Origin of the sequence: Vreelandella halophila (assembly GCF_009856365.1) — a bacterium.
Taxonomy (GTDB): domain Bacteria; phylum Pseudomonadota; class Gammaproteobacteria; order Pseudomonadales; family Oleiphilaceae; genus Halospina; species Halospina utahensis_B.
This window is the reverse complement of sequence record NZ_WMEX01000004.1, coordinates 172,710-398,198: the sequence shown is the minus strand read 5'-3', so window position 1 is coordinate 398,198 and position 225,489 is coordinate 172,710. Positions and strand designations below refer to the sequence as shown.

At 62.0% G+C, this 225,489-nt stretch carries 212 protein-coding genes and 7 tRNA genes (2 of these 219 running past the window's edge); 138 read left to right on the top strand and 81 right to left on the bottom strand.

The features are described from left to right. The 17 genes from fliQ to GLW01_RS09455 form a co-directional block, all read left to right on the top strand. Window positions 1–21 carry the 3' end of a flagellar biosynthesis protein FliQ gene (gene fliQ / locus GLW01_RS09535; protein WP_160898892.1) on the top strand. 249 nt of this gene lie to the left of the window's left edge, so only the last 21 of its 270 coding nucleotides appear in the window; its start codon lies off the left edge, out of view; the stop codon is at window positions 19–21. A 4-nt stretch (window positions 22–25) separates the two neighbouring features. Continuing rightward, window positions 26–805, top strand: coding sequence for a flagellar biosynthetic protein FliR (fliR, locus tag GLW01_RS09530; RefSeq protein ID WP_160898891.1), 780 nt, complete (start codon window positions 26–28; stop codon window positions 803–805). Between the two features lie 15 nt (window positions 806–820). Next, window positions 821–1,960 (top strand): flagellar biosynthesis protein FlhB, encoded by a 1,140-nt coding sequence (gene flhB / locus GLW01_RS09525; protein WP_160898890.1) that lies wholly within the window; start codon window positions 821–823, stop codon window positions 1,958–1,960. 102 nt (window positions 1,961–2,062) lie between these two features. Continuing rightward, window positions 2,063–4,249, top strand: a complete 2,187-nt coding sequence (gene flhA / locus GLW01_RS09520; protein ID WP_151439305.1) for a flagellar biosynthesis protein FlhA — start codon at window positions 2,063–2,065, stop codon at window positions 4,247–4,249. A 26-nt stretch (window positions 4,250–4,275) separates the two neighbouring features. Continuing rightward, the gene (gene flhF / locus GLW01_RS09515) at window positions 4,276–5,565 is read left to right on the top strand and encodes a flagellar biosynthesis protein FlhF (protein ID WP_151439306.1); all 1,290 of its coding nucleotides are present in this window, start codon (window positions 4,276–4,278) and stop codon (window positions 5,563–5,565) included. Between the two features lie 59 nt (window positions 5,566–5,624). Next, window positions 5,625–6,431 carry a MinD/ParA family protein gene (locus GLW01_RS09510; RefSeq protein ID WP_151439307.1) on the top strand — a complete coding sequence of 269 codons (807 nt, stop codon included), beginning with the start codon at window positions 5,625–5,627 and terminating at the stop codon, window positions 6,429–6,431. 46 nt (window positions 6,432–6,477) lie between these two features. Then, window positions 6,478–7,209 carry an RNA polymerase sigma factor FliA gene (locus tag GLW01_RS09505; RefSeq protein ID WP_160898889.1) on the top strand — a complete coding sequence of 244 codons (732 nt, stop codon included), beginning with the start codon at window positions 6,478–6,480 and terminating at the stop codon, window positions 7,207–7,209. A 111-nt stretch (window positions 7,210–7,320) separates the two neighbouring features. Then, complete coding sequence (gene cheY / locus GLW01_RS09500; RefSeq protein WP_425356591.1) at window positions 7,321–7,692, top strand: chemotaxis response regulator CheY; 372 nt, start codon at window positions 7,321–7,323, stop codon at window positions 7,690–7,692. A 16-nt stretch (window positions 7,693–7,708) separates the two neighbouring features. Further along, window positions 7,709–8,494, top strand: coding sequence for a protein phosphatase CheZ (locus GLW01_RS09495; protein WP_160898888.1), 786 nt, complete (start codon window positions 7,709–7,711; stop codon window positions 8,492–8,494). A gap of 11 nt (window positions 8,495–8,505) precedes the next feature. Continuing rightward, window positions 8,506–10,761, top strand: a complete 2,256-nt coding sequence (locus tag GLW01_RS09490) for a chemotaxis protein CheA (RefSeq protein WP_160898887.1) — start codon at window positions 8,506–8,508, stop codon at window positions 10,759–10,761. Window positions 10,762–10,823: 62 nt separating this feature from the next. Beyond that, window positions 10,824–12,002 (top strand): protein-glutamate methylesterase/protein-glutamine glutaminase, encoded by a 1,179-nt coding sequence (locus GLW01_RS09485; RefSeq protein ID WP_151439311.1) that lies wholly within the window; start codon window positions 10,824–10,826, stop codon window positions 12,000–12,002. Continuing rightward, a complete protein-coding gene (locus GLW01_RS09480) occupies window positions 12,002–12,745 on the top strand; it encodes a flagellar motor protein (protein ID WP_077531619.1) in 744 nt (247 codons plus the stop codon). Before GLW01_RS09485 ends, GLW01_RS09480 begins: the two co-directional genes overlap by 1 nt. Window positions 12,746–12,755: 10 nt before the next feature. After that, window positions 12,756–13,484, top strand: a complete 729-nt coding sequence (locus GLW01_RS09475; RefSeq protein WP_151439312.1) for an OmpA family protein — start codon at window positions 12,756–12,758, stop codon at window positions 13,482–13,484. 152 nt (window positions 13,485–13,636) lie between these two features. Continuing rightward, the gene (locus GLW01_RS09470) at window positions 13,637–14,446 is read left to right on the top strand and encodes a ParA family protein (RefSeq protein ID WP_151439313.1); all 810 of its coding nucleotides are present in this window, start codon (window positions 13,637–13,639) and stop codon (window positions 14,444–14,446) included. A gap of 21 nt (window positions 14,447–14,467) precedes the next feature. Next, entirely contained in the window at window positions 14,468–15,421 is a 954-nt protein-coding gene (locus GLW01_RS09465) for a chemotaxis protein CheW (protein WP_160898886.1), read from the top strand. A gap of 93 nt (window positions 15,422–15,514) precedes the next feature. Beyond that, a complete protein-coding gene (locus GLW01_RS09460; protein ID WP_151439315.1) occupies window positions 15,515–16,009 on the top strand; it encodes a chemotaxis protein CheW in 495 nt (164 codons plus the stop codon). A gap of 23 nt (window positions 16,010–16,032) precedes the next feature. Continuing rightward, window positions 16,033–16,455 carry a DUF2802 domain-containing protein gene (locus tag GLW01_RS09455; RefSeq protein WP_160898885.1) on the top strand — a complete coding sequence of 141 codons (423 nt, stop codon included), beginning with the start codon at window positions 16,033–16,035 and terminating at the stop codon, window positions 16,453–16,455. Here GLW01_RS09455 and GLW01_RS09450 read toward each other — a convergent pair. Further along, window positions 16,452–16,748: an EscU/YscU/HrcU family type III secretion system export apparatus switch protein gene (locus tag GLW01_RS09450; protein WP_160898884.1), complete on the bottom strand. Its 297-nt coding sequence runs from the start codon at window positions 16,746–16,748 to the stop codon at window positions 16,452–16,454. The genes GLW01_RS09455 and GLW01_RS09450 overlap by 4 nt on opposite strands. After that, window positions 16,741–18,198, bottom strand: a complete 1,458-nt coding sequence (locus GLW01_RS15805; RefSeq protein ID WP_160898883.1) for a flagellar hook-length control protein FliK — start codon at window positions 18,196–18,198, stop codon at window positions 16,741–16,743. Before GLW01_RS15805 ends, GLW01_RS09450 begins: the two co-directional genes overlap by 8 nt. A 109-nt stretch (window positions 18,199–18,307) precedes the next feature. On the opposite strand from GLW01_RS15805, the gene ccmA reads away from it, so the two are divergent. From ccmA to ccmI, 9 genes are read left to right on the top strand one after another with little or no spacing between them, the layout of a single operon-like run. Then, window positions 18,308–18,943, top strand: a complete 636-nt coding sequence (gene ccmA / locus GLW01_RS09440) for a cytochrome c biogenesis heme-transporting ATPase CcmA (RefSeq protein WP_160898882.1) — start codon at window positions 18,308–18,310, stop codon at window positions 18,941–18,943. Continuing rightward, complete coding sequence (gene ccmB, locus GLW01_RS09435; RefSeq protein ID WP_237416539.1) at window positions 18,930–19,658, top strand: heme exporter protein CcmB; 729 nt, start codon at window positions 18,930–18,932, stop codon at window positions 19,656–19,658. The genes ccmA and ccmB overlap by 14 nt, the downstream gene beginning before the upstream one ends. A 20-nt stretch (window positions 19,659–19,678) precedes the next feature. After that, complete coding sequence (locus tag GLW01_RS09430) at window positions 19,679–20,416, top strand: heme ABC transporter permease (protein ID WP_151439320.1); 738 nt, start codon at window positions 19,679–19,681, stop codon at window positions 20,414–20,416. An 18-nt stretch (window positions 20,417–20,434) separates the two neighbouring features. Continuing rightward, complete coding sequence (gene ccmD / locus GLW01_RS09425; protein ID WP_151439321.1) at window positions 20,435–20,650, top strand: heme exporter protein CcmD; 216 nt, start codon at window positions 20,435–20,437, stop codon at window positions 20,648–20,650. Beyond that, entirely contained in the window at window positions 20,634–21,128 is a 495-nt protein-coding gene (gene ccmE / locus GLW01_RS09420) for a cytochrome c maturation protein CcmE (protein ID WP_160898881.1), read from the top strand. Before ccmD ends, ccmE begins: the two co-directional genes overlap by 17 nt. Before the next feature lie 36 nt (window positions 21,129–21,164). After that, complete coding sequence (locus tag GLW01_RS09415; protein ID WP_160898880.1) at window positions 21,165–23,168, top strand: heme lyase CcmF/NrfE family subunit; 2,004 nt, start codon at window positions 21,165–21,167, stop codon at window positions 23,166–23,168. After that, the gene (locus GLW01_RS09410; protein ID WP_151439324.1) at window positions 23,165–23,698 is read left to right on the top strand and encodes a DsbE family thiol:disulfide interchange protein; all 534 of its coding nucleotides are present in this window, start codon (window positions 23,165–23,167) and stop codon (window positions 23,696–23,698) included. Before GLW01_RS09415 ends, GLW01_RS09410 begins: the two co-directional genes overlap by 4 nt. After that, window positions 23,673–24,146 (top strand): cytochrome c-type biogenesis protein, encoded by a 474-nt coding sequence (locus tag GLW01_RS09405; RefSeq protein ID WP_151439325.1) that lies wholly within the window; start codon window positions 23,673–23,675, stop codon window positions 24,144–24,146. The genes GLW01_RS09410 and GLW01_RS09405 overlap by 26 nt, the downstream gene beginning before the upstream one ends. Before the next feature lie 22 nt (window positions 24,147–24,168). Beyond that, window positions 24,169–25,098 (top strand): c-type cytochrome biogenesis protein CcmI, encoded by a 930-nt coding sequence (ccmI, locus tag GLW01_RS09400; protein WP_160898879.1) that lies wholly within the window; start codon window positions 24,169–24,171, stop codon window positions 25,096–25,098. Here the strand turns inward: ccmI and GLW01_RS09395 are convergent. Then, window positions 25,095–26,762 carry a BatD family protein gene (locus GLW01_RS09395; RefSeq protein WP_160898878.1) on the bottom strand — a complete coding sequence of 556 codons (1,668 nt, stop codon included), beginning with the start codon at window positions 26,760–26,762 and terminating at the stop codon, window positions 25,095–25,097. The two genes, ccmI and GLW01_RS09395, sit on opposite strands and share 4 nt — an antisense overlap. Window positions 26,763–26,989: 227 nt before the next feature. Between GLW01_RS09395 and GLW01_RS09390 the strand changes: the two genes are divergently transcribed. Then, window positions 26,990–31,855, top strand: coding sequence for an NAD-glutamate dehydrogenase (locus GLW01_RS09390; protein ID WP_160898877.1), 4,866 nt, complete (start codon window positions 26,990–26,992; stop codon window positions 31,853–31,855). On the opposite strand, the gene GLW01_RS09385 is transcribed toward GLW01_RS09390, so the two are convergent. Further along, window positions 31,845–32,822, bottom strand: a complete 978-nt coding sequence (locus GLW01_RS09385) for a sensor domain-containing diguanylate cyclase (RefSeq protein WP_160898876.1) — start codon at window positions 32,820–32,822, stop codon at window positions 31,845–31,847. The two genes, GLW01_RS09390 and GLW01_RS09385, sit on opposite strands and share 11 nt — an antisense overlap. Continuing rightward, a complete protein-coding gene (locus GLW01_RS09380; RefSeq protein WP_160898875.1) occupies window positions 32,819–33,853 on the bottom strand; it encodes a response regulator in 1,035 nt (344 codons plus the stop codon). Before GLW01_RS09380 ends, GLW01_RS09385 begins: the two co-directional genes overlap by 4 nt. Window positions 33,854–34,017: 164 nt before the next feature. On the opposite strand from GLW01_RS09380, the gene GLW01_RS09375 reads away from it, so the two are divergent. Both GLW01_RS09375 and GLW01_RS09370 read left to right on the top strand, forming a co-directional pair. After that, complete coding sequence (locus GLW01_RS09375; RefSeq protein WP_151439331.1) at window positions 34,018–34,503, top strand: DUF6586 family protein; 486 nt, start codon at window positions 34,018–34,020, stop codon at window positions 34,501–34,503. Between the two features lie 12 nt (window positions 34,504–34,515). Beyond that, entirely contained in the window at window positions 34,516–34,779 is a 264-nt protein-coding gene (locus GLW01_RS09370) for a hypothetical protein (RefSeq protein ID WP_095617092.1), read from the top strand. On the opposite strand, the gene GLW01_RS09365 is transcribed toward GLW01_RS09370, so the two are convergent. The 8 genes from GLW01_RS09365 to GLW01_RS09330 form a co-directional block, all read right to left on the bottom strand. Beyond that, the gene (locus tag GLW01_RS09365; protein ID WP_160898874.1) at window positions 34,773–35,246 is read right to left on the bottom strand and encodes a cell division inhibitor SulA; all 474 of its coding nucleotides are present in this window, start codon (window positions 35,244–35,246) and stop codon (window positions 34,773–34,775) included. The genes GLW01_RS09370 and GLW01_RS09365 overlap by 7 nt on opposite strands. 32 nt (window positions 35,247–35,278) lie before the next feature. Next, window positions 35,279–35,893, bottom strand: a complete 615-nt coding sequence (lexA, locus tag GLW01_RS09360) for a transcriptional repressor LexA (protein WP_425356592.1) — start codon at window positions 35,891–35,893, stop codon at window positions 35,279–35,281. Between the two features lie 64 nt (window positions 35,894–35,957). Then, entirely contained in the window at window positions 35,958–36,230 is a 273-nt protein-coding gene (yccX, locus tag GLW01_RS09355) for an acylphosphatase (RefSeq protein ID WP_160898873.1), read from the bottom strand. Between the two features lie 12 nt (window positions 36,231–36,242). Further along, window positions 36,243–36,737, bottom strand: coding sequence for a DUF6231 family protein (locus GLW01_RS09350; RefSeq protein WP_151439334.1), 495 nt, complete (start codon window positions 36,735–36,737; stop codon window positions 36,243–36,245). A gap of 22 nt (window positions 36,738–36,759) precedes the next feature. Beyond that, window positions 36,760–39,837 (bottom strand): error-prone DNA polymerase, encoded by a 3,078-nt coding sequence (locus tag GLW01_RS09345; RefSeq protein ID WP_160898872.1) that lies wholly within the window; start codon window positions 39,835–39,837, stop codon window positions 36,760–36,762. Then, window positions 39,834–41,237, bottom strand: coding sequence for a Y-family DNA polymerase (locus GLW01_RS09340; RefSeq protein WP_160898871.1), 1,404 nt, complete (start codon window positions 41,235–41,237; stop codon window positions 39,834–39,836). The genes GLW01_RS09345 and GLW01_RS09340 overlap by 4 nt, the downstream gene beginning before the upstream one ends. Before the next feature lie 4 nt (window positions 41,238–41,241). Next, window positions 41,242–41,889 (bottom strand): translesion DNA synthesis-associated protein ImuA, encoded by a 648-nt coding sequence (gene imuA, locus GLW01_RS09335; RefSeq protein ID WP_151439337.1) that lies wholly within the window; start codon window positions 41,887–41,889, stop codon window positions 41,242–41,244. A gap of 69 nt (window positions 41,890–41,958) precedes the next feature. After that, window positions 41,959–43,029 (bottom strand): DUF2156 domain-containing protein, encoded by a 1,071-nt coding sequence (locus tag GLW01_RS09330; protein ID WP_160898870.1) that lies wholly within the window; start codon window positions 43,027–43,029, stop codon window positions 41,959–41,961. A 293-nt stretch (window positions 43,030–43,322) separates the two neighbouring features. Here GLW01_RS09330 and GLW01_RS09325 point away from each other — a divergent pair, with 293 nt between their 5' ends. After that, a complete protein-coding gene (locus GLW01_RS09325; protein WP_160898869.1) occupies window positions 43,323–44,855 on the top strand; it encodes a methyl-accepting chemotaxis protein in 1,533 nt (510 codons plus the stop codon). Here GLW01_RS09325 and GLW01_RS15515 read toward each other — a convergent pair. Next, complete coding sequence (locus tag GLW01_RS15515) at window positions 44,849–45,160, bottom strand: hypothetical protein (protein WP_151439340.1); 312 nt, start codon at window positions 45,158–45,160, stop codon at window positions 44,849–44,851. The genes GLW01_RS09325 and GLW01_RS15515 overlap by 7 nt on opposite strands. A 72-nt stretch (window positions 45,161–45,232) precedes the next feature. Beyond that, window positions 45,233–46,009: a ferredoxin--NADP reductase gene (locus tag GLW01_RS09320; protein WP_151439341.1), complete on the bottom strand. Its 777-nt coding sequence runs from the start codon at window positions 46,007–46,009 to the stop codon at window positions 45,233–45,235. A 126-nt stretch (window positions 46,010–46,135) separates the two neighbouring features. Here GLW01_RS09320 and GLW01_RS09315 point away from each other — a divergent pair, with 126 nt between their 5' ends. The 4 genes from GLW01_RS09315 to GLW01_RS09300 are packed head-to-tail and all read left to right on the top strand — an operon-like array spanning window position 46,136 to window position 50,091. After that, a complete protein-coding gene (locus tag GLW01_RS09315) occupies window positions 46,136–47,053 on the top strand; it encodes a LysR family transcriptional regulator (RefSeq protein WP_160898868.1) in 918 nt (305 codons plus the stop codon). Next, window positions 47,043–47,741 (top strand): hypothetical protein, encoded by a 699-nt coding sequence (locus GLW01_RS09310; RefSeq protein WP_160898867.1) that lies wholly within the window; start codon window positions 47,043–47,045, stop codon window positions 47,739–47,741. Before GLW01_RS09315 ends, GLW01_RS09310 begins: the two co-directional genes overlap by 11 nt. Window positions 47,742–47,747: 6 nt before the next feature. Next, window positions 47,748–49,001 carry a D-amino acid dehydrogenase gene (locus tag GLW01_RS09305; protein WP_151439344.1) on the top strand — a complete coding sequence of 418 codons (1,254 nt, stop codon included), beginning with the start codon at window positions 47,748–47,750 and terminating at the stop codon, window positions 48,999–49,001. Next, window positions 48,991–50,091 (top strand): tRNA-queuosine alpha-mannosyltransferase domain-containing protein, encoded by a 1,101-nt coding sequence (locus tag GLW01_RS09300; RefSeq protein WP_160898866.1) that lies wholly within the window; start codon window positions 48,991–48,993, stop codon window positions 50,089–50,091. The genes GLW01_RS09305 and GLW01_RS09300 overlap by 11 nt, the downstream gene beginning before the upstream one ends. Here GLW01_RS09300 and GLW01_RS09295 read toward each other — a convergent pair. After that, window positions 50,074–50,865, bottom strand: coding sequence for a pseudouridine synthase (locus tag GLW01_RS09295; protein ID WP_151439346.1), 792 nt, complete (start codon window positions 50,863–50,865; stop codon window positions 50,074–50,076). The two genes, GLW01_RS09300 and GLW01_RS09295, sit on opposite strands and share 18 nt — an antisense overlap. Window positions 50,866–51,075: 210 nt before the next feature. On the opposite strand from GLW01_RS09295, the gene GLW01_RS09290 reads away from it, so the two are divergent. From GLW01_RS09290 to msrA, 4 genes are all read left to right on the top strand, one after another. Next, window positions 51,076–52,050 (top strand): TonB family protein, encoded by a 975-nt coding sequence (locus tag GLW01_RS09290; protein ID WP_160898865.1) that lies wholly within the window; start codon window positions 51,076–51,078, stop codon window positions 52,048–52,050. Beyond that, complete coding sequence (locus GLW01_RS09285) at window positions 52,040–53,080, top strand: class I SAM-dependent methyltransferase (protein WP_160898864.1); 1,041 nt, start codon at window positions 52,040–52,042, stop codon at window positions 53,078–53,080. The genes GLW01_RS09290 and GLW01_RS09285 overlap by 11 nt, the downstream gene beginning before the upstream one ends. Window positions 53,081–53,203: 123 nt before the next feature. Continuing rightward, a complete protein-coding gene (locus GLW01_RS09280) occupies window positions 53,204–54,799 on the top strand; it encodes an isocitrate lyase (RefSeq protein ID WP_151439349.1) in 1,596 nt (531 codons plus the stop codon). Between the two features lie 130 nt (window positions 54,800–54,929). Beyond that, window positions 54,930–55,568: a peptide-methionine (S)-S-oxide reductase MsrA gene (msrA, locus tag GLW01_RS09275; protein ID WP_160898863.1), complete on the top strand. Its 639-nt coding sequence runs from the start codon at window positions 54,930–54,932 to the stop codon at window positions 55,566–55,568. A 59-nt stretch (window positions 55,569–55,627) separates the two neighbouring features. On the opposite strand, the gene GLW01_RS09270 is transcribed toward msrA, so the two are convergent. From GLW01_RS09270 to gcvH, 3 genes are all read right to left on the bottom strand, one after another. Further along, window positions 55,628–56,038, bottom strand: a complete 411-nt coding sequence (locus GLW01_RS09270; RefSeq protein ID WP_160898862.1) for a hypothetical protein — start codon at window positions 56,036–56,038, stop codon at window positions 55,628–55,630. Window positions 56,039–56,158: 120 nt separating this feature from the next. After that, entirely contained in the window at window positions 56,159–59,035 is a 2,877-nt protein-coding gene (gene gcvP / locus GLW01_RS09265) for an aminomethyl-transferring glycine dehydrogenase (protein WP_160898861.1), read from the bottom strand. Between the two features lie 15 nt (window positions 59,036–59,050). Next, window positions 59,051–59,443 (bottom strand): glycine cleavage system protein GcvH, encoded by a 393-nt coding sequence (gene gcvH, locus GLW01_RS09260; RefSeq protein ID WP_095617070.1) that lies wholly within the window; start codon window positions 59,441–59,443, stop codon window positions 59,051–59,053. Between the two features lie 130 nt (window positions 59,444–59,573). Between gcvH and GLW01_RS09255 the strand changes: the two genes are divergently transcribed. Both GLW01_RS09255 and gcvT read left to right on the top strand, forming a co-directional pair. Beyond that, window positions 59,574–60,188 carry a helix-turn-helix domain-containing protein gene (locus GLW01_RS09255; protein ID WP_237416557.1) on the top strand — a complete coding sequence of 205 codons (615 nt, stop codon included), beginning with the start codon at window positions 59,574–59,576 and terminating at the stop codon, window positions 60,186–60,188. Window positions 60,189–60,295: 107 nt separating this feature from the next. After that, window positions 60,296–61,420, top strand: a complete 1,125-nt coding sequence (gene gcvT, locus GLW01_RS09250; protein ID WP_151439354.1) for a glycine cleavage system aminomethyltransferase GcvT — start codon at window positions 60,296–60,298, stop codon at window positions 61,418–61,420. A 28-nt stretch (window positions 61,421–61,448) separates the two neighbouring features. Here the strand turns inward: gcvT and GLW01_RS09245 are convergent, their stop codons facing one another. After that, window positions 61,449–62,072, bottom strand: a complete 624-nt coding sequence (locus tag GLW01_RS09245) for a riboflavin synthase subunit alpha (protein ID WP_151439355.1) — start codon at window positions 62,070–62,072, stop codon at window positions 61,449–61,451. 11 nt (window positions 62,073–62,083) lie between these two features. Continuing rightward, window positions 62,084–62,506: a CBS domain-containing protein gene (locus GLW01_RS09240; RefSeq protein WP_151439356.1), complete on the bottom strand. Its 423-nt coding sequence runs from the start codon at window positions 62,504–62,506 to the stop codon at window positions 62,084–62,086. 153 nt (window positions 62,507–62,659) lie between these two features. Between GLW01_RS09240 and GLW01_RS09235 the strand changes: the two genes are divergently transcribed. The 6 genes from GLW01_RS09235 (at window position 62,660) to GLW01_RS09210 (ending at window position 67,809) form a co-directional block, all read left to right on the top strand. Continuing rightward, the gene (locus GLW01_RS09235) at window positions 62,660–63,616 is read left to right on the top strand and encodes a hypothetical protein (protein ID WP_160898860.1); all 957 of its coding nucleotides are present in this window, start codon (window positions 62,660–62,662) and stop codon (window positions 63,614–63,616) included. A gap of 63 nt (window positions 63,617–63,679) precedes the next feature. Continuing rightward, window positions 63,680–64,354: a TetR/AcrR family transcriptional regulator gene (locus tag GLW01_RS09230; protein WP_160898859.1), complete on the top strand. Its 675-nt coding sequence runs from the start codon at window positions 63,680–63,682 to the stop codon at window positions 64,352–64,354. Next, window positions 64,320–64,844, top strand: a complete 525-nt coding sequence (locus tag GLW01_RS09225) for a L,D-transpeptidase (RefSeq protein ID WP_160898858.1) — start codon at window positions 64,320–64,322, stop codon at window positions 64,842–64,844. The genes GLW01_RS09230 and GLW01_RS09225 overlap by 35 nt, the downstream gene beginning before the upstream one ends. A gap of 40 nt (window positions 64,845–64,884) precedes the next feature. Then, window positions 64,885–65,910, top strand: coding sequence for a beta-N-acetylhexosaminidase (nagZ, locus tag GLW01_RS09220; protein ID WP_225741653.1), 1,026 nt, complete (start codon window positions 64,885–64,887; stop codon window positions 65,908–65,910). Beyond that, window positions 65,907–67,070: a mechanosensitive ion channel family protein gene (locus tag GLW01_RS09215; protein WP_151439360.1), complete on the top strand. Its 1,164-nt coding sequence runs from the start codon at window positions 65,907–65,909 to the stop codon at window positions 67,068–67,070. Before nagZ ends, GLW01_RS09215 begins: the two co-directional genes overlap by 4 nt. Then, window positions 67,057–67,809 carry an S-methyl-5'-thioinosine phosphorylase gene (locus tag GLW01_RS09210; RefSeq protein WP_160898857.1) on the top strand — a complete coding sequence of 251 codons (753 nt, stop codon included), beginning with the start codon at window positions 67,057–67,059 and terminating at the stop codon, window positions 67,807–67,809. The genes GLW01_RS09215 and GLW01_RS09210 overlap by 14 nt, the downstream gene beginning before the upstream one ends. 17 nt (window positions 67,810–67,826) lie before the next feature. On the opposite strand, the gene GLW01_RS09205 is transcribed toward GLW01_RS09210, so the two are convergent. Together GLW01_RS09205 and mfd are read right to left on the bottom strand one after the other, a co-directional pair. Next, window positions 67,827–68,588 carry a CsiV family protein gene (locus GLW01_RS09205; RefSeq protein ID WP_160898856.1) on the bottom strand — a complete coding sequence of 254 codons (762 nt, stop codon included), beginning with the start codon at window positions 68,586–68,588 and terminating at the stop codon, window positions 67,827–67,829. An 11-nt stretch (window positions 68,589–68,599) separates the two neighbouring features. Further along, a complete protein-coding gene (gene mfd / locus GLW01_RS09200) occupies window positions 68,600–72,097 on the bottom strand; it encodes a transcription-repair coupling factor (protein WP_151439363.1) in 3,498 nt (1,165 codons plus the stop codon). Window positions 72,098–72,270: 173 nt separating this feature from the next. Between mfd and GLW01_RS09195 the strand changes: the two genes are divergently transcribed. The 9 genes from GLW01_RS09195 to sthA all read left to right on the top strand — a co-directional run bounded on the left by GLW01_RS09195 (window position 72,271) and on the right by sthA (window position 81,583). Continuing rightward, window positions 72,271–73,755 carry a glyceraldehyde-3-phosphate dehydrogenase gene (locus GLW01_RS09195; RefSeq protein WP_151439364.1) on the top strand — a complete coding sequence of 495 codons (1,485 nt, stop codon included), beginning with the start codon at window positions 72,271–72,273 and terminating at the stop codon, window positions 73,753–73,755. Between the two features lie 144 nt (window positions 73,756–73,899). Then, window positions 73,900–75,255 (top strand): Na(+)-translocating NADH-quinone reductase subunit A, encoded by a 1,356-nt coding sequence (locus tag GLW01_RS09190; protein ID WP_160898855.1) that lies wholly within the window; start codon window positions 73,900–73,902, stop codon window positions 75,253–75,255. Between the two features lie 3 nt (window positions 75,256–75,258). Beyond that, a complete protein-coding gene (locus GLW01_RS09185; RefSeq protein ID WP_151439366.1) occupies window positions 75,259–76,467 on the top strand; it encodes an NADH:ubiquinone reductase (Na(+)-transporting) subunit B in 1,209 nt (402 codons plus the stop codon). Continuing rightward, the gene (locus GLW01_RS09180) at window positions 76,454–77,254 is read left to right on the top strand and encodes a Na(+)-translocating NADH-quinone reductase subunit C (protein WP_151439367.1); all 801 of its coding nucleotides are present in this window, start codon (window positions 76,454–76,456) and stop codon (window positions 77,252–77,254) included. The genes GLW01_RS09185 and GLW01_RS09180 overlap by 14 nt, the downstream gene beginning before the upstream one ends. Window positions 77,255–77,257: 3 nt before the next feature. After that, window positions 77,258–77,923 (top strand): NADH:ubiquinone reductase (Na(+)-transporting) subunit D, encoded by a 666-nt coding sequence (locus tag GLW01_RS09175; RefSeq protein ID WP_160898854.1) that lies wholly within the window; start codon window positions 77,258–77,260, stop codon window positions 77,921–77,923. Next, window positions 77,923–78,531 carry an NADH:ubiquinone reductase (Na(+)-transporting) subunit E gene (nqrE, locus tag GLW01_RS09170; RefSeq protein WP_151439369.1) on the top strand — a complete coding sequence of 203 codons (609 nt, stop codon included), beginning with the start codon at window positions 77,923–77,925 and terminating at the stop codon, window positions 78,529–78,531. The genes GLW01_RS09175 and nqrE overlap by 1 nt, the downstream gene beginning before the upstream one ends. A gap of 36 nt (window positions 78,532–78,567) precedes the next feature. Next, a complete protein-coding gene (gene nqrF, locus GLW01_RS09165; protein WP_151439370.1) occupies window positions 78,568–79,794 on the top strand; it encodes an NADH:ubiquinone reductase (Na(+)-transporting) subunit F in 1,227 nt (408 codons plus the stop codon). Between the two features lie 98 nt (window positions 79,795–79,892). Then, complete coding sequence (nqrM, locus tag GLW01_RS09160) at window positions 79,893–80,141, top strand: (Na+)-NQR maturation NqrM (RefSeq protein ID WP_095617051.1); 249 nt, start codon at window positions 79,893–79,895, stop codon at window positions 80,139–80,141. Window positions 80,142–80,188: 47 nt separating this feature from the next. Further along, window positions 80,189–81,583, top strand: a complete 1,395-nt coding sequence (sthA, locus tag GLW01_RS09155; RefSeq protein WP_095617050.1) for a Si-specific NAD(P)(+) transhydrogenase — start codon at window positions 80,189–80,191, stop codon at window positions 81,581–81,583. On the opposite strand, the gene GLW01_RS09150 is transcribed toward sthA, so the two are convergent. The 5 genes from GLW01_RS09150 to GLW01_RS09130 form a co-directional block, all read right to left on the bottom strand. Beyond that, window positions 81,567–82,370, bottom strand: coding sequence for a glycerophosphodiester phosphodiesterase (locus GLW01_RS09150; RefSeq protein WP_151439651.1), 804 nt, complete (start codon window positions 82,368–82,370; stop codon window positions 81,567–81,569). The two genes, sthA and GLW01_RS09150, sit on opposite strands and share 17 nt — an antisense overlap. 17 nt (window positions 82,371–82,387) lie before the next feature. Then, window positions 82,388–83,500 carry a 3-deoxy-7-phosphoheptulonate synthase gene (locus GLW01_RS09145; protein ID WP_160898853.1) on the bottom strand — a complete coding sequence of 371 codons (1,113 nt, stop codon included), beginning with the start codon at window positions 83,498–83,500 and terminating at the stop codon, window positions 82,388–82,390. A gap of 26 nt (window positions 83,501–83,526) precedes the next feature. Further along, entirely contained in the window at window positions 83,527–84,492 is a 966-nt protein-coding gene (gene tal, locus GLW01_RS09140) for a transaldolase (RefSeq protein ID WP_160898852.1), read from the bottom strand. A 104-nt stretch (window positions 84,493–84,596) separates the two neighbouring features. Beyond that, the gene (gene dusA / locus GLW01_RS09135; protein ID WP_160898851.1) at window positions 84,597–85,589 is read right to left on the bottom strand and encodes a tRNA dihydrouridine(20/20a) synthase DusA; all 993 of its coding nucleotides are present in this window, start codon (window positions 85,587–85,589) and stop codon (window positions 84,597–84,599) included. 6 nt (window positions 85,590–85,595) lie between these two features. Then, complete coding sequence (locus GLW01_RS09130; protein WP_160898850.1) at window positions 85,596–86,501, bottom strand: metal ABC transporter substrate-binding protein; 906 nt, start codon at window positions 86,499–86,501, stop codon at window positions 85,596–85,598. A gap of 163 nt (window positions 86,502–86,664) precedes the next feature. Between GLW01_RS09130 and gltX the strand changes: the two genes are divergently transcribed. The 3 genes from gltX to GLW01_RS09115 all read left to right on the top strand — a co-directional run bounded on the left by gltX (window position 86,665) and on the right by GLW01_RS09115 (window position 88,377). After that, window positions 86,665–88,152 (top strand): glutamate--tRNA ligase, encoded by a 1,488-nt coding sequence (gene gltX, locus GLW01_RS09125; protein WP_151439375.1) that lies wholly within the window; start codon window positions 86,665–86,667, stop codon window positions 88,150–88,152. Between the two features lie 65 nt (window positions 88,153–88,217). After that, window positions 88,218–88,293, top strand: a tRNA-Ala gene (locus tag GLW01_RS09120). 8 nt (window positions 88,294–88,301) lie between these two features. After that, window positions 88,302–88,377: transfer RNA gene (locus GLW01_RS09115), tRNA-Glu, on the top strand. Window positions 88,378–88,429: 52 nt separating this feature from the next. Here GLW01_RS09115 and GLW01_RS09110 read toward each other — a convergent pair. The 4 genes from GLW01_RS09110 to GLW01_RS09095 all read right to left on the bottom strand — a co-directional run bounded on the left by GLW01_RS09110 (window position 88,430) and on the right by GLW01_RS09095 (window position 92,349). Further along, a complete protein-coding gene (locus GLW01_RS09110) occupies window positions 88,430–89,281 on the bottom strand; it encodes a 6-carboxytetrahydropterin synthase (RefSeq protein WP_160898849.1) in 852 nt (283 codons plus the stop codon). A 68-nt stretch (window positions 89,282–89,349) separates the two neighbouring features. Next, complete coding sequence (locus tag GLW01_RS09105; RefSeq protein ID WP_151439377.1) at window positions 89,350–90,435, bottom strand: response regulator; 1,086 nt, start codon at window positions 90,433–90,435, stop codon at window positions 89,350–89,352. Between the two features lie 48 nt (window positions 90,436–90,483). Then, window positions 90,484–91,764, bottom strand: coding sequence for an MORN repeat-containing protein (locus GLW01_RS09100; protein WP_151439378.1), 1,281 nt, complete (start codon window positions 91,762–91,764; stop codon window positions 90,484–90,486). Window positions 91,765–91,884: 120 nt separating this feature from the next. Continuing rightward, window positions 91,885–92,349 (bottom strand): hypothetical protein, encoded by a 465-nt coding sequence (locus GLW01_RS09095; protein WP_225741655.1) that lies wholly within the window; start codon window positions 92,347–92,349, stop codon window positions 91,885–91,887. A 143-nt stretch (window positions 92,350–92,492) separates the two neighbouring features. On the opposite strand from GLW01_RS09095, the gene GLW01_RS09090 reads away from it, so the two are divergent. Beyond that, window positions 92,493–95,417: an insulinase family protein gene (locus tag GLW01_RS09090; protein WP_160898848.1), complete on the top strand. Its 2,925-nt coding sequence runs from the start codon at window positions 92,493–92,495 to the stop codon at window positions 95,415–95,417. On the opposite strand, the gene ppsR is transcribed toward GLW01_RS09090, so the two are convergent. Further along, the gene (gene ppsR / locus GLW01_RS09085) at window positions 95,418–96,236 is read right to left on the bottom strand and encodes a posphoenolpyruvate synthetase regulatory kinase/phosphorylase PpsR (RefSeq protein WP_151439381.1); all 819 of its coding nucleotides are present in this window, start codon (window positions 96,234–96,236) and stop codon (window positions 95,418–95,420) included. A gap of 168 nt (window positions 96,237–96,404) precedes the next feature. Between ppsR and ppsA the strand changes: the two genes are divergently transcribed. From ppsA to GLW01_RS09065, 4 genes are all read left to right on the top strand, one after another. Then, the gene (gene ppsA, locus GLW01_RS09080) at window positions 96,405–98,777 is read left to right on the top strand and encodes a phosphoenolpyruvate synthase (RefSeq protein WP_151439382.1); all 2,373 of its coding nucleotides are present in this window, start codon (window positions 96,405–96,407) and stop codon (window positions 98,775–98,777) included. Window positions 98,778–98,817: 40 nt separating this feature from the next. Further along, the gene (locus GLW01_RS09075) at window positions 98,818–99,741 is read left to right on the top strand and encodes an alpha/beta fold hydrolase (RefSeq protein WP_151439383.1); all 924 of its coding nucleotides are present in this window, start codon (window positions 98,818–98,820) and stop codon (window positions 99,739–99,741) included. A gap of 26 nt (window positions 99,742–99,767) precedes the next feature. Then, window positions 99,768–100,265: a ribonuclease E activity regulator RraA gene (gene rraA, locus GLW01_RS09070; protein WP_151439384.1), complete on the top strand. Its 498-nt coding sequence runs from the start codon at window positions 99,768–99,770 to the stop codon at window positions 100,263–100,265. An 89-nt stretch (window positions 100,266–100,354) separates the two neighbouring features. Beyond that, window positions 100,355–100,666 carry a PilZ domain-containing protein gene (locus GLW01_RS09065; RefSeq protein WP_151439385.1) on the top strand — a complete coding sequence of 104 codons (312 nt, stop codon included), beginning with the start codon at window positions 100,355–100,357 and terminating at the stop codon, window positions 100,664–100,666. Between the two features lie 12 nt (window positions 100,667–100,678). On the opposite strand, the gene GLW01_RS09060 is transcribed toward GLW01_RS09065, so the two are convergent. After that, the gene (locus GLW01_RS09060) at window positions 100,679–101,368 is read right to left on the bottom strand and encodes a TIGR04211 family SH3 domain-containing protein (RefSeq protein WP_202405640.1); all 690 of its coding nucleotides are present in this window, start codon (window positions 101,366–101,368) and stop codon (window positions 100,679–100,681) included. A gap of 65 nt (window positions 101,369–101,433) precedes the next feature. Next, the gene (locus GLW01_RS09055; protein ID WP_151439386.1) at window positions 101,434–101,733 is read right to left on the bottom strand and encodes a YciI family protein; all 300 of its coding nucleotides are present in this window, start codon (window positions 101,731–101,733) and stop codon (window positions 101,434–101,436) included. A gap of 112 nt (window positions 101,734–101,845) precedes the next feature. Between GLW01_RS09055 and GLW01_RS09050 the strand changes: the two genes are divergently transcribed. After that, on the top strand, window positions 101,846–102,724 hold the full coding sequence (locus GLW01_RS09050) for a PHP domain-containing protein (RefSeq protein ID WP_160898847.1): 879 nt from the start codon (window positions 101,846–101,848) through the stop codon (window positions 102,722–102,724). On the opposite strand, the gene GLW01_RS09045 is transcribed toward GLW01_RS09050, so the two are convergent. Further along, on the bottom strand, window positions 102,712–103,251 hold the full coding sequence (locus GLW01_RS09045) for a YecA family protein (RefSeq protein WP_160898846.1): 540 nt from the start codon (window positions 103,249–103,251) through the stop codon (window positions 102,712–102,714). The two genes, GLW01_RS09050 and GLW01_RS09045, sit on opposite strands and share 13 nt — an antisense overlap. 9 nt (window positions 103,252–103,260) lie before the next feature. Continuing rightward, window positions 103,261–106,371: a ribonuclease E gene (gene rne / locus GLW01_RS09040; protein ID WP_160898845.1), complete on the bottom strand. Its 3,111-nt coding sequence runs from the start codon at window positions 106,369–106,371 to the stop codon at window positions 103,261–103,263. A 646-nt stretch (window positions 106,372–107,017) separates the two neighbouring features. On the opposite strand from rne, the gene GLW01_RS09035 reads away from it, so the two are divergent. From GLW01_RS09035 to GLW01_RS08965, 15 genes are all read left to right on the top strand, one after another. Further along, window positions 107,018–107,995 carry an RluA family pseudouridine synthase gene (locus tag GLW01_RS09035; RefSeq protein WP_160898844.1) on the top strand — a complete coding sequence of 326 codons (978 nt, stop codon included), beginning with the start codon at window positions 107,018–107,020 and terminating at the stop codon, window positions 107,993–107,995. After that, on the top strand, window positions 107,992–108,651 hold the full coding sequence (locus GLW01_RS09030) for an HAD family hydrolase (protein ID WP_160898843.1): 660 nt from the start codon (window positions 107,992–107,994) through the stop codon (window positions 108,649–108,651). The genes GLW01_RS09035 and GLW01_RS09030 overlap by 4 nt, the downstream gene beginning before the upstream one ends. 15 nt (window positions 108,652–108,666) lie before the next feature. Further along, a complete protein-coding gene (locus GLW01_RS09025) occupies window positions 108,667–109,701 on the top strand; it encodes a S49 family peptidase (protein WP_160898842.1) in 1,035 nt (344 codons plus the stop codon). A 41-nt stretch (window positions 109,702–109,742) separates the two neighbouring features. Further along, window positions 109,743–110,309 (top strand): YceD family protein, encoded by a 567-nt coding sequence (locus GLW01_RS09020; RefSeq protein WP_160898841.1) that lies wholly within the window; start codon window positions 109,743–109,745, stop codon window positions 110,307–110,309. Window positions 110,310–110,345: 36 nt separating this feature from the next. Next, on the top strand, window positions 110,346–110,525 hold the full coding sequence (rpmF, locus tag GLW01_RS09015) for a 50S ribosomal protein L32 (protein ID WP_095617027.1): 180 nt from the start codon (window positions 110,346–110,348) through the stop codon (window positions 110,523–110,525). Window positions 110,526–110,532: 7 nt separating this feature from the next. Further along, on the top strand, window positions 110,533–111,537 hold the full coding sequence (gene plsX, locus GLW01_RS09010) for a phosphate acyltransferase PlsX (protein ID WP_340162446.1): 1,005 nt from the start codon (window positions 110,533–110,535) through the stop codon (window positions 111,535–111,537). A 19-nt stretch (window positions 111,538–111,556) separates the two neighbouring features. Next, window positions 111,557–112,498 carry an ACP S-malonyltransferase gene (fabD, locus tag GLW01_RS09005; RefSeq protein WP_160898840.1) on the top strand — a complete coding sequence of 314 codons (942 nt, stop codon included), beginning with the start codon at window positions 111,557–111,559 and terminating at the stop codon, window positions 112,496–112,498. Between the two features lie 25 nt (window positions 112,499–112,523). After that, window positions 112,524–113,264 (top strand): 3-oxoacyl-ACP reductase FabG, encoded by a 741-nt coding sequence (gene fabG, locus GLW01_RS09000; RefSeq protein ID WP_160898839.1) that lies wholly within the window; start codon window positions 112,524–112,526, stop codon window positions 113,262–113,264. A 127-nt stretch (window positions 113,265–113,391) separates the two neighbouring features. Further along, on the top strand, window positions 113,392–113,628 hold the full coding sequence (acpP, locus tag GLW01_RS08995) for an acyl carrier protein (protein WP_077531530.1): 237 nt from the start codon (window positions 113,392–113,394) through the stop codon (window positions 113,626–113,628). 92 nt (window positions 113,629–113,720) lie between these two features. Continuing rightward, window positions 113,721–114,539 (top strand): aminotransferase class IV, encoded by an 819-nt coding sequence (locus tag GLW01_RS08990; RefSeq protein WP_160898838.1) that lies wholly within the window; start codon window positions 113,721–113,723, stop codon window positions 114,537–114,539. A 29-nt stretch (window positions 114,540–114,568) separates the two neighbouring features. Next, the gene (gene mltG / locus GLW01_RS08985; RefSeq protein WP_237416538.1) at window positions 114,569–115,594 is read left to right on the top strand and encodes an endolytic transglycosylase MltG; all 1,026 of its coding nucleotides are present in this window, start codon (window positions 114,569–114,571) and stop codon (window positions 115,592–115,594) included. After that, window positions 115,594–116,241 carry a dTMP kinase gene (tmk, locus tag GLW01_RS08980; RefSeq protein WP_192497257.1) on the top strand — a complete coding sequence of 216 codons (648 nt, stop codon included), beginning with the start codon at window positions 115,594–115,596 and terminating at the stop codon, window positions 116,239–116,241. Before mltG ends, tmk begins: the two co-directional genes overlap by 1 nt. A gap of 93 nt (window positions 116,242–116,334) precedes the next feature. Beyond that, window positions 116,335–119,520 (top strand): bifunctional proline dehydrogenase/L-glutamate gamma-semialdehyde dehydrogenase PutA, encoded by a 3,186-nt coding sequence (putA, locus tag GLW01_RS08975; protein WP_160898836.1) that lies wholly within the window; start codon window positions 116,335–116,337, stop codon window positions 119,518–119,520. Window positions 119,521–119,557: 37 nt separating this feature from the next. Further along, window positions 119,558–121,039 (top strand): sodium/proline symporter PutP, encoded by a 1,482-nt coding sequence (gene putP / locus GLW01_RS08970; RefSeq protein ID WP_202405639.1) that lies wholly within the window; start codon window positions 119,558–119,560, stop codon window positions 121,037–121,039. Window positions 121,040–121,121: 82 nt separating this feature from the next. Then, on the top strand, window positions 121,122–121,736 hold the full coding sequence (locus tag GLW01_RS08965; RefSeq protein ID WP_160898835.1) for a tRNA-(ms[2]io[6]A)-hydroxylase: 615 nt from the start codon (window positions 121,122–121,124) through the stop codon (window positions 121,734–121,736). Here the strand turns inward: GLW01_RS08965 and GLW01_RS08960 are convergent, their stop codons facing one another. Together GLW01_RS08960 and GLW01_RS08955 are read right to left on the bottom strand one after the other, a co-directional pair. After that, on the bottom strand, window positions 121,737–122,477 hold the full coding sequence (locus tag GLW01_RS08960; RefSeq protein ID WP_160898834.1) for a UDP-2,3-diacylglucosamine diphosphatase: 741 nt from the start codon (window positions 122,475–122,477) through the stop codon (window positions 121,737–121,739). Continuing rightward, entirely contained in the window at window positions 122,474–122,983 is a 510-nt protein-coding gene (locus GLW01_RS08955; RefSeq protein WP_151439403.1) for a peptidylprolyl isomerase, read from the bottom strand. The genes GLW01_RS08960 and GLW01_RS08955 overlap by 4 nt, the downstream gene beginning before the upstream one ends. A gap of 127 nt (window positions 122,984–123,110) precedes the next feature. Here GLW01_RS08955 and GLW01_RS08950 point away from each other — a divergent pair, with 127 nt between their 5' ends. The 3 genes from GLW01_RS08950 (at window position 123,111) to GLW01_RS08940 (ending at window position 128,509) form a co-directional block, all read left to right on the top strand. Continuing rightward, complete coding sequence (locus GLW01_RS08950; RefSeq protein ID WP_160898833.1) at window positions 123,111–124,790, top strand: glutamine--tRNA ligase/YqeY domain fusion protein; 1,680 nt, start codon at window positions 123,111–123,113, stop codon at window positions 124,788–124,790. A 30-nt stretch (window positions 124,791–124,820) separates the two neighbouring features. Beyond that, the gene (gene cysS, locus GLW01_RS08945; RefSeq protein ID WP_340162448.1) at window positions 124,821–126,197 is read left to right on the top strand and encodes a cysteine--tRNA ligase; all 1,377 of its coding nucleotides are present in this window, start codon (window positions 124,821–124,823) and stop codon (window positions 126,195–126,197) included. A 131-nt stretch (window positions 126,198–126,328) separates the two neighbouring features. Further along, the gene (locus tag GLW01_RS08940) at window positions 126,329–128,509 is read left to right on the top strand and encodes a malate synthase G (RefSeq protein WP_160898831.1); all 2,181 of its coding nucleotides are present in this window, start codon (window positions 126,329–126,331) and stop codon (window positions 128,507–128,509) included. Between the two features lie 269 nt (window positions 128,510–128,778). On the opposite strand, the gene folD is transcribed toward GLW01_RS08940, so the two are convergent. Beyond that, window positions 128,779–129,630 (bottom strand): bifunctional methylenetetrahydrofolate dehydrogenase/methenyltetrahydrofolate cyclohydrolase FolD, encoded by an 852-nt coding sequence (folD, locus tag GLW01_RS08935; protein ID WP_160898830.1) that lies wholly within the window; start codon window positions 129,628–129,630, stop codon window positions 128,779–128,781. 139 nt (window positions 129,631–129,769) lie between these two features. On the opposite strand from folD, the gene GLW01_RS08930 reads away from it, so the two are divergent. From GLW01_RS08930 to GLW01_RS08860, 15 genes are all read left to right on the top strand, one after another. Next, a tRNA-Pro gene (locus GLW01_RS08930) sits at window positions 129,770–129,846 on the top strand. Between the two features lie 48 nt (window positions 129,847–129,894). Beyond that, window positions 129,895–129,971 (top strand) — tRNA-Arg (locus GLW01_RS08925). A 62-nt stretch (window positions 129,972–130,033) separates the two neighbouring features. Next, window positions 130,034–130,109: transfer RNA gene (locus tag GLW01_RS08920), tRNA-His, on the top strand. 44 nt (window positions 130,110–130,153) lie between these two features. After that, window positions 130,154–130,238 (top strand) — tRNA-Leu (locus tag GLW01_RS08915). A 156-nt stretch (window positions 130,239–130,394) separates the two neighbouring features. Next, complete coding sequence (tig, locus tag GLW01_RS08910) at window positions 130,395–131,699, top strand: trigger factor (protein WP_151439413.1); 1,305 nt, start codon at window positions 130,395–130,397, stop codon at window positions 131,697–131,699. A gap of 89 nt (window positions 131,700–131,788) precedes the next feature. Next, window positions 131,789–132,424: an ATP-dependent Clp endopeptidase proteolytic subunit ClpP gene (gene clpP, locus GLW01_RS08905; protein WP_095617011.1), complete on the top strand. Its 636-nt coding sequence runs from the start codon at window positions 131,789–131,791 to the stop codon at window positions 132,422–132,424. Window positions 132,425–132,508: 84 nt separating this feature from the next. Then, window positions 132,509–133,792, top strand: a complete 1,284-nt coding sequence (gene clpX, locus GLW01_RS08900) for an ATP-dependent Clp protease ATP-binding subunit ClpX (protein WP_077531515.1) — start codon at window positions 132,509–132,511, stop codon at window positions 133,790–133,792. 160 nt (window positions 133,793–133,952) lie between these two features. Continuing rightward, window positions 133,953–136,370: an endopeptidase La gene (lon, locus tag GLW01_RS08895; protein WP_151439414.1), complete on the top strand. Its 2,418-nt coding sequence runs from the start codon at window positions 133,953–133,955 to the stop codon at window positions 136,368–136,370. 209 nt (window positions 136,371–136,579) lie between these two features. Then, entirely contained in the window at window positions 136,580–136,852 is a 273-nt protein-coding gene (gene hupB, locus GLW01_RS08890) for a nucleoid-associated protein HU-beta (protein ID WP_095617009.1), read from the top strand. Between the two features lie 27 nt (window positions 136,853–136,879). Further along, a tRNA-Asp gene (locus GLW01_RS08885) sits at window positions 136,880–136,956 on the top strand. 87 nt (window positions 136,957–137,043) lie between these two features. Continuing rightward, on the top strand, window positions 137,044–138,912 hold the full coding sequence (locus GLW01_RS08880) for a SurA N-terminal domain-containing protein (RefSeq protein WP_160898829.1): 1,869 nt from the start codon (window positions 137,044–137,046) through the stop codon (window positions 138,910–138,912). Between the two features lie 205 nt (window positions 138,913–139,117). Next, a complete protein-coding gene (locus GLW01_RS08875; RefSeq protein WP_151439416.1) occupies window positions 139,118–139,918 on the top strand; it encodes a C39 family peptidase in 801 nt (266 codons plus the stop codon). Between the two features lie 61 nt (window positions 139,919–139,979). Further along, entirely contained in the window at window positions 139,980–141,011 is a 1,032-nt protein-coding gene (locus GLW01_RS08870; RefSeq protein WP_237416537.1) for a transporter, read from the top strand. Window positions 141,012–141,045: 34 nt separating this feature from the next. Further along, complete coding sequence (locus tag GLW01_RS08865; RefSeq protein ID WP_151439417.1) at window positions 141,046–142,650, top strand: OmpP1/FadL family transporter; 1,605 nt, start codon at window positions 141,046–141,048, stop codon at window positions 142,648–142,650. Continuing rightward, a complete protein-coding gene (locus tag GLW01_RS08860; RefSeq protein WP_237416536.1) occupies window positions 142,592–143,635 on the top strand; it encodes a MalM family protein in 1,044 nt (347 codons plus the stop codon). The genes GLW01_RS08865 and GLW01_RS08860 overlap by 59 nt, the downstream gene beginning before the upstream one ends. Window positions 143,636–143,637: 2 nt before the next feature. On the opposite strand, the gene GLW01_RS08855 is transcribed toward GLW01_RS08860, so the two are convergent. After that, a complete protein-coding gene (locus tag GLW01_RS08855; protein WP_160898827.1) occupies window positions 143,638–144,693 on the bottom strand; it encodes a polysaccharide deacetylase family protein in 1,056 nt (351 codons plus the stop codon). Next, window positions 144,690–145,340, bottom strand: coding sequence for a DNA-J related domain-containing protein (locus GLW01_RS08850; RefSeq protein ID WP_151439420.1), 651 nt, complete (start codon window positions 145,338–145,340; stop codon window positions 144,690–144,692). The genes GLW01_RS08855 and GLW01_RS08850 overlap by 4 nt, the downstream gene beginning before the upstream one ends. A gap of 105 nt (window positions 145,341–145,445) precedes the next feature. Between GLW01_RS08850 and ttcA the strand changes: the two genes are divergently transcribed. Next, the gene (ttcA, locus tag GLW01_RS08845) at window positions 145,446–146,318 is read left to right on the top strand and encodes a tRNA 2-thiocytidine(32) synthetase TtcA (RefSeq protein ID WP_151439421.1); all 873 of its coding nucleotides are present in this window, start codon (window positions 145,446–145,448) and stop codon (window positions 146,316–146,318) included. Window positions 146,319–146,326: 8 nt separating this feature from the next. Here ttcA and hemN read toward each other — a convergent pair whose 3' ends face one another. The 10 genes from hemN to ccoN form a co-directional block, all read right to left on the bottom strand. Further along, window positions 146,327–147,721 carry an oxygen-independent coproporphyrinogen III oxidase gene (hemN, locus tag GLW01_RS08840; protein WP_151439422.1) on the bottom strand — a complete coding sequence of 465 codons (1,395 nt, stop codon included), beginning with the start codon at window positions 147,719–147,721 and terminating at the stop codon, window positions 146,327–146,329. Between the two features lie 84 nt (window positions 147,722–147,805). Continuing rightward, on the bottom strand, window positions 147,806–148,501 hold the full coding sequence (locus tag GLW01_RS08835; protein ID WP_095616999.1) for a sulfite exporter TauE/SafE family protein: 696 nt from the start codon (window positions 148,499–148,501) through the stop codon (window positions 147,806–147,808). Then, window positions 148,498–148,713: a cbb3-type cytochrome oxidase assembly protein CcoS gene (ccoS, locus tag GLW01_RS08830; protein WP_151439423.1), complete on the bottom strand. Its 216-nt coding sequence runs from the start codon at window positions 148,711–148,713 to the stop codon at window positions 148,498–148,500. Before ccoS ends, GLW01_RS08835 begins: the two co-directional genes overlap by 4 nt. Next, a complete protein-coding gene (locus GLW01_RS08825) occupies window positions 148,616–151,126 on the bottom strand; it encodes a heavy metal translocating P-type ATPase (RefSeq protein ID WP_160898826.1) in 2,511 nt (836 codons plus the stop codon). Before GLW01_RS08825 ends, ccoS begins: the two co-directional genes overlap by 98 nt. After that, a complete protein-coding gene (locus tag GLW01_RS08820; protein ID WP_160898825.1) occupies window positions 151,123–151,641 on the bottom strand; it encodes a FixH family protein in 519 nt (172 codons plus the stop codon). Before GLW01_RS08820 ends, GLW01_RS08825 begins: the two co-directional genes overlap by 4 nt. A 17-nt stretch (window positions 151,642–151,658) precedes the next feature. Next, a complete protein-coding gene (gene ccoG / locus GLW01_RS08815; RefSeq protein WP_160898824.1) occupies window positions 151,659–153,038 on the bottom strand; it encodes a cytochrome c oxidase accessory protein CcoG in 1,380 nt (459 codons plus the stop codon). Next, entirely contained in the window at window positions 153,035–153,949 is a 915-nt protein-coding gene (gene ccoP / locus GLW01_RS08810; protein WP_151439427.1) for a cytochrome-c oxidase, cbb3-type subunit III, read from the bottom strand. Before ccoP ends, ccoG begins: the two co-directional genes overlap by 4 nt. Further along, window positions 153,942–154,142 (bottom strand): cbb3-type cytochrome oxidase subunit 3, encoded by a 201-nt coding sequence (locus GLW01_RS08805; protein ID WP_151439428.1) that lies wholly within the window; start codon window positions 154,140–154,142, stop codon window positions 153,942–153,944. The genes ccoP and GLW01_RS08805 overlap by 8 nt, the downstream gene beginning before the upstream one ends. Before the next feature lie 4 nt (window positions 154,143–154,146). Further along, window positions 154,147–154,755: a cytochrome-c oxidase, cbb3-type subunit II gene (gene ccoO, locus GLW01_RS08800; RefSeq protein WP_151439429.1), complete on the bottom strand. Its 609-nt coding sequence runs from the start codon at window positions 154,753–154,755 to the stop codon at window positions 154,147–154,149. After that, on the bottom strand, window positions 154,752–156,194 hold the full coding sequence (ccoN, locus tag GLW01_RS08795; protein ID WP_151439430.1) for a cytochrome-c oxidase, cbb3-type subunit I: 1,443 nt from the start codon (window positions 156,192–156,194) through the stop codon (window positions 154,752–154,754). The genes ccoO and ccoN overlap by 4 nt, the downstream gene beginning before the upstream one ends. A 99-nt stretch (window positions 156,195–156,293) precedes the next feature. Here ccoN and GLW01_RS08790 point away from each other — a divergent pair, with 99 nt between their 5' ends. Together GLW01_RS08790 and rlmM are read left to right on the top strand one after the other, a co-directional pair. Next, window positions 156,294–156,941, top strand: coding sequence for an alpha/beta family hydrolase (locus tag GLW01_RS08790; protein ID WP_151439431.1), 648 nt, complete (start codon window positions 156,294–156,296; stop codon window positions 156,939–156,941). Then, window positions 156,941–158,032 carry a 23S rRNA (cytidine(2498)-2'-O)-methyltransferase RlmM gene (rlmM, locus tag GLW01_RS08785; protein WP_151439432.1) on the top strand — a complete coding sequence of 364 codons (1,092 nt, stop codon included), beginning with the start codon at window positions 156,941–156,943 and terminating at the stop codon, window positions 158,030–158,032. Before GLW01_RS08790 ends, rlmM begins: the two co-directional genes overlap by 1 nt. Here the strand turns inward: rlmM and GLW01_RS08780 are convergent. Continuing rightward, a complete protein-coding gene (locus GLW01_RS08780; RefSeq protein WP_095616990.1) occupies window positions 158,016–158,318 on the bottom strand; it encodes an antibiotic biosynthesis monooxygenase family protein in 303 nt (100 codons plus the stop codon). The two genes, rlmM and GLW01_RS08780, sit on opposite strands and share 17 nt — an antisense overlap. Before the next feature lie 113 nt (window positions 158,319–158,431). Between GLW01_RS08780 and tusA the strand changes: the two genes are divergently transcribed. Further along, a complete protein-coding gene (gene tusA / locus GLW01_RS08775) occupies window positions 158,432–158,668 on the top strand; it encodes a sulfurtransferase TusA (RefSeq protein ID WP_151439433.1) in 237 nt (78 codons plus the stop codon). 6 nt (window positions 158,669–158,674) lie between these two features. On the opposite strand, the gene GLW01_RS08770 is transcribed toward tusA, so the two are convergent. Both GLW01_RS08770 and dsbD read right to left on the bottom strand, forming a co-directional pair. Then, on the bottom strand, window positions 158,675–159,538 hold the full coding sequence (locus GLW01_RS08770) for a DMT family transporter (protein WP_202405638.1): 864 nt from the start codon (window positions 159,536–159,538) through the stop codon (window positions 158,675–158,677). Window positions 159,539–159,540: 2 nt separating this feature from the next. Next, entirely contained in the window at window positions 159,541–161,373 is a 1,833-nt protein-coding gene (dsbD, locus tag GLW01_RS08765; RefSeq protein ID WP_340162447.1) for a protein-disulfide reductase DsbD, read from the bottom strand. 107 nt (window positions 161,374–161,480) lie between these two features. Here dsbD and GLW01_RS08760 point away from each other — a divergent pair, with 107 nt between their 5' ends. The 3 genes from GLW01_RS08760 to GLW01_RS08750 are packed head-to-tail and all read left to right on the top strand — an operon-like array spanning window position 161,481 to window position 164,556. After that, entirely contained in the window at window positions 161,481–162,059 is a 579-nt protein-coding gene (locus GLW01_RS08760; protein ID WP_237416535.1) for an elongation factor P hydroxylase, read from the top strand. Further along, window positions 162,056–163,429 (top strand): DEAD/DEAH box helicase, encoded by a 1,374-nt coding sequence (locus tag GLW01_RS08755; protein ID WP_160898823.1) that lies wholly within the window; start codon window positions 162,056–162,058, stop codon window positions 163,427–163,429. The genes GLW01_RS08760 and GLW01_RS08755 overlap by 4 nt, the downstream gene beginning before the upstream one ends. Further along, window positions 163,426–164,556, top strand: coding sequence for a 4-phosphoerythronate dehydrogenase (locus tag GLW01_RS08750; protein WP_202405637.1), 1,131 nt, complete (start codon window positions 163,426–163,428; stop codon window positions 164,554–164,556). Before GLW01_RS08755 ends, GLW01_RS08750 begins: the two co-directional genes overlap by 4 nt. Here the strand turns inward: GLW01_RS08750 and htpX are convergent. The 3 genes from htpX to GLW01_RS08735 form a co-directional block, all read right to left on the bottom strand. Next, complete coding sequence (htpX, locus tag GLW01_RS08745) at window positions 164,550–165,434, bottom strand: protease HtpX (protein WP_160898822.1); 885 nt, start codon at window positions 165,432–165,434, stop codon at window positions 164,550–164,552. The genes GLW01_RS08750 and htpX overlap by 7 nt on opposite strands. A gap of 97 nt (window positions 165,435–165,531) precedes the next feature. Beyond that, window positions 165,532–165,966: a hypothetical protein gene (locus tag GLW01_RS08740; protein WP_160898821.1), complete on the bottom strand. Its 435-nt coding sequence runs from the start codon at window positions 165,964–165,966 to the stop codon at window positions 165,532–165,534. A 12-nt stretch (window positions 165,967–165,978) separates the two neighbouring features. Further along, complete coding sequence (locus GLW01_RS08735) at window positions 165,979–167,196, bottom strand: pyridoxal phosphate-dependent aminotransferase (RefSeq protein ID WP_151439438.1); 1,218 nt, start codon at window positions 167,194–167,196, stop codon at window positions 165,979–165,981. 54 nt (window positions 167,197–167,250) lie between these two features. On the opposite strand from GLW01_RS08735, the gene msrB reads away from it, so the two are divergent. Next, a complete protein-coding gene (gene msrB / locus GLW01_RS08730; protein WP_151439439.1) occupies window positions 167,251–167,649 on the top strand; it encodes a peptide-methionine (R)-S-oxide reductase MsrB in 399 nt (132 codons plus the stop codon). Here the strand turns inward: msrB and GLW01_RS15640 are convergent. Then, window positions 167,631–169,976, bottom strand: a complete 2,346-nt coding sequence (locus GLW01_RS15640) for an ATP-binding protein (RefSeq protein ID WP_160898820.1) — start codon at window positions 169,974–169,976, stop codon at window positions 167,631–167,633. The genes msrB and GLW01_RS15640 overlap by 19 nt on opposite strands. 67 nt (window positions 169,977–170,043) lie before the next feature. Then, window positions 170,044–170,832 carry a hypothetical protein gene (locus GLW01_RS08720; protein ID WP_151439441.1) on the bottom strand — a complete coding sequence of 263 codons (789 nt, stop codon included), beginning with the start codon at window positions 170,830–170,832 and terminating at the stop codon, window positions 170,044–170,046. A gap of 146 nt (window positions 170,833–170,978) precedes the next feature. Here GLW01_RS08720 and GLW01_RS08715 point away from each other — a divergent pair, with 146 nt between their 5' ends. After that, window positions 170,979–171,989, top strand: a complete 1,011-nt coding sequence (locus tag GLW01_RS08715) for a LysR family transcriptional regulator (protein ID WP_151439442.1) — start codon at window positions 170,979–170,981, stop codon at window positions 171,987–171,989. Window positions 171,990–171,992: 3 nt separating this feature from the next. Here GLW01_RS08715 and GLW01_RS08710 read toward each other — a convergent pair whose 3' ends face one another. The 7 genes from GLW01_RS08710 to GLW01_RS15750 all read right to left on the bottom strand — a co-directional run bounded on the left by GLW01_RS08710 (window position 171,993) and on the right by GLW01_RS15750 (window position 178,350). Continuing rightward, window positions 171,993–172,952, bottom strand: coding sequence for a GNAT family N-acetyltransferase (locus tag GLW01_RS08710; protein ID WP_160898819.1), 960 nt, complete (start codon window positions 172,950–172,952; stop codon window positions 171,993–171,995). Continuing rightward, the gene (locus GLW01_RS08705; protein WP_160898818.1) at window positions 172,949–174,142 is read right to left on the bottom strand and encodes a cupin domain-containing protein; all 1,194 of its coding nucleotides are present in this window, start codon (window positions 174,140–174,142) and stop codon (window positions 172,949–172,951) included. The genes GLW01_RS08710 and GLW01_RS08705 overlap by 4 nt, the downstream gene beginning before the upstream one ends. 28 nt (window positions 174,143–174,170) lie before the next feature. Beyond that, window positions 174,171–175,568 (bottom strand): adenylosuccinate lyase, encoded by a 1,398-nt coding sequence (gene purB / locus GLW01_RS08700; RefSeq protein ID WP_151439445.1) that lies wholly within the window; start codon window positions 175,566–175,568, stop codon window positions 174,171–174,173. Window positions 175,569–175,637: 69 nt separating this feature from the next. Next, window positions 175,638–176,264 (bottom strand): high frequency lysogenization protein HflD, encoded by a 627-nt coding sequence (gene hflD / locus GLW01_RS08695; protein ID WP_151439446.1) that lies wholly within the window; start codon window positions 176,262–176,264, stop codon window positions 175,638–175,640. After that, on the bottom strand, window positions 176,261–177,427 hold the full coding sequence (mnmA, locus tag GLW01_RS08690) for a tRNA 2-thiouridine(34) synthase MnmA (protein WP_151439447.1): 1,167 nt from the start codon (window positions 177,425–177,427) through the stop codon (window positions 176,261–176,263). The genes hflD and mnmA overlap by 4 nt, the downstream gene beginning before the upstream one ends. Before the next feature lie 34 nt (window positions 177,428–177,461). Then, window positions 177,462–177,911 carry an NUDIX hydrolase gene (locus GLW01_RS08685; RefSeq protein WP_151439448.1) on the bottom strand — a complete coding sequence of 150 codons (450 nt, stop codon included), beginning with the start codon at window positions 177,909–177,911 and terminating at the stop codon, window positions 177,462–177,464. A gap of 121 nt (window positions 177,912–178,032) precedes the next feature. Further along, window positions 178,033–178,350: a cold shock domain-containing protein gene (locus tag GLW01_RS15750; protein ID WP_151439449.1), complete on the bottom strand. Its 318-nt coding sequence runs from the start codon at window positions 178,348–178,350 to the stop codon at window positions 178,033–178,035. A 309-nt stretch (window positions 178,351–178,659) separates the two neighbouring features. Between GLW01_RS15750 and clpS the strand changes: the two genes are divergently transcribed. Together clpS and clpA are read left to right on the top strand one after the other, a co-directional pair. Then, the gene (gene clpS / locus GLW01_RS08675; RefSeq protein WP_077531808.1) at window positions 178,660–179,013 is read left to right on the top strand and encodes an ATP-dependent Clp protease adapter ClpS; all 354 of its coding nucleotides are present in this window, start codon (window positions 178,660–178,662) and stop codon (window positions 179,011–179,013) included. 14 nt (window positions 179,014–179,027) lie between these two features. Beyond that, a complete protein-coding gene (gene clpA / locus GLW01_RS08670) occupies window positions 179,028–181,313 on the top strand; it encodes an ATP-dependent Clp protease ATP-binding subunit ClpA (protein ID WP_151439450.1) in 2,286 nt (761 codons plus the stop codon). 67 nt (window positions 181,314–181,380) lie between these two features. On the opposite strand, the gene infA is transcribed toward clpA, so the two are convergent. The 9 genes from infA to GLW01_RS08625 all read right to left on the bottom strand — a co-directional run bounded on the left by infA (window position 181,381) and on the right by GLW01_RS08625 (window position 188,147). Continuing rightward, on the bottom strand, window positions 181,381–181,599 hold the full coding sequence (infA, locus tag GLW01_RS08665; RefSeq protein ID WP_077531475.1) for a translation initiation factor IF-1: 219 nt from the start codon (window positions 181,597–181,599) through the stop codon (window positions 181,381–181,383). 120 nt (window positions 181,600–181,719) lie between these two features. Continuing rightward, window positions 181,720–182,460, bottom strand: coding sequence for an arginyltransferase (locus GLW01_RS08660; protein ID WP_151439451.1), 741 nt, complete (start codon window positions 182,458–182,460; stop codon window positions 181,720–181,722). Beyond that, window positions 182,457–183,170 (bottom strand): leucyl/phenylalanyl-tRNA--protein transferase, encoded by a 714-nt coding sequence (gene aat, locus GLW01_RS08655; RefSeq protein WP_151439452.1) that lies wholly within the window; start codon window positions 183,168–183,170, stop codon window positions 182,457–182,459. Before aat ends, GLW01_RS08660 begins: the two co-directional genes overlap by 4 nt. A 9-nt stretch (window positions 183,171–183,179) precedes the next feature. Then, entirely contained in the window at window positions 183,180–184,124 is a 945-nt protein-coding gene (gene trxB, locus GLW01_RS08650) for a thioredoxin-disulfide reductase (RefSeq protein ID WP_095616971.1), read from the bottom strand. 69 nt (window positions 184,125–184,193) lie between these two features. Further along, a complete protein-coding gene (locus GLW01_RS08645) occupies window positions 184,194–185,111 on the bottom strand; it encodes an AAA family ATPase (protein ID WP_160898817.1) in 918 nt (305 codons plus the stop codon). Next, window positions 185,111–186,013 (bottom strand): carbon-nitrogen hydrolase, encoded by a 903-nt coding sequence (locus GLW01_RS08640; RefSeq protein ID WP_160898816.1) that lies wholly within the window; start codon window positions 186,011–186,013, stop codon window positions 185,111–185,113. The genes GLW01_RS08645 and GLW01_RS08640 overlap by 1 nt, the downstream gene beginning before the upstream one ends. After that, the gene (locus GLW01_RS08635; RefSeq protein ID WP_160898815.1) at window positions 186,006–187,049 is read right to left on the bottom strand and encodes an agmatine deiminase family protein; all 1,044 of its coding nucleotides are present in this window, start codon (window positions 187,047–187,049) and stop codon (window positions 186,006–186,008) included. The genes GLW01_RS08640 and GLW01_RS08635 overlap by 8 nt, the downstream gene beginning before the upstream one ends. 49 nt (window positions 187,050–187,098) lie before the next feature. Then, window positions 187,099–187,476, bottom strand: coding sequence for a hypothetical protein (locus GLW01_RS08630; protein ID WP_151439456.1), 378 nt, complete (start codon window positions 187,474–187,476; stop codon window positions 187,099–187,101). Between the two features lie 74 nt (window positions 187,477–187,550). Continuing rightward, window positions 187,551–188,147 carry a PilZ domain-containing protein gene (locus tag GLW01_RS08625; protein WP_160898814.1) on the bottom strand — a complete coding sequence of 199 codons (597 nt, stop codon included), beginning with the start codon at window positions 188,145–188,147 and terminating at the stop codon, window positions 187,551–187,553. A gap of 92 nt (window positions 188,148–188,239) precedes the next feature. On the opposite strand from GLW01_RS08625, the gene GLW01_RS08620 reads away from it, so the two are divergent. Further along, complete coding sequence (locus GLW01_RS08620) at window positions 188,240–189,481, top strand: lipoprotein-releasing ABC transporter permease subunit (protein WP_160898813.1); 1,242 nt, start codon at window positions 188,240–188,242, stop codon at window positions 189,479–189,481. Next, the gene (locus GLW01_RS08615) at window positions 189,474–190,163 is read left to right on the top strand and encodes an ABC transporter ATP-binding protein (protein WP_160898812.1); all 690 of its coding nucleotides are present in this window, start codon (window positions 189,474–189,476) and stop codon (window positions 190,161–190,163) included. Before GLW01_RS08620 ends, GLW01_RS08615 begins: the two co-directional genes overlap by 8 nt. Here the strand turns inward: GLW01_RS08615 and GLW01_RS08610 are convergent. Then, the gene (locus GLW01_RS08610) at window positions 190,144–190,677 is read right to left on the bottom strand and encodes a DUF2062 domain-containing protein (protein WP_151439460.1); all 534 of its coding nucleotides are present in this window, start codon (window positions 190,675–190,677) and stop codon (window positions 190,144–190,146) included. The genes GLW01_RS08615 and GLW01_RS08610 overlap by 20 nt on opposite strands. A gap of 53 nt (window positions 190,678–190,730) precedes the next feature. On the opposite strand from GLW01_RS08610, the gene GLW01_RS08605 reads away from it, so the two are divergent. The 12 genes from GLW01_RS08605 to prpD all read left to right on the top strand — a co-directional run bounded on the left by GLW01_RS08605 (window position 190,731) and on the right by prpD (window position 202,956). Beyond that, entirely contained in the window at window positions 190,731–192,797 is a 2,067-nt protein-coding gene (locus tag GLW01_RS08605) for a ComEC/Rec2 family competence protein (protein ID WP_160898811.1), read from the top strand. Between the two features lie 69 nt (window positions 192,798–192,866). Then, complete coding sequence (locus GLW01_RS08600) at window positions 192,867–193,469, top strand: MotA/TolQ/ExbB proton channel family protein (RefSeq protein ID WP_202405648.1); 603 nt, start codon at window positions 192,867–192,869, stop codon at window positions 193,467–193,469. Further along, window positions 193,466–193,894: an ExbD/TolR family protein gene (locus GLW01_RS08595; protein ID WP_151439463.1), complete on the top strand. Its 429-nt coding sequence runs from the start codon at window positions 193,466–193,468 to the stop codon at window positions 193,892–193,894. The genes GLW01_RS08600 and GLW01_RS08595 overlap by 4 nt, the downstream gene beginning before the upstream one ends. Further along, window positions 193,884–195,644 (top strand): lipid A export permease/ATP-binding protein MsbA, encoded by a 1,761-nt coding sequence (msbA, locus tag GLW01_RS08590; RefSeq protein WP_160898810.1) that lies wholly within the window; start codon window positions 193,884–193,886, stop codon window positions 195,642–195,644. The genes GLW01_RS08595 and msbA overlap by 11 nt, the downstream gene beginning before the upstream one ends. A gap of 80 nt (window positions 195,645–195,724) precedes the next feature. Beyond that, window positions 195,725–196,687, top strand: a complete 963-nt coding sequence (gene lpxK / locus GLW01_RS08585) for a tetraacyldisaccharide 4'-kinase (protein ID WP_237416534.1) — start codon at window positions 195,725–195,727, stop codon at window positions 196,685–196,687. After that, window positions 196,680–196,871, top strand: coding sequence for a Trm112 family protein (locus GLW01_RS08580; protein WP_160898808.1), 192 nt, complete (start codon window positions 196,680–196,682; stop codon window positions 196,869–196,871). Before lpxK ends, GLW01_RS08580 begins: the two co-directional genes overlap by 8 nt. An 11-nt stretch (window positions 196,872–196,882) precedes the next feature. Further along, on the top strand, window positions 196,883–197,665 hold the full coding sequence (gene kdsB / locus GLW01_RS08575) for a 3-deoxy-manno-octulosonate cytidylyltransferase (protein ID WP_151439467.1): 783 nt from the start codon (window positions 196,883–196,885) through the stop codon (window positions 197,663–197,665). Window positions 197,666–197,671: 6 nt separating this feature from the next. After that, window positions 197,672–198,157, top strand: coding sequence for a low molecular weight protein-tyrosine-phosphatase (locus GLW01_RS08570; RefSeq protein WP_151439468.1), 486 nt, complete (start codon window positions 197,672–197,674; stop codon window positions 198,155–198,157). Continuing rightward, a complete protein-coding gene (murB, locus tag GLW01_RS08565) occupies window positions 198,154–199,191 on the top strand; it encodes a UDP-N-acetylmuramate dehydrogenase (protein ID WP_160898807.1) in 1,038 nt (345 codons plus the stop codon). The genes GLW01_RS08570 and murB overlap by 4 nt, the downstream gene beginning before the upstream one ends. 78 nt (window positions 199,192–199,269) lie before the next feature. Next, window positions 199,270–200,151: a methylisocitrate lyase gene (gene prpB, locus GLW01_RS08560; RefSeq protein WP_160898806.1), complete on the top strand. Its 882-nt coding sequence runs from the start codon at window positions 199,270–199,272 to the stop codon at window positions 200,149–200,151. Window positions 200,152–200,188: 37 nt separating this feature from the next. Then, a complete protein-coding gene (gene prpC, locus GLW01_RS08555) occupies window positions 200,189–201,313 on the top strand; it encodes a bifunctional 2-methylcitrate synthase/citrate synthase (protein ID WP_151439471.1) in 1,125 nt (374 codons plus the stop codon). 155 nt (window positions 201,314–201,468) lie between these two features. Further along, complete coding sequence (gene prpD / locus GLW01_RS08550; protein ID WP_160898805.1) at window positions 201,469–202,956, top strand: 2-methylcitrate dehydratase; 1,488 nt, start codon at window positions 201,469–201,471, stop codon at window positions 202,954–202,956. Window positions 202,957–203,045: 89 nt separating this feature from the next. On the opposite strand, the gene GLW01_RS15510 is transcribed toward prpD, so the two are convergent. Together GLW01_RS15510 and tviB are read right to left on the bottom strand one after the other, a co-directional pair. Next, window positions 203,046–203,771: a PEP-CTERM sorting domain-containing protein gene (locus tag GLW01_RS15510; protein ID WP_202405635.1), complete on the bottom strand. Its 726-nt coding sequence runs from the start codon at window positions 203,769–203,771 to the stop codon at window positions 203,046–203,048. Window positions 203,772–203,935: 164 nt separating this feature from the next. Then, the gene (tviB, locus tag GLW01_RS08540; RefSeq protein WP_160898804.1) at window positions 203,936–205,216 is read right to left on the bottom strand and encodes a Vi polysaccharide biosynthesis UDP-N-acetylglucosamine C-6 dehydrogenase TviB; all 1,281 of its coding nucleotides are present in this window, start codon (window positions 205,214–205,216) and stop codon (window positions 203,936–203,938) included. A gap of 216 nt (window positions 205,217–205,432) precedes the next feature. Here tviB and GLW01_RS08535 point away from each other — a divergent pair, with 216 nt between their 5' ends. The 12 genes from GLW01_RS08535 to GLW01_RS15745 all read left to right on the top strand — a co-directional run bounded on the left by GLW01_RS08535 (window position 205,433) and on the right by GLW01_RS15745 (window position 218,386). Continuing rightward, window positions 205,433–206,854 (top strand): TIGR03013 family XrtA/PEP-CTERM system glycosyltransferase, encoded by a 1,422-nt coding sequence (locus GLW01_RS08535; RefSeq protein WP_160898803.1) that lies wholly within the window; start codon window positions 205,433–205,435, stop codon window positions 206,852–206,854. A 101-nt stretch (window positions 206,855–206,955) separates the two neighbouring features. Beyond that, window positions 206,956–207,588, top strand: a complete 633-nt coding sequence (locus GLW01_RS08530; protein WP_160898802.1) for an XrtA/PEP-CTERM system exopolysaccharide export protein — start codon at window positions 206,956–206,958, stop codon at window positions 207,586–207,588. A 23-nt stretch (window positions 207,589–207,611) separates the two neighbouring features. Further along, window positions 207,612–209,144, top strand: a complete 1,533-nt coding sequence (locus GLW01_RS08525; RefSeq protein WP_160898801.1) for an XrtA system polysaccharide chain length determinant — start codon at window positions 207,612–207,614, stop codon at window positions 209,142–209,144. Continuing rightward, the gene (locus GLW01_RS08520; RefSeq protein WP_202405634.1) at window positions 209,141–210,037 is read left to right on the top strand and encodes a polysaccharide biosynthesis protein; all 897 of its coding nucleotides are present in this window, start codon (window positions 209,141–209,143) and stop codon (window positions 210,035–210,037) included. Before GLW01_RS08525 ends, GLW01_RS08520 begins: the two co-directional genes overlap by 4 nt. A 79-nt stretch (window positions 210,038–210,116) precedes the next feature. Continuing rightward, entirely contained in the window at window positions 210,117–211,343 is a 1,227-nt protein-coding gene (locus GLW01_RS08515; RefSeq protein ID WP_160898800.1) for an outer membrane beta-barrel protein, read from the top strand. Window positions 211,344–211,346: 3 nt separating this feature from the next. Then, window positions 211,347–212,225, top strand: a complete 879-nt coding sequence (locus tag GLW01_RS08510; protein ID WP_160898799.1) for an XrtA system polysaccharide deacetylase — start codon at window positions 211,347–211,349, stop codon at window positions 212,223–212,225. After that, window positions 212,225–213,379, top strand: coding sequence for a glycosyltransferase family 2 protein (locus GLW01_RS08505; RefSeq protein ID WP_160898798.1), 1,155 nt, complete (start codon window positions 212,225–212,227; stop codon window positions 213,377–213,379). Before GLW01_RS08510 ends, GLW01_RS08505 begins: the two co-directional genes overlap by 1 nt. A gap of 4 nt (window positions 213,380–213,383) precedes the next feature. Then, entirely contained in the window at window positions 213,384–214,097 is a 714-nt protein-coding gene (locus tag GLW01_RS08500; RefSeq protein ID WP_160898797.1) for an FkbM family methyltransferase, read from the top strand. Between the two features lie 25 nt (window positions 214,098–214,122). After that, complete coding sequence (locus GLW01_RS08495) at window positions 214,123–215,256, top strand: glycosyltransferase (protein WP_160898796.1); 1,134 nt, start codon at window positions 214,123–214,125, stop codon at window positions 215,254–215,256. A 1-nt stretch (window position 215,257) separates the two neighbouring features. Next, window positions 215,258–216,505 (top strand): CoF synthetase, encoded by a 1,248-nt coding sequence (locus tag GLW01_RS08490; protein ID WP_160898795.1) that lies wholly within the window; start codon window positions 215,258–215,260, stop codon window positions 216,503–216,505. Beyond that, window positions 216,498–217,601 (top strand): CapA family protein, encoded by a 1,104-nt coding sequence (locus tag GLW01_RS08485; protein WP_160898794.1) that lies wholly within the window; start codon window positions 216,498–216,500, stop codon window positions 217,599–217,601. The genes GLW01_RS08490 and GLW01_RS08485 overlap by 8 nt, the downstream gene beginning before the upstream one ends. Before the next feature lie 11 nt (window positions 217,602–217,612). Then, window positions 217,613–218,386, top strand: coding sequence for a 7-cyano-7-deazaguanine synthase (locus GLW01_RS15745; protein WP_160898793.1), 774 nt, complete (start codon window positions 217,613–217,615; stop codon window positions 218,384–218,386). A 7-nt stretch (window positions 218,387–218,393) separates the two neighbouring features. Here the strand turns inward: GLW01_RS15745 and GLW01_RS08475 are convergent, their stop codons facing one another. Both GLW01_RS08475 and GLW01_RS08470 read right to left on the bottom strand, forming a co-directional pair. Next, complete coding sequence (locus tag GLW01_RS08475; RefSeq protein ID WP_160898792.1) at window positions 218,394–219,584, bottom strand: glycosyltransferase family 4 protein; 1,191 nt, start codon at window positions 219,582–219,584, stop codon at window positions 218,394–218,396. Between the two features lie 342 nt (window positions 219,585–219,926). Next, a complete protein-coding gene (locus GLW01_RS08470) occupies window positions 219,927–221,345 on the bottom strand; it encodes a hypothetical protein (RefSeq protein WP_160898791.1) in 1,419 nt (472 codons plus the stop codon). Window positions 221,346–221,577: 232 nt separating this feature from the next. Between GLW01_RS08470 and GLW01_RS08465 the strand changes: the two genes are divergently transcribed. The 4 genes from GLW01_RS08465 to asnB form a co-directional block, all read left to right on the top strand. Beyond that, window positions 221,578–222,567, top strand: a complete 990-nt coding sequence (locus GLW01_RS08465) for a polysaccharide pyruvyl transferase family protein (protein WP_160898790.1) — start codon at window positions 221,578–221,580, stop codon at window positions 222,565–222,567. Then, complete coding sequence (locus GLW01_RS08460) at window positions 222,560–223,606, top strand: glycosyltransferase family 4 protein (protein WP_160898789.1); 1,047 nt, start codon at window positions 222,560–222,562, stop codon at window positions 223,604–223,606. The genes GLW01_RS08465 and GLW01_RS08460 overlap by 8 nt, the downstream gene beginning before the upstream one ends. A 62-nt stretch (window positions 223,607–223,668) precedes the next feature. Next, window positions 223,669–224,769 carry a glycosyltransferase family 4 protein gene (locus tag GLW01_RS08455; protein ID WP_160898788.1) on the top strand — a complete coding sequence of 367 codons (1,101 nt, stop codon included), beginning with the start codon at window positions 223,669–223,671 and terminating at the stop codon, window positions 224,767–224,769. A 124-nt stretch (window positions 224,770–224,893) separates the two neighbouring features. Next, a protein-coding gene (gene asnB / locus GLW01_RS08450; protein ID WP_160898787.1) for an asparagine synthase (glutamine-hydrolyzing) crosses the window boundary here: on the top strand, window positions 224,894–225,489 show its beginning. It continues 1,345 nt past the right edge of the window; 596 of the gene's 1,941 nt are visible here — the first part of the coding sequence; its start codon is at window positions 224,894–224,896; the stop codon falls past the right edge of the window.

Genomic DNA, 225,489 nt, shown 5'->3' with positions numbered 1-225,489 from the left:
ATTCCGAACATGATCGGGTAGGGCCATGCCGATTGAACTGGGACCGGATGCAATCGGGCAGTGGCTGGGGCAGTTCCTCTGGCCGCTGTTCCGCATTGGAAGTTTCCTGATGGTGATCCCCATCTTCGGGACCCAGCTGGTCACTGCCCGCATCCGCATAGGGCTGGCGCTGGTGATGACGGTGCTGGTGATGCCCATGCTGGGGGATGTGCCGGTGCTGGATTCGATTTCGCCGGAAATGGCGGTGATCTCGATCCAGCAGGTGCTGATCGGCAGCGCCATGGGGTTTGCGGTCTACATGCTGTTCCAGCTGTTCGTGGTGGCGGGCCAGATGATCGCGATGCAGATGGGGCTCGGCTTTGCGTCCATGGTGGATCCTGCCAATGGGGTGAACGTGCCGGTGCTTTCCCAGTTCTACCTCAACGGCATCACGCTGCTGTTCCTGGCGATGAACGGGCACCTGGTGCTGTTCGATGTGCTGGTCGAGAGCTTCAACACCATACCCATCGCAACAGACGGCCTGGCCATCGAGTCCTTCCGCCAGCTTGCCCACCGCATGACCTGGCTGTTCGCCAGCGCCATGCTGTTGGCACTGCCGGCCATGGCGGCGGTCCTGATCGTGTACATCTCCTTCGGCGTGATGACACGCGCGGCGCCCCAGATGAATATCTTCGCCATCGGCTTTCCGGTCGCGCTGCTGTTCGGGCTCTTCGCCAACTGGGTTCTGATGCGCGATCTGGCGCCACACTTCCAGGAATTCAGCCGCGAGACATTCATCTTCCTGCGTGAGATGCAGCGAACCTGATCAGGAGGTGCTTCCATGGCGGAAGGTGGTGGTGATGACAGCCAGGAAAAAACGGAAGACCCGACCCCGAGGCGGCTCGATAAGGCCCGCGAAGAAGGGCAGGTCCCCCAGTCCAAGGATCTGGGTACCGCGCTGGTCCTGATGGCAGGAGCTACGGGGCTGCTGCTGTTTGGCGGTTCCATCGGGGGGGAACTCAAGCAGATGCTCGAGTTCAATTTCGCGCTGGAGCGGGGTCAGATTTTTGACACCTCCCAGATGCTCCAGCACCTGGGCCAGTCTGCCACCACGGCTGCGGTCGCGCTAACGCCGCTGCTCATCGCCCTGGCCGTGGCTGCCTTCCTGGGTCCGATCATGCTCAGCGGGTTCCTGCTCTCCGGCAAGGCAGTGGCGCCGCAGCTCAGCCGGATGAGCCCGATCAAGGGGTTGGGGCGGATGTTCGGCATTCGCTCGCTGGTGGAGCTGGGGAAAAGCGTGGCCAAGGTATCCCTGGTGTGCCTCATTGCCATGGCGATCCTCGATATCCGCACGGAAGACCTGCTTGCAATATCGAGTGAATCCCCCAACCGTGCCACCGAGCATACGCTCTGGACACTGGCCTGGAGCTTCTTCCTGCTGTCCTGTTCCACCATCATCATCGCCGTGATCGATGTGCCCTTCCAGATCCACGATCACCAGAAGAAGATGCGGATGTCCAAGCAGGAGGTAAAGGACGAGTTCAAGGAGACCGAGGGCAAGCCCGAGGTCAAGCAGAAGGTCCGTCAGCTGCAGCAGGAGATGACCCAGCGGCGCATGATGGAGGATGTGCCCAGCGCGGACGTGGTGATCACCAACCCGGAACACTACGCCGTGGCGCTGAAGTACGACGGCAAGAGCATGGCAGCGCCGGTGGTCGTGGCCAAGGGGGCGGACGAGATCGCTACCAAGATCATGGAGATCGCGCGGGAGCATCGGGTGGATGTGCTGCGCACGCCGCCGCTGGCACGGGCCGTCTACCACAACGCGGAGATTGGGGAGAACATTCCCGAAGGCCTCTACATGGCCGTGGCCCAGGTTCTGGCCTACCTCTTCCAGCTCCGGCAGTACCGCCGCAATGGGGGTAAGAAACCGGTCATGCCGGCGTTGCCGATTCCTGATGACCTCAAACGCGATGAATGACGGATCTGGTATGGCGCTTGCACTAACCATCCTGTAACCCGGTTTGGCGCCAGAAAAACGGCGCTCTGATCACTTATCAGCGCTTGGAGGTACCGGACGGTCATGGATCGGGCGGGGGCAATCGACCAACTCAGAGGCCTGAAGGGCATTCTGGACGGGAATGTCGCGATCCCGTTCATGCTCATGGTGCTTCTGGGCATGATGACCCTGCCCATTCCGGTCTTCCTGCTGGACGTGGCCTTCACTTTCAATATCGCCCTGTCGCTGGTGATCATCCTGGTGGCGATCTACGCCATGCGGCCCATGGATTTCGCGGCATTCCCAACGGTGCTGCTGGTGGCCACACTGCTGCGGCTGGCGCTGAACGTGGCGTCCACCCGGATCGTGCTGCTGCACGGGCACGAAGGCGGTGCCGCCGCGGGCAAGGTGATCGAGTCCTTCGGTGAAGTGCTGATCGGCGGCAACTACGCCGTGGGCCTGGTGGTGTTCGCCATCCTGATGATCATCAACTTCATCGTGGTGACCAAGGGCGCGGGCCGGGTCTCCGAGGTCAGTGCCCGGTTCACACTGGATGCCATGCCCGGCAAACAGATGGCCATCGACGCCGACCTCAACGCCGGCCTGATCAGCCAGGACGAAGCTCGGGACCGCCGGGCCGAGGTGGCCGGTGAGGCGGATTTCTACGGTTCCATGGATGGCGCTTCCAAGTTTGTGCGTGGCGACGCCATTGCTGGCCTTCTGATCCTTTTCATCAACATTGTCGGTGGCGTCAGCATCGGCATGTTCCAGCACGGGCTGGCTTTCGGTCAGGCGGTTGAGAACTACGCGCTGCTGACCATCGGTGACGGCCTGGTCGCCCAGATCCCCTCGCTGCTGCTCTCCGCCGCTGCCGCCATCATCGTGACGCGGGTGGGCAAGTCCCAGGAGATGAGCTCCCAGGTCGTCGAGCAGATGTTCTCCTCCCCGAACGCCATCGGCATTGCCGGCGGCATCCTGATCGGACTTAGTCTGATCCCGGGCATGCCCACGGTGGCGTTCATGGGCCTGGGGGGCATGGCGGTGGCTGTCGCCTGGTTCATCTGGAAGCGCGGCCAGCAGGTCGTTGAGGAAGGTGCCGGCAGCGCGCCGGTGGCCCGCCAGGCCGCCGGTGGTGAGGGTGGCGGCGCCCAGCAGCGGACCATCACTGAGGACCAGCAGCAGGCATTGCCCGGTGGCGGCACCGGGGAAACCAAGGAGCTGGCCTGGGAAGATGTGGTCAGTGTGGACATTGTCGGCCTTGAGGTCGGGTACCGGCTGATCCCGCTGGTGGACAAGAATCAGGGGGGGCAGCTGCTGGCACGGATCAAGGGTGTGCGCAAGAAGCTTTCCCAGGATCTGGGCTTTCTCATGCCCTCGGTTCACATCCGCGACAACCTGGATCTGATGCCCAACGTCTATCGCATTACCCTGATGGGCGTGACGCTGGCGGAAGCGGAGATCCATCCGGACCGGGAGCTGGCTATTGATCCAGGGCAGGTGTTCGGCAAGGTCGAGGGGATTGCCGGTAAGGATCCGGCATTCGGCCTGGATGCCACCTGGATTGAGCCCGCCCAGCGTGATCAGGCGCAGACGCTTGGCTACACCGTTGTGGACGCCTCCACCGTGGTTGCAACCCACCTGAACCAGGTGCTGCAGGAGCATGCCCACGAGCTGCTGGGCCACGAGGAGGTCCAGAAGTGGCTGGACCAGCTCGAGAAGGCCTCGCCCAAGCTGGCCGAGGAGCTGGTGCCCAACACCGTTTCCATCAGCCTGCTCCTTAAGGTGCTGCAGAACCTGCTGCTGGAGGAGGTGCCGATCCGGGATATGCGCAGTATCGCCGAAGCCATTGTCAATGTTCAGCCACGCAGTCAGGACCCGAGCGTTCTGACCACCGCGGCGCGTAAATCGCTCAAGCGCATGATCGTGCAGAAGCTGGTTGGCAATGAGAGCGAGGTTCCGGTGATCACGCTGGATCCGCAGCTGGAACAGATGTTGCTTAAGTCTGTACAGCAGGGTCAACAATCCGGCACGGCCGATGATATCGGCATGATCCTGGAGCCCAATATGGTCGAGAAGCTCCAGCGCTCACTCTCGGATGCGGCCCAGAAACAGGAGGCGGTTGGCAAACCCGCCATCCTGCTGGTATCGGCCCCCCTGCGACCGGTACTGGCAAGGTTTGTCCGGTATGGGGTGGAACGGCTGCACGTTCTTTCCTATCAGGAAATTCCGGAGAACAAGCAGGTCACGATTGTGTCATCCATTGGCCAATAAACTGACGGCGGCGGAGGTTCCCTGCCATGCAAGTCAAACGCTTTTTTGCTCCCACCATGCCCGAGGCGTTGCGGATGGTCCGCAGTGAAATGGGTGATGATGCGGTGATCCTCTCTAGCAAGCGGGTGGAAGACGGCGTCGAAATCGTGACGGCACTGGATTACGACGAGGGTGAGGTCCGAAGCCAGCTCGGCGTGGCGGACGAGGACAAGGCCAACGCCGCGCGTCTGGCCGAGCTTCAGGCGGAGAAGCACCGTAATCTGGAGGAGGCCATGGCGAAATCCCGTGCCCACATCAGCGAGGTGCAGCAGCGCTCGCACCACGGCCAGGAGCCGGTGGGGCCAGCGGCCGTTGGCAGTTCCGAGTCTGGGAGGGAGACGGAAAACACCCCATCTCCCGGCGGGGAGGGCGATGCGTTGAGCTCCATGCGGGCCGAGATCCATTCCCTGAGGGATATGCTTCAGCAGATGAACGGCCAGCAGGGCACCGCCACGCCCGGTGAAAAGACCCAGGGCGTGGTCGAGCAGCGTCTGTCGGACCGGCTTCAGGATCTTGGGCTGCCGCGCGATCAGGGCCGTGAGCTGGCTGCTGAACATGGCCAGGGGCGGCTCGACGCCGGGTGGAAGAGCGCGCTCAAGGCTCTGGCGGCCCGAGTGGAAACCGTGCGTGAGAATCCACTGGAACGTGGCGGCATCTACGCCCTGCTTGGCCCCACCGGCTCCGGAAAGACAACCACCATCGGCAAGATGGCGGCGCAGTTCGTGCTGCGTCACGGTGCGGAAAAGCTGGCGTTAGTGACCACGGACCGCTATCGTGTGGCCGCCCATGAGCAGCTGTTCGTGTTCGGGCGCATTCTGAATGTGCCGGTGCGGGTGGTGGACGAGGCCAACAGCCTGGATGCCATTCTGGATGATCTGTCGGACCGCAAGCTGATCCTGATTGATACGGCTGGCCTCACGGCAGCGGATCGTGGCTGGCAGGAGCAGATCGAGGAGCTGGTCAGCAGCCGCCATCCGGTGCGGCCCTATCTGCTGATTTCGGCGACAAGCCAGCCGCGCATTATGCAATCCACGTGGCATTGCTATAATGCCGTTGGGTTGGCGGGCTGCATCCTGACCAAGACGGACGAAGCCCTGACGCTTGGCGAGGTGGTGGGCTTTGCGGCGCAGAGCCGGTTGCCGGTCGCGTTCTACACCAACGGTCAGAAGATTCCCGACGACCTGCACCGCGCGGGCGCCGGGGATCTGGTCAAGCAGGCGGTGCGCCGTCACCAGGCACTCAATCGCGGTGAAAGCGCCATGGCCGAGGGCGCCTGACATGGGATCGGGCGTCTCCTCACAATGCAACAGCAACAGGACGGGAGAGCCCATTCCGCATGAGTAAACCGGTACAGGTGATCGCGGTCACCGGGGGCAAGGGCGGTGTCGGCAAGAGCAACGTCTCGGTCAACCTGGGTATAGCCCTCAGTGAGATGGGCCAGCGCGTTGTGGTTCTTGATGCCGACCTCGGGCTGGCGAACATCGATGTGCTGCTGGGGATCAGTGCCACCTACAATATTTCCGATGTGCTCGCCGGGGAATGCAGCCTTACGGACATCCTAGTGGACGGCCCCGGGGGTATCCGCATCGTGCCCGCCTCCTCCGGCACCCAGCGCATGACCAATCTCAGCCATATGGAGCATGCCGGTCTCATTTCCGCCTTCAGTGAACTCGGCGATGACATCGACGTACTCATAGTAGACACGGCGGCTGGGATCTCGGAGTCCGTGGTCAGTTTTCTGAGGGCTTCCCAGGAACTGATGCTGGTGGTGAATGATGAGCCCACTTCCATCACCGATACCTATGCCCTGATCAAGCTGATGAATCGGGACTATGGCACCCACAGGTTCCGGGTACTGGCGAACATGGTGCGCACGGAGCAGGATGGCAAGGCTCTTTACGACAAGCTCTACCGGGTCACTGAGCGGTTTCTGGACGTTGCCCTGCAGTATGTGGGCAGCATTCCCCTGGATGAACAGGTGAAGAAGGCCGTTCGCCGGCAGAAGACGGTCATGGAGCTGTACCCGAATGCCAAGGCATCCCAGGCATTCCGGGATCTGGCGAAGAAGGTGGACCAGTGGCCGCTGCCATCATCGCCAAGGGGGCATCTTGAATTTTTTGTTGAACGGCTTGTGCAGGACTGACAGGGCGTTCCATCCTTGAGCAGGGGCTTACGGGAGTGGCCAAACCATGACGCAGTCCGGGCCGCTGGATCTCTATACACAGACGCGCCGGGCGGATGTGGATGAGCTTGTCGAGACCCACATGCCGCTGGTCAAGAAGATCGCGTTGCACCTGATGGCGCGCCTGCCGGACCATATCCAGCTTGAGGATCTGATGCAGGCCGGCATGATCGGGCTTCTGGAGGCGGCACGCCGGTATGAGTCCGGCCAGGGTGCGACCTTCGAGACCTATGCGGGCATCCGGATCCGCGGCGCCATTGTGGATGAGATCCGACGTGGGGACTGGGTGCCCCGCTCAGTCCACCGCAATGCCCGCCGTATTTCCGAGGCCATCCAGACGGTTGAGGGCCGGGAAGGACGTGATGCAAAGGACGCTGAGATCGCCGATGAGCTGGGCGTGTCTCTGGATGACTACCACAGCCGTGCCAGTGATGCGACCACCGGCCGCCTGTTCAGCCTGGATGAGCTGACGGAGAAAAACGAACACATCAATGATCAGGCCCCGCAGGAAGGACCCGAGGGCGAGCTTCAGGATGCGGATTTCCGACGTGCGCTGGCCGGTGAGATTGATCAATTGCCGGAACGGGAGCGGCTGGTACTGTCGCTCTACTATCAGGATGAGCTCAACCTGAAGGAAATCGGTGCCGTGCTGGAGGTCAGCGAGTCACGGGTAAGCCAGATCCACGGTCAGGCTGCGGCGCGGCTGCGGGCCCGCATGCTCGAACGTACCGGGGGCTGACTGGTTAGATCTCGACAAACGTCTAGACTGTGAAAGTGAGTGTTGGTGCACGGGCCGCCCAGGCAGACGTGACAACAACCGGAGTGTTTGGAGGCTGTTTTGGACAAGAACATGAAGATTCTTGTTGTGGATGATTTCTCCACGATGAGACGGATCGTGAGGAACCTGCTGCGCGACCTCGGCTTCAACAACATCGAGGAGGCGGATGACGGTAATACCGCGCTGCCGATGCTGCGCAACGGCAAATTCGACTTCCTGGTGACTGATTGGAACATGCCGGGTATGAGCGGTATGGAACTGCTTCAGGCGGTCCGGGCGGATGAGAACCTCAAGCATCTGCCGATTCTGATGGTGACCGCTGAGGCGAAGCGGGACCAGATCGTGGCCGCCGCCCAGGCGGGGGTGAACGGCTATGTGGTCAAGCCGTTCACGGCCGCGGTGCTCAAGGACAAGATCGAGAAGATATTTGAACGCGTCGAGTGAACCAGGTGCAGATGGCATGAGTGAGCTCAACCGGGAAGACATTACCGAGGAAGTGGCTGAGGAACTCAAAGCGCACGCCGCTGGCCTCAAGGAAGCCCTCGATCAGGGCAATATCAGCGATGCCATGCAGCGCATCGCTGAGCTGGGTGAGGTGCGCGACCGCAGCCTCTACCGTGAGGTTGGGCGCCTGACACGCAGCCTCCATGAAGCCCTGCGCAATTTCGAGATCAAGGCCGAGAACCGTGAGCAGCAGGAAGAACTCTCCAAAATGGCGGATGCGTCGGACCGCCTGGATTACGTGGTTCAGCTGACCAGCCGCTCGGCCAACCGGACCATGGACCTGGTCGAGGACACCATGCCGGTAGCTTCCAACCTGCGCGAGGAGGCCAATGCCATCCGCGAGGACTGGGGAAGGCTGCGTCGCCGCGAGATGAAGCCGTCCGAGTTCCGGGAACTCTACCAGCGGATCGATGCCTTTCTGGATCGCATTGTCTCGGACTCGGATCGTCTGCATGGCAATCTTTCCGAGATTCTTCTGGCGCAGGATTTCCAGGACCTCACCGGCCAGGTGATCCAGCGGGTGACCTCGCTGGTGAAGGAAGTGGAGGATCATCTGGTGAAGCTGATGGTCATGGCCAGTGATGTGGACCGCATTACCGGTGTGGTCCACGATCAGGAGGAGGGCAGTCAGGAAGACGGCGTGAGCAGCAAAGGCGAGGGTCCCCAGATCGACGACTCGCAGCAGGATGTGGTTTCCGGACAGGACGAGGTTGACGACCTGCTGTCCAGTCTCGGCTTTTAAGGAGACGTTGCATGGCGTTGGATGCGGACGAAGAGATCCTCCAGGACTTCCTGGTTGAGTCCGGTGAGATACTGGAACAGCTCTCTGAACAGCTGGTTCAGCTTGAGAACAACCCCGATGATATGGATCTGCTCAATGCCATTTTCCGGGGGTTCCACACCGTCAAGGGCGGTGCGGGTTTCATGCAGCTGGATGCCCTGGTGGACTGCTGTCACAAGGCTGAGAATGTCTTTGACACGCTGCGTAACGGCGGACGCACCGTCGATTCGAACCTGATGGATGTGGTGCTCAAGGCGCTGGACGTGGTCAATACCCAGTTTGACGAGGTCCGCAGCCGCGAGGCGCCCACACCCGCCGACCCACAGCTTCTTGAACAGCTGGCGCGGCTGGCGAAACCGGAAAGCGAGGATACCGGTGGCGCCGGATCCGCCCAGCCGGCCGGGGGGCAGCAGGCAGGACAACAGGCCGAGGGCCAGGAAGGGGATATCACCGACGATGAGTTCGAGCAACTGCTTGATGCCATCAACCCCGGGGACCAGGAGGCTTCTGGCGGTGCGCCTGCGGGTGAGTCCACCGGCTCGGGGGGTGCGGGCTCATCGGACGATGATGACGAGATCAGCGAGGATGAATTCGAGGCCCTGCTGGATCAGCTTCACGGTGAGGGGAAGCACGCCGGTGCGCCGGCGGATCCGGATGCCATCAGCACCGGGGGTAGCGGTGCTGATGGCGGCGGGAACTCAGAGGCCGTAGACGAGACCCAGTCCAGCGGCAGTGACGATGAAATCAGTGAGGATGAGTTCGAATCCCTGCTGGATGAGCTGCACGGTCCCGGCCAGTTCAAGCCGGATGCGGCGGAGACCGCCGGCCAGGGTGGCGCCTCTGGGAGTGAACCCGAAGCGCCCGCCTCGGCGGCTCCTGAGAAGGAGAGTGCCGCCCCTTCACCCGATAAAGGCCAGGCGGCCAGTGCCGGAAGCGCTGGTGCGACGGCTCCGCCGGACGAACCGGCCCGGTCCGCGGGCGGAGGCGCCGGCGGAGGGCAGAAAGGCGGAGACCAGAAGCCCGCTTCCGGTGGTGGGGGCGGTGGCAAGGACCAGGCTGCTGCTGCCGCGGAGTCCACTGTCAGGGTGGATACCCGTCGTCTCGATGACATCATGAACATGGTGGGTGAGCTGGTGCTCATCCGTAACCGGCTCAAACGCCTCAGTGATGAACTGGAAGACGGGCGCGTTCAGAAGACGGTGTCCAATCTGGATGTGGTTACCGGGGACCTGCAGTCTTCCGTGATGCAGACCCGGATGCAGCCGATCAAGAAAGTGTTCGGGCGCTTCCCCCGGGTTGTCCGGGACCTGGCGCGCAGCCTCGAGAAGGAAGTGAACCTCAGCATGAGCGGTGAGGACACTGATCTCGACAAGAACCTTGTCGAAGCCCTTTCCGACCCGCTGGTGCACCTGGTCCGCAACGCCGTGGACCATGGCGTCGAGATGCCGGATGAGCGCGAGCGCAACGGCAAGCCGCGCGTCGGCCGAGTGGCGCTGTCCGCGGAGCAGGAGGGCGATCACATCCAGCTGGTGATCGAGGATGATGGCGGTGGCATGGACCCCGAGGCGCTGCGCCGCAAGGCGGTCGAGAAGGGCGTGTACGAGCAGGAAGCGGCTGACCGCCTGACGGAGAACGAATGCTACCAGCTGATCTTCGCCCCGGGTTTTTCCACCAAGGCCGAGATTTCAGACGTCTCCGGGCGTGGGGTGGGCATGGATGTGGTCAAGACCAAGATCAACCAGCTCAACGGTTCCATTGATATCGACTCGGAGCTGGGCCGGGGCTCGCGCATCGTGATCAAGGTGCCCCTGACCCTGGCGATCATGCCGACGCTGATGGTGAAACTCGAGGATCAGCCGTTCGCGCTGCCCCTTGTGAACGTGGTGGAGATCTTCCATCTGGACCTGAGCAAGAAGAACATCGTGGACGGGCGTGAGTGCATCGTGGTCAGGGATCACGTGTACCCGCTGTTCTACATCAAGAAATGGCTGGTCGAGGGTGCCTCCGTGGAGACCGACGATACCGATGCCCATGTGGTGGTGGTTGCGGTCGGTACCAAGCGCGTGGGCTTTGTGGTGGATCAGCTCATCGGTCAGGAGGAAGTGGTCATCAAGCCGCTGGGCAAGATGCTCCAGGGAACGGCGGGTATGGCCGGGGCCACCATCACCGGGGACGGCACTATAGCGCTGATTCTTGACGTGCCCAGCCTCCTGCAGCATTACGCCTGACAACCGGTCCGCCTCACCGGCGCAGCAGCACCGCGGGCCGGACCCAGTGATTGGAGTCTTGGATGACGGTTTCCGTCCTTGTTGTTGATGATTCCGGGTTTTTCCGAAAACGCCTGAGCGAGATTCTCTCCGCCACCGGAGAGCTTCAGGTCGTGGCTACCGCCACCAACGGGCAGGAGGCCCTGAGCCTGGTTGAGAAACACCGCCCGGATGTGATCACCATGGACTACGAGATGCCGGTCATGGACGGCATTACCGCAGTCCGGAAGATCATGGAAAGCCGTCCCACCCCGGTCCTGATGTTCTCCTCGCTGACCTACGAGGGCGCGCGCGTGACTCTGGATGCCCTTGAGGCGGGGGCGGTGGATTTCCTGCCCAAGAACTTCGAGGAGATCGCCCGCTCCTCGAGCCGGCTCCAGGAGATCCTGCGCAAGCGCCTGCTTGAAGTGGCGCGGAGTCATCCCGGCCGTGGTGGAGGCACCGGCGCCGGTGCAGGATCGGCGCCGGCGAGCGGAAGCAGTGATACTGCTTCCCCCGCCGCCCGTGAGCAGGCTCCCCGTCGACCAGCGACGCCGGAACGCCGGCAGCGGTCCGATTCCCGTCAGTCAGCCACCGTGGCGTCTGAACCCGCCGAAAGCAGTAGTGGCAGCCAGCGCCGGACGGCGGCGCGTCATTACGACGTTGTGGCCATCGGCACCTCCACGGGAGGGCCCATCGCCCTGCAGAAAGTGCTGGCGGAGCTGCCCGCCAGCTTTCCGGCCCCCATCATCCTGGTCCAGCACATGCCGGCCAGTTTCACGCTGGCTTTCGCGGACCGGCTGGACAAGCTCTGCCGCATCAAGGTGCGACAGGCTCAGGATGGTGATCCCCTTGAACCCGGCGTCGCACTGCTGGCGCCGGGCGGACAGCAGATGCTGGTTGAGAAGAAGGGGGGAACCGGCCGCATCCGGGTGATACCGGACGATGGCCGCCTCAACTACCGGCCATGCGTGGATGTCACTTTTGGTTCCATCGCGCGTGGCTATCCCGGGAAGACGCTGGCATTGATCCTGACGGGCATGGGCGCGGACGGTAAGGAGGGCTGCCGTCTGATGAAGCAGTCCGGCTCCGTGGTGTGGTCCCAGGATGAGAAAACCTCGGTGATCTACGGGATGCCCATGGCCGTGGCCAAGGCGGGGCTGACCGATGAAGTGCTGCCGCTGGACCGGATTGCGGCCCGGCTGATCGAGGGCGTCACCTGATGGATCCGCTCAGCCTGCTTGGGGTCATACTGGCATTTGCCGCGCTGCTCGGGGGGACCGTCCTCGAGGGTGGCACCCTGGGTTCGCTGATCAACCTGCCCGCCGTGGTGATTGTCATTGGCGGCACCCTTGCGGCCATTACCCTGCAGACACCAAGCGGCGTGCTGCGCCGGGCCACGGTGCTGCTGCGCTGGGTTTTCTCGCCCCCGGACGTCAGTATGGGTGACGGCGTTGAGAAAGTGGTCGGCTGGAGCATGAAATCCCGTAAAGACGGCATTCTTGGCCTTGAGTCGGTGGCTGAGCAGGAAACCGAGCCCTTTGCCCGCAAGGGATTGCAGCTGCTGGTTGACGGTCTGGAGCCGGAAACCATCCGTTCCATGCTTGAAACCGACCTGGAATCCCGGGAGCAGGGCGACCTGGAAGCCGCCCGGGTGTTTGAGTCCATGGGGGGGTATGCGCCCACCATCGGCATCATCGGGGCGGTCATGGGCCTGATCCAGGTCATGACGCACCTCGAGGATCCGGCCCAGGTGGGAACGGGTATCGCCACCGCCTTTGTGGCCACCATCTACGGCATCGCATTGGCGAACCTGCTGTGCTTCCCGGTGGCCAGCAAGCTCCGGAGTCTGGTCCATTACCGCAGCCGCTATCAGGAGATGATGATCGACGGCCTTCTCAGTGTGCTGGAAGGAGAGAACCCGAACACCATTGAACTGCGGCTGCAGGGTTTCATGCACCGCTGAGGAGCCCACCATGAGACGCCGCCGCAGTGACAGCGAAGGACCAAGCAACGACCGCTGGCTGGTGTCCTATGCCGATTTCGTCACGGTGCTTTTCGGGTTCTTTGTTTTTCTCTATGCCATTTCCACCGCCGAGCAGGATCAGGTCCGCAAGCTTTCTGACGCCGTCCAGGGCGTGTTCACGGGAGCGCCGCGGACCATGACCCCCATCCCCATCGGTGAACCGATTACCGCCCCGGTTGAATCGGGCAGCGCTGACCAGGGGTTCTCCGATCCGGGATTGCGAGAGGAGCTGGGCAGTGCGCTGGAAGGGCTGGTGGGAAGCGACCAGATCCGTTTCCGTGAAGGTGCGAAGTGGATGGAAGTGACACTGCCCGGGGATCTGGTATTCCGCAGCGGCGGCGTGTTGCCCGGCCCCGAGGCGCAGACCGCAATTGTGCGTATCGCCGGTGTGCTGGCATCGCAGGATAATGCCATTGTGGTCGAGGGCCATACCGACAACCTGCCGATCCGAACCGGCCGGTTCCCCTCCAACTGGGAACTCTCCGCAGCGCGTGCGGGGGCCGTGGTGCGCCTGCTCGAGGACAGCGGGATCGATGGTGAGCGGCTGGCAGCGCTCGGTTATGGCGACAATCACCCCGTGGCCCGTAATGACACTGAACGCGGGCGGGCGCGTAACCGCCGTGTCACCCTGGTTATTGGCGCGGAGGGGAGCATTCCGGCGGCACCGGGGCAACGCTGAAGCTGGCATGGAATCTGCTTCTACGTCGTCAGCAGTCAAATGGACGGCGACACCCGGTAATGAAGGGGCGGCGTCGGCACGGAGCCGCCGCAGCGGGTTTCCGGCGGCAAGGGTTGGCCGCGGCAGGACCATGAACGTCAGGGGAGTAAAGGGTGCGAATCTGGACAGTGGCGAATCAGAAGGGTGGCGTGGGCAAGACCACCACCGTGGTTGCACTGAGTGGATTGCTTGCCGATGCGGGGCATCGCGTACTGATGGTGGATCTGGATCCCCATGGCTCGGTGACCACCTATTTCGGCCATGACCCGGATGCGATTGAGCATTCGGTGTACGACCTTTTCCAGCACGAGGGAAAGGTGGCGCCCGGGCTGCCAGCGCAACTGATCACCGAGACTGCTCACCCGGGGCTGCACCTGATGCCGGCCTCCAGTGCCCTGGCCACGCTGGAGCGCCGCAGTGTTGGTGTTTCGGGCATGGGGCTGGTGATCTCACGTTCGCTGTCCACGCTCTGGGACGATTACGACTATGTTCTGCTCGACAATTCCCCTTCATTGGGGGTGCTGATGATTAATGCTCTGGCGGCGGCTCAGCACCTGCTGATGCCGGTGCAGACTGAGTTCCTGGCCCTCAAGGGGCTGGACCGGATGCTGCATACGCTGCAGATGGTTATGAAGAGTCAGAAGAACGAACTGGGCTATACCATCATTCCAACCATGTACGACCGGCGGACCCAGGCCTCGGTTCAGAGCCTGAACCAGTTGCGACGGGATTACGGCGACGAGCTCTGGCGGTTCGCCATCCCGGTGGACACACGTTTACGGGACGCCAGCCAGAAAGGCGTGGTGCCGACGGCTGTCTCCCGGGATTCCCAGGGGATACGTGCGTATCGCCGCCTGCTCTCCGATCTGCAGGAGAAGCTGGGTGATGACGGGCGTAGCCCCCAGAGCGCGGAGGCGCGGTAGATCCGCGGAGGAGACCGGACAGTGGCAGGGCGTGGCAGCAACAGACCGGATTCCATCATCGGGGATTACCTTGATGAACTCCTGTCGCCTGGTGATGACAGTCCCTGGGCAGAGGAGGGCGATGGTGGAGCTCCGGAACGTCGGCGGGCCCGTGCGCGCCGGGCCCAGCCCAGCTCCCGGCAGCTGGCCGAGGCGGAGAGACCGGCTCTGAACCAGGCGCTGGTGAGTCCGGTCATCCGGAGCCTTGAGCAGGCCCCCGAAGACCCCCCGGAACCTGAGCCGGAACCGGAACCAGAACCGGACGTTGAAGCACTGTCCGAACCTGATACGCTTGCTGAGCCAGAGCCAGAGCCAGAGCCAGAGCCAGAGCCAGAGCCAGAGCCAGAGCCAGAGCCAGAGCCAGAGCCAGAGCCAGAGCCAGAGCCAGAGCGGCAACAGGTTATTTCCGAGGTGGTGGACGCCCCCTCAGAACCGGTTGCGGAGACGGGAACCTGGCGTAATGGTCGCCCGCCCTGGGCCCAGGAGGGGTTTGAGTGCCTCATTTTCCGGGTGGCGGGGCTTCAGCTGGCGGTGCCGCTGGTGCTGCTGGGGCAGGTGCACCGTCTTGAGCGGGAACTCACCCCGTTGTTCGGTCGGCCGGACTGGTTCATGGGCTTGCTGCGCGTGGGCGGGCATACCATCAGGGTTGCCGATACAGCACGCTGGGTCATGCCGGAACGCTACCGGGATGAGTTCCGTGACGGCTACCGCTTCGTGATCCAGCTCGGGGACAGCGCCTGGGGGCTGGCGTGCGACAACGTGGCCCAGTCCTTCCACGTCCAGCCGGACGAGGTGAAGTGGCGCAGTGAGGGTGGCCGGAGGCAGTGGTTGGCAGGCACCATAAAAAAGGAAATGTGCGCCCTGCTGGATGTGTCCCGGATGGCTGCACTTCTGCAGAAAGCGGAAACCGAGCGCAATCCGGATCTTGACCGCTGAGAATAGCGGGGAGTGGCACAGTTTGTGCTCTGTTCTATAGTGCAGGGTGCGCAGTGATGAAATATTGACAGTTGCCCGGACAGAGAGGCGGATATGGCGACCCAGAGCATTCAGAACGCGGCCCAGCAGAGCAGTGATGACCCGGTGCTGCAGTATGTGACCTTCCGGCTGGCGGATGAGACCTATGGCCTCAACGTCATGCAGATCCAGGAAGTGCTGCGGTACACAGAAATCGCGCCGGTGCCCGGGGCGCCGGATTACGTACTTGGCATCATCAACCTGCGCGGCAATGTCGTGACGGTGATCGACACCCGGCGGCGTTTCGGGCTGCCGGATGGTGAAGTCACGGATTCCACGCGCATTGTGGTGCTTGAGGCAGAGGAGCAGGTAATCGGCATCCTGGTGGACGCTGTGGCCGAGGTCATCTACATCCGCCAGAGCGAGATTGAGAGCGCACCCAATGTGGGTAACGAGGAAAGTGCCCGCTTCATTCACGGTGTCTGTAACCGTGAGGGTGAGCTGGTGATTCTGGTGGCATTCGAGAAAATGCTGACCGACGAGGAGTGGGCCGAGATCGAGGCGCTCTAGGTGGTCAGCGAAAGGAGGCTGGCATGGACATGATCGACACACTTCTTCCCTGGGCTGTTACGGCTCTGGCCATTGCACTGGTGGCGGCGCAGGGCGTCGCCAACCGGGTCCGGATGAATCGTATGGAGGCCCACTGGCGCCAGCGCTGTGATGACCTGGGCCGGGAGCTGCACGCGGTCAGCAGTGGCAGCATGGGGGTAGGGCGTCGCCTTGTGGCCTGTGAACAGTCCCTTCACCGCCTCAGTGGTGCCCTAGAGGAAATGCGGCTGAACGACCCCCTCCGGGTGCCCTATGACGAAGCTTCCAAACTGGTGGAGCTGGGTGCCGGTACCGAGGATCTGATGAACTCCTGCGGTATCTCCCGCCCAGAGGCGGAGCTGGTGTCGGCTTTGCGCAAGGGCCAGACCCGGAGCCAAGAGCATGCCGGGACCGACGAGATCGTCTAGCCTTTCCGTCTCCCATCCTGGAAATCTTCCGGGGTGAATCCCTGGAGATAGAAGCTGTAGGCCAGGATCTCGGCAATGACCCGATAGAGTGTTTCGGGAATCGCCTCGCCGAGATCCAGCCGGCTGAGCAGGGCCGCCAGGTCCGGATCCTCATAGAGCGGCACCCCATTCTCCTGTGCAACGCGAATCATCTCCCGGGCCAGTTCGTCCTGGCCGGTGCCCGAGACAGTGGGGGCGTTCGCGCCGTCATAGGTCAGGGCGATGGCCGCCTCGTGATCGCGGTTGTCAGGCATGTTCGTCCACCAGTTGCTGGGTGAGCCGGGTGATCCGGGCCGGAGGCTGTCCCTCCATGCATTCCACCGGTACCACGTCCAGATCCAGTTTCGAAAGCGCCGTTTCCAGTCGTTCCCGGGTGTTTTCAATCAGCTCGGCGGTCGCCGGTTTCTCGGCCCAGACCTGGGTTCTGAGCTGGCGTCCACGGAGGTTGATTTCAAAGTAAAGCGGACCCGTGGTATCGAAGGACAGGGCCAGCGTCAGCTGCCATTCCCGCTCAAGGGATCGGCTGTCACTGGCATCCTCCGGGTCCGCATCCCGAGGGCCGTACTCCTCCAGACGCCCCTGGAGAATCCGCACCTCCTGGTTGCCTGATACCCAGGGCAGCTCCAGGATCCAGGTCTGGTTGGGGGCATTGGCATCGGCTCCAGCGCTGGCGGCCTGTGAATGGAGCTGATTCACGGTCAGCCGATTGATCATGCCCGCCAGGAGCCGGAGCATTTCCCCGGCCCCCATGGAGCTGCTGTTGCCGCCGGGGGCCGCGCCGCTGCTGGAGCCGGTCGCTGGCGATGTGGGGAAGCGCAGGGCGCCGGTGTCGTCCATTGAGGAGGTGGTCATGGGGCCAAGCTGGCCGATGAGGCGGTGAAGGCTGGCGCCGCTCTGATCGGACGAGGTGCCGGTCACCCGGGGCAGCAGCTGGGCGGCCAGCTGGATCAGCTGGCTTTTGAGGTCGGCACGGGGTTGGGCAGCGCTTTCCGTGGCGCCTGATGGGGGCTGGTGGAGCATGCTGGACTCCCGGAAGAGCCCGCTCTGGCTTATCCATTCACGGACCTGGGCGCCGCTCATGCTGTCCAGGGCTGGCAGTCCGGTAGGGCCACTGGCGCTGTTGGTGGTGACCGTTGCGGAACCAGTTGCTATCCCCACCCCGGGCGTTGCCGCAGACTGGGGGGGCGCTCCGTTTGAGCCCATGGCTCCCTGCACCGATCGCGGTGCCGTGGGCATGAGCTGGGTAAGCTGGGCCAGACCCTGACGGATCTGCTGGGGCAGCGCCGGGTCATTGGTCTGGGCGGCGAGGCGGCTGAGGCCCTGCCCCAGGTCATGCTGAAAGGGAATCCGGTTGGCCAGTGACTGGCTCAGGGTGCTGCGTGAAGGCTGCTGAAGGCTCTCTAAAAGGCGCAGTTCATTGCCCGCCCGCATGACCTTCACCATGGTGCCCGTATCCAGCGGCTGGTCGCTGCGCACGGGCAGCTTCTGGCCTCCTACCTCCAGCAGCAGGCGGGTCCCAGGGGCCGCCCGGGTGCCGTCACCGGCCGCGCGGCTGCCACCCTCGGCCTGCAGCATCCGGGCAAGTCGGGGCTCGCCCTCACGCAGCCCCGCGCGCTCAAGCTGTGTCGCCAGACGGGCGGGGTCGGCTCCGGTGGGCTGGCTGCTGCCGGTTCGAGTCAGCAGCGAAAGAACAGGCACTTTCACGACGGTATTCCCCGTGGCCGTTGATGGCGGCAAAAGCCGGTCGTTTTCTATATAATAGGCGCCCGGCGGGGGCAGACCCAACCCGCAGAACCCACCGGCCGGATGGACCATGACCAGTACCCTGCTCGAAGCCCGGCAGATCCACTGTGAACGCGATGACCGCCCCCTGTTCAGCGGCCTTGACTTCAGGGTCGGCAGCGGTGAACTGTGGCGGATCGCCGGACCCAATGGTGTGGGCAAGACCACTCTTCTACGGATACTGGCAGGCCTGAATCCCGCTTTCGAGGGGGAGCTGCTCTGGCAGGGGGAACCGGTGCACCGGGTCAGGACCCAGTACCAGGCGAATCTGCTGTTTCTGGGGCACAATGCGGGCGTTTCATCTTCTCTCACCGCCTATGAGAATCTCGCCGGATGGCAGGCCATGCGCACGCCCGCGGTGCCTGAGCAGGTGATGGTGGCATTGGCGGATGCGGGGCTTTCCGGGTATGAGGACCTCCCGGCGGCGCAGCTCTCCGCGGGGCAGCAGCGACGGGTGGCACTGGCACGCCTGTATCTTTCCAGCGCCCCTCTGTGGATTCTGGATGAGGCCTTCACGGCCGTGGACCGGGAGGCGGTGGCCCAACTCGAGGCCCTGCTTGCCAACCGCGTGCGGGCCGGAGGCGCGGTCATCCTGACGACCCATCACCGCCTGGCGCTGGAAGGGGTTCAGGTACTGACACTGGGGGAGGGCTATGATGCGGTCTGAACCCAGGGTTCCGGTACGCCTCCAGGAACAGGAGAGCGGCTGGCCGCGCGCGGCTGTTGAGACCGTGCGCCGGGAATGGCTCATTGCATTCCGCAACCGCCAGGATCTGATGAATCCGCTGGTGTTCTTTGTACTCATTGTCTCGCTGTTCCCGCTGGGGGTAAGCCCTGAGCCGGAGTTCCTGCGGCAGGCCGGTCCGGGCATCGTCTGGGTGGCAGCACTGCTGTCCATACTCCTGTCCCTGAACTTGTTGTTCCGCAATGACTATGCGGATGGGCATCTGGAACAATGGGTGCTGTCCCCCCAGCCGCTGGCGCTGCTGGCACTGGCACGGGTTGCCGCTGTATGGGTCACCACGGTGTTGCCACTGGTGCTGCTGGTGCCCGTGCTGGCTGTCATGCTGCACCTGAGCCCGGGCACCGGGCTGGTTCTGGTTCTGACGCTGCTGGTGGGTACGCCCGTTCTGGTGCTGGTTGGCGCTATCGGTGCCGCGCTGACGGTGAGCCTGCGTGGCAGTGGTGTGCTGCTGGTTCTGATCATGACCCCCTTCTATGTGCCGGTGCTGATCTTTGGCACCGGAGCGGTGACGGCCGCCGTGGAAGGCGCTTCCATCACCGGGCATCTGGCCCTTTTGGGGGCCATGCTGTCGCTGGCAGTGGTGCTGGCACCGCTGGCCATCGCCGGAGCGTTGCGCATCAGCGTTTCCAATGGGTGAAATGAACTGAGGATCGCCACATGTGGCAATGGTTTCACAAACTGGGCTCCCCCAAGTGGTTCTTTGGCATCGCCGGCCGGCTGATGCCCTGGCTGGGATGGTCGGCCCTGATTGTCCTGACAGCGGGCGTGGTCTGGGGGCTGTTGTTCGCGCCCGCCGACTACCAGCAGGGGGACAGTTACCGCATCATCTTCATCCATGTACCTTCAGCCTATCTCGGGCAGTCACTCTATGTGGCCATGGCCGTCGCCGGTGTGGTGGGGCTTGTGTGGCGGATGAAGATGGCGGACACCTTCATCGCTTCCGCCACGGCGGTGGGAGCGGCCATGACATTCCTGGCGCTTCTCACCGGGGCGGTCTGGGGCAAACCCACCTGGGGCACCTGGTGGGTCTGGGACGCGCGCCTGACCTCCATGCTGCTGCTGCTGTTCCTGTACCTGGGGGTGATGGCGCTGCGTGGTGCCATGGAGGATCCGGACGTGCGTGCACGCGCCAGCGCCATCCTGGTGATTGTGGGCGTGGTGAACATCCCCATCATCAAGTACTCGGTGGAGTGGTGGAACACGCTGCATCAGCCGGCAACCATCAAGGTGACGGAGGCGCCCTCCATGCCGGCCAGCATGTGGGTGCCGCTGCTGATCTGCCTGCTGGGATTCCACCTGCTTGTGGCCTGGCTGATTCTCTGGCGCATGCGTAATGACATTCTGTTAAGAGAGCGGCGCGCACGCTGGGTTCGGGACTGGGTTCTGGCACAATAGGGGCCTCGGAGGCGATATATGCAGTTCGATTCATTCCAGGCACTGATCACGATGGGAGGCCACGGGGCCTACGTCTGGTTCAGTTACGCCACATTCATACTGGTGATCCTGGGGCTGATCCTTGCCACCGCTATCCAGCGTCGGCAGGTCATTAAGCATCATCGCCGCCTCATGCGCAGTGAGGCACAACGCCATGGCAGTGGAGGAAAGACACACAATGCATCCGGTGCGTAAACGCCGTCTCACCATCGTTCTGGCTCTGTTCGCGGGCTTTGCCGTGGCCGTATCGCTGGCGGTGGTCGCCCTGCAGGAGAACATGAATCTCTTCTACAGCCCCGCCGAGATTGCAACCGGCAAGGCGCCGGTTCAGCAGCGGATCCGGGCCGGTGGCCTGGTGGCGGAGGGGAGCCTGGAGCGTGATCCGGATTCGCTGAAGGTCCGCTTTGTCATCACGGACAACCAGGGGCGGGTGCCGGTTGAATACAAGGGCATCCTGCCGGACCTGTTCCGGGAGGGCCAGGGCGTTGTGGCGCTTGGTGAGCTGAACGAGGACGGCATGCTCAGGGCGGACCAGGTCCTGGCAAAGCATGATGAGGACTACATGCCGCCCGAGGTCAAGAAGGCCCTGGAGAAATCCGGGCGCCTGAAGGAAGGGGGTGACTACCCGGCAGAAGGAATGGATCACGGTAACAGCAGTAGCAGCGGCACCTGAGGTGCTGGTGGCAGTGACTCTGACGCAGGAGAAATAATGGTTCCTGAACTCGGCAATTTCGCACTGATCCTGGCGTTGCTTATGGCGGTGGCGCTGGTGGTGGTGCCCATGACAGGGGCGACGATCCGCCATCCGGGCCTGATGGCCTTTGACCGGCCGCTGGTGGCGGGCATGTTTGTGATGCTCGTGCTCAGCTACGCCTGCCTTACCTGGTCCTTCATGGTCGATGACTTCTCCGTGGGCTATGTGGCCAACAACAGCAACAGTATGCTGCCCTGGTACTATAAGTTCAGTGCAGTCTGGGGCGGTCACGAGGGCTCGATGCTGCTCTGGGTGCTGATCCTGGGGGCCTGGACGCTGGCGGTGGCCCTGTTCAGCCGCAACCTCCCGGACGAGATGCGGGCCCGGGTGCTGTCCATCATGGGGCTGATCGGAGTTGGCTTCATGCTGTTTACGCTGATCACCTCCAATCCCTTTGAGCGCATGCTGCCGAATATTCCCCGGGATGGGGCCGACCTGAACCCGCTGCTGCAGGATTTCGGTCTGATCGTTCATCCGCCGATGCTCTACATGGGCTATGTGGGCTTCTCAGTGGTGTTTGCTTTCGCCATCGCCTCGCTGCTGGGTGGCCGCCTGGATGCCGTCTGGGCCCGCTGGTCGCGCCCCTGGACCACGGTGGCGTGGGCCTTTCTCACCCTTGGTATCGCCCTGGGCAGCTGGTGGGCCTATTACGAGCTTGGTTGGGGCGGCTGGTGGTTCTGGGACCCGGTCGAGAATGCCTCGTTCATGCCCTGGCTTGTGGGCACGGCTCTGATCCATTCACTGGCGGTGACCGAGAAGCGTGGTGTCTTCAAGAGCTGGACGGTGCTGCTGGCCATCATGACGTTCGCGCTGAGCATACTGGGGACCTTCCTGGTGCGCTCCGGGGTGCTGACCTCGGTGCATGCGTTCGCCACCGATCCGGAACGGGGCTTCTTCATACTGATGATGCTGGCGGTCACCGTGGTTGGCTCTCTGGCCCTCTACGCGATCCGGGCGCCGGCGGTGCAGGGCCGTACCGGGTTCACCCTGTTCTCCCGGGAAGCCCTGCTGCTGCTGAACAATGTCTTCCTGGTGGTAGCGACCTTTGTGGTTCTCCTGGGAACCATTTTCCCGCTGATCCTCGATTACATGGGAGGCGGAACCCTGTCCGTGGGGGAACCCTACTTCAACATCACGTTCGTGCCCATTGCCCTGATGACCGGGGTCATTCTGGGCTTCGGGGTGCTGACACGCTGGAAGCGCACGCCCGTGGACCTGGTGCTGCGCAAGCTGCTGGTGCCGGCCGTGCTCAGTGTCATCGTTGCGGTGGTCACGCCACTGCTGATGGTGGGGGAACTCAGTGTCCTCAGCGTCATCGGTCTGATGGTGGCGGCATGGGTTGCCTTCACCACGCTCAGGGACGTCTGGGACAAGACAGCCAGCCGCCAGGGTCGCTGGCATGGCCTGCGCCGGCTTTCGCGCAGCTACAACGGCATGGTTCTGGGGCACGTGGGCCTGGCCATGTCGATCGCCGGCGCCACCATGGTCTCCATCCACGGGGTGGAGCAGGACCGGCGGATGGCCCCGGGCGACCGACTCGAGGTTGCCGGCTATGAATGGCATTTCGCGGATCTGGGGGAACGCCAGGGGCCCAACTTCACGGCACAGCGGGCAACCTTTGACATCTACCGGGAGGGTGAGAAAGTGACCACCGTTTACCCGGAGAAACGCCACTATCCGGTCCGGGACAGCGTCATGACCAATGCCGGCATCAGCGCCGGGGTTCTCAAGGACCTGTTTGTGGCTCTGGGTGAGAATGTTGAGGGACAGACGGCCTGGAGCGTGCGCATCCAGTACAAGCCCATGGTGCGCTGGATCTGGGGCGGCGCCCTTTTCATGGCGCTCGGTGGTGCCTTTGCGGTCAGTGATCGGCGTTACCGCGTGCGCCAGAGGCAGACGGTCACCGTGGCCGAAAAGCCCAGGGCCAGCCAGCCCGTGGCTGAAGGAGCGGCGTCATGAACCGGATCTGGCTTTTCCTGCCGCTGGTTCTAGCGGTCACGCTGGGTGTAGTCCTCTATTGGGGCCTCGGTGAGGACCCCAGTGAGCTGGATTCCGCGCTGGTGGGCCGTGAGGTGCCGTCTTTCGAACTGCCCATGCTTCGTGAAGCCGAATCACCTGCCAGGCCGGAGATGCTGAAGGGCAAGGTTCAGCTGTTGAACGTCTGGGCGACCTGGTGTGCGGCCTGCCGCGTGGAGCATCCACACCTTAACCGGCTTGCGGAGCAGGGGGTGCCCATTGTGGGGCTCAACTACAAGGATGAGCGGGATAAGGCTGTGGAATGGCTGGCCGAGCGTGGCGACCCTTACACCCAGGTGATCTATGACCCGGAAGGCAGCCTGGGATTTGACCTCGGTGTCTATGGCGCACCGGAAACCTATCTGATCGATGCCGAGGGCATCGTCCGCCACCGTCATGTGGGCGTGGTGGATCAAGACGTCTGGGAGTCCGATTTTGAGCCGCTCTATGAACGTTACCGTCAAGACGGTTGAAGCCGTCCTGTTGCTGCTGGCTGTGATGCTGCTTGCCATGCCGGCTGCGGCCCAGGAGCGTTTCGAGGACCCGCAGCTGCGTGAACGTTTCAGCGAACTCACGCGGGAGCTCAGGTGCCCGAAGTGTCAGAATGAATCCATTGCCGAATCCGGAGCCCCCATCTCTGAGGACATGCGCGAGCGCGTTCGCCGGATGATGCGCGAGGGTGCCACGGATGAGGAGATCCGCCAGGCCATGGTGGATCGTTTCGGCAGTTTCGTGAGCTATCGGCCGGAGTTCGCCCCCCGCACCTGGGCACTCTGGATCGGCCCCTTTGTGGCGCTGGTGATCGGTGTCGGCGTGGTGCTTGCTCTGGTGGCGCGGAATCGCGCACGCCGACAGCTTGATTCAACCCCGCTGTCCGACGAAGAGCGTCGCCGCGCGGAGCAGTGGCTGCGTGATGAATGAATCCCAACCCGAGTGAGCTTTTATGCCCCTGAATTTCTGGCTTGCCGTCCTCCTTCTGATCATCCTGGCGCTGGTCTTTGTCATCTATCCGATGCTGTTCGCCCGCCGCTCCAGGCCCATGGTGCAGTATCGCGAGCAGAACCTTGCCACCTACCGAGCCCGTCTTGCCGAGCTGGAACGCGAGCGGGATGAGGGAGCCCTGGATGAATCGGGGTTCGAGTCCCTCAAGGATGAACTGGAGATGCGTCTTCTGCGCGATGTCGAGGTGGAGGGCACAGAAAGTGACGGCAGCTCCCGGGGGCGCGCTGGTGTCGTGATCACGACGCTGGTGCTGGTGCTGGCGCTGCCGGTGGGGGCCTTCCTGCTCTATGATTCGCTGGGCGCCAGTGACCAGGTGGCGCAGTTCCGCGAACGTCAGCAGATGATGCAGGGCGGTATGGATGCGTCCGATGTGGATGCCATGGTGCAGCGCCTTCAGGCACGGCTGGAGGCGGACCCGGATAATCCACAGGGGTGGGCCATGCTGGGGCGCAGCTACATGCAGCTCGAGCGCTTCCGGCAGGCTGCCGAAGCCTATGGCGAACTGGCGCGCGCCATTGAGCGTGCCGGAGACGGGAACCCGGCAGCAGCCCTTGGGCTGCGGGCTCAGGCCCTGTTCATGGCCAACCAGGGGGAGGTGACCGCTGAAGTTGATAATGCCATCAGCCGTGCCCGCGAGGGTAACCCGGATGAGGTCAACAGCCTGGGCCTTCTGGGCGTTGAGGCGTTCCGCAGTGGCGACTACCGCGAGGCGCTGGACTACTGGGAGCGCATTCTGGAGATCGCCCCGGATCACCCGCAGGCCGACAGCATCCGGCGGGGGGTGGCAGCAGCGTATTCAGAGCTTGGAGAGCCGGTGCCCGAGGACCTCCGTCAGGAGGACCGCAATCAGAGCGGCGAATCGGGCAGCTAGGAACCGTTGCGGGGGCGGCCGGCGAGCCGCCTCAGTACGCCCACCAGTTCATCCCCCTCCCAGGCCTCACGTTCATCCGGATTGGCAAACAGATGGCGCTCCAGCGCCTGAAGTTCCCGGGTGAGCTGGGGGTCATTCAGGTAGGCGGTGACATCGCCCACAGTACGCAGAGACGGGCGATTGAAATGTACCGCCGCCCAGTGGGGCAGCAGGGTCAGGGTGTCCGCCTCGCCCCTGCGGGCATGCTCACACAGAGCACGGAAACGCTCCCGGTTGGCTTTCTCCTCAGTGCTCAGCGCCAGCGTGTCGTCCCTGGTGTGGCGGTTGCGCCACCACGCGATGCCCGTGATCAGCCACCCGGAGGCGAGCACCACAGCCAGCCAGAACCACAGCGGAGGCAGGGCGGTACTGCCGGGGCGGGAGAGGTTGATCCTGGAGAGTGCCTCCCTGACGTCCTTCTCGGCGCTTTCGTTGGCTTCGGCGCCGGCCGCGGGCTCAACCTTCATTTCATGGGCCTGTAGCACAGCCTCACGCTGCTCATTCTCTTCCACGTCCCACCAGGGAATGCGGACTTCCGGCAGGGTAATCCGGCCTGGTTCAATGGGGACCAGGCTGGAACGCTTGCGCAGCCGCCCCTCGATGCTGTCTCCGGTCAAGCGTGACTCTGATTTCCAGGGGCTGGGGTACTCCCTCAGGCTGTCCGGATAACCGATGGTGAGTCGGGGCAGAGACTCGGGAGCCACACCCACAGCACGTATATGGATGTCACGGCGTATGCTGTCGCCGGCGTGCACCGAATCCGGGGAATCCGACCACTTCTGAGTGAGTTCCAGGTTGCGCGCGGGCAGCCAGATTTCGCCGCTGAAGGATTCCGGTGGCGGATTTACCTTGATGCGCTGGGACGGCGCGGTGGCGATTACGGGTACCAGATCGCCGCCTTCGGTCTGCTTGCGTGCCTCAAAGCGCTGTTCGGGAAGAATCAGGGTGCCGGCGGACTGAGGGACGATCACAAAGCGCCGCTCCACCACCTGCCATTCACGCCCGTCCCTTTCGGCCCTGTATTCGCGCTGCTCACCCAGTGGTTTGACCATGGCATCAGGAATCGTGGGTGAGGATAGATTCGCCTGCGCCAGGGGTGGCTCATAGTAGACGCGCTGGGTCAGGATGATCTGCTGCTGCACATAGACTTCCCCCTCACTCAGGTTGACGTCCAGCCGGGCTTCGGGTTCGGCGCGTTCCGCGGGCGCCACGCCGGGCATGACGGTGACGTCAATGGAGCGGCTCTGCATGTCCTGGAACTGCAGTGCGGGAATGGTCAGCTCGCCCGCTCTTCGGGGAGCCAGGAGAAAGGTCCAGGTGACCTGCCCCCGGTTGACGCCGTTCTTGGATTGGATGGCCATGCGCTGGTGGCGGTCCAGAATCCGGAAATCGTGCTCCAGTGGGGCTGTGTTGGGATGGGGGATATCCATCTCCGCGGGGTTGAGCAGTGAGCCCAGACTGAAGTCGAGTTCGGTTTCGGTGTCGAGGGTGAGGGTGATCAGTTCATTGGCATAGAGGCGTTTGGGATTGGCCGAGGCGGTGAGGTCCGCCACGGCGATACTGCTCCAGCCGGTCAGCATCGCCAGCAGGGCAAAAGTGCACAGGGTAATCCGACAGATCCGCATGACAGCGCAGTTGCTCCTGGTCCGGGTGGGCAATCCGTGTCACATCCTCGCGCACCCGGCGGCAAGGCTCAAGCCACGGAACGGGACACAGTTCCGGATCAGCCGGGTTATTTCCAAATCGTAATTGAATGCGGCCATCCATAAGGAGTTACCGCAAATCCATGGGCCATAGGGCGTGGTTTTGTCTATGCTGAGGGAACGCAGACCGACGGCCACAGGATGCCATCATGAATGAGGAAACCTTCTCCACCATGGCGGAGTTCCAGCAGAAGCTCGATGGGGCGCTGAGAGAGCGTCTTCCGGCAGACCAGGCGGATCGCATCAGCGACTTCGCCCAGCGCTATTTCGAACACATGCCCTTCGCTGAGTTGGTCCAGCAGCGCTTCCTTGATGCCTACGGAGCTGTGCTCTCAGCCTGGGAGTTTGTCCAGCAGGGTCCGGGCCAGGAGTCGCGGGTCTGGGTGTTCAATCCGGATCTGGAGAAGGATGGCTGGGAGTCCAGCCATACGGTGATGTTCGTGTTGCATCCGAACATCCCCTTCCTGATCGACTCCATGCGCATGGAGGTCAATGCCCGGGAATTGAATATCCATACCATCCATTACACCATCCTCAATCCCGAGCGTGATGAAAAAGGCGATCTGGTGCGGCTTAACGAGGCCGTGAAGAAGCCGCTCGAGCCGGGCGAGGAAGCCCTGATCGTGATGGAAGTGGATCGCCACTCGGACAGCGCCGCCCTGAGTGCCCTGCGTGCCGACGTGGAGCAGGTACTTGGAGAGGTCCGGATTGCGGTGTCGGACTTCCCCCGTATGCGCGACAAGGCAACGGCCATACTGGATGAGCTGGCGGACCCGCCGAAGACGCTGTCGTCGGAGGAGGTCAGCGAGGCCAGGGCCTTTCTGGAATGGCTGGTGGATGACCGTTTCACCTTCCTGGGCTATGACGAGTACGACTTCGTGCGTGAGAACCGGCGCACGGAGATCCGGCAGGTGCCGGATTCCGAACTGGGGATTCTGCGAACCTACAATGAGCGGCCGAGCAGCATCCGCATGAAGGACATGCCGCGCCAGACGCGCGAGGCCATGACCGACAGCAGCAGTCTGTTCATTTTCGGCAAGTCCGCCCAGCGCTCACGCATCCACAGGCCGGCGTATCCGGACTACATCGCCATCAAGAAACTGGATGAGAAAGGGCGTGTCGTGGGCGAGCGTCGCTTCCTCGGTCTCTACACCTCACGGGTTTACCATGAGCGCCCGGATGAGATTCCTCTGCTGCGGCGCAAGATCGAATACGTGCTGAGCCAGTCAGGGTTCCCGCGTGAGGACTACGCGGGCAAGGAACTGGATCAGATCCTGACGGTCTACCCCCGGGACCAGCTTTTCCAGATCGGGGGGGACGAGCTGGTGGATGTGGCCAAGGCCATCCTCTATATCCAGGAACGGCGCAAGATCCGGTTGTTCATGCGCGAGGACGTCTATGGCCAGTTCGTAACCTGTCTGGCATTCGTGCCGCGCGAACTGTATTCAACCCAGCTGCGGGTGAGCATGCAGAATGCCATCGTGCGGGCGCTGGATGCCGAGGGCATTGATTTCACCACCTATTTCTCGGAATCCGTGCTGGCGCGCACCCAGTTCACAGTACGGGTTCAGCCCCAGGAGAACCGGGTTCTGCCGGTGGAGGAACTGCAGCAGAAACTGGTGGAACTGGCGCGCTCCTGGCAGGACACCCTGCAGGAGGCTCTGATCGAGCACCACGGTGAAGAGATCGGGACCCGGCTCTCCGCCTGCTATGAGAATGCCTTTCCGGCGGGCTACCGGGACATGTTCTCGGCACGGCGTGCCGCGATTGACGTGGAATACCTGGACCGGATCCATGAAACCGGCCGGATGGCCATGAGCTTCTACCGGGATCCGGAGGAGAGCGCCAACACGCTGCACTTCAAGCTGTTCCATCCGCATCAGCAGCTGCCGCTTTCCGACGTGATTCCGGTGTTCGAGAACATCGGTTTCCGGGTGATCGGCGAGCATCCGTTCGAGATCACGGACCGCAGCGGCAATACCCACTGGATCCATGATTTCGCGCTGCGCTCACGCTCCGGCGAGCCCATCGACATTGAGCGCATCAGGCCCATCTTTGAATCGCTGTTCACCCGTGTCTGGCATGGCGAGGGGGAGAACGACCACTTCAACCAGCTGCTGCTGGCCGGCTACCTGGACTGGCGTTCCATCTCGCTGCTGCGGGCCTATGCGCGCTATATGCAGCAGATCCGCATCAGCAACAGCCAGACCTTCATCGCCGGAACCCTGGCACGACATGGCAAGCTGGTATCACTGCTTCTGCAGTTCTTCGATGTGCGCTTCAACCCAGAGCGTTACCAGAGCGAGCGCCAGTGCGAGGCGGCCCAGAAAAAGATCGCCATTGAGTTCGGCAGTGGCCTGGATGAGGTACCGAACCTGAGCGAGGATCGGGTTCTGCGGCTGTTCCTTGAGCTGATGCAGGCCACGACCCGGACCAATTTCTACCAGGAGGGGAGCAACGGGGACAGCAACTGCATCAGCCTGAAATTTGATCCTTCCCAGCTTGCCGACCTGCCGCGCCCGCGGCCGGTCTATGAGATTTTTGTGTACTCGCCCCAGGTGGAAGGGGTTCACCTGCGCGGTGGCAAGGTGGCACGCGGGGGGCTGCGGTGGTCGGACCGGTTCGAGGATTACCGCACCGAGATCCTGGGGCTGGTGAAGGCCCAGCAGGTCAAGAACGCGGTGATTGTGCCCGTGGGGGCCAAGGGCGGTTTCGTCGCCAAACAGATTCACCGGGACGCCGACCGTCAGGAGGTGCAGGCCGCCGGGCGTGCCGCCTACAGCTGCTTCATCCGGGGGCTTCTGGATGTGACGGACAACTTTGTTGATGGCGAAGTGATCCCGCCCAAAGGTGTCATCCGTCACGATGAGGACGACTACTACCTGGTGGTGGCACCGGATAAGGGGACGGCGACCTTCTCGGATCTGGCCAACGAGATCTCCAACGAATACGGCTTCTGGATGGAGGACGGTTTCGCCTCCGGCGGCAGCTATGGGTATGACCACAAGAAGATGGGGATCACCGCCAAAGGGGCCTGGGTGTCCGTGGAACGCCACTTCCGCGAGCTGGGCGTGAACACCGATACCGATGAGTTCAGCGTCGTCGGGATCGGTGACATGGCCGGCGACGTGTTCGGTAACGGCATGCTGCTGTCCAGAAAGATCCGTCTGGTGGCGGCCTTCAATCACCAGCACATCTTCCTGGACCCGGATCCGGACCCCGAGGCGAGCTTCCGTGAGCGCGAGCGCCTGTTCGCGCTGCCGGGCTCCTCATGGGAGGAGTACGATACCGGGGTGATTTCCGAAGGCGGGGGCGTGTTCAGCCGGGCCTCCAAGTCGGTCCCGCTGAGCCAGCCGGTCAAGGAGCTGCTCGGCACCCGTTCCGATCACATGCCGCCAAACATGCTGATTTCCCACCTGCTGCGAATGCGGCATGACCTGCTCTGGCTCGGTGGTATCGGCACCTTCGTCAAGAGCCGCCACGAATCCCATGGCGATGTGGGAGATAAGGCCAACGACGGACTGCGAGTGGACGGGGCCGAACTGGGCTCGCGTGTTGTGGGCGAGGGCGGCAACCTGGGCATGTCCCAGGCCGGTCGCGTGGAGTTTGCGCGCCATGGCGGTCGCTGCAACACCGATTTCATTGACAACTCCGGTGGGGTGGACTGCTCCGACCGGGAGGTCAACATGAAGATCCTGCTCAACCGGCAGGTGGCCCAGGGGGATCTGACCTTCAAGCAGCGCAATGAGTTCCTCACCAGCATGACCGAGGATGTCTCCCGCCTGGTGCTGGAGAACAACTACCGCCAGACCCAGGCGATTTCCATCGCGAACTCGGAAGGGGCTGAGAGGCTTGAGGAGTACCGGCGCCTGATGGTCCGGTACGAGAACCGGGGCCTGCTCGACCGTGGGCTCGAGAATCTGCCCGACGAAGAGGCGCTGAACGAGCGCCAGCTGAACGGGCAGGGGCTGACCCGCCCGGAACTGTCAGTGCTGATCGCGATGGTTAAGGCAGACCTCAAGCAGGTGCTGGTCGCCAGCGATCTTCCGGAGGATCCCGGGGTCAAGCCCATGATCCGGGAGATGTTCCCCTCACAGCTGGTCGAACGTTTCGACCAGGCGCTTGAGCAGCACCAGCTGCGGCGCGAGATCATTGCCACACGGGTGGCCAATGATCTGATCAATCATATGGGCATGACCTTTGTGGAACGGCTTCAGCAGTCCACCGGCGCAGCACTGCCATCCATTGCCAGGGCCTATCTTATCTCCAAGAGGATCTATCGCCTGGATTACTGGTGGCAGCAGGTGGAGGCGTTGGACTACAGCATCTCGAGCGACCTCCAGATTGAGCTCCAGAGTGAACTGATGCGCCTTGTGCGGCGCGGTGCGCGCTGGCTTCTGCGCAACCGGCGGAGTGAAATCGACATGCCGACCCAGGTTGAACGTTTCCAGACCCGGCTGGACGCCATGGCGGGTGATCTGCCGTCCTACATTGGTGAGCGGGCGCTGGATCTCTGGCAGCAGGAGCGCGACCGGCTGACGGGTGAGGGCGTTCCCGAGCCGCTTGCCGGGGTTGTCGCCGGCTCCGGCCACCTTCTCTCCGGGCTGGGGATCATCGATGCCCGCGAGGAAACCGGTCTGGACCTCAAGGAAGTGGCGCATCTCTACTTCGCGGTGGGAGACGAGCTGGAGCTGGACTGGTTCGCCAGCGCCATATCCGCGCTGGTGCCCCGCAGCCACTGGGAGGCGCTGGCCCGGGAAAGTTTCCGCGAGGACCTGAACTGGCAGCAGCGTGCGCTGACGACGGGGATACTGCGGTCACGTACTCCGGGTACGGATCTACAGACCACCCTCCAGACCTGGGCCAGTGAGCATGCCGGTCTGATCGAGCGCTGGCACGGCATCATGGGGGAGCTGCGCAGTCAGAACACGCCGGAATACGCTATGTTCTCCGTTGCCCTGCGGGAACTGCTGGATCTGGCGCAGAGCACTGTGCACGTGGGCATCAGCGGCTGACCGGGTGCTGGGTTTCAGCGAGGGCGATCTGATTGCGGCCATTGTCCTTGGCCGCATAGAGCGCCTTATCGACCAGTGACAGCCACTGGTGGTGATCGCCCATCGTGCTGCTCACCTGGGCGACGCCGAGGCTGATCGTGCATTGAATAATGCCGGCCTCGGTCGTCACTTCCATGGTGCTGATCGACTGCCGCAGCCGTTCGCCCAGTATCTCACCGCCCCCGATATCCGTTTCCGGCAGTATCACGGCGAATTCCTCGCCTCCGTAGCGACCCGCTATGTCCGTCTGTCTGAGGCGTTCCGAGATCATCCCTGAAACCGCCCGGATAACATCGTCACCGGCCTGGTGTCCCCAGGTATCGTTAATGGGCTTGAAGTGATCAATGTCGAGCATCAGCAGCGTTCCGATGCTCCCGTAGCGGCGGAATCGCTCAAATTCGCTGGCCAGGAGTGACTCCCAGGCACAGCGATTGAGCAGCCCGGTCAGGCCATCGCTCTGGCTCTGCTGCTGCAGGCGGGCGTTGGAACGCTCCATCCGGAGTTTGGCAGTCGCACTGTCCGTGACGTCGTAAACCACCAGGCAGACATGGTCCACCTCCCCTGAGGCACTGGTTAGGGGGCTGAAGGTGATGTTCTGGTACATATAGGGCTCGGTGCCCGTAATCGGTCGTGCATTACGGAAAGGGAACGGGTGGGGGCGTTGTTCCCAGGTGGTGAAGGTGCGCATGTTCAGTGTCAGCGCGGTTTCCATCTTGCGCCAGATCCAGCCTTCATGGATTTCCGGAAAAATCTCTAAGAGTGAGCAATCCTGGACCCGGGTGGCACTGAAGCCGCTGTGATTTTCCATGAACCCATTCCAGAGCTGGATGCGGAGCTGGCGATCCAGTACCACCAGCCCAACCTCAATGGTCTGGAGCATATCCATGATCCAGTGGAATTCATGCAGAGTATTTCTTGATTCCGTCATGCTGAACCCCCCGTGCTGGGATCGGGAAGCCACGCGAGAGCCTCGCGCAGCGGAGCTACGGATTCCTCACTGAACAGCAGAAGCAGGTCGCACTCGAGGTCGTGGGATTCGATGGTGTAGGTGAGTTCGATGGTCAGGATCTGCTGCCACGCATACTGGCTTCCGTCCAGGAGATCGCTGATGTCCAGATGCGTACCGAGAACAACCGGGTGACTCAGTCCGAACTGTCTGTCCATCTGTTGCCCGAAGCCGCGCAGGAACGCCCCTACCATGATACTGGAAAGGTCCATGAGCGGTTCGGTGTTGTTGCTGGCATTGTCCTCCTCCGGGTAGCCGAGCAGGTGGGACAGTGTCTCCAGCCGGGCATTATTGAACAGTAAAAGGCCCTCCCCGGTGATGCCGGCGCCACTGAATCCCTGGCACACGCCTGACCAGGTGGAGGTCGAATCCGTGATGTTCAGGGCCATTCGCAGCTCCGAGGCTGCCAGCATGTTGACGCGCGGCACGGGAAGTTTGATGAATACATCCAGCAGCCGTGCCAGAAGGTCGCCTGCCTGACCCATGGCAATATTGGCAATCTCCTGAAGCGCATCCTGCCAGGGCACATCCGGATCCGAGCCTGGAGTGGGCGGTGCGGTTACATTCTCCGTGCCATGCCCAGAGGGACTGTAAAGTCCATAGTCTTTCAGGGTCTGCGCGAGAACCTGAGGGTCGATGGGTTTACGGATGAAATTGAGCGCACCAAGCCGTAGGACCCGCCTGTAAGCCTCGGGTTGGATGTCCCCGGAAACGACAAGTACAAGGGCGGGCAGTTCTTCCCGATGTACATGCTCGAGCACCACGTATCCGTCGGAGCCCGGCATATTGAGATCGAGAAAGACCACAGAGCCCTTACCGTCACGGATCGCCTCAAGGCAGGCATCGCCGTCCTCCACAAAGGTCAGCGTGGTGTCCCAGTCCGCAGGCAGGGCCCGGGCCATCTGTTTGCGTGCCATGGAGGAGTCGTCGCAGATGATCACGCCTGTGGACATCGATGCTCCGGAAAATTGGGGGAGAAAGGCACCAGGTCAGTCCCAGTAACGTATTCCAGAAAGGTAGCAGGTGCATTGGATTTTTCACATGGATCGGGGCGGGGAAGTCAGCAGGACGTGTTCATGATAGTATGGCCTTACGTGACTGCGCGGGAGAACCGCAGATGGCGGATGCCGACAGGTGTTCACTGATCCGGGAAAAACTGACCCTGGCGGGCCAGCTGGTGCGTCTCTCGGAGGACTCTGGTTCTCCGAAAACAGTGGTAACGGGCGAGGCACTGCTTCAGGGCACTGTGGCTCTGCTTGCCGAGGCCAGAGCACTCCTCCTGAAGCTGGTGGCTGAAAGCGCCAGTGATGAGGCGGGTGATGTCGATTCCCTGGCGACCCTGCGCGCGAGGGTTGGCGACCAACCCGGTGAGGTTCAGGTGTTGTCAGCTGCTGCCGCGGACGGTAACAGCTGGTGGTCGAGGCTGGAAGTACTGCTGACGCGTCAGCAGGAGCCCGGGAGGCGTGCATCGCGACCGCGTGACGAGGCGCTGATCGCCGTTGCAGCGGCAGGGCCGGACTGTTCTCCCGACGCCCTTCGATCACTGATCAGTGACTTCAGGGATTATTTTGAGACGTTCGTGGAACGTCATGACCAATGGTAAAAGGCGTTGTCTATGCCCACATCCTTTCTGGAAATCATTCAACTGCCCACCGGTGAGTACGCGCTGCGCCGGGCGGATGATGAAAGTACCCCCCTGGTGCGGATCCGTTTCTCAGATGAAGCCAAGGAGATGCTCCAGGACAATGACCTGAACGTGGCCAAGGCCATGATCACCGCCGGCCTGGAGGCGGCGGGGTCCACCACCGATGACATCGGTGACATGGAGATGGAAGAAGAAGACACCATGCCCCCCGCCTACAACCAGACCGTTCACTGAGAATGGGTCTGTCTCTGCCGCAGTATGACTCCATGGCTGTGACCGCGTACGGAGGCGTTCTCCAGGCGGCCATAGCTGTGGCGGCTCAGTCCCGAGGTCCAGAGCACCACAGCATGGCAGGTACCAGCTGACAGCGCTTTTTCCGCCAGCGTCTCGGCGCTGTGCTGGGCCGAGGAGCGGAGGATCAGAAGCTGGTGCTGGATGATGCCGTGATGCTGCTGCCACTTGCCAACCAGTCCTGCCGGTGGGTCGATCCAGGCCAGCCAGCGTTCCTCCTGGTTGAGCTGGGTCAGCATCGGCAGCAGCAGCTGGAAGTTCTCGATCTGTTCCTCCGGCAGGATAATCTCCGTCACGTTCGCCTCCGGCGCCTCCGGAGCGTGACTCCCGCCGCCTTCGCCGGTTCCCGAGGCGGTCTCGGTGGCAGGGGGATTCCGCTGTTCCTGTGGGGTGAGATCCAGTTGTTCCATGATGGGGCTCCTGTCAGCTTCTGTGGGGTGGGTCAGTGCAGATCACCGCGGCGGATGACGCCCACGCCCAGCCCTTCGATATCCAGTGGTGTGTCAGTCAGATCCACCTGGATGGGGTCGAACTCATCATTCTCGGCAATGAGCCAGACGGTACTGCCCTCCCGGCGGAAGCGCTTGACGGTGACCTCATCCTCCAGCCGTGCCACCACGATCTGGCCGTTGTGGACGTCCGTGGTGCGGTGAACGGCCAGCAGGTCGCCGTCGAGGATGCCCACATTCTCCATGCTGGTCCCGCGCACCCGCAGGAAATAGTCTGCTGCCGGGGTGAAGAATCCAGGCTCCAGAGTGCAATGATCCTCGATGTTCTCCTCGGCGAGGATGGGGTTGCCGGCGGCAACCTGACCGACGATGGGGATGCCGGGGCTTTCCTCGACTTCCGGGAGCCGGATGCCGCGGCTGGCGCCCTTGACCATTTCGATGGCGCCCTTGCGGGCCAGGGCCCGGAGGTGTTCCTCCGCCGCGTTGGCGGATTTGAAACCCAGGGTGCTGGCGATTTCAGCCCGCGTGGGCGGGTAGCCCGTGGAATGCACGTGCTCGCGGATCAGGTCGAGAATCTGTTGCTGTCTTGGCGTCAGGTTCATAGTCAGGGCCACTGTTTTTCCGTACAGGTACTGTCAATGTATACAGTCTTCGTGGCCCTGTCAAAGGGGATCAGCCGATGGAGAAAGTGCCCGGGGGGTGGGCGTCACTGGGTTGGGTTTCAACACGGCTTACTGAGGCGGCGGGTGGGCCATGGTGAAGCCAGTCCACCAGCTGGTTGACGGCGTTCTCACCGCCGCAGGCAAGTACTTCCACACTGCCGTCGGGCTGGTTGCGGGCGTAGCCGGTGACGCCCAGCCGCTGCGCCTGGGCGCGGGTGTTGTCACGGAAGCTTACGCCCTGAACGCGGCCCTCCACCCGGGCCAGGATACAGGTCTCTGCCATAGCGTTGTCCTCCTACCAGCGGGCCTTGTCCCACATCTCTGGATTGGCCCAGTTCTCCGGATTGTTCCACTCGCGCACGTAATTGTAGGTATCCAGATCATAGGCGAACAGTGTGGCATTCACGGGATCGGTGTAGTGGTAGAGGCGGGTGAACCCCATGCCGATGAAATCCTGGAATCGCCAGGGGCTGCCGTCGCGGACATAGACAGCGATCCGGGTAGCGCCCATGTTCCGGAGCTGGCCGAGCAGCTTCTGGCCCTGCTGCTGTGGCAGTTCCTCCAGTGTGTCGGTGATCAGGGCCAGATCGAACAGCCTTGGTAGCGGAAAGGCACTGTTGGGGTCTTCGGCGGGAAGACGCAGGCACTCGGCCTCTGCCGGTCGCTCCGGCCATTCCTGCAGGCACTGTTCGGCCAGACCGGCGCTGTGTACGACGGACGTGGGCTGGTAATGCGCCAGGATCATGGTCAGGTCCTGTTCGGGATTGTAGCCGTTGGCGTCGGTGGCCATGGGCGCCTCGCGGAGTCGGGAATTACTGGAAGTCTCGGCTTCTGACGTTGAGCCTGTCAATGAGATGGCTGAGGTCATCCAGGCGCCCGGCGATCACGTGGATAACCCCTTCCTGACGCTCCAGGGTGCCACGGACCTGCAACAGCCGGGCGTTGAGCAGGGGGCGGCGCTGACAGCGGGCGGTGTCCCGCCAGACGATCACATTGATATTGCCGGTCTCGTCCTCAAGGGTCACGAAGGTAACGCCGGCGGCGGAACCGGGGCGCTGTCGGCCGGTGACAAGTCCTGATACAGCCACGGGCCGGCTGCTTTCGGCGTTCTCCAGATCCACGGCCCGCAGGCAGTGACGGAGTCGGCCCCGGTCCCGCAGCTGGGCCAGTGGATGGCGTTCCAGTGTGAGCCCGAGACTGGTGCAGTCCTCGAGCGTCCGCTGGGCCTCATCAGGGGCCGGCATGCGGGAGCGGGAATCCCGCGGCGGCTGCCCTCCATCCCCCGCCAGTGGCAGGGGATGATCCGGCTCCAGCAGGTCCCAGCGGGCCTGGTGGCGGTTGTCGCTCAGTGGCTGCAGGGCACCGCTGGCGGCCAGGGCTTCCAGATCGGGGCTGGCGAGCCCCGTACGCCGCCGCAGGTCCTGCAGGCTGGTGTAACCGCCACAGGGGCGGCATTCAACCACATGCAGGGCGGCGTCCCGCCCGAGGCTGTCGATCAGCCTCAGGCCCAGACGCACAGCGGGGGTGTCGCCGTCGTCCTCCAGGCGGTGTGCCTCATGGCTCTGGTTGATGTCCACGGGCCGCACCTCGACGCCTTCCCGCCGGGCGTTCTGGACCAGCTGTGACGGCGAGTAGAACCCCATGGGCTGGCTGTTGAGCAGGGCGCATAGAAAAGCTGCCGGGTGATGGCACTTGAGCCAGGCGCTGACATAGACCAGCAGGGCGAAGCTGGCGGCGTGGGATTCCGGGAAGCCATAACCGCCGAAGCCTTTCATCTGGAGGTATAGATTTTCTGCGAATTCAGTGCTGTAACCATTACTGTTCATGCCATCTATGAGCTTTTCCCGGAACCGGGAGAGATCGCCGTGGCGCTTCCAGGCGGCCATGGCCCGGCGCAGCTGGTCAGCCTCACCGGCGCTGAAGCCGGCCGCCACCATGGCGAGCCGGATGACCTGTTCCTGAAAGATGGGCACCCCCAGAGTGGGCTTGAGCACCTCGCGGATGCGGTCGTCCGCGTAGGGCACGTCGTCCGGCGCATTCCGGCGCTGCAGGTAGGGGTGCACCATGTTCCCCTGTATGGGGCCGGGGCGCACAATGGCCACCTCGACCACCAGGTCGTAATACTTATCCGGTTTCAGGCGCGGCAGCATACTCATCTGGGCCCGGGATTCCACCTGGAATACACCCATGCTGTGCCCTCTCTGGAGCATGCGGTAGACCGCCGGGCATTCCGGCGGGACGTCGGCCAGGCTGGCCGGGCCGCCACGCTCGCCCACCATCGCCAGGGCCTTGCGGATAACCGTGAGCATGCCCAGGGACAATACGTCCACCTTGAGCAGGCCCAGGGCTTCCAGGTCGTCCTTGTCCCATTGGATGACGGTGCGCCCGGCCATGGCGGCGTTCTCCACCGGGACCAGATCGGCGACCCGTTCCGAGGCGATAACGAATCCCCCCACATGCTGGGAGAGGTGGCGCGGGAAGCCGATGAGTTCGCGTGCCAGCGGCAGCAGGTGACGGGCCGGGCCCTGGTCGTCCAGCAGGCCCTTGCGGCGCAGCTGCTGCTCCCAGTCATCCTCGCCGTCGCGCCAGTCGATGCCCTGGACCAGCTGTTCGATGTGCACCGGGTCCAGCCCCAGGGCCTTGCCGGCATCGCGCAGGGCGCTGCGCGGGCGGTAGCAGATGACGGTAGCGGCCAGGGCGGCGCGTTCGCGCCCGTACTTGCGGTAGATGTACTGGATGACCTCCTCGCGGCGCTCGTGCTCGAAGTCCACGTCAATGTCCGGGGGCTCGCCGCGCTCCTTCGAGATGAAGCGCTCCAGCAGCAGGTTGATCTGCCGGGGGTCCACCTCGGTGATGCCCAGGCAGTAGCAGACCACAGAGTTGGCGGCCGAGCCCCGCCCCTGGCAGAGAATGCCGCGCTCGCGGGCGAACCGGACGATGTCATGGATGGTCAGGAAGAAAGGCTCATAGGCCAGTGACTCGATCAGCTCAAGCTCATGGCTGAGCTGACTGTCAATGGTATCCGGAACGCCGTCCGGGAAGCGCCAGTGACGGCCCTGTTCAACCAGTTCCCGCAGCCAGGTGGTGGGCGTATGGCCCTCGGGAACGAGCTCGCCGGGGTATTCGTAGCGCAGTTCGTCCAGACCGAAACGACACTCCTGAACCAGATTCAGGGTTTCACGGATCCAGGCAGGGGGGAACAGGCGCGCCAGTCGCTCGCGTGGGCGCAGGTAGGCTTCGGCATTGCCCTGGAGATGGTCGGCGGCCTCCGTCAGGGGGCGGCCCAGGCGGATGGCGGTGACCAGGTCCTGTAGGGGCTTGCGCCCTCGCCGGTGCATCAGGACATGGCCTGTGGCCACCACTGCACACCCGAGGCGGGCCGAGAGCTGTTTCAGCCAGCGCAGGCGCTGACGGTCGTTCTGGGCCAGAGGCCGTTCGGCCATCAGCCGCAGGCCGGGGAACATCGCCATGAGCTGTTGGCCGTGCTCCGCATCCGACTGGCTGAAACCGGGGCGCCACAGAGCCAGGCACTGCTTCTGGCACAGCGCCAGATCCTCGGACCAGAGCTGGTAATGGCCCTTGTCGCTGCGCCGGCGCCCCCGGGTGATGAGTTGACTGAGCGCGGCGTAGCCCTGGCGGTCCGGGGCGATCAGAACCAGGGTGCCGGGCAGGTCCTGAAGCCTGAACGTACTGCCGACCAGGAGGGTCAGTTCCAGCGAGCGTGCCCTGGCATGGGCCCGAACGACGCCAGCCAGGGAGCATTCATCGGTCAGCGCCAGGGCCTGATACCCCAGACGGTCGGCCTCCTCGACCAGCTCCTCCGGATGCGAGGCGCCGCGCAGGAAGCTGAAATTGCTGAGGCAGTGGAGTTCGGCGTAATCCTCTGTCATCCGAACCATCCGTGAATAAACCACTGATCCTGTCGGTTGCGGAACAGCCAGGCGCGCTGGCCGTTGTCCAGCAGGGCGATGTAGTAGTCGCGGCGTACATAGTCGCCATCCCACCAGCCGCCCTGGATGCGCTCGGGGCCGTTGAGCCAGCGGATCGGGGGGCGTTGCAGCGGCTGTGGTGGCTGCTGGAGCCAGAAGGGGCGTGCCGGCCCTGAACGCGGGGGTGTGCTGGTGCCCCGTTGCCGGGCGGGCTGCCAGTGGGCACAGCGCTCCGGACGCGGGTCCGGGGTCCGGCCAGGGGACTGGATGCTGTCCCGCCCCAGCCGGGCCCGCAGCCGGTACAGCAGGGTTTCACGGGCTTGCTGCCGGCTTTCACCGCTGTCGAACAGGTCGTGGCTTTCGGTGGCATCAAGGGCAACCGTGCGTTCTGTTGCCAGTGACAGGGCGTTTACGTCGTCGGGCAGGCAGGTCGCGGCCAGTCGCAGCAGGGCCAGCTCCAGGAAGGCCTCTGCCCTGGTCTCTCCCTGGCTGGTTTCCAGTGCCAGGGAGGTGGGTGCCCGGTCGGGATGGTGAAGGGTGAGGCTGAGCCGGTCACAGCGGCACTGGCGCTGGCGCAGAAAGGTCTCGAGGGCTTCCAGAAGATGCGACAGAGGGGCTTTCAGATGGTCGGTGCTCCGGGTTTCCCGGGTCAGCGTCAGGCTCTGATGGAACGCTGCCCGGGGGTGGAACTCCTGAACGGGATCGCCGGATCGCCCGAGTATCCGCTGCAGGTCGTCGTACAGTTCCGGTCCCAGGCGGGTGGTCAGCTCCGCGGGGCAGCACGCGAGCAGATCCTCCAGGTGCTGCAGGCCCATTCGGGTCAGTCGCTGGCGGACCCTGGCAGGCCAGTCCGTGGCCGTGACCGGCAGGCGACGCAGGGCATGGTGCATGGTTTCCGGATCATCCGTGCATACAGCGCTGCCGTGGCGAGCCAGAAGCCGGGCCATGCGCGGACTGGTGCCGGTGGCCATGTGGCCGTTCAGTCCATGCTGTGACAGGTACTGCGTAAGTACTGTCGCCAGATCCTCGGGTTGCGGGTAGAGGTGGCGCAGCCGGTCGGCACGGATCAGAAGGCCATCCGGAGGCCACAGGGCCAGTGGGGAGGCCAGCTGGTAGAGTGCCGTTGCCAGCTGCTCCAGCAGTTCCGCCTGGCGGGCGTCGCTGAAGGGGACCAGGGCGAGTTGCGGGCACAGAGCACGGGCTGTGGCCATGGACTGGCCTGCCCGGACACCCGTCTGCCGGGCCTGTTCGTCCGGCTGCTGGATCACCGGGGGCGAGCCTGTGCTCAGTGCCACCGGCGCATCGTGGCTCTGGTGGTGATCCAGCAACAGCGAGGGCAGATGGAGATACAGCCACAGCACTGGGTCACACCGTCTGACGGGGGATGACGGGAGGCAGTGTCAGGGTTCGGCTTCCTGCCTGACCGCCGCGCTGGCGCAGCAGTGTCACCCGCAGCTGGTTTGCCCCGGGCACCGCTTCAAGGCTCAGGCGCATGGGGGCGGGCGAGGCCTGGCTGGCGCCTGTTTCCGGAGTGATCAGGACGCCCAGGGTGCGGCGTTCTTCCAGAGCCAGCTGCAGTCGTCGGAGTGCGGCAGGATCACGCCGCCGGCTCCACCCCATCACCATACCCACCGCATTGTTGCCCAGGAGCTGCTCCAGGGCCCAGAGGTGATCCGAACGGCTGCCAGTGCGCACCAGGAAGCAGTGCTCCGGGGGCAGCCCCATGCCTTCCAGAGCCGGCGGGTAGGGCGCATGGGGTGGGTCCACCCAGAACAGGGCTGTTTCGTTGCGGACACACTGGCGCATGGCATGGGCAAACAGCTGCAGCTCGCCAATGCCGTTGAGGGCGCTGTGGCATTCGATCAGAGCTCCCTGTGGCCAGCCGCTGGTGGCCAGCAGCTGGTCGAGGGCTTCAAAACCGCTGGCAACCCCCCGGGAGTGGCCGGATTTCTGCTGGCTGGCCCGCCACAGGCGGGGATCCTGTTCAAGCTGTGTGCGGGGATGAACGGACATCGCCACCTCAGAACTGTTTATATATACAGTATAGGGGCTGTGGCGATGCCCGGCAATGGGTGGTGTGGATCAGCCCGGGACAGGAACCGATGAATCCCCTGAGGGCTGGACGTAATCCGGGCTTCCCAGGATCCCGGTGCCGCGCAGCAGGCTCCAGGCCACCTTGGGGGTGCTGGTCTCGCGGCTGGCCAGGTACCAACGGGTCTCCTCACCGCGATACCGGGTCTTGTGGTAGGCCAGCGACCGGAAGGCATAGAGGCGGTTGCCGTGGCGGTATAGAAACTGGGCCACATGCCGTATCAGGGGATTGTCACCGGGGATGGCCTCGATGTTGTGCAGGGGGGATATCCCAAGGGACAGGTATTCGATACCTTCCCGGTGGAAGCATTCCATGGCCTCCAGGATGATGAAATCGAGAAGGCCGCTGGGGCTCTGCTCCATGTCCTGGCGCAGGATGTTGGCGGTGTATCCAACGACGCTACCGTTCTCAAAGAAGGGATCAAAGAAGACGTAACCAAGCAGCCGGTCGTCCCTGTCGTAGGCGTAGAAACGGCGTACCCCCCATTCGTCACTGAATACCGGCGGCCGCGTGAGCAGCCGGAGCTCGTGGCTGCGCACCCGCTTGTGCTGGCGCCAGTGCCGGGAGATGCGTTCCATCTGCCGGGTGTCCACCTCGCGGGCCTGCTGTTCCCGCACGCGCAGCTGACAGCGCCTGCCCAGATTGCCGGCGTGGCGGAGCTGCTTCTTGTCGCGCCCCACTGTGTCGAACGCCGGGATGCGTACCCGGAATTCCGTACCCATGGCATTGATGGTGAACCCCAGTGCCTGGAGGTCGCCGGTCACACTGTCGTCGATGCCGCTGAACAGAAACTGGCCCGGCACCTGTTCCAGGCACTGCCTAAGAAGCAGGGACTGAATGGAAGGCGCGCAGACGGGGTTGGCAAAAACGATGTTGACGCGCCCGAGCAGGGTGTTGACGGGCGCATAGGCGACAAACCCGAGTCGTGGGTCCCCGAAGCGGCGCACGTCGGACTGGAGGTTGAAGTAGGCGCTGGACTGCCGCCCGTAGTGCTGGATCAGCGGGCGACACTGCGCGGCGCTCAACCCTTCACGCCAGTCGCCCAGGAATTGCTGTTTCATGAGAATTGTCATCGCCACTGATCCCTGGTTGCGGTATAAAGAACAGTCTGTCCAGACTCATCATGAGCGGCTATCGTGAGGGTTAAGAAGGGGCTGATGATCAAATTGTGATCCAGGCCTTAAGCTGGAGTCGGGATCCATGACCGGTCTCACAAAATGCCTCTAAGAAGCTGAAATTGAAGGACATTTGATTGTTCTACAATATTCGGTAGAGGCTTCTTTATTGATTTTTCCGGTCCTCCATTGAGGATCCCGGAACCGGTTCCATTCAGACGGTATTCGTGGAGCAGTCTATGCGGGAGTGGGTCGCCAACCTGGTTTTCCGGATGATGGCCCTTGTCGGTCTGAGAACCTTTAACGCCCAGTTTCTTGTTTCCTTCATCCTGATTTTTGTGCTGCTGGCGGGGCTGGCGGCGAGTCTCTGGCGCAATCTTGTTCCGGAGCCCGATGCCATTGCCACTGCAGTGACGGCGCAGAAGCAGCTTGCTGCGGTTAATGAACGGGTTTCCGATGGTGCTGGCGCCGGGGATCAGTTGGATGAGCTGGAACGCACCCTGGGGTCACTGACCGGGGACCGGGCGGCATTCAGTGCGCTGGATGCCCCATGGCAGGATTACCGACGCCTGGTCGAGCAGGCTGGTGGTGGCTCCGCTCCGGAAGCACAAGCTCTCCTGCAGGCTTCGGACAGGGTGCGGAATGCGCTCGTGGAGGGCGTGGCGGCACTCAGGAAGGCTGATCAGAGCGCTCGTCGCCAGGCGGCCATGGCAGGCATGGCGCTGCTGGTGATGATGGTCGGCATGCTGGCGATCGGTCGCATCTATGGCAATTTCCATTTCATGGAACAGGTGGAGCGGCTGCGACAGAAACTTCGCCAGGTGGCTGACGGGGATTTCTCGGAGACTCTCAGCATCGAGATCCGCGAGAATGAAGTGGGTGAGATGCTGGAGGCCTACAATCTGATGGTTGCCCATGTGGGCGACCTGCTGCGCCAGATCGATGCGGCTACGGCCACGGCGGAAAACAGCCTGCAGCAGGTGCTGGACGTCACGGCCAAGACCCACGAGGGGGCGGACCGCCAGAGCCGAGATGTCAGCGAGGCGGCGACCGCGGTCAATCAGATGGCTTCATCCATTCAGGACGTTTCCGGTAATGCCCAGAGCGCGGCCAGCCATGCCCATGAAGCGGCGGATTCCGCGAACGAGGGGGACAGCGTGGCACGCGAGGCGCGCCAGCGCATCGATCATCTGGATACCCGGTTCGCGGAGACGGCACGCACCATGGAGAGCCTGGAGCAGGACGCCCAGGATGTGAGTAAGGTGCTCGGAATGATCCGGGAGATAGCCGATCAGACCAACCTGCTGGCGCTGAACGCGGCCATTGAAGCCGCTCGGGCCGGTGAATCGGGCCGCGGTTTCGCCGTGGTGGCGGATGAGGTCCGCAACCTGGCGCAGCGGACCCAGGATTCCACCAACCAGGTGCAGGAAACCATTGAGCGGCTCCAGCAGCAGGTCCAGACCCTGGTCAGCGAGAGTGAGGCCAGTGCCCGTGCCAGCCGGGAGAGCGTCGCCTCGGTCAATCAAACGTCCGAGGCCATCCACCGGGTCATGGAAGCGATCAGCCAGATTCAGGGCATGAACGATCAGATCGCGGCTGCCGTGGAACAGCAGAGTCAGGTGTCGGACGACATCAGCCGGCGGATGGAGGCCGTTTCAGAGGTGGCCGAACAGACGGACACGGATGCGGGTCAGACGGTTGAGGCGGCCCGCGCCATACAGGCGCAGATGAATCAGCTGCGTACCACCATGGGGCGTTTCCGCACTCAGTGACCCAGTACCCGCTTGCGCAGGCGACGCCAGCGGGTAATCAGCCAGTCCATGACAGTGGGCCGGTCATCGATCATCTCCGCTTCCTCGTGATGGGGGCGGGTGGGGTCGCTTTCATCTTCGCCGGTTTCCACCTCCACGCCATAGCGTTCGCTGGCGTGTTCCCACTCTTCCCAGTCGTGCGGCGTACCGGCGTTCGGCTGATGGAGACGCACCGCCCGTTCCCAGGAATTCTCGCGGAGTGAATGCTCCCGCTCCTGGTCCGAGGACTCGATGCCGTATTTTCTGAGGAACTCTTCGGGGTTCATGGGCGCCTCCGGCTGCCGCTCACCGTCAGTACCAGTGTAACGACAACCGCCGGCGCTGCCATCATTATCGCATCACTGTTCCACGAAGGCGCGTTCAATCACGAAATGGCCCTGGTGGCCCTGCTTGGCCTCCTGGAAGCCGCGCTCGGTGAGGATGCGCACCATGTCCTTGAGCAGGCCCGGGCTACCGCAGATCATGAAGCGGTCCTCTTCCAGGCTCAGGTCGGGCATGCCCAGGTTCTTCGTCAGCTCGCCGCTTTCGATCAGGTCCGTAACGCGGCCCTGGTTCTCGAAATTTTCACGCGTGACCGTGGGGTAGTAGGTCAGCTGGTCCCGGATCATGTCGCCCAGGTACTCATGCTGCGGCAGTTCGCTGGTGATGGCTTCGTGGTAGGCGAGCTCATCCACGTAACGCACCCCGTGGACCAGGATGACGTTCTGGAACTGCTCGTAGATCTCCGGGTCCTTGATGATGCTCAGGAAGGGTGCCAGGCCAGTGCCGGTGCCGATCAGGTAGAGGTTGCGCCCGGGCAGGAGGTTGCCGCCGATGAGAGTGCCCGTGGGCTTCTGGCCGACCAGCACCTCATCGCCCACCTCAAGGTGCTGCAGGCGTGAGGTCAGGGGGCCGTCCTGGACCTTGATGCTGAAGAACTCAAGGGTGTCCTCATGGTTGGCGCTGGCCATGCTGTAGGCCCGCATCAGCGGCTTGCCGTCCTCCAGCTGCAGGCCGATCATGGTGAACTGGCCGTTCTTGAACCGGAATGCCGGATCACGGGTTGTGCGGAAGCTGAAGAGTTCGTCCGTCCAGTGGTGAACGTCCAGTACTTTCTCCACATTGTGTTTGCCCATGAATGCTACCTCGCTGATGGCTCACCGGGTGAGTGGGCGCAGGCAGTTGCCTGGACGATACCCAGTGTTTAACGTATGTATTGGTTGAATGGATTATCAGGCTATGTTCTATCGGAACAATCGATTATGAAGTACACGCTGCGCCAGCTTGAGGTGTTCCTTGCCACGGCCCGTAATGAAAACATAACCCGCGCGGCCGATGAGCTGGCCATGTCCCAGTCCGCTGCCAGCGGTGCGCTGCGTGATCTCGAGAACCAGTTCAGCGTTCAGCTTTTCGACCGCATGGGCAAGCGCCTGCAGCTCAATGAGCTGGGCCGGCTGGTGCGCCCGAGAGTCGCCGCGCTGCTTGATGAAGCCCACGAGCTGGAACATGCGCTGGCGCGTCATGCCGAGGTGGGGCACGTCAAGGTGGGTGCCACACTGACCATCGGCAACTATATGGCGGTGCCGATTATGGCACGATTCATGAGCGAAAACGAGGGCGCGAATGTCTCGCTGGAGATCGCCAACACCCGCACCATCGGGCGCAAGGTGGCCGATTTTGAACTGGATGTGGGCCTTATTGAGGGAGAAATCCATTCTCCGGAGCTGGAGGTAATCCCCTGGCGTGGCGATCGGCTGACGGTGTTCTGCGCCCCGGACCACCCGATGGCCGGGCGTGAGGCGCTGACCGACGAAGACCTTCTGGCAGCCACCTGGATCCTGCGCGAGGGCGGCTCCGGAACGCGCCAGACCTTTGATCGGGCCATGCACGGGCTGCTGCCGGATCTCAACGTGCTGCTGGAACTGCAGCACACCGAGGCCATCAAGCGCGCCGTGGGTACCGGTATGGGCGTGGGCTGCCTGTCCGAGGTGGCCCTGAGGGATGCCTTCGACCGTGGAGACCTGATCCCGCTTCCCGTGCCTCACCGGGATCTGGCCCGCTCGTTCTATTTCATCCTGCATCGCCAGAAGTATCGCAGCGCCGGCGTGGATCAGTGGCTGAAACTGTGCCGTGAAACCACCGGACTCAATGGCACCATGGAGGCGGCCGATGGTGCATGAACTGAAGAACCGGGAAATCCGGCTCGCCTGGCTGGGATTCGTCACCGCATTGCTGCCGATACTGACGTTCCACACCACCTATCTGCTGTCCGCGTGGAATGGCTATGTGCCCTGGTGTGTTCCGTACTGGGATGCCTGTACTTCCATCAGCGCCACCGGGCGCAACGGCCTGGCCTATTTCATTTTCAAGGGCGTCATGATTCCGGCGATTACGCTCCAGGTCCTGTTCTGGGCCATCAATCACCGCTGGCTGCAGGCGCTGGGGTACCCGCGTGGTAAGGCCGTGGGCTGGCTCGGTGCGCTGGCAGCGGCCTTCCTGTTGCCCTATGTGCTGAGCCTGGGCCATGCCGGAGATGCTTTCGCGCTGGCACGGCGCATCGGCACAGCGGGCTACGTGGGCGTGACGGGCATCGTCCAGATCCTGCTGGGCAGTGTACTGTGGCGTTCGCGCTATCCGTTGCTGCAGCGTGGCGGCGCCCGGTTGCTGGCGCTGAGTGGCGTTACTCTGGGCATCGCGATCCTGACGCTGATCCTTCAGTCCATTCCGGCGGTTGATTACGACAGCATCAAGTATGCCTTTGACTGGATCCTGATTGTGCTCCTCAACATCCACGGCATTGGTGTGGCCGTGCTCTGGTGGCGGGCAGGCCTGGCGGTTACACTGCCGCGCACCCTCAATCTGGAGTAGCGGCGGATGCATGTGGCGGTCCTGGGTGCCGGTGTGATCGGCACCACCACAGCCTGGTACCTGCGTGAGGCCGGGTATGATGTGACCGTGGTGGAACGCCGGGGTGGCCCGGGCGAGGAGACGAGCTTCGCTAACGGCGGCCAGGTCTCGGTGTCCCACGCCGAGCCCTGGGCCAGCCCGGGCGCCCCTGCCCAGCTCCTGCGCTGGCTGTTCCGCTCTGATGCGCCCCTGCGCTTCCGGCCGCGTCTGGATCCCCACCAGTGGGCCTGGGGGCTGCGTTTTCTCAGCGAATGCCGCAGTCGCCGCTATGCACGGAATCTCGAGACCGTCGTGCGGCTCGGCCTGTACAGCCGGCAATGCCTTTCGGAACTGCGCGAACGCACCGGGATCGAGTACCACCAGCGCCGGGAAGGCATCCTTCATTTCTACACCGATCCGGACGTCTATGCGGCCGCCCATGGCCCTGCCGCCCGTATGCGGGCCCTGGGTTGCGAGCGCGATGTGATTGACGTTGCTGACGCAGTGGCGAGGGAGCCCGCCCTCGGCACGCTGCAGCCGGAGCTGAGAGGTGCCACCTGGACGCCCGGAGATGAATCCGGTGATGCCCATGTTTTCACCCGCCAGCTGGCTGGGATGGCAGGTGCGGCAGGCGTGCGATTCCTGTTCAACAGCCGGGTGATGGGGCTTGAAACCGAGGGTGGGGCGGTGCGGCGGGTCCGGCTGAATCAGGCCGGGGCCTTTACCCACCTGGAGGCGGATGCCGTGGTGGTCGCTTTGGGCAGCTTCTCGGCGCCCCTGCTGCGGCCCCAGGGCATCAACCTGCCGGTATATCCGGCGCGTGGCTATTCCGTGACGGTACCGGTGCGGGATCCGGAACAGGCCTACACCGTCAGCCTGATCGATGATGAATACAAGCTGGTCTATTCCCGTCTGGGGGATGAGCTGCGCGTGGCGGGCATGGCGGAGATTGACGGCTGGCGCCAGGACATTGATCCGGCACGCTGCCGCCAGATCCTGGACCGGTTGGCGCACTGCTTTCCCAAGGCAGGGCACTGGGATCAGGCCCGTTTCTGGGCGGGGTTGCGGCCTGCGACGCCTTCGAGTGTGCCTTTTGTGGGTGCAACCCCCTGGCCGGGGCTCTACCTGAATACCGGCCATGGAACACTGGGGTGGACCAACGCCTGTGGGTCGGCAGCGCTTCTGAGCGAACGGATTGCCGGAGAAATGGGCCCGTTGGATCTGGATTACCATGGGCGCTGAACGCTCCCGGGTGCTGTGCCTCTCCGCCTATGAGGCGGCCAGTCATCGGCTCTGGCGGGAACGGCTGGGGCGGGGGTTGCCGGACTACCACTGGCAGGCCCTCGCGCTGCCGGCGCGTCATTTCCGGTGGCGGATCCGGGGTAACCCCCTGAGTTGGTACGACGCGCCGGAATTGCAGCAGGCACCGGATCTGGTGCTCGCGACCAGCATGGTGGACCTGGCCGTGGTCCGCGGCCTTAACCGGGGTATTGCAGCCGCGCCCACCGTGGTTTATTTCCACGAGAACCAGTTTGCCTACCCGGAGCAACATGAGCGGGTGGCCAGTAACGAGCCGAAGGTGGTGAATCTGTACACGGCTCTTGCGGCCGACCAGGTACTGTTCAACAGCGAATGGAACCGGAGGAGTTTTCTGGAAGGGGCTCGGGAGCTGCTCAGGCGCATGCCGGACCGCAAGCCGGAAACCGCCGTGGCCACCATCGAGGCGCGTTCGCGGGTGGTGCCTGTGCCGATCCCCGATGAGCGGTTCACGGCACTGCAGCGGGACTGGCCCGCGGTCCCCCATCTCCTTTGGAATCACCGCTGGGAATACGACAAGGGCCCGGAACGGCTCCTCGCGTTGCTGCGGGCCCTGCGAGGGCGTGGACAACCCTTTCGTCTGAGCCTGGTGGGTGAAGGGTTCCGTCAGGCGCCGGAGGCGTTCGCGCACATCCGGGAGGAATTCGCCGGGGAACTGGTCAACCTGGGCTACATGGAAAGCCGGGAGGCCTACGATCGGCTTCTGGAGGAGGCGGACATGGTGCTTTCCACCGCGCTGCATGACTTCCAGGGGCTGGCGGTGCAGGAAGCCATGGCGGCCGGCTGCGTGCCCATTGTCCCGGACCGTCTTGCCTATCCGGAGTATGTGCCGGCGGATTTCCGTTACCCTTCCAGGGAGGCACCCGAACTGGAAGGGCAGGCGGCGGCGGAGCGGCTTATGGCTGTCCTGGTGGAACCGCGGCCCGGGCCGGAGACCCTGATGCCGGAACGCTACCGCCGGACCCGTGTCATCCCGGAATACCGGCAGCTGTTCGAGTCACTGCTTGGAGGGTGAGGCGCCTGCCCCGGTCCATTCTCCCAGGGATAGGCCCACGGCCTCAGCCACGCCCGTGAAATCCCCATCCGGCGCGGTCTGGATCTGAAGCGGTTCGCCTGTCACCGGATGCTCGAAGGACAGGCTCACCGCGCACAGCATAAGGCGGTTGAGTCCGTACTGCTCCCGGAAAAAGCGGTTATGTATGCCCTTGCCGTAGTTCACGTCCCCGATCAGGGGGTGGTTGCGGCTCTTGAGGTGACGCCGGAGCTGGTGCCGACGCCCGGTGACCGGGCGCAGGCGTACCAGACTGTAGCGGGTATGGGTATAGCGTCCGTCCACGGAGATCGGGATCGAAGTGCAGGACAGGCGGTGGTACAGGGTCATGGCCGACTGTGGGGCCTTGCGGCGTTTGCGCTTGCGGCTGTCCGGGTCGCGCGGGGCCAGGGGCTGGTCGATGATGCCGCCGAGCGGTGGCCAGCCGCGCACGACCGCCAGGTAGTCCTTGCGGACCCGGTGGGCCTGGAACGTATTGGCCAGTTCGCGGGCTGTGTCCGGGTCCAGCGCGAACACCAGAACCCCCGAGGTGGGTTTGTCCAGCCGGTGGACCGGGTAGAGATACTGGCCGATCTGATCGCGCAGCAGGGGCAGGGCGATGCGCTGTTCGTGGCGATCCACCTTTGTGGGATGCACCAGCATGCCGGAGGGTTTGTGCATCGCCACCAGATGTTCATCCTGGTAAAGGATGCGGAGTGGTTCGCGCTCCTGATGCTCTCCGGTTATCATCGTTGCCATGGATCAGGGCTCCCGCACAATCACTGACATCAATCGGCCCGTACCGCAGCTTGTGGGCCCCGCCACGGGTGGAGCCAGCCATCGCGCTGCGAACCCGGGCCGGCTTCTGAAGGGCGGAGAGGATACCACAGGCGGGTGTGCCGGCCGGAACCCGGGTCCTTACCCCGGCTGGGGATCCGTCGCCACCGCCGCCTGCTGAACGGGGGTACCATGGGAAACAGGACGTCCATGCCCCGCCGGCTCTGGTGGCTTGTTCTCGGGCTCAGCCTGGCACTGCACCTGCTGGTTGTCAGCCTTCTCCCTCCCATTCTGCCCCGTATGCCGGAGGTGGAGCCCCTTCAGCGGGACGTGCGCGTTTCCTTTCCGCAGCCTGAGCCCGAACCCGCACCGGAGGAACCCGAGCCTGAGCCAGAACCTGAGCCAGAACCTGAGCCTGAACCGGATGAACAGCATATGCCGCGGGATACGGATGAGGTGACTGACCTGGATGGTACCCGGACGGATGCGCCCAAGGCCGAGGAAGAGCCGGCCGCTGCGCCGGAAGATCCTGGCGCCACTGGCGACGCGCCCAGCCCGGAGACCTCTGAGGCCCCCAGCCGCCCGGAATCCCCGGAGGACACTCGGGAGGGGGCGGATGAACAGCCGTCGCCGGACAGCGGCGCCCCCAGTCCGGATGCAGCGACTGAGGGAAAGGCCCGGAGCGAACCGGATCCGGCCAGTGCCAGTATGTCCCTGGGCCAGGAAGAGGCGGAGCCGGAGACGGCGCCGGAGGCCGGGAAGGGGCCGGAAATCGGCGCTGATACGGGCATGGAAGCACTGGATGAGGGGGAAATGGATGCCATCCGCGGCGAGTCCATGGTCAGCGAGATCGAGGAGCGCAGGATCCGTATGGCCAATGAATATCTGGCCCGCATGAAGCGCCAGATCATGGCCCGATGGGAACAGCCAGAGGGGGCGGATGCGCGTCACCGCGGTGAGATCCGTTTCTCCGTGGACGCCCAGGGCTATCTTGAGACCTCCCGCGTGCATCTGCCCAGCGGCCATAGCGGCCTGGATGAGAGCGCACTGCGTGCGGTGCGGTCCGTGGGGCGGTATCGTGTGCCGGATTCGCCCGCCATTGTGCGCCGCTATTACCAGAACCTGCGATTCACCTATTCGGGAGAACCCTTGAACAATGATGACTGAAGCCAGCCCGGCGCTCAGCATTCTGGAACGCTCACTGGACCGGCTGGGGGAGCGGGTCTGCCTTGTCGGCCATGATGGCCCCATGCCCTACTGGCAGGGATGCCGGCTGCACGCGCTGACCACCCATTACGGTGTTCACGGGCACGGTGGCGGGGCTGACGGAGGCAGGCTCTTCGGCTATGACGATCCGGAGACACCGGATGCGTTTGACACCATCGTGATCCTGATGCCCAAGGCGCGCTCGGAGCTGGAGATGCGCATGGCCTGGGCGGCCGCCCGGCTGGCCGCTGGTGGCGAGCTGTGGCTGGTGGGGGCGAAACGTGAAGGCATTGCACGTGGCAGCCGTCAGTTCCGGGAGCGTTTCCCCGGTGCCTTCCGGATCGACAGTGCCCGGCACTGCCAGCTCTGGTGTGCGACGCTGGAGACCCCGGCAGCGCCTTTCCGTGTCTGGGACTGGCTGGAACCGGTCACCGTGGTGGCCCCGGGCGCCGATCTTGAACTCTACAGCCTTCCCGGTCTGTTCAGTGAGGGGCGGCTGGATGAGGGCACCCGCCAGCTGCTGGCAACGGTAACGGAGAAACCAGCCGAGCCGGTGCTGGATCTGGCCTGCGGCAACGGCGTGATTGCCGCCTGGCTGCGCCACCAGTGGCCGGAGCTCGCGGTCACACTGGCCGACGTGCACTGGCAGGCCCTGAACTGTGCCCGTGCGTTCTTCGAGGGAGCGCAGGGAGTGACGATTGTCGCGTCTGACGGTCTCGCTGGTGTCACAGGCCGTTATGCCAGCGTTTTCAGCAATCCGCCCTTCCATCAGGGTCAGAAGAAGAACCTGGATCCGATCAACCAATGGTTCCGGGCATTGCCGGATTTCCTGCAGCCGGGCGCTGAACTCAGGCTGGTTGCCAATGCCTTTCTGCCCTACCAGGAGCCGATGATCCGCTCCATAGGCCCGGTTCGGAGCCTGTCAGACGATGGCCGGTACCGGGTCTATTCAGCACGGCGTAACATTCATGGAAAGAATGTCGGGAATTGATTGCATTGATTTTAATTATGGTATGAATCCGGATAGAATACGCCAGCGCTCGAGGCACGACTCCTCGCCACAGGGGAGGCGCCGACCAATCGTGTTGTTCCACTCCCGAAGCATAGGTGAATCATGTCGAACTACATGAAGGACATTGAAGAAGCAGCTGCACTGCGCAAGTCGCAGGGCGGCAAATGGGACCACATTACGCCTGAGTATGTGGCCCGCATGCGCGCCCAGAACCGGTTCCAGACCGGCCTGGACATCGCGCGCTACACCGCACGGATCATGCGTGAGGACATGGCCGAGTACGACAAGGACCACAGCAAGTACACCCAGTCCCTGGGTTGCTGGCACGGGTTCATCGGCCAGCAGAAGATGATGGCCGTCAAGCGCCACCATGGCACCACCAAGCGCAGCTACCTGTATCTCTCAGGCTGGATGGTCGCCGCCATGCGTTCCGAGTTCGGCCCGCTGCCGGACCAGTCCATGCATGAGAAAACTGCGGTACCGAGCCTGATCGAAGAGCTCTACACCTTCCTCAAGCAGGCGGACGCGCGCGAACTCAACCACCTGTTCCACGAGCTTGATGAAGCCCGTGAAGCCGGTGATGACAAGAAGGTCCAGGAGCTGATCGACAGGATCGACAACTTCGAGACCCACGTTGTGCCGATCATCGCCGACATCGACGCCGGTTTCGGTAACGAGGAAGCGACCTACCTGCTGTCCAAGAAGATGATCGAGGCAGGCGCCTGCGCCATCCAGATCGAGAACCAGGTCTCCGACGCAAAGCAGTGCGGTCACCAGGCCGGCAAGGTAACCTGCCCCCACGAGGACTTCATCGCCAAGATCAACGCGGTTCGCTATGCGTTCCTCGAGCTGGGTGTTGAAGACGGTGTCATCGTTGCGCGTACCGACTCCCTGGGCGCTGGCCTGACCCACAAGATTCCGGTCTCCCAGGAGCCGGGCGATCTGGCGGCTACCTACACCGGTTTCCTGAAGACCGAGCCGGTCAAGTCCGCCGAGGATGTTCAGGAAGGCGACATGGTCATCAAGAAGAAGGGCGAGCTGCACAAGCCGATGCGTCTGCCCAACGGCCTGTACGAATTCCAGGAAGGCACTGGCGAAGACCGCGTGGTTCTGGACTGCATCACCAGCCTGAAGAACGGCGCGGACCTGCTGTGGATCGAGACCGAGAAGCCGCACGTCGGCCAGATCGCGGGCATGGTCAACCGCATCAAGGAAGAGGTTCCGGACGCCAAGCTGGTCTACAACAACAGCCCGTCCTTCAACTGGACCCTGAACTTCCGTCAGCAGGTGTTCGACGCCTGGAAGGAAGAAGGCAAGGACGTGTCCCAGTACGACCGCTCCGACCTGATGAACAGCAAGTACGACGACTCCGAACTTGCTGCGGAAGCCGACCGCTGGACCCAGAACTTCCAGAAGGATGGTTCCAAGCACGCCGGCATCTTCCATCACCTCATCACACTGCCGACCTACCACACCGCGGCCCTGTCCACGGACAACCTGGCCAAGGGCTACTTCGGTGAGGAAGGCATGCTGGCTTACGTGCGCGACGTCCAGCGCCAGGAGATCCGCAAGGGTCTGGCGTGCGTCAAGCACCAGGACATGGCCGGCTCCAACATCGGTGACGACCACAAGGAATACTTCGCGGGCGAAGCAGCCCTGAAGGCCGGTGGTAAAGACAACACCATGAACCAGTTCTAAGACCGGTTCCGGTGTTGCGGCCCAAGGGCCGCGCCGATAAAAGAACCCCCTGTCGGATGCCGGCAGGGGGTTTTTTGTGCGCATCTGTCCGTTATGCTTGGAGCATTATCGGGTTATGGGAGGTCCGGAGATGTGGCACCTGTTCAGCAGGGAAAAGATGCGGATGGTAACGCCGGAAGAGGCGCTGCCGGGGCGTTCCTCAGAAATGCCGGTCAGCAACCGCCACGCGGTGCTGGGAACTCCCCTGATCCCGCCATTCCCGGATCACTGCCGGGAACTGGTTGTGGGCATGGGCTGTTTCTGGGGCGCCGAGCAGTGCTTCTGGCAGCTGGAGGGCGTGTATACAACGGCGGTGGGCTATGCTGGCGGTTACACCCCCAACCCCACCTATGAGGAGGTGTGTACGGCGCGCACGGGCCATACGGAGGCGGTCCGCGTTATCTATGACCCGGAGGTGGTGTCGCTGGAGGGGCTCCTGCAGGTGTTCTGGGAGTCCCATGATCCCACCCAGGGGATGCGCCAGGGCAATGATGTGGGAACACAGTACCGTTCCGCGCTCTATCTTCCGGATGAGCAGAGCCTTGGGATTGGGCAGGCCTCCATGGAGGCTTATCAGAAGGCGCTGGATGCCGCCGGACAGGGGCGTATCACCACCGAACTGGCGCAGGGCGTGACCTTCTATTACGCGGAGGACTGGCACCAGCAGTATCTGCACAAGAACCCTGGTGGTTACTGCGGGCTCGCGGGCACGGGTGTGCGTTACGCATAAAAACCCCGTGCGCCAGGGCACGGGGAGGAGGGGTATGCCTGTGTGTGTCAGGCAGGGGGTTACTTCTGCGTGGCAGCGCTGTCAGAAGCCGCAGACTGGAAGCGCTCGCGCATGCTGCGCAGCTGCTGCTTCAGGGCCGTGAGCCGCTCGCCCGCCTGCTGGCGGTAGTTGGCCACCAGGGGCTTGAGATCATGGGTGTAGGAGGCTTCCACCCGGTTCATGAGGTAGGCGGACGTCATGTGCGCGTTCCACGACAGGCGCTTGCGTGTGTCGTAGGTGGCGGCGTCCAGGCTGAACATGAAGTCCCGGAAGGAGGGGTTTTTCTCACGGATATCCCGCACCATTTCCTGGAAGGACTCATTTTCTGAATCCCGCGCTCCGAGATCCCTGAGCACACGCTGCAGTTCCTCGTTAGCCTTCTGCCATTGCTGGCTGGCCTGTTCCTGAATCCTGCGTGTCAGATCGCTCATGGTTTTACTCTGCCTGTCTGCGGACTTCTCAGCCATGGGTTACCTCCATTGCTGCCCTTGAGTTCTGACCCCAGATTAGGGTGAAAAATTAGAATAATCACCCTAATCCGAGTAAAAACTCTAGTCCCGATAGGCCTCCGGGCTGGGGCAGCTGCAGATCAGGTTCCGGTCACCGTAGACGTTATCCACGCGGTTAACCGTCGGCCAGAACTTGCCGTCACGCACCGCCTGGGACGGGAATACCGCCAGATCACGGCTGTAGGGGCGGTCCCACTCATCCACCAGATCGCTCTGGGTGTGGGGGGCCTTGACCAGTGGGTTGTTGTCCGCCGGCCATTCGCCATTGGCTACCCGGTCAATCTCCTTGCGGATGCCCTTCATCGCCTCGATGAACCGGTCCAGCTCCTCGATGGATTCGGATTCCGTTGGCTCGATCATGAGCGTTCCCGGAACAGGGAAGGACATGGTCGGGGCGTGGAAGCCGTAGTCCATCAGGCGCTTGGCCACGTCCTCCTCGGTGATACCGGACCATTCCTTGAGCGGGCGCAGGTCCAGGATGCACTCATGCGCCACGCGGTCATGACGCCCCTTGTAGAGCACGTCGTAGTCGTTCTTGAGGCTGTTGGCGATGTAGTTGGCGCCCAGGATGGCGACTTCCGTGCTGTGGCGCAGGCCATCGCGGCCAAGCAGGCGGTTGTACATCCAGGTGATCGGCAGGATGCCCGCCGAGCCAAAGGGTGTGGACGCTACCGCGCCTTCAGCGACGCCGCTTTCATTATGGCCGGGCAGGTAGGGCGCCAGGTGTTCGCGGACACCAATGGGCCCCATGCCCGGGCCACCACCGCCGTGCGGGATGGCGAAGGTCTTGTGCAGGTTCAGGTGGGATACGTCGGAGCCCACCAGCGTCGGCTGCACCAGGCCCACCTGGGCGTTGAGGTTGGCGCCGTCCATGTAAACCTGGCCGCCATGCTCGTGCACGATGCGGCAGATCTCCGGCGCGCCTTCCTCGTACACCCCGTGGGTGGAGGGATAGGTGATCATGCAGGCGGAGAGATGGTCTCCGGCCTTCTCCGCCTTCGCGCGCAGGTCCTCCAGATCCACGTTGCCTTCATCGTCGCAGTCCACGATGACCACCTTCATGCCCATCATGGCGGCGGAGGCCGGGTTGGTACCGTGCGCCGAGGCCGGAATCAGGCAGACATTACGGTGCGTTTCACCCTTTGCTTCCTGGTAGCGACGGATGGCCAGAAGGCCAGCGTACTCGCCCTGGGCCCCGGAGTTGGGCTGCAGGGAGAAGGCGTCGTAGCCGGTGATTTCCCGCAGCTGCTCATCCAGCTCTTTCAGGAGCTGCTGGTAGCCCTGGGTCTGTTCCCGCGGGGCGAACGGATGGATCTCCGCGAATTCGGGCCAGCTGATCGGCTCCATCTGCGCGGCCGCGTTGAGCTTCATGGTACAGGAACCCAGCGGGATCATGCCGTGCACCAGGGAGAAATCCCGGTTCTCAAGGCGCCGGATGTAGCGCAGCAGTTCGGTCTCGCTGTGATACCGGTTGAATACCGGGTGGGTAAGGACGGCATCACGCCGGCGCATGGCATCGGTGATGCCGGTTTCGCCACCCTGGGTAATGGCCTCATCCAGGGCCGCCACCGACTGGCCGTGACTGTCACCCAGCACGATACGCAGCAGACGCTCCACATCCTCTTCAGTGGTGGTCTCGTCCAGGCTGATGCCGGTGCGACCATCGCTCAGGGCCCGCAGATTGCAGCCCTCGGCATGGGCCCGGTTGTGAACGCCCTCATCGGCATGGAAGCTCAGGGTGTCGAAGTAGCGCTCCTGGGGCTCCACGCCGCCGGCGCGCAGGCCTTCCGCAAGGATGGCAGTGAGGCGGTGCACACGCTCAGCCTGGTTCCGCAGGCCTTCCGGCCCGTGGTAGACGGCGTAAAAGGCTGCCAGGTTCGCAAGCAGTGCCTGGGCGGTACAGATGTTGGAGGTTGCCTTCTCGCGGCGGATGTGCTGCTCGCGGGTCTGCATGGCCATGCGGAAAGCCGGTTGGTCACGGTTGTCCTTCGAGACTCCGATGATGCGGCCCGGAACCTGGCGTTTGAGGTTGTCACGGGTGGCAAAGAAGGCCGCGTGCGGGCCGCCGTAGCCCATGGGTACGCCAAAGCGCTGGGCGGAGCCGAAGACCATGTCGGCGCCCAGCTCACCGGGGGAGCGCAGCATCATCAGTGCCAGCAGGTCCGAGGCCACGGCGGTCATGGCGCCCTGATCCCCGGCGGCTTTGACCAGCTTCTCAAGGTCCGGGATGCTGCCGTCAGTGGCGGGGTACTGGAATGCCGCCCCGAAGGCTTCATGGTCACCGACCGATTCCGCGGGGGCAATCACCAGGTCAATGCCCATGTAGTCAGCCCGCGTGCGCAGCACATCCAGGGTCTGCGGATGGAGCTCCTCTGCCGCAAAGAACACGTTACTCTTGCTCTTGCGGTTGGCTCGCCGGCACAGCGCCATGGCTTCCGCCGCGGCGGTGGCTTCGTCGAGCAGCGAGGCATTGGCCAGATCCAGGCCAGTGAGGTCCATCACCATCTGCTGGAAGTTGACCAGGGACTCCATGCGACCCTGGGAGATTTCCGGCTGGTAGGGCGTGTAGGCTGTATACCAGGCTGGATTCTCCAGTACGTTGCGCTTGATGACCGAGGGAATGCGAGTCGGGTAATAGCCCTGACCGATGTAGGAACGGAACACCTGGTTGCGCTGGGCCATGCCGCGCAGTTCGGCCAGCGCTTCGTGTTCCGCGCGGCCGGGGTCCAGGGCCAGTTCCCCTGGCATACGGATGGGTCCCGGAATGATCTGGTCCACCAGCTCATTCACGGATGACAGCCCCAGGGTGGCCAGCATGGCCGACTGATCATCGGCGTTGGGGCCGATGTGCCGGTCGCTGAAGGGCCGGTCGTTCATCTGGGCCAGTGTCGCATTGGCCAGGGAAGACTTCGCATTCATGGGCTACCTCCTGGGTCAGGCTTCGTCGGCAACGAGCTCCTGATAGCGCTCAGCCGACAGGAGTTCAGAGAGTTCGTCCGGGTTGTCCAGCTTGATGCGTACCATCCAGCCGTCCCCGTAGCAGTGCTCGTTCACGGTCTCGGGGGCGTCCTCGAGTGCCTCATTCACGCTCTGGACGGTGCCACTGATCGGGGAATAGATGTCGGAGGCGGACTTCACGGATTCCACAACCGCCAGCTCATCGCCCTTGGCAAAGCTCTGGTCGGCTTCGGGAAGCTCCACGAAGACAACGTCGCCGAGCTGGTCCTGGGCGTGGTCGGTGATGCCCATGGTTACGGTGCCGTCGCCGTTGTCACGGATCCATTCGTGGCTGGGGGTGTAGAGAAGTTCCTCGGGCGTCGCTGTCATCGCTCCGTCCTCCTGCTGCAGGGTCATGTGGTTGTGGTGTTGTCTGTGTTAGATTAACAACGGATTTTCCCACAAACAACGTAAATTTCCTATAGGAAACACGCGAATCATGTCTGAGGACAGCGAGAACATGCGGGAGCCGCTCCACGAGACCCTGCAGGTCCAGCGCGGTGAAACCGAAGCCTCACTGCAGCCCCTGCGGCTGGGAGAGCGCGTCCGGTCCCTGCGGCTGGGCCAGGGGCTGACCCTGGAGGAGGCCAGCAAACTGACGGGACTTGCGCGCTCCACGCTGTCGAAGATTGAGAACGAGCAGATTTCACCCACCTTTTCGGTGGTGCACAAGCTGGTCAACGGGCTGGGTATCGACCTGCCGCAGCTGTTCTCAGAACCCAGCAACAGCGCCCAGCCGTCGGGGCGGCGCGACATCACGCGTCGCGGGGAGGGCAAGCCTCACCCCACGGCCACCTATGAGCACGAGCTGCTGGCGACGGATCTCAGCCACAAGAAGATGGTGCCCTTCACAACGCGTGTGCGCGCGCGTGCGTTCGGGGATTTCCCGGAGTGGATCCGGCACGATGGGGAGGAATTCCTGTATGTGCTGAGCGGGGCCATCCTGTTCTATACGGAGTTCTATGAGCCCGTGCGCCTGGAAGCCGGGGACAGTGCCTATTACGACTGCACCATGGGGCATATGCTGGTTTCCGTGAGCGAGGAGGATGCGGAAGTTCTCTGGGTGACGGCCTGACAGGAAACTTTGTTTCCAATCGGAAATACGGCATCATAGGGGCAACCCAGTTCAGCGGGAGCCGCAGGTACAGGTGGCTCCGAAACAGCAACAGGAGAGACAGGCTCATGGCGAACGATCAGGCAATGCTTACAACCCCGCTGACCGCCCTCCACGAGGAACTTGGTGCGCGCATGGTCCCGTTTGCCGGCTACAGCATGCCGGTGCAATACCCCGCGGGGATCAAGCAGGAGCACCTTCATACACGGGAAGGCGCAGGTCTTTTTGATGTCTCGCACATGGGCCAGGTATGGCTCAGCGGCGAGGGCATTGCGGAAGCGCTGGAAGCCATGGTGCCCTCTGACCTGGTCGGGCTGGGCATGCATCGCCAGCGTTATGGCCTGTTCACCAACGAGGACGGGGGGGTACTGGACGATCTGATGATCAGCCGCCATGAGGATGGCTTCTATCTGGTCGTCAACGCCGCCTGCAAGGCCGAGGACATCGCGCACCTGAGGGCCGGGCTGCCGGCTTCCGTCACACTGACCGAGATGACCGACAGGGCGCTGATCGCTCTCCAGGGGCCCAAGGCGGAGGAGGCTCTGGCGAAACTCCAGCCGGAGGTCCGGAAAATGAAGTTCATGGACAACTGGCCCATGACATTGCTCGACAGTCCGGCGATCATTTCCCGCAGTGGCTACACCGGCGAGGATGGGTACGAGATCTCGGTGCCGGCTGAGGTGGCGGAGACCCTGGCCCGGCGTCTGCTGGAGGACGACCATGTGGAGCCGGTAGGGCTTGGTGCCCGGGATTCATTGCGCCTCGAGGCTGGACTCTGCCTGTATGGTCATGACATCACCACCCGGACGACGCCGGTTGAGGCCTCCCTGGGCTGGGCCATCGGCAAGGCCCGCAGGCTCGGTGGTGAGCGTGAGGGCGGTTTCCCGGGGGCGCAGCGGGTTCTGCAGCAGATGCGCGACAGCGCGCCGGAGCGCAAGCGCGTCGGGCTCGTTGCTGAAGGCAAGGCGCCGGTACGCGAAGGCGCTGTGCTCTATGCGGAAGGTGGTGATGAGCCCATTGGGGAAGTGACCAGTGGCAACTTTGCCGCCAGTGTCGGCGCGCCCATTGCCATGGGGTATGTGCGCGCGGACCTGGCGGAGAAAGGCACCACCGTTGAGGCGGATGTGCGCGGCAAGCGCCGCAGCATGACGGTTTCCGCCATGCCCTTCCTGCGCCCTGGCTACCAGCGCTAGAACAGCGCTGGAAATGGCCACCGCGGGGTCAGTCGGCCCCGCGGGGTACCAGGTCCAGACGGTTAAGGGTATCGATGATCGTCTGGGTCTGGTGGTCGATCTCAATGTTCACGTGATCCCCTTCATCGAGCGCGCCGAAACGCGTGGCCCTGAGCGTTTCGGGGATCAGGTAGACGGCAAAGCCGTCGCTGGTCAGTTCGGCAATGGTGAGGCTGGCTCCATCCACCGCGATATAGCCCTTGCTGATCAGGTAGGGGCGCCACGCATGGGGAACGGAAAAGGCAATCCGACGGTTGTTCTCGGGCTCCTCAATCGAGCTGACCCTGGCCATGCAGTGGACGTGGCCTGAAAGCAGGTGGCCACCAATTTCATCGCCGATCCGGGCGGCGCGCTCGACGTTGACCGGACTCCCTTCCTGCAGCTCCCCCAGGGTGGTGACCCTCAGGGTTTCCATCATCACATCAAAGGCCGCCAGGTGGCTCTCCGGCCAGGCTTCGGTAACTGTCAGGCAGGCCCCGTTGACGGACACCGAAGCGCCAATCGCAATGCCGTCAATGAAGTTTTCCGGAAAGCGCAGGCTGATCCGGTGGAGCCCGGCCAGCCGCTCAACGGTGGCTACCTGGGCGATGCCCTGTACGATTCCTGTAAACACGCCAGCGCCCGTCAGATGTGGCCGTGGCCACTGTTGCGAACACGGCTCAGGGCCCGCAGCACATCACCCCGGGTGATGACCCCGATAACCCGGCTGTTGTCGACCACCGGATAGATCTTGGGCTTGGCGCCAAGCATTTCCTCCGCCAGGTGGGTCACATCTTCATCCGGCCCCACGGATACGGTCCTGCGGGACATTACGTCGCTCACCAGCTGGTGCTCCTGGGCGTAATAGGAGTCATTGAGCATCTCCTTGATGCAGTCCTGCTCGGTCACAAAGCCGATGAGACGTTTGTGCTCGTCCAGAACCGGTGCGCCCAGCTCTTCCTGCTTAACCAGCGTGGCCGCCACCTTCTCGATCGGGTCGGAAGGGGAGAACCAGAGGGACAGTGAACGCATGTAGTCGCGTACCAGGATCTTGGGAGTGGTCGTCATGGAGCCTTGCCTCTGTAAAAGTTTGTTCCACAGCCGTCAGGGTGAATCAGAATACGCTACGCTGCCAATACATGCCAGAGCATGGGAGCGGGCACTCAAGACCCGGAAGGATCAGCCGTTAACCAGTGATGGTACAGGCACGCGGAGAGTGGGATGGCGCAGCATCAGCCTGAACGGCCGGAGGAACCGCGGGTTCATCCCGGCGGTCGACTGGAACCGGTTCCCGGACCGGAAACCCAGGCGGGGGATCAGTCGGTGGACTCCGGGAGCCCGGTGAATGGGCTGGACGGTGATCCGGTCGAAGATGAGGAGGCGTCAGCGGATGCGGACCCCGAAGCTGCCCTGCGGGCGGCGCGCGAGGCTGAGCGTAAGCGCCAGCAGCGCCGGCGCAGGCTGCTGCACGACTGCGAGCGTCTGCTTCTGCTGGACTTCGATACCCTGGCCATGCCCGGGTGGCCGGATCACCACCAGCTGAATCTGGCGCGGCGCCGGCGCGACAGCTGGCTGCTGCTGCTGAGCGTGCTTGCCGCCCTGGTTCTCGCGGGTATGGGCAACCTGGTGCCGGCACTGATCGGTGGGGTGGCCTTTGGTGCCCTGGCGCTGGCCGCGCTCTGGGGGCTGCCGGGCGTGCGGCACGTCTTCACCCATCAGGCCTCCCATATGGAGCTGCTGCTGAAACGGCGGCGCCTGCTGCACCGTGCCCGCAAACACGTTGAACACCTGGAAGGGCCGATCGGGCTGGCGGCTGCATGCCGCCCGCTGGCCGAGTATAATCCGGCGCTGCGTCGCAGCCGTTACACCGGCCTCTACAGCCTTTCCGAGAGAGGGCAGCTGGTGGACAGCATACGCAACCGCTCCCAGGCCCAGCTCTATCTCATTTTTGCTCTGGAAGCGGAAAAGGCCTATAACCGTCTGCGGGAGGAATACCTGCGGACCCACGAGCAGATGCTGGATGAAGGGAATGTGGAGCCGCTGAACGCGGCAGCCCAGTCTAGCGACCCCAGCGTAGTGCCGGTGCCCGAGTCCGATCCGGTGCCACCTGAATCCGCGGAAGCCGGGGGTGAGGGCGCTCCAGCGCATACAGGCAACCCATCTGCCCGGTCGTCTTGACACCTTTCCGGCTCAAACGTATGTTTCAAACAATTGTTTGGTCAAATGTTTGAGCGGGATTCCATGGCGCAGACGGATACAGTGGACAGGATTCTGGATGCGGCGGAGGAGCTGTTCGCCGAAAGAGGCTTCTCCGAGACCTCTCTCCGCATGATCACCGGTAAGGCCGGCGTGAATCTGGCTGCGGTCAATTACCATTTCGGTTCCAAAAAATCGCTGATCCAGGCGGTATTCGCACGCTTCCTTACCCCCTTCTGTATCGCGCTGGAGGCGGCCTTTGACCGCCTTGAGGCGGAAGCGGCCCCGGAGCCGCCCGACCTGGAGTCAGTGCTGCGGGTGCTCACCAGTACCCTGGTGGAGATGCCACGCCAGCACGACCGCAGCATCGCCATCTACATGCGCCTGCAGGGGCTTGCCTACACCCAGTCCCAGGGGCATCTGCGCCGCTTTCTGGAAGCCGAGTACAGCCACACCTTCGATCGCTTCATGCGGCTTCTCAAGAACGCCACCCCGGAGCTGTCCGCCGTGGAGCGCTACTGGCGCAACCAGTTCATGCTTGGCGCCACGGCTTTCACCCTCTCCAGCAGTGATGCGCTCACGGAGATCCTCTGGAACAAACTGGGGGTCGAGACCCCCAACGAGGAGATCGTGGATCACCTCGTGCCCTTTCTTGCCGCAGGAATGCAGGCGCATACTGTTGCCCATGGCAACAGAGGGAATTCCGACAGCGGTGCCTGACGGCGGTGATCCGATCGAGCGGATCGAGGTGGAGCTGGCCCGTCAGATCATGACTCTGCATGGGCGCGCAGGCCCATGGTTGTGTTACCGCATTTCCACGGCCGCCGCCGGCGCCGGTCAGCAGGACGGTTCCGGTGGGACGCCGCTGGGGCGGCATCGGGTCCGTTCCTGCATCGGGGCCGGCCAGCCCCGGGGGGCGGTGTTCCGCGGTCGGCGCCCCACCGGCGAGGTCTGGAGCCCGCAGCTGCACCGTGAGTATCCCGGGCGTGACTGGATACTGACGCGGATTATCTGGCTCTGTGGCGAAGAGCCCGGGTATAACCGCGGAGGCGCTGTTGATACCATGCGTCGGTTCATCTACATCCATGGCACTCCGGATACGGAACCCATGGGGCAGCCGCTGTCCCACGGTTGTATCCGGATGCGCAATGATGACATTCTTCAGCTCTGGGAATGGGTGCGCCCGGGCACGCCTGTCTTTGTTCAGTGAGGCGGGCCCGGGCCGTTCTTGTGTCGTTTAGGGAGGCCCGGTGAGCGGACCATTGATGATCGATCTCGAGGGGCCACGTCTCAGCGCCTCCGAGCGTGAACGACTGGCCCATGAGGCGGTGGGCGGAGTGATCCTGTTTACCCGTAATTACGAGTCACCGGCCCAGCTCCGGTCCCTGGTGCAGTCCATCCGCCAGATCCGGCCGCGCATCCTGATTGGCGTGGACCAGGAGGGTGGCCGGGTACAGCGTTTCCAGTCCGGGCTCACACGGCTGCCACCGATGCGCAGCTTCGGTCTGGCCTGGGAGCGGGATCCCGCGAATGCCCGTGCCATTGCCCATGCCGCGGGCTGGCTGATGGCTTCCGAGCTGCGGGACATGGATGTGGATTTCAGTTTTGCACCGGTGCTGGACCTGGATCACGGGGTTTCCAGTGTGATCGGTGATCGTAGCTTCCACTCGGACCCTCAGGTGGTGGCCGAACTCGCCGGCGCCTGGATTGATGGCATGCATGAGGGCGGTATGGCAGCAGTGGGCAAACACTTCCCCGGCCATGGGGCCATTGCTGCGGACTCCCATCACGAACTGCCCAGCGACGGGCGCACCCTGGAGCAGATCCTGGAGCACGACGCGGTGCCTTTCCGGGAGCTGGCGGAGACTCTGGATGCTGTCATGCCCGCCCATGTGGTCTACCCGGGCGTGGATGAGCAGCCGGCCGGCTTCTCTCCGTTCTGGCTGAAGAACGTGCTTTCCCGCGAGGTCGGGTTCCGTGGCGTTGTGATCAGCGATGATCTCACCATGGCCGGCGCGGCTGTGGCCGGCGAACCGCCGGAACGGGCACAGGCTGCACTTGATGCGGGCTGTGACCTGCTGCTGGTCTGTAACGATCCCGAAGCTGCCGATGCTGTGGCCGCAAGCCTGAGCGAGGCCGGCGCGCGCGCGTCGGCCGGGTTGGTGTCGCTGCGGGGCAAGCCGTTGCCCGGGCCACGTGGTGCTTTCCGCAGTACGGCCCGGTATCGGGATACCCGTGCGGCACTGCTTCGCATGCTGGATGAGGCGCCCGCATGACGCTTTCCGGCCTCGATGGTGTCCTCTCCGGTCTGGGGATTGCCCCGGAATTCCGCGGGCTGCTCTGGGCCGGTTCGATCCTGGTGACCACCTTCGTGGTGGCTTTTGTCGTCTGGTGGGTGATCCGGGCGGTTGAGAACAAGCTGCGGAATAACCGCAATCTCTGGGATGACGTTCTGATCCATGCCATACGGCGCCCGCTGTACTGGTACATCTGGCTTCTGGGTCTGTATTTCGCCTCGGAAGCGAGCGCCCGCTTCTACGAGATCGATCTGCTCAACCTCAATGGGCTGGGCCTCAGGTTCGGTTTCATACTGCTGCTGGTCTGGGCGCTGCTGCGGTTCATACAGGGCACCGAGGAGCTGCTGGTTTCGAGCCGTGTCTCCGAGCCCATGGATTACACCACGGTTTCCGCCATCGGCAAGCTGTCGCGTGTTTCAGTGTTCGTCATCGCCGCTCTGGTCATCATCCAGAATCTGGGTTACAGCATTTCCGGTGTGTTGGCGTTCGGCGGCGTGGGTGGTATCGCCGTCGGCTTCGCGGCCAAGGACATGCTGGCGAATTTCTTCGGCGGTGCCGTTGTCTACATGGACAAACCTTTCAAGGTGGGGGAGTGGATCCGCTCTCCTGACGCAAGCATTGAAGGGGTGGTGGAACACATCGGGTGGCGGGTGACCCGGATCAGGACCTTTGAGCTGCGCCCGCTCTATGTTCCCAATGCCATTTTCACCACCATTTCCGTGGAGAATCCGTCCCGGATGATGAACCGGCGGATCTATGAAATGGTCGGGGTGCGCTACAGCGATGTGGACATGGTCGCTCCGATTGTGGCCGACATCCGCGGCATGCTGGAGGAGCATGAAGACATCGATGCCAACCAGTTCCTGATCGTCAACTTCACCACCTTCAATGCCTCCTCTCTGGACATCATGGTCTATGCCTTTACCCATACGCGCCAGTGGGTTGAATACCAGACGGTGAAACAGGACGTGATGCTCCGTATCAGCAGCATCATCCGTGAACACGGGGCAGAAGTGGCCTTCCCGACGCGCACCCTGCACATTGCGGGCGAAGGGCCCCAGGCTGTGCTGGGCGAAGGCATGGCGGCGGAGGGCGAGCAGCCCGCAACGACAGGCGGAGGAGCCAATGGGCAGCAGTGAGCCAGTGTGGGGCATTATTGGCGGTACAGGGCTGACCGCCATTGATTCACTGGAGGTTGATGAAACCCTTGAAACCGAAACCGTGTGGGGGGCGCCCTCCGCGCCTCTGCGGATCGGTCGATTGGGTGGGCGGAAGGTGGTCTTCCTGGCCCGCCATGGCGATCCACACCGGATTCCGCCCCACCGGGTCAACTATCGGGCCAATATCGAGGCGCTCAGGCAGGCCGGCGTTGACCGGATCATCGCGGTCAATGCGGTTGGATCCATCCACCCGGCGATGACCCCGTCCAGCCTGGTTCTGCCGGATCAGATCATTGACTACACCTGGGGGCGTGCGCCCAGCTTCCATGAGGAGAACCTGGAACACGCGGTGCACGTGGACTTCACCTGGCCGTATTCAGAGTCGATCCGCGATGCCCTGCGGGCGGCAGCGGCGGAGGTGGATGTGGCGTTCCGTGACGGCGGTGTCTACGCCTGTACCCAGGGGCCGAGGCTGGAGACAGCCGCGGAAATCCGGCGCCTGGAACAGGACGGTTCGGATGTCGTGGGGATGACGGCCATGCCCGAGGCGGTTCTGGCACGGGAGGCGGAGCTGGATTATGCCTGTCTCGCCCTGGTGGTGAACTGGGCGGCGGGCAGAACCAGCGAGGTCATCACCATGGATGACATCCGTTCGAACCTGGATGCGGGCATCGGGCGGGTGCTGCAGGTTCTGGAAGCCTGTCTCCGGGCGGATTGAGCGACGCCCGGCGCCGGTCAGCCCCCTTCCTCCTCGTCCCCGTTCTCTTTGGTAATAGGGTGGAAATAGACCACCAGACCAAAGGTGGGCGCGTCGAGGTAATGTACCTCCTCGCTGCGCATACGCCGGTTCTCGGTGAGCCGGGTTGCTGTCTCCCTGAAGGCCGGACTTTCGGGAGCCAGGTAGCGGGGAAGGGGCAGAATCAACCCTGATGCCACCGGGAAGCGGGGAATCGGTGCTACATCCAGTGCGGGTACCTTCAGGTGCGTGTCATGCAGCGAGGCCTGCACATGGAGGTAACGCCGGCGTTCGATCTGCAGGCTGCCCTGGATCCGTTGCTCGCCCGCCTCATCCGCCGCGACATCCACGACCAGGGGAACGGTACGGTAGCCATCCGGGAATGGGTTCTGCCATCCGGTGAAGGCCACAAGGCGGTAACCGGAAGCGTTCTCCAGCGCCCGGGCGATGTTGTTGAGCCGGAGTTCTTCCCGCGGAAGAGCCAGGATCTCCGGGACCTGTTCCCCGGGAGTCTCGGATTCCGTGTCGATATCGCCAGTGTCCCGGGGCTCCGGCGTCCACTGGCTGTCCACCCATAGCGGAACACCTCTTTCCGGAAGGGAAACCGGGGCGTAGGGGTCCGAAAGCAGCTCGGGCTCTGCCTGCAGGCGTTCGAACAGCAGCAGCTCTACCCGGTACAGTTCCGCCCCCGTTGCCGGCATGGCAGTGGCACAGAGCAGCAGCATGCTGACCAGGATGCGGCGGGTTCCGCGACTCGGCACGGCAGTCTCCTCTATTGGGTTCCTTTGCTCTCCGTGGCGCGTTCTTCCAGAAGCGTCAGGAAGCGATCAAGATCATTGAGTCTATCATCCGCGGTTTCCCCGTTCAGCCGGAACTTCAGCTGGTCACCACTTTCCAGCGCGTAGTCCGCGGGCGAGCTCTGGACCAGTTCCACCAGCACCAGTGGATCCACCCGGGTATCGGCGCTGAATGCCATGGTGGCGGAGGAGCCTGCTGCATCCACCTTGCTGATCCCGAGCGCTTCAGCCCGGATGCGCAGCCCGGTCTGGCGTACCAGGTTCTTGAGTGGCTCGGGCAGCAGGCCGAAGCGATCGATGATTTCCACCTGAAGCTCCTTCAGCTGTTCCTGGCTCTGGGTGCTGGCCAGGCGCTTGTAGAGGATCAGGCGCTGGTGGACGTCCGGCAGGTAGTCCTCGGGGATCAGTGCCGGGATGCGCAGGTTGATCTCGGTACCATGGCGGATGGGCAGGTCCGCATTGGGCGTGCGCCCCTCACGGATGGCCTTCACGGCTTCGTCCAGCAGTTCCATGTAGAGGGTCAGGCCCACGCCCTGGATCTGGCCGCTCTGGTCGTCGCCCAGCAGTTCGCCGGCGCCGCGGATCTCCAGGTCGTGTGTGGCGAGCATGAAGCCGGCACCCAGGTCCTGGGCGGCGGCAATGGCATCCAGGCGTTTCTCCGCATCGCCGGTGATCTTCTTGCCTTCCGGTGTCAGGAGATAGGCGTAGGCCTGGTGATGGGAGCGGCCGACCCGGCCCCGGAGCTGGTGCAGCTGGGCCAGTCCGAAGCGGTCCGCGCGCTCAATGAGGATGGTGTTGGCACTCGGGATGTCGATGCCGGTTTCGATGATGGTGGTGCAGACCAGCACATTGAAGCGCTTGTGGTAGAAGTCGGACATGATCTGCTCGAGTTCGCGCTCGCGCATCTGCCCGTGGGCCACACCCACCCGGGCCTCGGGAACCAGGGTCCGGACCTCTTCGGCCAGGCGCTCAATGGATTCCACATCATTGTGCAGGTAGTAGACCTGGCCGCCACGCAGGATTTCCCGGAGTATCGCCTCCTTCACAAGGGCATCCTCGCGCCGGCGCACGAAGGTCTTGACGGAAAGCCGCCGGGCGGGCGGCGTGGCGATGATGGACAGGTCCCGCAGGTTGCCCATGGCCATGTTCAGGGTCCGCGGGATGGGCGTTGCGGTGAGGGTGAGCACGTCCACCTGGGCGCGCAGCTGCTTGAGCTTTTCTTTCTGGTTAACGCCGAAGCGGTGTTCCTCGTCGATGATCGCCAGTCCCAGGTCGGGGAAGTTGAGGTCCCCCTGGAGCAGCTTATGGGTGCCGATGATGATGTCCGCCTCGCCCTCGGCAGCGCGCGCCATGGTCGCCTGCTGCTGTTTCTGGCTGCGGAAGCGGCTGAGCAGTTCCACGCGCACGCCGGTCTCGGCAAAACGGTCGCGGAAGGAGTCGTAATGCTGCTGGGCGAGCAGGGTGGTGGGCACCAGCACCACCACCTGTTTGCCGGCGTGGGTCGCCAGGAAAGCGGCACGCATGGCCACTTCCGTCTTGCCGAAGCCCACATCGCCGCAGATCAGCCGGTCCATGGGCTGCTTACTGGCCATGTCGTTTTCGACGGCTTCAATGGCCGCCATCTGGTCCGGTGTTTCCTCGAACGGAAACTCGGCGCAGAAGGAGCGGTAGGCGTCATCCGGCTGCGGGAAGGCGTAACCCTGGCTGGCTTCGCGCCGGGCGTACACGTCCAGCAGTTCGGCGGCGGTGTCCCGGACCTTCTCCAGTGCTTTCTGTTTGGCCTGGTTCCATTTCTCGGAACCAAGCCTGTGCAGGGGCGCGGTGGCATCATCCACGCCGCTGTAGCGTGAGATCAGGTGCAGGTTGGAGACCGGCACATAGAGGTTGGCGCCATTGGCGTACTGCAGGGTCAGGAACTCGGTGGGCTGGCCGTCCACCTCGATGGTCTGCAGCCCCTGGTAGCGGCCGATGCCGTGGTCAATGTGCACCACAGGAGCGCCGACGCGCAGCTCGGAAAGATCCCGGATGCTGCCTTCGGTGTCCGAGTCGGTGGCACGCTGGCGCCGCCGGCGCTGCATCACCCGCTGGCCGTAGAGTTCCGCCTCCGCGATGACGCAGACCCCGGATTCGTCGAGCCAGGCGCCGTGTTCCAGAGGGCCCGTGCAAAGGCCCACGGTGTCGCTGCCGGTCTGGAATTGCTGCCAGTGATCAACTTCCCTTGGGTCCCAGCCATACTGCTTCAGCTGCTCCAGAAGCGCTTCGCGGCGGCCGGCGGAGTCGGCTGCAAACAGCACGCGGGGTGAATACTGGTCCATGAAGCTCCGCAGCTTCGCTGCCGGATCCTCCGCGCGGGCGTCCAGTGCTATGTCGGGCAGCGGTGCACAGGGCATGTTGAGCACACCGGCACCCTCGGGCTGTTCCCCGGCAAACCAGGTGACCCGGGGCAGGCGGCGGATGTGCCGGAAGCATTCCTCGGTCCGCAGGAACACCTCCTTCGGGGACAGTATCGGTCGGTAACGGTCGTACCGGCGTTCCTCGTAGCGCTCATCAACCTCCGCCTGGAAGTGATCCAGCGCCCCCTGGAGGTCGGGATCCGTCAGGACCAGTGACTGCTGCGGGAGGTAGTCGAACAGGGTGGCGGTTTCGTCAAAGAAAAGCGGCAGGAAATACTCGATCCCCGGAGGCCGGATGCCGGCGGCCACGTCCTGATACACCGGGGCCTCGCGCGGTGCCTCCGGGAATGCCTCGTTCCAGCGGTTGCGGAAGCGCTGGCGCGAGCGCTCGTCCCAGGGGAATTCATGGGCGGGGAGCAGTTCAATGCGTTCCACCTGGTCAATGGAGCGCTGGGTCTCCGGATCGAAGGTGCGGAGTGTTTCCACTTCATCATCGAAGAGTTCGATCCGGTAGGGGAGGTCGGCTCCCATCGGGTAGATGTCGAGGATTGAGCCGCGTACGGCGTATTCGCCGTGTTCCTGGACGTTATCGGCATGGCGGTAGCCCACGGCCTCGAGCCGCTGGCGCCAGTCGTCAATCGGCAGCGGATCCCCTGTCGCCAGCAGAAGTGTGTTGCCCTCGGTGAACGAGGGTGGCGGCAGCCGGTGCATCAGGGTCCTGGCCGGCAGTACCAGGAGGCCGCGCTGCATTCGCGGCAGCTGGTGCAGGGTCCGTATGCGCTGGGAAATGATCGCCTCATGGGGCGAGAACATATCGTAAGGGAGTGTCTCCCAGTCCGGCAGAGAGAGCAGGGCATCATCCTGTTCATCATCACGGTAGAACGCCAGTTCCTGCTCAAGCGCCTGGGCTTCGTCAGTGCTGCCAGTGATCACCAGAGTAAGCCCTGGGAAGCGCCGGCTGGCTTCAAGTATGGCCAGGGAGCGGGCGCTGCCGGGGAGCGATCCCCAGTGTCGGTGATCGCCGCCGCGGGTGGGTGGATCGGCGGGCAGGAGCGGGGACTGGGTGCTGGTCTGGTTCATCAACGCTGCATGGTTGGTGTGCGGAGGCGCCATTCTAAGCCTGAGGCGCCGTGCCTGCCACCCCGGCGCGGCGGAGTCGATTGCGCCGGAGCGCTTTAAACTGGATAATACGCCAGCCCGCAAGGGCCAGAGGCCATGACCCGACATACACCCTGTTTCAGAGGACCCTGATCGTGAGCCAGGAGCAACTCAACCGCTACTTTTCCGACTGGACCGAGCGCGAAGCCATCGCTGAAGCCATGATTCCGTTGATCGGCCGTCTGTACCGCCGCAACAATGTGGTGACGTCCATGTACGGCCGCGCGCTGATCAACCAGTCGGTCATCAACATCCTCAAGGCACACCGATTCGTGCGCCAGATTGAGGCGGAAGAGCTGGATGTCCACGACACCTACCCGGTCCTCGAGACACTGGATCGGCTGAACCTGGGTCAGGCGCACATCGACGTCGGCAAGCTGGCGAACCAGTACAACCAGGTGCGTGACGAACAGAGCCTGGAGGACTTCCTGCGTGAAGCGGTCAATCCGGTCGTTGACCGGTACGACGAGGAGGCCAAAGCCGCGAGCGAGAGCGAAACCAAGGACATTGTCCTTTACGGTTTCGGTCGGATCGGGCGCTACCTCGCCCGGATCCTGGTGGAGAAGGCCGGCGGCGGCAACAACCTGCGCCTGCGTGCCATCGTCGTGCGCAAGGGCGGAGCCGAGAACGACCTGGAAAAGCGCGCCAGCCTGCTGCGCCGTGACTCCGTGCATGGCTCCTTCCGCGGCACCATTACGGTGGACGAGGAAAACGAGGCCATCATCGCCAATGGCAACTACATCAAGGTCATCTACTCCGATGGCCCGGATCAGGTGGATTACACCCAGTACGGCATCGACAACGCCATCATCATCGACAATACCGGTAAGTGGCGTGATGACGAAGGTCTGGGCCTGCACCTCAAGTCCAAGGGGGCCAGCCGTGTCGTCCTGACAGCGCCCGGTAAGGGCAACATCAAGAACATTGTTCCGGGCATCAACAATGATCTGTACACGGACGAGGATCGGATTCTCTCCGTGGCGTCCTGTACCACCAATGCCATCACCCCCGTTCTCAAGGCGGTGAAGGAGCAGTTCGGTATTGTTGATGGGCACATGGAGACGGTCCATGCCTACACCAACGACCAGAACCTGATCGACAACTACCACAAGGGTGAGCGCCGGGGGCGCAGCGCGCCGCTGAACATGGTCCTGACCGAGACCGGGGCGGCCAAGGCGGTTGCCAAGGCCCTGCCGGACCTGGACGGCAAGCTCACCGGCAACGCCATCCGGGTGCCCACGCCCAACGTGTCCATGGCCATTCTCAATCTGAACCTTGAGAAGGCGGCAGCGCGTGATGAAATGAACGAGTTCCTGCGGGACGTGGCGCTGCACTCGGATCTACAGAAGCAGGTTGATTACGTGAGTTCCCCCGAGGTGGTGTCCTCCGACTTTGTGGGCTCCCGCCATGCAGGGGTTGTGGATGGCCAGGCCACGATCGCCAATGGAAATCGTGTTGTGCTCTATGTCTGGTATGACAACGAGGCGGGCTACAGCGCTCAGGTCATCCGGCTGGTGAGCGAGATGGCCGGTATGTCCTTCCCCATCTTCCCGGAGCGCGGCACCGCTGCGGACCACTGACTGCATCCCTGCATGACCGGCCCGCGGCGCGCCTCCCACTTATGGGGTAGGTGCTCAGGGCCGGTTCTGTGTGGAATCCTGTGCCTGGTATCTCTATAATTGGGCCGGTTTTTCACTCCATCCAGTTCTGATTGGGCAAAGCGAATGATCAAGATCAAGAAAGGCCTCGATCTTCCGATAACTGGCGCGCCCGAACCGACCATCGAGCAGGGACGGCCTGTACGGCATGTGGCCCTGACCGGTTTTGACTACATCGGCATGAAGCCGACTCTGAAGGTTCGGGAGGGCGACCAGGTTAAGCGGGGGCAGCTCCTTTTCACGGACAAGAAGAACGAAGGCGTTGTCTACACCGCTCCGGCCGGTGGCACCGTCCGGGAAATCAACCGCGGGGAACGGCGTGTTTTCCAGTCTCTCGTCATCGAAGTGGATGAGAATGAGGAGGCGGAAACCTTCAGCCGTTACAGCGCTTCCGAGATTGACGGGCTTGCCCGTCAGGACGTGGTGGATAACCTTGTCAATTCCGGCATGTGGACGGTGATCAGAACCCGTCCCTACAGCAAGGTGCCGGCGATTGATGCGCCGGAGCCTCACGCGATTTTCGTCTCCGCGATGGATACCCATCCGCTGGCACCGGATCCCCAGACCATCATCAATGAGGATCCCGAGGCGTTCGAGAACGGTCTGCGCGTACTCTCACGGCTGACCAGTGGCTCCGTCCACCTGGGCAGTGGCCCGGATGCCCGGATATCGATGCCCTCGGGCGACCAGTTCCAGCAGCATACGTTTGATGGCCCCCATCCCGCCGGCAATGTCGGCACCCATATCCACTTCATTGACCCCGTGGGCGGTGAGAAAGTGGTCTGGACGGTGGGCTACCAGAATGTGATGGACATCGGCCGCCTTTTCACCACCGGCATGCTGCCCACGGAACAGATCGTGGCCATTACCGGTCCCTGTGCCGCCAAGCCGCGTCTGCTCCGCACCCGTATCGGTGCCAGCCTCGAGGAACTGCTCGAAGGTGAGCTGGAGCAGGGCGATATGGATATCCGGCTGGTGAACGGCTCCGTGCTGGGCGGCCGCGCCGCACGTGGGCCGGTAAGCTATCTGGCACGCACGGCCACCCAGGTCACCGCCCTTGAAGAAGGCTATCGCCGGCACTTCATGGGATGGCTCTCGCCCGGGTCCAACCGGTTCTCCCGCCTCAATATCTACCTTTCCAAGCTGATGCCGGGTAAGCGGTTCAACTTCACAACCACCACCAATGGCTCAGAGCGGGCCATGGTTCCGATCGGAGTCTACGAGGAGGTGATGCCCCTCGACATTCTGCCCACCCAGCTGCTGCGTTCGCTGATCGTTCAGGACACCGAACAGGCCCAGCAACTCGGGGCACTGGAACTCGACGAGGAAGACCTTGCTCTGTGCACCTTCGTGTGTCCCGGCAAGTATGAGTTCGGGCCGATTCTCCGACAGAATCTGACGCGCATTGAGATCGAGGGCTGATTCATGGGGCTGAGACAGATATTCGACCGGATTGAGCCGCACTTCGAGAAAGGGGGGCGTTTTGAGCGCTGGTATCCCCTGTACGAAGCGGTGGACACCATTTTCTATACACCGCCATCGGTGACCCGGACCAACGCCCATGTGCGTGATGGCATTGATCTCAAGCGGATCATGATCACCGTGTGGTTCTGTGTCTTCCCGGCCATGTTCTTCGGTATGTGGAACGCGGGTTACCAGGCCAACACCTATCTGGCCGAGCAGGGCATGGCCATGGCGGACGAGGGGCTGCGTGCCGCCTTCATCTCCGCACTGGCGGGCAATGACCCCGGCAGCATCTGGGATAACATCATCTTCGGTGCCGCCTATTTCGTTCCCATCTACTTCGTGACCTTCGTGGTTGGCGGTTTCTGGGAAGTCCTCTTCGCGACCGTGCGCAAGCATGAGGTCAATGAAGGGTTCTTTGTCACCTCCATTCTGTTCGCGCTCATACTGCCGCCCACTATTCCCCTGTGGCAGGTGGCGCTGGGCATCACCTTCGGTGTGGTTGTCGCCAAGGAGATCTTCGGGGGTACCGGCAAGAACTTCCTGAACCCGGCACTGACCGGGCGGGCCTTCCTGTACTTCGCGTATCCCGCCCAGATCTCGGGCAACGAGGTCTGGACCGCCGTGGACGGTTTCAGCGGTGCGACCGCACTGAGTGTCGCTGCTTCCAGTGGCATGGAGGGGTTGAGTAATCATCTGACCTGGTTTGATGCCTTCTTCGGGTTCATGCAGGGGTCCGTCGGTGAGACGTCAACACTGGCGATCCTGATCGGTGGTGCTGTGCTGCTGTTGATGAAGATCGCCAGTTATCGCATCGTGTTTGGTACGCTGATAGGTCTGATCGGCACGGCGCTGCTGTTCAATGCGGTGGGCTCCGACAGTAATCCGATGTTTGAGATTCCGCCTCACTGGCACTTTGTGATCGGAGGTTTCGCGTTTGCCATGATGTTCATGGCGACGGATCCGGTGTCCGCGTCCATGACCAACACCGGGCGTTGGGTGTTCGGCATCTTCATCGGCGTGATGACGGTACTGATCCGGGTTGTGAATCCGGCATTCCCGGAAGGGGTGATGCTCGCAATCCTGTTCGCGAACCTGTTCGCACCCTTCATCGACCACCTCGTCATTCAGGCGAATATCAAGCGGAGGCAGGCCCGTGTCGCAGTCTAACGATACCGTCAGCAAGATCCTGATCGTCGCCGTAACGCTCAGCATCGTCTTCTCCGTGATTGTCTCGGGCGCGGCGGTCACGCTGCGGCCGGCTCAGGAGCGGAATGAGGCTCTGAGCACCCGTTCCAACATGCTTGCCGCAGCCGGAATCATTGAGGCGGATGCATCCAATGACAGGGTCGCGGAAACGTTTGACCGGTTTGATGTGCTGCTGGTGGAAATGGGAACCGGTGAGACGGTTTCGCCTGAACAAGCCAAGGCGAAATCCGTGGAATCCTATGACCAGCGCCGGGCTTCCCGCGATCCGGATATCTCCCGGGGGCTTGAGAATGATCCGGCCGGCATCAACCGCCAGGCAATGTACCGCAAGGCCTTCGTTCTGAAGGACAATGGCTCGGTGGAGCGGGTGGTTCTACCGATTCACGGCTATGGACTCTGGTCCACCATGTACGGTTTCCTTGCCCTTGAAGGGGATGCGAACACTGTAGCCGGCCTGCGCTTCTACGAGCACGGTGAGACTCCGGGGCTGGGGGCGAAGATCCAGAGCCCGGACTGGGTTGCCAAGTGGAAGGGTAAGAAAATCTACGAGCCGGGCAACTGGCAGACCCCCAACTTCCGCCTGATCAAGGGTGGTGTGGGCGAGAACACCGAGGGCCGCGAGCATAAGGTTGATGCGCTTTCCGGGGCGACGCTGACATCCCGGGGTGTTGAAAGTACGATCAATTTCTGGCTTGGCGAGCGGGGCTATGCGCCCTTCCTCGCCAAGGTGCGCAACGGGGAGATCTGAGCCATGGCGGAACTGAAAACCAAAGACGTCCTGTTTGGACCCATACTGCACAATAACCCGATCGCACTTCAGATTCTGGGCATCTGTTCGGCTCTGGCCGTTACGTCCAGCGTCAAGGTGAGTCTGGTGATGTGTGCCTCCGTGATCGCGGTGACCTGTGCCTCAAACTTTGCGGTATCGCTGATCCGCAAACAGATTCCGAGCAGTATCCGGATCATTGTCCAGATGACCATCATCGCCTCTCTGGTCATTGTCGTGGACCAGTTCCTCAAGGCGTTCGCCTACGAGATCAGTAAGCAGCTTTCGGTGTTCGTGGGCCTGATCATCACCAACTGCATCATCCTCGGCCGGGCCGAAGGGTTCGCGATGCAGAACGGGCCCTGGCTGAGCTTTGTGGACGGTCTTGGTAACGGCCTGGGCTACAGCCTGATCCTGATTGTGGTGGCCACGTTCCGGGAGATCCTGGGTGCGGGTACCTGGATGGGCTTAACGGTACTGCCACTGGCCAGTGAGGGCGGCTTCTATGTCCCGAACGGCCTGATGCTGCTCCCGCCGAGCGCCTTCTTCCTGATCGGCTTCTTCATCTGGGCCGTGCGGATCTGGGATCCGGACCAGATCGAGGAGGAGGAGTTCGAGATGCAGCCCCATAAAGTACGGGAGGCGTTCTGATGGAACACTATATCAGCCTCATCCTCCAGGCCGTTTTCGTCGAAAACCTGGCGCTGGCCTTCTTCCTGGGGATGTGTACCTTCCTGGCCATCTCCAAGAAGGTAGAAGCCGCTATGGGACTGGGGATTGCCGTGGTGGTGGTGCTCACCATCTCGGTCCCGGTGAACAACCTCATCTACAACTATGTCCTGCGTGATGGCGCCCTGTCCTGGGCAGGGCTGCCCAACATGAACCTGAGCTTTCTCGGGCTTTTGACCTATATTGGTGTGATCGCGGCTCTGGTCCAGATTCTGGAGATGTTCCTGGACCGCTATGTGCCGGCACTGTACAGCGCGCTGGGGGTTTTCCTGCCGCTGATCACGGTGAACTGTGCGATCCTGGGCGCGTCACTGTTCATGGTCGAGCGTGACTATGCGTTCGGTGAGAGCGTGGCCTATGGGTTCGGTGCCGGCGTTGGCTGGGCCCTGGCCATCGTGGCCCTGGCGGGCATCCGCGAGAAGCTCAAGTACAGTGATGTTCCGCCGGGACTGCGTGGACTCGGCATCACATTCATTACCGTGGGGCTGATGTCGCTCGGTTTCATGTCCTTCTCGGGCATATCGCTGTAATACGGCGTATTCGGATACAAGGCAGAAGGCGGAGTCATGGTTACAGAAATCATACTGGGCGTGGTGATGTTCACCGTGATCGTCCTGTCGCTGGTCGCGGTCATCCTTGGTGCGCGGGCACGACTGGTCAGTTCCGGTGACATTGAGATCGAGGTCAATGGTGACCCGGAACACAGCTTCACGACACAGGGCGGCGGTAAGCTCCTGGGTAAGCTCGCCGAGCAGGGCATCTTCCTGTCGTCCGCCTGTGGCGGTGGCGGAAGCTGTGGCCAGTGCGTTTGCAAGGTTCACGAGGGTGGCGGCTCCGTGCTGCCAACGGAGAAGAACCACTTCACGCCGCGGGAGCAGCGTGAAGGCTGGCGCCTCTCCTGCCAGGTGCCCGTGAAGCAGGACATGAAGGTTGAGGTACCGGAGGAGTTCTTCGGTGTGCGCAAGTGGGAGTGCACGGTCCAGTCGAACCACAACGTGGCCACCTTCATCAAGGAAACCATCCTCAACCTGCCGGAAGGTGAGGAAGTGGACTTCCGTGCCGGGGGCTATGTGCAGTTCGAGGCGCCTGCGCACGAGGTGCACTTCAAGGACTTCGACGTCGAGGAGGAGTACCACGAGGACTGGGACAAGCACGGTCTCTGGGACATCAAGTCGGTGGTGAAGGAAGATATCGTACGGGCCTACTCCATGGCCAACTATCCGGAAGAGAAGGGCGAGCTGCGCTTCAATATCCGGATCGCGACGCCACCGCCGGGGACCAACCATCCGCCGGGGCAGATGTCCTCTTACGTCTTCTCCCTGAAACCGGGTGACAAGATGACGGTGATGGGTCCCTTCGGCGAGTTCTTTGCCAAGGATACCGATGCGGAGATGTGCTTCATTGGTGGTGGTGCCGGTATGGCTCCGATGCGGGCGCATATCTTCGACCAGCTCAAGCGCATCAACACCAACAGGAAGATCACCTTCTGGTATGGCGCGCGCAGCAGGCGTGAGATGTTCTATGTGGAGGACTTCAACCAGCTCCAGGAGGACTTTGACAACTTCAATTGGCATGTGGCGCTGTCCGATCCACTGCCCGAGGACGAATGGGAAGGGGACGTCGGGTTCATCCATAATGTCCTCTATGAGAACTATCTGAAGCACCATGAGGCGCCCGAGGACATTGAGTACTACATGTGCGGGCCACCCATCATGAATGCGGTGACCATCAAGATGCTCAAGGATCTGGGCGTCGAGGATGAGAACATAGCCCTGGATGATTTCGGGGGCTGATCCCGCGAACACCCGACCAAGGTCGGGTGTTTTTGGTTGAATCCACTGGCGCCCGGGCGTCACCATGGCAATAGGTGGGTCCGTGTATGGAGGTAATCATGTTTGAGACATTTGTTCTGGCAGTAGTGCTTGTGATGGTGCTGATTGCCGGCATGTCGATCGGGGTCATCTTTGGGCGCAAGCCCATCAGCGGCTCGTGCGGGGGCGTGGGCAATCAGGTAGGCGGTGGCAGCGGCTGCTCCGTCTGCGGGCGGTCCTCGGGAAGCTGCTCCGACGATGACGAGGCGCCGGACGCTGGAGAAGCGGATAACCTGACCTACAATGCAGACAGCGACCGGCGGGCTTAAGCGGCACCGGTTACGGAATTCAGGTAGATAGAGGAGTGAGTGAGCGGATGTCGGATCAGCATTTTGATGTTGTGGTAATTGGTGCCGGGCCTGCAGGCGAAGGGGCCGCCATGAACGCGGCAAAGCACGGTCGGCGGGTTGCCATTGTGGATGACAAGCAGACGGTTGGCGGCAACTGCACCCACTGGGCAACCATTCCGTCCAAGGCGCTGCGTTACTCGGTCAAGCAGATCATCAACTTCAACACCAATCCGATGTTCCGCGATATCGGCGAGCCACGCTGGTTCTCCTTTCCCCGGGTCCTGCAGAACGCAGAACGCGTGCGCAACAAGCAGGTTAAACTTCGAACCGGGTTCTATGCCCGCAATCGGGTACAGCGCTTCCACAGCCGCGCGCGTTTCCTGGACCAGAACCAGCTGGAACTGCATGACGAGGAGACAGGTGGGCAGCGGATTACGGCGGACAGCTTCGTGATCGCCACGGGGTCATCGCCGTATCTGCCCCCGGATGTGGATTTCTCCCACGACCGGATCTACAACAGCGACTCGATCCTGACGCTTTCCCACACGCCGCGCACCATCACCATCTATGGTGCGGGCGTGATCGGCTGTGAATACGCGTCCATCTTCTGCGGCCTGGGCGTGAAAGTGGATCTGATCAACCCTGGCAGCCGTCTTCTGTCCTTCCTGGATGATGAGATTTCGGACGCCCTCAGCTACCACCTGCGGAACAACGGCGTGCTGGTCCGTCACAACGAGAAATACGAGTCGGTGGAGGGGGATGACCACGGGGTGGTGCTGAACCTTGAGTCTGGCAAGAAAGTGCGCTCCGATGCCTTCCTCTGGTGCAATGGCCGAAGCGGCAACACCGGCTCCCTGGGCCTTGAGAACGTGGGGCTTGAGACCAACTACCGTGGCCAGCTTGCCGTGGACGATCACTATCGGACCCAGGTCCCGAACATCTATGCCGTAGGCGATGTGATCGGCTGGCCGGGCCTTGCCAGTGCCGCGTACGATCAGGGCCGCTCGGCCTCGTCGGACATCATGGCGGACCGGTACTTCCGTTATGTGGATGACGTACCCACTGGCATCTATACCATTCCGGAGATCAGCTCCGTGGGTAAGACAGAGCGCGAGCTGACGGAAGCCAAGGTGCCCTATGAAGTGGGGCAGGCCTTCTTCAAGGATCTCGCCCGGGCGCAGATTTCCGGGGATCCGGTGGGTATGCTCAAGCTGCTGTTCCACAGAGAGACCAAGGAGCTTCTGGGCATCCACTGCTTCGGGGACCAGGCGGCGGAGATCGTCCACATCGGGCAGGCGATCATGAACCAGCCCGGTGAGGCGAATACGCTGGATTACTTCATCAACACCACCTTCAACTACCCCACCATGGCGGAAGCCTATCGGGTGGCGGCTCTCAACGGTCTCAACCGGATTTTCTGAGAGACGGTTCCGGGTCTGTGTCGGTCTCCGGGCCGCGCAGGCTCTCTACCTGATGCCCCAGCCGACGCCGGTTTTCGAAGTAGACCAGGGCGCTGGTTGGGTAGTCCGTGATCACGGACGCCACACCCATTTTCTCCAGCATCAGCATGTCGTGGATCCGGTTAACCGTCCATGTGGACACGCTCATGCCTTTGTTGCGGGCGTCGCTGACCAGACCCGCGCTGCAGATCCGGTGGTTGCAGCACAGGTACTGGCAGTCAAGACTCTTGGCCTGCCGGACCGGGGAAGGGAAGCGCCGTTCCGCCACATAGCCCAGGCTCACCCGGCGATCGAGCCTGCGGGCCGAGCGCAGGAAACCGGTATTGCTTGAGGTCAGGGTGATCCGCTCGTAGAGGTTTTCCCGCTGGATCCACTCGACCAGGCGGTTGCAGAGCCGGTTGAGCCGGCCCCGCTCGTCGGACTTCACTTCCAGCTGCAGATGCCTGTAGTCAGGGCAGGCCTGAACCACATCATCAAGACTGGGAATACCCGTGGCGTGGTGCCAGCTCGCGGTGTTCTGGCGGGCGTCCAGAGTACTCATCTCCAGGGCGGACACCGAGCTGACAGCCCGGTCACTGCCCGTGGTCCGCAGCAGGGAGCGATCATGGATGACCACGGGGACTCCGTCCTGGGACAGGATAATGTCCATTTCAAAGCGGCGGATGCCATGGCGGTAGGCGTGCATGAAGCCGGCAAGGGTGTTCTCGGGCGCTTCGCCTTTGGCGCCGCGATGGCCGTAGATCAGCATGGGCGCGGATGCCTCCTTCATCCGTTATCGGCGTAGAGCGCGCGCCGTTTGCGGTACGTTTCGTGGCAGAGTTCAACGTCTTTCAGGAACCGGGGCAGATCCCGGGGCAGCATTGCCTGAGGGCCGTCCACCAGGGCTTTTTCCGGGTTCGGATGGAAGTCCGCCAGGATCATGTTGGCCCCGGCGATCACCCCCTGGGCAGTGGCGTGGACGATGTCGGAAATTCCATCCGGTGCCCGGTCGCGGACACCCACGGAGTGGGAGGGGTCAATGCAGACCGGCATGCGGGTCAGGCGTTTGACCACCGGAATGTGAGCGAAATCAACAAGGTTGCGGTGTGGATTGCCGGCCTCGGTTTTCATGCCCCGAAGGCAGAAGATCACATTGGTATTGCCCTCGGTGGCCAGGTATTCAGCCGCGTTGAGGGATTCGTTCAGGGTGATGCCGAATCCACGCTTGAGCAGCACCGGGAAGGTGCTCTGGCGACCCAGAGCCTTGAGCAGCTCGAAGTTCTGGGTGTTACGGGTCCCGACCTGGAGCATCACGCCGGTCGGATGCCCGGTCTGCTCAAGGGCCTGTTCGATCTCCCACACATGATTCTCATGGGTCACCTCCATGGCGACTACCCGGATGTCGTACCGGCCCGCGAGTTCGAACACCCAGGGCAGGCAGTCGGCGCCATGGCCCTGGAAGGAGTAGGGGTTGGTGCGGGGCTTGTAGGCGCCCATGCGGGTGCACTGCTGGCCATTGTCCTTCAGGGCGCGGAGCATCTCCTCCACGTGAGTGGGGTTGTCCACCGCGCACAGGCCGGCAAAGACATTGAGGTTGTCCTGGTCAAAGTGGATGCCGTTGTAGTCGAAGCCGGTCTGGCGTTCGGCGTCACTGTGCCTGCCCAGAACACGGAAATCGTCGGAAATGCGGATGACCCGCTCGACGGCGGGCAGTGCTTCAATCTCTCCGGCGTCGAGGGCCTTGGTATCGCCGATCAGGTAGACCTCGGTCAGTGTCTGCTGGCTCCCGAGCACGTCATGGACACGAACCTCGACATTGCTGAGCTGATCGAGGAAGTTCATGGTCTCGCGGTACGCTTCGCTGTCGCGAGCCGTATCCGGGTGAAGTATCAGTAGCATGGGCCCTCCGGGTCTCTGTATGGCGTTCAGGCGGCCTGGATCCAGTCTCCCAGATTCTTCTCCAGCTGACGCTGGTCGGCGGCAAAGCGCCGGATGCCATCAGCAAGCTTATCGGTGGCCATGGCATCCTCATTGAGGCGCCAGCGGAAGCCGCTCTCATCCAGCGGGGGGTATGTTTCCGTTTGGCTGGCGTTCCCGGGATCCAGGCGACGTTCCAGAGTGCCGGTATCCTGTGACAGCGATTCCAGCAGCTGCGGGCTGATTGTCAGCCGGTCGCAGCCGGCCAGGTGCTCGATCTCGCCCTGGTTGCGGAAACTCGCCCCCATGACGATGGTGCGGTAGTTGTGTGCCTTGTAATAGTCGTAGATGCGCTGTACCGAGCGCACACCGGGATCCTCAGCCGGATCAATGGCATCCAGGCCCGCCTGCGCCAGATGCCAGTCGAGGATACGCCCCACAAATGGCGAAATCAGTGTGGCGCCGGCATCGGCGCAGGCCATCGCCTGGGTGAATGAGAACAGCAGTGTCAGGTTGCACGCAATGCCTTCGCGCTCCAGAACCCGGGCTGCCTGGATGCCTTCCCAGGTGGCGGCGATCTTGATCATGACCCTGTCGGTGTCCACGCCCCGTTGGCGGTAGAGTTGCGTAAGCTCGCGGGCACGGGCAATGGTGGCATCACGGTCAAACGACAGGCGCGCATCGACCTCCGTGGACACCATGCCGGGCACGCTCTCGAGGATCTGTTCTCCCGCCAGTACGGCCAGGCAGTCCCCGGCCAGAACCGGGTCCGGAGAGGCGCTCCGGTCCTGTTCCCGGGCCCAGGCCAGTGCCTGTTCCACCAGGTTGCGATAGGCGTCGGAGGACACGGCCTTGAGCAGCAGCGACGGGTTGGTTGTGGCGTCCCTCGGCTGCCACTGACGGATGGCGTCCAGGTCACCGGTGTCGGCGACCACAGTGGTCATTTGGCGGAGCTGATCAAGTTTGGAAGTCATCGGCTGGTTGCGTCCATTGTGCATCCGGGTGTCTGGAACCCTGAAGGGTAACCCGAGTCACGATAGCGCGCTGTCGCCGGTGTCACAAGCGCGGAATCCGCCTGTCAGGCGGCATCGGCCTTTTCCTGGACCAGCGCCAGCGCATCCCGGACAACCCCGGTGCCGGCCCCGGCGCGATGGGCGTTCTCGCTGAGATGGCGGCGGAACTGGCGGCCGCCCGCACAGCCGTGGAAAAGGTTCATGATGTGGCGGCTCATCGCCTGCAGGGGGACGCCCTCGGCCAGGCGCCGTTCCAGATAGGGAATGAACCGCTCAATGGCCTCTGTACGCGTGATGCAGGGCTCTGGTGTGCCGTGGATCTCCGGGTCCACGCGGCTCAGCAGCCAGGGCTGCTGGTAGGCGGCGCGGCCGATCATGACGCCGTCCACGTGCCGGAGCTGTTCGCGAATGGCGTCCATCTGCCAGAAGCCGCCATTGATGATGATTTCCAGCTGGGGGAACCGTTTCCGCAGGGCATGGACCCAGTCGTACTTCAGTGGCGGCACCTCCCGGTTCTCCTTGGGGCTGAGCCCCTGAAGGATGGCGATGCGCGCGTGTACGATGAAGGTGCGGCATCCGGCCTCCGCGACCCGCTCGATGAAGTGGACCAGGTCCTCCCACTGCTCGTGGCCGTCGATGCCGATGCGGTGTTTGACGGTGACGGGCAGGGCAGTGCTCGCCTTCATGGCGGCCACCGCGCGGGCAACAGTGTCCGGCTCCGCCATCAGGCAGGCGCCGATACGGTTGTTCTGGACCCGGTCGCTGGGGCACCCCACGTTCAGGTTGACCTCATCATAGCCCCAGGCCTCGGCCATGGCCGCGCACTGGGCGAGTTCCGCAGGGTCTGCGCCCCCCAGCTGCAGCGCAACGGGATGCTCCTCCGCGTCATAGTCCAGGAAGCGTGCCCGGTCGCCATGGATGAGGGCGCCAGTGGTTACCATTTCGGTGTAGAGCAGGGCATGACGGGTCAGGCCCCGGACGAACCAGCGGTAGTCCCGGGTGGTGTGGTCCATCATTGGTGCGATGCTGAATCGGCGATCCGGTTCGGGGCGTTGCATGCCGGTCTACTTTTCCTCGGGCTGTTGTTCGGGGCGACAGCGGCTCACCGCGTCCGCAAGGGACTCCAGGAACGCTGTGTAGCCGCCCACGCTGATAGGGATGTCACCCCCGACTGGGTCCCAGCGGCTCACGGCGAGGGGTTGGGGTACATCCAGACCTCGCCACCAGTCACCGCCGAGTTGGGTCTCCGTCATGATACAGGGGAATCGTGCCGCTTCAAGGGACTGCTGGAGGCCGGCGATATGCCGTGCGCTGGGGCTGCGCTCCGGGTTGTTCGTGAGCGTCCCGGCGATGGTCAGCCCGAAGTGATCCGCGAAATAGTGGAACGCATCGTGATAGGTGAACAGCGTAATCACCTGCAGAGGCTCAAGCTGTGCACGGATGCGCTCGGTGGTTTCAACAAGCCTCTGCTCAAAACCTTGGTAATTGCGTTCAATGGCCTGGTCGTCCACCCCGTCCAGTGCGCCCAGGGTTCCCCGGGCACGCCGGGCCATGGCAAGGGCCCTCTCAGGGGACAGCCAGACATGGGGATCCTCGCCGGTGGCGTGGTGGTGCCCATGATCATCATTTTCCGGGGGATTCTGTGGCGCCCCGACCAGCGTCCGGGTCTTGCCGACCAGGGTGCTGTCACTCATGGTCCCCTGCAGGTAGGGTTCCAGCCCGGCCCCCAGCCAGTAGATGCGGTCCGCCTCCGCGAGGCTGCGGCGTTCGGAGGGCCGCATGCTGTAGTGATGGGGGCTGACATCCGCGGGCACCAGCGCCCGGACATCCGCCTGCTCGCCAGCCACTTCCTTGACGATCAGTGCCAGGGGGTGGGTGCTGGTGACAATGAGCGGGCGTTCCGCCCAGGCCGGGGACGAAGTGAAGCCCAGAAGGAGTAGCAACAGGCACAGCAGGCGTCGTCTTATCATAGATCGTTATAACATAACATGTTGGTGGAGGAGCTATTCTATCCAATCATGGCGGGATCGACCATAGGGGAGGATACGGAAGGACGACCCGGCCCGGTGGAGGCGTTATAATACGCGCTTTCATCGAGCCGATGCCGACCTATTCGAGGAGCCAGGAACCGACATGACCGTCAGAACCCGAATCGCCCCTTCGCCCACCGGCGACCCGCATGTGGGTACGGCCTATATCGCGCTGTTCAACCAGTGTTTTGCACGCCAGCACGGCGGGCAGTTCATCCTGAGGATTGAGGATACCGACCAGGCCAGAAGCACCCCGGAATCCGAGCAGGCGATCCTGGATTCCCTGCGCTGGCTGGGGCTGGAATGGGACGAGGGGCCGGATGTGGGCGGCGAATACGGTCCCTACCGTCAGTCCGAGCGGCGCGACGAGTATCGTGCCTATGCCGAACAGCTGGTCGAGAGCGGTCATGCGTTCTACTGCTTCCGCAGTCCCGAGGAGCTGGATGCCATCCGTGATGCCCGCCGGGAGCAGGGCCTCAACCCGGGCATCAAGGGGGATCTGGAGCTGCCGGCGGATGAGGTGAGGCGTCGTATGGACGCCGGTGAGCCCTACGTGATCCGGATGAAGGTGCCGGAAGAGGGCGTGTGCGAGATTGAGGACATGCTGCGGGGCACGGTCACCATCGACTGGACCCAGATCGACTGTCAGATCCTGCTCAAGTCCGATGGCATGCCCACGTATCACCTTGCGAACGTCGTCGACGACCACCGGATGGGCATTACCCATGTGATCCGGGGCGAGGAGTGGATCAACTCCGCGCCCAAGCACAGGCTGCTCTATGACTACTTCGGCTGGGACATGCCGACGCTGTGCCACATGCCGCTGCTGCGCAATGAGGACGGAACCAAGCTCAGCAAGCGCAAGAACCCCACCAGCATCGACCTGTATGAGCGGCTCGGTTTCATGCCTGAGGCGGTGCTGAACTTCCTGGGGCGCATGGGCTGGTCCATGCCGGATGAGCGGGAGCGGTTCACGCTTGATGAGATGCAGGCGGAATTCGATATCCATCGGGTCTCGCTTGGTGGGCCCGTGTTCGACCAGGCCAAGCTGCGCTGGCTCAACGGCCTGTGGATCCGCGAGACACTGACCGACGAGGCCTTCATGGACCGGGTGGGGGACTGGTGGTTCAGCCGTGACCAGCTGGCGCCACTGGTGCCGCACCTCAAGAGCCGTGTTGAGACCTTTTCGGATATTGCACCGATGGCGTCGTTCATGTTCTCCGGGATGCTGGATGTGCGCCCCGAGGATTTCCAGCACCGCAAACTGGAGGAGGAGACCGTGCGGCGGATTCTCCAGTTCGCCCTGTGGCGGCTAGAGGCGGAACGCCACTGGAGCCGGGATACGGTCTTTGCCGATCTCAAGGCGCTTGCGGGTGCCATGGGTCTGAAGCTGGGGGAATTCATGTTCCCGATTTTCGTGGCTGTGGCAGGGACACCCAACTCCTGGTCAGTGGTGGACTCCATGGGGCTTCTGGGCCCGGACGTGAGTCGGGCGCGCCTGCGCCACGCGCTGAATGTGCTGGGCGGTTTTTCGAAGAAACAGGCAAAGAAAGTCGAGAAGGAATACGCGGCACTGGAGACCGGCGAATAAAGGCGGCAATCAGGGGTTGACGCGCCCCTGGGTCGCCACTAATATACGCACCCGTTGGACGCAGTGGGGCCATAGCTCAGCTGGGAGAGCGCGGCGCTGGCAGCGCCGAGGTCGGGAGTTCGAGCCTCCCTGGCTCCACCACTTTTTCAGTCCCGTTCGTCTAGAGGCCTAGGACACTGCCCTTTCACGGCAGTAACAGGGGTTCGAGTCCCCTACGGGACGCCAGATACAGAAAAGCCGGCCACTTGGCCGGCTTTTTTTATGTCCGGATTCCGGTTCAGCCCTCCGCGATGGCTCCCTTGTTCACCCCTTCAAAGGCGTAAACCTCAATCCGGCTTTCCGGTTCCAGCTTCCGGGTTTCATCCCGCAGGTAGCAGGCAATCCATTCCACTGTGGTATCCGGCCCCATGATCTCCGTACGGGCCGCTGGCAGGGTGATTTCGAAATGGCCCTGGTCCGACTCGTAGCTGAACCGGTGATAGGAGATGCCCGCGTCCTCGAAGGTTGCGCTCCGGTCGTCCGCTGTTGCCAGGTAGATATCACGCCAGCGCCCGCCCCAGTAGTGCTCCAGGTCCGGGGCCCGCTCACCGTTGCGCAGGATCTGGATGCGGGAGCGGTGGCCGTGGGCGATGCGCTGGCAGTTGCCGTCGTGTTTTTTGAGCCCGTGGGCGTAGTGGTACCAGGCACCGTCGATCTGCTCCAGGCGCAGATTGATGCGTACGTCGTGGACATTGTCCGGGAGGACCCGCTGAAGGCTTTCTGACAGCCGGGTGGCTATGGCCTGGCGCTCAACGGCTTCTCCGGGGACGGTGGTAACGGCCTGTTCCGGCGAGCGGTGCTCGATCCAGGTACCGTCCTCCAGGTGCCAGCGGAAATGCCCGGGGGACTCCGGGTCCAGCCATTGCAGTTGGGGGTAATCCGCGGGGATCAGCAGCCGGTGATCCACCTGGTCGTCAATGTGCGCCTTGATGGTGCTTTTGACATGGCCGAAGTCGAACACCATACCGGCATCGTTCAGCTCGCCGGCGAGTTCAATGTCCACAATCCAGCTTTCGCCGACCAGGCCGCGGTGACGGTCCAGGTAGGCAAAGTCAATGACGGTCAGGTTATCAACGAAAAGACGGTTCATGATCCGGTGGCTGCCTGCGCTGTAAAAGGCCGCATGGTAGCAGATCACGCCATGCGGCGGGCAGCGGCTCAACCTATAAGCCCGCCGAGCCAGGCAATGCCGAGACTGAAGATACCCAGGCTGACGGCCAGTGCCATGGTGTAGATCCGCGCTGCCGTGGTTTTCTGCTCGCGCCGGTAGAGGTCCAGGGTACGCTGGGCGACCTCCTCGGAAGTGTCCCGCGCGATGTCATGGGCCTGCTGGACCGCTTCCGACTGCAGGGACTGCCAGAACTCCGTATCCACCGTCTGTGTCGCTGTCAGGTGATCTTTGAGGGCGTTCAGGTCGCTTTCCGTCAGTCCCTGTTGGTTCTGCTCCCGCAGCTCCCGGCGCAGTTCACTGAGTTCATTGCCCAGGTTGAGGGTGACTTCAGCGGCCACTTCATTCTTCAGCGCCTCCAGTCGGTTTTCCACCAGTTCACGGAAATCCGCGGTCTGCTTTTCAATCGCCTCTTCCCGCCGGCGTTCACTGTCCTCGATCAGGCGGCGGACATGGTCGTGCTGTTCGTCGAAGAGACTGGAAAGCAGCTCATGCAGCCGGTTGTGGATGTGGGTCTTCACCGCTGAACGCGCGATCTGTTCGATCAGCTCCGTGGTCAGGGGAACGGTGTCCCCCTCGGTGCCCGTGCTCTGGGGGCTGTCCGCAAGCCGCACGCTGGCCCCGGTTTCAAGGGGCTCGGAATCCTCGGGTGGTTCGGCCACATCCTCGGGGGCCGGTGGTTCGGGCAGGGTCCCCTGGTTCAGGTCCTGGGTCAGGGCCGTGAGGATGCTGTCGAGACCGTCCGCCTGCGGGGGTTTGGTGAGGATGTTGTAGACTCCGTATCCCTGCGCTTCCTGAATGAAATCATCCGATTTCTTTGAGGTGCACATGACCACCGGGATGGAGGCGGTTGCCGGGTTGCGCTTGATGGCCTTGGTGGCCTCCACGCCATTCATGCCCGGCATCAGGTGGTCCATGAAGATGACGTCCGGTGGCTGTTCGCTGTTCAGCAGATCCAGAGCCTCCTCGGCGGAGCCCGCCATGCTTACGTCCATGCTCCGGCTCTCAAGGAGTTTGCTCAGGGCGAAGCGGGCGACTTTGGAGTCGTCCACCAGCAGAGCGGTATTGATGGTCATCTGGCTTCCTCTTGCGTACTGCGTTGTTACCGGATGGGCTGACATGGGTCACCACGCCTCCATGGATGGACATTGGGTTTCCCGGTAGCTGCCCTTGCGGTAGCACACTCCCGGCTCCGAAGTGCGGGCGATGAAGACCTCACCTTCCGGTGTGGTCATGCGGACCTCGCCGTAGGGTTCGCCTTCCCGGAACGTGCTTTCAATGCTGGCGCCGCTGGGATGACGGATCTCGCCCTCGCCGTGGAAACGGCCATCGACAAACTGGCCCCGGTACTGGCGCCCACTGCTGAAAGTGCGGACCCCTTCGCCATGGAAACGGTCGTTGGCGAACTCGCCACGGTAATAGCCGCCGTTGGGATAGGTCAGGCGGCCCTCGCCGTGCAGCTCGCCGTCCCGGAAATCACCCACGTACATGAGTCCTTCAGCGGTGGTGAGGGTGCCGTGCCCGTTAAGCTCGCCGTCTTCCCAGTTACCGGTGAAGGTGTCGCCGTTGCTGGCGGTGAGTGTGCCACGGCCGTGGTACTCGCCATCCTGGAAATCGCCCTCATAGACATCACCATTGGGGCGCTGCAGGTTGCCTTCGCCATGCATGGTGCCCTGCCGCCACTCGCCTTCATAGATGCGCCCGTCCGGGAAGTGGGCTGTCCCCTCGCCGTGGAACTCACCGTTGCGGAATTCGCCCTCGTAGGTGAGGCCGTCGCTGTCGCGGTAGGTGCCTTCGCCGGTTTTCACGCCGTGTTCCCAGGTGCCGTTGCGGTAACGGACAGTGGTGTAGCGCTCAAGGCGCGCCATCAGGGTGGGAGAGTCGCCGGCATCCAGGTGGATCCGCTCGCGCCAGGTACTGTGTTTCGGTTTGCTGATCTCGATGGTGTAGGTTCCGGGGGCCAGCTCCAGGTCCATGGCGGTGGACCCCCGGGGCTTGCCATTGATCCGCACCTGGTCGTCGTAGACGTTGGAGCGCAGTGTCAGCCGGGCTTGTGTCGGCTGCTGCTTTTTCTTCTGCTCCGCCTTTCCGCCGGCGGTGGGCTGGGAATCAGCTGCCATTTCGGCGCGAGCGTCATCAGGCGTGTTTTCGGAGCTGCTACCCGTATCAGGTACGGAAACGGCCGGGATGACCCGAGGAATCCTGTCGGCGCTGGCCTGGGATCTGTCTGCTGGGGCGCGCTCATCACCCGCGCTGGTTTGCGTCTCCCCGGAAGAGGAGGGGGAAACCGCCGGAATGCGTGAGCCCACCAGCTCCGGAGAGCGCTGGATGGTGGCAAAGCCGGCCGTCACCAGCAGCATGATCGCGAGAAAATTCGCAAACAGCAGTGGTCTGTAGTCGATCATTGCATGCCACTCCGTTCATTGCGGCACCGCGGGTCAGGCAGGAGGCAATGGCGGCCACCTGTTCAGTCTGACTTCATGTTATCGGAGAACGGGTACTGGCTGCGTGAAGTGACGCACTTTTCAGGCGTTTTCCGAGCGGCTCTGCTGCTGCAGTTCCTCCCAGGCGCGCATGTGCACGTCTGCTTCGTACTCGTAGGGCGATTTGAACGGCGTCAGGACCAGGTCAAAGACCGCGAAAAGCAGGCCCACGGAAAGCCAGGACAGTACCAGCGTCTCCAGGGTGGTGGCCTGGACCTGGGCGGTTGCGTCCACGAAGCGCTCCAGGTGCGGCAGGGCGTTGTCCACCAGCGCCACGGGATTGAAGCGGGCGAACACCAGCGGAATCCAGAATCCCAGAAATACCGGGAAGAATCCGAAGGACCAGAGGATCCGGCGGATCAGATAGATCGCCAGCGCGTTGACGTATCGCCGCCGCAGTTCCGGTATGCCCCGGATCTCTTCCAGGTAGCGCTTGCGTTCAACCCAGTAGGCTTCAACCCGCGGACGGGATCCGGAAGTCTCGGTATGCTCGTTTTGGCTGGTCAATGATTGTCCATGCATAAGTTGCCCAGTGTCCCCTCACTATAAACAAGATGTGAGCGGTTGCCAGAGGCCACCCCGCTACGGCTGTGGGAACACGGGCGCGCAACCGCTAGAATGGCGGCACATTCATCGGACAGGACGAGAGCATGCTGGATCAGGCGGAACCGCAGGTTCACCCGGCTTTCGAGTGGGTACGCAATCACCGGATCGAGACACTTCACCTGGAGGTGGAGGAGTACCGCCATCGGGCCACCGGGGCATGCCATCTGCATCTCGCTTCAGACAACGACGAGAACGTTTTCCTCGTGGCACTGCGGACCTTCCCCATGGACTCCACCGGGGTCGCGCACATCCTCGAGCACACGGCCCTGTGCGGGAGCGAGAACTACCCCACGCGCGATCCGTTCTTCATGATGATCCAGCGTTCGCTGAACACCTTCATGAACGCGCTGACCAGCAGTGACTGGACTGCCTATCCGTTTGCCAGTCGCAACCGGAAGGATTTCGACAACCTGCTCTCGGTCTATCTGGATTCCGTGTTCTTTTCCAATCTGGACCCGCTGGATTTCGCCCAGGAGGGCCACCGGCTCGAATTCGAGACTCCGGACGACCCCAGTACGCCACTGGTGCACAGGGGCGTGGTCTACAACGAGATGAAGGGCGCCATGAGTTCGCCGGTGTCACAGCTCTGGCAGACGCTGTCCAAGCATCTGTTCCCGACCACGACCTATCATTACAACAGCGGCGGCGAGCCGGACCATATCGTGGACCTGACCTATGACCAGCTGGTCCAGTTCTATCGCCGCCACTACCACCCCAGCAACGCGATCTTCGCCACCTTCGGCGATATCCCGGCGCGCGAGCACCAGGAGCGTTTTGAGTCCCTGGCGCTGAACCGGTTCCAGGCGGCGGAGATCGACCTGCCGGTGCGCAATGAGAAGCGCTACTACGCCCCTTTGAGGGTTCAGGAGCATTACGGCGTGGACCCGGACGAGGGCACTGACAACCGGACCCATGTGGTCATGGGCTGGCTGCTGGGGGAGAGTTTCGACCTGGAGAAGAACCTTGAGGCGGAACTGCTCACAGCCGTTCTGCTGGAAAACAGTGCCTCGCCGCTGCTGCAGGCTCTGGAGACCACCAGCCTGGGGCAGGCACCCTCGCCGCTGTGCGGGCTCGAGGATTCCAACCGGGAAATGACCTTTGTCTGCGGCATCGAAGGCACGGAGCCGGAGCAGGCCGGCGACGTGGAGAATCTGATTCTTGAGACACTGGAGCAGGTGGCACGCGAGGGCGTCGCCCATGAGAAGCTGGAGGCCATCGTGCACCAGCTGGAACTGCAGCAGCGCGAGATCTCGGGTGACGGGTTCCCCTACGGTCTGCAACTGATCATGCAGGCGCTCTCGCCCATGGTGCACGGTGGTGATCCGGTGGATCTGCTCGACCTGGAGCCGGTACTGGAACGGCTTCGTGAACGCATCCGGGATCCGGAGTATGTGCCCGGGCTGATCCGGCGCCTGCTTCTGGACAACCCTCACCGGGTGCGCCTGGCACTGGCGCCGGACACCGGCCTCAACGAACGCCGGGAACAGGCGGTGCGGCAGGCGCTGGACGAGCAGAAGGCGAGCCTGACCGAAGAGGAGCAGCGGACCCTGGTCGAGCAGGCGCAGGCCCTGCAGGCGCGCCAGAACCAGGAAGCGGACGACAGCATGCTGCCGCGCGTGGGCATCGAGGATGTGCCGGCGTCGCTGAAGATCCCGGAAGGGGAGTCCGACGCGTCCGGGCGCATCACCCGCTATCACATGGGCACCAATGGCCTGGTGTACCAGCAGCTTGTGGCGCCGCTGCCGGATCTCGCCCCGGAACAGCGCCAGCTTCTGCCCATCTATTCGAGCATGCTGAGCGAGGTGGGTGCGGGCTCCGAGGACTATCTGCGTATGCAGGACCGCATCTCGGCGGGCAGTGGTGGCATCAGCGGGGCGGCCACTATCAAGGGCAACGTTGACGATGTCCAGTCCGTGCGCGGCTACTTTACCCTGGGCGGCAAGGCCCTGGCCGCGAACAGCGACGATCTCGCCGGGCTTCTGCATGACGTTGCCTCTGCCGCACGGTTTGACGAAAAAGAGCGGGTGCGTGAGCTGGTGGCGCAGATGCGCGCCCGCAGGGAACATTCCATCACCGGCAGCGGTCACGCATTGGCCATGGGTGCGGCTTCACACGGGGCCAGCCCCGGCGCCCGCCTGACCTATGAACTCGGTGGGCTCGAGGGCATCCGCCAGCTTGTGGCTCTGGATGACCGCCTGGACGACAGCGCCGAGCTTGACCGCTTCTGCCAGCGCTTGTCGGAGCTTCATGAGCGGATCCACGCGGGCGGGCCGGACTTTCTGCTGATTGGCGAGAGCAGTGGACTGGAAGGCTCCGAGGCCGCTGTGCGTGGCCACTGGTCCCTGGATGGGGATCGGGCTGAAGGTGGCTTCCATCTGGATCCGGTGAGTGAACAGGTCAACGAAGGCTGGCTGACCGCGACCCAGGTGAACTTCTGCGCCCGGGCCTTTCCGACAGTGCCGGTGGAACATCCGGATGCGGCGCCGCTGAGCGTTCTGGGTGTGCTGCTGCGCAATGACAACCTGCACCGCAGTATCCGGGAGCAGGGCGGCGCCTACGGCAGCGGCGCGGGGCAGGACAGCGCCAACGGGGTTTTCCGTTTCTTCTCCTATCGCGACCCGCGCCTCGAGGAGACCCTGGCCGACTTCGATCGCTCACTGGAGTGGCTGCATGCTGGTGGGCAGACTGCGGCCTCCGTGGAAGAGGCCATACTGGGCGTGATCTCCCAGCTGGACCGGCCGCGCTCACCGGCGGGCGAAGCACGCTTCGCGTATCAGAGCCGGCTGTTCGGGCGCACGCCCGAGCAGCAGCAGCGCTTCCGGGAACGGGTTCTGGCGGTGGACCTGGCCTCCATGCAGGAGGCTGCCGAACGCTGGCTCACGCCTGACCGGGCCAGCACGGCCGTTGTGACCGGCCACGGCAACCGTCAGAAGCTGGCCGATCTGGGCATGAAGGTGCTCGAAATCTGATCAGCGCGCCCGGCGTTCGATCCCGGTCTGGACCAGGAGGCGGGTGGAGATTTCCTCCACCGAGTAGTCTGTGGTGTTCAGGTTCGGGATCCGCTCGCGGCGGTACATGCTCTCCGCTTCGCTGACTTCCATCATGCACTGGCGCAGAGACGCGTAACCGGAGTTGGGGCGGCGTTCATTGCGGATCGCCGACAGCCGGTTGGGGTCAATGGTCAGCCCGAAAAGCTTCTGCCGGTGGGGCTGCAGGGCCGAGGGAATGCGCTGCTCCTCCATATCCTCCTCGGTGAGCGGGTAGTTCGCTGCCTTGATCCCGTACTGCAGGGCCAGATACAGGCATGTGGGCGTCTTGCCGCTGCGTGACGGGCCGATCAGGATGACGTCGGCATCGTCGTAGTAGCGTGTGCGGGCGCCGTCGTCGTTCTCCAGCGCGTAGTTCACCGCCTTGATCCGCTCTTCATAGCCCCCATCGCGGGAGATGGCGTGGGATTTACCCACGGTGTAGGAGGAACTGGAATGGAGTTCGTTCTCCAGTGGCGACAGGAAGGTACCGAAGATGTCCACCATGAAAGCGTCGGCCCCGGACAGTTCGCCCCGGATCTCGCTGTCCACAATGGTGTCGAAGGTCAACGGCCGTGCCCCATCAAGTTCGCCCGCCTTGTTGATCTGCGCCACCGCTTCCCGGGCCTTCTGCACGGAGTCGATGTAGGGCAGGGTGATCTTCTCGAACTGGATGCTGTCGAACTGCGCCAGGAGGCTGTTGCCAAGGGCCTCCGCGGTAATGCCGGTGCCGTCGGAGATGAAGAATGCGGTGCGTTTCATGGGGCGAGGGGCTCCCTCCTGATTTTCCGGTATCCTAGGCCGATACGGTCGGTGTGTGAACCCGGACCGCGCAATGGTGGAGATGACCCCGCCGGTTACAGTATGATACGCGGGCTCTGCAGGGCGCGTGGCGCCCCGGGTGACAGGCAATAACGAGGGAGATGGGCTTTGGACGATTTCATCATCGGTTTCGAGCAACTCGGCATGGACGATGTCGAACGCGTGGGCGGCAAGAATGCCTCCCTCGGGGAGATGATCAGTAACCTCGCCAATGCCGGTGTGACGGTACCCGGTGGGTTCGCCACCACAGCACAGGCCTACCGCGAGTTTCTTGAGAAGGACGGGCTGCGCCAGCGCATTGATGAGACCCTGGACAGTCTGGACATCAATGATGTGAACGAACTGGCGAGGGTCGGCGCTAAGATCCGCCAGTGGATCATCGATACACCTTTTCCGCCGGCACTGGAACAGGCGATTGCGGACCGCTTCGGCGCCATGCAGGAGGGGAACGAACGCATGGCGGTGGCGGTGCGCTCCTCGGCGACGGCGGAAGACCTGCCGGACGCCTCCTTTGCGGGCCAGCAGGAGACCTTCCTGAATATTGTGGGGCTGGACAACGTCAAGCTCGCCATCAAGGAGGTGTTCGCCTCCCTGTTCAATGACAGGGCGATTTCCTATCGGGTGCATCACGGCTTTGACCACAACAAGGTGGCGCTATCCGCCGGTATCCAGCGCATGGTGCGAAGCGAGACCGGAAGCAGTGGTGTGATGTTCACCCTCGATACCGAATCCGGTTTCCAGGAGGTGGTGTTCATTACCGCCTCCTATGGTCTGGGTGAGACCGTTGTGCAGGGTGCGGTGAACCCGGACGAATTCTACGTGCACAAGCCAACGTTCGAGGCCGGGCGCCCTGCCGTTCTGCGGCGCAATCTGGGCAGCAAAGCCATCAAGATGGTCTATGCCGGTGACGGTGAAATGGGCCGCTCGGTGGAGACGGTCAAGGTGGATGCCGAGGACCGTAACCGGTTCTGTCTCAGCGATGAGGACGTCACCGAGCTGACCAGCCAGGCCCTGACGATCGAGAAACACTATGGGCGGCCCATGGACATCGAATGGGCCAAGGACGGTGACACCGGCAAGCTGTTCATTGTGCAGGCGCGGCCGGAAACGGTCCGCAGTCGCAAGGGCCTGCACACCATGGAGCGCTACCTGCTCAAGGAGAAGGGGACAGTGCTGGTTGAGGGACGGAGCATCGGCCACCGCATCGGTGCCGGCCCGGCCCGGATCGTCACCAGCATCAACGAGATGGACCGCGTCCAGGAAGGGGACGTGCTGGTAACGGACATGACCGATCCCGACTGGGAGCCGGTCATGAAGCGTTCGGCGGCGATCATCACAGACCGTGGCGGGCGTACCTGTCACGCGGCCATCATTGCACGGGAGCTGGGTATTCCCGCCGTCGTGGGTTGCGGCAATGCTTCCGAACTCATTCACGAAGGCCAGGAGCTCACGGTTTCCTGCGCTGAGGGCGATACCGGGCTGGTTTACGACGGCCGTCTGGATTTCGAACTGCGCGAGAATTCCGTTGAGTCCATGCCGAATCTGCCGTTCCGCATCATGATGAACGTCGGCAATCCGGATCGGGCCTTCGATTTCCAGGCCATGCCGAACGAGGGTGTGGGCCTTGCCCGGCTGGAGTTCATCATCAACCGCATGATCGGTGTTCACCCCAAGGCGCTGCTGAATTTCGAATCACTGCCGGGGGACATCAAGCAGACGGTCGAGAAGCGCATCGCCGGTTACGATTCGCCGGTGGATTTCTACATCGACAAACTGGTGGAGGGCATCTCCACACTGGCGGCAGCGTTCTATCCCAAGCCCGTCATCGTGCGGCTGTCGGACTTCAAATCCAATGAGTATGCCAACCTGATCGGGGGCACCCTGTACGAGCCGGATGAAGAAAACCCGATGCTCGGCTTCCGGGGGGCTTCCCGCTACATCTCGGATTCCTTCCGGGACTGCTTTGAACTTGAGTGCCGGGCACTGACCCGGGTCCGGGAAGAGATGGGCCTGAACAACGTAGAGGTCATGGTGCCGTTCGTACGCACCCCAGGTGAGGGGCGCCAGGTGGTGGAACTGCTGGCGGAGAACGGTCTCGAGCGCGGTCGTGAGGATCTGCGCGTGATCATGATGTGTGAGCTGCCAGCCAATGCCCTCCAGGCCGAGGAATTCCTGGAGCATTTTGACGGCTTCTCCATCGGCTCCAATGACCTGACCCAGCTCACGCTCGGGCTGGACCGGGATTCCGGGATCGTGGCCCACCTCTTTGATGAACGTAACGAGGCGGTCAAGTCGTTGCTGGCCAGTGCCATAGCCGCCTGCCGCAAGGCCAATAAATACGTCGGCATCTGCGGCCAGGGGCCCTCGGACCATCCGGACCTGGCCAAATGGCTGATGGAGCAGGGCATCGACAGTGTTTCTCTGAATCCGGATTCGGTTCTGGACACCTGGTTCTTCCTGGCGGAAGGGCAGCACTCCTGATCGTCCGGTGGAACCCCAGGCAGGCTTGAGGAAGGCGGGTATGCAGAGCAGCAGCCGATTGTTTCCGGTGACCCTGTCGGCCACCGAAATGGCCGCTGACCTCTATGAGGACGTGTATCTGCTGAACCCGGGCGTGAGCCCGGATCCCAGTGTCCGCATCGCCGTGACGCGGGTGCGTGATCCGGCCTGGCAGGGCCGGCGCGTGCCGGTGGTGCTCATCCACCGGGAGTTCCAGAACAAACGCCAGTGGCTCTCGCCCGGAGGGGAGGGTCTGGCGGGGCTGCTTGCCCGTTACGGATTTGACGTCTGGCTGCCGGAGATGCGCGGCCATGGCATGTCCCCCCGTAACCGCGACTGGGCCCTGGGTCACATTGCGCTGCTGGCGGAGGAGGACCTTCCTCCGGTGCAGCGGTTCGTGGAAGAGCAGAGCGGCGTGCCCCCGGCCTGGCTGGGGCAGGGGCTTGGTGCCCGCATGCTGGCGCATGCCCTGATCAACAATCATCGCTTTCTGCGCCTGGTGCCCGCTGCGGTCTTTGTGGACCCCGGCCGGGCGGATGCCCACTGGACGGAATCCGAGGCCACCATGGGCGAGAAACTGGGGCTCCGTCGTCGCCAGCGTTTCCTTGGCGGTCTGCACGGCTGGGGGCCGGAGGATGAGCCCAGCGCCCTGTTCCGGGACCTTTACCGGACCCAGAAACGTTATCGCAGGGGCAAGGGACACCCCACCCACGAGGGGCTGCGCGTCATCCGCTGCCCGGGTCTGGTGGTCGGTGTCGAGGATGATGAGGCCACTGTGCGCGGTTTCGCGGGCAATCTTGGCGGACAGGTCCGCCACACCCTGGGGCCGGGGGAAGGGGGCAGAAGCGCCGCCGGTCAGAGTGTCCTGGGAACGGCGCTTCAGGATGACATCCGCGCCTGGCTGACAGAACATACCCGCGACCTGCGGGCGGACAGTATTGACTGAAATCGCAACTGGATCAGGAGGAAATCGTGTCGCAAGAGACAATCGTTACACCGGATCTTGTGGATGAGCATCCGGAAGTGGCTGTGGTGGAGCCCATGTTCGTTAACCTGGGCGGGCGCAGCGCTTTTGGTGGTGAGATCGTGACCGTGAAATGCTTTGAGGACAACTCCGTGGTCAAGGAGCAGGTTGGCAAGGAGGGGCATGGCAGGGTTCTCGTTGTCGACGGTGGCGGTTCGCTGCGCATCGCCCTTCTGGGTGACATGCTGGCGGAGAAGGCGTCGAAGAATGGCTGGCAGGGCGTGATTGTCTACGGCTGCATCCGCGATGTGGACGTGATCGGTGAGACGGACATCGGTGTCCAGGCCCTGGCCACCCACCCGCGCAAGAGTGAAAAGCGTGGTCTGGGAGATCTTAACGTGGCCGTGAGTTTCGGCGGTGTCACCTTTGAACCCGGTCATTACGTCTATGCCGACAACAACGGCATCATCGTATCCGCCGAGCCACTGCCGGAAGTCTCCGTGTAACAGGCGCCTTAATCTTTGACGCCTGCTGCCCCCTCCCGGTATAACGTATTGAACCAGTAACAATAACAACCTTGGGACGGGACAATCTCATGACTGGAGATTCAATGCGGGATACCTCCGAGAAGCGCGATTTCATCCGTATGCACGTGGATACGGTGATTGAGCTTTTCGAGGAGGGCAGCGATCAGCGTATGGAAGGACGCTGCGTGGACCTGAGCGCCACGGGCATGGCGGTAGAGATGGAACGGGAGCTGGCTGAGGGGCAGCGGGTGCACACCTCGCTGCCCTCAAAAAACCCCGATTTTCCGCCGTTCGAGACCGTTGCCACCGTGCTGAGGAGCGAGTCGATTGATGGCGGCCGCTGGCGGGTGGGTCTGCGGATCGAGGAGGTCAAACGCTGAGCCTGACCATGGTCAGGCCCAGTTGTCGCTCTTGCGACTGGGTTTGAGCAGCGGGAAGATAACCGCAATGAAAATGCCCGCAATCACCAGGCCGCCACCGGTGAGGAGGTAGCTGGATTCACGGCTGTCCTCGAGGCGCTGGTTCTCGTTGGTCAGAAGCTCAACCTCCTTGCGCAGCTCCTGGCGTTCCTCGCGCAGTTCGCGGTTGCGTTTCTCGAGGTTGATCGCGTCCTGGGAGATGGACCGGATGCGCTCCAGCTCGTCACTGGTTTCACTGAGTTCCGATTCCAGGGACTGTTTCTCCTGCTGGACCTGTTCGAGCTTTGATCGGGTCTCCTCCAGCTGTGAGCGTGCTCCGGAGAGATCCTCTTCAGTGCTGGCCAGTTGCTGCTTTACATCCTGGAGTCGTTCTTCCGCGATGCGCTCGGAACTCAGGAACCGGCTTGCGATGTAGCCCTCCTCACCATCACCAAAGCGCACGCGCGAGTAGCCGGTCTCCTCATCTTCCTCCAGCACCTCTACGGCGGTACCGCTGCGCAGGGCGGACTCAATGATCCGGTACTCGTTGCCCGGACCGGTGCGGACGGGGACGTAGATTACGTCGTCCACATACTTGGTTTGAGCCTGTGCCACGGAGGCAAACACAAGCAGCAGCGGCACGATGCAACGTAATGCTCTGTTCATGCCTTTCTGTGGGGTCATGATGTTATTCCCTGTTAAACGAAGTCCGGATTCTGCCACAGCGTATTCGCCTTGCCCAGTGAGGCTCAGGGGAGTACCGGTTTGAATGGTCTGACTGTAACCTTCTCGTAAACTCCGGCTTCCACATAGGGGTCCGCATCGGCCCATGCCTGTGCCGCGGTCAGGGATTCAAACTCTGCTACCACCAGGCTCCCGGTGAAACCAGCTTCTCCCGGCTCAGTGGTATCCTCGGCCGGAAAGGGGCCGGCCATGAGCAGGCGCCCTTCGCTCTTGAGAGCCTCAAGGCGCTCAAGGTGCGCAGCACGGGCCTGCTTGCGGCGCTCAAGACTGTCTGCGACATCGTTGGCGATGATGGCGTAGAACATAGGGATCTCCTGCCTAGAATAACGGGTGCGTATGAGTGGCAACAGCCGCCTATGATAAGCTGCCCCCGTCTTTACGCCAATCCCGGCACGGCGCCTTATTTCCCGGAGTATTATGCACATCGACGGACACAGTCCGCTGCTAACGGACCTGCATTGCCACAGCACCGCCTCCGACGGCGGCCTTTCACCGGCCTCAGTGGTGGCCCGCGCCTCGGAGAACGGTGTGGGCGTCCTGGCGCTGACCGACCATGACACCATTGCCGGTATGGGCGAGGCCCGGGAGGCGGCTGTGGCTGACGGCATGCACCTGGTGAGCGGCGTGGAGCTGTCCTGCCTCTGGCGTGGCCAGACCATCCATGTGGTGGCCCTGGATTTCGATCCGGACGAGCCGGGGTTTCTGCAGGTGCTGGAAGGGCAGGAGAGTGTCCGGCACCAGCGCGCGGGGACCATTGACGAGCGGCTCCGGAAACAGGGTCTGCCCTCGGTGCTGGAACAGGCACGGGATCTGGCAGCCGGTGTTCCGGGGCGCCCCCACTTTGCCCGGGCGCTGGTTGATGCTGGTGTGGTCGCCGGGGAGCGGCAGGCGTTCCAGCGTTATCTGGGAACCGGGAAGGTGGGAGACGTGGCGACCTGCTGGCCGGAACTGGCAGTGGTTGTTGGCTGGATCCGTGAGGCGGGTGGTATTCCGGTACTGGCCCACCCCCGGCGTTACGGGCTGACCAACAATAAGCTGAGGAAGCTGGTACAGGCGTTCCAGGATGCGGGAGGTCAGGCTCTGGAGGTGCTCAGTGGCGGCCATTCGCCTCAGGATAGCGGCTATCTCACGCGCCTGTGCCTGGATGGTGGGCTCTGGGCTTCCGGGGGCAGTGACTTCCACTGGCCGGAACGGCCCTGGTCGGAGCTGGGCCGCCTTCCGGATCTGCCCGCCGGGCCTGACCCGGTCTGGCGGCACTTCCGCTGGGAAACACAGGCCCGTCTTCAGGGCGAATGATAGTGCAGGTAGAGATCCGTCAGGAGTTCCGGTATGGCGTCGGCATAGTCCGCCAGGCGCTTGGAGTCCCTGCGGGCCTGCTGGAAGGCTTCATCATCGAACAGGTTTGAGAGGGTCAGGATAGGCGTCATCAGCTGTCCCACCGTTTCCTCGTCCTCGCCCAGCCACTGATCCTCATCCAGCAGGAAGGTGTCTGTGAAACCGGCACACCAGTTCTCAAGCGCCTCCTCGGCGGTGTCGTCATCCTCGGGTTCGGGCAGCTCCAGCGTCTGACCCTGTTCCAGCTCCTGCTGGATGGTCCTGGCGAGCCGCGATACCAGTGTCCCGAACTCGTCGGGCATGGCGTCGCCACCGGCCTCGGGCTGGCCGGTGGCAATCGCGTGGATGCGCTCCGCCGACACCGGTGCCGGCCCCACGACTGAGGCCGTGACCACGCCGTGCAGGCCAAACACATCCAGTGCCTCATCGCCCTGTCCGGGGGCGAACAGGATTGATTCCAGGGTTTCCACGTCCTGATCAGTCAGCATAACCTGGTTTCACTCCTGTTCGTTGGTCTGTGCCTGGTTGCGGGCCCTGCGGAACTCCTCCTGACGTCGGCGGATCTCCCGGGGATCGTTGTAGGCGCGCCCCTTGATCGGGTCCAGGTGAACCTCATCCTCCGCCGGGCTGTTCTCCGCCTCAGCGGTTCCGGTTTCCGCTGCGGCTGGCTGCTCAGGCGCGGCGGATGCCGATTCAGCCTGGGGAGCAGTCTCTGTCTGGGGCTCTGCTTGAGACGGGGCACCGGACGCCTCCGTGGAGGGCGTTGTTTCATCCGCCTGGGCGCTGGCGGGTTCGTCGGCGCCACTGGCAGGCTCGCCACGGCCCTCCGCTTCCGGTTGTTTCCCGGCTTCGGTCCCGGCAGAAGGCGCCTCATCGGTTGAGGTTGCCTTATCAGTGGCCGCCTTGGAGGGTTTCTGTTGTGCGCTTTCAGCGGCGCTTTCCTTAGCGGAACCAGCATCCTTTTCGGCAGCCGGGGTCTCCTTAGCTTTTGCGGCGCTTTGCTTTGCCTTGGGGGCTTCGGATTGCCCTTCGGAGCCAGCGCCGGATTCCCTCTCTGCCTTGGCGTTTCCGGTTTCCGTTTTCACGCTCTCGGCGGATTCCTGATCAGCAGGCTTGCCGTTCTTATGGCGGGGCCGGCGGGGACGCTGGAATTCCGGGTTCGGTGTTTCGTCCTCGGCGCTTTCCTGTTGGTTGCGGTTTCTGCCACCGGAGCCGCCACGACTCTGGTTCTTTCTGCGGTTGTCCGAGCGGCCCTGGTCGTCGCCATTGCTCTCAGGGGCTTTATTGCCGCTGCCCTGGGACTGTTTGTCAGAGGACTCCTCCTTCTGCGGCTCGTCACGGTCCGAATCACGATTGCGACGGTTACCTCCCCCCTTGGATTTCTGGGGGCTGCCGTCGTTACTGCCGCCTTTGTTTCCGCCACCGGCATTCGGGTCGGTATCGGATTTGCGGTCGGAACCGGATTTCTGCTCGCCCTTCGGCTTCTGGTCGGCCTTGGGTTTCTGGTCGGCATTGGACTTCTGGTCGCCACCGGATTTCTGTCCGCCGCCGCCTTTACCGGACTGGCGGGACTGATTGCCGCCGCCTTTGCCACCCTGGCCGGAACCTTCCTGTTTGCCGCCGTCCTGCTTGCCACCGGACTTCTGCTGGTTATCCGAATCCTGCTGGCCCTGACCCTGGCCCCGGTTGCGGTTCTGACCACCACGGCGGCGCCTGTTCTGGCCGCCGCGCTGGTTGTTGCCATCCTGGCCCTGACGGCCACTCTGCTGTTGGCTGCCCCCCTGCTGACGCTGCTGGCTGTCACCGCTCTGACCCTGTTTCCGGTCGGAGGCATTATTGCCCTGGCGCTGGGTGCCTGAACCGGTCTCCTGCTGGGGGCTGCCGGATTCTTCCTGTGGCGCGAACATGGTCTGGAGCTTGCGCCCAACCCGTTGCCAGAACCCAAGCGGCTCAGCGGCTTCCGGGGTTTCGGCTTTGGCTTCCGGGGCAGGGGTGCGGTTGGCGGGGGTAACCGCCTTCACCGCAGCTTCTTCCCGCTCGCCCGTGTTCTGGCCAACGGACCAGGCGTCTTCCGGTTCGTCTTCGTGCCTTGCAGCGATCTCGAAGCTCGCTTCACCAACGGTGACTTCGGTGTCATCGGTCCGCAGGCGCTGAACCTCGAAATGGGGTGTCTCCAGGTTCTGGGAGGGGATGACCCGTACCCGCACGTTCTCGCGCCGCTCAATGGCGTTGATCTCGTCGCGCTTCTCGTTGAGGAGGAAGGCAGCGACCGTGACCGGCACCAGTGCCCTTACTTCCGCGGTTTTGTCCTTGGAGGATTCCTCGTACATCAGGCGCATGATGCTCAGCGCCTGGGATTCCATGCTGCGGATGGAACCCTGGCCATTACAGCGTGGGCAGACCTCGCTGCGTGTCTCGCCCAGTGAGGGCCGCAGCCGCTGGCGCGACATTTCCAGCAGGCCGAAGCGGGAGATGCGGCCAAGCTGGACCCGGGCGCGATCCAGCTCCAGTGCCTCCCGGATGCGCTGCTCGACTTCGCGCTGGTGGCGGTTGGGGGACATGTCGATGAAATCGATGACAATCAGACCGCCGATATCACGCAGGCGCAGCTGGCGTGCGATCTCGTCCGCGGCCTCCAGGTTGGTCTGGAAGGCGGTTTCCTCGATGTCACCGCCGCGCGTGGCACGCGAGGAGTTGATGTCGATGGACACCAGTGCCTCGGTGGGGTCGATCACCAGCGAGCCGCCGGAAGGCAGGGATACCTCCCGCTGGAAGGCGGTCTCGATCTGCGCCTCGATCTGGTACCGGCTGAGCAGCGGAATGTCATCCGTGTAGAGCTTGATCCGGTTTTCGAAAGAGGGCATGACCGCGCGTACGAAATTGAGGACATCCTCGTACACACTCGGGGAGTCGATCATCACCTCGGTGATGTCCTGGCGCAGGTAGTCGCGCACGGCACGGATGATTACGTTGCTTTCCTGGTAGATCAGGAAGGGGGCCTTGCGCGCTTCCGCGGCCTGGGTGATGGCGTCCCAGAACTGCAGCAGGTAGTCCAGGTCCCACTGGAGTTCCTCGGTTTCACGGCCGATCCCGGCTGTGCGGACGATCACGCCCATGGCCTTGGGCACCTTGAGCCCGGACATGGCGTCCTTGAGCTGGCTGCGCTCATCCCCCTGGATGCGGCGTGAAATGCCGCCGGCACGGGGATTGTTCGGCATCAGTACCAGGTAGCGCCCGGCGAGGGTAATGAAGGTGGTCAGGGCTGCGCCCTTGTTGCCGCGTTCTTCCTTGTCGACCTGAACGATCAGTTCCTGGCCCTCGTTGAGCACGTCCTTGATGTTGATCTTGCCATCAATATCGGACGGGGCCTTGCTGAAGTATTCGCGGGCGATTTCCTTCAGGGGCAGGAAGCCGTGGCGTTCGGAACCGTAATCAATGAAGGCTGCTTCAAGGCTGGGCTCGATGCGGGTGATGCGGCCTTTGTAGATGTTGGACTTCTTCTGTTCGCGGGTGCTGGATTCGATATCAAGATCGACCAGACGTTGGCCATCGACCAGGGCGACACGCAACTCTTCTTCGTGAGTTGCATTGATCAGCATTCTTTTCATGTGGAACAAACTTCCATCGTTCTGCGACGGAAGCGGTGCGGGGCGCAATGACGAGACAGCGGGCCTGCGTCCGCCCGCTTCAGCAAAGCCGGGGGCCTTCTATGGCCACCCCGTGCTTGAGGCATGCGGTTCTGTGGCCGCATGCCACCGAAGTCTGTCCCGTACCGGCTACGAGGTCTTATGTCATATTCATGATCAGGACAGCCCGAACCGGTGCTTCTGTGTTTTCAAACCGTTGCGATGACCCTGCCGCGCGCTTCCGCCCGGATTGACATCAGTTCCTCCGGCCTTGACTCCAGCCGGGCGGAACACCCATCACGACGCGCGTTGTTCTCAGTTTCCGTGACCGTCCACCGGAGGAGCCTCCTGAGCTCCGGCCAGCGGGTGAAAGGACTCAGACGCGCGCCTGTGTGATTCTGTTGGCTCTCGCTGTTTTCCTGCCAGGTGGAACCGGTGCGTCCGCTGCTCGTTTCATACCGGGCCCGAAGGCTCTATAATTGCGGATTCAATCGCTGACCGTGTTCCGCCAGTCCAGCCGGCCAAGATCGTCGGCCGAGCGGAGTGGGAAAACAGAGTCAATATAGCAGTAATCCCCTGCCTCATCAACGAGCTGCGGAATGGCTCCGCATCCCAGGAGAAACACATAATGCCAGGGCACCCGGGCAGCCATGACAGCGCCGAATCCAGACCCAGGGTCCAGTGGCTGGAGGTGGCGCCGGAGTGGGCCGGACAGCGTCTCGACAACTTCCTCATGGGGCGTTTCCGGGGCGTTCCGAAAAGCGTTATCTATCGTGTGATCCGTAAGGGGGCCGTGCGGGCCAACCGTAAGCGGGTCAAGCCTGACTATCGTATCGCTGCCGGTGACTCGATCCGCGTGCCGCCACTGCATGAGCCCGAGCAGAAGCCGGATCGTGCCCAGCCGGGCCGTCGGGTGCAGCGGCGCATGCAAGCGGCGGTTCTGCATGAGGCACCGGATTTTCTGGTGGTGAACAAGCCCGCGGGCATCGCGGTGCACGGTGGCAGTGGTGTGGATTTCGGGCTGATTGAGACCCTGCGTGCCGGGCGCGATGATCGTTACCTGGAGCTGGTGCACCGGCTGGACCGTGACACGTCCGGGCTGATCCTGGTAGCCCGGCGCCGTTCCGCCCTCAAGGCACTGCAGGATCAGTTCCGGCAGAAGAGTACGCACAAGGTCTACCGGGTACTGGTAGTCGGGGAGTGGCCGCAGGCGGTGAATCGCGTGGAGGCGCCCCTGCAGCGGGTCACCGGTGGGACCGGCGAGCGGCTGGTGCGGGTCAGCGCCGACCAGGGCAAGGCGGCGCGGACGGATTTCCGGGTTCTGGAGCGTTTTTCAGGCTACACCCTCCTGGAGGCCACGCCCCTGACTGGGCGTACGCACCAGATCCGGGTGCATGCGGCCTGCCAGGGGTGCCCGGTCGCGGGGGATGCCAAGTATCTTGACGGAGCGTCGCAGGCGGCCTGGCAGCGGGGCGGTGGTGACCGGCTGATGCTGCACGCCCAGCAGCTGACGTTCGAGACGCCCGCGGGCGAAAGAGTGACTTTTGAAGCGCCGGTTCCGGATGATTTCGAAGCGCAGATTCAGCGACTGGGAAAGCGCCAATGAACTTTGACGTAGTGATCTTTGACTGGGATGGCACCCTGATTGATTCCGTGGACCATATCGCGGACAGTCTTGAGCTGGCCGCAGGGGATCTGGGTTATCCGGTGCGTGAGCGCGAGGCGCTGCGCCATATTGTGGGGCTGGGCATGGAAGAGGCGCTGAGCCAGCTCTGGCCGGGCATCACCCGTGAAGAGATGACACAGCTGCGCGAGGTCTATGCCCGGTATTTCTTTCAGCGCGATACCACACCGGCGGATCTGTTCGAGGGGGTGGATGAGCTGCTCGAAACGCTGCATGGTGGCCCCATGCTCGCGGTGGCCACCGGTAAGAGCCGGCCTGGGCTGGATCGGGCGCTGGGCTCAAGCGGCCTGGGGCGGTTTTTCCCTCTGACCCGCTGTGCCAATGAGACCGCCTCCAAGCCCGACCCTCTGATGCTGCGCCAGATTGTGTCCGAAACTGGTGCCTCCGTGGAGCGCATGGTGATGGTCGGTGATACCATCTACGACATGGAAATGGCGAGCCGCATCGGCATGCCGGCTATTGGCGTGACCTGGGGGGTGCACTCGGAGGAGCAGCTTTCGGTACACAACCCCATGGCCATTGCCTCTGACATCTCAAAGCTGCGGGAGCTGATGGCTTCCGGCGGCACCCGTGAATAACTGCAAGGAGACACCATGTCCGAGTGGGATTCGGAAAATGCGGAATGGGGCGTGACGCGGGAAGAATCCGCTCAGCGACCGGAAGGACGTACCCAGGAGGCCCGGGAGGACTCCAAGGAATGGCGCCTGATCGAGAAGACCATGATGTCGATGCAGGCGGAGCAGCGTCGCAGCCGGCGCTGGGGCATACTGTTCAAGACGCTGGGGCTGCTCTACCTGTTCGCGCTTCTGTTCACGTTCGGGTCACCCTTCGGCTCTGGTGATCTCACACCTGGCGCAGGCGGGCCCCATACCGCGCTGGTGGATGTGGAGGGTGCGATCGTCCAGGGCCAGGATGCCAGTGCCGACAATCTGGTGACCGCGCTGGAGAACGCCTTCTCGGCGGAGCAGTCCAAAGGCGTGATCCTGCGCATCAACAGCCCGGGCGGCAGTCCTGTCCAGGCCGATTACGTCTATCAGGCCATCAACCGGCTGCGTGACGAGTACCCCGACAAGAAGGTGCACGCGGTGATTTCGGACATCGGAGCGTCCGGAGCCTATTACATTGCCGCCGCCGCTGACCGGATCCACGCGAATCCCTCCAGCCTGGTTGGTTCCATTGGCGTGCGTGGCGGTGGCTTCGGATTCACCGGCGCGATGGAGAAACTGGGCATAGAGCGCCGGCTGTACACAGCGGGCGAGAACAAAGCCTTCCTGGACCCCTTCCTGCCGGAGGATCCGGAACAGGTTGCGTTCTGGGAGAGTGTGCTGGACCGCACCCATGACCAGTTCATCGAGCGTGTGCGCGAAGGACGGGGTGACAAGCTGAAGGAATCCGAGGCGGATCTGTTCTCGGGGCTCATCTGGACTGGCCAGAGGGCACGTGAGCTGGGGCTCGTCGACAGCTTCAACTCCCCGGGGCAGGTGGCCCGCAATGTGGTCGGTGCCGAGGAAATCGTGGACTACAGTTATGAGCCGTCTCCGTTCCAGCGGATCATGCGTGACCTGGGCAGCTCGGTCGGGCAGGGTGTTACGGAAACGCTCATGAACAGCGGCCCTGTGCTGCGCTGAGCTTTGACAATCACCGGCGGGAACCCTAGAATCGCGGCCTTATGTCGAACCCGGAGATACCCCTGTCGGTCGATGCGCTGAAGCCGTTCGAACAGGGGACCGTAAAAGAGGGCAGTCTGGCCCTTGCCGGTATGAACCGGCTGGAGCCGCTGATTCTGGAAACAGACGGCGAGGCGGCGGTCAGGCTGGCGTTCTTTTTTGATGACGAGCGGCGTCGCGTCATTGAAGGCTGGATCCGGGCGGAGCTGGAAGTACTGTGCCAGCGATGCCTTGAGGCCATGCGCCTGCCGGTGGAGTCAACCTTCCGGGTAGGTGTGGTGGATACAGAGGTGATGGCAGAGCAGCTGCCAGCCACTCTTGAGCCCATGGTGTCGGGGCAGCGGGATCTGCCGATCCATGAGCTTCTGGAGGATGAGCTCATCATGAGTCTGCCGGATTATCCGGTGCATGAGGAAGCAGGCTGCAAAGCATCCGCCACGCTGGAGCGCATCAACCGGGATGCCGACGACGCTGTTGCTCAGGCGCGCGAGCATGATACAGACAACCCGTTCCGTGTACTGGCCGGCCTTGGCACTGGGGGGCAGGACCAGGGCGGAACGGATTCGTAATTCAAGAGAAAGGCAAGACTCCAGGAGTAATCTGCTATGGCCGTTCAGAAGAATCGCAAGACCCGTTCAAAGCGCGGCATGCGTCGCTCCCACGACGGGCTCAGCAAGCCCGCGCTTTCCATGGACCCGACTACCGGGGAAGTGCATCGTCGGCATCACATCTCCCCCGATGGCTTCTATCGGGGCAAGAAGGTGATCGAAACACCGGAAGACTGAGTGACCGGTGGCGGCTGAGACCACCATTGCCGTTGACGCCATGAGTGGCGACCGCGGCTGTGAACCGGTGGTCCGCGCCGCGGAAATTGCTGTTTCGAACAACAGGGCCTTGAGGGTCGTGCTGCTGGGCAGGCGCACGGCACTCGAGGCCTTTCTGTCTGCGGGCCACGATCGCATCGAGATTCAGGAGGCCCCCGACGTGGTCACCATGGAGGAACGTCCCTCCCATGCCCTGCGCCACGGCCAGCAGTCCTCGATGGCGCGTGCGCTCTCGCTGGTCCGCAGCGGCGACGCCGATGCCTGCGTCAGTGCGGGCAACACCGGCGCACTCATGGCCCTGGGCCGCAACACCCTCCAGACCTGGCCGGGCATTGAACGGCCCGCCATCATCAAGCGCATCCCCTTCCATGACGGCCACTGCTATGTGCTGGACCTGGGCGCCAACGTGGACGCCAGCGCCGAGCATCTCGTGCAGTTCGCTCTGATGGGGCGCCTCATGGCGCAGGCTGTGGATGGTGTCCAGGAGCCCCGAGTGGCACTGCTCAATGTGGGACAGGAGGCCGTCAAGGGGAATGAACAGGTCCGGCTGGCCGGCCACATGCTGCAGGCGCGGGAGCAATCCGGATACATTGGCTATATTGAAGGCAGCGACCTTTTCCGGGGAGTGGCCGATGTGGTGGTCTGTGACGGTTTTGTCGGCAATGTGGCACTGAAAACCGGAGAGGGCGTGGCGGAACTGATCGGTGATCTCATCCGGCGTGCTTTCGCGGACAGCTGGTATTCCCGCTTTGTCGCGGTCCTTGCTGCACCGGTGTTACGCAGGATCAAGCGGCGCCTGGATCCCGCACGGCATAATGGCGCGAGTTTCATCGGCCTGCGCGGCGTGGTGATCAAAAGCCACGGCAATGCGGACGTGACCGGACTGGTGGCGGCTATTGAACAGGCGGCCCGTGAGGTCGACCATGAACTGCCGCGCAGGCTCGGGGACTTGCTGGAACAGGTTGAATTCTAGAGACGAACAGGAAGGACAGATGACGACAGCACTGGTGTTTCCCGGTCAGGGCTCCCAGTCCGTTGGAATGCTGGACGAAGCAGCTGCTGAGTGGCCGCTGGTCGGGCAGACCTTTGAGCAGGCCTCCGGCGTACTGGGTTACGACCTGGCCGAACTCTGCCGGCAGGGCCCGGCGGAAGAGCTCAACCGTACCGATGTGACCCAGCCCGCCCTTCTCACTGCCAGTGTTGCGCTCTGGCGCGTGTGGCAGGATCTGGGCGGCCCGCAGCCGGATTATCTGGCGGGCCACAGTCTCGGGGAATATTCCGCACTGGTGGCGGCGGGGTGCCTGGATTTTGCCGATGCCGTTGAGCTGGTGCGTATCCGCGGCGACGCCATGCGGCATGCCGTGCCGGAAGGCGCGGGGCGCATGGCCGCGATACTGGGACTGGATGACGAGGCTGTGATCAGTCTCTGCCAGGAGCATGTCGCCGATGGCGTGGTTGAGGCGGTCAATTTCAACGCCCCGGGGCAGGTGGTCATCGCCGGCTCCACCGTTGCGGTGGACCGGGTCGTGGAGCGCGCCCGTGAAGAGGGCGCTAAGAAGGTCATGCCTCTGGATGTGAGCGTGCCCTCCCATTGTGCGCTGATGCAGCCCGCGGCGGACCGTATGGCGGGTGCTCTGGCGGGTGTCAGTTTCCAGGACGCGGGCATTCCCGTGGTCCAGAATGTGACCGCGGGGGCAGTGACCGACGCGGCCGCCATCCGTGAGAATCTCTACTGGCAGCTGATTTCGCCGGTGCGGTGGACCGAATCCGTACGCTACATGGGCGAACAGGGTGTCGGTGTCATGGCCGAATGCGGGCCCGGCAAGGTGCTGTCGGGGCTGACGCGGCGCATTGACCGCAGCATGGGATGCCATCCCACGGAAACCCCTGAACAGATGACGAAGGCGCTGGAAGCGATTCGCGAAGGCGCCTGACGGCGACGCTCAACGGGAGAAAAGAATGCTGGAAGGACAGGTGGTTCTGGTAACCGGCGCGAGCCGTGGCATTGGCAGTGCGATTCTGGAACGCTTTGCCCGCGCCGGTGCCACGGTGATTGGAACAGCAACATCGGAATCCGGCGCTGCCGCCATCGCGGGCCGTATCAACGAGCAGGGCTGGCAGGGTGACGGTGTGGTCATGAACGTGGGTGATGCAGCGAGTGTCACCGAGGGCATCAAGGCGATTGGCCAGAATGTCGGTACACCAACAGTGCTGGTCAATAATGCCGGTGTGACCCGGGATGGTCTGGCCATGCGCATGAAGCCCGAGGACTGGGATGAGGTGATCAACACCAATCTCTCGGCTGTGTACCGCACCAGTCAGGCCGTGCTCAAGGGCATGATGAAAGCGCGCACCGGGCGCATCATCAACCTGAGTTCGGTGGTTGCCCGTATGGGGAACGCCGGGCAGATGAACTATGCCGCCAGCAAGGCGGGCATCGAGGGCATGACCCGTTCTCTGGCACGGGAGGTGGCAAGCCGTGGTATCACCGTCAATGCCATTGCTCCGGGGTTCATCGAAACGGACATGACGCGAGAGCTTGACGAAAGCCAGCGTGATGCCATGCTGTCAGCCATTCCGGCGGGTCGCCTCGGCGAGGCGGGGGAAGTGGCCGACCTGGCTGTGTTCCTCGCCTCCGAAGGGGCGGCCTACATCAATGGTGAGACGATTCATGTCAACGGTGGCATGTACATGAACTGAAGGAGGGCGTTCCCGCCATCACAGGGCGGGGCGGCTTCCAGTCAGCCCCTTCCGGGTTGGTTGTCCGGCCCGGGGGATTCAACTAAACTGGCACGCCAGCACTGCTGGACGCACAAATGAGGACATTATGAGTACAGTTGAAGAGCGCGTTAAGAAGATTGTCTGTGAACAGCTGGGGGTAAAAGAGTCTGAAGTACAGAGCACTTCCTCCTTTGTAGAGGATCTGGGTGCCGACTCCCTGGACACGGTTGAGCTGGTCATGGCTCTTGAGGAAGAGTTCGAGACCGAGATCCCGGATGAGGAAGCCGAGAAGCTGACCACGGTCAAGGACGCGGTGGACTACATCGAATCCCACAGCAGCTGAACGGACCAACGCGGTTCGATCGGTACCAAAGCCGCCCTGAGAATGGGCGGCTTTTTTGATCGTGACTGGTTCAGGCAGCGGGAGCGGAGCTGATGCCCGAATGGATCTGGCCGGGAAATGACCCGGTGGTTCCGTCTGATGATCGGGGGCTGGCCTACGGGCACGGGGTTTTTGAGACTCTCAGGGTGACCCCGGCCGGCCCGGTCCTGCTGGAGGCGCACCGGGAGCGGCTTCTGGCCGGTTGCCATGCGCTTGGAATCCCGTTTGATGCGGACGGGCTGGATGCCTGGCAGCAGCAGGCCGCCGAACGCGGGCTGCTCGCGCCGCAGGCGCCGGCTGTGCTCAAGGTCACGGTTACGGCGGGCTCGGGTGGCAGGGGGTATCGGCCGCCTGACACTGTGTCTCCCAGGGTGATCTCGGCCCTGGTGCCGGCTCCGTCGGTGCCGCGTGAAGGCGCCAGGGTCCGTCTCTGCCAGCAGCCCCTGTCTTCCATGGCAGCGGGCGGCGGCTACAAGACCCTGGCACGCTTGGAGCAGGTGCTTGCCAGTGCCGAACTCTCAGACGGTGAGTTCGAGGGCCTGATGGCCGCGGGCGCAGGTTCCGGCTGGGTCGAGGGAACCCGTACCTGCCTGTTTTCCGTGGTCGATGGAACTCTCGTGACGCCGCCACGGGAGCAGCTCGCCGTCGCGGGAACTCTGCGGGAGTGGGTCGTGCGCAACGCGGGCCGCTTCGGCCTGGCGGTCGAGGAGCGGGCTCTGCTGGGCGCCGACTTCCGGAACCACGGGTTGCTTTTGGGTAACAGCGTCATGGGCCTGGTGCCCGTCAGCGAGTGTGGTGACAGTATCGTGCCGACCAACGTTGAGGCTACACGGCTGGTTGACGATGTGAACAGGGAGCTTGGACTCGGGTGATGCGGTTGGTTAAGCGTGTTGTTGGTTTCATGCTCCTCCTGACTGCCGTAGCGGCAATCGCGGGCTGGCTGTTCATCGAGCAGCAGTTCCAGCGCATGGAGGAGCCGCTGGCGCTTGAGCATCCCGTCACCATCGAGATTGAGCGCGGGACCACCCTGCAGGGACTGGCGCGTGAGCTCGAGGCGCGGGGGCGTCTTCCCAGCGCTTTCTGGCTCCGGTTGCGGGCGCGCCTGGAGCCTGAACTGACGCAGCTGCAGTCCGGTGTGTATCAGCTGGAGGACGGCATGTCCCCACTGGCCTTTGTGCGTCGTGTGGTAGCAGGTGATACCCAGACCTGGACCGTGCGCATACCGGAAGGCTGGACGTTCGAACGGGTCCGCGCACGCCTGGCTGACGCGGAGCCTTTGCGCAATGAGCTGGAGGGCATGAGTGGTGAGGTGGTGATGGAGCGTTTAGGGCGCTCAGGCATGCACCCCGAGGGCTGGTTCTTCCCGGCGGTGTATGAATATGAGCATGGCGATTCGGACCTGGATGTTCTGGAAAGGGCGCATGACCGCATGCAGCGGATTCTCTCCGGGGTCTGGCGGGATCGCCAGGAAAACCTGCCTCTGGATAGCCCCTATGAAGCCTTGATCCTGGCCTCGATTGTCGAGCTCGAGACGCCGCTCAGTGAAGAGAAACCCCGGGTCGCCGGTGTTTTCGTGCGGCGGCTGGAGCGGGGAATGCGTCTGCAGACGGATCCCACCGTGATCTATGGCATGGGCGATGATTACCAGGGCCGCATCGGCCACGCCGATCTGAGGGAATACACGCCCTACAACACATACCGGATCGATGGTCTGCCACCCACCCCCATCGGGATGCCGGGAGAGGCGTCGCTGCGGGCGGTGGTGAACCCGGCGGAAGGCGATGCCCTCTATTTTGTCGCCAAGGGTGATGGCTCCCATCAGTTCTCCAGCACGCTTGAAGGGCATAATGAGGCGGTGCGCCGGTATCAACTCAATCGCAGCGAGGACTACCGGTCCTTTCCGGCACCGGAGAACGGAGCAGACTGATGGCGCGCGGGCTTTTCATCACTTTTGAGGGGACCGAGGGGGTGGGAAAGTCCACCGCTATCCGCGGTGCCAGTGACTGGCTTACGCAAAAGGGTGTGGCGCACCGTGTGACCCGTGAACCGGGTGGTACGCCCATGGCGGAGGAGATCCGGGAACTGCTCCTGCGTTCCCGGGAGGAACCGGTCGACCGCACCTGCGAGCTGCTGCTGATGTTCGCGGCCCGGGCACAGCACCTGGCCCGTGTCATCCGGCCGGCGCTGGAAGCGGGAGAGTGGGTGCTCTGTGATCGTTTCACGGATGCCACCTACGCCTACCAGGGGGGTGGGCGAGAGCTGGATTCAGCACCGGTGGCGCAGCTTGAATCCCTGGTCCAGGGGGAAACGCTGCGCCCCGATGCCGTACTCTGGCTCGATGCGCCAGTGGAAACGGGCATGGCCCGGGTTGCCGGGCGTGGTGGGGAGCCGGACCGTTTTGAGCACGAACGGGTCCGGTTCTTTGAGCGCGTGCGCCAGGTTTACGAGGCGCGCGCCGGCAATCCTGCCAACCGTTACCGGCGTATTGATGCAGAAGTGACAGCGGATGAGGTCGCGGACGCTGTTCGAAGGACGATGGAGGAACTCCACAGGGAGTGGCCGTCCCTGCAATGATTGTTGTGCAGGGTTTCACAACCTCTGCTTTAATGAATGGATAGACCATGCGGGCAGAGGTATCACGCCCAGAGCTGCTGGAGGCCGAACGCTATGTTTGATGCCAGTCGGGTGCTTGACCCGTCGTTCCCCCACGATGATACCGATTTTCTCTGGCAGGGTATCGTTGATAACCATTACACCGATGAAACGGCCTACCTTGAGTCACTGCTGGCGCTGGCGGAGCCCGATGGGCGCGAGCGCCAGGCCATTGCGGACCGGGCCACAGGGCTGATCCGCAAGGTCCGGGAGCAGGATGATTCCGTCCACATGGTGGATGCGCTTCTGCAGGAATACAGCCTGGATACTGAAGAAGGCATCCTGCTGATGTGCCTGGCGGAGGCGCTGATCCGGATTCCGGATGCGCATACCGCTGATGAGCTGATCCGCGACAAGATGGGTGACGCCGACTGGCGCAGGCACCTGGGGCGGAGCGAATCCGTCATGGTCAATGCCTCCACCTGGGGCATGCTGCTCACGGGTCGTGTGGTCAAGATGGACCCGGGGCTGGACGGCCATCCCAAATCCATCTGGCACAAGCTGGTGAACCGTGCCGGTGAGCCGGTGATCCGAAAGGCCATGTACCAGGCCATGGCGATCATGGGCCGCCAGTTCGTGCTAGGCCGCGATATTGATGAAGCCCTTCAGGAAGGCCGCCAGTACCGGGATCAGGGCTACAGCTACTCCTTCGATATGCTGGGGGAGGCGGCCCTCAACGAGTCCGACTCCTCGCGCTATTTCAATGATTACTGGACGGCGATTGAGGCGGTGGGCAATGACCGTTATCCCCGTGGCGAACGTCCGGTGCCCTCGGTTTCCATCAAGCTGTCCGCGCTGTACCCGCGCTATGAGCGTGCTCAGGAGGAAAGGGCAAAGACGGAACTCGTAAGGCGGCTGACCCGGCTGGTGACCTTTGCCCGGGAGAAGCAGGTGCCCCTGACGGTGGACGCGGAAGAAATGGACCGCCTTGAGCTCTCGCTGGAGATCTTCCGCAGTGTTTACGAGTCCGAAGCCGCGAAGGGCTGGGGGGAGCTGGGTCTCGCCGTGCAGGCCTACTCCAAGCCGGCGCTGCCGGTGCTGTGCTGGATTGCCGCTCTGGCGCGTCGCCAGGGGGATCGCATTCCTGTGCGGCTGGTCAAGGGAGCCTACTGGGATACCGAGATCAAGCACGCCCAGATGATGGGTGTTGAGACCTATCCGGTCTACACGCGCAAGGAAGGCACGGATGTGTGCTATCTGGCCTGTGCCCGGTTCCTGCTCAGTGACTACGCTCAGGGCTATATCTTCCCGCAGTTCGCCAGCCACAACGCACACACTGTGGCCTCGGTGCTGAACATGGCCGATGAGAACGGCGCGGAATACGAATTCCAGCGGCTCCACGGCATGGGCGATGCCCTCTATTCCGTGGTGATGGGCGAGGTCCCCAGGGTTCCCGTGCGGATCTACGCGCCGGTGGGCGCCCACAAGGATCTGCTGCCGTACCTGGTACGGCGGCTGCTGGAGAATGGTGCCAACTCCTCCTTTGTTCACCGCCTGGTGGATGCCGAGACGCCGATTGAGGATCTCATAGGGCACCCCGCGGATGCACTGCGGGCCCACAGCAGCCTGCCGGATCTACGGATTCCCCGGCCCCCGGAGATTTACGGGAGTGAACGACGCAATTCCCGTGGCCACAACCTGGCGGTATTGTCCGATCTCAGGCCCTTCCAGCAGGGTCTGGAGCGGTGGGCGGAACACCAGTGGAAGGCAACGCCGATCGTGAACGGGGAGCGCTGCGATTCGAATACCAGGACCCGGGTGATCAATCCCCACAACAGTGACCGGGTTGCCGGCGAGATCGCCTGGAGCCGTCAGGACATTGTCGAGAAGGCGCTGAGTACGGCCCACGAGGCCTTCGAGTCCTGGAACCGTACGCCAGCAGAGGAGCGGGCGAAGTGCCTGGAAGCCTATGCGGATCTGCTGGAGGCCAATGAGCATGAGCTGATTGCCCTGTGCAGCCGTGAGGCGGGTAAATCCCTGCCGGACGGTATTGCCGAGGTGCGCGAGGCCGTGGATTTCTGCCGCTACTACGCCATGCAGGCGCGCCGGCAGTTTGCCGAGCCCATGGAGATGCCAGGGCCCACCGGGGAATCCAACGAATACTACCTGGAAGGCCGCGGGGTGTTTCTGTGCATCAGCCCCTGGAACTTCCCGGTTGCGATCTTCACCGGCCAGATCATGGCGGCGCTGGCGGCGGGCAATACGGTACTGGCCAAGCCGGCGGAACAGACCAGCCTGATCGGTGGCCGGTGCGCGGAACTGATGCTGCAGGCCGGCTTCCCGCCGGGCGTGATCCAGTACCTGCCTGGTGACGGTGCGGGCATCGGCGGCCAGGTGCTTTCCGATCAGCGCCTTGCGGGTGTCACCTTCACCGGCTCCACTGGTGTTGCCCATCACATCAGTCGGACACTGGCCGCCCGGGAAGGGCCGATCATTCCGCTGATTGCGGAAACCGGCGGCCAGAACGCCATGATCGTGGACAGCAGTGCACTGCCGGAGCAGGTGGTCAAGGACGTGATCATGTCCGCCTTCGGCAGTGCCGGCCAGCGTTGCTCGGCGCTCCGCGTACTGTATGTACAGGAGGATGTTGCCGACATCATCGAGGAAACGCTTGCCGGTGCCATGCGGGACCTGCGCCTGGGGGATCCCATCCGGGTTGAAACGGATGTCGGGCCGGTGGTCGACCAGGAAGCCTATGATGATCTCATGAAGCATGTGGCTGAGCTGCGTGAGCGTAACCGCCTGATCGGTGAGGCTCCGCTGCCCGACAATGCGGAGAAAGGCTACTTCGTGCCCCCTGTGGCCTATGAGATCAACGGCATGAAGGATCTGGACCGTGAATTCTTCGGGCCCATCCTGCACGTGGTCCGCTACGAGGCGCGCGAGCTCGACTCCGTGATCGACGAGATCAACGGAGCGGGCTATGGCCTTACCCTGGGCATTCACAGCCGCAGTGAATCCGCTGCCGCCTATATTGAGCGGCGGGTCAAAGTCGGCAATACCTATATCAACCGCAACCAGGTTGGTGCTGTGGTCGGCGTCCAGCCCTTTGGTGGACGTGGACTCTCCGGGACCGGCCCCAAGGCCGGTGGCCCCAACTACCTGCCGCGTTTCGCGACGGAGCGTGTCAGGACAAACAACACCACGGCGGCGGGTGGCAATGCGACCCTCCTGTCGCTGGGTGTGGAGGAAATCGGATGAACAACTATAAACGGGCATTCCCCGATGGAGCCGGATCATGATTGAAAACACAGTTGCGGTCACCTGGACCTTTATTCTCTACCTTGCAGTAATGCTGGCGCTGGGTGTCATTGCCTATATGCGCACCCAGAACCTGTCGGACTACATCCTTGGCGGGCGGAACCTGGGGCCGATTCCTTCGGCTCTGAGTGCCGGTGCCTCGGATATGAGCGGCTGGCTGCTGCTGGGGCTGCCCGGGGCGGCCTTTGCCAATGGTGTTGGCGCGAGCTGGATCGCCATCGGGCTGCTGGTGGGCACCTACCTGAACTGGCTGTTTGTGGCCAGGCGCCTGAGAAACTATTCGCAGGCGGCCAAGGACTCGCTCACGATCCCGTCCTTCCTGGAGAACCGTTTCCGGGATGACACACGGGCGCTGCGGGTTATCGCCGCTTTCTTCATTCTGCTGTTCTTCCTGTTCTATACCAGTTCAGGGCTGGTTGCCGGCGGTAAGCTCTTCGAGACCGTCTTTGGCCTCGAGTACCAGTGGGCAGTGATTGTGGGCACACTCGCGGTGGTATCCTATACGCTGTTCGGTGGCTTCCTGGCGGTATCCTGGACAGACGTGGTCCAGGGGCTTCTGATGTTGGCTGCTCTGATGCTGGTGCCGGTTCTCGCAATCAACAGTGGTGAGGTTGGCGGCTGGTCCGGTATGGAAGCATCGCTGCTTGAGAAAGGGCAGGGTACGCTCTCGCTGTTCTCAGGTGCCGATGGAGAAGCGTTGGGAGCCATTGCGATCATCTCCTCGCTGGCCTGGGGGCTTGGCTATTTCGGGCAGCCCCACGTGCTTGCCCGCTTCAAGGCCATCAGCGATGAGTCCCTGGTACCCTATGCCCGCCGGGTCGCGGTTTCCTGGACTGCCATCACTCTGGTCGGCTCTGTGCTGGTAGGGCTGGCGGCCGTCGGTTACTTCGGGCCCGAGGGGCTGGAGGACCGTGAGACAGCGTTCATGATGCTGGTGGATGCGCTCTTCCACCCCGTGATTGCGGGCATCCTGCTGGCCGCCATTCTTGCCGCCATCATGAGCACGGCTGACTCGCAGCTGTTGGTTTCGTCGTCCGCGCTGGCGGAGGACTTCTACAAGGGCTTCTTCCGCCCAGACGCCGATGCTGTGGAGCTGGTCCGCATCGGCCGCGTCGCCGTGATCGTGATCGCGGTGATCGCCGGTGTGGTCGCGCTGGATGACGACAGCATGGTGCTGGACCTGGTCTCCTATGCATGGGCCGGCTTCGGTGCCGCTTTCGGTCCGGTCATCCTGCTGTCACTGTACTGGCCCCGGATGAACAAGATGGGTGCACTCGCGGGTGTGGTTGTCGGCGGCCTGACCGTGGTGGTCTGGAAGCAGCTCTCCGGCGGTCTGTTCGACATGTACGAGATCGTGCCCGGGTTCCTGTTCGCAGCCATTGCTGTTGTGATCGGTTCCATGGCGACCGGCGAGCCGGAGAAGGAGATTGCTGACGAGTTCGCCAAGGTTAACGGCTGACTCCATGGGCTGCCCCTGGGGGCGGCCTTGCACCCCGGATCAGCCCGGGTCTATGCTTGGCGCTTTTTGACGGAGCGCTGGCATGGCCCGGGTTGATCTTTCCCCCATTCATGACTTTCTTCCCTGCGCAACACCACAGGCCTGGATCGACGCCGCACTGGCGAACCAGGAACTGCTGCTCATTGATCATGCCCACTGCGAGAAGAAGGCCGCCTCAACGGCATTGGGCCTGATGTATCGCTATATGGAGGATCCGGATCTGCTGCATCGGATGTCCCGGCTCGCGCGCGAGGAGCTGCGGCACTTCGAGCAGGTGCTGTCGATCCTGCAGAAACGCGGCATCCAGTATCGGCATCTCACACCGGCCCGCTACGCCCAGGGGCTGCACCAGCATGCCCGTAAGGAGGAGCCGGGGCGGCTGGTGGATACCCTGATCATCGGCGGCATCATTGAGGCCCGTTCCTGTGAGCGGTTTGCGGCGGTGGCCCCACTGCTGGATTCAGAGCTGGCGGAGTTCTACGACTCACTGCTGAAGTCCGAGGCCCGCCACTATCAGGATTATCTGAGGCTTGCGGAGAAAGCGGCGGGTGACGAAGTGACGGAGCGGGTTGCGACGCTGCTGGCGGTGGAGGCGGAACTGATCCAGTCACCGGACGACAGCTTCCGCTTCCACAGTGGTGTGCCGGACTGGCTGTGATCAGCCGGCCAGCTGCGCGAAGGGCACGCTGAGCAGTTCGGGGGCGGCTCCCGTCCGGGCTTCGATGTACCAGGCCTTTTCGTGCCAGTCGCCGGTCACATAACGTCTGGCGGGAGCGCCATTGGCTTCCAGCTCATGCACTGCTGGCCTGTGGGTATGGCCATGGATGAGCTGTTGCACCCCGTGGCGTTCCATGTCCGCCACCACCTCTTCCGGTGTGACGTCCATGATGGTCTGTTCCTTGCCCTGGTTTTTCGCCTGGCTGATTTCGCGCATCTGGCGGGCCACGGTCTGGCGGTCCGCCAGGGGGCGCTGGAGGAATGCCTTCTGCCACTGGGGGTTGCGCATGGTTGCCCGGAATTTCTGGTATTCCTCATCCGTGGTACAGAGGCTGTCGCCATGCATCAGCAGGGTGGGTTCCCCATGGAGGTCGATGACTGTGGGGTCATCCAGCAATGTGGCGCCCACCCGGTCACAGAAGTCCTGACCGATGAGGAAATCCCGGTTGCCGTGCATCAGGTACAGGGCGGTGCCGGTGGCTGTCACCGCCTGAAGTGCCTCGGCAACCGTTTCCTGCAGGGGCGTGTGCTCGTCATCCCCGATCCAGGCCTCGAAGAAGTCTCCGAGAATGTAGAGCGCGTCAATGTTGTGGGCGTAGGCCGGGAGGAATCCCAGGAAAGCGTTGGTAATGTCCGGGCGGCTTTCCTCCAGGTGCAGGTCGGCAATGAAACGCGTGGTCATGCGTCCGCTCCCTCATTGGTGCGATAGGCCTGATGGATGATGACATCCTCCACCGGCACATCGCGGTGCCCGGCGCGGCCCGTGGTGGGTTTCTCACGGATCCGGTCGACCACGTCCATGCCTTCCACCACCTTACCGAAGACGCAGTAGCCCCAGCCGTCCTGGGTCTTGGCGGTGTGATCCAGGAAGCCGTTATCGTTGACATTGATGAAGAACTGGGACGAGGCGGTATGCGGACTCATGGTGCGCGCCATGGCGATGGTGCCGCGCCGGTTGCTGAGGCCATTGTCCGCCTCGTTGGGAATCGGCTCACCGGGTTTGCGGGGCTCCATGTCCGGGCCGAAGCCGCCGGTCTGGATCATGAAGTTGCTGATGACCCTGTGGAAAATAAGGCCGTTGTAGAAACCCGAATCGATGTAGGCAAGGAAATTCCTGGTGGTGACGGGGGCGTTCTCCGCGTCGGTGGCCAGCAGGATGCGGCCTTCGCTGGTTTCCAGAACGACCATGAGATTATATCCTTTCGCGTCCAAATGGGCCGTATTGTAAGGCATCGTTTTCCGCCATGCATGAGATCGTGGCGGTGAGCAGGTACAATGGCGGCTTTCAAATCAACCCGGTGGTGTCACAGCATCCATGAGTTCCGAATCAGCTCCGGCCAGCAACTTCATCCGAACCCTCATCCAGGACGACCTTGCCGAAGGCCGTCATGACCACGTCGTCACCCGGTTCCCACCGGAGCCCAATGGCTACCTGCATATCGGTCACGCCAAGTCGATCGTAGTCAACTTCGGCATGGCCGAGCAGTTCGGCGGCGACTGTACCCTGCGTTTTGACGACACCAACCCGGAGAAAGAGAGCCAGGAGTACATCGAGGCGATCAAACGGGACGTGACATGGCTGGGTTATGAGTGGAAAGGGCCGGTCCGCTACGCCTCGGACTATTTTGAGCGCCTCTATGAATACGCCGAGGAGCTGATCCGCGGCGGCCATGCCTATGTCTGCAGCCTGGATCCGGAAACCGCCGCGCAGTATCGGGGGACATTGACCCAGGCCGGCACGGACAGCCCCTATCGGGATCGCTCCGTCGAGGAGAACCTGGACCTCTTCCGGCGCATGAGGGCCGGGGAATTCGCCGAAGGTGAGCATGTGCTGCGGGCGAAGATCGACATGGCGTCCCCGAACATGAACATGCGCGATCCGATCCTTTACCGCATCCGGTACCTGACGCACCACCAGACCGGGGACAAGTGGTGCATCTACCCAATGTATGACTTCACGCATCCGCTCTCCGATGCGGAAGAGGGCGTGACCCATTCCCTGTGCACTCTGGAATTCGAGGACCACCGGCCGCTGTATGACTGGGTTCTGGAACACGTGACCCCGCCGTGCCGCCCGCGCCAGACCGAGTTCGCACGCCTGAATGTGAACTACACCATCACCAGCAAGCGCAAGCTGATGCGGCTGGTGGACGAGGGCCATGTGGATGCCTGGAATGACCCGCGCATGCCGACCCTCTCGGGTATGCGCCGGCGCGGCTTCACCCCGGCTTCCATACGCCAGTTCTGCGATATGGTGGGCGTGAACAAGACCGGCGGCACCGTGGACCTGGGCATGCTCGAACACGCCATCCGGGATGACCTGAACCGCAACGCGCCCCGCGCCATGTGTGTCCTGCGGCCTGTCAAACTGATCCTGACCAATTATCCGGAAGGGCAGGCCGAGACCCTGACCACGGCGGTACATCCCCAGGACGAATCCATGGGAACCCGCGAGGTGACCTGGACGCGCGAGATGTACATCGACGCGGAGGACTTCGTGGAGGTGCCGCCCAACAAGAAGTGGAAGCGGCTCTCAAAGGGCAATGCCGTGCGCCTGCGTGGCGGCTATGTCATCACCTGCAATGATTTTGTTGTCGATGACGAAGGCAATGTGACCGAGATCCATGCCGAGTACGACCCGGAGACCCTGGGAGTGAATCCCGAGGGTTACAAGCCCAAGGGTGTCATCCACTGGGTCTCTGCCGAGACCGCGGTGGACCTTGAGCTGCGCCTCTATGACCGGCTTTTCGGGGTGGAGAATCCGGGCACCGACAAGGAGCGGGATTTTGTCGAGGATCTCAACCCGGACAACCTCGTGGTTCTGACAGGCTGCAAGGGAGAGGCGAACCTCGCCTCGCCGCGCACGGATATTCCCTACCAGTTCGAGCGCGAGGGCTATTTCTTTTTTGATCCCGAGGCCAGCAGTGAGGATCGGATCGTGATGAACCGCACTGTCACCCTGCGTGACTCCTGGGCCAAGATCAGCGGCCAGTAAACCGAGACCGGAAAGGATGGAGACCCCGTGATCCAGCTCTACAGTACGCTCAGTCGTCGCAAGGAAACCTTCCAGCCCATCGTGGAGGGAAAGGTCGGCATCTACGTCTGCGGTATGACGGTCTACGATTACTGTCACCTTGGCCATGCCCGGGTGCTGGTGGCTTTCGATGTGGTAACGCGCTACCTGCGCCACCGCGGTTACGACGTGCACTACGTGCGCAACATCACCGACATTGACGACAAGATCCTGGATCGCGCGCGGGAGAACGGCGAGGACTTCCGGGCGCTGACCGACCGCATGATTGCCGCCATGCACGAGGACGAGGGTGCCCTCGGCGTGCTGCGCCCTAGCGAGGAGCCCAGGGCCACCGAGACCATTGATGAGATGGTGGCCATGATCGAGACCCTCGTTGAGAAGGGCCATGCCTACCAGGGCGACAACGGCGATGTGTATTTCGCCGTGTCCAGTTTCGACGGCTATGGCAAGCTCAGCCGCAAGAAGCTCGAGGACCTGGTGGCCGGCGCCCGTGTGGACGTGGTCGAGGCCAAGGCCAGCCCGGCGGATTTCGTTCTGTGGAAGGCCGCCAAACCCGGTGAGGTCAGCTGGCCCTCGCCCTGGGGCGATGGGCGCCCTGGCTGGCACATCGAGTGCTCGGCCATGTCCCGCTCACACCTGGGGCGGACCTTCGACATCCATGGCGGCGGCCCGGACCTCATGTTCCCGCACCACGAGAACGAGATCGCCCAGTCCGAGTGCGCCCATGAGCAGCCATTCGTGAACTACTGGATGCACGCCGGGGCCGTGCGGGTGAACCACGAAAAGATGTCAAAATCCCTGGGTAACTTCTTCACTATCCGGGATATTCTCCAGGAACACGATCCGGAAGTGGTGCGCTACTTCCTGATCGCCAGCCATTACCGCAGCCAGATTGACTACACCCCGGACAGCCTGGCGGAAGCCAAGGGCGCACTGATGAAGTTCTACCAGGCGCTGGATGGCATCGAGCCCGAGACGGACCCGGCGGAGACGGCGTATGACAGCCGCTTCGTGGAAGCCATGGACGATGACTTCAATACCGTTGAGGCCACAGCCGAGCTGCATGCCCTGACGGGCGAACTGAACCGGGCGCGGCGCAACGGGGATGAAGCGGAAGCGGCCCGGCTGGCCGGGGTTCTGAAACGGCTCGGCGCCGTGCTTGGCGTGCTGGAGCGGGCGCCCTCCGACTTCCTCCAGGGCGGCACCGGGGATCTCACACCAGAGCGCATCGAGGAACTGATTGAAGCGCGTTCCCGGGCCAAGAAAGCGAAGGACTTTGCCGAGGCCGACCGCATCCGGGATAAGCTCCTCGAACAGGGTATTGTCCTTGAGGACAGCCGCGAAGGCACGACCTGGCGCCGGGAGTAGGGCGCCTGTCCTTTTGCGGTACGTTTGGCTTAGAATACGCACACCCAGAATACGTGGTCGCCGGGCCAGCGCTTACCGGTCCGGTTATTCCGCATAAAAACGTCTTAAAAACAGCAATCTGAGGCACAAAGATGACAGAACGCGTGAATGCAGGCGGCCTGCAGGTCGCCCGAATCCTGTACGACTTTGTTAACAACGAAGCCCTGCCGGGAACCGGTGTGGACGCCGACCAGTTCTGGAACGAGTTCGGCCGCATCGTGGCAGACATGGCGCCGCGCAACCGTGAACTGCTCAAGGTTCGGGATGAACTGCAGGAGAAGCTGGACGACTGGCACCGCGAGCACCAGGGCCAGTCCATCGACCTGAACGAGTACAAGACCTTCCTCAAGGACATCGGCTACCTCAAGCCGGAAGGCGAAGACTTCACCGCAACCACGGAGAACGTGGATAAAGAGATCGCCCAGGTGGCTGGTCCTCAGCTGGTGGTACCGATCTCCAACGCACGCTTCGCGCTGAACGCCGCCAATGCGCGCTGGGGCAGTCTCTATGACGCCGTCTACGGTTCCGACATCATCTCCGAGGAAGGCGGCGCCACCAAGGGCCCGGGTTACAACCCGGTGCGTGGCGAGAAGGTTATCGCCTACGCCCGCGCCATGCTGGATGAGTCCGCACCGCTGGCCAGCGGCAGCCATGCGGACGCCACAGGCTACCGGGTTGACGGTGGGCAGCTGAAAGTAACCCTGAACAGTGGCAGCGAGGCCAGCCTGAAGGATCCGGCCCAGTTCGTGGGCTACAAGGGCTCTGAAAGCGAGCCGGAAGGCATCCTGCTGGTGCGCAACGGCGTGCATTTCGAGATCCAGATCGACGCCAGCCACCCGATTGGCAAGGACGACGCGGCGCACGTCAAGGACGTGCTCATGGAATCCGCGCTGACCACGATCATGGACTGCGAGGACTCCGTGGCAGCCGTGGACGCTGAGGACAAGACCGGCGTCTACCGCAACTGGCTGGGCCTGATGCAGGGCAACCTGGAGGAAAGCTTCGAGAAGGGCGGCAAGACCGTCACCCGGAGCATGGCTGGCGACCGTGAGTACCTGGATGCCAGTGGCAAGCCCATGAGTCTTCACGGCCGCAGCCTGATGCTGGTGCGTAACGTCGGCCACCTGATGACCAACGATGCCATCCTGGATGTGGACGGCAACGAGGTGCCGGAAGGCCTCATGGACGGCATGATCACCTCCCTGATCGCCATCCATGACCTCAAGGGCAACAACCGGGTGGGCAACAGCCGTACCGGCAGTGTCTACATCGTGAAGCCCAAGATGCATGGACCGGACGAGGTGGCCTTCACCAACGAACTCTTCGGCCGCGTCGAGGATGCGCTGGGCATGAAGCGCAATACCCTCAAGGTGGGCGTGATGGATGAGGAGCGCCGCACCACGGTCAACCTCAAGGAGTGCATCCGCCAGGCGAAGGACCGGATCATCTTCATCAATACCGGCTTCCTGGACCGCACTGGTGACGAGATCCATACCAGCATGGAAGCCGGGCCGGTGATCCGTAAGGGCGAGATGAAGCAGGCGCCCTGGATGACCAGCTACGAGGACTGGAACGTGGACATCGGCCTCGAAACCGGCCTCAAGGGCCGCGCGCAGATCGGCAAGGGCATGTGGCCCATGCCGGACAAGCTGGCGGCGATGATGGATGCCAAGATCAGCCACCCGAAAGCGGGCGCCAACACGGCCTGGGTACCGTCACCGACGGCAGCGACCCTGCACGCCATTCATTACCACCAGGTGAACGTGATGGATGTGCAGGGAGAGCTGAGCAAGCGTGAGCGCGCCAGCCTGGACAACATCCTGACCGTGCCGCTGATGAAGGATCCGTCCGTGCTGAGCCAGGAAGACATCAAGCAGGAGCTGGACAATAACGCCCAGGGTATCCTCGGCTATGTGGTGCGCTGGATCGAGGAAGGGGTCGGTTGCTCCAAGGTGCCGGACATCAATGATGTCGGCCTGATGGAGGACCGCGCCACGCTGCGGATCGCGTCCCAGCTGCTGTGCAACTGGCTGTATCACGGCATCTGCACGGAAGAGCAGGTGATGGAGACGCTCAAGCGCATGGCGAAGGTTGTGGACCGCCAGAACGAAGGCGACCCGAACTACATCCCGATGGCGGATGATTTCGAGGGCAACGTGGCTTTCCAGGCGGCCTGTGACCTGATCTTCAAGGGCCGTGAGCAGCCCAGTGGTTATACCGAGCCTCTGCTGCACGCCTATCGTCGCAAGGCGAAGGCCAAGTACGGTCAGTGAGGCAGGAGTTGAACTGACTGGTATAAGACCCCGCTTCGGCGGGGTTTTTTGTGTGCGGGGGGAAGGTGGCGGGTAACGCTGTCCGGGACACGCTGTGAATACCTTTTAGCTGCGCTGTCCTGCTCCGCTAAAAGGTCCAGGGCTTACTTCCTGTAAGCCCGTTTACGCTCAGTCGCGTAAACCCCTGTACGCTTGTCTTCCGCCATCCATGGCTCCAGACAGTCCCGGACAGCGTTACCCGCCACCTTCCTCAGGCGCTTTTCGGGGAGTCAGCCGTGGCGTTCGGCGGCTTCCAGGGTGTTCTGCAGCAGCATGGCGATGGTCATGGGGCCAACTCCGCCGGGCACCGGGGTGATCCAGGCAGCGCGCTCGGCAGCCGGGGCAAATTCCACGTCACCGATCAGCTTGCCTTCCTCGTTGCGGTTGATGCCCACATCAATGACCGTCGCGCCTTCCTTGACCCAGTCGCCATGGACCAGGCCCGGTTTGCCGGCGGCGGCAATGAGAAGGTCCGCGTCCGCCACAAAGCGGGGCAGGTCACCAGTGAACCGGTGCGCTACGGTAACGGTGGCGCCTTTCAGCAGCAGTTCCATGGAAAGAGGGCGGCCGACGATGTTGGAGGCACCCACGATGACCGCGTGCTGGCCCTTGTAGGGCGTGCCGATATGGTCAAGAAGGTGGATGATGCCGGCCGGTGTGCAGGGGCGCAGTTCCGGATGGCGCTGGGTCAGGCGGCCCAGGTTGTAGGGGTGGAAGCCATCCACATCCTTGTCCGGGCGGATGCGCAGCAGGATCTCGTCCGGGTTCATGTGCTCGGGCAGGGGCAGCTGCACGAGGATGCCGTCGATGTTCGGATCCTCGTTCATCCGGTCCACCAACTGGTTCAGTTCGTCCTGAGTGGTTTCCGCCGGCAGATGGTGATCTTCAGTATGCAGGCCAGCGGCGTCACAGGCTTCGCGTTTACGCTTCACATAGAGGTTGGACGCGGGATCGCTGCCCACCAGCACAACACCCAGACCCGGCGGCCGCAGGCCCTGGCTGATCCGCTGGCTCACTTTTTCCGCTACGGAGTGGCGGAGATCCAGGGCGATGGCCTTGCCGTCAATGATCTGCGCTGTCATGTAAGGGCCTTGTGACGGTGGTTCGGGAAAAGCGGCATTGTCGCAGTTTTACGCTCAGCCGCCAATCATGTTGACGCTGTTCACAGCCCCCGGTATGATTCGCTCCAACTTCGCTGAGAGCCGGCGTGGGTGAGTTTTTCGGGGTATAGCGCAGTCTGGTAGCGCGCCTGCTTTGGGAGCAGGATGTCGGGAGTTCAAATCTCTCTACCCCGACCAGTTTCAGGTACTCACTGGGCGGGCCGTTGTGGGCGGATGGATGAACGTGCGCTCGTAGCTCAGTTGGATAGAGCAACGGCCTTCTAAGCCGTAGGTCGCAGGTTCAAGTCCTGCCGGGCGCGCCAACTTTCTGGCACGCGGCGTTTGGTGAAGTCCTTTAGGTGCGTTAGAATCGCGCCTCTCAGTGGTGGACGTAGCTCAGTTGGTAGAGCTCAGGATTGTGACTCCTGCGGTCGAGGGTTCGATCCCCTTCGTCCACCCCATTTTTTTCTATTTCCGGCCATCAGGGCTGACCTCTTTTTTATGGGCGAAAGTGGCGGAACTGGTAGACGCGCTGGATTTAGGTTCCAGTGGGGCAACCCGTGAGAGTTCGAGTCTCTCCTTTCGCACCACTTCTTTCCCTTTCCCGGATCTTTCCCTATCGGAGTGCGCGGTCAGAACGTGATAGAATCAGCGCCCCGAAAGCCGCGGCCTTGCCAAGTCGCGTTCACATTTCTATGATCCCCGGCTTTACATTGAATCGGAACGGCAATAACTGAGGATATTCCATGCAAGTCTCCCTTGAATCGACGTCCAACATCGAGCGTCGCATGACGATTGGCGTGCCCGCGGAGGAAGTTGAGCAGCAGGTCGATGAACGCCTGCGCGAAGCCGCGAAACAGGTTCGTCTCAACGGTTTCCGTCCGGGCAAGGTTCCCATGAAGGTCGTGCGCAAGCGCTTTGGCCAGGGCGTACGCCAGGAAGTTCTCGGCGAAGTGATGCGTAATGCCTGGATGGAGGCGATCCAGGAGCAGGACGTACAGCCGGCGAGCCAGCCGCGGTTTGAGCCCCAGACCGTGGAGGAAGGCAAGGACTTTGAATTTGTTGCCGTTTTCGAGGTCATGCCCGAGATCCAGGTGGGCGACCTGAGCCAGATCAGTGTTGAGAAGCCCTGGTCCGAAGTACAGGACAAGGACATCAACAAGATGATCGACAACCTGCGCCGCCAGCAGGCGACCTACAAAGAGGTCAAGCGCAAGGCCAAGAAGAAGGACGTCATGACCATCGACTTCACCGGCACCATCGACGGTGAGGAATTCGAGGGCGGCAGCGGCGAGGACCAGCAGCTGACTCTTGGAGACGGCCAGATGATCGCCGGTTTCGAGGATCAGCTGGTAGGCGCCAAGACCGGTGAGGAGCATACCCTTGATGTGACCTTCCCGGAAGATTACCAGAACGAGGAACTGGCGGGTAAGCAGGCCCAGTTCCAGGTGACGGTCAAGAAGGTTGAGGAACCGCAGCTGCCCACCCTCGATAAGGAATTCTTCGAGCAGTTCGGCGTTGAAGCCGAGACCGAGGAGGAGTTCCGCGAGGAAGTGCGCAAGAACATGGAGCGCGAGCTCAAGAACGGCATCCAGAACCGCATCAAGCAGCAGGTCATTGACGGCCTCCTCGAGGTTACAGAGCTGGAAGTGCCCCAGGGCATGGTCGATCAGGAGATCGAGCGCATGAAGCAGGAGGCGGTGCAGCAGTTCGGTGGCCAGATGGATCCGTCACAGCTGCCTTCCGAGCTGTTCCAGGATCAGGCCCAACGCCGCATCAAGACCGGTCTGCTGTTCCAGCAGCTGGTGCAGGACGCGAATCTTGAGGTGGACAGCGAGCGGGTTGATGAGAAGATCCGCGAGATCGCCTCCACCTATCAGGATCCGGATGAAGTGGTCGAGTACTACAACAACAACCAGGAAGAAAAGCAGCAGATTGAATCCTCGGTGCTTGAGGATCAGGTTGTGGACCACGTCCTTGAAAATGCCAAGGTCAAGCAGAAGAAATACAAGTATGAGGATGCTGTGAAGCCGCCCCAGCAGGGTGCGTGAGCCTCCGGGGGTGAAAACCCGGCCAGCTCGTCTACAATTGGGGTTCTGAAACCCGCCATACAGGCAACAACCGGGAGACGACAATACCCATGACACAGCAGATATCCGACGGCGCGAGCGACGTCACCAATTCCGGTCTGATCCCGATGGTGATCGAGCAGACCGCCCGGGGTGAACGGTCCTTTGACATCTTCTCCCGGCTGCTCAAGGAGCGCGTGATCTTTCTGGTGGGGCCAGTGGATGACCATACGGCCAACCTGATTGTTGCGCAGCTGCTGTTCCTGGAGTCCGAGAATCCGGACAAGGACATCCATTTCTACATCAACTCGCCGGGTGGGGCAGTGACTGCCGGCATGGCGATCTATGACACCATGCAGTTCATCAAGTCCGATGTCTCCACGCTCTGCGTGGGCCAGGCGGCGTCCATGGGTGCTCTGCTGTTGGCAGCGGGCGCGCAGGGCAAGCGCTATTGTCTGCCCAATTCGAAGGTCATGATCCACCAGCCGCTGGGCGGTTTCCAGGGTCAGGCCTCGGACATTGAGATCCACACCCGCGAGATCCTGAAGACCAAGGAGCGGCTGAACAGCATCCTGGCGGAGCACACCGGCCAGAGCTATGAACAGATCGCCCAGGACACGGACCGGGACAACTTCATGGACGCTGCGGAGTCAGCGGAGTATGGCCTCGTTGATGCCGTACTTGATAAACGCTCGGGGAATACCTAATACTGGTATCAATCCCGATTTCTGTCGCTCGACCGTGGCACACGGTCAATGCAAGGCGGCCGGAACCAGAACAGAGGTAATCCAATGGCAGAGAAAGGTAGCGGCAGGGGCGACGATAACGGCAAGCTGCTGTACTGTTCCTTCTGCGGCAAGAGCCAGCATGAGGTCCGCAAGCTGATCGCGGGCCCGTCGGTGTTCATCTGCGATGAATGCGTGGATCTTTGCAACGACATCATCCGCGAGGAAATCCAGGAGACCACCGAGGAAGAGCCGAGCGACCGTCTGCCCTCTCCCCACGAGATCAAGGAAACGCTGGACGAGTACGTGATCGGCCAGGACCGTGCCAAGGTGGTGCTGTCCGTGGCCGTGTATAACCACTACAAGCGTCTGCGTTTCGGTGAGAAGCGCCCGGAAGTGGAGCTCGGCAAGAGCAACATCCTGCTGATCGGCCCCACGGGCAGCGGCAAGACGCTGCTGGCGGAGACGCTGGCACGCATGCTCAACGTTCCGTTCACCATTGCGGACGCCACCACGCTGACCGAGGCTGGCTATGTGGGTGAGGACGTTGAGAACATCATCCAGAAGCTGCTGCAGAAGTGCGACTACGATGTGGACAAGGCCCAGCGCGGCATTGTCTACATTGACGAGATCGACAAGGTCTCGCGCAAGTCGGACAACCCCTCCATTACCCGTGACGTCTCGGGTGAGGGTGTGCAGCAGGCCCTGCTCAAGCTGATTGAGGGCACGGTCGCATCCGTGCCGCCCCAGGGTGGCCGCAAGCATCCGCAGCAGGAATTCCTGCAGGTGGATACCGCGGGCATGCTGTTCATCTGTGGCGGTGCCTTCTCGGGGCTGGACAAGGTGATCCGGGAGCGCTCCGAGAAGACCAGTATCGGTTTTGCGGCCCAGGTGGTCGGTCAGTCTGATAGCAAGAGCACATCCGAGATCCTGAAGCACATTGAGACGCAGGATCTGGTGAGCTACGGCCTGATTCCCGAGTTCGTGGGCCGTCTGCCCGTTGTGGCGACCCTCACGGAGCTGGACGAGGATGCCCTGATCGAGATCCTGACCCAGCCCAAGAACGCGCTGACCAAGCAGTATCAGCAGCTGTTCGAGATCGAGGACGTGGAGCTGGATTTCCGCGAGGACGCACTGCGTGCAGTGGCCCGCAAGGCCATGGAACGCAACACCGGTGCCCGGGGGCTGCGCTCCATCATGGAAGGCATCCTTCTGGATACCATGTATGAGATCCCCTCCGAGCCGGATGTGTGCAAGGTTGTGATTGATGAAGGTGTGGTCAACGGGGAATCCGACCCGATCAAGATCTACGCCAACAATGAAACCGCCCGCGCGGTTCCGGAGGACTGATTCCGGTATCCCTGTTTTCAGCCCGTCTGTCAGTTTCCGGCTGGCAGGCGGGTTGAAGCCGCCCCTCTTAACCCCCATTCTCTAGAGAGTCAGCGAAACGGGACTGTGCCCACTCTCAGGATCCCGGCGTCGCCCACTTCCCCAGTTCAGAGGTCAGATCATGACAGAGCAGCCCCAGGGCCATACCCCTTTTGAACTCCCCATGTTGCCCCTGCGTGATGTGGTGGTGTTTCCGCACATGGTGGTTCCGCTCTTCGTCGGGCGGGAGAAGTCCATCAATGCCCTTGAAGCCGCCATGGAGAACGACAAGCAGATCCTGCTCGTCGCCCAGAGGGATGCGGAGACGGATGATCCCGGCCGTAATGACCTCTATGGCATAGGCACCATCGCCACGGTGCTGCAGATGCTCAGGCTGCCCGACGGGACCGTCAAGGTCCTGGTTGAGGGGCATGCACGGGCATCCGTGGACGAGTTGGGTGGCGACGACCAGTATGTGACCACCAGCTGCCGCCAGCTTCCGGAGACCGGAGTTGAGGCGCGTGAGGAAGAGGTGTTCGTCCGGACCCTGATGGAGGAGTTCGAGAAATTCGCGCGCATGTCCAAGAAGGTGCCCAACGAGGTCAGCAACTCCCTGCAGGGCATCGAGGAGCTGGACCGCCTGGCGGATACCATGGCTTCCCACCTGGAACTCAAGGTGGCTGAGAAGCAGGAACTGCTTGAAACCCTGGACCTGCGCCATCGTATTGAGCAGCTGCTGGGCAAGCTCGACAGCGAGATTGACCTGATCGAGGTGGAAAAGCGCATCCGTGGCCGCGTCAAGAAGCAGATGGAGCGCAGCCAGCGTGAGTACTACCTGAATGAGCAGATGAAAGCCATCCAGAAGGAGATGGGGCAGCTCGGCGACGGCAGCGGCCAGGATTTTGAGGAGCTCGAGCAGAAGATCGAGTCTTCCGGCATGCCCAAGGAGGCCCGGGAGAAAGCCGAGCAGGAGCTCAACAAGCTCAAGATGATGTCGCCCATGTCCGCGGAAGCGACCGTCGTCAGGGGCTTCATTGACTGGATGCTGGCCATTCCGTGGAAAAAGCGCAGCCGTGTGCGCCACGATATCGACCGTGCGCGTCGCATTCTGGATGAAGACCACTATGGTCTGGATGAGGTCAAGGAGCGCATTCTTGAGTACCTCGCGGTGCAGAGCCGTGTCCGCAAGGTGAAAGGGCCGGTACTGTGCCTCGTGGGCCCGCCCGGTGTGGGCAAGACGTCACTGGGGCAGTCCATCGCGCGCGCGACCAATCGCAAGTACACCCGGATGGCGCTGGGTGGTGTGCGCGATGAGGCCGAGATCCGTGGTCACCGCCGCACCTACATCGGGGCGCTGCCCGGCAAGATCATCCAGCGTCTGTCCAAGGTGGGCGTGAAGAACCCGCTCTTCCTGCTGGACGAGGTGGACAAGATGGGCATGGACCATCGTGGTGATCCGTCCTCGGCACTGCTGGAAGTCCTGGACCCGGAACAGAACCACACGTTCAGTGACCACTACCTGGAGCTCGAATACGATCTGTCGGATACGATGTTCGTATGCACGTCGAACTCCATGAACATCCCGGATGCCCTGCTGGACCGGATGGAGATCATCCGTATTCCCGGCTATACCGAGGATGAGAAGGTCAATATCGCCCGCCGCTACCTGCTGCCGAAGCAGCTCAAGGCGAACGGGCTGAAGGAAGAAGAGCTGAGCCTGCCCGAGGAGACACTGCAGGCCATCATCCGGTATTACACCCGTGAGGCGGGTGTGCGGAACCTCGAACGCGAAGTCGCCAAGATCTGCCGCAAGGTGGTGCGTGAGCACGTGGAAGCCGGCGAGCGTCATGCCGTGGAGGTGACCCCCGAGACACTGGAGCACTATGCCGGCGTCCGGCGCCACAAGTACGGTCTGGCTGAGGAAGAGAACCAGATCGGGCAGGTCACGGGCCTGGCGTGGACCCAGGTGGGTGGCGAACTGCTGACTCTGGAGTGCGCTGTGACGCCCGGCAAGGGCAAGGTGGTCAAGACCGGCTCACTGGGCGACGTCATGCAGGAATCCATACAGGCGGCCCTGACAGTGGTCCGGAGCCGTGCCCCAGGGCTGGGGCTGTCCTCGGATTTCCAGGATAAGCAGGACCTGCACATCCATGTGCCGGAAGGTGCGACCCCCAAGGATGGTCCCAGCGCGGGCATTGGCATGTGCACCGCGCTGATTTCCGCACTCACCCGCATTCCGGTGCGCGCGGACGTGGCGATGACCGGCGAGATCACGCTCCGTGGCCGCGTTCTGATGATCGGTGGTCTCAAGGAGAAGCTGCTTGCGGCACACCGGGGCGGCATCAAGACAGTGGTGATTCCGGAAGAGAACGTGCGCGATCTGAAGGAAATTCCGGACAACATCAAGGAATCTCTCGAAATCCGTCCGGTGGAATGGATCGACCAGGTGCTCGATATCGCGCTGACCCGGCAGCCGGAACCGCTGCCCGCGGATGCTCCCGCCCATCCGGGCAGCCGTGATGAGGATGCCGACGGTAACGAACGGGTGAATACCCACTGAAAGGTGGAGTCATTGACACTGTTTAAAGGCCGTTGGTATAACGTATTTCGCCTCTCAGCGGAGCCATGGGCCACCCTGTCAGGGCTCGCAGGGTGAGGGATGTCCCGGCCTGCGGCCATGGAATTCTCCGATGGCGTGTGCCATAGTCATTGGCGCCGAAAAAGAAACACAACGTCCAACATGGAACCAGATAGAAAAAGGGGTTTAGTGTGAATAAGTCCGAACTGATCGACGCTATCGCAGATTCTGCCGATATTTCCAAGGCCGCAGCAGGTCGTGCACTGGACGCGATGGTTGATTCCATCACCGGATCCCTCAAGCAGGGTGATCCGGTCACGCTGGTAGGCTTCGGGACCTTCTCCGTCAAGGAGCGGGCAGCACGCACCGGCCGCAACCCGCAGACCGGTGAGGAGATCAAGATCGCCGCTTCCAAGGTACCCAGCTTCAAGGCCGGCAAAGCCCTGAAGGACGCCGTCCAGTAACGGCGGATCCCGCCATTCTGTTTCGACGGAGCGGTAGTTCAGCTGGTTAGAATGCCGGCCTGTCACGCCGGAGGTCGCGGGTTCGAGTCCCGTCCGCTCCGCCAGACTTTGGGCGCATGCCGTAAGGGATGCGCCCTTTTACGTTAAACACAGGTCACCCGTGGAAGTGCGGGCACACAGGGGAACGCGGAATGCTTCAGAACATCCGGGAGAACGCCCAGGGAACGATCGCCAAGACCATCATCGTGGTCCTGATCCTGTCCCTGTCCATCTGGGGGCTGGACTCCATCGTGGGCGGCAGCGGCGAGAACGAGATCGCCACGGTCAACGGTGAGCCCATCACCGAGCGGGAATTCGAACGTGCGGTCCAGATCCGGCGGCAGCAGCGGCTGCAGGAAATGGAAAACCCGGACTCATCCCGGATCGACATGGACGCACTCAATGAAGAGGTCATGGATTCACTCATCCGGGACAAGCTGATTGGTCAGGACATCCGCTCCCGCGGGCTCCAGGTTTCGGAATCCGATCTGGACCGCATGATCACCGGTGCCGAGCAGTTCCGGGTCAACGGTGAGTTCAGCCAGGAGCGCTTCATACAGGCGGTCCGCAACCAGGGTATGACGGTGGACCAGTTCCGGACCATGCTGGAGCAGGATCATCTGAGCCGTGTCATCCAGGCTGTGATCCAGGGCAGCGCCTTCAGTGCGCCCTCCGAAACGGAACGGGTGGCCTCGCTGCTGACCCAGACCCGGGATTTTTCTGTCCTTCAGATTCCGGTTGGCGAGCGCGCGGAGTCCATGGAAGTGTCTGACGAGGAACTCAGGAGCTTCTACGAGGACAACCAGGAGCGCTTTGTCCAGAGCGAATCCGTTGATGCGTCCTGGATCACACTGGACCGTTCCGAGCTGGTGGATCCCTCCGAGATCGAAGAGGAAGTAGTCCGGGACCGCTACCGTGAGCGTGTTGAGTCCATGCAGGCTGATGAACAGCGCAATGCGGCCCATATCCTGATCCGTGAGGACCGGGAAGATGCCGAAGCCGCTGTCGAGGCGGTGCAGGAAGGTCTGAAGCAGGGCCGCTCCTTTGCCGAGCTGGCAGCGGAATACTCCGATGACGGAGCCACCGCGGATGAGGGTGGCAAGCTCGGCTTCTCTTCACGGGATGACTTTGACGAATCCTTCTCCGAGGCCCTCTTCAGTATTGAGGAGACCGGTAAGGTGGTTGGGCCCGTCAGTACCTCCTTCGGTCAGCATTTCATCAAGCTGCTGGATGTGCGCTCAGAGGAGCCTCCGAGCTTTGAGAGCATGGAGGCGTCCCTGCGCGAGACCATCGCCCGGGAGAGGGCAGAGCGCCGCTATGTGGAGCTGAGCGAGGAGCTGGCGGACATGGCCTATTCCGAGTATGACCTCCAGGCACCCGCTGAGCTCATTGATGCCTCCATCCAGACCCGTGATGGGGTACGGCCCGATCAGGCCAGGGCTCCCTTCGACCATGAAGGACTGCGCGAGCAGCTGTTCACAGAGGAGGTGCGCAAGGAAGGTTTCAACACTGAGGTGGTGGAAACCGGTGATGGCGTCTCCGTGGTGGCGCGGGTGCGCGAGTACTATCCGCGCGAACAGAAGTCCTTTGACCAGGTACGCGAAGAGGTCACGGAGCTTGTGCGCCAGAAAAAGGCTCGCGAGGCGCTGAGGGAATCCCTGGAAGGCATGGCCGCGGACATGTCGGCGGATGCCGGGCTGCCTGAACCGGATATGGGAACCGGTACGGAATGGGAGTCCTTTGAGGGCGTCAACCGGCGTTCCCTGCAGGCGCAGGCCGTGGTCCGGGATGCCGCCTTTGAGATGCCGGCGCCACAGAACGGCGGTGCCAGCACCCGTATTGTGGATCTGCCCAATGCTGTCGCCCTGATCCGTCTTGATGCAGTCAATCCGCCGGATTCCGCCACGGTCAGCATGATGGCCTCGAACCTTGGAGCCTCTCTGGGGCGGCGCCATGGCCAGATGGCCTATCAGGCCTACATTGAGTCCCTCAGAGCTGAAGCGGACATCAACCGCAACTGACTCCCCCCTATGGAGCCGGGTCGTCAAACCCGGTTCCATCGCCTTTCCACCTGTGTCACAAAATTGATTCCCGCCCGGGAATGGTCCGAATTCCAACGGTTTAAGAGACCGAGAATTGAGGACCAGTTATCTTTCAGCCTCACCTAAATTCGCTATGGTCCCTTCCGACACCGTCTTCCGTCGGGTTTATAAGGGACAGGCGTTCATGCTCTTCGTTCTGGCCGGATCACTGCTGACTTTCTCCATGACGCAGGAAGTCGTCGAGGTGGAGCCCCATCCAAGGGGGACCTTCATCTATGAGCAGCATTACAACGAGAGTCCGGATTCCCTTCTACACCGCTATCAGGTGGAACCGCTCAGGGCCCAGAAATTCCGCAACGTGGTGCGCCAGCAGTATGACTACAGCTGCGGCGCGGCCTCGCTCACAACGATTCTGCGCCATTACGTGGGCCAGAACCTCAATGAGCGTCAGGTCATGGAAGGGCTGCTCCAGTACGGGGAGAGTGAGCGCATTGTTGAGCGTCGTGCCTTTTCGCTTCTGGACATGAAGCGCCTGGTCACTGAGCTTGGCTTCCCCTCCGGCGGTTTCCGGGCTGAGATTTCGGACCTGGCCGAGCTCGACCATCCGGCCATCGTCCCCATCAACCATGCCGGTTTCGAGCATTTCGTGGTGGTGCGTGACATCCGCGAAGGGCGTGTTTTTGTCGCGGATCCGGCCGCCGGGAATCTGTCATTCACGCTGCATGAATTCCAGGAGAAATGGGCGGAGAACGTTCTTTTCATCGTTTTCCCGGGCGAGGAACCGCCCCTGAACAATCTGGCCCTTAAGGAAGAGGATATGCGCTTTGTGGATGACCAGACATTGACGCTGCAGGCACGCCAGGAGTTCCCGGTATTCCACGAAGCGCTCATGTGGGACATCCAGAATGAACTCGAGCGGCTCAAGAACAACCCGGACGGCAGCGTTGAGAACACGCGCAAACAGCTCTATTTCCGTGATCGATGAAGTTCACGGACGACAGGTGATTGGTGGTTTTATGCATCGAACTGGATACAGGGAACCCGCTATGACGCGCTCTGTGCTTTGGCTTCTGGCCGTTCTCGTGCTGCTCTGCGCACTGGCGGTGCCCGCCGCGGCCCAGCAGCAGGAAGACGATGGTGCCACTGTGGATGAGGCCCGGGAGGCGCTCGCCCAGCAGGAAGGGGATGAGGATTCCACCGAACAGCTGGAAGAAGTCTTCCAGGCGGCGGAAAAGAACTACTCGCTGCTGCAGGCTGGGCGTCAGTCACTGAACTACTCCTTTAACTACTCCTATTCCGGAACACAGAACCTGGACCTGGAGGTCATCAACAGCCAGGTCCGGAATCTGGATGTGACGCCGGAAGCCACCCACAACTTCACCAACGCCTTCTCCTACGACTACGGGTTCTACGACAACCTGACGCTGGGCACGCGGATTCCCCTGACCACCAAGTTTGATACCCAGGAGGATCTGAACGTCAACGACGTGGGGGATATCTCCTTTACCGCGCGCTGGCAACCCAACCCCCATATCCCGGGCACCATGTCCACCACGCTTTTCGGGACGCTGAGCTCCAAGACCGGCGTGAGTCCCTACGAGATCGACGTCAATCGTCAGCTGTCCACCGGCAGTGGCTATTACTCGATCGGCGGGGGCGCCAGTGTTTCCAAGGTGCTGGATCCGGTGGTTCTGTTCGGCTCCGGCAGTCTCCGTTACAACCACAAAGTGAAGGATCTCAAACAGGTGCGCGGTGCCCGGCTTCTGCAGGAGCTTGAGCCCGGCTTCACGCTTTCCGGCTCCGGTGGCTTCTCCTATTCGCTGTCCTACGACATATCGCTGAGCCTGTCGGTCCAGCTTACCTACAACGATGAGACCGTCCTGAGCTTCAGCGATGGCACCGAGGCAACGGCCAGTTCCCAGATGGCGGGCATCATCAATATGTCACTGGGCACGCGGATCAGTGATCAGACCATCGTCAATACCAGTGTTGGTTTTGGTATGACGAGGGGAGCACCGGATTTCACCATCGGCTTCTCCATGCCCATCAATATTTCCGGGCTGTCTGAATCATCCTGATGCGTGGATCAAGGGCGATAAGGAGCAGGAAGTAATGCGAGCGAATGGCGTCGGCACACGTGTATTCGGCGCACTGGCACTGGCGGCCGTGTCCCTGGGGGCGCAGGCCCAGTTCAGCCATCAGCTGCTGGTGCATCCGAAGGCCGCCGCGCTCGGCAACGCGGTTACCGCGGATCCGCCCGGGATCATGGCCATCCGCCGTAATCCAGCCGGACTGAGTCGTCTTGAGGGGCGCCAGTGGGAACTTGGCGGTGCCATGCCGATGACGCAGTTCGATGCGACGTTCACGGTGCCGGAAGAGGGCTGTGATGTCTTCGGCATCGAATGCGCGGAGAATGATCCGGTAGCCAACAGCAAGAGCAGTACCGACGTCGGCGCCAACTACATACCGGGCATCGGGCTGATGGAAAGCGCTGCACCCGCTGCGCCGTTCAATGCCGGGTTCAGTGTCCAGCCCCCGGGCTCGAAGCTGACGTTCGGCAATGCCGCGTTCATCGAGAACTCCGGTGGCTTCTCCCGTGAGGAGGATGATCCGGGCCGGTATCAGCCGACCCAGGCCGCCATTCAGCGGATCACCTACCTTTCACCAACGGTTTCCTATGAGATCAATGATGAGTGGACCGTGGGCGCCGGTATCCATTTCTCGCACCAGGGGATCGAGGTGAACCAGCTGACCCGGGCCCCGAACATGCTGGTGGGCGTGGGGGCCACGCTTCAGGATGCCTTTGGCTGTGACGAGGAGGCCCAGGAACCCCTGGCGCCCTGGTTGGCCCTGTGTGGCGGCAAGATCGGCCCCTTCCAGGACATCGGCAATGTCAACTTCCGGGCCGAGGAGAGCCTCTCCACCAGCTACAAGGTGGGGGTGCTCTGGGAGCCCACTGACTGGTTCACCTGGGGCGCCCAGTACAGTTCCGGCGATGATATGAACCTCAAGGGCGATTTCCAGATCGACTACACTGAGGACTGGGCCGCGTTCTGGCAGAGTGTGAACAGTTCTGTGCTCGGCGCCATAGGCGCCGCGATCCTGAGCCTGCCTTCCGGCGTTCCGAAGGAGGAGGGCCATGTCTCCATCAAGGAGAGCTACCCGCAGCATTTCTCCACCGGCGTCAGCATGCGGGTGCTGCCGTTCCTCACCCTGAATGCGGATATGGACTATGTGGATCTGTCTTCCCAGAAGTATCTGGAGCTCAAGTTTGACCGTGAGCTGGAGTTCCTGAATGCGGCCCGCATCCTGTCACCGGAAAAGGCAACACCCACCAGTCTGAAGATTGGCCGTGAGTTCACGGATGTGTGGAACCTTGGCTATGGTGCGACACTGCACGTGAACGACCGTCTTGATCTGAGGGCGGGGGCCCAGAACCGGAGCACCGTCATCCCCAAAGGGGCGGAAAGTCTTTTCTCGCCCATCGGGGATGGCACAATGTATGGCGTCGGGCTTGGGTACAGGTGGTCGAAGCACACCCAGATCGATATGAGTCTGAGCCAGATGAAAAGTACCCAGAACATCCCGGCGGACTCGAGCTGCAATATCAATTGCACGAACATCACCAACATTGTGTACAACCCCTACGCAGGCCTGGATGTCAAAACCGAAACCACCATCACCTTTGCCAACCTCACCATCCGCAGCCGTTTCTGACCGGCTGAGGCCGGCGCTGCTGGTTCTGGTGGTGCTGGTGACCGCCGGCTGTGCCAGTGGTGCTGGGGATGGGGCTGCAGGGGGCATGCGCGCATGGGTGGATGAGCGGGGGCAGGTCCGATACACACCGGCCGCCAGCAACGCCTCTGAGACCTCTGGCGAGACCACCGGTAAGAAGGGCTCCGGTGAAACGGGGGTGACGCGGGCTGCGGAATCCTCCCATCCGGAATTCAATCTGGAACAGTATCCGGATGCCGGGGATAAAAACAGCAGCCGGGAATCCGAGGAGCTTTTCTACAGCTGGCGGGATGCCCAGGGACGCATTCACAATACGCCCTACCTTTACGGGGAAGAGGCCCTGGGGCAGGTGATGCGCGAGCCGGAGCCGGTTCGGGCTTCCGAGGCCCGGGTGACCACCTCGGGCGCGGCAGCCGCCCCAGGGTTCCGTCGGGATTCCGAAGCTGCCGCCATTCTGGGGGTGGGCGAGGGGTCGGAGACCCGGCTGGATGCTTTTGCGCAGCAGTGCTGCGGGGCGCTGCCGCGCCTGGACTACCAGAAGCTGGAGCCCGAGCGGACCCTGCCCGTCGATCTCGGCGAAGAGGCCGATGTGTACCGTTTTGCCACGGGCGACAGCCGTTTCGCTCTGGTACGCCTGCCACAGGATCCTGAACAATCACTCCTGCGCGTCCGCAGTTTCATCCGCGACGGCGGCTTCTTTCTGCCGAATGCCGTTTTTCTTGACGGTGGCTTCCGTCCTGTCCGGATGGTGACCGACATCGTGATGGAATACAGTCCCGAAACCTGGCGACGCTATGGGCATATGGAGGCAAGGCTGGCGCTGAAGCCGGATTCCGGTGAGCGCTGGCTGGTTGTCTTTACCCGCCCGGAAGACCTTGAGTCCGGCACCAGGGTCGGCGAGCAAGGCAAGCGCCGCAGGCTGACCCACGAGCCCGTGGGCAGCCTGTCACTGCGGCTTGTCGACTGACCTCAGCCCTCCGGTGCCTCCGGATTGAACCAGGGCTGGGAGAGCCAGTAGAAACGGCCATCACCCGCCGGGTAGGTGCAGTTGTAGCGTGAACGACGGGCTTCAATGGGGTTCTGGGCTCGGGTCTGGATGCGCACGCCGTTGGCAAGGGTCTCCGCGTCGAGTTCCATCTTGCCCTCGCCAGAGGCAAAGCAGTTCAATCGGCCGCTATCCCAGCCCTCGGGGACCGTCATGTCCAGCAGGGGCGGGTTCTGGTCGCCGATCACCGGGGCCGGAAGATTGGCTCTGGTAACCGGGAAGTTGCGCGCCTTCAACTTGTTCCTGAGGGCATCGATGCCGCCGTAGGCATCCGCCACGGCAAAGCGCGGCATGGCACCGGGATGGGAGTGCTCACCGATAACCCCGGAATGCTGCGCGAATCCATACCAGCCGCGCTCCTCCAGTGCCTGCAGGACCGGCTGGGAGAACTCACCGTAGGGGTGGGCATAGAGCTCGGTTTCCACGCCGATTTTCTCCTCGATGCGATCAGCACCCCGGTCCAGTTCCCGAGCAATGCGTTTGGCGTGTTCTTCCGCGCTCTCATCCGGGCGCTGGAGCATGGTGCCGTGATCCAGGCTGTGGTTGCCGATGGTCACCAGCTCGTGCTCGGCCATATCCTTAAGCTGGTCCCAGCTCATGTAACCGTTGTTGCCGACAGAGCCGCTGAGTACGAAGACCGTCAGCGGAATACCTTTTTCCCTGAGAAGCGGCCATGCTTCGGTGTAGACGCTCTCGTAGGCATCATCAAAGGTCAGGGCGACATGCTGGTTCTCCGCATCCGCGCCGTCCAGGGTCTTCTGGATGCGCTCAGGGGTGAGTGACAGCGGCTCCACGCCGAGCTCCTCGATCAGTGCCAGCTGGTCCCGGAACAGTGATGGAGAGGTCGTGGTGGAGGGAGGTGTCTCCGTGGAGACATGGTGATAGGCCAGAGTGGCAACGCCGGCATGGGCACCGGAGGCCATGCTCAGGCCCAGGGCTGTAGTGACGGCAATACGGGTCAGGGGGGTCACTCGACTCATGGGTGTCCTCTGAAGTGATGTCGTAGGGTGGCCATGGCCCGGTTAAGGGCCTGGAGCTGCTCGTTGGAGCCCCCCCGATCCGGGTGATGCTGCATGGCAAGGCGCCGGAACGCCTGCCGTGCGGTCGCCAGATCCGGAGGTGGCGTGTCGATCGCCAGGGTTTGGCAGGCCTGGGTGAGCTCATCATCCGCCGGGCGCGTGATGCCCTGCCAGAAGTCATCCAGCATGCGGTTGATGGTACTCTCGCCCAGGTCATGGTTGGACAGGTCCCGGTAGAAGGCGTGCAGCGCATCGTGCTGCCCCGCCTCCTGCTGCCCGGCGTTGTACGTCTGGCGAATGCGGATATTCAGCGCGTTGATGTCGATGGTTTCCCCGCTCTCGGCAGCCAGTCGTTCGCGCTGCCGGTAGAGGCTGTGAAACAGGAGAAAGTGCACCGGGTAGAGGGCCGCCGGGCTGCTGAAGTCGATGGTCCCGAAAAGATACCAGGGCTCTCCCTGGAGGGTGCGCAGCATCACCAGTTCGCTCATGCCTTCCGGGTGGGTGCGCAGCAATGCCTCGCAGGCGTCCATGATGCGCCCGACCAGCGCTTCCAGGGCGCTGTCGCTGGTTTCGCCGGTCCGGTTCAGTGAGGCGGTGGAATCCATCATGTCCAGACTATGCGTTGCCAGAGCGGGCAATGCAAATCCCGGTTGGTGGCAGCCCGTGACTCTCCGGTATAATCCGCAGCCACACAGTCTGACCGGGGCCAATCAATGCTGGACAAGACCTCCACCGATCCGCGCGACGAAAGCAAACGCCTGCAGAAGAAGCTGCAGCGCGAGACCGGGCGTGCCATCGCGGATTTCGACATGATTGAGGAAGGCGACCGCATCCTGGTCTGTCTCAGTGGTGGCAAGGATTCCTACACCATGCTGGACATGCTGATGGTCCTGCGTCATCGGGCGCCGGTGAACTTCGAGCTTATGGCGGTGAACCTGGATCAGAAGCAGCCGGGTTTTCCCGAGCATGTGCTGCCGGATTACATGGCGCAGCTTGAAGTGCCGTTCCAGGTTCTGGAGAAGGACACCTACAGCATCGTGAAGGAGAAGATTCCCGAGGGGAAAACGGCCTGCGGTCTGTGCTCACGCCTGCGCCGGGGGATTCTCTACAATTTCGCGGAAGAGCAGGGCTGCACCAAGATCGCACTGGGCCATCACCGGGATGACATCCTTGAGACCATGATGCTCAACATGTTCCACGGGGGCACGCTCAAGGCGATGCCGCCCAAGCTGTTCAGCGATGATGGGCGCAATACCGTGATCCGGCCGCTGGCCTATTGCCGTGAGAAGGACATTGCCCGCTTCGCCGAACTGAGGGAGTACCCCATCATCCCCTGCAACCTCTGTGGTTCTCAGGAGAATCTGCAGCGGGAGATGGTCAAGGACATGCTCAACGACTGGGACCATCGTTTCCCGGGGCGGATCGAGAACATGTTCCGGGCCCTGCAGAACGTGGCGCCTTCCCATCTGGCGGATCCGCAGCTGTTTGACTTCTCCGGCAGGGGCGAGGCGCAGGAACAGGTTGCTGAGCCCCAGCGCGCGGAGCCCGGAACCGAATACGGCCAGGTCCAGGTGCTCAATATCTGAGCGCCAGCTCAGATGATCCGTGAGTAGCGCCCGGTCTGCGCCTGCTGGGCGCCGGCATCGAACAGCTGGCAGATGGCCCGGATCAGAAGGCGGCCGGGTGTGCGCACCGTCAACCGCTGCGCATCCTCTTCAATCAGGCCGTCTTCCACCATGGTCTGGCGTGCCGGCAGGGTATCGGCAAACACCTGATCAAAGGCCTCCCCCCACGCGGCGGCGAAGGCCTGTTTGTCCAGCGAGAAGTGACAGATCAGCTCCATGATCACGGCGCGGCGCATGCGGTCGTCGTCACTGAGCTCATAGCCCTTTTTCAGGGGTGTGCGGTTGAAATCCAGCTGCAGGTTCCAGGCGCCTTCGTCATGATGGTTCTGGAAGTAGCTGTCGGCGGCCTGGCTGATGGCGGAGACCCCCATGCCGATCAGGTCGCATTCCCCGTGGGTGGTATAGCCCTGGAAATTCCGGTGCAGTTCCCCGTTGCGCTGGGCGATGGCCAGTGTGTCATCCGGTTTGGCGAAATGGTCCATGCCGATGTAGACGTAGCCGGCCTCAAGCAGCCGGTTGATGGTGTCCTCAAGGATGCGGAGTTTTTCCTCCGGGGAGGGCAGATCCTCCTCGCGGATGCGCTGCTGGGGCATGAACCGGTCGGGCAGGTGGGCGTAGTTGAACACCGACAGCCGATCCGGCGACAGCTCCAGCACCTGGTCCAGGGTTTCATGGAATGTCTCCCGGGTCTGGTGGGGCAGCCCGTAGATGAGATCCATGTTGATGGACCGGAAACCGAGATCCCGGGCTGTGACAATGCGGTTGGCCACCATCTCCCGGGGCTGGATCCGGTTCACCGCTTTCTGGACGGTCGGGTTGAAGTCCTGAACACCCAGGCTGATGCGGTTGAAACCGATGGAGCGCAGGACTTCCAGGGTTTCAGGGCCGCACTCGCGGGGGTCAATCTCAATGGAGTGGTCGCCGCTGTCGTCGTCCGCCAGCTGGAAGTGCTGGCGCAGCACGCTCATCAGTTCGCGCATTTCATCGTGGCTGATGAAAGTGGGCGTGCCGCCGCCCCAGTGGAGCTGGGTCGCCGGTCGTTCCTGCCCGCCGAACTGCCGGGAGCGCATGGCGATCTCCTGGTGCAGCCGTTCCAGATAGGGAGCAGCCCGGTCCCGTTTGCGGGTCACGATCTTGTTGCAGGCGCAGTAGTAGCACAGGTGCGCGCAGAACGGGATGTGCAGATAGAGTGAGAGCGGCGCGCCCGAGGCACGGCTTCGTTCAAGGGTCCGCTCGTAGGCCTCGCCGTTGAAGTCTTCGCTGAAGGCCAGCGCCGTCGGGTAGGACGTGTAACGGGGGCCTGACAGATCGTAGCGTGCGATCAGATCCGGGTCCCAGAGGAGGTTGATGCGTTCCGAAGCCATGGTGTCCTCCGACGGCAGGTTCTGTGCTGCACACAGCCTAACGCAGCCTGCGGCTGGACCTGTTGATATCGGTCAAACCCCGCCTTAATGGGAAAGAATCAGATGCTGGATCCAGGGGATGGTCCAGAGACCGAAAACGATCAGGGCCAGGCCCGTAACCCGGCGGAAGGCCGTGGACTGGCGCAGTCGGGTAATGCGGCTTGCCAGCAGGCCGGTGGCCACCATTGCCGGCACCGTGCCGAGCCCGAAGCTGAACATCAGCAGACCGGAGAGAACCGCATCCCCCTGGGTCAGGGCCCAGGCAAGGGTGCTGTAGACCAGGCCACAGGGCAGCCAGCCCCAGAGCAGCCCGAGCGGCAGGGCACGGCTCAGGCGGTCAACGGGCATGAAACGCTGGGTCAGGGGAGAGAGCCGCTGCCACAGGGGCGCGCCGATGCGTTCCAGGCTCATGATGCCCTGCCACCACTGACCCACGGCCAGGCCCAGCAGGATCAGCACAACACCGGCAAGGGTGCGCAGGACCATGCCGGCGCCGGGGACGCCTTCGGTCAGGAGCGCGCCCGGGAGGCCCGCGATCAGCCCGATCAGGCTGTAACTCAGGATCCGCCCGAGATTGTATCCCGCCAGCAGTGACAGCTGACGGCGCCGGTAACCCGGGCCAACAGGCAGGGCCAGGCTGAGTGAGCTGGCGATGCCGCCGCACATGCCCAGGCAGTGGGTGCTGCCCAGGAACCCGATGAGGAACGCTGAACCCAGGGTGGTGATGAGGGCATCAGTCATTCCGGATCGCTCCCTTCACGCTGGCGACTGGTCTGTTCGGTATGCTGCCGGGCTTCCGGGGGAATCCGGTCCTCGTCGTCATCGAAAAGGATCTGGTGAGCAGGCCCTTCCAGATCATCGAACTGGTCGTTGCGCACTGCCCAGATGAGTACCCGGACGGCGATCGCCAGCAGGATCAGTGACAGCGGAATCAGTATGTAGAGTATTGCCATCGGGCTTCATTCCTCCCAGACGCAGCGCATTCATCACCACAGCCACCGAGCTGGCGGACATGCCCGCGGCCGCGATCCATGGGATCACCAGACCCACCATTGCCAGAGGCAGGATCGCCGCATTGTACAACAGCGACAGGGTCAGGTTCTGGCGGATGACCCGGCGTGCCATGGGAGCGACCTTGAGCGCTTCCATCAGCGGCCACAGCCGCTCACCCAGAACCACGGCATCCGCCTGCAGGCGGGCGATATCACTGCTGCCGGCCATGGCCACGGACAGGCGGGCTCCCGCCAGACCGGGCAGGTCGTTGAGTCCGTCACCCACCATCATGACCCGGTTGCCCTCCGCCTCGAGGGCACGGATGCGCTCCAGTTTGGCCTCCGGTGACAGACGCCCTTCATACCGGTCGATGCCGAGTGCTCCGGCGACCCTTGCCACCTGGCCGGAATGATCGCCACTGAGGAGCACACAGTGCCAGCCCCGGGCACGCAGGGTCGCCAGCACCGGCTGCGCGTCCTCGCGCAGCGTATCATCCAGGGTGATCCGCCCCAGCCAGCCGGTCTCGCTCGCCAGGTGAACAGCCAGGGCGGCATCGTCATCGGTTTCCGGCGCAGAGGGCAGGTTGAGTTCAGCGGCGACGAAATCCGCCCGGCCCAGGGCCAGCCTGAGACCCTCGTTGAAGCCGGTGACGCCGCCGCCGGGATGGTTTTCCCGCTCGCTGATGACTGCTGCCGGTTCGTCCCGGAAGGCCCGTGCGATGGGATGCTCGGAGCCGCGTTCCAGTCCGGCTGCCAGCGCCCGGCAGTGCGCCTCGGAAATGCCGGACGACGGGGTGACAGAGGCAATACTGAGCTGGCCCCGGGTAAGGGTGCCGGTCTTGTCGAACACCAGGGTGTCCACTGTATTGAGCGTCTCCAGGGTCGAACCTCTCGTGGGAACGAAGCCGGCCCTGCGCAGCCGGTTGGTTGCCACGGTCAGCGCCGTCGGGGTGGCCAGCGACAGGGCGCAGGGGCAGGTGGCAACCAGAACCGCCAGGGTGATCGGAAAGGCCCGTGGGGGGTCCAGAAGCCACCAGACCAGAAAGGTGGCAGTGGCAGCCGCCAGCACCGCGGTGACAAAAATACCGGCAACGCGGTCCGCGATCTGCTGGGTCCGGGGTTTCTCGGCCTGGGCCCGGTCCAGAAGCCGGGTGATGGCGGAAAGCCGGGTGTTGTCCCCGGCCTGGTCCACGATCACCTCCAGGGGGTGCTCGGTGTTCACCGTGCCCGCCGAGACTGGCTCGCCCGGTCCCCGGGAGACCGGCAGCGATTCACCGGTCAGCATGGATTCATCCAGTGCGGATTGGCCACAGGCCACATGGCCATCCGCGGCCAGGGTATCCCCAGGGCGTATGCGGATACGGTCACCGGGGTTCAGGTCACGGGCACGCACCACGGTCTCGGTGTCCCCATCGATGCGCAGTGCCGTGCCGGGCATGGCATTGATCAGCGACAGGTTTTCCAGGCCCGCCCGGTAGCGGGCGCGGCCCTCGAGAAATCGCCCCAGGCCGAGGAAGAAGGTGAACATCGAGATGGATTCGAAATAGACATGTTCGCCGCCAAAGAGGGTCACATGGACGCTCGCCAGGTAGCCGGCAAGGATCGCGATGGACACGGGCACATCCATGCCCGGATGACGGTGCCGGAGGTCCCGGACTGCTGCCTGGAAAAAGGGAACGGCGCTGTAGAGCACCACAGGTGTGGCGATGACGAAACTGGCCCAGCGGAACAGCTGGACCATGGCCGGGTCGGATTCCGTGCTGAGCCCGAACTGGAGCGGGTAGGCCAGCATCATGGTCTGAAGTGCTGCAATGCCCGCGATTCCGATCCGGATCATGGCCTGTTTCTGCTGGTTGCGTATCCGCTCCTCCCATTCGCCGGGGCGGAAAGGAGATGCCTGGAACCCCAGTTCGCGGATCCCCAGCAGGAGGTTGCCCAACCCGGTGACCTGAGGGTGCCAGACCAGATGGGCGCGTTGGGTGCTGTGATTGATGCGGATGGACTCAAGCCCCTCAAAACCGGCCAGGTGATGCTCGATCAGCCAGATGCAGGCGGCACAGCTGAGACCGTCGATCATCAGCCAGGTCTCGTGGAGCCCATCATCCCGGGCATGGACAACCTCGTCGAGGAGCTGACGGTCGTTGTAGTGCAGGCACTCGGCACGGACACGGTCGTCAACCGGGTCCGGCGTGGTGATGGGGCCGTCAATCTGCTGGTAGAAGCGGTCGAGCCCCTCGTTGCGGATGATGCGCGAGACCGCGAGACAGCCCTCACAGCAGAACGCCTCGGTCCGGCCGGCGATGTCGCCGGTGACGGGGGGTGTTTCCGGCAGGGGTTCCCGGCAGTGGAAGCAGGCGCCGGCAGCCGCCGTCATTGCTGACGCGCCTCCCGGATGGGTTTCAGGGTAAGTGGCTGTTCCAGAGGCGTTACAAGCGGCCCCCTGAGGCGCCAGTCATTACCGGTGTTGCGGATATCAATGTACCAGCGCCCGTCGCTGAGGGGCTGCACACGGGCACGGTAGCGGCCTTCCCCGACACGCTGGGCGATGGTGGTCTGATCGCGGTCGCCCAGGGTGGCATGAGTCAGTTCCACCTGGAGCCGTTCCCAGTTCCGCTGCTCCGGGGACTCAAGCAATATGTTAAGGCGCTCACCGTCGGTGAAGCTGACTTTGCCCGTCAGGTCCAGATTGGCGGCCTTGATATCCCGCGAAAGCTCGCGGTTGATACCCATGCCCTCATCGTAATAGTCATCCTCTACCATCGAGACATGCTGCTCCATGGAAAACAGAATCAGAAAGATGCTCCAGAGGATGGTGATCCCAGGGATCGCGATAAGGACCCACGGCCAGGGCTCGCGGTACCAGGGGCGCTTGGTGTCGTCGTCTGTCATGGTGGTTCCGGCGTTGTTCAGGGTCTGGGGCCGATGAAGGGGGTCTCAGCGCTGTTGCGCGCTTCGGAGCCCTCGGCGATGACTTCAAAGGTGACGGGCGTACTCATTCCCTCAAGCTCACGCTGCGGGATTCTCACCACTGCCGGAAGAGAGCGCGTGTCCAGTGGCCCGAGCTCCATGGCGATGGGCTCGAGCAGATGGGTGCCCTCGGGACCGGCAACCCGCACGCTGAGTTCGCGTGTCTGATTGGTGCGGTTGCTCAACTTGAGGCTGTAGGAGTTCTCGATGGTTGCGTTGGGGCCGGTTTGGTAGAGCCCTCCCCGGTCGCGGGAGACCTCGATGTCCAGCGTGTCACGCTGCATCAGAAGGACGGCCATGGTTCCAAGCAGAAGTGCCATGGCCACTCCGTACCCAAGAGTCCGGGGCTGGAAACGGCGGCGGGGCTGGCCTTCAACTTCCCGCTCCGTCGCGTACCGGATCAGGCCACGGTCATAGCCCATACGGTCCATAACCTGGTTGCAGGCATCCACGCAGAGGCCACAGTCGAGGCATTCGTACTGCATGCCATTGCGGATATCAATACCGGTGGGGCATACCTGCACGCAGATGCTGCAGTCGATGCAGTCACCAAGACCCGCCTCAGCGCGGTCTGTATCTTTGCGCCTGGGACCTCGGGGCTCGCCCCGGTTGGCATCATAGGTGACTGTCCGCGTGTCCGGAGAGAACATGACGCTCTGGAAACGGGCGTAAGGGCAGACGTAGAGGCAGACTTTCTCACGCATCCAGCCTGCGTTGAGGTAGGTGGCCACCGAAAAGAAGCCAATCCAGAAAACGGCCCAGCCAGTGGTGACGCTGAAGGTGAACAGATCCGGCACCAGTTCGCGGATGGGGTAGAAGTAGCCGACGAAAGTAACACCCGTCCAGAACCCTATCCCCAGCCAGAGGGCGTGCTTTAGGACCTTACGTGGCAGCCACTGGCTCAGTGACCCCTTTCGGTCAAGCTTCATGCGCTGGTTTCGGCTGCCTTCCACCTTCTCTTCGACCCACATGAAGATAAAGGTCCAGGCGGTCTGGGGGCAGGTGAACCCGCACCATATACGGCCAAAAAGCGTGGTGACGAAGAACAGCCCGAACGCGGCGATAATAAGGAGCAGCGTCAGGATGAAGAAGTCCTGGGGCCAGAAGGTGGTCCCCAGGAGATGGAACTGGCGTTCCGGCAGATCAAAGTGGACCAATGGCCGCCCGTTGATCTGGATCCAGCAAGCAGCGAAGTACAGACCCATGAGCGTCCAGAGAGTGACGGTCCGCAGCTTCTGGTAGAAACCGGTGGTGCTGCGGACGTAGATCCGGTCCGGGTTGGGCCCGGCGTCAACCTGGCGTACGGGTATGTCGCTCATTCCGCTCCTTTCTCGCGATGCTGGCCGGAGAGCCGGTAAACATAGGCGGCCATGAGGTGGATCTGGTCCTCGGACAGCTGCTTCTGAGCCGGCATATGACCGTTACGACCATACTGGAGGGTCTCCATGATGGTGCCACGATCGCCGCCATAGAGCCAGGTGTCGTTGGTCAGGTTGGGGGCGCCCATGTTCTGGTTGCCCTTCGCATTCTGACCGTGGCACGTGGAGCAGGCCTGGGCGAAAAGTGGTTTGCCCCGTTCCGCGGCTGCTTCATTCACGTCACTGCGGTCATTGAGCGAAAGCACATATTCGGTAATGTCGCCGAGCTGATCATTGCTCAGGTTCGGGTTGATGCCGCGTGCTGGCATGTTCGCCTGACGGCCATTGGTCAGGGTGTGCTTGATGGCATCCACACTGCCGCCCCAGATCCAGTTATCGTCGGTGAGGTTGGGGAAACCATAGCCGCCGCGCCCGGCGGAGCCGTGACAGGTGGCGCAGTTGTTGGAGAACAGACGCTGGGCTGCCTGCATGGCCTCACCATTGTGCGCCAGCTCCGGTGCGGGAGTGTCGGCGTACTGGGCGAAAAGCGGTCCGTATTTCTCGCGTGCCGCTTCCATCTCACGCTCCCATGCTTCGGTCTGGCTCCAGCCAAGGAGACCCTGGTAGTTGCCCAGTCCTGGATACAGCGCCAGATAGAGCAGGGAGAACAGGATCAGCCCGATGAACATCCAGTACCACCATTTCGGCAGCGGGTTGTCCAGCTCTTCGATCCCATCGACTTCATGGCCCACGCTGCGGTTCTCCACGCGGTCGGAAGGCTGGTTCCGGCGTACGATCCAGACCAGCCACCAGCACCCAAGGACCACAATCAGGATCAGCGCGCTGATCCAAATGCTCCAGAAACTACTCATCGTGGTTGTCTCTCCGTTGCTGTTCGATGGTGCGCGCTTCCATGTCCTCGTCCTCGAAAACCAGGTGCGCGGCCTGTTCGTTTTCCCGTTGCCGGGAAGGGCTGAAGGCCCAGATGCAGATCCCCACAAAGAGAGCAATCATCAGCAGCGTATGAATGCCCTTGAACTGACTGAGCAACGTTTCCCACGGCATGTTGTTACCTCTGCTCCGGTATAGCGGTGCCCAATTGCTGCAGATACGCGATCAGCGCCTGGATCTCAAAAGTCCCGCGGACGTTCTCCTCAGCGTTTGCGATCTGCTCATCGGTGTAGGGAACGCCCAGTGTGCGCAGGGCCCGCATCTTGGTTGCGGTCTGGGTTGGGTCCACCTTCTGTTCGAAAAGCCAGGGATAGGCCGGCATGTTGGATTCCGGAACCACCATCCGCGGGTCATAGAAGTGGAGGCGGTGCCAGGCATCCGAATAGCGACCGCCCACGCGGGCCAGATCCGGCCCTGTGCGCTTGGAGCCCCACAGGAAGGGATGGTCGTAGACGTGCTCACCAGCCACTGAGTAGTGGCCGTAACGCTCCGTCTCCGCGCGGAAAGGCCGTACCTTCTGGGTATGGCACACGTGGCAGCCCTCACGGATGTAGATGTCACGGCCTTCAAGCTCAACAGCGCTCAGGGGCTCAAGCCCCTCAACGGGTTCGTTGACCTGAGAGTCGAAGAACAGGGGAACGATCTCCGCCAACCCGCCGAGGCTGACCACCACAATGATCAGCCCGACCATCAGGCCAAGGTTTTTCTCAACTTTCTCGTGGCTCATGCGTTCGCTCCCTGCACTGCGTCAGTGGAATCATCAAGGGCGCCGGTTTCACTCTGGCCAACAGTCCGCCAGACGTTGTAGGCCATTACCAGCATGCCGGCCAGGAAGAAGGCGCCGCCGATGAAGCGCACAACATAACCGGGATAGCTGGCCTCAACCGCTTCTACGAAGCTGTAGGTGAGGGTGCCATCATCGTTCACGGCACGCCACATCAAGCCCTGCAGCAGGCCGTTGATCCACATGGAGACGGTGTAGAGCACCACGCCGATTGTTGCGAGCCAGAAGTGCAGGTTGATCAGCGGGATGCTGAACATGCTCTTGAGCCCGTACAGGCGCGGGAACAGGTGATAGAGCGCACCAAAGCTGATCATGGCAACCCAGCCCAGAGCTCCGGAGTGCACATGACCCACGGTCCAGTCCGTGCTGTGGGACAGGGCGTTGACCGTACGGATCGACATCAGCGGGCCCTCGAAGGTGGCCATGCCGTAGAAGGAAACCGCCACGATCAGGAAGCGCAGGATGGGGTCAGTGCGCAGCTTGTACCAGGCGCCGGACAGGGTCATGATGCCATTGATCATGCCACCCCAGCTTGGAGCCAGCAGGATCAGGGACATGACCATGGAAGCGGTCTGGGCCCACTCCGGAAGCGGGCTGTAATGCAGGTGGTGGCCACCGGCCCAGACGTAGGTCGCGATCAGTGCCCAGAAGTGCACGATCGAGAGCCGGTAGGAATAGATGGGCCGGTTGGCCTGCTTGGGCACAAAGTAGTACATCAGGCCCAGGAAACCCGCCGTCAGGTAGAAACCCACCGCGTTATGGCCGTACCACCACTGCACCATGGCATCAATGGTTCCGGGGTAGATCGAATAGGATTCGAACCAGCCGACCGGGATGGCCAGATTGTTGACCACGTGCAGGATAGCGATGGTGATGATGAAGGCGCCGTAGAACCAGTTGGCCACATAGATGTGCTTGACCCGGCGCCGTGCGATAGTGCCGAAGAACACGTAGGCGTAAGTCAGCCAGACCACCGCGATCAGGATATTGATGGGCCACTCGGGCTCAGCATATTCCTTGGTGGTGGTGTAGCCCAGTGGCAGCGTGATAGCGACCAGAACGATCACCACTTGCCAGCCCCAGAAGGTGAAAGCGGCGGCCTGATCGGAGATCACCCGTGCCTGGGAAGTGCGCTGCACCACATAGTAGGAGGTGGCAAAGAGGGCACTGCCGGCAAAGGCAAAGATGACCGCATTGGTGTGCAGTGGGCGCAGGCGCCCAAAGCTTGTCCAGGGCAGGTCAAAGTTCAGTTGGGGAAGGAACATCTGGGCAGCGATGAACACGCCCAGACCCATTCCGACGATACCCCATACCACGGCGGCTATGGCAAACTGCCTGACCACCCGGTAGTTATAGGTTTCCGCGGACGTCTGTGTTTCCATGTTCGGCTCTTCCGGGACTGTTTGGAGGGTATGCGCAGCGTAGGCAACGCAGCGCTGGTGCTCAATGATATATGTCAAAACCTTAATGCGGTAGTGCCTTTGGATATACTCTTTAATGGCGAACAGGGGCCTGTTCTGGTTCTCGCCCACGGATCCGGCGCACCTGCTGATTCCGTGCCCATGGAGCGGCTTGCCACCGCGCTGGCGGCGGCAGGCTTCCGTGTCCGACGATTCGAGTTTCCGTTCATGGCGCAGCGTCGTACCACCGGCAAGCGACGTCCACCGGATCGTCCTCCCGTTCTGCTCCAGGTCTGGAGAGAAGTCATCGAAGAGGTTGGGCGCCGCGAGCCGGATGCGGACCACCTCTGGATCGGTGGGCGATCCCTGGGGGGCCGTACGGCCTCCATGCTGCTGACGCCGGAGCAGCGTCCGGAACCCGTGTCCGGAGCCCTGGTGTTCGGCTACCCCTTCCATCCGCCACGCAGGCCCGAACAGTGGCGGACGGATCACTTCGCGGAACTTGAGCGGCCCCTTTGGATCGCGCATGGGGAGCGCGATCCCTTCGGGAAGCGAAGCGAGCTGGAGCCACGCATGCCATTTCCCGGACCGGTCCATCTGGAGTGGGTGGCCGATGGAGACCATGAGCTTATGCCCACACGCCGCAGCGGCCTGGATCCGGAGCGGGTTCTGGCGACAGCCGCGGAGAGTGCGCGGGCTTTCGTGAAGGCAACGGAGACGGACAGGTAATGACTGAAACAGGTGTGATCCGGGCGCTGTGCCGGCCCGGCTTTGAGGCGGATGCGGGGCAGGAACTGGTCAGCCGCGCCGCAGAGGTTGGCGGTTATGGTTTCTTTGTCCCGGAAGCCGCCGGCTGGATACGCTTTGAGCTGCCCGGTCAGGCCGCGGAACCGGTCATGCGGGCGGTGTCGTTGCGCAACCTGGTCTTCGTGCGGGACTGGTATTCCGGCATCGGTGTAGTGGATCCGCTGCCTGGCGAGGACCGTGTTGGTGCCGTTCTCGAGGGGCTGCGTGATGCCGGAGAGAGCGGGCCCTTCGGGCGTGTGGATGTGCATGTGCCCCTGGGGGAGACTGAAGAGGCGTTACCGCGCTTTGCCCGCAAGTGGACCAGCCCACTGGCGAAAGCGCTGCGCGGCGCGGGCATCCTGCAGGGGAACCCCGATGGGGATGCGGGTGCACCGGGTCTGGAAATCCTGCTCCCGGATTTCAGTCGGGCCCTGCTCGCCCGCCGGGATCCAGCCCTGTCATCGGCCTTTCATGAAGGCGTCCCGCGCCTTCGGATGCCGGGTACGGCCCCCAGCCGCTCAACGCTGAAACTGGAGGAGGCCCTTCACCGGTTTTTCACCACGGATGAGCGCGAGCGTCTGCTGCGGCATGGCATGACGGCGGTGGATCTGGGCGCCGCTCCGGGTGGGTGGACGTGGCAGCTGGTGCAGCGTGGGCTGGCCGTGACCGCGGTGGACAACGGGCCCATGGACGAGGCGTTGATGGCCTCCGGGCTGGTGACCCACAGGACGGAGGATGCCTTCAGCTGGCGGCCGTCGCACCCGGTGGACTGGCTGGTCTGCGATATTGTGGATCGGCCTGCCCGGGTCGTGGAGCTGATGGCGGAGTGGCTTGAGAACCGGCTGTGCCGGCTGGCGGTGTTCAACCTGAAGCTGCCCATGAAGCAGCGCTGGGCGTGCTGGCAGGAGTACAGGGCGCGCCTGGAGGAAAGCATCGCCGCCAGCGGCGCGGACCTGACGGTCAGAGCCGCTCACCTGTATCACGACCGGGAGGAGATCACCTGCTGTGTGGCGCCGCTCACACGTTCCCGGTAGGGACTGCGTATTCCAGCACCGTGATGCGCTCATCGGACTCCAGCAGCGGCCGGATACGATTGATCTTCTCCCGGCGCTCCGTGGAATCGTACCAGCGGTACCAGTCCGCGGTTGAGCGCCAGGTTGAGAGGATCACCCGGTGACGGGAATTGTACTCATCCTTGAGGGATTCGCCGGAAATGAACCCGGGAATCTCAACAGCGTTGCGCAGGGCCTGGCGGGCCTGGGCATCATAGGTGCTCTCCATGGCTTCAGCGATATAGCGCTCGATGATGACACGGATCATGGTTGTTCTCTCCCCGAAAGCTCCCTGTTACTCATGCGGTTACCTTTGAATATGGTATCCTTACCCTAATTCTGGCAGAAAATTCGGAAAACGCGTGTACGGAGGTTCCGCCATTGACCCGGGAGTACGATGCAACCCTTGATGCCACCGGTCTGGTCTGCCCGGAGCCGGTCATGATGCTGCATAACCGCATTGCGGATGTGCCGGTTAACGGGGTGCTGCGGGTGATCGCCACGGATCCGTCCACGCAGCGTGACATTCCGCGTTTCTGCCAGTTTCTCGGCCATCGTCTGGTCGAGGAGGAAGCTGGCGACGAGCAGTATACCTACTGGATCGAGCGCACCGTCTGAACGGCGTCAGCGTCGCATGTTCAGGAGCCCAGCCCCGACGATGAACACGCAGCCGATGGCCTGGTTGAGGGTGAACGGTTCCGACCAGATCAGCCAGCCCAGAAGCGCCGCAAAAACCACCGACGAATAGGTGAACTGGCCGATACGGCCAGCCGGCGCAATGCGGTAGGCGGTCGTGATCAGCATCTGCGCGGCCGTGGCGCAGGCAGCGATGGAAACCAGCCCGAGCCACTGCCACAGGGTGGGCCAGGTCCAGTTCAGCAGGGCAGCCGGCGCCGAGACCGTGGTTGCCACGATGCCGAAGTAGACCACGATGCGCGCACTGGGCTCGCGCGTGCCCATGCGGCGGATCGCGACCTTGGCCGTGCCACCCAGAACCGCCCCCGAGACCCCCGCCGTCACGAAGAGTACGTCCTGCATGCCGGCATGACCGGGCTGCAGCAGGACCACCACCCCGCAGAATCCCAGCACAATGGTCATCAGGGCCCAGAGTGAGGTGCGTTCTCCCAGCCATAGGAAGGCGATCAGCGGGATGAAGAAGGGCGATGTGAGCTTGAGCAGCACCGCCTCGGTCAGCGCCAGTCCCCCCAGGCTGAAGAAGTAGCAGTACATGGCTGAGACGCCCACCACACCCCGGACCACATGAAAGCGCAGGTTGGTTGTGCGCAGGCAGTCCGGCCCCTGGCGCCACAGCATGATGGGCAGAATGATGCTGAGCCCCAGGGCGTTGCGCGCAAACACCAGCATGGTGTTGTCGAGTTCCGGGGCCAGTGCCTTGACCTGTGCTCCCATCAGGGCGAGCAGGAGTTCGCCGGCAAGAACACAGGCGGCGCCCTGGTGCAGGGGCGATCGCAGGCTGAAACCGGCCACGCTCAGACGCCTGTCCGCTCGCGGACACGCTCAAGGTGCTCGAGGAACTCGTCCTGGTCCATTTCGCCAAGGATGCGCGCCTGCTTGAGCTCCTCTCCCTGGGCGTTGAAGAACAGCAGGGTGGGCGGCCCGAAAAGGTTGAAACGGTCGAGCAGGGCCTGGTCGGCGGCCGTGTTCTCCGTTACATCCACCTGGAGGCGCTCGAAGCCCTTCATGGCTTCCAGGACCGGCTCGGTGTCGAATACCTGACGTTCCATCACCTTGCAGCTGATGCACCAGTCCGCGTAGAAATCCAGGATCACCGGCTTGCCGGCCTCGGCTGCCCGTTCCAGACGGGCTTCGATGCGATCAGCGTCGACGATCCGCTCAAAGGGTTCTTCCGGTAGCCCGGAGGCGCCATTTCCGGACCCGGCACGGAAGGGCTCAAGGGGCCGCAGAGGGTCACCGGCCCCGGCCATGGCCCCGGCCAGAAGCATGGCGGCCACCAGCACCAGTACCACGCCGATGCCCTTGCGGGTGCGTGGCCAGCCTTCGCCCAGGGGTTCAAAAGCGCCCAGCTGGACCCCGGTGACCGCCAGCAGGAGGGCCCAGAGCACCAGTGTGGCCGGGCCGGGGATCACCCGTTCCAGCAGCCAGATGGCGACGGCCAGCATGAGGATGCCGAAAGCCGCCTTGATGCGGTTCATCCAGGGGCCGGGCTGCGGCATGAAGCGCCGTCCCCCGGTACCCACCAGGATCAGTGGCGTACCCATGCCCAGCGCCAGGGCAAAGAGCGCAAGTCCGCCCATGGCCGCATTCTGGGTGGCACTCAGATAGACCAGGGCGGCGGCCAGCGGTGCCGTGACGCAGGGGGAGACAATCAGGGCGGAGAGAGCGCCTATGCCCGCCACGCCGGCGACATTACCACCGCTGAGGCGCTCACTCTGGCGCGTGAGGCGGTTCATGACGCGCTCCGGAAGGCGGATCTCGAAAACGCCGAACATGGCCAGTGCCAGCAGCGTGAACAGCCCGGCAAAGAGGGCCAGAACCCAGGGGGCCTGGAGATGGGCCTGGATGTTGAAGGAGGCACCGAGCAGGCCCACCAGCACGCCCGCCGCGGCATAGGTCAGCGCCATACCCAGGACATAGGCCAGGGAGAGGTAGAAGGCCTGCAGAGTGTTGAGCTGGCGCTGGCCGGCGACAACCGCCGAGACGATCGGGATCATGGGCAGCACGCAGGGTGTGAAGGTCAGCCCCAGCCCCAGGCCGTAGAACACCAGCATGGCCCAGAGCAGGGAGTCGCTGCTCAGCAGTGTCTCCAGGCTGCCGCCACGCCAGCGGCCGTCATCGCCGCCGGAGGGGGGAGAACTGTCGCTGCCCGCTGAGGCACTGGAGGCGGTGTCCTTCTCCGGTGCCGGATACATCACGCTGCCGTCGGCGGGGTTGTAGCGCAGTGTCTCCGTCTGGGGCGTGTAGCACAGGCCGGCCTCGGCACACCCCTGCCATTCCACGGTGACACGGATGGGACTGCTACCATGACCCTCGGCGGGGCTCAGGCTGGCACTGACTGGCTCGTAGAAGACGGGGGTTTTGCCGAAATAGGGATCATCCTTGATGTTACTGTCAATGCTGAACCGCGGGGGCAGGGCAAGGGCATCCGCCGGTTCGGTCTCGATGCTGATGCGGTTCTCGTAGAGGTAGTACTCTGGCGTCACGTCCCAGTTCAGGACGAGCTCACCGTCTTCCGCCCAGGCCGTGAACGGAAAAGCTTCCTCGACCGGTGGAAAGTTACCGCCGCTGCCGTCGGAGAACGGTGACTGGGCGGCAGCCGGGCCGACAAGAGCGAACAGCAGGATCAGCAGACGTGTCAGGATGATGGGGACTCCTATGGCTCGGAAGTGGGCTGAGCGCGCCTATTATAACGAATGCTTGAAGGTTGCGGCACAATCCCTAGACTGGCGCCATGATGTCAGCTGAACCTCTCCCGGATTCCTACGCGGATCTAGTACGGCTGTTCAACGGCCTTTTCCAGCCCAGCCACGCCACCATTCTGGTGCCCGGTGGGGATGAACCCGAGTACCTGCCGGCCGATGGCGAGTGCCGGTGGAATCGGATAGTATTTGCCCATGGTTTCTACGCCAGTGCCCTGCATGAGGTCAGCCACTGGTGCATAGCCGGCCATCGTCGCCGTCAGCTCTACGACTACGGCTACTGGTATGAACCCGATGGTCGTGATGGGGATAGCCAGGCCATGTTTGAGCAGGTCGAGGCCAGGCCCCAGGCCCTTGAGTGGCTGTTCACGGTGGCCGCGGGTCGCCGTTTCCATCTGAGCATGGACAACCTGGCCGGTGAGGTGCCCGGGCAGAGGGAGCGCTTTGCCGAAAGGGTGCATGCCGAGGTGCGGCGCTGCCTGGATGAGGCCATGCCCCCCAGGGCCGCCCGGTTTCTGGACGCATTGCAGGCCTTTTACGGCACCCGGCATTATTTCCAGGGCTACCCCTTCACCCGGGCCCAACTGATTGGATCAGAGGAGGTTCAATGAACAACCAGGCCGAAACCCCTGCGGAAACAGAGCCAGAGAAGGTGGAGCAGGGCCAGGAGCAGAACCAGAGTCAGGACAATCAGGAGGCGGTGCCGCAGCCCCGATTCCGGGATTTCAATCTGGATGAGCGGTTGCAGCGCGCTATTGATGAGCTTGGCTTTGAGCATTGCACCGGCATTCAGGGCGAGGCGCTGCCGAAGACCCTGAAGGGGCTGGATCTCATCGGCCAGGCCCAGACCGGCACCGGCAAGACAGCCGCTTTCCTGATCAGTGCCATCCAGCGTCTGCTGGAGAACCCCATTCCCTTTGAGCAGCGCTATGCCAGTGAACCCCGGGTTCTGGCACTGGCACCGACCCGTGAGCTGGCGATGCAGATCGCCCGGGATGCGGAAGCGCTGACCCGTCACAGTGGCCATAACGTGGTGACCACTGTGGGCGGTATGAACTACGACCGCCAGCGCAAGCAGATCCGCAATGAAGCCATCGATATCCTGGTGGCGACGCCGGGGAGGCTGCTGGATTTCCTTGGCAGCAAGGACGTCTTCCTGGATCAGCTTGATCTTCTGATACTGGACGAGGCGGACCGGATGCTCGACATGGGCTTCATCCCGGACGTGAAGAAGATCATCCGACACTGCACCCCGAAGTCCGGACGCCAGACCGTGCTGTTCAGTGCCACCTTCAACCAGGATGTTCTCAACCTGGCTGCCATGTGGAGTGAGAACGCGGAATTCATCGAGATCGAGCCGGAAAGCAAGGCGGCTGAACGGGTCGAACAGATCTTCTTCACGGTCAGCGATTCCGACAAGGAGATGGTGCTGATCAATTTCCTCCAGCGGGACGAGGTCAGCCGCGCCATTGTTTTCGCCAACCGGCGGGACCAGACCCGGGATCTGGAGGCGAAGCTGCGCGCTCACGGGGTGCATTCGGCGCTGCTGTCTGGCGAGATCCCCCAGAACAAGCGCATCAGCACCCTCAACCGCTTCAAGGAGGGGGATATCCGGGTGCTGGTGGCCACGGATGTGGCGGCCCGCGGCATCCATGTGGAAGACGTCTCCCACGTGTTCAACTTCAACCTGCCCGACAATCCCGAGGATTACGTGCACCGGATCGGGCGCACCGGGAGGGCTGGCGCCTCCGGGACCTCGGTCACCCTGGCCGGTGAGGATGACAGCTTTGTGCTCCCGGATCTGGAGAACTACCTGAACCAGTCACTGAGTTTTGTACGCCCACCGGACCCGCTGATGGTGCCGCTGCCGGAACCGGCAAAAAAGCCTAAGCCTGAGCATTCGGAGGGCGGAGACGGCAAGCCCGGGCGCCAGCGTAATCGCAATCGCAGCCAGCGCCGGGAAGAAGACGCCTCCGGATGAGCGGACTGCGCATCCTGGCGGACGAGAATATTCCCGCGCTGCCGGCCTGCTTCGGTGGTTCCGGTGAGATCCGGACGCTGCCGGGGCGCTCCATCCGCCAGGCCGATCTGCAGGATGTGGACGTTCTCCTGGTGCGCTCCGTTACCCGTGTCGACGCGGCCCTTCTGGAGGGAACGCCCGTGCGCTGGGTGGGCACGGCCACCATCGGCACGGATCATCTGGATACCCACTGGCTTGAGCAGCAGGGCATTGCCTGGGCCTCAGCACCGGGCTGCAATGCCGAAGCGGTTGCCGATTACGTGCTGGCCGTGCTGGCACTGGCCGCCGTTGAACAGGGGAAGGCCCTGACGGATGGTGCCGTCGGGATTGTGGGTTTCGGCAATGTCGGCAGCCGTGTTCACAGGCGACTGCAGGCGCTCGGCATTGAAACCCGGGTAACCGATCCACCGTTGGCCCGGAGCGGTGTCACGGGCCTGGTCGGACTGGATGAGGTTCTGGCCTGTGACCGGATCGCGCTGCATGCGCCACTGGTCCGGGGCGGATGCTGGCCCACGGAACACCTGCTGGATGCCGGGGGCATTCAGGCCCTGAGGCCGGATCAGGTGCTGATCAGCGCGGGACGTGGCGCGGTTGTGGACAACGCCGCCCTGCGTGAACGCCTGGAGGCTGCTGACGGTGGCCCTTGGACGGCACTGGATGTCTGGGAAGGAGAGCCGCTGGTTGATCCGCAGCTTGCGCGCATGGTCCGCATCGCCACGCCCCACATCGCCGGCTACAGCCTGGAAGGCAAGCTGCGGGGAACCGTGATGCTGGCCCAGGCCCTGAATCGCTGGCTGGCTGTGGAGTCGGAGCCAGCCCTGGAAGCACTGGTGCCCGAGCCGGCCACACTGGATGCGCTTCCCGCCACCCTGGAGGAGGTGTTGCTGGCCACCTATGATCCGCGCCGCGACGCCCACCAGCTCCGTGCGACCCTCGACCGTTCCCGGTCCAGCAGGGCCAGTGCGTTTGACCGTCTGCGCAGGGACTATCCGGTCCGCCGGGAGTTGGGTTTCCACCATCTGTCAGCGGGCAGTGACCCGGTCCTGAACCGCCAGCTGGAAGCCGCCGGCTTCACGCTCATCTACTGATGGGTGCGGTTGCGCAGCGCCTCGATGCGCTCGTCCAGCGGCGGGTGGCTGGCGAAGAGCTTCTGGAGCCCGGAACGCACACCACTGGTGATGCCGAAGGCCTGCATGCTGTCCGGCATTTCATCCGGCATTCCCGCCTCCCGCTTGAGTCTCTGCAGCGCCGAGATCATGCCCTCGTTGCTGCCCCAGCGGGCGCCGGCGGCATCCGCCCGGAACTCCCTGCGCCGTGAGAACCAGAACACGATGGTGCTCGCCAGGATGCCCAGCACGATCTCGGCAACGATCGTCACCATGATGAAGCCGATACCGTGGCCGCCCTCATTCTTGAACACGGCGCGGTCAACGAATGAGCCCACCACTCGCGCGAGAAAGATCACGAAGGTGTTCACAACGCCCTGAATCAGAGCCAGCGTCACCATATCGCCGCTGGCAACATGCCCCATCTCATGGGCCAGAACAGCCCGGATCTCATCCTTGTTGAAGCGCTGCAGCATGCCTTCGCTGACCGCCACGAGCGCCTCGTTCCGGTTCCAGCCCGTGGCGAATGCATTGGACTGATGGGCCGGGAAGATGGCGATTTCGGGCGTCTTCACGCCCGCTTCCCGGGCGATCTGCTGCACGGTTTCAACCAGCCACTGCTCCGCCGGGTTTGAGGGATTCTCGATAACCCGGGCCCGCGTGGACTTCTTGGCAATCCACTTGGACATCAGAAGCGAGACGAAAGAGCCACCGAAGCCGATTACCGCGGCAAAGATCAGCAGGGCGGTGAAGTTCAGCCCCTGCTGTTCGAAATAGCTGTCAAAGCCCAGAAGGCGCAGCGTGACGCTGGCCAGAATGATCACCGCCAGGTTGGTGGCGAGCAGAAGCAGTATTCTCATGGGTCGTCCTCTCCCGGATCAGGACCTGTTATCCAGCGCTTTATATTGGGGGTTCCAGGGCGGGATTCAAGCGCGGAATACGTGTATTACAGAAGGTTCAGAGACGTGTGGGCGGATCGAAGAGAAACCGGTGGACCGTTTCCGAGAGTTCCGTCGAGGTCCCGTTCGCCATGCACTGACGGATGCGGTTCACGGCGAGGGCGGCTTCCCGGATCAGCCCGCTGCCGCCGGCCGCTTCGCCCTCGGGGTGCTGGGTGGAGAGCCTGTTGAAACACTCCGCGGTGAGCACGGCCTGGTCCACGGCATCCTGGCCGATCACGGACTCGTACCGCAGCAGCCCTTCGTCGGCCAGCCAGAGCATGGTGCCGAAGCAGGCCATGTGGCGGTTGCTGTGCAGACCGAATTCGTCGGGCTCGTCGTCGCCGGCGATGTCCTCCACAAAAACCGCGCCCTTGCGCGGGAAGCGGTTGTAGAGGTGGATCAGGATCGCAGCCGTGTCCCGGTAGAAATCCTCAATGTGGAGATCGGCCATGGGCGCTCTCCCTCAGTCCTGCCGGTAATGCTCCAGGAAACGGCCGAGACGGCCAATGGCGTCCTCCAGCATGTCCACCCTGGGCAGGAAGACCACCCGGAAGTGCTGGGTGTCCGGCAGATTGAAGGCCGAGCCGTGTACCAGCAGCATCTGTTCCTGTCGCAGCAGGTCGTAGACCATCTGTTCATCGCTGCGGATGGGGTAGACCTCCGGATCCAGGTGCGGAAAGAGATACAGTGCACCCGAGGGTTTCACGCAGCTGACGCCGGGGATGTCGTTCAGCATCTTCCAGGCCAGGTCCCGCTGTTCGCAGAGGCGGCCACCGGAAACCACCAGGTCATTGATGGACTGGTAGCCCCCCAGGGAGGTCTGGATGGCGGTCTGGGCCGGCACATTGGCGCACAGGCGCATCGAGGCCAGCATGTTGATGCCCTCGATCAGGCCCTCGGCACGGTGCTTGGCGCCGCTGATGATCATCCATCCGGCGCGGTAGCCGGCAGCTCGGTAGTTCTTGGAGAGGCCGCCGAACGTCATGAACAGGATGTCATCCGCCAGGGAGGCGGCCGGTATGTGTTTGTTGCCGTCGTACAGGATCTTGTCGTAGATCTCGTCAGCCAGTACCACCAGATCGTGCTCGCGCGCCAGCCGGATCACCTGTTCCAGCAGATCGGCAGAGTAGACCGCGCCCGTGGGATTGTTGGGGTTGATCAGAACAATGGCCCGGGTGCGCGTGGTGATCTTGGCGCGGATATCGTCAATGTCCGGGTACCAGTCCTGCTTCTCGTCGCAACGGTAGTGCACGGGCCGGCCGCTGGAGAGGGTGGTCGCGGCCGTCCACAACGGATAGTCCGGTGCGGGAATGAGGACTTCATCGCCGGTGTTCAGCAGCGCCTGGGTGGCCATGACGATCAGCTCGCTGACGCCGTTGCCGATGAAGACATCGTCAATGTCCACGTCCGGGATACCGAGCTGCTGGCTGTACTGCATCACCGCCTTGCGCGCGGAGAACAGCCCCTTGGAGTCACAGTAGCCCTGGGCCGTGGGCAGGTTGTGCACCACGTCCTGCTGGATCTCCTCCGGGATATCCAGGCCGAATGCGCCGGGGTTGCCGATGTTGAGCTTGAGGATCCGGTGACCTTCCTCCTCGAGCCGGTGGGCTTCCTGCTGGACGGGACCGCGAATGTCGTAGCAGACGTTCTCAAGCTTGGCGGATTTCTCAAATTGCTGCATTCTGTTGTAAACCCCTGAGTTGGCGCACTCGGTATTGTAGCGGAGGCTCACGAGATGACAAAAGTAAACCAGTCCGATCAGGAATGGCTTGAGCGGCTGTCCCCGGAAAGTTACCGGGTCACCCGCGAGGGTGGCACGGAGAGGCCGTTCAGCGGTGAATACAATGACTGCAAGCAGGACGGGGTCTATTGCTGCGTCTGCTGTGGTGAGCCGCTTTTTGATGCCCGGCACAAGTTCGATTCGGGATCCGGGTGGCCGAGTTACTGGCAGCCGGCCAGCAACGGGGCCGTTACCGAGCGGGTCGATCGCGGCCACGGGATGGTGCGTACCGAGGCGCTCTGTGCCCATTGTGACGCCCATCTCGGGCATGTGTTCCCGGACGGGCCTGAGCCCACGGGGCTGCGATACTGCATCAATTCGGCGGCGCTGGAGCTTCACCCCCGGGACGACTGAGCCTCCGCCCCCGCGCCCCAGCGTTCCAGAACCTCGCGCATGGCCTCGATACTGTAGGGCTTGGTGAGGTAATCGTTCATACCGGCGCTGAGGCACTGTTCGCGGTCGCCTTCCATGGCGTTGGCGGTGACCGCGATCACCGGCAAATGCGCGAGCCCTTCGGTGGCGCGTATTGTCCGCGTGGCCTCAAAACCGTCCATGACCGGCATCTGGCAGTCCATCAGAACCAGGTCACAGTGGTTGCTCTGCAGGTATTCAAGAGCCAGCTGGCCGTTTTCCCGGACCACGACCCGGTGACCGAGTTTACGCAGCATGCCGCTGGCCACCATCTGGTTGACCTGGTTGTCCTCCACCAGAAGCACATCCAGTGCGACGGATGAACGTGGTGCCCCCTCGTGTGAGGGGGAGCCCACGGCAGTGAGCCCAATGGCGATGCGCAGGGTGTTGACCAGCTGACGGCGCACCAGGGGCAACTGGATGGTCTCGGAACGGTCGGCACCGTCGCCATCCGTGCCGAGATGGACAACCGGTGGGCAGCGCTGGGCCCGGTCCAGCAGTGCGCGCCATCCAGTGTCCTGACTGTCGATGATGATCAGATCCTGGTTCTTCACATCCAGTCCGGCACCTGTCTCCGGTAACGTGGTCTGGTGGCGCACGTGTGCGCCCCAGTAGCGCAGATGATCCTGAAGGGGCGGGGCATGGGGGTTGTCGCGCCCTGTCAGCAGCAGTGTGTGCATGCCTCCGAAGTCGCTCTCACCGCTGCGCGGCGTTGCTTCCGGGTCGACCTCGAGCGGCAGGTGGACCCTGACGCGGGTACCTTCCTGCTCCTGTGACGAGACTTCGATGGTGCCTCCCATCCGGTCCACCAGCTGCCGGCACAGGGTAAGGCCGAGCCCGGTCCCGCCGAAGCGTCGTGCGGTGTCCGCCTGTCCCTGTGAGAACGGCGAGAAAACCATCTTCTGGGCCTCCCTGGACATGCCGATACCGGTATCGGTCACGACCAGCTCGAGGCCGTCGTGGTGGGGGTCAAGGCTGAGGGTGATCTGCCCACGGGAGGTGAACTTGATGGCATTGCCCATGAGGTTGTTGATGATCTGGCGCAGACGGGTGGGATCCCCCAGGTAGACCGGCTCAATGTCCGGCGCAATGCGCGTAACGATGGCGACATCCGCGGTGCGCACACTCTGCTGGGCAAACAGGGTTGCGCACTCCTCGGCGAGTGCCCCGGGGTCCAGGCCGATGTGTTCAAGGGTGAGCTTGCCGGCCTCGACCTTGGAAATGTCCAGGATGTCATTGACCAGGGCCACCAGGTTCTCGCCGGCGCTCAGTGCCAGCTCCATACGCTCCCTCTGGGGGGCGCTGAGCCGGTTCTCGAGTGCCAGGCGCAGCATGCCAAGGAGCCCGTTCAGCGGCGTCCGGATCTCATGGCTCATGCTGGCGAGGAAATCCGCCCGTGCGCGCGCCGTTTCCAGGGCTTCCTCGCGGGCGTCGATCAGCGCCCGGTTGGAACGCTGGAGGGCTTCATTCTTGTCCCGGATCTCGGAGGTCCGGGCCTCAACGATCTGGGCCAGCTTCTCGTTGTACTCCTTGAGCCGGCCTTCCGCCTCGCGCAGCTTCTGGAGGCTGTTGTCGATGGTATCAAGGTGCTCATTGGTGATGTGCACCAGCAGCCCGATCTCATCATGCTCATGGCGCCTCGGGGTCGGCAGGCGCGCTTTCTCTGCGTTGTCCGAGTCCACGTCCTGGAGCCCGCTGACCACCCGGAGCAGTGGTTTGGTGATCATCAGGTAGAAGATCACCAGCAGCAGACCCGCCAGGGCCAGGCTCATGATGAAGCCGCTGAGCAGGGTGTAGCCGGCACGCTGGAGGAAGGTGCTGCCGAACGGGTAGGTGTCGATGGTCACATGGAGATGACCCAGTTCCATCTCCTGCAGCTGGGAGACGTGCAGTTGCTCACTGTAGTCACGGCGTGGTTGGAAAAGGGAGTCGCTCAACCAGCGGTAGGGACTATCGGAGGTGGGGCGTTGGCGCTGGGCGAGAATGCGCCCCTGGGGATCCTCAATGCGCGCGCTCACGATGGCGGGGTGGCGCAGCAGGCCGTCCAGCAGTTCTTCGGCAAGCCGGGTATCGATGTTGTAGGCGATCTGGGAGGCCGGGCTGTGGCTGATCTCCATCAGGGCCCGGATCTCGCTGTTCATGTTGGAGCGGGCGTTGAAGTAGTCCAGCGTGACCACGCCCAGGTTCAGCAGGACCCCGAGGGTCAGTGCTGCCAGTACCACATTGCGGGTCAGGCGGAACGATAAACGCTGTGAAAGCCTTGAATCCACGCCGGTCTGTCCCTTTTCAGTGGAGGCCTTGCCTCCGGCGATCGTTCCAGAACCTCCTCAGGAGGCCTCAGCTGTCGTAATCCGCTTTCTTCTTCCAGGCCTCTTCCTCGTGGATGAACTCTTCCCATTCACGGTTCACGCTGCTGGGCATGACCGCTTCAGTGCGCTCAGCATTGGGATCCTGTCCCTCGGCCAGCCGGTTGAGTTCCTTGATGCGCTCACGGTAACGCGTTACCAGCTCAGCCGCATCCGGGTGATCCTTGGATTTCTCCAGCTCACTTGCCGCCAGGTGATAGCAGTGGATGGCCTTGCGGTAGCGTTTGGCCTGTTCATGGTCCTGTGCCTGGAAAACCATCAGTTCGGCATAGACACGGTGTACCAGGAAAAGAATGTTGACGAGGTGCTGGCGCGAGGCTTCGGCGGACACCCGTCCCGCCTTCTTCTGGCGTTCCACGAACCGGAAAAGCATCTGCAGCAGGCTGCGGATTTCCTTGACCCGTTGTGGGTCGTTCATCGGGAACTCGCCGGGGCCCTCGACCTGGCCGGATTCCAGCGCCGACAGTGCGGCCTGGTCGGCTTCCTCCAGCGCCTTCGGGTTACCCGGCGCATTGAGTTCCCGCAGCTGGCCCGCCAGTTCCAGTGCCCGCTGCAGTATGAGGCGGCGCAGAGCCTTGTCCAGAAAGGAGTTGGGCAGTTCGTCAACGAACCGGCGCAGGAGGCTGTGGCCATCCTCCAGGGCCTTGACGCGGCGCATGCGTTCCACGCGCGCCTTTTCACGCATCTGGCTGACAACGATCAGGACAAGGCCGATGATCAGCAATAGCGCCAGAACACCGATGATGGCGATAGTGGTCATAGTCAGTACACGCTGTGGTATCCGGAATGGTTCCAGTATAGACGAGATGCCTGATAACTGCATGAATGGACGAGCAAAGCGGTCCAGACTGGTCTGGCACGCCGCTGTAACGGCATAATGGCCGCTCTTCTGACCCTGGAGATGGCATGGATCTGTCCCGGATCGACCTCAACCTGCTGGTGTATCTGGATGTGCTGCTGCGCGAGAAGAGCGTCACGCGAGCGGCCAGCTACCTCGGCCTGACACAGCCCGCCATGAGCAATGGGCTGCGCCGGCTGCGGGAACTGTTTGATGATCCGCTGCTGGTGCGCACAAGCGAGGGCATGAGCCCCACGGAGCGGGCCCTGGGGCTCCAGCCCCGGGTACGCGAGATCCTGGCCCAGGTGGAGCAGACAGTCCAGAAGACCGGGTCCTTCGATGCCGGGGCCAGTGAGCGGGTTTTCCGCATCATGGCCAGCGACTACGCGGAATCCACGCTCATGCCCCGGGTTCTGCGCCTGATCCGCAGGCTGGCGCCGCACGTGACCCTGGATGTGCTGACCCCCTCGGACGTGAGCTTTCTGGATGTGGAGCAGGGGCGGGTGGATATGGCCATCAACCGCTTTGACACCATCCCGCAGTCGTTCCATCAGCGCACCCTCTGGACCGACTGGTTCGCCTGCCTGATGAGCAATGAGAACCCGGTGCTGCGCGAGCCGTTCACTCTGGACACCTACCTTCAGGCGAATCACATCTGGGTCAGCAAGACCGGTTTCGGTGTCGGCGTGGGCGTGAACCCGCGCGATGTGCAGCGCCTGGGGTGGGTGGATGAGGCGCTGGGCAAGCTGGGCCGCAAGCGCCGGATCTCGGTGTTCACCCGCCATTATCAGGTGGCGACCCTGCTGGCGGAGCAGCACGATGTGATGGCGACACTGCCATGCCGTGCGGCCTGGCTGCAGAAGGACAATCCGGGGTTGGTGGTCAAGGCGCCGCCGTTCCCGATTCCGCCGATTGACCTCAAGATGGCCTGGAGCCCCCTGCTGCAGCATAATCCGGATCATCAGTGGCTGCGCCAGCGGATCGTGGAGGGGGCGGAGGAGCTGAATCAGGCCTTCGAGCCCTTTGCGGCGGATTTCATCCCGGCCGGTCCGGAACCGGCCCATCCCTCGGAACGCTGAGCCTCAGAGGGGCAGGTCGCGCAGTTCCACGGAGCTGCGGCCGTATTCCCAGGCACGCTCGAACTCCTCGGCAAAGGGGCGCACCCGGCGCGGCGCCGAGGCGTTGGCAAAGCCTTCGGCCGCATTGAAATCATGCCGACTGATGACGCCGCTGTCGTCCACAAGAATCACGGGGCGACTGGGGTGGGGGTAGCTTGTATTCACCAGCCTGAGGCCCATGCGGCTGGGCAGTCGGCGCATCAGCTCCACCAGGCTGTGCCGGCGCTTCACCAGTGGGCTGTCGTCATGGATGAGAAACCGGATGTCGCTGTGGCGGCTGCGCCGGGCCAGCTGTGACACCGCCTGTTCCAGCTCGCTGTCGTCATAGAGGGCATGGCTGAGGGTGCTGTCATGAATCCAGAGCCGCCGGGTTGCCTGTTCCGCCATGGCGAGGAGCGCTTCCAGCTGATCGCCGTTGGCGCCGAGCTGCCAGCTGGTGGTGTCCGAGGCCAGCAGGAAGGGGCACCGGGTTTCGGCCTCCTGCTGGGTGACCAGCGAGGGCGCGGTGCAGTTCATGCGCCTGTGGGGGATGCCGGCATCCATGTACCTGTCCGAGACCACATAGAACCCCAGCCGCCGGTAGAAATCGACGGCTGTCTCCTGGGCGCCAAGTGTGAAGCGGCTCCAGGTCGCAAGCCCATCCTGGAGCATCCGGGTCAGAAGGCGTGTTCCCACGTCCTGGCCGCGTGCGCTGGCGGCGACCGCCATACGGCCTATGGCGCCCCATCCGGTCTGTGCCTCGTAAAGACGCGCCGTCGCAATGGGCTCGCCGGTGTCGTCATGGACAAGGTAATGCACCGCGCTGGCGTCGGTATCATCCCACTCCAGTTCCTCGGGCACCTGCTGTTCAGCCGTGAACACCTGGCGGCGCAGGGCTATGGCGGCTTCCGGCAGCTGGCCGGCGGGGTGCGCCTCGATTCTCATGCCTCGTCGTCCTCCTCCCCCTCCCCCTCATCATCCTCGGGGTAGAGGCTGCCCTGGTTGACCAGCGAGACCACCAGATCCGCGAGCGCGGATTCCCGCATATAGTCGGTGAGGGCGCCCATGTCCGGATGCCGGCCGGCGCAGAGGACGGCGGCAATGCCGGTGGCGTTGCCGGTCAGGCGGAAGCGCTGGCCGTCCACGAACAGCAGGCGGCCGCCGTCGTCAGGGAGGTCGTAAAAGCTGAAGCGGCTGCCCTCGTTCCAGACAAGGGGATTGCCTTCGGCGACCAGTTCCTGGAGGGTTGTGGCATCCATCGGGTCTTCCGGTGGCTCGACAATGCCTTCGTGACTCGGTTCGGTCATGGCCTGGCCGAACCAGCTGGCGATGGTGTCCGGATTCTGAAGTGCTTTCTCAAGGATCGATTGCAGTTCCTTGATCTGGCTGTCACTGATGCGCCCCGGGTTATCCTGAAGCGCGGGCGCCGGATCCTCCAGCTGGCGATCCAGCGCGGGGCTGTCGGCCACAGAGTCCGCGACACCGGTTACCACATCCGCATGGCTGGGCGTGCGGAATCCGATGGACAGGGTCATGCAGTCGTCCTCGGCAATACCCCAGTGGGCCACGCCGGGGGGCAGATAGAGCATGTCACCGGGATTGAGTACGGCTTCTTCCTGAGTCTCAAAATCCGCGAGAATGTGCAGTGGCGTACCCTCGACCCGGGGTGAGGTGTTGTCGTGAACGCCCCCGATCTTCCAGCGCCGCTGGCCAATGGTCTGGAGCAGGAACACATCGTAGCGGTCGAAGTGGGGACCGACGCTGCCGCCGACAGGCGCGAAGCTGGCCATGATGTCGTCCAGGCGCCAGTTGGGCACGAACCGGAAGTGTTCCAGCAGCTCCGCCGCCTCCGGCACCCAGTGATCCAGGCCCTGGACCAGCAGGGTCCAGTCCCGGTCCGGAAGCGACTGCAGGTAGGTCTCCTCGAAGGGCCCGTTGTGGAGCTGCCAGGGCTTGTCGTTCTCCGTTTCAAACACAAGGCGGGATTCCACCGCCTCCTCACAGGCGAGTCCGGCGAGCTCGTCCACCGAGACCGGTGATTCAATACCCGGAAAGGCGTTGCGGATGATCAGTGGCTTCTTCTGCCAGTAGTCGCTGAGGAAGCGCTCGATGCTGGTTTCGCCGAGTACGGACATGGGGTTTTCGGGCCTTCGGTCTCAGGGGTCACTTCGGGGAACGGGCGCGGATTGAACGCGCCTGTTCCGCGGCATTACCGGTATAGCGGGCTGGTGTCAGGCTGCGCAGCTGCTCACGCGCCGCTTCGGGGATATCCAGACCGTCGATGAACGTGTGGATGGCCTCCGGGGTCATATCCCTGCCGCGGGTGAGCTCCTTGAGCTTCTCATAGGGCTTTTCCACCCGGTAGCGGCGCATCAGGGTCTGGATGGGCTCGGCCAGGATCTCCCACGCCTGCTGCAGATCCTCGTCCAGGCGCTGGGGGTTGATCTCCAGCTTGGAGAGTCCTTTCAGGGTGGCCTGCCAGGCGATCAGGCTGTGCGCCAGGCCCACGCCCAGGTTGCGTAGAACCGTGGAATCGGTCAGATCGCGCTGCCAGCGGGATATGGGCAGTTTGGATGCGAGATGGTCGAGTATGGCGTTGGCCAGCCCCAGGTTGCCCTCGGAGTTCTCGAAGTCGATGGGATTGACCTTGTGGGGCATGGTGGAGGATCCCACCTCGCCGGCAACGGTGCGCTGCTTGAAGTAGCCGAGCGAGATGTAGCCCCACAGGTCCCGATCCAGATCGGTCAGCGCTGTATTGAAACGGCTCAGGGCGTTGAAGAGCTCAGCCACGCAGTCATGGGGTTCGATCTGGGTGGTGTAGGGGTTCCAGCTCAGGCCAAGCCCCTCCACGAAGTCGCGGCTGAGCGTTTCCCAGTCCACTTCCGGGTAGGCGCAGAGGTGCGCGTTGTAGTTACCCACGGCGCCGTTCATCTTGCCCATGAGCGCTGTGCCGCCCAGTTGCTCGCGCTGGCGGGACAGGCGGTAGGCGCTGTTGGCCAGTTCCTTGCCGACCGTGGTGGGCGAGGCGGTCTGGCCATGGGTGCGGGCCAGCATCGGCTGCTCGGCAAGCTCTTCCGCCATGCCCTGAAGGCGCTCCAGGAGCTCATCCATGGTTGGCAGGATCTGGGTGTCCATGGCCTCGCGCAGCATGAGTGCGTGGGAGAGGTTGTTGATGTCCTCTGAGGTGCAGGCGAAGTGCACGAACTCGGAGACCTCGGTGAGCTCTGGCAGTGACTCACTGACCGATGCGATGCGCTCCTTGATGAAGTATTCCACCGCCTTCACGTCATGGTTGGTGGTACGCTCGGTGGCCTTGATGGTCTCGGCATCGTCTAGACTGAAACCGGTCACCATGTCGTCCAGAAAGCGGTTGGCAGCCTCGGAGAATGCAGGGACTTCGGGGATGTCCTGCTGCGCGGCCAGGTGCTGGAGCCAGCGTACTTCGACGGTCACCCGGGCGCGGATGAGCCCGTATTCACTGACGATTTCACGCAGCGGCGCCACTTTGCTGCCATAACGACCGTCGACGGGCGAGATCGCCGTGAGGGCGTTCAGATCCATGGAGACAAGCCTCTCGTGCAATGGGTAAAGGGCCTATTATACACGAGCGGACGGGCTGCAGGCAGGCGCTCAGTCGAGGTCGTGGAGAATGCCGTCGGCGATGGCGACGTGGCGCTTGCGGCGGAAGAGCAGCTGCCAGCGCCGGCCACCCAGCTGGCGCCAGAGCACGGCCGAGCGGATGCCGGCCAGAAGGCAGGCACGGATGCGGGCCGCGTTCTCTTCAATTTCAAGGTACTGGCGGTGACCGTTGACGTTGATTTTGATCCGGAACGTGCTGAGCGTGTCCTGGTAGATGCTGGCCAGGTTGCGCTGCACGTTCGGGTGGGTCGGGCCGAAATGCTCAACGGTCCGCCGTGCCTGTTCGATGCGCTCACCAATGGTGTCCATCATGTCCGGCTGTTTGTGCAGACGCGCCTCCAGCTGGACCAGGCTCAGGCTGTAGCGCAGGATCTGCGCGTCCTGGCTGGCGGGCTGCTGGCCCATGGCCCGGCTCAGTGTTTTCAGGCCTTCACGCAGGCCATAAAGGTCGCCGTAGACATCCAGGGTGTTGCCCGGATCCGTTTCGAACAGGGAGCGGATGGTGGTTTCCAGTGGGTCCTGCAGACACTGGCCCTTGGTGGCCGTCTGGTGTACCAGGCTGGCAGCCTGGAAGATGCCGGCCAGCGCCAGGGTCTGGTCGCGCAGACTGGCGCTCACGCGGACTGCCCCTGCATGGGAATGGATTCGCCGGGCGAGCCCGCCTCGTCCATGAAGGTGCGTTCGATGACGCCGCCACCCAGGCAGACCTCGCCCTGATAGAAGACTACCGACTGGCCGGGTGTAACCGCGCGCTGGGGTTCATCGAAAAGGACGCGATAGCCGTCACCGGCGGCCTCCAGGGTGCAGCTCTGGTCCGGCTGGCGATAACGGTTCTTGGCAACGCAGCGCAGGGGCAGTTCCGGCGCCCCGGTAACCCAGTCGATGTGCCAGGTGTACAGACCCTGCCGGTACAGCAGGGGATGCTGGCCCCCCTGGACGGCGACCAGGACGTTGCGGTCCAGGTCCTTGTCCGCCACGTACCAGGGCTCGGTGCTGTAACCGGAAAGCCCCCCGATTCCAAGACCCTGGCGCTGACCGATGGTGTGGTACATCAGGCCCTGGTGGCGCCCGATCACATCACCGTCCGGGGTTTCGATGTTCCCGGGCTGGGCCGGCAGATAGGTCTTGAGGAAATCGCTGAAGCGGCGTTCACCAATAAAGCAGATCCCTGTGCTGTCCTTCTTGTCGTGGGTGACCAGGCCAGCGTCCTCCGCGATCCGGCGGACCTCGGTCTTGTCCATGTCGCCCAGCGGGAAGAGGGTGCGGGCCAGCCGTTCACCAGCCACCGCGTGCAGGAAGTAGCTCTGGTCCTTATTGCCGTCCAGCCCCCGCAGAAGCTGGGCCTGGCTGCCGTCGCCGATCACGCGCCGGCGGGCGTAATGGCCGGTCGCAATGTAATCAGCGCCGAGCGTAACCGCATGATCGAGAAAGGCCCGGAACTTGATCTCCTTGTTGCACAGGATGTCCGGGTTGGGGGTGCGGCCAGCGCTGTATTCGGCCAGGAAGTGCTCAAAAACGCGGTCCCAGTATTCACCGGAGAAGCTGGCGGTATACAGCGGAATCCCGATGCGCCCTGCCACAGCCTGGGCATCCGCCAGATCCTCCATGATGGTGCAGTGCTCGGTGCCGTCCGCCTCGTCCCAGTTCTTCATGAACAGACCCTCCACGCGGTAGCCCTGCTGTTTGAGCAGCAGGGCGGCCACGGAGGAGTCAACACCGCCGGACATACCGACGATGACGTGGGGGGCGTTTGCGTTGCCGGGATTCTGGACTTCGGTCATAGGGCGCCTATTGTAGGGGATTGGCGCGGGTGCGTCACTGCGGGGTGGCCTCCCGGATCAGGTCCAGCGGGAAACGCCGTCCGCTGCGGTAGTCGCTGATGCAGTTGGCGACCAGAGGGCTGCGCAGCTGATCACTGCGGGCATCCAGCTCACCGGGGGTAAGCCAGTGTGCTGCGATAATGCCATCATCAAGCGCGTCGGTTTCCCGCGGGCCCGCTTCTCCAATAAAGGCATAGCGGTGATAGGTGAGTCCGTTATGGGGCGAACGGAACACATAGATGCCGAGAAAGGCTGTGAGCGTTACCGGATAGCCGGTCTCCTCCAGGGCCTCACGCCGTGCGGCTTCCAGTATGGATTCGCCTTCCTCGATGTGGCCCGCAGGCTGGTTGAGGACCACGGCGCCCTCGCTGTGCTCCTCAACCATCAGGAACCGATCCGCATCGGGGACAACAACGGCCACGGTGGCATTGGGCTTCCACTGCATCGGGCAAACTCCGGTCTGACATAATGGGTGCAGACTCTAGAACGCTCGGCGGCGGAAGGGAAGAGCGGACGCAGTGCGCCCGCCGGGGCACCATGGATGCCCCGGTACCGGGGTGGGGAGTTCAGGCTGTCTGTTGCTGGGACTCCGGCTGTCGGGCACGCGACTCGCTGCCGGTACCAGCGTTGCTTTCCTCCTGGGACGCGGACTCACTGCTTTCCCTGCGCCGCGACGGTGCTTCATGGGGGATGATGTTGACCGCGTGGATGCCCTTGGCGCTGGGCTGTTTCTCGAATTCAACACGCTGGCCCGCCTTGAGCGTCTTGTAGCCTTCCATCTGGATGGACGAAAAATGGACGAACAGATCCTCGCTTTCTCCCTCCTCGATGATGAAGCCGTACCCCTTGGCGTTGTTGAACCACTTGACCTTGCCCTGATGCATCACTTCCTCCTTGCTCTCAGAGAATCCCTGCCTGCCGACTGCCTGGTTGGCGTCCGGAGCCGGTTCCCCCGGAAACAGCTCCTGGTCACAGCGGGTGAATGAATGTAACGCTTTGTAAAATCATTATGGAAACTGTTGACTAAAAATCCACCAGAGTCAAGTGGCGTATAACCGATTTGAGGACTGGTCGCGGGTGACCGGGGCGGGTGTCGCGCGGGATGAACGTGATAAAATCAAGCCGGGCGATGGTGAGCATGGCCTGGAATCCGTACATGGCGACACATTATGACTGAAGACAGGTTCGTAAAGATGGATCAGGCTCTACTAGTATGGAATCAGGATGGTGGAGAAGAGGACCCGGGCCAGGACGACGGCACCGCCGTTGAAACGGAAAAACCCGAGGTCAAGCACCCCTCGCTGTACCGGGTGGTGCTGATGAACGACGACTACACGCCGATGGACTTCGTCGTGGAGGTTCTGATGACCTTCTTCGCCATGCCGGAGGAAAAGGCGACACAGATCATGCTGGCGGTACACACTCAGGGCAAAGCGGTCTGTGGCGTCTATACTCGGGATATAGCGGAAACGAAAGCGGCCCAGGTGAATCAATATGCTTCCGAGCACGATCATCCGCTGCTGTGTGAGATTGAACGAGCTGACTGAAACCGGGGTGGCCCATGCTCAGTAAAGACCTCGAACTGACCCTCAACGAGGCATTCCGTAACGCGCGGGACAAGCGTCATGAGTTCATGACGGTGGAGCATCTGCTGCTGGCACTGCTCGACAACGAATCCGCCGTACGCGTGCTTAAAGCCTGCGGGGCCGACCTGCCGCGACTGCGCGAGGAGCTCAACGACTTCGTGGATTCCACGACGCCGCTGATTCCCTCCAATGACAGTGAGCGCGAGACCCAGCCGACGCTCGGGTTCCAGCGTGTGCTGCAGCGCGCCGTTTTCCATGTGCAGTCCTCCGGCAAGAAGGAGGTGACCGGCGCCAACGTGCTGGTGGCCATCTTCAGCGAACAGGAGAGCCAGGCGGTGTTCGTGCTCAAGAAACAGAACATCGCGCGCATCGACGTTGTGAACTTCATCTCCCACGGCATCTCCAAGGTGTCAGGCCCGGATGAGAAAGAAGGCGGCTCGGAGTCGGAATCGATGCAGCAGGAAGAGAGCGCGGAGGAAGGCACGAGCTCCAATCCGTTGGAAGCCTATGCCCAGAACCTCAATGAGCGTGCCACCCAGGGTCACATCGACCCGCTGATCGGGCGCGAGCATGAGGTGGAGCGCACCATCCAGATCCTGGTCCGCCGGCGCAAGAACAACCCGCTGCTGGTGGGTGAGGCCGGCGTGGGCAAGACCGCCATTGCCGAGGGGCTTGCCAAGAAGATCGTGGATGGTGATGTGCCGGATGTCATCAAGAATGCGGAAGTGTTCTCGCTGGATCTGGGCGCGCTGCTGGCCGGCACCAAGTACCGGGGTGATTTCGAGAAGCGGCTCAAGGCGCTGCTGGCGGAACTGAAGAAGCGCGAGCACGCCATCCTGTTCATTGACGAGATCCACACCATCATCGGTGCCGGCTCGGCTTCGGGTGGTGTCATGGACGCTTCGAACCTGCTCAAGCCCATGCTGGGCTCCGGCGAGATACGCTGCATCGGCTCAACCACCTTCTCCGAGTTCCGCGGGATCTTCGAGAAGGACAGTGCCCTGGCGCGGCGCTTCCAGAAGATTGATGTGAACGAGCCGAGCGTTGAGGACACCTACCGGATCCTCAAGGGGCTCAAGAGCCACTTCGAGAAGCATCATGAGCTCAAGTACACCGATAAGGCGCTGCGCAGCGCCGCAGAGCTGGCGGGCCGGTACATTACCGACCGTCACCTGCCGGACAAGGCCATCGACGTGATTGACGAGGCCGGGGCGCGGCAGCAACTGCTGCCCGTGTCCAAGCGCCGCAAGGTGATCAACGAAGGGGCCATTGAGGACATCGTGGCGGCGATCGCACGGATCCCCCCGAAGAATGTGTCCTCCTCGGACAAGGACGTGCTGCGCAACATCGAGCGTGACCTGAAAATGACCGTCTTCGGCCAGGATGAGGCCATCGAGTCCCTTTCCACCGCCATCAAGCTGGCACGGGCCGGGCTCAAAGCGCCGGAGAAACCCGAGGGGGCCTTCATGTTTGCCGGCCCCACCGGCGTGGGCAAGACCGAGGTTACTCGCCAGCTGGCGAACCTGCTGGGGATCGAGCTGGTGCGCTTCGATATGTCCGAGTACATGGAGCGCCACACGGTATCACGCCTGATCGGGGCACCGCCGGGCTACGTGGGCTACGACCAGGGCGGGCTGCTGACCGAGAACGTGAACAAGCATCCGCACTGTGTGTTGCTGCTTGATGAGATCGAGAAGGCGCACCCGGAAGTGTTCAACCTGCTGCTGCAGGTTATGGACCACGGCACGCTCACGGACAACAACGGGCGCAAGGCGGACTTCCGCCACGTGATCCTGGTGATGACCACCAACGCGGGCGCGGAGGTGCTGACCAAGCGTTCCATCGGCTTCGCTAACCAGGACCACAGCACCGACGGCATGGAGATCATCAACAAGACCTTCACGCCGGAGTTCCGGAACCGCCTGGATGGGATCATTCAGTTCCGTTCGCTCAGTCCGGAAATCATCTCGCACGTGGTCGACAAGTTCCTTACGGAGCTCCAGGCCCAGCTGGACGAGAAACAGGTGGTGCTGCACGTGGACGACGAGGCCAAGCTCTGGCTGGCCCAGCACGGCTACGACGAGAACATGGGCGCACGTCCCATGGGCCGCCTGATCCAGGAGAAGATCAAGAAGGGCCTGGCGGAAGAGATCCTGTTCGGGCGGCTGTCGAAGAACGGCGGCGACGTCTCCATCCATGTGAAGGACGACGACCTGGCGTTCGAGTTCGAAACGGAAGAGCCAGCCGAACCCGTCGAATAGAGTTGACCCGTAACAGAAAAACCCCGGCATCCATTCGGATCCCGGGGTTTTTTAATGGAAGGAGCCGTTAACGGTAGCGGTAGGTGATCCGGCCCTTGCTCAGGTCATAGGGCGTGAGCTCCACCTTGACCTTGTCGCCAGTCAGGATGCGGATGTAGTTCTTGCGCATCTTGCCCGAGATGTGAGCGGTAACGGTGTGCCCGTTCTCCAGCTCCACACGGAACATGGTGTTGGGAAGGGTATCGACGATCACGCCTTCCATTTCAACGGCATCGGACTTTGCCATTCAGTTGCTACTCCGTACTTTGATGAAACGCTGGTATGCGCCCGGCAGGGATTGAACAGAACACGGCGTATGCCGGGGCAGAGTGGCGCAATTCTGCCTTAATTTGCGTTCATTGCCAAATCAGGCGGGCGAATTGTGCAGCATACCGTCGCTGGTGACCAGCTCGGTCCAGCGTCCATTCATCAGCTGCTCCAGCGGGCGGAAGCGGGTCTTATAGTTCATCTTGCGGCACTGGCGGATCCAGTACCCCAGATACAGGTGCGGCAGGCCGCGCCTGTGGGCCTCCTGGACCTGCCACAGAATGGCGAAGGTGCCCAGGCTGCGCTTTTCCTCGCCGGGCTCGAAGAAGGTGTAGATGGCCGACAGGCCGGTATCGAGCACGTCCACCACGGCGACCGCGATCAGCCGCCCCTCGCGCCGCATCTCCAGGAAGAAGCCGTCGATGCTGCCTTCGATGAGGAAGGAGGTGAACTGTTCCCGGCTGGGTGGGTACATGTCGCCGTCGTGGTGGCGCTCAATAACGTAGCGCTCGTAGAGGTCGTAGATTTCCTCGTCGAAGCGCACCGGCGTCTGGATCAGGGTCAGGTCGCGGTTGTCGCGCCGCACACGGCGCTGGGAGCGATCCGGCTGGAAGCGTTCGACCGGAATCCGCACCGGAATGCAGGCGTTACAGCCACGGCAGTGCGGGCGGTAATAATGCGAGCCGCTGCGCCGGAAGCCCAGTTCCGTGAGCTGGGTATAGAGGTTGCGGTCCACCTGGGCCCGGGGATCGACGAACATGGTCGTTGCCTGACGGTCGGTCAGGTAGCTGCACGGATGCTCGGGGGTAGCGAAGAAGATCAGCGTCTTGAGACTGCTCATGTATCGGACTCCCGGCCCCAGAACCAGTCCATCCGCCAGTCGTGTCCGGCGGGATGATCCACATTCTCTCTGAGTATAGTCAAAAAGCGCCGGCGTGAAATCCGTTCGGCGCCCAGACTCAACAGGTGGCTGTTTTCCACCTGACAGTCCAGCAGAGCATAGCCCCAGCGTTCAAGCTGACGGGCCACGTGCACGAACACGATCTTGGAGGCATCACGCTGCCGGCTGAACATGGATTCCCCGAAGAAGCAGCGGCCGACGGCAACACCGTAGAGGCCGCCCACAAGCTGGCCGTCGGCGTTCCAGGCCTCAAAGGAATGGGCATGGCCGAGTTCATGGAGGTGGCAGTAGGCCGCTTCCATGTCGCCGGTGATCCAGGTGCCTTCCTCGCGCAGTCGGCCGCAGTCACGGATGACGTCCTCGAAGGCGCAGTCCACCGTGATGCGCAGTTCATCCCGGTTGAGCCGGCGGCGCAGGCTGCGGGCGATGTGTACGTGTGGCGGAAAGAGGACACAGCGCGGGTTGGGAGACCACCAGAGAATGGGCTGGTCGTCGGAGAACCAGGGGAAGATCCCCTGGCTGTAGGCGTTCAGAAGGCGATCGGGGTGCAGATCGCCCCCGATGGCCAGAAGCCCGTCCGGTTCATCCAGAGCGCTTTCCGGATCCGGGAACCAGTGGGAGCGTGTGTCCAGCCAGGGGAGCGCGGACATGAGCAGGGATCAGGCGAGGCCGTCGAGGTACTTTTCGGCGTCCAGCGCCGCCATGCACCCGAAGCCGGCCGAGGTCACCGCCTGGCGGTAGACGTGGTCAGCCACGTCACCCGCCGCGAAGACGCCGGGCACGCTGGTTTCCGTCGCCATGCCTTCAAGGCCGCTGCGGATCCGGATATAGCCGCCGCTCATGTCCAACTGGCCCTGGAAAAGGTCGGTGTTGGGCTTGTGGCCGATGGCGATGAAAACGCCGGCAACATTCAGATCCCGGGTCTCGCCGGAATGCTTGTTCTTCAGACGCGCGCCGGTGACGCCGGTGGCATCGCCCAGTACCTCATCCAGGGTGTGATCCCAGATGATGCTGACGTTGTCCTTCGCGAACAGCTTGTCCTGCAGGATCTTCTCCGCGCGCAGCTGGTCCCGGCGGTGGACCAGGGTGACGTTGTTGGCGATGTTGGAGAGGTAGAGCGCCTCTTCCACGGCGGTGTTGCCGCCGCCGATCACGGCCACGTCCTGATTGCGGTAGAAGAAGCCATCGCAGGTGGCGCAGGCGCTCACGCCCTGGCCCATGAACGTCTCCTCGGACTCCAGGCCCAGGTACATGGCGCTGGCGCCGGTAGCAATGATCAGCGCATCACAGGTGTAGGTGCCGGAATCGCCGGTGAGGGTGAAGGGCCGCTGGCTGAGGTCAGCACCGTTGATGTGGTCGTACACCAGCTCGGTGTTGAAGCGCTGGGCGTGGTCCTTCATGCGCTCCATCAGGTCGGGGCCCTGGAGCCCCTCAATATCCCCGGGCCAGTTCTCGACATCTGTAGTGGTGGTGAGCTGGCCACCCACTTCGATACCGGTGATCAGCGTGGGATTGAGGTTGGCGCGCGAGGCGTAGACGGCGGCGGTGTAGCCCGCGGGGCCGGAGCCGAGAATGATCAGGCGATGGTGGTTGCTGTCGCTCATGCTGTTCCTCTATCGGGAAAACGGTGTCAATCAATGGTAGTCATGGTAACGCCGGCGCAGGGGCGGGCGCTACACGATCACGGGCACGTCACGCAGGATCCGCTGGGAGAGCATCTCCTGGCGGTTGTGGTGGTCATCCACCAGGCGGTGTTCAACCACACTGGGCAGGACCGCCTGGACGTCGTCGGGCAGCACATGACCACGGCCCTCCAGAAGCGCCCAGGCGCGGGCGGCCCGCAGCAGGCCCAGACCCGCCCTGGGGGAAAGCCCGTAAAGAACGCCGGGGATGTCCCGGCTGTAGGCGAGGATGCGCTGGATGTAATCCAGAAGGGCGTCGGAGACGCTGATCTCGGGCAGTAGCGCCTGCATCCGCTGGAGGGATTCCGGTGACAGCAGTGGTGTCAGCTCCGCGGTCATGTGGCGCCGATCCCGACCCATGAGAAGCTCACGCTCGGCGCGTTCGTCCGGGTAGCCCAGGGTCAGGCGCATCAGGAAACGGTCCAGCTGGCTTTCCGGCAGGGGAAAGGTGCCGCGCTGATCCAGAGGGTTCTGGGTGGCGATGACGAAGAAGGGCTCTTCCAGGGAACGGGTTTCCCCTTCAATGGAGACCTGGCGTTCCTCCATGGCCTCCAGCAGGGCGCTCTGGGTGCGGGGCGAGGCACGGTTGATCTCGTCCGCCAGGATCACCTGGGCGAAGATCGGGCCGGGGTGGAATACCAGGTCGCCGGCTTCCTTGTCGTACATGGAGAACCCCAGCAGGTCCGCCGGCATCAGGTCGCTGGTGAACTGGATGCGGTTGTAGCTGAGCCCCAGGGTGCCGGAGAGCGCGTGGGACAGGGTGGTCTTGCCCATGCCCGGAATGTCCTCGATCAGCAGGTGCCCTCCGGCGAGCACACAGCACAGCGCAAGGCGCACCTGGTCACGCTTGCCCAACAGGACCCGGTTGAGCTGGTCGGTGGTCTGCTGGAGCAGGTCGGCATTCTTCATCAGTCCCTCACGCGTCGGGTCAGGTGATCGTAAGCGTCCACGCGGCGATCCCGCAGGTAGGGCCAGATACGCCGCAGGGTATCGGTCCGATCAGGGTCGATGGTGGCCAGAAGGATGTCATCACCCTCGGCACTGCTGCGGGCCAGGAGTTCGCCCTGGCCACCGCAGATGAAGCTGTTGCCCCAGAACTGGATGCCGTTGCCGGAGCCGTCCGGCGCCTCCTCGAAACCGTGCCGGTTGGGCGCGATGACGGGCAGGTTGTTGGCAATGGCGTGACCGCGCTGGACGGTGATCCAGGCATCCAGCTGGCGAGCCTGTTCGTCGGCGTCGTCTGCCGGGTCCCATCCAATGGCAGTGGGGTAGATGAGCACTTCGGCGCCGGCCAGGGCCATGAGCCGGGCGGCCTCCGGGTACCACTGATCCCAGCACACGAGAACGCCGAGCCGCCCCAGTGAGGTCTGGATGGGCCGGAAGGCATCCGCGGAAGCGTCGCCCGGCGTGAAATAGAATTTCTCGTAGAATCCGGGATCGTCAGGGATGTGCATCTTGCGGTAACGGCCGGCCAGGCTGCCGTCGCTGTCCAGCACTACCGCCGTATTGTGGTGAACCCCCGCCATGCGCTTCTCGAAGACGGAGCCCACGATGACCACACCCAGCTCCGCGGCCAGCTCGCCCAGGAAACGGGTGGTGGGGCCGGGAATGGTTTCGGCCCGGTCGAAGACGTCCGTGGCCTCTTCCTGGCAGAAGTAGGGGCCGGTGTGGAGTTCCTGCAGCACCACCAGCTGAGCGCCCTGGTCGGCGGCGCTTTCGATCAGGCCTGCGGAATGGGCCAGGTTGGCTTCGCGGTCCGCGCCGCAGCTCTGCTGTATGGCGGCGGCGGTGAAGGCGTGTTGATCAGCCATCGGGCACGGCTCCTGGTGGCAGCTGCATGGTCAGGCAGTGAAGGCTTCCGCCCTGGTGGATGAGGGGCCGGCACTGGATGCCTTGGACCCGGCGCTGCGGGAAACAGCCTGCAATCACCCGGCAGGCCTCGTCATCCTGGGCGACGCCGTAGCATGGCACGAGCACGGAATGGTTGGTAATCAGGAAGTTCGCGTAGGTGGCCGGCAGCCGGTTGCCCTCTTCGTCGTGGACCGGATCCGGCCAGGGCAGGGCCGTCAGGCGGTAAGGCTGGCCGTTGCCATCGGTGTGCGCCGCCAGTTCCCGGGCCATTGCCTGGAGTTCCGTGTAGTGGCTGTCCCCGGGGGTATCGCAGCCCTGGTAGACAATGTGCCCCGGCCCGGCGAAGCGGGCCAGTGTGTCAATGTGGCCATCGGTATCGTCGCCTTCAAGGTGGCCGTGATCGAGCCACAGGATGCGCTCCGCGCCCAGCCGTTCATGGAACCATTGCGTCATCCGCTCGGCGGCCGGTTCCGGGTTGCCGCGGTTGGGATTGAGAACGCAGGGGCGGTTGATCAGCAGCGTGCCCACCCCGTCGGTCTCGAGTGCGCCGCCTTCCACCACCAGTGGATCGCTCTCCAGGGGCAGACTGCCGAGTGCGCCCTGGGCGTGCAGGGCGCGGTTGACCGCGTTGTCCCGATCAGCGGGGAACTTGTTGCCCCAGCCATTGAAGGTGGCGTCCAGAAGTCGCCACTCGGCGCCATTGCTGAGCGCCAGGGGACCGAAGTCGCGGGCCCAGGTGTCGTTCGTGGGCACGACCACGGTATGTAGCCGGCCCAGGTCATATTCGCAAACAAGAAGCCGTTCAAGATCAACGGCCTGGCGCTCACTGCTGACGCACAGGGTAAGATCCTGCTCGGCCAGTATCGCCCGGGCTATGGCGGTGAATGTGGGCTCGGCGCGATCGGCCAGCGCGGCCCAGTCGGAATCGGGCTGGGGCCATGCCATCAGGACAGAGCCCTGCTTCGCCCATTCAGCGGCAAGACGGAAACGGCTCACGGTTCCGGGAACCTCCGGTGTCGATTCTGGGCGCGCAACAATACCGGGTTCAGTCCGCGCTGTCAGGCTCCACAACGGTGTCGATGACCCATTCATCCTCGAAGACCACGACAAAGCGCGGGTACTGCCAGCGCGTGATGGGCGGCTCCCCCACGGGGCCCTGACGCGCCTCCGGATCGCCGAAGCGGTCCTGGACGGAGCCCATGCTCTCACCCCGGCGCGGAGTGCGTATATTGCCTTCCTGCTGGATCTTAAGGCTGAGGGGACGGGTCGTGCGTTCGGCCTGCTGTTGCTGCTGGGCGCGGGCGCTGGCCGCGTCGGATTCGGGGTTGGCCATCTGCTGGGCAGAAGCCATGGAGGCCGCCAGCGGCAGCAGTGTGAGCGTGGCGATCCGGCAACAAAGTGTCCGGGGAGTCAGTGTTCGCATGATTGTGGTTCCGGTCAGACTCGGTGATCCATGAGTGTTTCCCTAACTATAGCGCACGAGCCGGCTGCGTCGAGTCAGGGGGTGTCGCCGTGCTGCTCACGGCGCTGTCGCGCCTGCTGGCGTTCCCGGGCCTGCAGCCGGAGCACATGCCGGGCGATCTGCTGGCGCTCGGCATCCTCCATGTTGTGGAACTGCAGGTGCAGGCGGGTGCCGTCGTCCGTGGCATCCACGGACACCACGCGGGTATAGGCGGCAACCTGGCTGAGTTCGGGCATCAGGGTCAGGCGCACGGCCATCAGTGAATCGAGCTCAGGCACCGGGTCCGTGGTGATGAAGGAAAGGCCTCCCTCGCTGAGGGTGACATGAACCCACTCACTGTCTTGCAAGGGATTCTGCTGAAAGGTCATAATCCGCGCCACCGTGTCGAGCTTCTCGTTGAGAGCACGGGCGAGCTGGGAGAGGACCCGGTCGCTTTCCGAAAGCAGCCCGAGCTGATGGCGGATCTCCGCATCATGCCGGCGCAGCTCCTCCTCCAGCGGAAGCGTTTCACCGCCCTCGAAGAGGGTTTCCGGGGGACCGGTTGGCTCCCCCTCGAGTTGACGGCATTCGAGGCCCACGCGGTCCTCGATCCGGTAGAACTGGCGACGCTCGGGATCGTGTTCTGATGGCATGACGTTCTCCTGGACCCGATCCTCCTGAGTGTAACAGTGATTCATGACAGTGCAGGCGCGGCCGACCTGCCCAAGGATTCCGGTAACCATCTATGTTCAGACCCCTTTCCGTATTCATCGGCCTGCGCTACACCGCCGCCAAACGACGCAACCACTTCATTTCCTTCATCTCCCTGGTCTCAATGCTGGGCCTGATCCTCGGGGTCATGGTGCTGATCACCGTGCTGTCAGTGATGAACGGCTTTGACCGGGAACTGCGTGAACGCATTCTCGGCATGGTGCCGCACGCAGTGGTCGAGAGCCCGGACGGCATGGAGGACTGGCGCGATGTGGCCCGGGTCGCCGAATCCAACCCCAGGGTGACGGGCGTGGCGCCATTCTCACGGGCCCAGGGCATGCTCACGGGCAGGGGCCAGGTTCAGGGTGCGCTGATCAACGGCGTGGACCCGGAATACGAACCCGATGTCTCGATCATCCAGAAACACATGACCCATGGCAGTCTGTCGAACCTCAAGGCGAACGAGTTCGGCATCATCCTGGGTGAAGCACTGGCACGGCGCCTGGGGATCCGCATGGGGGACAGGGTGACCGTGGTGCTGCCGGAAGCGTCCGTTTCCCCGGCGGGTGTGCTGCCCCGAATGAAACGGTTCACGCTGGTGGGCACCTTCAGTGTCGGGGCGGAACTCGACAGCAGCTACACCCTGATCCACTACAGGGATGCCGGCAAACTGCTCCGTCTCGGGGATAAGGCTCAGGGCGTGCGGATCCAGGTGGAGGAGCTTTTCCAGGCTCCGCGGGTGGCCAATCAGATCGCGCAGTCGCTGCCGGGCGCCTATCGGACCATGAACTGGACCCAGACCCACGGCAACCTCTTTCAGGCGATCCAGATGGAAAAGACCATGATCGGTCTGCTGCTGATGTTCATCGTGGCCGTGGCCGCATTCAACATTGTCTCGGCGCTGGTCATGGTGGTGACGGACAAGAAGGCGGATATCGCCATTCTCCGGACCATGGGGATGACCCCGGCCGGCATCATGGCCGTGTTCATCATCCAGGGGGGCGTGATCGGCGTGGGCGGCACCCTCATCGGCACCGGCCTGGGCGTACTGCTGGCGCTCAACATCAGCAGCGTGATCGAGTGGATCGAGAGCGTGCTCAGCATGCAGTTCCTGAGTGCGGATGTGTATTTCATCAGTTACCTGCCGTCGGAACTGCAGCTCAACGACGTGCTCATTGTCGGTGGCGCCGGCCTTGCCATGAGCCTGCTTGCAACCATCTACCCGGCGTGGCGCGCCTCCCGGGTGCAGCCGGCGGAGGCCCTGCGCTATGAGTGAGACACCGATCATCCAGTGCCGTACCCTGGCCAAGACGTACCGCGAAGGGCGCGAAACCCTGCGCGTGTTCTCGGACGTGAACCTGAGCGTTGCGCCCGGGGAAACCCTGGCCATTGTGGGCAGTTCCGGCTCCGGCAAGACCACACTGCTCAACATGCTGGGTGGGCTGGACCGGCCCAGCGAGGGGGATGTCTGGATCGACGGCGAGGCCATCCATGGTATGCGCGAGCGTGAGCGCTGCCGCTTCCGCAACCGCACCCTGGGGTTCGTCTACCAGTTCCACCACCTGCTGGCGGAGTTCAGTGCGCTCGACAACGTGGCGCTGCCGGCGGCGCTGGGGCGTTACAGTCCCCGCCAGGCGAGGGCGAAGGCCCGGGATCTGCTGGAGCGTGTTGGCCTGGGTGAGCGCCTCAGGCACAAGCCATCGGAGCTGTCCGGCGGTGAGCGCCAGCGGGTGGCGATTGCGCGGGCACTGGTCAACGATCCGCGCTGTGTGCTGATGGACGAGCCCACGGGCAATCTGGATGACGATACCGGCGAGCGGATCCAGGGGTTGATGCGCGAACTGAACGAGCAGCTGGATTCCGCCTTCGTGGTGGTCACCCATGACCTGGAGCTGGCTCAGGGGATGGGACGCGTGCTGCGCCTGGACCACGGTGGGCTCAGTGAGACCGATTCCTGAGGCGGCGTTCGTACTGGCGCTGATGCCAGCGCTGGCGCACACGCCGGCGCCATAACTGCTGGATGGCGAGATAGGCGCTCAGGGAAAAGACCACGCCCAGGATCAGGGACCCGATGTACAGCGGCACACCCACCTCGATCAGGCGGCTGCTGATCCACTCCCAGCTGAGCTGGAACTGCTCGGCCTCCCCGGGGCGCCCGAGCACCAGGACACCGACGGCGTAACCGGCGTAGAGCAGTGGTCCCATTGTCAGTGGGTTGCTGATCCAGAGGGTGATCAGTGTCAGCGGCAGGTTGGCATTGAACCAGATGGCCGTCATGGCAGCCGGCAGGCTCTGGAACGGCATGGGCACCATGCACCAGAACACGCCGAGCAGGATGGCCCTGGACACCGAGTGGCGGTTGATGTGCCACAGGTTGGGTTCATGCAGGACGTCGCCGAGCAGCTTCAGGGCACGGAACCGGCGGAGCTGATCCGGGTGAGGGATGAGGCGCCTGAAGAAACGTCTGTCCATGAGTGAAGCTCACCTCATCCGAACGAAAACACGGTATGACAGGGAAGGGTGCTATGCGCGCAGGGATGCTGGCGCTGACAGTTGTGCTTATCCTACTGGAATGGCCGGGGGTACAGCCACCCACAGAGCCAAAGGCATGGACGGAGCCGGTTACTGTTAAGGGCTATGTCTGTGACCCCGCCCGGCCCACCAGCGGCGGTCACCTGGCTTTTGTGGTCTGTACCAGCGGTGGGGATGGACAACTGCCTGCCCGGATCAGGGCCACGCTGGACGGCGAGGCTTCCCGCCACCGGATCAGTGGCGGCGTGGTGCTTGAAGCTCGCCTGAATCCGCCGCGTGCCCCGCTCAACGCCGGCGGTGGCGGATTTGAGAAGTGGCTCTGGCGCGAGCGCATCGGCGCCATTGCCAGGGTCCGCAGCATGGAGCCCGCCCCCGAATTCTGTGGCCTCGCCTGCCACTACCATGCAGCCCGCGTTGGGCTGATCCACCGCCTCAATCGTCACGGACAGCGCCTTCGAAATCCTGAGCTGGTGGAGGCGCTGCTCTTTGGCAGCCGCGCGGGCCTCAAGCAAGAGCACTGGGGTCGGCTTGATGCCACGGGGACCCAGCATCTGGTGGCCATTTCCGGCCTGCACGTGGGACTGGTGGCCGCCATTGCCGGCGCGGTCCTGGGGGCGCCCATTACCCGCGCGGCCCACAGGCGACCTGCCCCGGGTCGGATGATCGCTTTTGTCCTGGTCGGGCTGGTGGCGACGGGATACGCGCTGCTTGCTGGGTTGACCGTGCCGACCCAGCGCGCGCTGGTGATGGTGGCCGTGGCGGGCTGGATGCTCGCCTCCGGACGCCAATGGCGGCTCTGGGACGGTTGGCTGATGGCCCTGATGATGGTGGTGGTGCTGGAGCCACGGGCCCTGTGGGGGCCGGGTTTCTGGCTGTCCTTCGGCGCCGTGGCCTGCCTCATACTGGGGCTGGGCGCCCGCCTCCGTTCCCCCGGTGCCGTGAGTGGTCTGGTGCTGGCCCAGTTTGCCGTTGTGGCTGGTCTAGCACCGCTGTTGCTGTGGCATGGAATGGCCCCGTCCGGCGTTGCCTTTGCTGTGAATCTGGTTGCCATTCCCTGGCTTTCCGTTGTGGTGATGCCGGTGATTCTGGTTGCCGCACCCTTATTGCTGCTCCATCCAGCGTCCGCCAGTTGGGTCCTTCCTGGGGTGGATATGGCGGTCACCGTGCTCTGGTCATCCCTGGGCTGGGCCCAGCAGTGGGCTTTTGAACTGCCCGTGCCCGCCCCCGGCACCGCATTGGTGGGTGCTGCTCTTGTCCTGTGTGCGATGTTGCCAGTTGGCTGGCCCTACCGCCTGCTTGCCGGCGCTGTGCTGGGCCTGGTTCCCCTGGCTGGGCATCAGCCGGTGGCACCCGTTGGGAGTGCCCATGAGGTGAGGGTGGCGGATGGCGTGGGTGGGCCGGTGGTTGTGATCCGGGATGGGGCGTGGACGGTGCTGTTTGATGGGCGTGAGCCCGGTTCGCGGACTCGGGCGATTACCCGTGACCGAATAGGTGCCTGGCTGGATACGCTGGGGATCAGCGTGATCGATCAACTGGTGCTGGGGGATCCGGATATGGACCCGCAGCAATACTGGGTGTCCCCCAGGCTTCCGGATGTCCGCCGTGTTATTCAAGCGCCCGCATGTACGCTGGAGCAACACACCGGCAGGGGGCGTATTACCCTGAGTGGGATGGCTGCGGGCGGACAGTGCAGTCTGCTGCTGCGCAGTGGAGAACGCACGGCGTTGCTTGCCGGGCCCGTGGACCGTCGTGGGGAGAGGCGTATTCTCAGGGAACTCGGCAAGGGCCGGGAGGTCGATCTGCTTATGGCGCCACGGGGTGGTCAGGGGCGGTCCTCGCAACTCGGCTTCATTGAGGCGTTGTCGCCGTCGGTTTCGGTGCTGGCACCGCCCGATTGGTATCAGGGAGAGGCCGGGGCGCCGGCCCTTGAGCGATATGAGAACGCGGCGACGCGGGTGCTGTTCACTCCGCGCACCGGGGAACTGCGATTGCTGCCGGAAGAGGGCGGGTGGCGCGTGGAACCCGCGCGGGATTGTGGCCAGAAGGTGCGCCTGTGCTAAAGTGTCGGCGCTTGTTCAACAGCATGGAGAAGGCGTGTGCTCGAGCTTCTGAGGCCCGGCGGATTCATCATGATTCCGCTGCTGATCTGTTCCATCCTGGCGCTGGCCATCATCATTGAGCGGTTCTATGCGCTTCGGATCAGTCGTGTGGCGCCGGCGGCGACCACCAATGAGCTCTGGCGGCTGATCAAGAAAAAGGAGCTGAACTCACGCCGCCTCAAGGCGATCCAGGAATCCTCGCCCATTGGCCGGATCATGGCGGCCGGGCTCAGTAACGCCAAGCATGGCCGTGACATCATGAAGGAGAGCATCGAACACGAAGCCTCCCAGGTGGTGCATGAGCTTGAGCGCTTCCTCAACCCGCTGGGAACGATCGCGGTCATCACGCCGCTGCTGGGTCTCCTGGGTACGGTCATCGGTATGATCAAGGTGTTCTCCCAGATCCAGCTGGCTGGCGTGGGTGACCCCGGCGTTCTGGCGGGCGGCATTTCCGAGGCCCTGATCACGACTGCGTCGGGCCTGACCGTGGCCATCCCGGCTCTTGTCTTCCACCGCTTCTTCATCCGTCGTGTGGACGAGATGGTCGTGAATATGGAACAGGAAGCCATCAAGCTGGTGGAAGTGGTCCACGGTGACCGTGACATCATTGTCGACGAGGGCGGTGAGCAGTGAAGTTCCGGCGTCAGTCGCAACAGGAGGTTTCGGTTAACCTCACGCCACTGATCGACGTGGTGTTCCTGCTGCTGATCTTCTTCATGGTCTCGACCACCTTCACGCGTGAGACTGAGCTCCAGATCGACCTGCCCGAGGCCGAGGGAACCGAGGCGGAGCAGGAAAACAAGCGCATTGAAGTGGAGATCAGTGCCGATGGTGTCTATTCCATCAACGGCGAACGCCTTGAGGGCGTTGAACGCCAGGCTCTGAATGAACGCATCCAGAGCGTGGCCGAAGGCAATACCGAGCTTCCGTTCATCATTACCGCCGACGCCGATGCCCGCCACGAGCTGGTGGTACGTGCAATGGACGTGGCCGGCAGCCTCGGGTTTACCGGCCTGAGCATCAGCACCCAGAACAGCCCCGACGCCAATGGCGAATGATTCCGATATCTCAGACCTGACCAACTGGCAGGTCTATAAACGACTCCTGCGGTACGCGATCCCGTTCTGGGTGGCGTTTGCCGTCGCGACCCTGGGCAATGCGGTGTATGCCGGTGCCTCCACGGCCATGGCCTGGTCCATGGAGTTCGTGATCGAGGCGCTGCAGAACCCCACGCCCGAAAACCGGCGCTTCCTGCCGATGCTGATCATCGGTGTGTTCACGATCCGCGGCGTCGGTTTCTTCCTGAGCAAGTACTACATGAACTATGTCGGGCGTAACATCGTCAATGTGATGCGCGTGCAGGTGTTCGACCATCTCATGCGGGTGCCCTCAAGGTTCTACGACCAGACATCCTCAGGGCACCTGGTCTCCAAGATCACCTTCAACATCGAGCAGGTGACGGACGCCGCCACCGAGGCCGTGACCATCATCCTGCGGGAGGGGCTGACCGTGGTCGGCCTGCTCGGGTTCATGTTCTACACCAACTGGAAGCTGACTTTACTGTTCCTGGCGGTGGGGCCGATCATCGGCTGGATCATCAGCTATGTGAGCCGTCGTTTCCGTCGTATCAGCCGCCGTATCCAGTACTCCATGGGAGATGTGACCCATGTCTCCTCGGAGGCCATCACCGGCTACCGGGTGGTGCGCACCTTCGGGGGCGCAGAGCGTGAATCCGGGCGCTTCCGCAAGGTCAGCTGGGACAACCTGCGCCAGAGCCTGAAAATGGCCAAGACCCAGGCCATCAGCACCCCTGTGGTCCAGGTCCTGGTCTCGCTGGCCATCGGCTTCCTGATCTGGGTGGCCCTGTCTCCGGAATTCCGGGACGCCATGACCACAGGCCAGTTCGTTGCCTTCATCACCGCCGCCTCCACCATGGCCAAGCCCGTGCGCCAGCTGACTTCGGTCCACGCCAAGATCCAGAAGGGGATCGCGGCGTCCCAGAGTATTTTCGAAAGCATCGACTATCCCGAGGAAGAAGATACCGGGACCCGGGATCCGGGCCGCGTGGATGGCCGCATCGATTTCCAGGATCTGTGGTTCCATTACCAGGAGCAGTACGAATACGTGCTCAAGGGCATCAACCTGAACGTGGCGGCCGGGGAGACCCTGGCGCTGGTGGGGCGCTCCGGCAGCGGCAAGTCCACCCTGGTGAGCCTGATCCCGAGGTTCTACGAACTGACGGATGGGGATATCCGGATCGACGATGTCTCCGTAAGGGACTTCAAGCTCGAAGCACTGCGGCGCCAGATCGCGCTGGTGACCCAGAGCGTGGTCCTGTTCAACGACACCGTGGCCAATAACATCGCCTATGGCGAGATGAGCAGCGCCAGCCGGGAGGTCGTGCGGGAGGCGGCACGCAAGGCCCATGCGCTGTCGTTCATCGAGGATCTGCCCCAGGGTTTTGACACCATGGTCGGGGATAATGGTGTGCTGCTGTCCGGTGGTCAGCGCCAGCGCCTGGCGATCGCTCGGGCCCTGATCAAGGATGCCCCGATCCTGATCCTGGACGAGGCCACCTCCGCGCTGGATACCGAGTCAGAGCGTCATATCCAGGAGGCCCTGGAAGAGGTCATGGCCGGGCGGACCACGCTGGTGATTGCCCACCGTCTTTCGACCATTGAATCCGCCGATCGAATCGCGGTCATGGATGGCGGGCGCCTTGTGGAGATCGGTAGCCACCGTGAGCTGATTGAGCATGACGGGGCCTACGCGGCGCTGCACCGCCTCCAGTTCTCAGACGACGCCTGAGCACAGGGCCGCGGACTATGGGGGATACGCTGGAACGCCTCTGGTATACGGATAGACGCCCCCTGGGATGGCTCGCACCGTTGGCGTGGCTTTACGGCTGGCTGGTGAATCGGCGCCGCAGGACTTACCGGAATGGGCGGCGCCCCGTCCATCATTCCCCCTTGCCGGTATTGGTTGTTGGCAACATCACGGTTGGCGGTACCGGCAAATCCCCCTTCACGGCCTGGCTGGTAAGCCATCTGAAAGCGCAGGGGTGGCGACCGGTCATCCTCAGCCGGGGCTACGGCGCCAGGCCGGATCACTATCCCTGTGCCGTGGCCCCCGACTCGGACCCCGCGGCCTGTGGTGATGAGCCGGTGATGCTGGCGCAGCAGACCGGTGTGCCGGTTCTCGTGGATCCCAGACGCGCCCGCTCCGCAGCGTATGCGGAACATGAAAAGCTGGGGGATGTGCTGGTCTGTGATGACGGCCTGCAGCACTACGCCCTGGCAAGGACCCTGGAGTTCTGCATTTTCGATGGCGCCCGGGGTGTCGGCAACGGGGCACTGATGCCGGTGGGCCCGCTGCGTGAACCGCTGGAACGGGTACGATCGGTGGATTTCTGCCTGACCACGGGCCAACCTGAGCACGCTACGTTCCGGGGCGGGTTGCCGGGCGCTAAGCAGTGCTACGCAGTGACCCTGGTGCCAACCGTGCTGCGCAACCTGAGCAGCGGTGAGACCCGGGACCTGGAATGGCTCAGCGGGCGCGTGGTGAACGCGGTCGCTGGGATAGGGAACCCCGCGCGTTTCTTTGATACGCTTAACGACCTCGGTGCCCGGGTCATTCCCCATCCGTTCGACGACCACCATCGTTTCCGTTCGGATGATCTGGACTTTCCACATGGACCGGTCGTGATGACCGCCAAGGATGGCGTAAAATGCCGCACAATCGCCAGGGACGATGTCTGGGTCCTGGACGTGATCGCCAGGCCGGACGCCGCACTGGTTACCGAACTGGATCAAAAGCTTGAACTGCCGGGGAAGGACAGAACCCATGGATAAACGCCAGATCGCACTGCTTGCCTGCCCCGTGTGCCACGGCAAGCTCATCTACGACGCTGAGGCGCAGGAACTCATCTGCCGCAATGATGCCATGGCGTTCCCCATCCGCGAGGGCATCCCCGTGATGCTGCCCGAGGAAGGCCGCTCCCTGACCACTGACGAACGGCTTACGCCGGTACGCTGAGCGGATTCCCCATGGCCTTTACTGTCGTCATCCCCGCCCGTTATGCCTCCAGCCGCCTGCCGGGCAAGCCCCTGGCGGACATCGGTGGCCGGCCCATGATCCAGCACGTCTGGGACCGGGCCGCGGAAAGCGGGGCGGGCAGGGTGATCATTGCTACCGACTCCGAGCGCATTGGTGAGGCTGTACGCGGGTTTGGGGGCGAGGCCGTCATGACCCGGGATGATCATCCCTCGGGTACGGATCGCCTTCAGGAGGTGGCCACCACACTGGGACTGGAGGACGATGCGATCGTCGTTAATGTCCAGGGGGATGAGCCGCTGCTGCCCGCCGGGCTGATCAACCAGGTGGCCGGGCTGCTCGAGGGCGCGCCGGATGCCGCCATCGCCACCCTCTGTGAGCCCATCAGGGACCCGGAGGAACTCTTCAATCCCAATGCCGTGAAAGTGGTCATGGATGAAGCCGGGCGGGCGCTCTATTTCTCCCGTGCGCCCATTCCCTGGGACCGGGAGACCTTCGAGGACCGGCGCCGGCTGGAACGGGTGCCGGAGACAGCCGGCTGGTACCGCCACATTGGCCTCTATGCCTACCGGGTCAGCCTGCTGCACCAGTTTGTGGGCTGGCAGCCGGCGCCGCTGGAACGCGCGGAATCCCTGGAGCAGCTGCGGGCGCTCTGGCACGGCGCGCGGATCCAGGTGGGCATTGCTGAACAGACCCCGCCGGCAGGGGTGGATACGGAAGTGGACCTGGAACGGGTCCGTGCACGCCTTGCCGGCCCATCACCCCATCAGGAGTGACGCACTATGACACAACCGGTCTCCATTCTGTTTGTGTGCCTCGGCAACATATGCCGCTCACCCACGGCCCAGGGCGTGTTTGCAAAGCAGCTGCAGGATGCCGGGCTGCAGGACCGTATCCGGATCGATTCCGCGGGCACAGGGCACTGGCATGTGGGGAAATCCCCGGATCCCCGGGCCACCGACGCCGCCCGCCAGCGCGGCATTGACCTGACGGACCAGCGGGCGCGCCAGGTCTCGCTGGAGGATTTCTACACCTTTGACCACATCCTGGCGATGGACCTTGCCAACCACGGGGATCTGCGAGCCATGGCGCCGCCCAATGCGGATGCCTCTGTGGAACTGTTTCTCAGCTACGCCCGCCATGCGGATACGCAGGAGGTGCCGGATCCCTACTATGGCGGAGAGTCCGGCTTTGCGCGGGTTCTGGACCTGATCACGGATGCGGGCGAAGGTCTGCTTGCCGAGTTGCGTACGCGGCATGGCCTATGAACCAGGGGGTTCTTGAACAGGGGGTCGACCTGCAGCCGTTCAATACCCTGCGGTTGCCGGGTCACGCCCAGTGGTTCGCCCACATCGTGAACCCGGAGGCGCTTCCGGAGCTGCTGGAATGGGCGGATGACCAGAAGCTGCCGGTTCAGGTTCTGGGCGGCGGCAGCAACGTGGTGCTGCGCTCGGATATCAATGGCCTGGTGCTGGGCATGGCCATCCATGAACGCCAGTGGCAGGTTCTTGATGATGACCGGGCCATCCTGAGTCTGGGAGCCGGGGAGAACTGGGACTCGGTGGTCCGTTACGCCGCCTCCATCGGGTATCGTGGGCTGGAGAACCTGGCCCTGATCCCAGGGACCGTGGGAGCGGCGCCCATCCAGAATATCGGGGCCTATGGCCGGGAACTGAGTGATGTGTTCGAAAGCCTCGACGCCTGGGACCGGCAGGAAGGGCGCTTGCGGACCCTGGGACCGGAAGCGTGCGGCTTCGGCTACCGGGACAGCCTGTTCAAGCGTGACCCCGAACGCTTCATCATTGTGCGCGTACGGGTGCGCCTGTCGCGCTCGGCGGCGTTCCGGTTGGATTACGGCGAGCTTGCGCGGGAAGTTGCCGGTTATGACGACCCGCAACAGGAACTGACACCGGAGGCCATCGCCGACCTGGTCAGCCGTATCCGTCTGGCGAAACTGCCGGATCCTGCTGTACTGCCCAATGCCGGCAGTTTCTTCAAGAACCCGGTGGTGGATCAGACTACCGGCGATGCGCTGAGGCAACGGTTTCCGGAACTGGTGGCCCATCCGGATCCCGGCGGGGTCAAACTGGCGGCCGGATGGCTGATTGAGCAGTGCGGCTGGAAAGGACACCGGGAGGCGCATGTCGGGGTGCATTCGAAACAGGCCCTGGTCCTGATCCATCACGGCAATGGGTCCGGGGCGGAACTGCTGGCGCTGGCCGAGCGCATCCGGGAGGATGTACGGGCCCGTTTTGGCGTGGCGCTGGAAATTGAGCCAAGGCTGATCGGCAACGCAGGGTGATTGACAGTTGTGCGCTGAGTCACGAGTATTCCGTGCTGACAGCCCCATTTATAGAGATCCGACACGACAGGTGCTCTCATGACAGATTCCCGTTCCCCCGGTAAGCGTTTCCGCGATGCGCTGACAGACCAGCCGCTCCAGATCGTCGGCACTATCAATGCCTATACCGCCATCATGGCTGAGAAGAGCGGCCACAGGGCGATCTATCTTTCCGGCGGTGGCGTCGCCAACGCCTCCTTCGGCCTGCCGGATCTGGGCATGACCACCATGAACGATGTGGTCGAGGATGCACGCCGGATCACCGCCGCATCGAACATCCCGCTGCTTGTGGATATCGACACGGGCTGGGGCGGGGCACTCAACATCGCCCGCACCATCCGCGAGATGGAGCGCGCCGGTGTGGCCGCTGTGCACATTGAGGATCAGGTGGCCCAGAAGCGCTGCGGTCACCGGCCGAACAAGGAGATCGTCTCAAAGGACGAGATGGTTGACCGGGTAAAGGCCGCGGCCGATGCCCGGCAGGACCCGGATTTCTTCATCATTGCGCGCACTGACGCGTTCGCCCAGGAAGGTCGCGATGCCGCGATTGACCGCGCCCAAGCCTGCGTGGACGCCGGAGCGGACGCCATCTTCGCGGAAGCGGTGGCGGACCTGGAGGACTATCGGGCCTTTGTGGAGGCGCTGGACGTACCCGTGCTGGCCAACATCACTGAGTTCGGCAAGACGCCGCTGTTCAATCGGCAGGAACTGGCGGATGTGGGCGTAGGCATGGTGCTGTACCCGCTCAGTGCCTTCCGGGCCATGAACCAAGCCGCGCTCAACGTGTACCAGCACATTCTCAACGACGGCGACCAGAAGGCCGTTGTGGACCAGATGCAGACCCGTGACGAGCTCTATGACTTCCTCGACTATCACGAATTCGAGGCCAAGCTCGACGAACTTTTTGCGCAGAAAAACTAGCAGCAACAAAAAGCATGACAGGTGAGAGGAAAGAACCATGAGCGATAAACCACAAGGCGGCGCTGGCCTGCGTGGCCAGGTAGCAGGGGAGACCGCACTCTGCACCGTTGGCAAGACCGGGACCGGCCTTACGTACCGCGGCTACGACATCACCGATCTGGCCAACAATGCCCAGTTCGAGGAAGTGGCGCACCTTCTGATCCACGGCCATCTGCCCAACCAGCGGGAACTTGAAGCCTACAGAAAACGCCTGGCAGCCAAACGTCACCTGCCGGATGCCCTTAAAGAGGTGCTGGAGCGGATCCCAGCGGATGCCCACCCCATGGACGTGATGCGCACTGGCTGCTCCATGCTGGGCAACCTCGAGACCGAACAGAGCTTTGACGAGCAGGATGACCACATCGACCGTATGCTCGCGGCACTCCCGGCCGTTATCTGTTACTGGTACCGCTACAGCCACGACGGTGTGCGCATCGACACCGATCTGGACGACGACACCATCGGCTCCCACTTCCTGCACATGCTGCATGGTCGCAAGCCGAGCCAGCTGCACGCCGATGTCATGAACGTCTCGCTCATCCTTTACGCTGAGCACGAGTTCAACGCCTCCACCTTCACCGCAAGGGTGTGCGCCTCCACGCTTTCGGACATCCACTCCTGCGTCACCGGCGCCATCGGCAGCCTGCGCGGCCCGCTCCACGGCGGCGCCAACGAAGCCGCAATGGAAATGATCGAAGGCTTCAACGATCCGGACGACGCCGAGGAGAAACTCCTCGGGATGCTGGAGCGCAAGGACAAGATCATGGGCTTCGGCCACGCCGTGTACCGCGACGCCGACCCGCGTAACGCCATCATCAAGAAATGGTCCCACGCACTGGCCGAGGATTACGGCGACACCAGCCTCTACGACATCTCCGAGCGGTGCGAGGAGGTCATGTGGCGCGAGAAGAAACTGTTCCCGAATGCGGACTTCTTCCACGCCTCCGCGTACTTCTTCATGAACATCCCGACCAAGCTGTTCACGCCCATCTTCCTGATGTCGCGCGTCTCCGGCTGGACGGCCCACGTGAAGGAGCAGCGTGCCAACAACCGCATCATCCGCCCGAGCGCCGACTATACCGGCCCGGAGCACCAGGACTGGCTGCCGATCGACGAGCGCTGAAGCCCCCTGTAGGAGCACGCATGCGCGCGATGCCGCCATGTCAGCGCCAGGCCGCCCTTGTCGCGGGCATGCCCGCTCCTACAAGTGAAGCGGTAGCGAGTAGGCTGGAGTATCAACAAGCTGGTTTTATCAGGAAAATCCATTAAGGAAACATCATGAGCGCCAACGTAGAATCCAACGTCCGCCCGGACTACGACGACATCATCCAGAAAATCGCGGACTACGTCCTCGACTACAACATCAAAAGCAAGGAAGCCCTGGACACCGCCCGTAACTGCCTGATGGACACCCTCGGCTGTGGTCTGCTGGCCCTGCGTTTCCCCGAGTGCACCAAGCACCTCGGCCCCATCGTTGAAGGCACCCAGGTTCCCAACGGCGCGCGCGTGCCCGGAACCCCCTTCCGCCTGGATCCGGTCAAGGCCGCTTGGGACATCGGCTGCATCATCCGCTGGCTCGACTACAACGACACCTGGCTCGCCGCCGAATGGGGTCACCCATCAGACAACCTTGGCGGCATCCTCGCCATTGCCGATCACCTCTCACAGAAGCGTGTTTCTGAAGGCAAGGACCCGCTGACCATGCGCGACGTGATCGAGGGCATGATCATGGCCCACGAGATCCAGGGCGTGCTGGCACTGGAGAACTCGTTCAACCGCGTTGGCCTGGACCACGTGGTTCTGGTGAAGGTGGCCTCCACCGCGGTGACCGCCAAGCTCATGGGTTGCGGCCGCGAGGAAATCATGGCCGCGCTCTCCCACGCCTGGGTCGACGGCCAGTCCCTGCGCACCTACCGTCACGCGCCCAACGCCGGCTCGCGCAAGTCCTGGGCCGCCGGCGATGCCACCTCCCGCGCCGTGCGTCTGGCCGACATTGCCAAGCGTGGGGAAATGGGCATTCCGGGTGCCCTGAGCGCGCCGCAGTGGGGTTTTTACGACGTGCTGTTCAGCAAGACCAACCGTGACCAGCAGGTCAAACCGGAAGGGGAGCGCCAGTTCAAGCTGCCCCAGGATTTCGGCAGCTACGTGATGGAGAACGTCCTGTTCAAGATCTCCTTCCCGGCCGAATTCCACGCCCAGACCGCCGCTGAAGCCGCCGTGACACTGCATCCCCAGGTGAAGGACCGGCTGGACGAGATCGATAGAATCGTTATCACGACCCACGAATCCGCGATCCGCATCATCTCCAAGGAAGGCAACCTCGCCAACGCCGCCGACCGTGACCACTGCCTGCAGTACATGACCGCCGTGCCGTTGATCTTCGGCAACCTGACGGCTGAGCATTACGAGGACGACTTCCACGCCAACAACCCCATCATCGACGAGATCCGGGGCAAGATGGAGGTTCAGGAGGACGAGCGCTATACACGGGAGTACCTGGAAGAGGACAAGCGTTCCATTGCCAACGCCATCCAGGTGTTCTTCAAGGACGGATCCAGCACCGAGAATGTGGCCGTTGAGTACCCGATCGGGCATCGCCGCCGCCGGAAAGACGGTATTCCGCTGCTGGAGCAGAAGTTCCGCAACAACCTGGCGACCCGCTTCACCCAGAAGCGCTCCGAGCAGATCTTCAGCCTGTGCAAGGATCAGAAGACGCTCGAGAATACCCCGGTCAACGAGTTCATGGACCTGTTTGAAGGGTGTTAAATGAACTGACGTTTATTTTCTGTTAAGTATCCAGAAAGAAAAACGGCACCCATAAGGGTGCCGTTCCAGTTCTAAGCCCTACAGGGCAATCAGGCACGGCGGCGGTAGCTGAAGCCAAGACCCGCCAGACCCAGGCCAAGCAGCGCAAGGGTGCCAGGCTCCGGCACACGGCCGACGGTGACGTCGTCGATGCCATAACCATCGTTCGGATCGTTGGAGTGGATCTCGAAGTTGTCGAGCCCCTCGCCATCATACAGTGAGATGTAGAACAGGCCGCCACTACCCAGGGATTTCCCGAAAACGTCGCTGAACGCGAAATCGAACCCATCGATGCTGAAGCGGCCGCCCGCGTCATTCGGGTCAGTCATGAAAAAACCGACCGCGTTGTTATCAGCATCCGGTGTGAACTTCACGCTCTGCGCATCCATGCTGTCCAGCCACTGGCTGGGGGACGTGGCAAACCGGCCGTTGAACGGTGTCTCATCAGCGTTAAGGACCGCAATGCCAGCACCACACTGGAAACCTTCATCATTACAGCTATCAGTCGGTGAATTAAAAGCCGGCTGAGTCACGTCAAAGGTCCCGACACTGGTGGCAAAGGACGTCATCTGACCGTTAAAGTCGGTGGCTACGTCGTAGCTTTCAAAATCCTCGGGCGGCGCATAGCCGGGTTGCAGCGTGCTGAGGAACGAGGCCTGGGCCGCATTGGCGTTGGCTGCGCCCTCACCGCTGATTTTCAATACAGGCGCTGCATTCGCTGTAGCTACCCCTACCGCCAGCAGACCGACGCTAAACAATTTTGTATAGGTTTTCATCGCACTATGCTCCTTGCATATGATGTGGAACGCATGAAAGCTTATGCAAGGAGCAGGCCATAAATTTATAGCCTTAAAATACAGTTAGTTATAAGTGGTTCGGAGGACCACTTGTCCTTTGCCTGTAAAGTAAACTGACACTCGCGAGAGCGATCACCGAGGCCTCACAGTCGTCCGTCGACAGCCTGCTTGGGCAGTGCGTACTTCACATCAAACAGTATGGAGCCGGCGGGCTTACCCAGGGCCCGCAGCTTCTCCGCACCGAGCGCCACAAAGTCCCGATGACCCACCGCGAGGATCATCGCGTCGTAATGCCCCTCGGCAGGGCTCTTAACCAGCTCGATACCGTATTCCTCCCGGACTTCATCCGCGTCCGCCCAGGGGTCCCACACGTCAACGTTGGCATGGTAGTCCTGGAATTCGTGGACCAGGTCGATGGCGCGGGTGTTGCGGATGTCCGGGCAGTTCTCCTTAAACGTCAGCCCCATGATCAGGACGTTGGAGTCCACCACCTGGATGCGGCTGCGGGTCATCATCTTGATCACGCGTTCCGCGACCTCGGCGCCCATACGGTCATTGAGACGTCGCCCGGATAGGATCATCTCCGGGTGGTAGCCGACAGCCTGGGCCTTGTGGGTCAGGTAGTAGGGGTCCACGCCAATGCAGTGGCCACCCACCAGCCCGGGGCGGAAGGGCAGGAAGTTCCACTTGGTCCCGGCGGCCTGCAGCACTTCCTCGGTATCGATCCCCAGGCGTTCAAAAATCAGGGACAGTTCGTTGACCAGAGCAATATTCACGTCCCGCTGGGTGTTCTCAATGACCTTGGCGGCTTCCGCGACCCGGATTGAGCTGGCCAGATGGGTGCCCGCCGTAATAACAGAGGCGTACAGGTCATCGACAAAGCGCGCTGTTTCCGGCGTGGAGCCGGACGTCACCTTGAGAATGCTGGTGACCCTGTGTTCCTTGTCGCCCGGGTTGATCCGTTCCGGGCTGTAGCCGGCAAAGAAATCCTGGTTGAAGGTCAGGCCGGATTCGGCTTCCAGGATAGGAATGCAGATTTCCTCGGTAGCCCCGGGGTAGACCGTGGACTCGTAGATCACGGTGTCCCCCTTACTGAGCACCTGGGCGACAGATCGGGAAGCAGCCCTCAGAGGTCCGAAATCGGGTGTTTTGAAGGCGTCGATTGGTGTGGGGACGGTTACGATGTAGACGTTGCAGTCACGGATGCTTTCCAGTTCAGAGGAGAACCGGAGCCGCTCTGAGGCCGCCAGCTCATCGGGTTCCACCTCACGTGTGTCATCGAACCCATCCTGGAGCTGGCCAATTCTCTGGCTGTCGATGTCAAAACCGGTGGTGTGATACAGCCTGCCGAATTCCACTGCCAGAGGCAGCCCTACGTAACCAAGCCCGATGATTCCGATCCGAACGTCCTGAACGGTTGCCATGTTGCTGCTGTCCCTCGTTGATGAAGAGCGGATATTGTGCCTCATGGTGACTGGGTTGACGAGACAGTGAGAAAAACCTCAAAACCAGCAGCGTTACAAATTGAAATTGATTTAATCCAGTGTAGACTGGAGTCAGTTGAGCAGGGCTTCAGGCCCGGTGGCACAGGGTGTGCTGCCAGCTGTCCCGCTCTGTGACGGCGCAAGGAAGGAGATGCTGTGGCGCACGTCCGTTTGTTTCGACATTATCTTCATGTCCCATTTCTGATTCTGGGGCTGCTTGATTTTCTGGCCCTGGTGCTCGCGCTGTATCTGGCGGTGTTTTTCCGCTATTTCGGTGATCCCGCCATGCTGGCCGAGTACTGGACCTATGTCCTGCCCTCGGCCGTTGCCTTCGGGCTTGTAAACCTGGTTGTCATGGTCGCGCTGGCGGTTCACCAGGCAAAGCTCGAGGAGGGCCTCACCGGCATGATGCTCCGGACCATCATGACCCTGATCCTCAGCCTGCCACTTTCCTACGTCCTGGCGTTCCTGCTGCCGGACTACTTCTGGTATCTGGGGGGCGAAGGCGTTGTGACGTCCGCCTCTGTTTTCGGCTTCCTGATGCTGGGTATCGTCCGCAGTCTGTTCTTCCGACTGATCGGTGCGAACCGTTTCCGCCGCCGGGTTCTGATGCTGGGGGCGGGGCGTCGGGCTTACCAGATGGAGCAGGAGCTGCAGTCCCCCATGAATCGCAAGGGGTTCGTGCTGGTTGGATTCCTGCCCGCGAATGAGGACTCAGTGCAGGTGGATGAGCAGCGCCTGTGCCATCAAAAGAAAGACGAGGATCTGCCTGGCCTGATTGACCGGCTGCGGATTGATGAGATCGTGATTGCGGTGGATGACCGGCGTCACGGCGGGCTCCCGATGGAGGGGCTGCTGGAGTGCCGCATGCGTGGTGTGAGGATCATTGAGGGCGCCAGCTTCTATGAGCGGGAGACCCGCAAGGTGGCGCTGGAGATGATCACCTCCGGCTGGCTGGTGTTCTCGGAAGGATTCTCACTATCCGCCATTTCGCGATTGAGTAAACGGCTGATTGATCTCTCTGCCTCTCTGGTTCTGCTGGCCGTTACCTTGCCGCTCATGCTTCTGACCGTGATTGCGATCAAGTTTGAGGATGGCCTGAAAGCACCGGTGCTCTACAGCCAGGAGCGTGTTGGTCTGAACGGCCGGATCTTCCGGGTCCACAAATTCCGCTCCATGCGCACTGACGCGGAGAAGGGCGGTGCTGTCTGGGCCCAGAAGGACGATGATCGGATCACGCGGGTTGGGCATGTCATCCGCAAGGTCCGTATCGACGAACTGCCGCAGATCTTCAATGTGCTCAAGGGCGAGATGGCCTTTGTTGGGCCGCGTCCGGAACGCCCTGTATTTGTTGATCAGCTTTCCGAAAGTATTCCGTTCTACAGTGAACGCCACCGGGTCAAGCCGGGGCTCACAGGCTGGGCGCAGCTGTGCTTCGCCTATGCGGACAGCGAGGAGGACACACGGGAGAAACTCCGGTATGACCTCTATTACATCAAGAACCAGAGCCTGCTTCTCGATATTCTGACCATGGTACAGACAGTGGAAGTGGTGCTGTTCAAGAAAGGAGCGCAATGATGGGTGCGCAATCTGTAATGCATTTCACCGAAAGATCCCGGCAAGGTCTGACAGAATCATACAAGGGTCAAAGGGATCCGAAGCGGCCATGGAGATTGACAATGAGGCGGATTCAGGGCGTAAGCCTGCTCCTGCTGGTATTCATGCTTATAGCGGGTTGTTCAGGGAGCCCCTATTCTTCTGAGAACCGTATCCAGAAGGCCCTGGAGCGTGAGTCTGAGCCGGTTGAGGAATACCGGATTGGCCCATCGGATGTCCTCCGCGTTGTCGTCTGGCGCAACGAGGACCTCAGCGTCCAGGTGCCGGTACGACCGGATGGCCGGATCTCGGTACCGCTCGTTGGGGACGTTCCCGCAAGCGGCGAGACCCCTGAAGACCTGGCCGGGGAGATCGAGAAGGGGTTGGATCCCTACATTCGCCAGCCTGAAGTCAGCGTTATCGTGACCCAGATGGGCAGCCACGAATTCAGTCACCGGGTCCGGGTCACCGGTGCCGTGCGCCAGCCAGCTTCCCAGCCCTACCGTCAGGGCATGACCGTCATGGATGTGGTCCTGGGCGCCGGAGGATTGAATGAGTTTGCGAACGGGGATGCGGCAACACTGTATCGCCAGATGGATGGTGAGGTGGTGGCGATTCCCCTGGATCTCGAGGCCATCCTGAATGACGGGGACATCAGTACGAACCATCGCCTGGTTCCCGGCGATATCATAACAATTCCGGAACGTCGCTTCTGACGGGCCCCTGGAGGTAAATACCGATGGCATTGCCACTGTCACGCCTTCCCTTTGAGCTGTTGCGTGAGCTCCGCCACTACCGATGGGCGGCTGTCGGGCTGTTCGCCCTGGTCAGCTTTGCGGTGCTTGCGGTTGGGTTCATCTACCCCTATCAGTACCGCTCGGAAGTGGTCATATTCGTGGATGACAGCAATATCATCCGGCCCCTTATGGAGGGATCCGCGGAGATGACAGGGATCTCGGACCAGACTTCATCCGCGCGCGAACTGCTCTACTCCCGTCGGGTTCTGGAACGGCTTCTGGAGTCCGAACGGATTTTCAACGAGAACATTTCCCAGATGTCCACGGAGCGCCTGGAAGGGCTCTATTCACGTTTGAGGCGTAATATCGGTGTCAGCGCCCAGGGCGAGAGCTACTTCACGATCCGCTACCAGGATACGGACCCCAGGCAGGTCTACCTGATCGCCCAGCGGCTGGGGCAGCTGTTTCTTGCCGAAACCAATCGGCGCAAGCGTGAAGAAAGCCGCAGTGCTTACGAGTTCATCGACAAGCAGGTGAAGTCCTACGAGCAGCAGATCAGCAACACCGAACAGAAACTGAAGGAGTTCCTGTCGCGCAACGTTGAGGGCACGGAGCAGGAAGCCAACTCCAGGATGGCGCGCATCCGCAGCGACATCGATGGCGCTGAACTGGAGCTGGAAGAGGTTCAGGCCCAGAAGCGCTCGCTGGAAGAACAGCTGGAACAGGTTTCCAGCGGTGAAGGGGTGAGCAGCTCAAGCAATGCCGCTGCGGGCCCACTGGCCGAACGTATCAGTCGTATGGAAGAACGCCTGGATGAACTCAGGCTCCGCTACGAGGACTCCTACCCAGATGTGGCAAGCCTTGAGCGGCAGATCCGGGAACTGAAGGAACGCCAGTCCAGTGGCCAGCCTGCCGGGCCCGAGAATGACAGTAGCAACCTGATGTTCAACCCGTTTTATCAGGAACTCAAGACAGAGCTGTCACGTGTTACCGCTCGCGAGGAGTCCCTCCGAACCCGCATCAGTGCTCTCCAAAGGCGCCTTGCCGAGCAGAAAAACCGGATGGAAACGATCCAGGAGAACAAAGCGGAAAGGTCGGAACTGACCCGGGATCTCGAGGTGAACCGGGAGATCTTCAATGATCTGCTCAAGCGTCGCGAGCGGGCCAGAGTCTCAATGCACCTGGATGTTGAAGGGCAGGGCATGTCCTTCCAGGTCCATGAGCAGGCACGGTATCCCCTCAATCCGTCAGGTCTCCAGTTCGAGACCTTCGCCTCGGTGGGGTGGCTCCTGGGGCTGATGGCGCCGTTTGGCCTGCTGGTCGGTATCTTGCAGATCGATCCCAGAGTGAGGACCACGGAACAGATGCGTGACGCGCTGGATATCCCCTTGCTGGGAAGTATTCCAAGGGTGCGGACACCCTACGAGCGACGGCGGGAAAAGCGGGGCTACGTGCTTATGGTGGTCTGCGTTGCCGCGGTAGGCGGTGCTTACGGTGCCGTGGTGTTCCTGAGAATGACGGGAGTACTTGGATGAGTGATTCAGGGCGGGGGCGTGACGACCAGGATCGGGAAGTATCGCCGAGCACCGGGAACGAGTGGGGTGGTGATGCCAGTTTTGATCGGGTCCCGCCGGACGCAACCGAAAAAAGCGATGGCGGGCCCCACGCGAAGCGCCAGACCCAGGGGGCGAGCAGTGACGGCCACGAGTTGGTCAGTAAGCGGGGGGATCTGAGCGAGAAAATCCAGGCCAGCAAGCAGATCGCCAACATGCAGGAGCCCCGGCGTCTGAATCGGGATGATCTGGATGAGCGACGCATCATCTACCCGGAATCGCCGGACCGGAACCTGGTCAACCGTTTCCGCCAGTTGCGGACCCAGTTGCTGGAAGTCAGTAACAACACCAATTTCTCACTGGTGGTAACAGGTGCCGTGGAAGGCGCTGGCGCGTCTTTCATGTCAGTGAACCTTGCGGCTGCATTCGCGTTCGACCAGTCCAAGACGGCCCTGTTGGTGGACTGTAATCTTCGCTATCCGAGCCTTCATTCGCTGTTGGACATCATGCCGGACGCGGGACTGACCGATTTCATTGAGGATCCTGAGTACGACATTGGCCGGATCATCTATCCGACAGGGATTCCGCGCCTTCGCCTGATCCCTGCGGGCAGCCGGCGGGAGTCGCCCTCGGAATTCTTTACCAGCTGGCGGATGGAGGAATTCATAAGCGCTATCCGCGAGCGTTACCCGGACCGATTCATCATCCTGGATACCTCCAGCATCGCGGATTCACCGGATGCCCGGATCCTGACCGAACTCTGTGATTACACCATGCTCGTGGTTCCCCACGGCAAGGTCACCACCACCCAGGTGGAAAACGCCGTTGGGGGCATCGACCCCAACAAATTCGTCGGAGCCATACTGAATGCCTGAACGGACCCTTCAAGGTCCCGGTTCAAGGACGAACGGAACAAAACAAGCGATTTTCGGTGCAGTCCTGACACTGTGGCCCATGGCGGTAGCGTGGGCGAATCCCCCCACCGTGGATGTGTTCGCGAACACCCGTTACTCGGATAACATCGACAAGCGCGCCTCTGGCAACGAGGAAGGCGACTTCCAGCACCGGGTCGGCCTGGGCATCAACAAGACCTCGGACCCGGGCACCTGTGAAACGGCCATCGGTGGCGACGTCGCCTTCGTGACCTACCAGCGCGACACCAACAGCGACGAGGTCAGCGCCGATCTGGATGCCTCCGGCAACTGCCAGCCCAACCGCAACGTCCGGTGGAGTGCCCGGGGCAGCGTGCGCGACGTGCGAACCACCACCCAGGTGCCGGATTCCCCGGCTAACCGTGAACGGCGCAGTTTCCTGGCAACCGGCCCCAGCTTTATTGCCTACCCGAGCCGCCTGGATACCTTGACGCTGGATGTGGAATACCAGATGACCCGCTTTCAGGAGTCCTCGGATGACGACAGTGATCGGCTCGTGACTACCGGTCGCTGGCAGCGCCTGTTCACCCGCAACCTGAACGGGGGGCTGGCGCTCAGCCAGAGCAATATCGAGTACCGGCGCACCGAGGAAGAACTGACGCGCCGGAGCGCCAACGGGTTCTTCAGCTGGCAGCGGGGCAATGGCGCCTGGAATGGGGAGCTGGGCTACTCCTGGCTCGAGAGTGAGCAGGGCCCACTGGTGAACGACTCGGAAGGCATGACGGGCGAGCTGGGCTACAGCCACCAGTGGGGGCAGGGGACGAGCGCATTCGCGCAGTTCCGCCGCTCCATCACAGATGTCTCTTCAGAAGTGGATCTCAGAATACCCGGACTGGACCTGAATCTGACCGAGACCTCGGCCGTTGTGATTACAGCGTTAAACGTAGGCGCCGGTCAGCAGTGGACAGGGCGAACCCGGACGGACCTCAGCATTTCCGCCACCCGATCCGACTATGAAGCCTCAGGCACGACCGAGGACCGGCTCAGCAGTGAGTTGGCCCTGAGCCACAAGCTCACCCCGAATCTCACAGGGCGGGGCAGTGTGGGATACGCGCGGGAGGAGTTTGGCGAGAGCGGCGATGACCAGCGGGATACCGTGCGCGGGCAACTGGGCCTGGATTACCGCCGGACGCGGGATCTCACCCTGAACGCCAGCATTGGCCACGAGACCCAATCCGCCGACAGTCAGGGTGCTCGTGACTACGACGAGAACTGGATCCAGATCGGCGTTCGTTACAACCTCAGGTAACCCATGAACAGCATATCCAATGCACTGACCATCGATGTGGAAGACTACTTCCACGTGGCGGCCCTTTCCGAGGTGATCAGCCCCGAGGACTGGTCGTCCATGGAATACCGCTGTGAGGCCAACACCGACCGTCTGCTGGAGATCTTCGACAATGCGGGCGTCAAGGGAACCTTTTTCGTACTGGGCTGGGTGGCGGAGAAATCCCCCGCGCTGGTGCGACGCATCGCCGAAGCCGGCCACGAGATCGCCAGCCACGGCTACAGCCACCAACTCGTCTACAACCAGACCCCGGAGGTTTTCCGCGAGGAAACCATCAAGTCCAAGGCCCTGCTGGAAGACCAGGTGCAGCAGCCCGTGAACGGCTACCGCGCCGCGAGCTATTCCATCACCAACGAGTCCCGCTGGGCCCTGGACATCCTGGCCGAGGCCGGCTTTACCTGGGATTCCTCCATATTCCCGGTCCGCCACGACCGCTACGGCATGCCGGGCAGCCCCCGCTGGCCCCACCGCCTGACCACGGACAAGGGCCATGAGCTGATCGAGTTCCCGCTGACAACGCTCAAGCTCGGCGGTTTCACGCTGCCCATCGCCGGCGGCGGCTACTTCCGGCTCTACCCGTACCCGTTCAGCCAGTGGGGCCTGAACCAGGCGAACCGCCAGGGCGAGCCCTTCATCTTCTACCTGCACCCCTGGGAGATCGACCCCGGCCAGCCCCGGTTCGACGTCAAATGGTTCTCCAAGTTCCGCCACTACAACAACCTGGACAAGTGCGAGGCCCGCCTGGAAAAACTCGTCAATCACTTCGAGTTCACCACGGTCGCCAACGTCCTGGACCAGAAAACCACCCAACTTGAAACCTTCAACCTGAGAGCCGCCACCTGATGCTCGAAACGCTCTTCTGGCTCTCCGCTGCCCTGGTCGTCTACATCTACATTGGTTACCCCGCCCTCATGGGCCTGCTGGCGTTGAAAAAGCGCCCGGTAGCGTACGACGACAACTATCAGCCCAACGTCTCCATCCTCATCGCCGCCTACAATGAGGAGAAGGACATTGCCGAGACGCTGGAGAACAAGATCGCCCAGCAATACCCCAGGGACCGCCTGGAAATCCTCGTCGTCTCCGACGAATCCGAGGACGACACCGATCAAATCGTCCAACGCTACGCCCGCCAGTCCGACGTCAGCATCCGCCTCTTCCGCCAGACCCCCCGCCAGGGCAAGACCGCCGGCCTCAACCTCATCGCCCCCGAGGCCAAGGGCGAGATCATCATCTTCTCCGATGCCAATTCCCAATGGGCACCAGATGCCGTGGCTAAGCTCGTGCGCAACTTCGCGGACCCGGGAGTGGGCTATGTGACGGGCAAGATGGTCTACACCCACGACGACGGCTCCCTGATGGGCGATGGCTGCAGCAGTTACATGAAATACGAGAACTGGCTGCGTGCAAAGGAAACGGCCGTGGGCTCCATCGTGGGTGTGGATGGCGGCATCGATGCCATGCGTCGGAATCTGTATGAGCCGCTGAGTCCGGATCAGCTCCCGGACTTCGTCCAACCCCTGAAGGTTGTAGAGAAGGGGTGGCGGGCCATCTACGAACCTGACGCACTGCTCAAGGAAAAGGCCCTTAAGGACTCGGAAAGCGAGTTCGCCATGCGCCTACGCGTCTCCCTTCGGGCCATCTGGGCATTGTACGACATGAGGCAACTACTCAACCCGTTCAACCATGGCCTTTACGCATTCCAGCTGCTGTCCCATAAGGTTCTGCGATACTACGCTTTCGTGCCGTTGGCAATTCTGGCGTTGGTTTCCACAGTCCTGTCCAACGACGGCGTGTGGTACACGCTGGCCTTCTGGGCCCAGATTGGCTTTTACGGCGTGGCCTGTGCCGGGCATAGCAAGGAGAGCAAAGGGGAAGAACTCTCGAGCCTGTTCGCGATACCGTATTACTTTGTGCTTCTCAATCTGGCTTGCCTTTACGCCGCCCAGGCATTTCAGCGCGGAGAGAAGCGGACCACCTGGGCGCCAAGGAAAGGTTAACTCTATGGGAATGAAAGCCAGTTTATTCCGAAAGCTGCCGCCTTCCGTCAAGCAGGAAGTGCGCCGGTGGCGCTATGGCAAGCTTATTGACCGGAATCAATTCCGCTCTGAAGAAAAAGAGTTCGAAATATTAAGGGACATTGTTCAACCCAATGACTGGGTGGTGGATATTGGTGCCAATGTTGGCCACTACACGCTTCTCTTGTCGTCACTGGTGGGGAATGAGGGCAGAGTAATTGCGTTTGAGCCGATTGTTCAGACGTTTGACCTGCTGAGCTCCAACGTACAGCGGACCGCACTGGGGAACATCACTCTGATCAATGCGGCTGTCACCAATAAAGCGGGCCCTCTAGGGTTCGTGATTCCGAACGGTAACCTCTATCAATCTCACATGACCCCTGAAGGCGGAGACTTTGTGGTTATGGGTTACCCGCTCAGGAACTTCCTGCCTCAGGACTTTCGAGTTAGTTTCCTGAAAATCGATGCTGAGGGCTGTGATTCACAGATTGTTAGAGAGTGTGCCGATATCATCTCTAGGGATCGCCCGGTTGTGATGCTTGAGGTTACCGGAGCAGAATTGACTGAACTTGTAGATAATCTTTCGAACTACCGCACCATGATGATTCATGGCTCACACAACGGCTTCCTAGTGCCGGTGGAAGCAATGGATCGTCTGAAAAAACTAGGCCCTGAAGTGTGCGAAGACGAAAAAAAATAACCTACCCCGCTTCTGTTACCGAGCTATGAAAATCTTACACTTGATTGATAGCGGTGGCCTTTATGGCGCCGAGAAAATGCTGCTCACACTGGTCACCGAACAGATCAAGCAAGGCCTTGACCCCATGATACTCAGTGCCGGTGAACCCGGCATTGAGGAGAAGCCCATTGAATCAGAAGCCAGACGCCTGAATGTGCCGGTCATCCCTTGGCGGATGAAGCCTGGTCTTAATCTAAAGGAAATGGCACTAATCGTTCGCTGGGCGAAGGATGAGCAATATGACCTGATGCATTCACATGGCTATAAATTCAACATCCTGGCAGGGATATGGCCACGCCAGTGGCGGGGAATGCCATTGATCGCCACACTTCATGGGTATGTTCACGCTCGGCGTTTTACCAAGATGTGGATATACGAATTATTAGACAGATTGATTCTGGCAAGATTCTCCGCAGTTATTCTGGTCAGTGAGAGCATGCGAGACGAACTGTCGGGATTAGCCTTCCCAAAGACCAAAGTAATTGTGATTCCGAATGGAATGGATTTTCAGGAAGTTGATAAAAGAGCAACGAGCGAGCTGGATAGGGGGTTATCAGCGTTCCTGAAACAGCATCGTCCGATTATCCTCGGGGTTGGAAGACTGGCTCAGGAAAAGGGCTTTGACAGTTTGGTGGAGGCGTTTGCTTTGGTGAAAAACGCTCGGCCCGATGCAGGGTTGATAATTGTCGGAGAAGGTAGACTGAAAGCTCAACTTGAAGCGCTTTCTGCCGCCAAGGGTCTCACGGATAGCGTATTGATCCCCGGTTTTTGCGACAATACTCCCGCACTGATGAAGGGCGCGGACGTGCTGGCAATGCCTTCAAAGACAGAAGGCTTGCCTATAACGATACTTGAAGCGATGGCAATGGAACTCGCGATTGTAACCTCCCCGGTCGGAGCAATCCCAGCTTTACTAGGAGAGGAAGAAGGTGGCTGGCTCCTTAAGAGTAGAGATCCCTCCGAAATTGCTCGCACGTTACTTCATAGCCTTGATAATCCGGAGGAGCGCAATAGGAAAGTTGCTTGGTCTTGCAGGCAAGTGAGAGAGGTGTACGCAGCAGAACAGACTGCGTTCGAATATTCCAATATCTATAAATCAGTCCTCCAGAAAGAGGCGTAGTGTGGTTTCCTTTCGTTTTCTTTTAACACGTTCATTTTTTGCCCTTCTGGGCCTGCGGGTTGGCTATTGGCGTCAAGTTGTCGAAGAACTCTGGAGGAAAAGTGACGAGGAAATTATGCAGCTTCATGACACCTGCTTACAGGAAGGGATGCCGAGGAGTGCAAATGGGCAGATTGTGGCCTCCTTGGGCGATCTTAAGGTTGCTCAAACCCTGACAAAAGAGGGCCTTAGACAACAGAGCAACAATTCAAGTCACAAAAAGGGATTTGGTCGGCATACTTCCGGTAGTACTGGTGAGCCAACAAGTGTCCGTCTAACCAAAGCCGAGCTTGGTCGTCTGCTTGGAGTTAGGGATTATTGTTTCCGCCATTACGGAATCAAACTTGGAGAACGTGAAGCTCGGCTGTGGGGGCGGGTAGATGACAGCCTCAAAGCAAGGATTGGAGATTTGCTTCTCAATCGTGAGACCTATAATCCAGGAGCAGCGGATGGGGTTCGTCAGGTAAAGAGGCTGACCGAGACACGCGCAGCATACATTTACGGTTATGTGTCGCTTCTTCTCGAGGCCGCACGATTGATGGAAGCTAATGGTTGGCGACCGCCAAAGGTAAGCTGCATTATTTGCACTGCTGAAAAGATCCTGGAAAGCCAGAAACGTTACCTCGCGCGTATATTTAATGCACCAGTCGTCGAAGAGTATGGTGCGACCGAGTTCGATATCATTGCCTTTGAGTGTAAAGATTGGCATCTGCACTTGGTTAACCCATGGTTGATTGTAGAATGGGTTAATGGGCAATGTGTAATCACCGATGTGTCTCGCCGGTCACAATATTTCATACGGTATGTTATTGGAGATACGCTGAGACTTACACGTTGTGCATGTGATGGCCTTGGAGGAAGATTTGTCGTCGAGGAACTCGAAGGGCGTAGTGCCAACCGTTTCGTACATCTATCGGAATCAAAAAAATTTCATGCATCTGAGTTCTCTCAGATGATCAACCAATACCAAAACGAGTACGGTGACGTATTTCGTTTTCAGATTGAACAGAATGACTACACGTCATTCTCCATGACTGTATCGCCTTGTCCTAGAAAAGGGCAACACCATATTTCTGATTATTTACGCGAAAATGTTAAGAAAAAGCACAATGCAAATATCGACATCAAGGTTACAGTAACGGCCGATTCAGGGCTGTTGATAAACAAAAGCGGTTATTTCATTCAAAACATAGACCAGCAACATGACTGAAGACGTTCGCATGAAGATTGCGGCAGTAGGGGATATCTCGATTGGCGATCACCCCGTCTGTGTAGGCCACGGTATGCGCCACACGTTAGCCAAGAATGGCGCGGACCTCTTCAGTGAGGTCAAGGACATACTCAATGCCGCTGAGATTACTGTGGGTAATCTGGAAACCGTAGCCTCGAACAAAAATCTGAGATCTTGGTATCTGCCATCCTATGAAATGCGAGGCGAGCCCGCGTCATTGGCCCTGCTTGAAGATTCAGGATTTAATATTCTGAGTGTTGCAAACAACCATGCAATGCAACATGGGAAGGAAGCTTTCCAGGATACGGTCGAAAATATTGGCCAATATGGGATGGAAGCAATTGGAGTTGATGATCCCGTAAATGGAGCGACCAAACCCTTCGTCTATAGAAAGGGCAACAAGGAGCATGTACTTGTCGCATTCTCGATGCGACCTGAAGAATGGTCACCTGATGACATTCCCTATAGCTTCAGAAAGAGCGAAGAGCATATCTTTGAGGAGGTCCGGGCCCTAAGATCCCGGCACAATGGATTTCTTATTGTATCAATTCATTGGGGGCTGGAGTATCTTCCATATCCTGGGCCGTCCCAAATAAGGATTGGAAGACGGCTGATTGACGAAGGCGTTAGTGTGGTAATTGGCCATCACCCCCACGTTATTCAACCTATCGAATACTATAATCAGGGAGTCATTTTATATAGCTTGGGCGATTTCCTTTTTGATCTTTGGCATCCTGAAACCAAAGTGCGCATGATAGCAACCATTGATTTGAAAGAAGACTGCGTCCCCGAGGTTAATATTGAAACGCTGGAAGCGGATCAATCCTTTAGGCCAATCAGAGCGAGCGAGGAGAAAACCAAGGAGATTATGGAGGTCCTCTACGGAAGCAAGGATGAAATCGCTGATTCAATAAATAAAAGTGATTCTGAATACTGGGAAGAATACAAAAAAAAACTCATATATGTTCGGCCTAGGAAGTATAAATATTTCAAGAAAAATATTCGGACTTATTCTCTGTTGTTTATAATTCAATCGATTTTAAGGACTTTTCATAGAAGGTTGTCTGGAAAATAAGTGAGACTGGTGTGGGTAAATCAGATTTTAAAAATGGCGATGGTGAAGAAGAGCGTAGCCAAGAACCAGTGGATGTTTTCTGGACTGGTGGTTGGGATTCAACGTTCAGGGTGATTAAACTCTTAGCGGACGGGAAGAATGTGAAGCCCCATTACATACGAGATCCCGGGAGGCCATCGACGGAATCCGAGCTTGCTGCAATGAGGCGTTTGCGTGAGCTGTTAGAGAATCATCCCGGGGTTTCAGGCCAACTCTACGAATCTAAGATTGTATCCAGGTACGATTATCCAGCCGTTGAGGAGATACAAGAAGCCTACAATGAACTGATCAAGATTCGATATATCGGTGATCAGTACAGATGGATCCCTGAATATTGCAGGCATGAAGGGCTGGATAGTATTGAAGTATCTGTGGAAAGTGATAATGAATTCCTTCGAAAGCACTATAACGATGAAGAATATCCTTTTGGTGTTCTTTTTCAGAGCCTTGAATTCCCCTTGATAAAATATTCAAAAATTGACATGAAGGAATGGTGTGAGAAGCAAGGATTCATGGATGTGATGGAGTTGACCTGGTTTTGCCATACACCGACGAAGGCGGGCTCTCCATGTGGGACCTGCCGCCCCTGTATCATTGTGATGGAGAGGGGGTTAGATTATCGAATGCCCTTATCAGCTAGGTATAGATACCATCTTAGAATACTGCCGCGAATTAAAGGTTTTCTAAAAAGATACTCTAGGATCTATGCAGTACTAGTAAAGACCAAGTCAGAACTAAAAAAATGAATTGTTTTTATTGGGTCGAAATTCTACTTATGTCAAATAATAACTGTGACTCGTCATTCTCCCAATTGTATCGCTCGATGACTGCAGTTCGTCCATTGCTTCCCATCCTTTGGCGTTCCATTGGATCAGTCAACAATGAAAGCTTATCTGCAACGTCTTGAGGGTTCTGATCTTCACAGACTACGCCGCAGTCTGCGATTTGAATAATACGCGATATTGGCCGAATTTGGGTTGCCAGGACGGGGAGCGATGAGGCCATATAATCGAATATTTTATTGGGAATCGTGTGGTTCCAGTGGTCACAGTCGCGGTAAGTCAAGGCGCCAACATTCGCATTGGCGAGAAGGTTATCAACGTCTTTTTGTTCTAGCCAGCCGTGAATGGTGACGACATCACTTATTTTCAACTCTTTTATTAGGCGCGACAAACTTTCTTTTTCTCTTCCCTTGCCAATTATATCGACTTTAATGTGTTCACGTAGGTTGTCCTTCAGGAATATGTTGACACCTTGGAGCAGAGTGTCCAAGCCTCTCAGTCGACTCAAGAAACCTACATATACGATTCGTACTTGTTTCCCTGAATGTGGTGGCCTGTCGCCCGGAACTTTGTCCAATGGGGGGGTATTACTGACTATGGTGACCCGATGGTCCGGAATGCCCATTCGAATCGTGCGTTCGCGAGACTCCTCGATCATGGTCCAGATATGATCGAAGTGGTGTATCGCCTTACGCTCATACCTTTGCGCGACGCGGGGGTTTTTAAAGGGGTTTTGTCCCATACCGTTCGATGATGAAAACGTTTGGATTGAGTTGTACATCAACGGATAACACTCGGCCATATCAAGGACGGTGTGGATTTTTCGGAGTTTTTTAAGGGGTATGATGATCTTGGCAAGTGGAAGATCCCGGATGATAAGAGCTGAGGGGCTAGATTTAGGTAGTACAGTTAAAAGGTGCCAAAGCCATACCGGGTTAAACCAGAGAGGTAGGTTTAGAAGCTGGCGTAGGGCCCTCGGTAGCCCTTTAAATCTTGGTAGCCTTTGGATTCTCACTGATTCCTGAGAATCCAGTGTTGGTCGTTGCTGTAGATTACGAGCGAGGATTGTGACGGAGTAGCCATGCTTCGCCAAACTGAGTGCGATTTTCTCCACCCGCACATCCCATGGATATTCTTCCTTGTAGACGATTACACATTCCATTTGCAGACTCACATTTGAATAGGTTTACACCATAGGACCATCAGGGAGTGCTCGTTATAACATTCGAGGAATTATTATTCCACCCGATGCTAGGGTCTGACTTCTTGGGGATAATATAAATATCGATTAAAATCAATTAGGTAAATAAAAAGTAGCTCGCCTGCAATGCTTGATAAGAAGAATTCACGGACGGCAGACGGGTCTGAGCTTAACTACCCCGGTCCAGTGTAGGACACTAACATCGGATGAGGTTCTAACTATCCTGACAGTGAAGCGGCACTCTGTTCCAGGCTCGAACGTTCGCCCAAACGGGCAGAGTGCTCCAGACAATGATCAAACCTGTCACTGTATCGACTCTATAGACGGGGGATTCGGGGGGGAGACCACTTTGAGAGGGTATCCCTCTGGATTTTTCGTGCCATTGCGGTCAAAAATAAAGAGATAATAGGTGTTATCCTCCGGGGGTAGCTGACCTCGAGTAAAGGCGAATTCAAGGCTATTTCGGGACCAACTTAGTGGTCGCTGCAACTCGTAGGAGGTTGCTGACTCGAGGTTTTTTGAATCGGCTACAATAACTCGTTGCCAGGTACTATCCATGTAGGGTTCACTGATTTCAAAGGTATTTAGCCCAAAGTCTCCAGTATTTTGACCTACCACTTGAAGGGTTGGGCTGGATTCGACGTGTTCGGCAACTGAGGGGTCAAAATTGAAGCTTCCTTTCTTTTCGAAATTAACCCAGTACTCGGCAGTGCCGCGAGATTTATCAATCATGAATTCCATTAAATTCCAGGCTTGGGGGGTCAGGTCGGGTCGAAAATAGTCCCTGCCCCCGTCACCAGGGCCCGTGCTCGAAGCAACATAGATTCTGTCGAGTGCCCAAGAGGCCCGAATGCCGCTGTTGCCGCCGCCTGTTTCCCAGATGCGCGCGTATTTTTCTGGACTGGTGAATGACTCAATCGTTCCGGTGTCGTCTGAAATGTAAGCCTCTGCACCAGTCGATTGCCCAACCAGCGTTTTGCCCGCGAGGCGCAGGAGGTTCGACATGGTGTCAAACTCCACTTCGAGCCATCCGTCGTCGTTGATGCCGATAACCCAGCCATCGACATCGATACCTTGCGCCCCACCGCCGGGAACAACAAAGCGCTCGCCGCGGGTTAATTCGGACTCCCCAAAGTCGAAGTTGCCGTCAATTCCGGTCGGCTTTATTTTTACATGGCGGTTAGGATGAAATTCAGTTCGAATCCACCAGGACACGTATATTTGGGTGTTGCCGTCGGGGCGGGCGAATCGCCTCAAGTCCGGATCCAGGTCATGATCCCCGCCGTAAGCCATTGGGAGGCCAACGAAAGCGCCTCCACGCATACGATAATGGGCGCCAACGGCTTCATGTCTGTGGTCACCGTCTCGGATAAAAGCGGTCGGCGCCCGATCAATAGCCCCCCCGGGGGTTCCGACGCCGTCCCAGATGCGCATGGGGTCGTCGTTGGCGTCGTGCATGTACTGTCCATGAGAAAAGAAGTTTCCCTGGAAATCGTTCCTCTCGCCATTTTCAAAAGTGTATGTGCCGAAGTCATGCAGTACGGGGGGGCCTTGCTGCTTGTCCCCGAAGCCGGATCCGGTAACCCGGAAGAACTGAGTTCCCTCGTCCTCGGCCCGATCGACAGGTTCAACGGCGGAGATGTTGGGTTGGCCATAGGCTGTAGCGAATGCGAAGCAAGCCGAGAGAAGGCAGGCGATTTTCCGGAAGCCAAGCGTATTCATGTCGAAACTCCAAAAAGGGGTTTAGGTGGCAGGCAACCTATGCCGTTAAATCAAGTTAAATCGATCAGCGGTAGGTTACAAGCCTGTTATCCGTTACAGTTTGTTATAGCCTGCGCACTCATTGCCCGCGATTTTCAGGGGTTCGCCCCGGGGTTTGGGACCGCATCACTCATGCTCATGACTCGCCTCCTTTGGAGATGGTGAATTTTGACGAACTGATAAAAGGATTCAAATGACAGATGGCACCGTAAAAGTGGGTATTCTGGATACAAGCATTGCGACTGAGAATACGGGTGATCTCATCATCATGGAGTCGGCCAGGGAGGTCCTGAATTCACTGTTGAACGCGCAGGCGTTTTACTTCCCGACCCACGAGAAGTTGAGCAGAACCAGTTATCGCATTCAAAAGCAGCTTTGCTATAACATCGCTTGCGGGACGAACCTGCTCCATGCCCATATGGGGCTGATTAAGCAATGGAATGTAGGCTTTATTGACGCATTCAAGCTGAAGCCCGTGGTGCTTATGGGTATCGGGTGGCGGAGTCAGGCCTCCCGGAAAACGGATTTCTACACAAGATGGTTATTGAACCGTCTGCTTGATTCTCAGCGTTACCATTCGGTACGGGATTCCTATACTGAAAGTCGGCTCAGGGAGATTGGTTTTGACAATGTGCTGAACACCGGCTGTCCGACCTGTTGGAGCCTTACGCCCGATCATTGTGCCAGTATTCCACAAACCCCAAGTGAGTCAGCCGTTTGCGTGCTTACGGATTACAGCCGCAATGAAGAAAGGGACGCCGAGCTTCTTGACCTGGTCTGTTCCAGGTACGCTAACCGCTTTTTCTGGTGTCAGGGCTCCGGGGATCTGGACTACGTCCGGAGTTTAGGCTTTGATCGTCATTTCCAGTTTATTCCGCCAACCTTGAGGGCGTATAACCGGCTACTGAGCGATTCATCCCTGGCGCTGGATTACGTTGGCAATCGGCTTCATGGCGGGATCTACGCACTGAAGCACAGGCGCCGAGCGACCATTATAGGCGTCGATCACAGGGCGAACAGTATGGGTAAGGACATCAACCTTCCCGTGATTGACCGCTATAGGCCATTCGAGGAACTCAAATCAATGGTTCTGGATGAGCGTACAATAGACATTTCACTCCCGGTCTCAAACATTGAGAAATGGTCGAACCAATTCAAACAGGAAGTTCAACCAAATGGGTAGTGATGAAACACCCAGGGTTCTCGTAGTTGGTTACTCACCAAGGATGAATGGTGGTGTCGTCAAGGTGACCGAAACACTGAGGCAGGCCTATCCCGGGATGGACCTCCATGTATTTCATCACTGCTATAGGCCAAAATCGCGGGCCGTGAGAACCTATCTCCAAAGCCTTCTAAGCTTTTTGTTCGGTTTGTACCGCATAAGGAAATCCTACGACGTTGTGCACGTCATAGTGGGTTCGTCCGGTGATGCCGTAAGAACGCTGCCCTATATCTGGTTCTCAAAACTAGCCGGGCTCCCGCTGTGCATTCAACACCACAAGAGCTCGGATGTGGTTCGGGCTTATCTGCCCCGTTTTTTTCCAGTTGCATTAATTGTGTTGACGTGGCGCTCAGTAGAAGCCCATGTATTCCTTAGTGAGAAGCTCAGGACAGATTTTGAAACTGTATTCTGCGCTCACGACGCTTTATTTGTTATTCCGAATGCCATCGATGAGACATGGATAAGGTCGGACTCCCCAGGAAGCCTGCACGACCGTACGGGGGACGTCGTCTTTTTCGGGCGCTGGAGTTGGGAAAAAGGTGTGGGTGACATGGTGCGTGCGGCTGAGGACTTGGCAGATATCGCGCGTTTTGAGTGCTATACGAATACTCTGAACCCCACCGTAGAGGGTCAATGTCAGCTTTATCCTTGGCTTGGGGAAAGAGAGGTTCAATCTATCCTGCGGTCCGCCAAGCTGTTAATCCTGCCATCCTACTCGGAAGCCTTTCCAACCGTGCTTCTTGAGGCATGCGCGTGCGGAACGCCCTTTGTCGCATCCGACGTTGCCGGAATACCGGATATCGCCCGAAACAGCCGGGCAGGGGTTACTTTCCCTGTCGGTGATGTCGCGGCGATGGTGGATGCGGTAAGAGCGATCCTTGGTGATGCTGAAGGATGGCAAGTGATGGCTGATAACGGTAAGGCTTGGGCAGCAGAAGCGTTGAGGCCGGAGGCAATCCGAACCGAATGGGAGAGGTTATACAGGAAAATAGCCCCGTGATACCACCTGGTAACCTATCGCGATAACAAGATTAAGGGATCAAGTAATCTGTGGATATATTGATGACCGCTCTCCAACCGGGTGGCGGTATCCGAACCTTCTTCCGGTACGTTTTTGGTCAAAACTGTTTTTCGGATTGTCAGTTCACGTTGATCGCCCCAGATGCAGGGCTTTCCGATTATCTGGATGAGTTTTTGCCTTCTGGTCGTTTCAGACTGATCACTGCCGAACAGGGATATTCACGTTTCGTTCGCCAGATTCGCTGTCTGTTAAGGCGTGGTGATTTTGATCTTATTCATTCCCATGGGTTCTCAGCCGGGTTGCTGACCGAAATAGGGCGGACCGGGCTGAGGACGCCCCATTTGATGACCGCCCATGATGTCTTCCTGTCTGCGCAGTTCAGCGGGGTTAAGGGCCATGTCACGAAAGCGGCCATGAGTTTGCTGTTCACAAGGATGACGGCAATCCACACGGTCACGGAGGATGCGAAGAACAATCTAAAGAGCTTTTTCCCGCGGGTTAGGGAGGAGAGGCTCCACGGAATCCTGCACGGCGTGGATACCGAGTATTTCCAGGAAGGGAGGGCGAGAAATCTTCGGAGTGAATTCGGCCTGGATGAATCGATACCGCTCATTGGCTTTTTCGGGCGCTTCATGAGCCAGAAGGGTTTCCGTCTATTGGTTGATACGATTGAGCAGATCCGCAGCAGGCAGCTTCTAGGTTCAATGCCCCATGTAATCACGTTTGGTTGGGGCGGTTTCATAAGAGAGGATTATCAGTATCTTCAGGAAAAGGGGCTGGGATCCTATTTTCATCAGGCAGAACAGACGAACGATATGGCTGCGGCACTGAAGGGCGTTGATCTCGTGGCGATGCCATCACGCTGGGAGGCCTGCGGTCTTCTGGCAATGGAAGCGCTTGCCTCGGGTGTCCCCATTGTTGGAAGCGATTGCGTAGGTCTTAGAGAGGTCTTGGAAGGTACTCCTGCAAGGATCAGCCGAAATGGAGACAGCGAATCCTTGCTGGACCATATTTTGGCCGATCTTAACGAATTGCCCCAACGCAAAGAGGCGTTCCTGGAGTACCAAGCCGAGGCAGTAGAACGCTTCTCGATCCACAGGCCGGCTACTAAATTAAGGAATCTGTATAACGACATTGTCTGATGATGCATGGCCAAATTGCTGGCTCTGGAGCTACATCAATCTAAGCCATCTACGGAAATGAAGCTTTATGGCTTATCCAGCGTCTGCTTCGGCAGCCGACGACTAATGAAACAGGGAGCAAAGGATGTGTGGACTGGCTGGCTTCTGGCCACTGAATGGCGCGAGGGTTGAAGGGCACAATGCTGTGTTGGCTGCGATGGGCCAGGAACTCCAGCATCGCGGCCCCGACGCCGAGGGGGCATGGGCCGATGAAACCACCGGACTGGGGCTGATCCACCGGCGCCTGTCGATCCAGGATCTATCTCCCGCCGGCGCCCAGCCCATGACGTCGCCATCCGGGCGTTACGTCATCGCCTTCAATGGCGAGATTTACAATTTCAATGCGCTGCGGAAGGATCTTGAAGCATCGGGTGAAGTCTTTCGTGGCCATTCGGACACGGAAGTGATGCTGGCCGGGTTTGAGCACTGGGGTATTGAGGGCGCGCTGGACCGTTTCAATGGCATGTTTGCCTTCGCGCTCACGGATCGGCGCGAGCAGCGCCTTTACCTGGCACGCGACCGCATGGGTGAGAAACCGCTCTATTACGGATGGCAGGGCAATACCTTTCTGTTTGGTTCGGAGCTCAAGGCACTCAGGCAGCATCCGGACTGGCAGGGGGAGATCGACGATACTGTGTTGCCCCTGTTGCTTCGCCATAATCTGATTCCGGCGCCTTATTC

What these genes read in the sequence shown, in the direction of transcription:
- fliR (WP_160898891.1), top strand. Translation starts at nt 26, where the DNA reads ATGCCGATTGAACTGGGACCGGATGCAATCGGGCAGTGGCTGGGGCAG.
- flhB (WP_160898890.1), top strand. Translation starts at nt 821, where the DNA reads ATGGCGGAAGGTGGTGGTGATGACAGCCAGGAAAAAACGGAAGACCCG.
- flhA (WP_151439305.1), top strand. Translation starts at nt 2,063, where the DNA reads ATGGATCGGGCGGGGGCAATCGACCAACTCAGAGGCCTGAAGGGCATT.
- flhF (WP_151439306.1), top strand. Translation starts at nt 4,276, where the DNA reads ATGCAAGTCAAACGCTTTTTTGCTCCCACCATGCCCGAGGCGTTGCGG.
- GLW01_RS09510 (WP_151439307.1), top strand. Translation starts at nt 5,625, where the DNA reads ATGAGTAAACCGGTACAGGTGATCGCGGTCACCGGGGGCAAGGGCGGT.
- GLW01_RS09505 (WP_160898889.1), top strand. Translation starts at nt 6,478, where the DNA reads ATGACGCAGTCCGGGCCGCTGGATCTCTATACACAGACGCGCCGGGCG.
- cheY (WP_425356591.1), top strand. Translation starts at nt 7,321, where the DNA reads ATGAAGATTCTTGTTGTGGATGATTTCTCCACGATGAGACGGATCGTG.
- GLW01_RS09495 (WP_160898888.1), top strand. Translation starts at nt 7,709, where the DNA reads ATGAGTGAGCTCAACCGGGAAGACATTACCGAGGAAGTGGCTGAGGAA.
- GLW01_RS09490 (WP_160898887.1), top strand. Translation starts at nt 8,506, where the DNA reads ATGGCGTTGGATGCGGACGAAGAGATCCTCCAGGACTTCCTGGTTGAG.
- GLW01_RS09485 (WP_151439311.1), top strand. Translation starts at nt 10,824, where the DNA reads ATGACGGTTTCCGTCCTTGTTGTTGATGATTCCGGGTTTTTCCGAAAA.
- GLW01_RS09480 (WP_077531619.1), top strand. Translation starts at nt 12,002, where the DNA reads ATGGATCCGCTCAGCCTGCTTGGGGTCATACTGGCATTTGCCGCGCTG.
- GLW01_RS09475 (WP_151439312.1), top strand. Translation starts at nt 12,756, where the DNA reads ATGAGACGCCGCCGCAGTGACAGCGAAGGACCAAGCAACGACCGCTGG.
- GLW01_RS09460 (WP_151439315.1), top strand. Translation starts at nt 15,515, where the DNA reads ATGGCGACCCAGAGCATTCAGAACGCGGCCCAGCAGAGCAGTGATGAC.
- GLW01_RS09455 (WP_160898885.1), top strand. Translation starts at nt 16,033, where the DNA reads ATGGACATGATCGACACACTTCTTCCCTGGGCTGTTACGGCTCTGGCC.
- GLW01_RS09450 (WP_160898884.1), bottom strand. Translation starts at nt 16,748, where the DNA reads ATGCCTGACAACCGCGATCACGAGGCGGCCATCGCCCTGACCTATGAC.
- ccmA (WP_160898882.1), top strand. Translation starts at nt 18,308, where the DNA reads ATGACCAGTACCCTGCTCGAAGCCCGGCAGATCCACTGTGAACGCGAT.
- ccmB (WP_237416539.1), top strand. Translation starts at nt 18,930, where the DNA reads ATGATGCGGTCTGAACCCAGGGTTCCGGTACGCCTCCAGGAACAGGAG.
- GLW01_RS09430 (WP_151439320.1), top strand. Translation starts at nt 19,679, where the DNA reads ATGTGGCAATGGTTTCACAAACTGGGCTCCCCCAAGTGGTTCTTTGGC.
- ccmD (WP_151439321.1), top strand. Translation starts at nt 20,435, where the DNA reads ATGCAGTTCGATTCATTCCAGGCACTGATCACGATGGGAGGCCACGGG.
- ccmE (WP_160898881.1), top strand. Translation starts at nt 20,634, where the DNA reads ATGCATCCGGTGCGTAAACGCCGTCTCACCATCGTTCTGGCTCTGTTC.
- GLW01_RS09415 (WP_160898880.1), top strand. Translation starts at nt 21,165, where the DNA reads ATGGTTCCTGAACTCGGCAATTTCGCACTGATCCTGGCGTTGCTTATG.
- GLW01_RS09410 (WP_151439324.1), top strand. Translation starts at nt 23,165, where the DNA reads ATGAACCGGATCTGGCTTTTCCTGCCGCTGGTTCTAGCGGTCACGCTG.
- GLW01_RS09405 (WP_151439325.1), top strand. Translation starts at nt 23,673, where the DNA reads ATGAACGTTACCGTCAAGACGGTTGAAGCCGTCCTGTTGCTGCTGGCT.
- ccmI (WP_160898879.1), top strand. Translation starts at nt 24,169, where the DNA reads ATGCCCCTGAATTTCTGGCTTGCCGTCCTCCTTCTGATCATCCTGGCG.
- GLW01_RS09395 (WP_160898878.1), bottom strand. Translation starts at nt 26,762, where the DNA reads ATGCGGATCTGTCGGATTACCCTGTGCACTTTTGCCCTGCTGGCGATG.
- GLW01_RS09390 (WP_160898877.1), top strand. Translation starts at nt 26,990, where the DNA reads ATGAATGAGGAAACCTTCTCCACCATGGCGGAGTTCCAGCAGAAGCTC.
- GLW01_RS09385 (WP_160898876.1), bottom strand. Translation starts at nt 32,822, where the DNA reads ATGACGGAATCAAGAAATACTCTGCATGAATTCCACTGGATCATGGAT.
- GLW01_RS09380 (WP_160898875.1), bottom strand. Translation starts at nt 33,853, where the DNA reads ATGTCCACAGGCGTGATCATCTGCGACGACTCCTCCATGGCACGCAAA.
- GLW01_RS09375 (WP_151439331.1), top strand. Translation starts at nt 34,018, where the DNA reads ATGGCGGATGCCGACAGGTGTTCACTGATCCGGGAAAAACTGACCCTG.
- GLW01_RS09370 (WP_095617092.1), top strand. Translation starts at nt 34,516, where the DNA reads ATGCCCACATCCTTTCTGGAAATCATTCAACTGCCCACCGGTGAGTAC.
- GLW01_RS09365 (WP_160898874.1), bottom strand. Translation starts at nt 35,246, where the DNA reads ATGGAACAACTGGATCTCACCCCACAGGAACAGCGGAATCCCCCTGCC.
- yccX (WP_160898873.1), bottom strand. Translation starts at nt 36,230, where the DNA reads ATGGCAGAGACCTGTATCCTGGCCCGGGTGGAGGGCCGCGTTCAGGGC.
- GLW01_RS09350 (WP_151439334.1), bottom strand. Translation starts at nt 36,737, where the DNA reads ATGGCCACCGACGCCAACGGCTACAATCCCGAACAGGACCTGACCATG.
- GLW01_RS09345 (WP_160898872.1), bottom strand. Translation starts at nt 39,837, where the DNA reads ATGACAGAGGATTACGCCGAACTCCACTGCCTCAGCAATTTCAGCTTC.
- imuA (WP_151439337.1), bottom strand. Translation starts at nt 41,889, where the DNA reads ATGTCCGTTCATCCCCGCACACAGCTTGAACAGGATCCCCGCCTGTGG.
- GLW01_RS09330 (WP_160898870.1), bottom strand. Translation starts at nt 43,029, where the DNA reads ATGAAACAGCAATTCCTGGGCGACTGGCGTGAAGGGTTGAGCGCCGCG.
- GLW01_RS09325 (WP_160898869.1), top strand. Translation starts at nt 43,323, where the DNA reads ATGCGGGAGTGGGTCGCCAACCTGGTTTTCCGGATGATGGCCCTTGTC.
- GLW01_RS15515 (WP_151439340.1), bottom strand. Translation starts at nt 45,160, where the DNA reads ATGAACCCCGAAGAGTTCCTCAGAAAATACGGCATCGAGTCCTCGGAC.
- GLW01_RS09320 (WP_151439341.1), bottom strand. Translation starts at nt 46,009, where the DNA reads ATGGGCAAACACAATGTGGAGAAAGTACTGGACGTTCACCACTGGACG.
- GLW01_RS09315 (WP_160898868.1), top strand. Translation starts at nt 46,136, where the DNA reads ATGAAGTACACGCTGCGCCAGCTTGAGGTGTTCCTTGCCACGGCCCGT.
- GLW01_RS09310 (WP_160898867.1), top strand. Translation starts at nt 47,043, where the DNA reads ATGGTGCATGAACTGAAGAACCGGGAAATCCGGCTCGCCTGGCTGGGA.
- GLW01_RS09305 (WP_151439344.1), top strand. Translation starts at nt 47,748, where the DNA reads ATGCATGTGGCGGTCCTGGGTGCCGGTGTGATCGGCACCACCACAGCC.
- GLW01_RS09300 (WP_160898866.1), top strand. Translation starts at nt 48,991, where the DNA reads ATGGGCGCTGAACGCTCCCGGGTGCTGTGCCTCTCCGCCTATGAGGCG.
- GLW01_RS09295 (WP_151439346.1), bottom strand. Translation starts at nt 50,865, where the DNA reads ATGGCAACGATGATAACCGGAGAGCATCAGGAGCGCGAACCACTCCGC.
- GLW01_RS09290 (WP_160898865.1), top strand. Translation starts at nt 51,076, where the DNA reads ATGGGAAACAGGACGTCCATGCCCCGCCGGCTCTGGTGGCTTGTTCTC.
- GLW01_RS09285 (WP_160898864.1), top strand. Translation starts at nt 52,040, where the DNA reads ATGATGACTGAAGCCAGCCCGGCGCTCAGCATTCTGGAACGCTCACTG.
- GLW01_RS09280 (WP_151439349.1), top strand. Translation starts at nt 53,204, where the DNA reads ATGTCGAACTACATGAAGGACATTGAAGAAGCAGCTGCACTGCGCAAG.
- msrA (WP_160898863.1), top strand. Translation starts at nt 54,930, where the DNA reads ATGTGGCACCTGTTCAGCAGGGAAAAGATGCGGATGGTAACGCCGGAA.
- GLW01_RS09270 (WP_160898862.1), bottom strand. Translation starts at nt 56,038, where the DNA reads ATGAGCGATCTGACACGCAGGATTCAGGAACAGGCCAGCCAGCAATGG.
- gcvP (WP_160898861.1), bottom strand. Translation starts at nt 59,035, where the DNA reads ATGAATGCGAAGTCTTCCCTGGCCAATGCGACACTGGCCCAGATGAAC.
- gcvH (WP_095617070.1), bottom strand. Translation starts at nt 59,443, where the DNA reads ATGACAGCGACGCCCGAGGAACTTCTCTACACCCCCAGCCACGAATGG.
- GLW01_RS09255 (WP_237416557.1), top strand. Translation starts at nt 59,574, where the DNA reads ATGCGGGAGCCGCTCCACGAGACCCTGCAGGTCCAGCGCGGTGAAACC.
- gcvT (WP_151439354.1), top strand. Translation starts at nt 60,296, where the DNA reads ATGGCGAACGATCAGGCAATGCTTACAACCCCGCTGACCGCCCTCCAC.
- GLW01_RS09240 (WP_151439356.1), bottom strand. Translation starts at nt 62,506, where the DNA reads ATGACGACCACTCCCAAGATCCTGGTACGCGACTACATGCGTTCACTG.
- GLW01_RS09235 (WP_160898860.1), top strand. Translation starts at nt 62,660, where the DNA reads ATGGCGCAGCATCAGCCTGAACGGCCGGAGGAACCGCGGGTTCATCCC.
- GLW01_RS09230 (WP_160898859.1), top strand. Translation starts at nt 63,680, where the DNA reads ATGGCGCAGACGGATACAGTGGACAGGATTCTGGATGCGGCGGAGGAG.
- GLW01_RS09225 (WP_160898858.1), top strand. Translation starts at nt 64,320, where the DNA reads ATGGCAACAGAGGGAATTCCGACAGCGGTGCCTGACGGCGGTGATCCG.
- GLW01_RS09215 (WP_151439360.1), top strand. Translation starts at nt 65,907, where the DNA reads ATGACGCTTTCCGGCCTCGATGGTGTCCTCTCCGGTCTGGGGATTGCC.
- GLW01_RS09210 (WP_160898857.1), top strand. Translation starts at nt 67,057, where the DNA reads ATGGGCAGCAGTGAGCCAGTGTGGGGCATTATTGGCGGTACAGGGCTG.
- mfd (WP_151439363.1), bottom strand. Translation starts at nt 72,097, where the DNA reads ATGAACCAGACCAGCACCCAGTCCCCGCTCCTGCCCGCCGATCCACCC.
- GLW01_RS09190 (WP_160898855.1), top strand. Translation starts at nt 73,900, where the DNA reads ATGATCAAGATCAAGAAAGGCCTCGATCTTCCGATAACTGGCGCGCCC.
- GLW01_RS09185 (WP_151439366.1), top strand. Translation starts at nt 75,259, where the DNA reads ATGGGGCTGAGACAGATATTCGACCGGATTGAGCCGCACTTCGAGAAA.
- GLW01_RS09175 (WP_160898854.1), top strand. Translation starts at nt 77,258, where the DNA reads ATGGCGGAACTGAAAACCAAAGACGTCCTGTTTGGACCCATACTGCAC.
- nqrE (WP_151439369.1), top strand. Translation starts at nt 77,923, where the DNA reads ATGGAACACTATATCAGCCTCATCCTCCAGGCCGTTTTCGTCGAAAAC.
- nqrF (WP_151439370.1), top strand. Translation starts at nt 78,568, where the DNA reads ATGGTTACAGAAATCATACTGGGCGTGGTGATGTTCACCGTGATCGTC.
- nqrM (WP_095617051.1), top strand. Translation starts at nt 79,893, where the DNA reads ATGTTTGAGACATTTGTTCTGGCAGTAGTGCTTGTGATGGTGCTGATT.
- sthA (WP_095617050.1), top strand. Translation starts at nt 80,189, where the DNA reads ATGTCGGATCAGCATTTTGATGTTGTGGTAATTGGTGCCGGGCCTGCA.
- GLW01_RS09150 (WP_151439651.1), bottom strand. Translation starts at nt 82,370, where the DNA reads ATGCTGATCTACGGCCATCGCGGCGCCAAAGGCGAAGCGCCCGAGAAC.
- GLW01_RS09145 (WP_160898853.1), bottom strand. Translation starts at nt 83,500, where the DNA reads ATGCTACTGATACTTCACCCGGATACGGCTCGCGACAGCGAAGCGTAC.
- tal (WP_160898852.1), bottom strand. Translation starts at nt 84,492, where the DNA reads ATGACTTCCAAACTTGATCAGCTCCGCCAAATGACCACTGTGGTCGCC.
- dusA (WP_160898851.1), bottom strand. Translation starts at nt 85,589, where the DNA reads ATGCAACGCCCCGAACCGGATCGCCGATTCAGCATCGCACCAATGATG.
- GLW01_RS09130 (WP_160898850.1), bottom strand. Translation starts at nt 86,501, where the DNA reads ATGATAAGACGACGCCTGCTGTGCCTGTTGCTACTCCTTCTGGGCTTC.
- gltX (WP_151439375.1), top strand. Translation starts at nt 86,665, where the DNA reads ATGACCGTCAGAACCCGAATCGCCCCTTCGCCCACCGGCGACCCGCAT.
- GLW01_RS09110 (WP_160898849.1), bottom strand. Translation starts at nt 89,281, where the DNA reads ATGAACCGTCTTTTCGTTGATAACCTGACCGTCATTGACTTTGCCTAC.
- GLW01_RS09105 (WP_151439377.1), bottom strand. Translation starts at nt 90,435, where the DNA reads ATGACCATCAATACCGCTCTGCTGGTGGACGACTCCAAAGTCGCCCGC.
- GLW01_RS09100 (WP_151439378.1), bottom strand. Translation starts at nt 91,764, where the DNA reads ATGATCGACTACAGACCACTGCTGTTTGCGAATTTTCTCGCGATCATG.
- GLW01_RS09090 (WP_160898848.1), top strand. Translation starts at nt 92,493, where the DNA reads ATGCTGGATCAGGCGGAACCGCAGGTTCACCCGGCTTTCGAGTGGGTA.
- ppsR (WP_151439381.1), bottom strand. Translation starts at nt 96,236, where the DNA reads ATGAAACGCACCGCATTCTTCATCTCCGACGGCACCGGCATTACCGCG.
- GLW01_RS09075 (WP_151439383.1), top strand. Translation starts at nt 98,818, where the DNA reads ATGCAGAGCAGCAGCCGATTGTTTCCGGTGACCCTGTCGGCCACCGAA.
- GLW01_RS09065 (WP_151439385.1), top strand. Translation starts at nt 100,355, where the DNA reads ATGACTGGAGATTCAATGCGGGATACCTCCGAGAAGCGCGATTTCATC.
- GLW01_RS09060 (WP_202405640.1), bottom strand. Translation starts at nt 101,368, where the DNA reads ATGACCCCACAGAAAGGCATGAACAGAGCATTACGTTGCATCGTGCCG.
- GLW01_RS09055 (WP_151439386.1), bottom strand. Translation starts at nt 101,733, where the DNA reads ATGTTCTACGCCATCATCGCCAACGATGTCGCAGACAGTCTTGAGCGC.
- GLW01_RS09050 (WP_160898847.1), top strand. Translation starts at nt 101,846, where the DNA reads ATGCACATCGACGGACACAGTCCGCTGCTAACGGACCTGCATTGCCAC.
- GLW01_RS09045 (WP_160898846.1), bottom strand. Translation starts at nt 103,251, where the DNA reads ATGCTGACTGATCAGGACGTGGAAACCCTGGAATCAATCCTGTTCGCC.
- rne (WP_160898845.1), bottom strand. Translation starts at nt 106,371, where the DNA reads ATGAAAAGAATGCTGATCAATGCAACTCACGAAGAAGAGTTGCGTGTC.
- GLW01_RS09035 (WP_160898844.1), top strand. Translation starts at nt 107,018, where the DNA reads ATGCCAGGGCACCCGGGCAGCCATGACAGCGCCGAATCCAGACCCAGG.
- GLW01_RS09030 (WP_160898843.1), top strand. Translation starts at nt 107,992, where the DNA reads ATGAACTTTGACGTAGTGATCTTTGACTGGGATGGCACCCTGATTGAT.
- GLW01_RS09025 (WP_160898842.1), top strand. Translation starts at nt 108,667, where the DNA reads ATGTCCGAGTGGGATTCGGAAAATGCGGAATGGGGCGTGACGCGGGAA.
- GLW01_RS09020 (WP_160898841.1), top strand. Translation starts at nt 109,743, where the DNA reads ATGTCGAACCCGGAGATACCCCTGTCGGTCGATGCGCTGAAGCCGTTC.
- rpmF (WP_095617027.1), top strand. Translation starts at nt 110,346, where the DNA reads ATGGCCGTTCAGAAGAATCGCAAGACCCGTTCAAAGCGCGGCATGCGT.
- fabD (WP_160898840.1), top strand. Translation starts at nt 111,557, where the DNA reads ATGACGACAGCACTGGTGTTTCCCGGTCAGGGCTCCCAGTCCGTTGGA.
- fabG (WP_160898839.1), top strand. Translation starts at nt 112,524, where the DNA reads ATGCTGGAAGGACAGGTGGTTCTGGTAACCGGCGCGAGCCGTGGCATT.
- acpP (WP_077531530.1), top strand. Translation starts at nt 113,392, where the DNA reads ATGAGTACAGTTGAAGAGCGCGTTAAGAAGATTGTCTGTGAACAGCTG.
- GLW01_RS08990 (WP_160898838.1), top strand. Translation starts at nt 113,721, where the DNA reads ATGCCCGAATGGATCTGGCCGGGAAATGACCCGGTGGTTCCGTCTGAT.
- mltG (WP_237416538.1), top strand. Translation starts at nt 114,569, where the DNA reads ATGCTCCTCCTGACTGCCGTAGCGGCAATCGCGGGCTGGCTGTTCATC.
- tmk (WP_192497257.1), top strand. Translation starts at nt 115,594, where the DNA reads ATGGCGCGCGGGCTTTTCATCACTTTTGAGGGGACCGAGGGGGTGGGA.
- putA (WP_160898836.1), top strand. Translation starts at nt 116,335, where the DNA reads ATGTTTGATGCCAGTCGGGTGCTTGACCCGTCGTTCCCCCACGATGAT.
- putP (WP_202405639.1), top strand. Translation starts at nt 119,558, where the DNA reads ATGATTGAAAACACAGTTGCGGTCACCTGGACCTTTATTCTCTACCTT.
- GLW01_RS08965 (WP_160898835.1), top strand. Translation starts at nt 121,122, where the DNA reads ATGGCCCGGGTTGATCTTTCCCCCATTCATGACTTTCTTCCCTGCGCA.
- GLW01_RS08960 (WP_160898834.1), bottom strand. Translation starts at nt 122,477, where the DNA reads ATGACCACGCGTTTCATTGCCGACCTGCACCTGGAGGAAAGCCGCCCG.
- GLW01_RS08955 (WP_151439403.1), bottom strand. Translation starts at nt 122,983, where the DNA reads ATGGTCGTTCTGGAAACCAGCGAAGGCCGCATCCTGCTGGCCACCGAC.
- GLW01_RS08950 (WP_160898833.1), top strand. Translation starts at nt 123,111, where the DNA reads ATGAGTTCCGAATCAGCTCCGGCCAGCAACTTCATCCGAACCCTCATC.
- GLW01_RS08940 (WP_160898831.1), top strand. Translation starts at nt 126,329, where the DNA reads ATGACAGAACGCGTGAATGCAGGCGGCCTGCAGGTCGCCCGAATCCTG.
- folD (WP_160898830.1), bottom strand. Translation starts at nt 129,630, where the DNA reads ATGACAGCGCAGATCATTGACGGCAAGGCCATCGCCCTGGATCTCCGC.
- tig (WP_151439413.1), top strand. Translation starts at nt 130,395, where the DNA reads ATGCAAGTCTCCCTTGAATCGACGTCCAACATCGAGCGTCGCATGACG.
- clpP (WP_095617011.1), top strand. Translation starts at nt 131,789, where the DNA reads ATGACACAGCAGATATCCGACGGCGCGAGCGACGTCACCAATTCCGGT.
- clpX (WP_077531515.1), top strand. Translation starts at nt 132,509, where the DNA reads ATGGCAGAGAAAGGTAGCGGCAGGGGCGACGATAACGGCAAGCTGCTG.
- lon (WP_151439414.1), top strand. Translation starts at nt 133,953, where the DNA reads ATGACAGAGCAGCCCCAGGGCCATACCCCTTTTGAACTCCCCATGTTG.
- GLW01_RS08880 (WP_160898829.1), top strand. Translation starts at nt 137,044, where the DNA reads ATGCTTCAGAACATCCGGGAGAACGCCCAGGGAACGATCGCCAAGACC.
- GLW01_RS08875 (WP_151439416.1), top strand. Translation starts at nt 139,118, where the DNA reads ATGCTCTTCGTTCTGGCCGGATCACTGCTGACTTTCTCCATGACGCAG.
- GLW01_RS08870 (WP_237416537.1), top strand. Translation starts at nt 139,980, where the DNA reads ATGACGCGCTCTGTGCTTTGGCTTCTGGCCGTTCTCGTGCTGCTCTGC.
- GLW01_RS08865 (WP_151439417.1), top strand. Translation starts at nt 141,046, where the DNA reads ATGCGAGCGAATGGCGTCGGCACACGTGTATTCGGCGCACTGGCACTG.
- GLW01_RS08860 (WP_237416536.1), top strand. Translation starts at nt 142,592, where the DNA reads ATGTCAAAACCGAAACCACCATCACCTTTGCCAACCTCACCATCCGCA.
- GLW01_RS08855 (WP_160898827.1), bottom strand. Translation starts at nt 144,693, where the DNA reads ATGAGTCGAGTGACCCCCCTGACCCGTATTGCCGTCACTACAGCCCTG.
- GLW01_RS08850 (WP_151439420.1), bottom strand. Translation starts at nt 145,340, where the DNA reads ATGATGGATTCCACCGCCTCACTGAACCGGACCGGCGAAACCAGCGAC.
- ttcA (WP_151439421.1), top strand. Translation starts at nt 145,446, where the DNA reads ATGCTGGACAAGACCTCCACCGATCCGCGCGACGAAAGCAAACGCCTG.
- hemN (WP_151439422.1), bottom strand. Translation starts at nt 147,721, where the DNA reads ATGGCTTCGGAACGCATCAACCTCCTCTGGGACCCGGATCTGATCGCA.
- GLW01_RS08835 (WP_095616999.1), bottom strand. Translation starts at nt 148,501, where the DNA reads ATGACTGATGCCCTCATCACCACCCTGGGTTCAGCGTTCCTCATCGGG.
- ccoS (WP_151439423.1), bottom strand. Translation starts at nt 148,713, where the DNA reads ATGGCAATACTCTACATACTGATTCCGCTGTCACTGATCCTGCTGGCG.
- GLW01_RS08825 (WP_160898826.1), bottom strand. Translation starts at nt 151,126, where the DNA reads ATGACGGCGGCTGCCGGCGCCTGCTTCCACTGCCGGGAACCCCTGCCG.
- GLW01_RS08820 (WP_160898825.1), bottom strand. Translation starts at nt 151,641, where the DNA reads ATGACAGACGACGACACCAAGCGCCCCTGGTACCGCGAGCCCTGGCCG.
- ccoG (WP_160898824.1), bottom strand. Translation starts at nt 153,038, where the DNA reads ATGAGCGACATACCCGTACGCCAGGTTGACGCCGGGCCCAACCCGGAC.
- ccoP (WP_151439427.1), bottom strand. Translation starts at nt 153,949, where the DNA reads ATGAGTAGTTTCTGGAGCATTTGGATCAGCGCGCTGATCCTGATTGTG.
- GLW01_RS08805 (WP_151439428.1), bottom strand. Translation starts at nt 154,142, where the DNA reads ATGCCGTGGGAAACGTTGCTCAGTCAGTTCAAGGGCATTCATACGCTG.
- ccoO (WP_151439429.1), bottom strand. Translation starts at nt 154,755, where the DNA reads ATGAGCCACGAGAAAGTTGAGAAAAACCTTGGCCTGATGGTCGGGCTG.
- ccoN (WP_151439430.1), bottom strand. Translation starts at nt 156,194, where the DNA reads ATGGAAACACAGACGTCCGCGGAAACCTATAACTACCGGGTGGTCAGG.
- rlmM (WP_151439432.1), top strand. Translation starts at nt 156,941, where the DNA reads ATGACTGAAACAGGTGTGATCCGGGCGCTGTGCCGGCCCGGCTTTGAG.
- GLW01_RS08780 (WP_095616990.1), bottom strand. Translation starts at nt 158,318, where the DNA reads ATGATCCGTGTCATCATCGAGCGCTATATCGCTGAAGCCATGGAGAGC.
- GLW01_RS08760 (WP_237416535.1), top strand. Translation starts at nt 161,481, where the DNA reads ATGATGTCAGCTGAACCTCTCCCGGATTCCTACGCGGATCTAGTACGG.
- GLW01_RS08755 (WP_160898823.1), top strand. Translation starts at nt 162,056, where the DNA reads ATGAACAACCAGGCCGAAACCCCTGCGGAAACAGAGCCAGAGAAGGTG.
- GLW01_RS08750 (WP_202405637.1), top strand. Translation starts at nt 163,426, where the DNA reads ATGAGCGGACTGCGCATCCTGGCGGACGAGAATATTCCCGCGCTGCCG.
- htpX (WP_160898822.1), bottom strand. Translation starts at nt 165,434, where the DNA reads ATGAGAATACTGCTTCTGCTCGCCACCAACCTGGCGGTGATCATTCTG.
- GLW01_RS08740 (WP_160898821.1), bottom strand. Translation starts at nt 165,966, where the DNA reads ATGGCCGATCTCCACATTGAGGATTTCTACCGGGACACGGCTGCGATC.
- GLW01_RS08735 (WP_151439438.1), bottom strand. Translation starts at nt 167,196, where the DNA reads ATGCAGCAATTTGAGAAATCCGCCAAGCTTGAGAACGTCTGCTACGAC.
- msrB (WP_151439439.1), top strand. Translation starts at nt 167,251, where the DNA reads ATGACAAAAGTAAACCAGTCCGATCAGGAATGGCTTGAGCGGCTGTCC.
- GLW01_RS08720 (WP_151439441.1), bottom strand. Translation starts at nt 170,832, where the DNA reads ATGACCACTATCGCCATCATCGGTGTTCTGGCGCTATTGCTGATCATC.
- GLW01_RS08715 (WP_151439442.1), top strand. Translation starts at nt 170,979, where the DNA reads ATGGATCTGTCCCGGATCGACCTCAACCTGCTGGTGTATCTGGATGTG.
- GLW01_RS08710 (WP_160898819.1), bottom strand. Translation starts at nt 172,952, where the DNA reads ATGAGAATCGAGGCGCACCCCGCCGGCCAGCTGCCGGAAGCCGCCATA.
- GLW01_RS08705 (WP_160898818.1), bottom strand. Translation starts at nt 174,142, where the DNA reads ATGTCCGTACTCGGCGAAACCAGCATCGAGCGCTTCCTCAGCGACTAC.
- purB (WP_151439445.1), bottom strand. Translation starts at nt 175,568, where the DNA reads ATGGATCTGAACGCCCTCACGGCGATCTCGCCCGTCGACGGTCGTTAT.
- mnmA (WP_151439447.1), bottom strand. Translation starts at nt 177,427, where the DNA reads ATGACCGAAGTCCAGAATCCCGGCAACGCAAACGCCCCCCACGTCATC.
- GLW01_RS08685 (WP_151439448.1), bottom strand. Translation starts at nt 177,911, where the DNA reads ATGCAGTGGAAGCCCAATGCCACCGTGGCCGTTGTTGTCCCCGATGCG.
- GLW01_RS15750 (WP_151439449.1), bottom strand. Translation starts at nt 178,350, where the DNA reads ATGCATCAGGGCAAGGTCAAGTGGTTCAACAACGCCAAGGGGTACGGC.
- clpS (WP_077531808.1), top strand. Translation starts at nt 178,660, where the DNA reads ATGGATCAGGCTCTACTAGTATGGAATCAGGATGGTGGAGAAGAGGAC.
- clpA (WP_151439450.1), top strand. Translation starts at nt 179,028, where the DNA reads ATGCTCAGTAAAGACCTCGAACTGACCCTCAACGAGGCATTCCGTAAC.
- infA (WP_077531475.1), bottom strand. Translation starts at nt 181,599, where the DNA reads ATGGCAAAGTCCGATGCCGTTGAAATGGAAGGCGTGATCGTCGATACC.
- GLW01_RS08660 (WP_151439451.1), bottom strand. Translation starts at nt 182,460, where the DNA reads ATGAGCAGTCTCAAGACGCTGATCTTCTTCGCTACCCCCGAGCATCCG.
- aat (WP_151439452.1), bottom strand. Translation starts at nt 183,170, where the DNA reads ATGTCCGCGCTCCCCTGGCTGGACACACGCTCCCACTGGTTCCCGGAT.
- trxB (WP_095616971.1), bottom strand. Translation starts at nt 184,124, where the DNA reads ATGAGCGACAGCAACCACCATCGCCTGATCATTCTCGGCTCCGGCCCC.
- GLW01_RS08645 (WP_160898817.1), bottom strand. Translation starts at nt 185,111, where the DNA reads ATGAAGAATGCCGACCTGCTCCAGCAGACCACCGACCAGCTCAACCGG.
- GLW01_RS08640 (WP_160898816.1), bottom strand. Translation starts at nt 186,013, where the DNA reads ATGGCTGATCAACACGCCTTCACCGCCGCCGCCATACAGCAGAGCTGC.
- GLW01_RS08630 (WP_151439456.1), bottom strand. Translation starts at nt 187,476, where the DNA reads ATGCGAACACTGACTCCCCGGACACTTTGTTGCCGGATCGCCACGCTC.
- GLW01_RS08625 (WP_160898814.1), bottom strand. Translation starts at nt 188,147, where the DNA reads ATGCCATCAGAACACGATCCCGAGCGTCGCCAGTTCTACCGGATCGAG.
- GLW01_RS08620 (WP_160898813.1), top strand. Translation starts at nt 188,240, where the DNA reads ATGTTCAGACCCCTTTCCGTATTCATCGGCCTGCGCTACACCGCCGCC.
- GLW01_RS08615 (WP_160898812.1), top strand. Translation starts at nt 189,474, where the DNA reads ATGAGTGAGACACCGATCATCCAGTGCCGTACCCTGGCCAAGACGTAC.
- GLW01_RS08610 (WP_151439460.1), bottom strand. Translation starts at nt 190,677, where the DNA reads ATGGACAGACGTTTCTTCAGGCGCCTCATCCCTCACCCGGATCAGCTC.
- GLW01_RS08605 (WP_160898811.1), top strand. Translation starts at nt 190,731, where the DNA reads ATGCGCGCAGGGATGCTGGCGCTGACAGTTGTGCTTATCCTACTGGAA.
- GLW01_RS08600 (WP_202405648.1), top strand. Translation starts at nt 192,867, where the DNA reads ATGATTCCGCTGCTGATCTGTTCCATCCTGGCGCTGGCCATCATCATT.
- msbA (WP_160898810.1), top strand. Translation starts at nt 193,884, where the DNA reads ATGGCGAATGATTCCGATATCTCAGACCTGACCAACTGGCAGGTCTAT.
- GLW01_RS08580 (WP_160898808.1), top strand. Translation starts at nt 196,680, where the DNA reads ATGGATAAACGCCAGATCGCACTGCTTGCCTGCCCCGTGTGCCACGGC.
- kdsB (WP_151439467.1), top strand. Translation starts at nt 196,883, where the DNA reads ATGGCCTTTACTGTCGTCATCCCCGCCCGTTATGCCTCCAGCCGCCTG.
- GLW01_RS08570 (WP_151439468.1), top strand. Translation starts at nt 197,672, where the DNA reads ATGACACAACCGGTCTCCATTCTGTTTGTGTGCCTCGGCAACATATGC.
- murB (WP_160898807.1), top strand. Translation starts at nt 198,154, where the DNA reads ATGAACCAGGGGGTTCTTGAACAGGGGGTCGACCTGCAGCCGTTCAAT.
- prpB (WP_160898806.1), top strand. Translation starts at nt 199,270, where the DNA reads ATGACAGATTCCCGTTCCCCCGGTAAGCGTTTCCGCGATGCGCTGACA.
- prpC (WP_151439471.1), top strand. Translation starts at nt 200,189, where the DNA reads ATGAGCGATAAACCACAAGGCGGCGCTGGCCTGCGTGGCCAGGTAGCA.
- prpD (WP_160898805.1), top strand. Translation starts at nt 201,469, where the DNA reads ATGAGCGCCAACGTAGAATCCAACGTCCGCCCGGACTACGACGACATC.
- GLW01_RS15510 (WP_202405635.1), bottom strand. Translation starts at nt 203,771, where the DNA reads ATGAAAACCTATACAAAATTGTTTAGCGTCGGTCTGCTGGCGGTAGGG.
- tviB (WP_160898804.1), bottom strand. Translation starts at nt 205,216, where the DNA reads ATGGCAACCGTTCAGGACGTTCGGATCGGAATCATCGGGCTTGGTTAC.
- GLW01_RS08530 (WP_160898802.1), top strand. Translation starts at nt 206,956, where the DNA reads ATGAGGCGGATTCAGGGCGTAAGCCTGCTCCTGCTGGTATTCATGCTT.
- GLW01_RS08525 (WP_160898801.1), top strand. Translation starts at nt 207,612, where the DNA reads ATGGCATTGCCACTGTCACGCCTTCCCTTTGAGCTGTTGCGTGAGCTC.
- GLW01_RS08520 (WP_202405634.1), top strand. Translation starts at nt 209,141, where the DNA reads ATGAGTGATTCAGGGCGGGGGCGTGACGACCAGGATCGGGAAGTATCG.
- GLW01_RS08515 (WP_160898800.1), top strand. Translation starts at nt 210,117, where the DNA reads ATGGCGGTAGCGTGGGCGAATCCCCCCACCGTGGATGTGTTCGCGAAC.
- GLW01_RS08510 (WP_160898799.1), top strand. Translation starts at nt 211,347, where the DNA reads ATGAACAGCATATCCAATGCACTGACCATCGATGTGGAAGACTACTTC.
- GLW01_RS08505 (WP_160898798.1), top strand. Translation starts at nt 212,225, where the DNA reads ATGCTCGAAACGCTCTTCTGGCTCTCCGCTGCCCTGGTCGTCTACATC.
- GLW01_RS08500 (WP_160898797.1), top strand. Translation starts at nt 213,384, where the DNA reads ATGGGAATGAAAGCCAGTTTATTCCGAAAGCTGCCGCCTTCCGTCAAG.
- GLW01_RS08495 (WP_160898796.1), top strand. Translation starts at nt 214,123, where the DNA reads ATGAAAATCTTACACTTGATTGATAGCGGTGGCCTTTATGGCGCCGAG.
- GLW01_RS08485 (WP_160898794.1), top strand. Translation starts at nt 216,498, where the DNA reads ATGACTGAAGACGTTCGCATGAAGATTGCGGCAGTAGGGGATATCTCG.
- GLW01_RS08475 (WP_160898792.1), bottom strand. Translation starts at nt 219,584, where the DNA reads ATGGAATGTGTAATCGTCTACAAGGAAGAATATCCATGGGATGTGCGG.
- GLW01_RS08470 (WP_160898791.1), bottom strand. Translation starts at nt 221,345, where the DNA reads ATGAATACGCTTGGCTTCCGGAAAATCGCCTGCCTTCTCTCGGCTTGC.
- GLW01_RS08465 (WP_160898790.1), top strand. Translation starts at nt 221,578, where the DNA reads ATGACAGATGGCACCGTAAAAGTGGGTATTCTGGATACAAGCATTGCG.
- GLW01_RS08460 (WP_160898789.1), top strand. Translation starts at nt 222,560, where the DNA reads ATGGGTAGTGATGAAACACCCAGGGTTCTCGTAGTTGGTTACTCACCA.
- GLW01_RS08455 (WP_160898788.1), top strand. Translation starts at nt 223,669, where the DNA reads ATGACCGCTCTCCAACCGGGTGGCGGTATCCGAACCTTCTTCCGGTAC.